The sequence below is a fragment of the Paraburkholderia sp. BR10923 genome, from assembly GCF_040948765.1.
In the GTDB taxonomy this organism is placed as follows: domain Bacteria; phylum Pseudomonadota; class Gammaproteobacteria; order Burkholderiales; family Burkholderiaceae; genus Paraburkholderia; species Paraburkholderia youngii.
This window is the reverse complement of sequence record NZ_JBFPKO010000009.1, coordinates 225,370-389,149: the sequence shown is the minus strand read 5'-3', so window position 1 is coordinate 389,149 and position 163,780 is coordinate 225,370. Positions and strand designations below refer to the sequence as shown.

The 163,780-nt window shown below is 63.7% G+C and carries 141 protein-coding genes, 3 tRNA genes and 2 pseudogenes (1 of these 146 cut by a window edge); 77 read left to right on the top strand and 69 right to left on the bottom strand.

Going from position 1 to position 163,780, the window contains the following annotated elements:
* The 3 genes and pseudogenes from AB3X94_RS20075 to AB3X94_RS20065 form a co-directional block, all read right to left on the bottom strand.
* Positions 1 to 694: pseudogene (locus AB3X94_RS20075) on the bottom strand (IS21 family transposase); the annotation flags it as partial.
* A gap of 1,135 nt (positions 695 to 1,829) precedes the next feature.
* The gene (locus AB3X94_RS20070; RefSeq protein ID WP_368612472.1) at positions 1,830 to 2,432 is read right to left on the bottom strand and encodes a phosphatase PAP2 family protein; all 603 of its coding nucleotides are present in this window, start codon (positions 2,430 to 2,432) and stop codon (positions 1,830 to 1,832) included.
* A 32-nt stretch (positions 2,433 to 2,464) separates the two neighbouring features.
* A complete protein-coding gene (locus tag AB3X94_RS20065) occupies positions 2,465 to 2,656 on the bottom strand; it encodes a hypothetical protein (RefSeq protein ID WP_368612471.1) in 192 nt (63 codons plus the stop codon).
* A gap of 177 nt (positions 2,657 to 2,833) precedes the next feature.
* On the opposite strand from AB3X94_RS20065, the gene AB3X94_RS20060 reads away from it, so the two are divergent.
* The gene (locus AB3X94_RS20060; RefSeq protein ID WP_368612470.1) at positions 2,834 to 3,184 is read left to right on the top strand and encodes a NirD/YgiW/YdeI family stress tolerance protein; all 351 of its coding nucleotides are present in this window, start codon (positions 2,834 to 2,836) and stop codon (positions 3,182 to 3,184) included.
* Complete coding sequence (locus AB3X94_RS20055) at positions 3,184 to 3,756, top strand: class I SAM-dependent methyltransferase (protein WP_176107363.1); 573 nt, start codon at positions 3,184 to 3,186, stop codon at positions 3,754 to 3,756. The genes AB3X94_RS20060 and AB3X94_RS20055 overlap by 1 nt, the downstream gene beginning before the upstream one ends.
* Before the next feature lie 46 nt (positions 3,757 to 3,802).
* Here the strand turns inward: AB3X94_RS20055 and AB3X94_RS20050 are convergent, their stop codons facing one another.
* From AB3X94_RS20050 to AB3X94_RS20035, 4 genes are all read right to left on the bottom strand, one after another.
* Positions 3,803 to 5,752, bottom strand: a complete 1,950-nt coding sequence (locus AB3X94_RS20050) for a M48 family metallopeptidase (RefSeq protein ID WP_368612469.1) — start codon at positions 5,750 to 5,752, stop codon at positions 3,803 to 3,805.
* 51 nt (positions 5,753 to 5,803) lie between these two features.
* The gene (locus tag AB3X94_RS20045) at positions 5,804 to 6,403 is read right to left on the bottom strand and encodes a LemA family protein (protein WP_176120486.1); all 600 of its coding nucleotides are present in this window, start codon (positions 6,401 to 6,403) and stop codon (positions 5,804 to 5,806) included.
* A gap of 296 nt (positions 6,404 to 6,699) precedes the next feature.
* Positions 6,700 to 7,446: a DUF1796 family putative cysteine peptidase gene (locus AB3X94_RS20040; protein ID WP_368612468.1), complete on the bottom strand. Its 747-nt coding sequence runs from the start codon at positions 7,444 to 7,446 to the stop codon at positions 6,700 to 6,702.
* A 157-nt stretch (positions 7,447 to 7,603) separates the two neighbouring features.
* A complete protein-coding gene (locus tag AB3X94_RS20035; RefSeq protein ID WP_368594135.1) occupies positions 7,604 to 8,446 on the bottom strand; it encodes a Crp/Fnr family transcriptional regulator in 843 nt (280 codons plus the stop codon).
* Between the two features lie 163 nt (positions 8,447 to 8,609).
* Here AB3X94_RS20035 and AB3X94_RS20030 point away from each other — a divergent pair, with 163 nt between their 5' ends.
* The 4 genes from AB3X94_RS20030 to AB3X94_RS20015 all read left to right on the top strand — a co-directional run bounded on the left by AB3X94_RS20030 (position 8,610) and on the right by AB3X94_RS20015 (position 13,344).
* A complete protein-coding gene (locus tag AB3X94_RS20030; RefSeq protein ID WP_368612467.1) occupies positions 8,610 to 9,899 on the top strand; it encodes a FecR domain-containing protein in 1,290 nt (429 codons plus the stop codon).
* Positions 9,887 to 11,752, top strand: a complete 1,866-nt coding sequence (locus AB3X94_RS20025) for a CHASE2 domain-containing protein (protein ID WP_368612466.1) — start codon at positions 9,887 to 9,889, stop codon at positions 11,750 to 11,752. The genes AB3X94_RS20030 and AB3X94_RS20025 overlap by 13 nt, the downstream gene beginning before the upstream one ends.
* Positions 11,739 to 13,055 (top strand): tetratricopeptide repeat protein, encoded by a 1,317-nt coding sequence (locus tag AB3X94_RS20020; protein WP_368612465.1) that lies wholly within the window; start codon positions 11,739 to 11,741, stop codon positions 13,053 to 13,055. Before AB3X94_RS20025 ends, AB3X94_RS20020 begins: the two co-directional genes overlap by 14 nt.
* Positions 13,056 to 13,170: 115 nt before the next feature.
* A complete protein-coding gene (locus AB3X94_RS20015) occupies positions 13,171 to 13,344 on the top strand; it encodes a hypothetical protein (protein ID WP_176107370.1) in 174 nt (57 codons plus the stop codon).
* Between the two features lie 40 nt (positions 13,345 to 13,384).
* Here the strand turns inward: AB3X94_RS20015 and AB3X94_RS20010 are convergent, their stop codons facing one another.
* The 6 genes from AB3X94_RS20010 to AB3X94_RS19985 are packed head-to-tail and all read right to left on the bottom strand — an operon-like array spanning position 13,385 to position 21,391.
* Complete coding sequence (locus AB3X94_RS20010) at positions 13,385 to 15,805, bottom strand: glycosyltransferase (RefSeq protein WP_368612464.1); 2,421 nt, start codon at positions 15,803 to 15,805, stop codon at positions 13,385 to 13,387.
* Positions 15,806 to 15,816: 11 nt separating this feature from the next.
* Complete coding sequence (locus tag AB3X94_RS20005; protein ID WP_176107372.1) at positions 15,817 to 16,848, bottom strand: glycosyltransferase family 4 protein; 1,032 nt, start codon at positions 16,846 to 16,848, stop codon at positions 15,817 to 15,819.
* A complete protein-coding gene (locus tag AB3X94_RS20000; protein ID WP_368612463.1) occupies positions 16,845 to 18,149 on the bottom strand; it encodes a methyltransferase domain-containing protein in 1,305 nt (434 codons plus the stop codon). Before AB3X94_RS20000 ends, AB3X94_RS20005 begins: the two co-directional genes overlap by 4 nt.
* Positions 18,146 to 19,399, bottom strand: a complete 1,254-nt coding sequence (locus AB3X94_RS19995; RefSeq protein WP_368612462.1) for an ABC transporter ATP-binding protein — start codon at positions 19,397 to 19,399, stop codon at positions 18,146 to 18,148. Before AB3X94_RS19995 ends, AB3X94_RS20000 begins: the two co-directional genes overlap by 4 nt.
* Positions 19,396 to 20,178 (bottom strand): ABC transporter permease, encoded by a 783-nt coding sequence (locus AB3X94_RS19990; protein ID WP_368612461.1) that lies wholly within the window; start codon positions 20,176 to 20,178, stop codon positions 19,396 to 19,398. The genes AB3X94_RS19995 and AB3X94_RS19990 overlap by 4 nt, the downstream gene beginning before the upstream one ends.
* A 46-nt stretch (positions 20,179 to 20,224) precedes the next feature.
* Entirely contained in the window at positions 20,225 to 21,391 is a 1,167-nt protein-coding gene (locus AB3X94_RS19985) for a glycosyltransferase family 4 protein (RefSeq protein ID WP_368612478.1), read from the bottom strand.
* A gap of 248 nt (positions 21,392 to 21,639) precedes the next feature.
* Between AB3X94_RS19985 and AB3X94_RS19980 the strand changes: the two genes are divergently transcribed.
* From AB3X94_RS19980 to AB3X94_RS19960, 5 genes are all read left to right on the top strand, one after another.
* Positions 21,640 to 23,478 carry a type I secretion system permease/ATPase gene (locus AB3X94_RS19980; RefSeq protein ID WP_176107377.1) on the top strand — a complete coding sequence of 613 codons (1,839 nt, stop codon included), beginning with the start codon at positions 21,640 to 21,642 and terminating at the stop codon, positions 23,476 to 23,478.
* A 14-nt stretch (positions 23,479 to 23,492) separates the two neighbouring features.
* The gene (locus AB3X94_RS19975) at positions 23,493 to 24,857 is read left to right on the top strand and encodes an HlyD family type I secretion periplasmic adaptor subunit (protein ID WP_176107378.1); all 1,365 of its coding nucleotides are present in this window, start codon (positions 23,493 to 23,495) and stop codon (positions 24,855 to 24,857) included.
* A gap of 1 nt (position 24,858) precedes the next feature.
* Positions 24,859 to 26,328, top strand: a complete 1,470-nt coding sequence (locus AB3X94_RS19970) for a TolC family outer membrane protein (RefSeq protein WP_368612460.1) — start codon at positions 24,859 to 24,861, stop codon at positions 26,326 to 26,328.
* Between the two features lie 190 nt (positions 26,329 to 26,518).
* Positions 26,519 to 26,911, top strand: a complete 393-nt coding sequence (locus AB3X94_RS19965) for a hypothetical protein (protein WP_368612459.1) — start codon at positions 26,519 to 26,521, stop codon at positions 26,909 to 26,911.
* Positions 26,912 to 27,352: 441 nt separating this feature from the next.
* Positions 27,353 to 30,367, top strand: a complete 3,015-nt coding sequence (locus AB3X94_RS19960) for a beta strand repeat-containing protein (RefSeq protein WP_368612458.1) — start codon at positions 27,353 to 27,355, stop codon at positions 30,365 to 30,367.
* A 311-nt stretch (positions 30,368 to 30,678) separates the two neighbouring features.
* Here AB3X94_RS19960 and AB3X94_RS19955 read toward each other — a convergent pair whose 3' ends face one another.
* Entirely contained in the window at positions 30,679 to 32,547 is a 1,869-nt protein-coding gene (locus AB3X94_RS19955) for a replication endonuclease (RefSeq protein WP_368612457.1), read from the bottom strand.
* A gap of 220 nt (positions 32,548 to 32,767) precedes the next feature.
* Between AB3X94_RS19955 and AB3X94_RS19950 the strand changes: the two genes are divergently transcribed.
* Positions 32,768 to 33,073, top strand: a complete 306-nt coding sequence (locus AB3X94_RS19950; RefSeq protein WP_368612456.1) for a hypothetical protein — start codon at positions 32,768 to 32,770, stop codon at positions 33,071 to 33,073.
* Positions 33,074 to 33,203: 130 nt separating this feature from the next.
* A complete protein-coding gene (locus AB3X94_RS19945) occupies positions 33,204 to 33,587 on the top strand; it encodes a hypothetical protein (protein ID WP_368612455.1) in 384 nt (127 codons plus the stop codon).
* A gap of 13 nt (positions 33,588 to 33,600) precedes the next feature.
* On the opposite strand, the gene AB3X94_RS19940 is transcribed toward AB3X94_RS19945, so the two are convergent.
* On the bottom strand, positions 33,601 to 34,386 hold the full coding sequence (locus tag AB3X94_RS19940) for a hypothetical protein (protein WP_368612454.1): 786 nt from the start codon (positions 34,384 to 34,386) through the stop codon (positions 33,601 to 33,603).
* 731 nt (positions 34,387 to 35,117) lie between these two features.
* On the opposite strand from AB3X94_RS19940, the gene AB3X94_RS19935 reads away from it, so the two are divergent.
* Both AB3X94_RS19935 and AB3X94_RS19930 read left to right on the top strand, forming a co-directional pair.
* Complete coding sequence (locus AB3X94_RS19935; RefSeq protein ID WP_368612453.1) at positions 35,118 to 36,317, top strand: tyrosine-type recombinase/integrase; 1,200 nt, start codon at positions 35,118 to 35,120, stop codon at positions 36,315 to 36,317.
* A 567-nt stretch (positions 36,318 to 36,884) separates the two neighbouring features.
* Positions 36,885 to 39,683 (top strand): beta strand repeat-containing protein, encoded by a 2,799-nt coding sequence (locus tag AB3X94_RS19930; RefSeq protein WP_368612452.1) that lies wholly within the window; start codon positions 36,885 to 36,887, stop codon positions 39,681 to 39,683.
* 438 nt (positions 39,684 to 40,121) lie between these two features.
* On the opposite strand, the gene AB3X94_RS19925 is transcribed toward AB3X94_RS19930, so the two are convergent.
* Positions 40,122 to 41,330, bottom strand: coding sequence for an acyltransferase (locus AB3X94_RS19925; RefSeq protein WP_368612451.1), 1,209 nt, complete (start codon positions 41,328 to 41,330; stop codon positions 40,122 to 40,124).
* 45 nt (positions 41,331 to 41,375) lie between these two features.
* Positions 41,376 to 42,389, bottom strand: coding sequence for a hypothetical protein (locus tag AB3X94_RS19920; protein WP_368612450.1), 1,014 nt, complete (start codon positions 42,387 to 42,389; stop codon positions 41,376 to 41,378).
* 623 nt (positions 42,390 to 43,012) lie between these two features.
* On the opposite strand from AB3X94_RS19920, the gene AB3X94_RS19915 reads away from it, so the two are divergent.
* The 8 genes and pseudogenes from AB3X94_RS19915 (at position 43,013) to AB3X94_RS19880 (ending at position 48,280) form a co-directional block, all read left to right on the top strand.
* Positions 43,013 to 45,061: a hypothetical protein gene (locus AB3X94_RS19915; protein ID WP_368612449.1), complete on the top strand. Its 2,049-nt coding sequence runs from the start codon at positions 43,013 to 43,015 to the stop codon at positions 45,059 to 45,061.
* A 194-nt stretch (positions 45,062 to 45,255) separates the two neighbouring features.
* Positions 45,256 to 45,421, top strand: a pseudogene (locus AB3X94_RS19910) (IS6 family transposase); the annotation flags it as partial.
* Between the two features lie 172 nt (positions 45,422 to 45,593).
* Positions 45,594 to 45,668: a pyrroloquinoline quinone precursor peptide PqqA gene (pqqA, locus tag AB3X94_RS19905; protein WP_113062024.1), complete on the top strand. Its 75-nt coding sequence runs from the start codon at positions 45,594 to 45,596 to the stop codon at positions 45,666 to 45,668.
* Between the two features lie 285 nt (positions 45,669 to 45,953).
* On the top strand, positions 45,954 to 47,306 hold the full coding sequence (locus AB3X94_RS19900; RefSeq protein ID WP_368612448.1) for a hypothetical protein: 1,353 nt from the start codon (positions 45,954 to 45,956) through the stop codon (positions 47,304 to 47,306).
* A 150-nt stretch (positions 47,307 to 47,456) separates the two neighbouring features.
* A tRNA-Asn gene (locus AB3X94_RS19895) sits at positions 47,457 to 47,532 on the top strand.
* A gap of 3 nt (positions 47,533 to 47,535) precedes the next feature.
* Positions 47,536 to 47,611: transfer RNA gene (locus AB3X94_RS19890), tRNA-Gly, on the top strand.
* Positions 47,612 to 47,630: 19 nt separating this feature from the next.
* Positions 47,631 to 47,705 (top strand) — tRNA-Thr (locus AB3X94_RS19885).
* Positions 47,696 to 48,280 carry a hypothetical protein gene (locus tag AB3X94_RS19880; RefSeq protein WP_368612447.1) on the top strand — a complete coding sequence of 195 codons (585 nt, stop codon included), beginning with the start codon at positions 47,696 to 47,698 and terminating at the stop codon, positions 48,278 to 48,280. The genes AB3X94_RS19885 and AB3X94_RS19880 overlap by 10 nt, the downstream gene beginning before the upstream one ends.
* A 40-nt stretch (positions 48,281 to 48,320) precedes the next feature.
* Here the strand turns inward: AB3X94_RS19880 and AB3X94_RS19875 are convergent, their stop codons facing one another.
* Both AB3X94_RS19875 and AB3X94_RS19870 read right to left on the bottom strand, forming a co-directional pair.
* Positions 48,321 to 48,989, bottom strand: a complete 669-nt coding sequence (locus AB3X94_RS19875; RefSeq protein ID WP_368612446.1) for a Crp/Fnr family transcriptional regulator — start codon at positions 48,987 to 48,989, stop codon at positions 48,321 to 48,323.
* 242 nt (positions 48,990 to 49,231) lie between these two features.
* Positions 49,232 to 50,995: a Rieske 2Fe-2S domain-containing protein gene (locus AB3X94_RS19870; protein WP_368612445.1), complete on the bottom strand. Its 1,764-nt coding sequence runs from the start codon at positions 50,993 to 50,995 to the stop codon at positions 49,232 to 49,234.
* 478 nt (positions 50,996 to 51,473) lie between these two features.
* Here AB3X94_RS19870 and AB3X94_RS19865 point away from each other — a divergent pair, with 478 nt between their 5' ends.
* Together AB3X94_RS19865 and AB3X94_RS19860 are read left to right on the top strand one after the other, a co-directional pair.
* Complete coding sequence (locus tag AB3X94_RS19865; protein ID WP_176107389.1) at positions 51,474 to 52,403, top strand: Ku protein; 930 nt, start codon at positions 51,474 to 51,476, stop codon at positions 52,401 to 52,403.
* Positions 52,400 to 53,242 carry a tetratricopeptide repeat protein gene (locus AB3X94_RS19860; RefSeq protein ID WP_176379767.1) on the top strand — a complete coding sequence of 281 codons (843 nt, stop codon included), beginning with the start codon at positions 52,400 to 52,402 and terminating at the stop codon, positions 53,240 to 53,242. Before AB3X94_RS19865 ends, AB3X94_RS19860 begins: the two co-directional genes overlap by 4 nt.
* Positions 53,243 to 53,270: 28 nt before the next feature.
* Here the strand turns inward: AB3X94_RS19860 and AB3X94_RS19855 are convergent, their stop codons facing one another.
* The 3 genes from AB3X94_RS19855 to AB3X94_RS19845 form a co-directional block, all read right to left on the bottom strand.
* The gene (locus tag AB3X94_RS19855; RefSeq protein WP_368612444.1) at positions 53,271 to 54,416 is read right to left on the bottom strand and encodes an alpha-hydroxy acid oxidase; all 1,146 of its coding nucleotides are present in this window, start codon (positions 54,414 to 54,416) and stop codon (positions 53,271 to 53,273) included.
* A gap of 53 nt (positions 54,417 to 54,469) precedes the next feature.
* Positions 54,470 to 54,922: a universal stress protein gene (locus tag AB3X94_RS19850; RefSeq protein ID WP_018437423.1), complete on the bottom strand. Its 453-nt coding sequence runs from the start codon at positions 54,920 to 54,922 to the stop codon at positions 54,470 to 54,472.
* Positions 54,923 to 55,103: 181 nt separating this feature from the next.
* On the bottom strand, positions 55,104 to 55,289 hold the full coding sequence (locus AB3X94_RS19845) for a hypothetical protein (protein ID WP_176107393.1): 186 nt from the start codon (positions 55,287 to 55,289) through the stop codon (positions 55,104 to 55,106).
* A 312-nt stretch (positions 55,290 to 55,601) separates the two neighbouring features.
* Here AB3X94_RS19845 and AB3X94_RS19840 point away from each other — a divergent pair, with 312 nt between their 5' ends.
* From AB3X94_RS19840 to AB3X94_RS19830, 3 genes are read left to right on the top strand one after another with little or no spacing between them, the layout of a single operon-like run.
* Positions 55,602 to 56,375, top strand: coding sequence for an ATP-binding cassette domain-containing protein (locus AB3X94_RS19840; RefSeq protein WP_368367220.1), 774 nt, complete (start codon positions 55,602 to 55,604; stop codon positions 56,373 to 56,375).
* A complete protein-coding gene (locus AB3X94_RS19835) occupies positions 56,372 to 57,412 on the top strand; it encodes an ABC transporter permease (RefSeq protein ID WP_312883569.1) in 1,041 nt (346 codons plus the stop codon). The genes AB3X94_RS19840 and AB3X94_RS19835 overlap by 4 nt, the downstream gene beginning before the upstream one ends.
* A gap of 29 nt (positions 57,413 to 57,441) precedes the next feature.
* Positions 57,442 to 58,446, top strand: a complete 1,005-nt coding sequence (locus AB3X94_RS19830; RefSeq protein ID WP_176107395.1) for a substrate-binding domain-containing protein — start codon at positions 57,442 to 57,444, stop codon at positions 58,444 to 58,446.
* 323 nt (positions 58,447 to 58,769) lie between these two features.
* On the opposite strand, the gene AB3X94_RS19825 is transcribed toward AB3X94_RS19830, so the two are convergent.
* Both AB3X94_RS19825 and AB3X94_RS19820 read right to left on the bottom strand, forming a co-directional pair.
* On the bottom strand, positions 58,770 to 59,675 hold the full coding sequence (locus AB3X94_RS19825) for an aldo/keto reductase (RefSeq protein WP_368612443.1): 906 nt from the start codon (positions 59,673 to 59,675) through the stop codon (positions 58,770 to 58,772).
* A 327-nt stretch (positions 59,676 to 60,002) separates the two neighbouring features.
* Positions 60,003 to 61,013 carry a dienelactone hydrolase family protein gene (locus tag AB3X94_RS19820; RefSeq protein WP_368612442.1) on the bottom strand — a complete coding sequence of 337 codons (1,011 nt, stop codon included), beginning with the start codon at positions 61,011 to 61,013 and terminating at the stop codon, positions 60,003 to 60,005.
* Between the two features lie 403 nt (positions 61,014 to 61,416).
* Between AB3X94_RS19820 and AB3X94_RS19815 the strand changes: the two genes are divergently transcribed.
* Positions 61,417 to 61,890, top strand: coding sequence for a carboxypeptidase regulatory-like domain-containing protein (locus AB3X94_RS19815; RefSeq protein WP_176120497.1), 474 nt, complete (start codon positions 61,417 to 61,419; stop codon positions 61,888 to 61,890).
* Positions 61,891 to 61,951: 61 nt separating this feature from the next.
* On the opposite strand, the gene AB3X94_RS19810 is transcribed toward AB3X94_RS19815, so the two are convergent.
* From AB3X94_RS19810 to AB3X94_RS19780, 7 genes are all read right to left on the bottom strand, one after another.
* Positions 61,952 to 64,165, bottom strand: a complete 2,214-nt coding sequence (locus tag AB3X94_RS19810; protein ID WP_368612477.1) for a molybdopterin cofactor-binding domain-containing protein — start codon at positions 64,163 to 64,165, stop codon at positions 61,952 to 61,954.
* Between the two features lie 83 nt (positions 64,166 to 64,248).
* The gene (locus AB3X94_RS19805; RefSeq protein WP_368612441.1) at positions 64,249 to 64,734 is read right to left on the bottom strand and encodes a (2Fe-2S)-binding protein; all 486 of its coding nucleotides are present in this window, start codon (positions 64,732 to 64,734) and stop codon (positions 64,249 to 64,251) included.
* Positions 64,731 to 66,035, bottom strand: coding sequence for a c-type cytochrome (locus AB3X94_RS19800; protein WP_368612440.1), 1,305 nt, complete (start codon positions 66,033 to 66,035; stop codon positions 64,731 to 64,733). The genes AB3X94_RS19805 and AB3X94_RS19800 overlap by 4 nt, the downstream gene beginning before the upstream one ends.
* Before the next feature lie 109 nt (positions 66,036 to 66,144).
* Positions 66,145 to 67,734, bottom strand: a complete 1,590-nt coding sequence (locus AB3X94_RS19795; RefSeq protein ID WP_368612439.1) for an aspartate:alanine exchanger family transporter — start codon at positions 67,732 to 67,734, stop codon at positions 66,145 to 66,147.
* A 25-nt stretch (positions 67,735 to 67,759) separates the two neighbouring features.
* Positions 67,760 to 69,556: a PTS glucose transporter subunit IIBC gene (gene ptsG / locus AB3X94_RS19790; RefSeq protein ID WP_176107403.1), complete on the bottom strand. Its 1,797-nt coding sequence runs from the start codon at positions 69,554 to 69,556 to the stop codon at positions 67,760 to 67,762.
* Positions 69,557 to 69,578: 22 nt separating this feature from the next.
* Positions 69,579 to 72,125: a phosphoenolpyruvate--protein phosphotransferase gene (ptsP, locus tag AB3X94_RS19785; protein ID WP_368612438.1), complete on the bottom strand. Its 2,547-nt coding sequence runs from the start codon at positions 72,123 to 72,125 to the stop codon at positions 69,579 to 69,581.
* Between the two features lie 826 nt (positions 72,126 to 72,951).
* Positions 72,952 to 73,170, bottom strand: a complete 219-nt coding sequence (locus tag AB3X94_RS19780) for a hypothetical protein (protein WP_246391999.1) — start codon at positions 73,168 to 73,170, stop codon at positions 72,952 to 72,954.
* Positions 73,171 to 73,960: 790 nt separating this feature from the next.
* Between AB3X94_RS19780 and AB3X94_RS19775 the strand changes: the two genes are divergently transcribed.
* Positions 73,961 to 75,199, top strand: a complete 1,239-nt coding sequence (locus AB3X94_RS19775) for an MFS transporter (RefSeq protein WP_368612437.1) — start codon at positions 73,961 to 73,963, stop codon at positions 75,197 to 75,199.
* Positions 75,200 to 75,292: 93 nt separating this feature from the next.
* Here AB3X94_RS19775 and AB3X94_RS19770 read toward each other — a convergent pair whose 3' ends face one another.
* The 3 genes from AB3X94_RS19770 to AB3X94_RS19760 all read right to left on the bottom strand — a co-directional run bounded on the left by AB3X94_RS19770 (position 75,293) and on the right by AB3X94_RS19760 (position 77,058).
* Positions 75,293 to 75,631 carry a ribbon-helix-helix domain-containing protein gene (locus AB3X94_RS19770; protein ID WP_176107407.1) on the bottom strand — a complete coding sequence of 113 codons (339 nt, stop codon included), beginning with the start codon at positions 75,629 to 75,631 and terminating at the stop codon, positions 75,293 to 75,295.
* 129 nt (positions 75,632 to 75,760) lie between these two features.
* Positions 75,761 to 76,339 (bottom strand): DJ-1/PfpI family protein, encoded by a 579-nt coding sequence (locus AB3X94_RS19765; RefSeq protein ID WP_176107408.1) that lies wholly within the window; start codon positions 76,337 to 76,339, stop codon positions 75,761 to 75,763.
* A 233-nt stretch (positions 76,340 to 76,572) separates the two neighbouring features.
* Positions 76,573 to 77,058 (bottom strand): MarR family winged helix-turn-helix transcriptional regulator, encoded by a 486-nt coding sequence (locus AB3X94_RS19760; protein WP_176107409.1) that lies wholly within the window; start codon positions 77,056 to 77,058, stop codon positions 76,573 to 76,575.
* Positions 77,059 to 77,281: 223 nt separating this feature from the next.
* Here AB3X94_RS19760 and mhpT point away from each other — a divergent pair, with 223 nt between their 5' ends.
* Positions 77,282 to 78,511: a 3-(3-hydroxy-phenyl)propionate transporter MhpT gene (gene mhpT, locus AB3X94_RS19755; protein ID WP_176107410.1), complete on the top strand. Its 1,230-nt coding sequence runs from the start codon at positions 77,282 to 77,284 to the stop codon at positions 78,509 to 78,511.
* A 72-nt stretch (positions 78,512 to 78,583) separates the two neighbouring features.
* Here the strand turns inward: mhpT and AB3X94_RS19750 are convergent, their stop codons facing one another.
* Positions 78,584 to 79,468 carry an amidohydrolase family protein gene (locus AB3X94_RS19750; RefSeq protein ID WP_368612436.1) on the bottom strand — a complete coding sequence of 295 codons (885 nt, stop codon included), beginning with the start codon at positions 79,466 to 79,468 and terminating at the stop codon, positions 78,584 to 78,586.
* A gap of 33 nt (positions 79,469 to 79,501) precedes the next feature.
* Positions 79,502 to 79,945 carry a MarR family transcriptional regulator gene (locus tag AB3X94_RS19745; RefSeq protein ID WP_312883570.1) on the bottom strand — a complete coding sequence of 148 codons (444 nt, stop codon included), beginning with the start codon at positions 79,943 to 79,945 and terminating at the stop codon, positions 79,502 to 79,504.
* A gap of 175 nt (positions 79,946 to 80,120) precedes the next feature.
* Between AB3X94_RS19745 and AB3X94_RS19740 the strand changes: the two genes are divergently transcribed.
* From AB3X94_RS19740 to AB3X94_RS19720, 5 genes are all read left to right on the top strand, one after another.
* Positions 80,121 to 80,948, top strand: a complete 828-nt coding sequence (locus AB3X94_RS19740; RefSeq protein ID WP_176107413.1) for a p-hydroxycinnamoyl CoA hydratase/lyase — start codon at positions 80,121 to 80,123, stop codon at positions 80,946 to 80,948.
* Between the two features lie 38 nt (positions 80,949 to 80,986).
* The gene (locus AB3X94_RS19735) at positions 80,987 to 82,438 is read left to right on the top strand and encodes an aldehyde dehydrogenase (protein ID WP_368612435.1); all 1,452 of its coding nucleotides are present in this window, start codon (positions 80,987 to 80,989) and stop codon (positions 82,436 to 82,438) included.
* A 159-nt stretch (positions 82,439 to 82,597) separates the two neighbouring features.
* Entirely contained in the window at positions 82,598 to 84,478 is a 1,881-nt protein-coding gene (locus AB3X94_RS19730) for a feruloyl-CoA synthase (protein WP_368612434.1), read from the top strand.
* A 17-nt stretch (positions 84,479 to 84,495) separates the two neighbouring features.
* Positions 84,496 to 86,280: an acyl-CoA dehydrogenase family protein gene (locus AB3X94_RS19725; RefSeq protein ID WP_368612433.1), complete on the top strand. Its 1,785-nt coding sequence runs from the start codon at positions 84,496 to 84,498 to the stop codon at positions 86,278 to 86,280.
* Between the two features lie 142 nt (positions 86,281 to 86,422).
* Positions 86,423 to 87,175 carry an SDR family NAD(P)-dependent oxidoreductase gene (locus AB3X94_RS19720; RefSeq protein ID WP_176107417.1) on the top strand — a complete coding sequence of 251 codons (753 nt, stop codon included), beginning with the start codon at positions 86,423 to 86,425 and terminating at the stop codon, positions 87,173 to 87,175.
* A 28-nt stretch (positions 87,176 to 87,203) separates the two neighbouring features.
* On the opposite strand, the gene ppk2 is transcribed toward AB3X94_RS19720, so the two are convergent.
* Positions 87,204 to 88,019, bottom strand: a complete 816-nt coding sequence (gene ppk2, locus AB3X94_RS19715; protein WP_368612432.1) for a polyphosphate kinase 2 — start codon at positions 88,017 to 88,019, stop codon at positions 87,204 to 87,206.
* A 233-nt stretch (positions 88,020 to 88,252) separates the two neighbouring features.
* Here ppk2 and AB3X94_RS19710 point away from each other — a divergent pair, with 233 nt between their 5' ends.
* The 18 genes from AB3X94_RS19710 (at position 88,253) to AB3X94_RS19625 (ending at position 110,192) form a co-directional block, all read left to right on the top strand.
* Positions 88,253 to 88,933: a hypothetical protein gene (locus AB3X94_RS19710; protein ID WP_368612431.1), complete on the top strand. Its 681-nt coding sequence runs from the start codon at positions 88,253 to 88,255 to the stop codon at positions 88,931 to 88,933.
* A 340-nt stretch (positions 88,934 to 89,273) separates the two neighbouring features.
* Complete coding sequence (locus tag AB3X94_RS19705; protein ID WP_368612430.1) at positions 89,274 to 89,819, top strand: YSC84-related protein; 546 nt, start codon at positions 89,274 to 89,276, stop codon at positions 89,817 to 89,819.
* Between the two features lie 793 nt (positions 89,820 to 90,612).
* Positions 90,613 to 92,061, top strand: coding sequence for an ATP-binding protein (locus AB3X94_RS19700; protein WP_368612429.1), 1,449 nt, complete (start codon positions 90,613 to 90,615; stop codon positions 92,059 to 92,061).
* 5 nt (positions 92,062 to 92,066) lie between these two features.
* A complete protein-coding gene (locus tag AB3X94_RS19695) occupies positions 92,067 to 92,690 on the top strand; it encodes a response regulator transcription factor (RefSeq protein ID WP_368612428.1) in 624 nt (207 codons plus the stop codon).
* Positions 92,691 to 92,840: 150 nt separating this feature from the next.
* Positions 92,841 to 93,230: a response regulator transcription factor gene (locus tag AB3X94_RS19690; protein WP_013093249.1), complete on the top strand. Its 390-nt coding sequence runs from the start codon at positions 92,841 to 92,843 to the stop codon at positions 93,228 to 93,230.
* 155 nt (positions 93,231 to 93,385) lie between these two features.
* Positions 93,386 to 93,778, top strand: coding sequence for a hypothetical protein (locus tag AB3X94_RS19685; RefSeq protein ID WP_176107422.1), 393 nt, complete (start codon positions 93,386 to 93,388; stop codon positions 93,776 to 93,778).
* A gap of 16 nt (positions 93,779 to 93,794) precedes the next feature.
* On the top strand, positions 93,795 to 95,045 hold the full coding sequence (locus tag AB3X94_RS19680; protein ID WP_368612427.1) for an efflux RND transporter periplasmic adaptor subunit: 1,251 nt from the start codon (positions 93,795 to 93,797) through the stop codon (positions 95,043 to 95,045).
* Positions 95,046 to 95,057: 12 nt separating this feature from the next.
* Positions 95,058 to 98,291 (top strand): efflux RND transporter permease subunit, encoded by a 3,234-nt coding sequence (locus tag AB3X94_RS19675; RefSeq protein ID WP_368612426.1) that lies wholly within the window; start codon positions 95,058 to 95,060, stop codon positions 98,289 to 98,291.
* Position 98,292: 1 nt separating this feature from the next.
* Entirely contained in the window at positions 98,293 to 99,810 is a 1,518-nt protein-coding gene (locus tag AB3X94_RS19670; RefSeq protein WP_368612425.1) for an efflux transporter outer membrane subunit, read from the top strand.
* Positions 99,807 to 101,087 carry a paraquat-inducible protein A gene (locus AB3X94_RS19665; protein ID WP_368612424.1) on the top strand — a complete coding sequence of 427 codons (1,281 nt, stop codon included), beginning with the start codon at positions 99,807 to 99,809 and terminating at the stop codon, positions 101,085 to 101,087. The genes AB3X94_RS19670 and AB3X94_RS19665 overlap by 4 nt, the downstream gene beginning before the upstream one ends.
* Positions 101,071 to 102,690 carry an intermembrane transport protein PqiB gene (locus tag AB3X94_RS19660; protein ID WP_368612423.1) on the top strand — a complete coding sequence of 540 codons (1,620 nt, stop codon included), beginning with the start codon at positions 101,071 to 101,073 and terminating at the stop codon, positions 102,688 to 102,690. Before AB3X94_RS19665 ends, AB3X94_RS19660 begins: the two co-directional genes overlap by 17 nt.
* Positions 102,691 to 102,770: 80 nt before the next feature.
* Positions 102,771 to 103,334 (top strand): membrane integrity-associated transporter subunit PqiC, encoded by a 564-nt coding sequence (locus tag AB3X94_RS19655; RefSeq protein WP_368612476.1) that lies wholly within the window; start codon positions 102,771 to 102,773, stop codon positions 103,332 to 103,334.
* A 178-nt stretch (positions 103,335 to 103,512) separates the two neighbouring features.
* Entirely contained in the window at positions 103,513 to 105,849 is a 2,337-nt protein-coding gene (locus AB3X94_RS19650; protein WP_368612422.1) for a DUF3141 domain-containing protein, read from the top strand.
* 118 nt (positions 105,850 to 105,967) lie between these two features.
* Positions 105,968 to 106,903, top strand: a complete 936-nt coding sequence (locus AB3X94_RS19645; RefSeq protein ID WP_368612421.1) for a phosphate acetyltransferase — start codon at positions 105,968 to 105,970, stop codon at positions 106,901 to 106,903.
* 4 nt (positions 106,904 to 106,907) lie between these two features.
* Positions 106,908 to 108,083 carry an acetate/propionate family kinase gene (locus AB3X94_RS19640; protein WP_368612420.1) on the top strand — a complete coding sequence of 392 codons (1,176 nt, stop codon included), beginning with the start codon at positions 106,908 to 106,910 and terminating at the stop codon, positions 108,081 to 108,083.
* Positions 108,084 to 108,095: 12 nt separating this feature from the next.
* Entirely contained in the window at positions 108,096 to 108,878 is a 783-nt protein-coding gene (gene fabI, locus AB3X94_RS19635) for an enoyl-ACP reductase FabI (protein WP_176107431.1), read from the top strand.
* Positions 108,879 to 108,898: 20 nt separating this feature from the next.
* On the top strand, positions 108,899 to 109,156 hold the full coding sequence (locus AB3X94_RS19630; protein WP_176107432.1) for an RNA-binding protein: 258 nt from the start codon (positions 108,899 to 108,901) through the stop codon (positions 109,154 to 109,156).
* Between the two features lie 19 nt (positions 109,157 to 109,175).
* On the top strand, positions 109,176 to 110,192 hold the full coding sequence (locus tag AB3X94_RS19625; RefSeq protein WP_368612419.1) for a hypothetical protein: 1,017 nt from the start codon (positions 109,176 to 109,178) through the stop codon (positions 110,190 to 110,192).
* A 126-nt stretch (positions 110,193 to 110,318) separates the two neighbouring features.
* On the opposite strand, the gene AB3X94_RS19620 is transcribed toward AB3X94_RS19625, so the two are convergent.
* Complete coding sequence (locus AB3X94_RS19620) at positions 110,319 to 110,792, bottom strand: glycine zipper family protein (protein WP_176107434.1); 474 nt, start codon at positions 110,790 to 110,792, stop codon at positions 110,319 to 110,321.
* Positions 110,793 to 111,140: 348 nt separating this feature from the next.
* Between AB3X94_RS19620 and AB3X94_RS19615 the strand changes: the two genes are divergently transcribed.
* From AB3X94_RS19615 to AB3X94_RS19580, 8 genes are all read left to right on the top strand, one after another.
* Entirely contained in the window at positions 111,141 to 112,586 is a 1,446-nt protein-coding gene (locus AB3X94_RS19615; RefSeq protein WP_368612418.1) for a DUF3300 domain-containing protein, read from the top strand.
* A 9-nt stretch (positions 112,587 to 112,595) separates the two neighbouring features.
* On the top strand, positions 112,596 to 113,555 hold the full coding sequence (locus tag AB3X94_RS19610; RefSeq protein WP_368612417.1) for a DUF2950 domain-containing protein: 960 nt from the start codon (positions 112,596 to 112,598) through the stop codon (positions 113,553 to 113,555).
* Between the two features lie 82 nt (positions 113,556 to 113,637).
* Positions 113,638 to 115,389: a SulP family inorganic anion transporter gene (locus tag AB3X94_RS19605; RefSeq protein WP_368612416.1), complete on the top strand. Its 1,752-nt coding sequence runs from the start codon at positions 113,638 to 113,640 to the stop codon at positions 115,387 to 115,389.
* An 18-nt stretch (positions 115,390 to 115,407) separates the two neighbouring features.
* Positions 115,408 to 115,836, top strand: a complete 429-nt coding sequence (locus AB3X94_RS19600; RefSeq protein WP_368612415.1) for an RT0821/Lpp0805 family surface protein — start codon at positions 115,408 to 115,410, stop codon at positions 115,834 to 115,836.
* An 87-nt stretch (positions 115,837 to 115,923) separates the two neighbouring features.
* A complete protein-coding gene (locus AB3X94_RS19595) occupies positions 115,924 to 116,796 on the top strand; it encodes a VOC family protein (protein ID WP_176107439.1) in 873 nt (290 codons plus the stop codon).
* Positions 116,797 to 117,241: 445 nt separating this feature from the next.
* A complete protein-coding gene (locus AB3X94_RS19590; protein WP_176107440.1) occupies positions 117,242 to 118,975 on the top strand; it encodes a PQQ-dependent dehydrogenase, methanol/ethanol family in 1,734 nt (577 codons plus the stop codon).
* Positions 118,972 to 119,592: a cytochrome c gene (locus AB3X94_RS19585; RefSeq protein ID WP_368612414.1), complete on the top strand. Its 621-nt coding sequence runs from the start codon at positions 118,972 to 118,974 to the stop codon at positions 119,590 to 119,592. Before AB3X94_RS19590 ends, AB3X94_RS19585 begins: the two co-directional genes overlap by 4 nt.
* A gap of 14 nt (positions 119,593 to 119,606) precedes the next feature.
* On the top strand, positions 119,607 to 120,269 hold the full coding sequence (locus tag AB3X94_RS19580; protein WP_368612413.1) for an ankyrin repeat domain-containing protein: 663 nt from the start codon (positions 119,607 to 119,609) through the stop codon (positions 120,267 to 120,269).
* 9 nt (positions 120,270 to 120,278) lie between these two features.
* On the opposite strand, the gene gph is transcribed toward AB3X94_RS19580, so the two are convergent.
* The 5 genes from gph to AB3X94_RS19555 all read right to left on the bottom strand — a co-directional run bounded on the left by gph (position 120,279) and on the right by AB3X94_RS19555 (position 123,981).
* Positions 120,279 to 120,971 (bottom strand): phosphoglycolate phosphatase, encoded by a 693-nt coding sequence (gene gph, locus AB3X94_RS19575; RefSeq protein WP_368612412.1) that lies wholly within the window; start codon positions 120,969 to 120,971, stop codon positions 120,279 to 120,281.
* Positions 120,962 to 121,789 (bottom strand): HAD family hydrolase, encoded by an 828-nt coding sequence (locus tag AB3X94_RS19570; RefSeq protein WP_368612411.1) that lies wholly within the window; start codon positions 121,787 to 121,789, stop codon positions 120,962 to 120,964. The genes gph and AB3X94_RS19570 overlap by 10 nt, the downstream gene beginning before the upstream one ends.
* Positions 121,790 to 121,938: 149 nt before the next feature.
* Positions 121,939 to 122,361, bottom strand: a complete 423-nt coding sequence (locus AB3X94_RS19565; protein ID WP_368612410.1) for an ExbD/TolR family protein — start codon at positions 122,359 to 122,361, stop codon at positions 121,939 to 121,941.
* Complete coding sequence (locus tag AB3X94_RS19560) at positions 122,352 to 123,122, bottom strand: MotA/TolQ/ExbB proton channel family protein (protein WP_368612409.1); 771 nt, start codon at positions 123,120 to 123,122, stop codon at positions 122,352 to 122,354. Before AB3X94_RS19560 ends, AB3X94_RS19565 begins: the two co-directional genes overlap by 10 nt.
* Before the next feature lie 67 nt (positions 123,123 to 123,189).
* Positions 123,190 to 123,981, bottom strand: a complete 792-nt coding sequence (locus AB3X94_RS19555; protein WP_368612408.1) for a TonB family protein — start codon at positions 123,979 to 123,981, stop codon at positions 123,190 to 123,192.
* A 179-nt stretch (positions 123,982 to 124,160) separates the two neighbouring features.
* Between AB3X94_RS19555 and AB3X94_RS19550 the strand changes: the two genes are divergently transcribed.
* Positions 124,161 to 125,288, top strand: coding sequence for a beta-propeller fold lactonase family protein (locus AB3X94_RS19550; protein ID WP_368612407.1), 1,128 nt, complete (start codon positions 124,161 to 124,163; stop codon positions 125,286 to 125,288).
* 83 nt (positions 125,289 to 125,371) lie between these two features.
* The gene (locus AB3X94_RS19545) at positions 125,372 to 125,581 is read left to right on the top strand and encodes a lysozyme inhibitor LprI family protein (RefSeq protein WP_368612406.1); all 210 of its coding nucleotides are present in this window, start codon (positions 125,372 to 125,374) and stop codon (positions 125,579 to 125,581) included.
* Between the two features lie 203 nt (positions 125,582 to 125,784).
* On the opposite strand, the gene AB3X94_RS19540 is transcribed toward AB3X94_RS19545, so the two are convergent.
* Positions 125,785 to 128,172: a TonB-dependent receptor gene (locus AB3X94_RS19540; protein WP_176107450.1), complete on the bottom strand. Its 2,388-nt coding sequence runs from the start codon at positions 128,170 to 128,172 to the stop codon at positions 125,785 to 125,787.
* 179 nt (positions 128,173 to 128,351) lie between these two features.
* Between AB3X94_RS19540 and AB3X94_RS19535 the strand changes: the two genes are divergently transcribed.
* Complete coding sequence (locus AB3X94_RS19535) at positions 128,352 to 129,350, top strand: histidine kinase (RefSeq protein WP_368612405.1); 999 nt, start codon at positions 128,352 to 128,354, stop codon at positions 129,348 to 129,350.
* On the opposite strand, the gene AB3X94_RS19530 is transcribed toward AB3X94_RS19535, so the two are convergent.
* The 12 genes from AB3X94_RS19530 to AB3X94_RS19475 form a co-directional block, all read right to left on the bottom strand.
* On the bottom strand, positions 129,320 to 129,982 hold the full coding sequence (locus AB3X94_RS19530) for a response regulator transcription factor (protein WP_013091038.1): 663 nt from the start codon (positions 129,980 to 129,982) through the stop codon (positions 129,320 to 129,322). The genes AB3X94_RS19535 and AB3X94_RS19530 overlap by 31 nt on opposite strands.
* On the bottom strand, positions 129,979 to 131,217 hold the full coding sequence (gene pqqE, locus AB3X94_RS19525; protein ID WP_368612404.1) for a pyrroloquinoline quinone biosynthesis protein PqqE: 1,239 nt from the start codon (positions 131,215 to 131,217) through the stop codon (positions 129,979 to 129,981). The genes AB3X94_RS19530 and pqqE overlap by 4 nt, the downstream gene beginning before the upstream one ends.
* Positions 131,218 to 131,221: 4 nt before the next feature.
* Positions 131,222 to 131,500 (bottom strand): pyrroloquinoline quinone biosynthesis peptide chaperone PqqD, encoded by a 279-nt coding sequence (gene pqqD, locus AB3X94_RS19520; RefSeq protein WP_176107454.1) that lies wholly within the window; start codon positions 131,498 to 131,500, stop codon positions 131,222 to 131,224.
* A complete protein-coding gene (pqqC, locus tag AB3X94_RS19515) occupies positions 131,497 to 132,255 on the bottom strand; it encodes a pyrroloquinoline-quinone synthase PqqC (protein ID WP_368589481.1) in 759 nt (252 codons plus the stop codon). Before pqqC ends, pqqD begins: the two co-directional genes overlap by 4 nt.
* Positions 132,256 to 132,331: 76 nt before the next feature.
* Positions 132,332 to 133,246 (bottom strand): pyrroloquinoline quinone biosynthesis protein PqqB, encoded by a 915-nt coding sequence (gene pqqB / locus AB3X94_RS19510; protein ID WP_368599030.1) that lies wholly within the window; start codon positions 133,244 to 133,246, stop codon positions 132,332 to 132,334.
* Positions 133,243 to 134,283 (bottom strand): alpha/beta fold hydrolase, encoded by a 1,041-nt coding sequence (locus AB3X94_RS19505; RefSeq protein ID WP_368612403.1) that lies wholly within the window; start codon positions 134,281 to 134,283, stop codon positions 133,243 to 133,245. The genes pqqB and AB3X94_RS19505 overlap by 4 nt, the downstream gene beginning before the upstream one ends.
* Complete coding sequence (locus AB3X94_RS19500) at positions 134,280 to 134,936, bottom strand: cytochrome b (RefSeq protein ID WP_368612402.1); 657 nt, start codon at positions 134,934 to 134,936, stop codon at positions 134,280 to 134,282. Before AB3X94_RS19500 ends, AB3X94_RS19505 begins: the two co-directional genes overlap by 4 nt.
* Before the next feature lie 7 nt (positions 134,937 to 134,943).
* Positions 134,944 to 135,780 carry a formylmethanofuran dehydrogenase subunit C gene (locus AB3X94_RS19495; RefSeq protein ID WP_176107459.1) on the bottom strand — a complete coding sequence of 279 codons (837 nt, stop codon included), beginning with the start codon at positions 135,778 to 135,780 and terminating at the stop codon, positions 134,944 to 134,946.
* Positions 135,777 to 136,748 (bottom strand): formylmethanofuran--tetrahydromethanopterin N-formyltransferase, encoded by a 972-nt coding sequence (gene fhcD, locus AB3X94_RS19490; protein ID WP_368612401.1) that lies wholly within the window; start codon positions 136,746 to 136,748, stop codon positions 135,777 to 135,779. The genes AB3X94_RS19495 and fhcD overlap by 4 nt, the downstream gene beginning before the upstream one ends.
* Before the next feature lie 10 nt (positions 136,749 to 136,758).
* Entirely contained in the window at positions 136,759 to 138,453 is a 1,695-nt protein-coding gene (locus AB3X94_RS19485; RefSeq protein ID WP_368612400.1) for a formylmethanofuran dehydrogenase subunit A, read from the bottom strand.
* Positions 138,450 to 139,829 (bottom strand): formylmethanofuran dehydrogenase, encoded by a 1,380-nt coding sequence (locus AB3X94_RS19480; protein ID WP_368612399.1) that lies wholly within the window; start codon positions 139,827 to 139,829, stop codon positions 138,450 to 138,452. The genes AB3X94_RS19485 and AB3X94_RS19480 overlap by 4 nt, the downstream gene beginning before the upstream one ends.
* A 295-nt stretch (positions 139,830 to 140,124) precedes the next feature.
* Positions 140,125 to 140,874, bottom strand: coding sequence for a HisA/HisF-related TIM barrel protein (locus tag AB3X94_RS19475; protein ID WP_368612398.1), 750 nt, complete (start codon positions 140,872 to 140,874; stop codon positions 140,125 to 140,127).
* A gap of 16 nt (positions 140,875 to 140,890) precedes the next feature.
* On the opposite strand from AB3X94_RS19475, the gene AB3X94_RS19470 reads away from it, so the two are divergent.
* The 3 genes from AB3X94_RS19470 to AB3X94_RS19460 all read left to right on the top strand — a co-directional run bounded on the left by AB3X94_RS19470 (position 140,891) and on the right by AB3X94_RS19460 (position 143,793).
* Complete coding sequence (locus AB3X94_RS19470; protein WP_368612397.1) at positions 140,891 to 141,934, top strand: ATP-grasp domain-containing protein; 1,044 nt, start codon at positions 140,891 to 140,893, stop codon at positions 141,932 to 141,934.
* The gene (locus AB3X94_RS19465; protein WP_368612396.1) at positions 141,931 to 143,040 is read left to right on the top strand and encodes a hydantoinase/oxoprolinase family protein; all 1,110 of its coding nucleotides are present in this window, start codon (positions 141,931 to 141,933) and stop codon (positions 143,038 to 143,040) included. The genes AB3X94_RS19470 and AB3X94_RS19465 overlap by 4 nt, the downstream gene beginning before the upstream one ends.
* 162 nt (positions 143,041 to 143,202) lie before the next feature.
* Positions 143,203 to 143,793: an aspartate kinase gene (locus AB3X94_RS19460; RefSeq protein ID WP_368612395.1), complete on the top strand. Its 591-nt coding sequence runs from the start codon at positions 143,203 to 143,205 to the stop codon at positions 143,791 to 143,793.
* A gap of 7 nt (positions 143,794 to 143,800) precedes the next feature.
* Here the strand turns inward: AB3X94_RS19460 and AB3X94_RS19455 are convergent, their stop codons facing one another.
* The 3 genes from AB3X94_RS19455 to pqqA (AB3X94_RS19445) all read right to left on the bottom strand — a co-directional run bounded on the left by AB3X94_RS19455 (position 143,801) and on the right by pqqA (AB3X94_RS19445) (position 145,365).
* Entirely contained in the window at positions 143,801 to 144,544 is a 744-nt protein-coding gene (locus AB3X94_RS19455; RefSeq protein ID WP_368612394.1) for a (5-formylfuran-3-yl)methyl phosphate synthase, read from the bottom strand.
* Between the two features lie 41 nt (positions 144,545 to 144,585).
* Positions 144,586 to 145,185 (bottom strand): DUF447 domain-containing protein, encoded by a 600-nt coding sequence (locus AB3X94_RS19450; protein ID WP_176379705.1) that lies wholly within the window; start codon positions 145,183 to 145,185, stop codon positions 144,586 to 144,588.
* Positions 145,186 to 145,290: 105 nt separating this feature from the next.
* A complete protein-coding gene (gene pqqA / locus AB3X94_RS19445) occupies positions 145,291 to 145,365 on the bottom strand; it encodes a pyrroloquinoline quinone precursor peptide PqqA (protein WP_113062024.1) in 75 nt (24 codons plus the stop codon).
* A gap of 79 nt (positions 145,366 to 145,444) precedes the next feature.
* Here pqqA (AB3X94_RS19445) and AB3X94_RS19440 point away from each other — a divergent pair, with 79 nt between their 5' ends.
* The 8 genes from AB3X94_RS19440 to rpe all read left to right on the top strand — a co-directional run bounded on the left by AB3X94_RS19440 (position 145,445) and on the right by rpe (position 152,898).
* Positions 145,445 to 145,717 carry a hypothetical protein gene (locus AB3X94_RS19440; protein ID WP_176107483.1) on the top strand — a complete coding sequence of 91 codons (273 nt, stop codon included), beginning with the start codon at positions 145,445 to 145,447 and terminating at the stop codon, positions 145,715 to 145,717.
* A gap of 148 nt (positions 145,718 to 145,865) precedes the next feature.
* Entirely contained in the window at positions 145,866 to 147,365 is a 1,500-nt protein-coding gene (locus AB3X94_RS19435) for a form I ribulose bisphosphate carboxylase large subunit (protein ID WP_176107485.1), read from the top strand.
* 117 nt (positions 147,366 to 147,482) lie between these two features.
* Positions 147,483 to 147,911, top strand: coding sequence for a ribulose bisphosphate carboxylase small subunit (locus tag AB3X94_RS19430; protein WP_176107487.1), 429 nt, complete (start codon positions 147,483 to 147,485; stop codon positions 147,909 to 147,911).
* A 59-nt stretch (positions 147,912 to 147,970) separates the two neighbouring features.
* Positions 147,971 to 148,966 carry a CbbX protein gene (gene cbbX / locus AB3X94_RS19425; RefSeq protein WP_176120566.1) on the top strand — a complete coding sequence of 332 codons (996 nt, stop codon included), beginning with the start codon at positions 147,971 to 147,973 and terminating at the stop codon, positions 148,964 to 148,966.
* A gap of 27 nt (positions 148,967 to 148,993) precedes the next feature.
* A complete protein-coding gene (locus AB3X94_RS19420; protein ID WP_368612393.1) occupies positions 148,994 to 150,097 on the top strand; it encodes a class 1 fructose-bisphosphatase in 1,104 nt (367 codons plus the stop codon).
* A gap of 66 nt (positions 150,098 to 150,163) precedes the next feature.
* Complete coding sequence (locus AB3X94_RS19415) at positions 150,164 to 151,036, top strand: phosphoribulokinase (protein ID WP_176107493.1); 873 nt, start codon at positions 150,164 to 150,166, stop codon at positions 151,034 to 151,036.
* A gap of 94 nt (positions 151,037 to 151,130) precedes the next feature.
* Positions 151,131 to 152,168, top strand: a complete 1,038-nt coding sequence (gene fba / locus AB3X94_RS19410; RefSeq protein WP_176107495.1) for a class II fructose-bisphosphate aldolase — start codon at positions 151,131 to 151,133, stop codon at positions 152,166 to 152,168.
* Between the two features lie 22 nt (positions 152,169 to 152,190).
* The gene (gene rpe / locus AB3X94_RS19405; protein ID WP_368612392.1) at positions 152,191 to 152,898 is read left to right on the top strand and encodes a ribulose-phosphate 3-epimerase; all 708 of its coding nucleotides are present in this window, start codon (positions 152,191 to 152,193) and stop codon (positions 152,896 to 152,898) included.
* Positions 152,899 to 152,911: 13 nt separating this feature from the next.
* Here rpe and AB3X94_RS19400 read toward each other — a convergent pair whose 3' ends face one another.
* From AB3X94_RS19400 to AB3X94_RS19390, 3 genes are read right to left on the bottom strand one after another with little or no spacing between them, the layout of a single operon-like run.
* The gene (locus tag AB3X94_RS19400; protein ID WP_368612391.1) at positions 152,912 to 154,294 is read right to left on the bottom strand and encodes a DUF6513 domain-containing protein; all 1,383 of its coding nucleotides are present in this window, start codon (positions 154,292 to 154,294) and stop codon (positions 152,912 to 152,914) included.
* Positions 154,273 to 154,893, bottom strand: a complete 621-nt coding sequence (locus AB3X94_RS19395; protein WP_368612390.1) for a flavoprotein — start codon at positions 154,891 to 154,893, stop codon at positions 154,273 to 154,275. Before AB3X94_RS19395 ends, AB3X94_RS19400 begins: the two co-directional genes overlap by 22 nt.
* Positions 154,890 to 156,953 carry a sigma-54-dependent Fis family transcriptional regulator gene (locus tag AB3X94_RS19390; protein ID WP_176107503.1) on the bottom strand — a complete coding sequence of 688 codons (2,064 nt, stop codon included), beginning with the start codon at positions 156,951 to 156,953 and terminating at the stop codon, positions 154,890 to 154,892. Before AB3X94_RS19390 ends, AB3X94_RS19395 begins: the two co-directional genes overlap by 4 nt.
* A 365-nt stretch (positions 156,954 to 157,318) precedes the next feature.
* Between AB3X94_RS19390 and AB3X94_RS19385 the strand changes: the two genes are divergently transcribed.
* Positions 157,319 to 157,825: a dihydroneopterin aldolase gene (locus tag AB3X94_RS19385; protein WP_176107505.1), complete on the top strand. Its 507-nt coding sequence runs from the start codon at positions 157,319 to 157,321 to the stop codon at positions 157,823 to 157,825.
* 47 nt (positions 157,826 to 157,872) lie between these two features.
* Here AB3X94_RS19385 and AB3X94_RS19380 read toward each other — a convergent pair whose 3' ends face one another.
* The 7 genes from AB3X94_RS19380 to AB3X94_RS19350 all read right to left on the bottom strand — a co-directional run.
* Positions 157,873 to 158,250, bottom strand: coding sequence for a hypothetical protein (locus AB3X94_RS19380; protein WP_176107507.1), 378 nt, complete (start codon positions 158,248 to 158,250; stop codon positions 157,873 to 157,875).
* A 135-nt stretch (positions 158,251 to 158,385) separates the two neighbouring features.
* Positions 158,386 to 158,895, bottom strand: coding sequence for a formaldehyde-activating enzyme (fae, locus tag AB3X94_RS19375; RefSeq protein WP_176107508.1), 510 nt, complete (start codon positions 158,893 to 158,895; stop codon positions 158,386 to 158,388).
* Positions 158,896 to 159,080: 185 nt separating this feature from the next.
* Positions 159,081 to 159,983, bottom strand: a complete 903-nt coding sequence (locus AB3X94_RS19370; protein ID WP_368612389.1) for a triphosphoribosyl-dephospho-CoA synthase — start codon at positions 159,981 to 159,983, stop codon at positions 159,081 to 159,083.
* Between the two features lie 5 nt (positions 159,984 to 159,988).
* Positions 159,989 to 160,987, bottom strand: a complete 999-nt coding sequence (locus AB3X94_RS19365) for a RimK family alpha-L-glutamate ligase (protein WP_368612388.1) — start codon at positions 160,985 to 160,987, stop codon at positions 159,989 to 159,991.
* The gene (gene mch / locus AB3X94_RS19360) at positions 160,984 to 162,009 is read right to left on the bottom strand and encodes a methenyltetrahydromethanopterin cyclohydrolase (protein ID WP_368612387.1); all 1,026 of its coding nucleotides are present in this window, start codon (positions 162,007 to 162,009) and stop codon (positions 160,984 to 160,986) included. Before mch ends, AB3X94_RS19365 begins: the two co-directional genes overlap by 4 nt.
* Positions 161,987 to 163,207, bottom strand: coding sequence for an ATP-grasp domain-containing protein (locus tag AB3X94_RS19355; protein WP_368612386.1), 1,221 nt, complete (start codon positions 163,205 to 163,207; stop codon positions 161,987 to 161,989). Before AB3X94_RS19355 ends, mch begins: the two co-directional genes overlap by 23 nt.
* An 11-nt stretch (positions 163,208 to 163,218) precedes the next feature.
* Positions 163,219 to 163,780, bottom strand: the 3' portion of a protein-coding gene (locus AB3X94_RS19350; protein ID WP_176120579.1) for an NAD(P)-dependent methylenetetrahydromethanopterin dehydrogenase. 365 nt of this gene lie beyond the right edge of the window; only the last 562 of its 927 coding nucleotides appear in the window; its start codon lies off the right edge, out of view — the gene reads right to left on this strand; its stop codon occupies positions 163,219 to 163,221.

Genomic DNA, 163,780 nt, shown 5'->3' with positions numbered 1-163,780 from the left:
CCATGCCGTAATGCTCGAGCAGCGCGGTATAGCGGACCGTGAAGTCGTCCTGTTCCTGCAGATTCCTGAACGCCGCCGACAGACTGTCGGTGCGGTGTTCCCGTGGGCATCCGCCGGCCTGCCACAATGCATTCTGCAAGCCTTGGGAGAGCGCTTCAAAGCTCTCGCCCCCATCGACGACACAGGCGTATTCCCAGTGCGAGAACGCGAGCACAAAGTGGTACAGCCGGTGGGCGAACGGCACGCCGGTGATCGTGATGCCGAGGCCGCCCATATCGGTGAAGTCCGACAGCCCCTGTGCGCCAGGCAGATGTTCCTGGGGAAAGAAGACTTCCTTGCCTGGCCCCTCAAGGGCACGCCACTGGCTAACGCGTCGCTCCAGCGTACGCCGCATGCTGTCGGGGAACTGGCCCGGATGGGTCTCCTGCAGCTTGCCCAGCAGCGTGATGGCCTTCAGCCCGGGGACGCTGCGCAGCAGAGGCAGCACCTCACTCTCCCAGACCTCGGCAAACGGATCGGGGCGAGTGCGCCAATCGCGATGCGGCTTCTGCGACGGTAACCGGCCATCGCGTTCAATTCGCCGTGCCGTGCGCGAACTCATGCCCGATTTGGCAGCAGCGACTTCCTGAGTGTGATGTTTGCGCTTGCTCATATAGAGGCGGACCTGCTGGTCCGTGATTCGGGTTCCGGACATGGCTGTTCGCTTCTTCTTGAACGCGATCAGCCATCCTATGACCCCATCATCCCGGCGCCGCCGGTGGTGCGTCGTCTCCGGCGGCTACGCCGCCTCCGACTCCGCACCACCGGCCAACACAATCGTCAATCGACCGGACAAGATAATTGTCGGCGCCCAGGCACCCAAGTGCCGACATGGATCGTGCTAGTAAGGATGCCGCGCCGACCGCGTCCGTTTAGCGGCGGACGCTTTCAATGCCGGACTCGCGGATTTGCCCGGCGTCGGCCCAGCAACGCCTACTTCGACGCTTTACCAACTTGAGTACACGCGTTGCAAGACGTCGTGGACCGCGGGGTGACGCGTTGTTTTTACGTCTAGAAGCAACGGGCAGCGGCACTGCGGCATCACCCCCAGTCCTCTGTGCCGCAGACAACCGCTGCGGTCGCATGTCGGTGCGAGGGGGCGGCTTACCCTCCTATTGCCGACTTTGAGACAACGGCGATGCGAGCGTCGCCTATGGGTCGTAAGTACGCGTTCGCCGATGTGAGAGTCGCGGTTCTGGAGCCGGCTCGGGCGAACGGCCGGTCAGCACCGTGCAGCCGCCCGATGAGGATCGGTAGCTGAGCGTCCACAATGGCCGATCAGTCGCCGGCCGGCTCAGTTCGGTAGCTGTGACCTGACGGTATCGCAGACGGTATCGATCTCCGATGTCATCTGGAGATGTATGGCTCAGACGATCTTTCTTAAGCAGGTGGCGCTGATTGTCCGATGCGGCCCACCTAAGGCTGTTGAGTGCCGGGCGAGAATGCCGGTATCGCTGACGGTATCGGCGGGCGCTATGTGGACCCGGGGCAGGCCCAGCGTTGGGCTTGCGGCAGGTGGCTGTTAATTGAATGGGAATGCTCGACTCCCGAGCGATACTGCACCAGACAATCAAGAGGAGTCGGTTGCAATTGATCTGGCGAGAAGAATGGGTAGGATCATGGGTAGAGGCCGATCCGTAACGGTGGGAGTCAAACCTGGCGGGGCATTGCAGCCGGCAGTGCGATGCTGCTGCCTTCCGCCATAAGAATATCGACTCGCAGCATAGAGCCCAGTCCTGCCAACGCCCACGCGCGTCGCCCTAACGGGTCAGACTATATCCGACAGGCAATCACGGCCTCAGCCAGCCACGGCTGATCGGCCATGCGAGCAGCGCACGATAGAGCGTGACCGCCAGATCTGTCATCGCCGTGCCGCCCGTTTGCCACAGCCGCGCAATTGCCGCATAAGCGATGCACGCGACGGCCACTGCCCCGATCATGTCGAGCGGAAAATGCACGCCGAGAAACACGCGTGCCCACGCGACGATGATACCCGCAACGAGCGTCATGCCACCGAGCCAGCACATCCGCCCGAAGAGCAGCGGCAGCGCGATGCTGGCAAAGAGGGTGGCGTGATCGCTTGGGAACGACGAATCGGGCACATGCGCCAGGAACGTGTGGCCGAGCCCGATCATGAACGGGCGGGGGTGCTGCCAGACGAGACCGATCAACTGGTTGACGCCGAGCGCCAGCAGCGCGACGCAGCAGGCACGCAGGGCCAGCTCGCGCCGCTGGTGGTCCCCGGAAAGCCACATCATCACCAGCATGAGGGGCACTAACCAGATCAGATAATTTGCAGAGACGAGCGCCGTGCTGACCAGCCATCCCGGCGTTGCCGGCGTGCCGTTGATCATCAGGAAGAGCGCGTGGTTGAATGCTTCGATGGTATTCATTGCGTCGTTTTGTGCTGAAGATGAAGAGTGCGTCAGCCGCCGTGCGTCTGCGGCTGCGGCGCTTGGCTACACATGACAAGCGGCACCGCAGCGAGCGCGCCATGCTCGCGAGATTGGACACGCCGAAAGCGGCCGTAGGGTAGTGCGGCGAAACCTTCCCGGCGCAGGCCGAGTCTTAGTCCATTGCCGATCAGCGGATCGTCCTTGGCCAGCAGTATTCGCATCCGTCGTCATCCTGTTCCCGCCGGTTCCGTGACGCGGCGTCGCAAGCTTACCGGCCGGAAGGTTAACACTGCATTAAGGGGGGACACCGCGCAGCGTCGCCTTCACTCTGGCTTCAGCCTCGGGTCCGTAGACTGCTTTCTGTCGCGACCACGATGTCGCCCGTACAAGGAGAACCAATGAAGAAGCTCATTGTTGCCTGCCTGATCGCCACGTCCACCGCAGAGGCTCACGCGGTATGCACAGGCCCTGGTGTCGAAGCGACGGCCACGACGGTCCAACAGCTTCGCGACGCAGGCAGGGAAGACCAACGCATCGCACTGCGCGGCCATATCGTGAAATCCATCGGCGACGAAAAGTACCAGTTCGCCGACAGCACGGGAGAGCTGCCGGTCAAGATCGACCACAAACACTGGCCGGCCGCACAGCCGGTGAATCAGACGGGCACCATCGAGCTGACCGGCAAGTACGACAAGGAAATCGTCGGCGCATCAAAGGCCAAGGTCTATGACATCAAGGTGGTGCAGTAATGGTTGCCGGCCCCCTGCACACGTCCCGGCTGTTTGCACGGGAATGGGCGACGGCGCCCTGGTCGGTCGGCGCGATCTGCCCGAGCTCACGGCGACTCGCCGCGCGCCTCGCGCGGGAGGTGCCGGCGGGCAACGGTGTGGTCATCGAACTCGGTGGCGGTACCGGCGCGGTCACGCACGCGTTGCTCGAAAGCGGCGTGCCAACCGACCGGCTGATCGTCGTAGAGCGCTCCCCTACCTTCGTGCAGCATCTGCGCGGGCGATTCCCGGATGTGCCGGTCATGCACGCCGACGCTGCCCGCCTGGCCTGGTGCCTGCCACTGGACCTGCGCGTCGACGCGATCGTGTCGTGCCTTCCCTTGCGCTCATTGCCTCATCGCGAGGTGGATGAGATTGTCGACCAGTGGCGGCAGGTCCTGCGTCCTGGTGGTGTCGTGATTCTGTTCACCTACGATATCCGGCCGGATCGAAACGTCGTGAATGCCGGTGGGATGGGCGACTTTGTGATGCTGTCGAGCCGGATCATCTGGGCTAACCTGCCGCCGGCCCGTGTCGTGACGATGCAACTTTGAGCGGCACAACACGCGGCGGGAGCACCTCGCATCTGCATTGCCAGGACTACCCTTCTTCCGCTTCCCGCACGACGAGCGGCGGTAGCGGGCAGCCGAGCGTATCGCAGATGGCGCGGAGCAGCTCCGCTTCGCGGACGGTGACCTGCTGGTTTGCCAGGATGCAGGCCGCGCAGGCGGCGACGATCCGGCGCTTGATGGCTGGGACCGATTGATTGAGCGTTTGCAGGGCCGCGTCGAATCCGGCGAGGGAGCATTCTTCGCGAGGCCGCAAGCGGTAGGCGTGCTCGCCGCCGATGTAGCCGCGCATGCCCCCATCGAAAGCCCGCGCGGCCTGGTCGGTTTCCGGTTGGCCTTCCCAGGCCAGTAGCGCCAATACCGTTGCCACCGGGTGCGCGAGGCTCTGCAGGGAACTGCGCATTGCACGCGCCGGGCGCTGCGGGAGGAATTGGGCGTCGAGATGGCGATGCAGTACACAGCGAAGCGTGTACTCGAACAAGCTCAGCCGCTGGTCGGCGATCATTAGCATCTCGACCTGAGCGCGGAATGAATGATGCTGCCGCGGCGACATCTGCCGCAGTGCTGGCAGGCTCAGGTCCAGAAGGGGCAGCCGATGCGTGTCCGGCAAAGCCTGGACAGGGGCGATCAGCCGCAGGGTTTCGGCAAAGTCCTGAGGCTCAGCGCCGGCTTTCAGCCGGGTCAGCTGGAGTTCCCGCAGGTCCGACCCCGGGTCCATGAGGAGGGCGTAGACCAGGGCGCGAGCACTGAACGGCTCCTGGGCGGCGACCCGGAGCACGTCTGGTATACCGTCGTGTAACCCCTGCGCATAGCTAATCAGTTCCGGATCGATGTGGCCGACCCGGGATGCTGTTTCGTCGGCGAGCCCCAGGACCGGCACCGGCACCTGCGGAAGCCCCGGTAACGTAGGAGCCCCGCCGAACGGCGGGGCACGGCTGGGCCGGGGGCCTTCAGGTTCTTCCCGATCGACACCTACCGGCCGCACCTCCGGGAACCGGCCGTCGAACTGGGGATTGAGCCGGCGGATGCGCTCGACGAGGGGCGGGTGGGTAGCTAGCATTCCGGCGAGACCCTCGCCAGCGAAGGCGTTGGCGAAAAACATGTGGCCGGCCTCTGCGGCTTGGGGGTTGCCGATGCGTGAGCCCTCAGCCAGCCCACCGATCTTCTTGAGCGCCCCGCCGATTCCGTCGGGGTTGCGCGTGAACTGGACGGCACTGGCGTCGGCCAGGTACTCGCGCTGCCGCGACACCGCCGCCATGATCAGCCGACCGAAAAATGCTCCCACGAGGCCCAGCACAAACACGCCCAGGCCCAGCAGCACCATGCCGCCCTGGGCATTCTGCCTTCCCGACGAGCGTCCTCTGGAAGTGAACATGAGGCCGCGGCCGATGATGGACAACACCATGATCCCGAAGATCAGGCCGATTAGCCGGATGTTGAGTCGCATGTCGCCGTTGAGGATGTGGCTGAACTCGTGGGCCACCACGCCCTGGAGCTCGTCGCGGGTCAGGTAGTCGAGGCAGCCCTGCGAGACGGCGACCACGGCGTCTCCCGGAGCGTAGCCGGCCGCGAAGGCATTGATCCCGGGCTCATCCAGAACATAAACGGGGGGTACCGGCACTCCCGCAGCGAGGGCTATCTCCTCGACGACGTTGAGCAGCCGTTTCTGCCGCGGGTCGGTGGTCGTGCCGGGCACCTCCACACCGCCCAACATCAGGGCGACGGCCTGGCCGCCGGAAGCGAGTTGGCTCACCTTGAATGCGCTGGCACCGCCGACCACAAGGCCCACCCCCAGCGCCGCGAACAGGAGCATCTCCGGCTGCCACCAGGACACCGGCGCGTGGGCGTCATACGTGCTGAGCGCCACTAGCAGCCCGTAGACCAGGGCGATCAGTATCAGGATCGCCAGGACGAAATAGACCACCAGCTGAAAGGTCTTGCGTCGGGCCGAATCCTGCTGCTGAAAGAAATTGGTGGTCACGGTCAGAGCGGCATGGGGAGCATGAGACGCATAGAGCGATGCAGTCCCGGCTTACCGGAACGACACTTTGGGCGCTGCGCGCTCGGTCTCCGCGGTTTCCAATAGCGTCGCCTGCCTGAAGCCGAACATGCCGGCCACCGTAACCGCCGGGAACACCTCCCGCCGGATGTTGTACTCGGTGGCGGCATCGTTGAACGCTTGCCGGGCGAAGCCGACCTTGTTCTCGGTCGAAGTCAGCTCTTCCTGCAAGGCGAGCATGTTCTGGTTGGCCTTGAGGTCCGGGTATGCCTCGGAGAGGGCAAAGAGCCGGCCCAGGACGCCGCCCAGCTGAGCCTCGGCCTGGTTGAACCCCTTAATGGCCGCCGGGTCGCTGGGGTTGGCGGCGACTTTTTGCTCGGCAGCCATCGCGCTGTTGCGGGCCTTGATGACGGCGTCGAGCGTCTCCCTTTCGTGGCCCATATAGCCCTTGACCGCTTCGACCAGGTTCGGAATCAGGTCATAGCGCCGCTTGAGCTGCACATCGATCTGCGCGAAGGCGTTCTCGAAGCGCTTCCGGGCAACCACCAGCCCGTTGTAGATGCCCATTAGCCAGAGCGCAAGCAACAGCCCGATGCCCAGGAGCACGAGCAGGGTGACGATGACGGGACTCATTGGCCGTGACCTCCGACGAGAGCACTGCTGGTTTGGACCATCGCACGACTATGGAAACAGGATAAACGAAATGGCGTTCAATTCAATCAAGTCGGGATGCCGATACAAGCAAAACGGCGGAGATTCATGCGCTGCCGCTCGCCGCTAATCCAGTTGCGGCGAGGCCAGAACAGCATCGCCGGTTGAGTCGGTGTATGTATTCAGTCATCCCGCCGATCCGCCGGGAGATTATGGTTAGTTATCGTCGATCTGGCTAACTGGTCACGAACTCGACCTGACGATATGTGCTTTCCGGGTCAAACTGTCAAGGTGCGCGTCGATGCCTCATGACCCGCGCGAAGAACAATGCGGTTGCGCTCGAACATCTCCGCCCAACCTTTGGGCGACACCATATAGTTGCTGCAATCGCCATACTCGACGATCGAGTCGCTGAAGATTTCGGAGCCGCGATACGAAAAAGCCTCGAAACCTGGCTTGTTCGTCGCGAACAAATCGAACTGCGTGCGCGGCAGAAGCGCCGAGAGCACACGTTGAATCTCGATGCATTGATCGGGTTGAATGTCGCCGTAATCGCCATTCAAATACACCGGATCGTTGCCGCATCTGTTTCGAACGAACAACACCACTTTGCCGTCCAGTTCGTTGACGAAGCGATCAATTCTCCGGGCATATTTCTTCCGCAAATCCGGAAGCTGCTTTTCGACGTCGTCCACAATCACGCGACCTTCTTCATCTCTCGCGAAATCGTGGTGATACATGAGATTGAACCGCGTATCGACGACGGTGCCTCGATCCGCAGGAATAGCCAGATGCGACGGCTCGAACAGGCCGCTGAATCGCGCACCGAGAACGTCGAGCAGAGCTTGGAAGGGCGTCATCCACCAATCGAACGGATAAGCCGTTCGCGTCTCGAAGTGATGGCGGATATTCCAGGTCACTTCGCAATTCGAGCCAATGCTTATGACCCGATCGTATGATCGGACGCGCGGATTCTTTCGGTTAAAGACGGCGAATTTCTCGAGGAACTTTAGCTTGGCTTGCATGAAAGTTTCGGCGGCAATGCATATCGCACCGGAACTTTAAGTAAAGCAAACCAACGGGGCTGAGTGTGTGATGGGCGTCACAAATCGTGACGCGTGGATTGGAATGCTTAATCGGTGCAGCGTCGCTCCTGCCAGGGCCTATCTCGAACAACCGGTTTCAGGAGGGGCGCGATTGCCCGACCGTAGCGCCTTCGCCCATCGCTTTCGCACGCAGTTGCAACTCAGCCTCGCCCCTCGCAAGCTTGGCCAGCATTTCCGCATTGCGAACGATCAGGCGTCGATAGTCACGTTCGATCACCTCTCCGTCGATAAGAGAACGGATCGCGCGCGATACTGTTTCGCGGCTCACGTTGGCCATGATCGCAATGGCCTGCTGGTTGGGTAGATTCTCGATTGTCAACAGGCCGCCTGCACTCGTTTTCATGGATGCCTCGAGCACTGAATAGACCCTGGCGTAAGCGCGCGTCAGACCGAGCATCGACCGGTAATTCGAAGCCTGGCGAATCGTGCGGCACAGCCGTTGCAACAGCGCCTCCACCACTGCGGGATTACGGTAAAACAGTGTTTGCGCCTGATGCTTCGGCAAAAAGCCGACCACTGATTCCGTGATCGCAATGATCGAAGCCGAGCGAGGACCGCCGTCGATAATCGACAGCTCGCCAAAATAGTCACCCGGCTCGACGAAATCGAGTCCCACCTCGCGGCCGTCTTCCGACAGTGCGATCACCTGCAGGCGGCCGGACATCAACATGAGTAGCGATGAACCGGCGTCGCCCTTATGAACGACGAATTCCCGCTTCGAGAAGCGGCGATAGCGAATGTGGCGGCTGGTCTCTTCGATGACTTCGTTCGCAACGTTGCGTAGCAGCTTTTGTTGTTTCAAGAGATCAATGGCCTTTAATGGGCCGTCACTGATCCTTTCTTCTTCGGTCGACATCTCTCTCAATTGTAATTTGCTGACTCGGGCACGCAGGACGATATGCGTATCGAGCGCTGGCATCTGTGACGGCCGTCACATCCTAATTACAAAATTTCGCTAATCATTATCGGATTATTCGATCGCAGTGCCGTGAGGATCTCGGGGAAAAGATCAGATGCAGGAACGCATACTTCGAGGGGGTCGTTCGGCCGCATTGCAGTTCGTTGTTTGCACGGCGTTTCTTGTGCACCATGACGCGCATGCGGAGTCCGCGACGATTGGCAATGCAGTCCTCGTGATTGGACAGGCGTGTGCACAACGCGCGCAAACGTTTTGCACCCCGCTTGCCAAAGGCGCCTCCATTGAGCAGGGCGACACCGTCGAGACGGGCAAAGATGGCTATGTGTACATCACCACGGTCGATCACGGCTTTATCAGTGTGCGACCCAATTCATCGCTGACGTTCGAACGCTACGAATACAACCCGGCCGATCCACGCAAGACGGTCATCAAGCTGTCGCTGACGAGGGGCATGGTGCGCGAGATATCGGGTACGGGTGCTCAGGCCGCGCGCGACCACTATCGGATGAACACTCCGGTCGCCGCGCTCGGCGTGCGCGGCACCGATTTCACCGTGTTCACCGACGAAAACGTGACGCGCGCAGACGTGCTTAGCGGCGGCATCGTGATGACGCCGTTGGGCGCCGGCTGCTCGGCGACGGGCGTGGGTCCTTGCGAGGGCTCGGCTGCGGCACAGCTATTTGCTGGCAAACCGAACGAATGGCTGCAGGTGTATCGCGGCAGCGCTCGCCCTGTCGTAATCGACTCTGGACCGTCGCGGGTGATGTCCGAGCAGGCAGCGGCCGAGTTGAAGAGCGAGGAAAACAGCGCTCGCGCGGCGACCGCCCAGGCACCGGTCAGTCCGGGCGTTGCGCCTGCGGAGTTAAGCTTCCCGCTGACGACACCTCCCCCCGCCGATCCGCCGACGCCGGCAGCACCAGCGGTACCCGTCGTCGACCCAGCGCCGGAGGCGCAGATCTTCTGGGGACGCTATAAGTCGCTGGGTTCGTACGGCGCGGACACGACGTTGACGGCGCTGGTGCAGCAAGGCAGCGAGCAGGTTAGCCTGACGGGGACGGGGCCTTTCGCGATGACCCGCGCGCCGCAGACGGAGATGGTGATGCCCACCTCCGGCAACTTCAAATTCGGGCTTCAGGCGGCGCAAGCGTTCGTGGTCAATGCAATGACGGGCGCGGCGACAGAGGCGCAGATCAGCAATCCGCTGCTGTCGATCGATTTCGGCACGCGTGCTTTTCAGACGAGCATGAAGCTCAGCGCAAACGGCGCGAGCTATGCGATTTCGGGAAGCGGCAGCGTGACTCCGGACGGCAAGCTCGTCAGCGAATTCGGCGTTTCGCGGGCGCTCGTCAGAGGTGTGCTCGCAGGCAAGAATGCCACGCAGGCGGGCTATCTGTTCACGCAGTCTCTCGGCGGGAGCAATGCGGCCTATGGAGCGACCCAGTGGTCCCGGTAGCAGGCCTTGGCACGCTGGACCAAATTCGCCTCACGATATTCGCCCTGATCTCACTGCTAGGCTGCTTGCTGGCGACCGGAGCATGGTCGCCTGAACCATATAGCCGGCTCGGCTATGCGCTCGACGACTGGCAGCAGAAGCAATTGATCACGGCCGCACCGGACCCGCGCATCGCTCTCGTCGACATCGACGAGCGCTCTCTCGATGCGATCGGGCCGTGGCCATGGCCACGCGCCGTGATGGCGCGGCTCGCGCAGACGCTGTTCACGCGTTATCACGCGAAAGCGGTCGGCCTCGACATCATGTTTCCCGAAGCAGGACCGGACGACGGCGATCGCGCACTGCTCGACATCGCGCATCAGTATCCGCTCGTGTTCGCGCAGGCATTCGCGCTCTCGGAGGGAGCGGGGGCGCCTCATGCCGGGCATGTCGGCGGCGCGCTGCCGACAGGCACGCACGTTGCCCATGCGCCGGTGGCGTCGGGTTTCGTCGGAAATTTCTTTAGTGATCCACAGGTCTGCGTCGGGCATGTGACACCGCACGCCAGTGTGGACGGGGTGGTCCGTTCCGTCGCCCCGGTGATCCAGTACGCAAACGCCGTCTATCCGATGCTCGCATGGCAGTTGATCCATTGCCGCAATGCGAGCACTTGGCCGCTCGCATCGCTCGCCAGCCTGCCGATTGACTCGCAAGGCCTGATGCATGTGCCGTTCCGGCATTCGCTTCAGTCGCTCGACGTGGTATCCGCTTTCGATGTGCTCACGCAAAGGGTGCCATCTTCCCTGCTGGCGCATCGTTATGTGCTGGTCGGCTCGTCGGCGCTCGGGCTCACGGATCACGTCGCATCGCCGATCGAACCATGGTTGCCGGCGGTCATCGTGCATGCCGAACTGCTTGGCGAACTGCTCGATCTGGGCTCGCACGACGATACGCAAGCGCAGGCGGCATGGCTACCGATCGTCTGGGCGGCGTGCTCGATCGTGATCTTCGCGGTGCTGTTCCGCCAGCAACGCGCGACGATTGCGCTGGTGTTGATCGTCGTGACGACGTCATTGTGGCTTGGCCTGCTGGCTTCGACACGCAGTGTGCCCACGCAACTGGCCGCACTGCCGTTGATTCCCGCGGCGGTGTTCCTGCTGGTGCAGGCGCCCGTCGAGTGGATTTATTCGCAGGCGGCGATGCGATCGTTCGAGCGTCGCTTCAGCCACTATTTGCCGCCGACGGTGCTGCGCGAAATCATCCGCGAGCGGGGACTCGCGACCTTCAAGCCGGAGCGTCGGCAGATATCTGTGTTGTTCGTCGATATCGAAGGCTACACGCGGCTCGCCGAGCAGATGCCACCCGAGCATCTGCTCGCGATGACGGAAGTCGTGCTGACGCGTCTGACCGGCTGCGTGCACGACACGGAAGGAACGCTGGATAAATACATGGGCGACGCACTGATGGCATTCTGGGGCGCTCCGCTCGCGCAGCCCGACCATGCGGATCGCGCTCTCGATTGTGCGAGCGCGATGCTGCGCGAGTTGGCGGCGCTCAATCATAGTGGGCTGGCTGTGTTCGACGGTAGGACGATTCGCGTTCGCATCGGCGTGAATAGCGGACCCGCGGTGGTCGGTGAAATCGGCTCCAGCTCGCGTAAGTCCTACACCGCGATTGGCGATACGGTCAACGTGGCGTCGCGGCTCCAGGAGTATGCGAAGACGCTCGAAGCCACTTTGCTGATTGGCCACGAAACTGCGCGGCAGAGCGAACGTCATCGCCTGAAGACCTGCTCTCAGGTGGCACTGCGCGGGCGCGACACCGCAGAATGGCTTTATACGATGCACGAAGGCGATACCCATGCGATTCATTGAGCGGCGCATTCACGCGCTGCCGTCGCGTGGTTCATGGCGCGCAATCGTCGGAATGGCGCTGCGTGCGCTCGGCATCGTAGTGATGAGCGCACTGGTATCTCACGCAATGGCGCAGACCCCGGAAAGTCTCTTCGATCAGACCATCGATGAAGATCTGCAAGCGCAGGCCGAGGTTGCGATCAGTGACGGAGATCGCCAGCGCGCGCTATTGCTGCTGAATGAAGTGGTACGGCGTGACCCCCGCCAGGCAGGCGCGCTACTCGATGCGGCGATTCTGTATTGCCAGCTGGGGGAGCGCACGCGCTCGCTAGAAACGCTCGCGCGTATCGAAGCAAAATACGACGTGCCACCCGCCATCGAGAAGCTGATCGTCTTCTATCGCGCGAGCGCGTGTACACCGAGTGGCCCGCGGCCGCAGTTGATCGCGAGCGTCGGAGCGGGCGTCACGTCGAACGCGAATTATGGACCGTCGAATCCCGTCGTGAATTTCGCGCCCAGTGCGCCATTCGGTTCACGGACCCTCGAACCCGAAAGCCTTGCGCACGGTGACCAGTACATTGAATCGGCGGTGCAGGGCGAGTTGCCGATTTCGTCCGTGCCAGGTCTGGCACTGCTCGCTGGACTAACCAATCGTCAGTACCGCAGTCAGCACAGCTTCGACCAGCGCTCCGCCACGATCGGTCTTGCCGACAGGACCAGTGTGATGCATGGCGAGCTTTATAACCAGCTCACCGCAGACATGCTGTGGCTCGGCACGCGCGTCTATCAGCGCGATATCGGCTGGCACGCGAATTTTTGGCTGCCGCCGTCGGCATGGCGGCCGATGCTCGCGCGCGGCGGCCTCGATTTGACGGTGCTGGATTCCGCGTATCCCGGCAACTCGCTCTATGACTCGGTGTATGTCGAAGTGCGTGCGGCGGTCCAGGCTCGCATCGGCGAGCGCGCCTCGGTGCAACTATTCGTCGGTCCAGCATGGGACAAGCCGTTGAACGGACGCCCCGGCGGATCGCAGCACGGTTATTCAGCGTGGCTGTCGGCCGATTACGACATGGCCCTTCATGGCCAACTCGAAGCAGTCTTGCAGCAGCGAACGCTGATCGACGCGGATGCGTATGACCCAGTATTCTTCGGCACGCTGGGCCGGCACCAGACCATACGCGCGGCATCGCTGCGCTACACGTATCCAATGCTGCGCGGCTGGTCGGTGTATGCCCAGGCATCGGCAGGGCGGGTCTCCAATTCGATATCGCTCTTTGCGTACTCCGTGTACAGCGGCTCGCTCGGTCTGTCGTGGAAGTACTAACGCGACAAGCGCCGCGCTAGTCGCTAAAATAGATCTACTTCACCGCCAGGTTCGCGCAATGAAAAGTCCGATCATAATTTCTGAGTCGAATACCGCAACTAGCCAGGACCAATCCGTGTGTCTGGAATGGCAAGGGTTCCAGCATCAGTCGTATGACTCGGTCGACAATCTGCTGCGCGAGTTCACGCATGCCGCATCGACCCATGCAACGAACGAGGCCGCCGCAGTCGAGGTCACGGTGGTGGGCCAATTCGATGGCTTGCTGCCGCTGAGTCACTACCTGTTGTAGGGCGTACCGCTGGCCGCGGATACGCCTTTCCCATACCCCTCTACGCCAGCACCTGCGCGAGCGACTTCGAGTAGGTCGCGGCGATCGCGGTCCAATCTCCCTCTGCTTCAACACGGCGGCGCGCATTGCGCGTCATCGCATCACGCTCCGCCTGCGTCAGTTGCAACATCGCTTCAATGCCATCGGCGAAGTCGTTGGCTTCTGCGCACAGGTATTCATGGCCGGCGCGATAGCCGAGGCCGCGCGCCCCAAATTCGGTACTCACCACCGGCAGACCCACAGCAGCGTATTCGAGCAATTTCAGGTTGGTCCCTGAGCCGGAAACTACCGGGTTCAGGCCCAGGTCGCTGATTTCAAGCCACGTGGCCTTTTCTGCATCGCTGACCACATCCACGAGACCGACGTTGGACGGCAGCTCCCAGGTCTGGACTGAGTGGCATACCGAACCCAGCAATACGAAGTGGACCGAAGGCAAGCGCGTGGCTGCTTCGACGATCAAGCGCGCGGCATCGATGTTCGGGCCGTGCGCGCTGCCCATGAAGAGGGCCAGCGGATGCGCGACACGCAGCGCCGCGCGGCGGCGCTCTATCTGCGCCCCTGCGCGCAACCGCGTCGCCGCGACGTCGATGCCGTTGGGAACGACGATCATCTTCGCGGCATCGCCTGCCGTCCCGTAGAGCTCGCCCATGCGTTCGCGATCCCGCTCCGAGCACGCGGTGACGAGCGCCGCGTCGAGTACGGCACGGCGCTCCAGCGCAAGGACCTGATCGACGGCCCAGCGATGTGGGCCGTAAATGTCGGCCTTCAGATCGGCTTCGACATTGTGCGCTTCGTAGACGAAGGGTTTGGACGTGACTTCGCGCAATGCGGGCATTGCGTACGGATGAGAGCAAACGATCAGGTCGGCGCGTCGCGCGAGTGCGTCGATCGCCTCTAGCCATTCGGGGGCCGTGGTTGGATGCATGGCGGCCGCGATATCTTCAGCGGAAGCGCCTAGTGAGCGTTCGAGCTGATACTCGGCTTCAGTGAATTCCTGAGACTTCGGCACCAGTTCCTCGGTAAAGCCATCCGCGAGATTGCGCGTACCTCGCATACCCACTGGCGCCAGATTGACGAACTGCACGTCGAAGTGCTCGGCGACCCGTTTGTACAGCCCATGCAGGCGCAGCTTGCCGCCACTGATCACCGGGGTGATCGGATAGGTATTGAGCACGCCAAGCACCGGCTTCGTCCGCCTGGTGACGATCGCCGGGGCGGCGACTGTTGCTTCGGCTACCTGGCTGTCGGAAGCCACTTGTCGGCCGGCCGCGAGCAGCGCATCGCACAGCGTGGTCCAACTCAGATACTCAACGCTCTTGCGCCCGGCCAATCCCATATTCCGCGCTTCGGCAAGATCGCCGCAAACCCGCCGCAACGCGCCGGCGAGCGCAGCCGCGTCCGGTTCGACGACCAGTCCCGAGCGCTGATGCTCGATCAATTCGAGCGGACCGCCCGAATCGGTAGTGGTGATGACCGGCTTCGAGGCCAGCATCGCTTCGAGCGTGATAAGCCCATAGTCTTCATCACGCGGCACGAACGGCACGCAGACTGCGCGCGCATACTCCTGCGCGAGCTGAACATCGGTGATGCGTCCGAGAAAATGAATGCCGCGATGACCCGCGGCGGCCGCGCGCAAGCGCGCTTCATCGGGGCCGCTGCCGGCAATATGCAGTGGCACCTCCACCTTGCTCTGCCGGTAAGCCTCGATGATCAGATCGATACGCTTGGCCGGGTCCAGACGGCTGGCGCTGAAGATGGCTTCCTGCGGGCCAGGCGCGAGCCCCTTCAGACCGGTCGGATGATGATGGACCGCGACTTTCACGCCGGCGGGGAAATAGCCCTCGCGCGCCGCGACCACCTGCGAAATCGCGGCATAGTGAACGATCTTGTCAGGCCGCATCGCGATCGCGTCGAGCAGACGTATCACCGCGCGCGTGACGGGCCCTGGGAAAGCCCAGCAAGCCGCTTGCGGCGCGCGCTGCCACGCTGCGTCGAGCGCGTCGAGCAGTTCGTCGAGTTCGAGGTTCGCCGCATCGCGCTTGACGAGCGCGTCGACGATACGCGCCGGCATGCCGAGCGCGACCAGTGGGTCGGGTTCGAACTGCGTCGGCATAGCCGATGGGTAGCAGTCGTACAGGCCGCGCAGCGTGTGCTGGAGATACACGACGTGATTGCGATGTCGAATCGCCCAAGCGGGGTACTTGGTGCTGATCACCATGTCGAAGTGATCGAGATCCAGTCGCAAGAACTGCCGATAGCTGGCCAGCAGTTCGCCCATGTTGCCTTCGCGGGTTGGCAGTTTCATCAGTTCCGCCACGATTCCCGGCCGTGCGTTCAGCGCGTCGAGCAGGCCCCACCACAGGTTCTCAGCGCCGCCGATCACAAAGGGGACCGGGCTCGGCGCGACAATCGCAATTCTCATGGGAGATCAGGTTAGAGAGGTTGGGTAAGCTGCTCGATCACACCGCGCCACGAGATGTTCGCCGCCCGGTAGGCTTCGAGGCCGCGCACGCCGGCGTCGGCAGCCTTGCGCGGATGTTGCGCGAGCCAGTCGAGGCGCTGGGCGAGCGCCTTGGCGTCGGGTGGCTCGATCCAGCCAGTTTCGCCGTCACGAACGAACTCCAGCGGTCCGCCGGAGTCGGTGCAGGTAATCACGGGTTTCGACGACAGCATTGCTTCGAGTGTGATGTATCCGTAGTCTTCATCGAAAGCCGGAAACACCACGGCCAGCGCGCGTGCGTAAAAGGCGCGCTTTTCTGCCTCGGTCACATGTCCGATCAGCGCGACGCGGCTACCCACGTCATGTTGTTCGATGAGCCGGGCAAGCACCTCGCGCTGACCGCCGTCGCCTGCCAGCAGGATCTTCAGCGGCGAGTGCATATGACGCGCCGCTTCGATCAGCAACGATTGCCGCTTCAGCGTTTCCAGGCGACTCGGGAAAAATACATACGGCAAAGCCTGTTCGCAGCGGAACGACTCCGCGTCTGCGGGCGGATGATAGAGCGGCGTCGCTTCGATCCGGTTGAAGTCGCGCAAGCGTTCAGCGACACGCCGCGAATTCGCGAACACCAGGTTCGCGCTCGAGAGCGCGGCGTTGTCGAACGCGATCACCTGAGCGCGCAGCTGCTTGAGTTCAGCGGTTGCCTGCGCGGCATCGTACAGTTCATAAATCGCGCGATGCTGGTGCATGACCCATACCCGGTGATTCGGGTGGCTGATTCCATAGCCCGGAAATTGCAGGCTGATCACCTGATCGATCGTGACGCCGTTCGGACGGATGAAGTCGAGCGACTGCGCATGTTCCATCGCTCGCGCGATGTCCTTTTCCGGCGAAAAGCGAAACGGCAGACGCAGCAGCTCCACCTCATGTCCCGCCCGCTGCAACTCACGGACTACGCCGGCAATGTGATACGAGGCGCCCCCATGCATAAATGGCACCATGTTCGCGGTCACCAGAATCTTCACGCTGGCGCTCCTGCCGCGGTCCGTTTGCGTCCGTGCACCGCGAAGTCCTGCGGACCGCAGAGATGGCCGTTGACGCGCTCGGTCAGCGGATCGTTGCCCGGCACCTTCGCTTCTTCCGGGTATGGGCTGCTGCGAATGATGTCGATCGCTTCGAAGTGGTGATACTTCAGCAGGAACGTAATCGCACTCGGCGTTATCGGGTTGCGGTGCGTGAAGTCGTGATAAAACGTGTGACTGCCAACCAGTATGTTCTCCGGGTTCGGCGTTTCGAACAGGACCGAACCGCCTTCCACCAGCACCCGGTAGCTTTCCTGCACGAGCGCGAACAGATAGTCGAATGGCAGATGCTCGATGATATGAAAACCGGTGACCGCGGCGACCGAGCCTGTCGGCAAACTGCGCAGATACTTCAGTGCGTCCGTATGGCGGGCGTCGAAGCCTTGCGCGACGCAGGCTTTGACCATGACCGGGCTGACGTCGATACCGATTGCGTCGTGGCCTCGCTCGCGCACATACGAGAGCCATTCCCCCCGGCCGCAGCCAATATCCACGATCTGATGCGTGAGTCTGCCCGCGCGCGGAACATTCGTTGCGAGCCAGTCGTCGTAGATCGCCAGCTTCGCGCGCACGTTCTCACGCGTGCCGCGATTGGCATCTTCGAATGCAAGGTAATAGGCGTCGATTATTTCCGGCGCCACTGCGAGGCCTTTGCGAAACTGTACCTGCAGATCGTCCACGCGTCGTGATAGTTCTTCGGACCGCGCGGCCTGGCGCATCACGGCACCGACAGTATTTTCGAAGCGGCTCCGCCACGCGACCAGTGAACGGGAGAGCAGGCGCCGCGCATAGACGCCGTCGGCATATCGTCCGACTCGTGACGCCAGCGCGCTGAGTCCCGCATGGCGCAGCACCCGCTGCGCGAGCGTCACGCCAACGCCGAGGCGAAGCCCCGGCACCTGCACGCCAGTGCGCCGCCCTTCTTCCGACATGCGCAGCTTCGCCAGCAGCACGAGCCGGCTGGCGCCGTTCTTCAGTTGACCGACGTAATTGGCCCGGCCGGCTGGATCGGACTCGCGGCGTAACACGAGCCGATAGGCGCCATCGACGAAAACCTCGTCCTCGGCAAGCATCAGCTGTTCGATCGATGCGGGAGCGCAAAGGCCGGCGAGATCCAGTTCGGTTCCGGCGGGCGATACGGCATGCGCCAGCGCAGCCATTGCAGTTGTGTCGCTCGGGCCGGCATGGGCAGCTGCTTCCGCCTTGACACGCGCAATCAGATCTTGAAGTACTGCGTTGGTCATGATTCTCGTAACGTGGGTTGTTCCAATTCCCGTACAGGGTATTGAGCAAATTGCGCCGGCACGTAGCACAGTCCGGAGAAGGGCACATGCTGAAAGCCGGCGATTTCGAAAGTCGCGGCGGCGTCCCACCAGTGCTGGCAATCGTGCACGTGGGTGTCGTCAGAATGCAGGGCGACCGTGATCGTATATTTGCCAGGCGCGAAATTCAGCGGCAGCGAAAAGCGGCAACAAACGCTATTGCCGGCGGAGAAGTGCGCCTGCTTGCGCAACAACGCGGTATTGGTGCCGAACACGTCCTGGCCAAAACGATCGCGAATCAGAATGCCGACTGATAGCTGGGCGTCCTGGTCCGACTCGCATTCGAGGTCGATCGTCACTTCTTCACCGGACGCAAATCGCATGGCCGGCCCGAAGCGACCTGACAGCACCACGTTGCGCACGCGGGTGCGCAACGCACCGTATGATTTCGGCGTCGACTGGTTGGCTTGCGGCGCGTCGCTATCGATGCCCGCAATCAGCCGGTAATAGATCTGCGCGGCTTCTTCCGGCAAGCCGTCGTGGACGACTTCGCCGCCCGAAAGCAGGATGGCTCGATCGCATAGCAGCTTCACGGAATTGATGTCGTGCGACACATACAGGATCGAGCCACCAGCGTCGCGAAACTCGCGAATGCGCTTCAGACACTTCTGTTGAAAGCGCGCGTCGCCGACCGCGAGCGCTTCGTCGACGATGAAGCACACCGGGTCCGCATGAATGGCCACCGAGAAGCCGAGCCGCATGATCATCCCGGACGAATAGGTACGCAGCGGCGCGTCGATGAACTCAGCCAGTTCGGAAAAGGCGACGATCGCGTCGAAACGTTGTTCGATCTCTTCGCTCGTCATGCCGATCAGCCGCGCATTCACCGCGATGTTCTCGCGACCCGACAGCTTGCCGTCGAAACCGGTGCCGAGTTCGAGCAGACCCGCAATTCGCCCCCGCCGCACGATCGACCCGGCATCGGGCAACAGCACGCCACTCACGAGCTTGAGCAAGGTCGATTTGCCCGCGCCGTTCTGGCCGAGCACGCCGATCGCCTCGCCTTGTCCCAGTGAGAACGAAACGTCCCGCAGCGCGGCATGCACGCGATGCCGCGGCTTGCGGGAAAAGCTTTCTATCAGGCGGTCAGCGGTGCGGTTGTAGATCTTGAAGCGCTTCGAGAGCCGTTCGATCTCCAGAACTGGCGGACCGTTCTGCGCGTGTGTCGTCACAACGTATCCCTCAGTTCAGATTGCAGACGGGTCAATAGCAGGCGCCCCGCGAGCAGGCTGAGCACCGCAGCGCCGAACAATGCGAGCAGCTCTTTCGGCTGCGGGTATTGATGCCATACGATGATCGCGTGCACCGAGTCGATGGCCCAGAAGATCGGACTGAAGTGCAATCCCTTCGCGGCCCACGGTGGCAGGATCGAAGCGAGGTAGACGACCGGCGTGAGCCAGAAGCCGAATTGCAGCACCACGTTCAGCACGTTCTTGATGTCGGGAATGAACACGTCGAGTGTACCGAGGACGATGCCAATGCCATACGCGAACGCGCTCAGAAGCAGCGCAACGACCGGCAGCATCAGCCATTGCATGCCGATCGGATGACCGATGACCAGCAGGAACATCGCGAAGAACGCCATCGTGATCGCATATACCGCCCACTCGGCGAGCACGATATGCAAGGGCATCAGCCACAGATCGACGCTTATCTTGCGGATCAGATGCGCCTTCGAGCTATAGACGGGGGTGAGCCGGTTCAGCAGGTTCGCGAACAGGTTCCACGTGAGCAGGCCGCCGATCAGATAGACGGTGTACAGATAGGGATCGGCATCCGCGCCGATGCGCGTGCGCATGAATTGGGAAAACACCGTGCTGAACAGCACCACGAAGGTCAGCGGCTGAATCAGCAGCCAGGCGGCGCCCAGCGTATTTTCCCGATGCCGGTCGATGAGATCCTGACGCGACAGCAGGAGGACATGCGCGAGGCTTGTTCTTAATGTATGCATGAAACGGATTCGAGGTGGATCGCGGCGCTCGTCGGAACCGGCTTCGTCAGGCGAGTACCTGCCGGTAGACGGCGAGCGTTTCCTCGGCAGTGCGCTGCCAACTGAAGGATTGCGCACGGGCGATGCCGGCCGTGATCAACCGCTCACGCAACGCGCGATCGTCGATCAGCACCTGCATCGCTTCGGTAAATCCTTCGACATCGGTCGGCTCGCGCATGATGCCGGCATCACCTGCCACTTCCCGAAGCGCGTCGGCCGTCGAACACAATACCGGCACGCCAGCCGCCATGCCTTCGATGATGGGTAACCCGAACCCTTCATAGACGGATACATAGACGATGGCGAGCGCGCCCGCGGTCAGCAGCGGAATGTCGTCGTCTGACACATAGCCGAGCTTGCGCACGGAGCCTTCACGCAGACCCGGTTCAAGTGCGCGGTGCAACGTGTCCGTCAGCCATCCTTCGATGCCGATCAGCACGAGCGGGAACTGGCGCCGGACCTCGGCCGGCAGGCGCGCATGCGCGGCCAGCGCGGTTTGCAGATTCTTGCGTGGCTCCAGCGTGCCCACGGCCGCGAAGTAATGGCCATGTGCGAGACCGTGGCGGCCCAGTACTTTACTGGTCGCTTCGGAGGAATATGGCTGGAAACGCGTCGACACGCCGTTATACACGACCTTGATCTTCTCGGGCGCGACTGAAAAGCAGGCCTGTAATTCTTGCCGAACGAACTCCGATACCACGATGACCCGATCCGCGCGTTCGAGCGCGCGCGGAAAGTTCGCCCGCAATAGCGCGAGACGTTGGGCAGGGTGGTACTCCGGATAACGCACCCACGAGACATCGTGAGCGGTGATCACTGTCGGCCCGCGAAAGCGGAACGGAATGAAGTTCGGATCGTGATAGACCTGCGGAGCACGCCGCCGCCGGATGCCCGAATCGAAACGATACTGCTCGACGTGTGGCATGAAACGGTATGCGGAGGGCAAATACTTGCGCGCAAAACGTTTGGCACCGGCTGCCGCGATGGTGCGCCACGACTTCGTTGCTCGTGCATCTCCCGCGGCTGGCGCTGTCGTGCCGTTCTCATGCGACGAAGACCAGTGCGTGCCGTAAAAGAACCGCACGCTATGTCCCCGATGGACGAATTCGCGGGCCAGATTTGACGCGTACTGGCCAATACCCGTAAGCGGCGTGAGTAAAGCGCGCCCACCCATTGCGATGTCGAGCTGAGCGTCGGAATAGTTGTTGTCGAGCAAGGTACTGTCTGCAATAAGGATTCTGGGAGCAGCGCAAGTATCGGGTTTGTTTTCGCGAATAGATGTGACGGCCGTCACATTTCACGCGCAATTGATCGAGCAGAATGAGCGCCTTCAGAACGGACCGACGCACGGGGTGTCGGCCAAAGAATGACCACACTAGAAGTGAATCGAGAGGCGTTGCGAGACCGGCGTAACGAGCAAAGATGACCAGTAAAGTCAGAGTGCCGTCGAATGAAATCATTCAGGCGTTGTTAGGCTACCGCCGCGTGTTTCGCACGCTAGGCGCATTCAGCATGCTCATCAATCTGTTGATGCTCGTGCCGTCCATTTACATGCTGCAGGTATATGACCGCGTGCTGCCAAGCCGTAATGGCGTCACGTTGGCGATGCTGACGCTGATGATGCTCGGCATGTACGGGTTCTCGAGCGTGCTCGAATATGTGCGCAGCTTTATCGTGATCCGCATCGGCGGCAAGTTGGACATGCACCTGAACAGCCGCGTGTATACCGCTGCGTTTGAAACGAATCTCAAACAGCAGGGCGTCAATGCGGGGCAGTCTCTCAATGACCTGACCACGATCCGGCAGTTCGTTACCGGCAATGCGCTGTTCGCATTCTTTGATGCGCCGTGGTTCCCGATTTATCTGGCGGTTATCTTCATCTTCAATGTCTGGCTCGGCGTGTTTGCATTGGCGGGCTCGGCGATCCTGATAGCACTGGCAATCGCCAACGAACGTGTTTCACGTCGTCCGCTGTCGGAGGCGACCAGTTTGTCGATTCGCTCCACCGCACTCGCCACCGCGAATCTGCGCAATGCCGAGGTCATCGAGGCGATGGGCATGCTGCCCAACCTGATGGCGCGCTGGTCAGTCCTGAATGCGGGCTTTCTCTCGCGCCAGGCTGAAGCGAGCGAGAAAGCGGCGCTGGTCGGCAATGTCACGAAGTTCTTCAGGCTCTCATTGCAGTCCCTCGTACTGGGGATCGGCGCGCTGCTCGCGATCGACGGCAAGATTTCTCCGGGCATGATGATCGCAGGTTCGATCCTGATGGGCCGTGTGTTGGGTCCGCTGGAAATGGTGATTTCGGTCTGGCGTCAGTGGAGCGGCGCTCGCAGTGCTTACGACCGCCTCGTCGAACTGCTCAAGAACAACCCAGTGCGCCGTATCGGCATGACGCTGCCGCCGCCGACCGGACGGCTGACGCTCGAAGGCGTGAGCGCAGCGCCGCCGGGGATGCGTGTGCCGGTGGTGCAGGGCCTGTCATTCACGATCGATGCCGGTGATGTGGTCGGCGTGATCGGACCCAGTGCGTCCGGGAAGTCGACGCTCGCACGGCTGATGGTCGGCGTGTGGCCTGCCGCGGTCGGCACCGTGCGGTTGGACGGCGCGGACATCTATCAGTGGGACAAGGATCAGCTCGGACCGCACATCGGCTACCTGCCGCAAGACATCGAACTGTTCGGCGGATCGATCGCGGAAAACATTGCACGCTTTGGGCAGATCGAATCGGAGAAGGTCATCGAGGCGGCGAAGCTCGCCGGGGTTCACGAGATGATTCTGCGTCTGCCGCAAGGCTATGACACGTTGGTTGGCGATCGCGGCGCCGGGCTCTCCGGTGGGCAGAAGCAGCGCATTGGTCTGGCGCGTGCGCTGTATGGCAATCCGTCGTTCATCGTGCTGGACGAACCGAATTCGAACCTCGACGAGACCGGCGAGGCGGCGCTCAAGCTGGCGATCGAGCGCTTGCACGCAGCCGGCAAGACCGTCGTGCTGATTACGCATCGGACCAGCATCATTGCCGCTACGACCAAGCTGCTGCTGCTCGTCGAAGGCCAGCTCAGGATGTACGGGCCCACCGCGCATGTGCTGGCGGCGTTGCAGAATGCGCCCGCGAATACGGCGGCTGCGCAATCGGCTGCTGCAAAAACGACCGCGACGGCTCAATCCGCCGCTACGGCTCAACCTGCCGCCTCAAACCCGGCTTCGTCCAACCCTCATCAGCCATCCGACGCTCAAACAGCGGATGCGGATGCCACAGTCTGACCCGCAGATTTTCCATGGTTAATTCCACAAGCAAGAAAGCGGCGGCGCCTGCCATCGAGGTGCTCGGCACCGGATTGCCGCCGGTCGTCAATGTCGATGAATCGCGCTACGTCAAGATTGGCTGGACCGTCGTACTGGTCGGCGTCGTAGGCTCGTTGCTGTGGGCCGCATTCGCGCCCCTCAGCAAGGGCACAGAGGTTCAGGGAACGGTGGTGGTGGCCGGCAATCGCAAGACCATCCAGCACCCGACCGGTGGCATCATTCGCGAAATCCTCGTTCAGGATGGCGATCAGGTGAAGGCCGGGCAAGTGCTCATCAGGATGAACGACGTGCAGACGCGCTCGCAGAACGCGACCATCCGCTCGCAGTACCTGACCGAGCTCGCCACCAAGGCGCGCCTCGTCGCGGAGGCGACCAATGCGAAGACCATCGCCTTCCCGCGTGAGTTGACGGACGGTGTCGCCGCACACGATCAGGAGGCCGAGGCCGACGTGCAGCTGCAGGAGCAACTGCTGAGCGCGCGCCGGCTGGCACTGAAGGCGTCGATTGGCGCGCTGCAGGAGAGCATCGCCGGATACCAGGCGCAGCTGGCTGGCGAAAACGACGCGCATGCTCAACGGCTGCTCGAGCACCAGGCGCTGCAGGACCAGTTGACCGGCGTTCGTGAGCTGGCGATCGAAGGATATGTGCCGCGCAGCAAGCTGAAGGACCTGCAACGTCAGGAAGCCGTGCTGAACGGCGAGATCGCGCGCCAGGCGGGCACCGCCGGGGAATTGGCGAGCCAGTCGGCCGAGGCGCGTCTGCGTATCGCACAAGCGCAGGAAGACTATATGAAAGAGGTGCGCACGCAGTTGAGCGACGTGCAGCGTGACACCGAGGCATTGCGTAGCCGGCTGGACGAAAGCGAATTCAACCTTGCCAACAGCGAGGTCCGTTCCCCGGTTGACGGCACCGTCGTCGGGATGAGCGTCTTCACCGAAGGCGGCACGATCGGCCCCGGCGCGAAGCTGATGGATGTGGTGCCGACTGGCGAACCGCTGGAAGCGGAAGGGCACCTCGAGGTGAACCTGGTCGACAAGGTTCGCACGGAAATGCCGGTCGACATGATGTTCACCGCGTTCAACCAGAACACCACCCCGAGAGTGCCCGGCACGCTGACGTTCGTGTCCGCCGACCGCCTCGTGGACGAACACACCGGCGCCCCGTACTACAGGGTGCGCGCCAAAGTGACCGAGCAGGGCATGAAACAGTTGCGCAAGCTGGATATCAAGCCGGGCATGCCGGTCGAGATATTCATCAATGCAGGTCAGCGTTCGATGCTGAGCTATCTGCTCAAGCCGATCTTCGATCGCGCACACACTGCATTCACGGAGGACTGAAGTGCAGCGCGTTTTTTCACTTCGGTCGTCCAACGCCGGTTCTACCGGCACGGCGCAGGCCGTTCCACGCCTGCGCACGTTGTTGCTGGCGATGTCGGTTGGTGCCGCAATGATCGCGCCGCGTCCAGCGCTTGCGCTCGGCCTCGTCGATGCGTACGAAGCCGCGCTCAGCCATGACCCGATTCTCGCGGGCGCGGCGAAGCAGAAGGAAGCCGATGATGCGAATGTCGGGATTGGTCGCTCGTATTTGTTGCCCAACGTTTCGGCGAATTACGCGCGATACCGCGACATTACCGGTACGACGTCGTATGTGGGTCCGCCGTATGGCGTCGTTTCCGAACATCAGGTCTACGGTGCCTATTCCGAAGGCGTTTCGCTGCGTCAGCCACTGATCAGCTTCGAAGGCATTGCGCGCTATCGCTACGGCAAGGCAATCGCGCTCGCCGGGGACGCGACGTTCGACGATAGCCGGCAGGATTTGCTAGTGCGCGTGTTAACTGCCTATACGGATACGGTCTTCGCGGAAGATCAGTTGTCGCTCGCGCTCGCGCAGAAAAACGCGTTCGATGAACAGTACGCCGGCAATCAGGCGATGTTCAAAAACGGCGAGGGGACCCGCACGGATATCCTCGAAACGAAATCGAAAGCCGCGCTGGCAGCGGCCGATGTCGCCGACGCCCGCGATAGCCTGGATAACGCTGCGCATGCGCTCGAAGCGCTGACCGGTTTGCCGGCGTCGCTCGATGTCGCGGGTCTTGACCGTCTGAAGGACGACTTTCAACCGGTGCTGCCCGAGCCGCTCAGTTTCGATCATTGGCACGATATTGCGTTGGAAAACAACGCGAGGTTGATTGCTGGCCGACACTCAGTTGAAGCGGCGCAGCAAAAGATGAAGATCGTACAGGCGGGCTTCTATCCGCACGTGGATCTGGTGGCGAGCGTTGGTCAGAATCAGTCGACCCAGACCAATGCGATTGGTACTCGCTATCTGACCAAATCGGTCGGTGTTGAAGTCACGATACCGTTGTATTCCGGTGGACTCGTGCGCGCGTCGACCCAACAGGAGCAGGCTAATTACGAACGTGCGCAATTCGAATTGCAAGACAAGACCGACAAGGTGTTGCTCGACCTGCGCAAACAATACAACCAGTGCGTGAGCAGCATGACGCGCATCGACTCCCTCAAAAGCGCCGTCGAATCCGCGGTGCTGCAGATCGTGGCGACCCGCAAAAGCGTTCAGGCGGGCGTGCGCACAAATGCCGACGTATTGACGGCTACACAGCAGCTGTATTCGGCCAAGCGCGATCTGGCGCGCGCGCGTTATCAGTTCCTGCTGGCAGATCTGCAACTCAAACACGCTGCCGGGATATTGACCGAGCAGGATCTGGTGGAGATTGCGCAGTCGTTCGTTCCACCTGCCCAGGCGGCGCCGCTCGCCAATGCGGTGGTGCCGACAGCGCGGGTTCATTGATCGATACCGTGCGCCACGCCCGATCACGTGTGGGCGTGGCATTGGCGTGGCGGTTCTCTTCACCTATTTTTACTTAAGGATTGTGCTGGCACGCACAATCTTGTTTGGGCATCTGCACTAAATTAGGTGGCATCGTGGTCCGGCAGCATTTCCAATTGCCGAGTGCCGCGCAATCTCACCGAAACAGATCATGAAGCCCGATTCAATCACAAAGCGAAAGGCCACAAGCGGCAAAAGACTCGGTCTGCGACGCTGGATCGTGGACTGGACCATCGAGCCGGTTGCGGCCTCAGGCCATATCAGCCTGTCGTTATACGTGGCGGGCGAGTCGGACGACAACGTTGGCTCGTCGACCACCCGGCATTTTCTGCTCCGACAGGATCGGTTAAGCGAATTGATCGATGCGCTGAACGGGACGCTGCAGCATTCAAATGCCAGCCGCCTGCTCGAAGAACAGGCGCGCGCAGCGGATCCTGCCGTGGGTCATGACGCGGACACTGCCGGGGAGTTTGCAGAAAGGGATCAGCCGGATTTGACGTCGAATCACTTCTCACTCGGCGCTTATGGCCTCGTGGGTAATTGACGGCCGCGGCATGCGATTTCTTTAGAGTCGTGCTTGATTTTAACGTTTGCGTGTCGCATCCCGCAGTGTTGGCTGTTCCTTCCGTTTGGCAAGGCCGGTTCTAGCCGGAGAGGGGAAACAAGCGCTCATGCGTTACCGCGCCCAGCGCTCGTATTCTTTGCAAGGCTTCTTTAAAAGCTCTTTCCCGCATCAAATGCCTCTTTCTCAGGTCTGAGTTGCGCAGAAAAAAAGCAACTCTATCGCCGAGTCTCCAACTATTTGCGCTTTTGTGCGCGCCATCACAATTCGCGAACAACCCGACGTTGAAAATCCCCCTGCGTTGTAGCTTTGTGGAAAACCGTCGGGTGATTCAAGTCCAATGAATCTGACGCGTCGACTCCCTAACGGCTCATGACGTATCACACATGTGTTGATATTCGTACTCTATCGGAGAAGAATCAAATGGCTGCAGCACAATATTACGAAGAAGTACAACAGGCGTATCTGGCTTATTATGGCCGCCCGGCTGACCCCGCAGGTCAAGAATACTGGGCAATGCGGTTGGACAACGCCGGGGGCAACCTGAGCTCGATCATCAACGAGTTCGGTACGTCGACTGAATCGACCGCCCTGTACGGTGGCTCGAACCTGGCAGCGCAAATCACCGCGATCTATCAGACGCTGTTCGGCCGTGCTCCTGACGCCGAAGGTCTGAACTTCTATCAACACGGCATTAACACCGGCGAATTCACGCTGGCTTCGGTCGCACTGAACATCTACTACGGCGCGACGGGCACCGACAAAGCTCAACTGGATGCAAAGCAGGCTTACGCTGACGCATTCACGAATGCTCTGTCGGCATCGGTGTCGGCGCAAATCGCCTACTCGGGCAAGACCGCTTCGGACAATGCTCGCGCAGCCGTTGCAGCCGTGACCGATACGGCTTCGGAAGGCACTGCAGCCGCGCACCTGGAGTCGACGCTGGCGAACATCAATGCGGGCGCTGTTGGACAGACGGTTACGCTCACTACGGGTGTGGACACCATCACGCTGACGGGCAACAACAACGTCGTCAACGCAACGCCGAACTCGACCGGTCTCAACACGCTGACCAGCCTGGATTCCATCAGCGGCACGGGCACCGGCAACACGCTGAATATCGTTGATGGACATGCGGCTGGTGCTGGTTACCAGTACACGATTCCGACTGCTGCGAACATCGGTGACATCGCAACGCTGAATGTCACCACAAATGGCGGCGTGAGCATCAACACGGGTTCGTCAAATGTTGCTGCACCGACGGAGACTTCGATTGCGGGTCTTACCGCCCTGAACGTGACGGCGGCCGACTCCGCAAATGCTGCTGTCGTTGGCGCTGCTGATACGACCAACGTCACCCTGACGACTGGCACGGCGGGCGCGGCCACTATCTATGGCGGCGCGGTTGACACCGTTACCGCAACGGCAGCCACGACGGTTCAGGTCATCGGTGCAGGTTTGACTGCTGTTACCGTTAATGGTGATGCGGGTGCCGTGACCATTGACAACCAGTCGGCAGCAGGCGCGACCGGTGCCGGCACGACGCTGACCTCTGCAACCATCAATGGCAATACCGCCCTCGCTAACACCGCTGCGATTAAGGGTATGGACATTGCCGCTGTTACGCTCGAGAACTTCACCAACACGGACACGGTTACCATCACCAACGGTACCACCGGTTCGCAATCGCTGACGTTGAACGTTTCGAATGTTGGTTTCGCCGCAGACGGCACGCAGGCCCTCACGACTGTTATTGACAGCACCGTGACGAACCTGACGGTCGATGCAACCGGCAAGAACGACGTCGTTCTGACCGCCGCTGACGCGACCGCACTGACCATCACCGGCTCGGGCTCGCTGGTCATCGACGCGACGTCGACCTTCGGCACGCTGAAGACCATCGACGCGTCGGCCAACAGCGGTGGTGTCACGTTGACCGACGGTGTCGCTGCTGCGAACGTGACCGGCGGCTCAGGCAACGACGTCGTAACGCTCGGCGTGGCAAACGTGACCGGCACCATCAACCTCGGCGCTGGCAACAACACGCTGCTGGCTGGCTCGGGCTCGCTGTCCAACACGGCGGTGGTCAATGGCGGTACGGGCGGCGTCAACACGATTTCGGCTTCCCTCGTGAACGCTGGCGACGCAGCCAACATCAGCAACTTCCAGGTGCTCGACGTTTCGGGCTTCGGCAACGGCGCTGGCAACGGCTCGCTGGACGCATCGCTGATGACGGGTTCGACCGTTTCGGGCGTTTCCATCAGCTCGGCAATCACTAGCGGCGTCGCTACGTTGCTGAACCTCGGCGCAAACGTGACCGTGACCGACACCTTGGATGCGGCTGCAGTGGTCGGTAGCAACGACCTGGTGTTGTCGCACGCTGGCGGCTCGGGCACGCTGACGGTGGACTTCGCCGATTCGCTGAAAGCGCACACCAACGGTGTCAACATCGACTCGTTGCAATCCACGGGCGATACGTCGATTGCACTGAGCTCGGCGGGCGTCAAGGGTGCAGTGAATTCGCTCACGGGCCTTACGGAGACGGACAATCACCTGACGACCATCACCATCACCGGTTCGAACGCGTTCACGCTGGGTGGTGTCACGACGGACAGCGGTATCGCTGCAGCGGCTTCCGCTACCAAGACGGCATCTCTGCTGACCCTGATTGATGGCTCGCAAGCAACCGGTGCTCTGACCATCACGGCCGGTGCTAACGGCACGCCGAGCGCCAACAACACCATCACCTACACGGGTCTGACCATCAAGGGCGGCATCGGCGGCGATACCATCGCGAACGACGCGTCGAATGGTGTGATTATCGAAGGTGCAACGGCTTCGACGCACACGAACCATTTGACGCTGGGTGCTATCGGTACGACTGCTACCGGCGGCAGCATCAACGACGCTGCATCGGCTGGTGCAGACGTTCTAACGTTGAACAACGCAAGCAGCTCGGCGACGCTGGGTTCGGGTACGGGTGTCACCGTTACGGTCAATGACGTCGCGGCAACGCACAATGTTGCGGATGCTGTGACGTTCGGCAGCGGCACTGCCACGGTGACGGACAAGCTGACGTATCAAGAAGTCGCGTCGGCAACGTCCGCCTCCACCGCCGGCAACATGCTGACGCTGAACGGTACCCTGCACGGCGAAACGCTGAGCTTCGGTAACGCTGTGGCGGCAGGTACTACCCTCGGTGCTGCCACGTCGGTTGCAGCTGCACAGACCTTCGACCAGGCCGTGTTTGCAGCAGCTGGCACGGGCGCGGGCGCTGTGACTTGGTTCCAGTATGCTGGCAACACGTATATTGAAGACGTTGCCGCTGCGGCTACCACCACCACCGCAAACGTCGTGAAAATCACGGGTCTCGTTGACCTGTCGCACACGGCTATTACCGCCGGTGCAGCGGGCGTGGGTCACATCACGTTTGCCTAAGCTGACAGTTCTGGACCGCTCCTCGTGAGCGGTTCCGGATAAGACGCTTGTTTGACTGCCCCGCCCCTCGCAAGAGGGGTGGGGTTTTCCTTTCTTGGATAACTAAGCAAAGTTTTCCGGCCCTCTCCACCGTGCCAGGCTGCGCCCGACCCGGCGGAAAGGGTCGGCTTCATGAGATTCAAGGGTTTTTGACCGCCGTCGCCAGTATTCCGGGGCGTTTGCGGGTATAAAAATGCAGCGTTTGTGGCGTCTGGACGAGCACACGCCTCCGCGTTCGCGGATATCGCACAGCTCCCCCACAGGTGGTAACGCTAGGCTAAAACGGTATCGCCGGTTGCGGCGGCAAATCGGGCCTTGGCCAGCCCGAGCGCGAACGACACGGTTTTCTTCGTCGCGAATATCCATTCGGTCAACCGTGTGCGGACCTCCGCGACGACGGTTGCCACCGAGCGCCACGCATATTTCACCGAGATTTCGCCGGTATCCCGGTTCGTCCGTGAGCCGACCTCCACGCGTTTTCGAACGCGCTCGATGAGCGTCACGCCCTTGGTGCGCTCGATGGGCTCGCCATAGGCATTCACTGCCACTTCGGTGAGCCGTCCAATGCTGCGGCGTGGGCTGTCTTCGGTCGGCTTGCCACAGGCGGCCAGCCCGCCCAGCGCGAGGATGAAGCCCTTCGCGTCGCCACGCTGGCCCGCGCCAGGCGCGATGCGGCCTTCCTGGTCGGAGCCCCGTGCGAGTGCCCACAGGCGGCGCAGTTCCGGATGCTCGGGCGCTTGCGACAGGCGGCGCAACTCGTCCCATGACGTGAGACATTTGGCGACGCCGAACAGCTGGGCGGCATTGATGCCCCAGAGGCTTCGGAACGCATCGACGCGGCGTGCCGTGAACCGCTTCTTTCGTTTTTCTTTCTTGGTGGCTTCGTTTTCGATGTCGGGGAAGAGCCCCACCTCTTTATCGAGTTGCTCGCCGGCCTCGACGGTCGCGAGCAGGTATTTCATGGCGTAGCTCGGCCCGCTGGAAATCGAGCGGTCAATGCGCGCAAGGTCAACCTGCGCGCCCTCGTTCGCATGCGTGAGCGGCCGACCCGCGCCGACACGCAGTTCGGCGGGCGTGTCAAAGATGCGGTCGTCGTCGGTGTTTTTCTCGCCGCGCAGGCTTGGCGCGCGCACCTTCAGCTTGTTCGGGAAATAGCGCATTACCGTGGCGAGAATCGTGGTTTCCGCATCGGGCCGGTACAGCAGCCACACGTGCCAGTGCGGGCAGCCGTCTTTGTGCGGCTCGACGACACGCAGCCCGGAGATGCCAACGCCGGCACGGTGGAGGTCGCGCAGAATTGATTGCCAGCGGCTAGCCATCGAGCGGTGCGCTTCGCGCGGCGATGCGCCGTTCCAACTGTGCTGGCCAAAGCTGGGGTTAGGGTGCCATTCGGGTTCGAGCGTCAGCGTGAGCATGGCGGCAGCCAGTCCCTCATCCTGCGCAATCGAGTCTGCCGCATTCACAAACGTGTACAGCTTCGCAAAGCGGGCTTTCGCCGAGCTGGCAACCTGCTCCAGCGTCAGTGGTTGCTGCTCACCGTCGTCGGGTACGAGGTAGCGCGGGATGAGGACGGTGTCCTTCATCCACTGCTGTTGCCGACGCAACTGGCTGCGACGTGTGGCGAGCTGCATGTCGGAGACATACGCCTCGGCACGCGTGCCGACCAGACGCATGCGAAGAAAAAACTGCTCTCGCTCGCGCAGCAGACGGGTGCGAATCGTCCGTCGCCAGAATCGCGCGTCGTTGACCCGTGCCAACCTGCTCGCGACGGACTTGCCGGGCACGGTGCCGCCGAGCAGCCCTTCAGCCCATTCGAGCTTGCGCACCCCGGGCAGGTTGTGCTTCGCGTAGCGTAACGCGAGTTCGCGAATATCCTCTTCTGTCGCATCAAGGTATTTCGCGAGACGGCCAGCGGTACCGGTCAGGCCGGCACGATAGTCGCCCAGCGCCTGCGCGACCGCCTTCAGGCGCGGCGCGTGACGTTGGGCGAGTGATTCGGGAATGTCCGCGAGCGCTGTCCACGGCGAATCCTCGGGAAACAGCGGCGAAAAGACCTGCGCCAGGAGGTCGTGTTCGTGTTCGGCGCAGGCATGCGCAATCAGGGCGTCGACCCCGGAGGTCGAGCGGAGTGGGTGGGGCATTACAGCGTCGCATCATCAAAGGAATACGACGTGTAGCCACCGGTTTATCGCCCTGAAAAAAGTTGCCCGGCGATGTACGCGAGTGCCTATACATTGATGACGCGAGTGCGTCGCCTCAAGGAGGGAGCGCCCCGGCCCGAAAGGGCCGGGGTATTTCCTTCGTGTCGTGAATGGGTTCGCCGGCAGCCTGAAGCCGGTTCACGTACGGAGACTAAGAGCCATGTCTGATACCGACTTTCTCCGGCTCGCCTGGTATGCGCGGGTCGCTTGGGGCGGCGACAGCTTCGCCGCGTGCCGGGCGTTCGAACGGTTTGATTCAACGCGGAATATCAACTGCGCCGACCTCGTGCGCATTCTCGACGAGGGATTCGACATGTCCGAACGAACACAGGTGTGGCTTGTCGGTCGTCGACGATTGCCGCTTTCCGCGTTCATCAACGAGGTCGCGCGTGCGGGGGGATATGTCCCGGCCTACATCGCGGAAGGCTGGGTCAAGCCCGTGCTGATTCGTCGCTCGCTGTTGTAATGACCTGACGCCTATTGGCACGGCGTGACGCCAACTTTTTTTGCGCGAAAGGCTAAAACCGGTTTCTCTACGTAAGTAGGCCCGATGCGTTTGCACGGGTCACTCTCTTACTTTCATGAGGACACCACGTATGAGCCGCACCGCAAAGCAACGCAGCAATCCCCACCACCAGACGCTCCCGCCGTTGCGGAAAATGTTTGCCGATGACCCCGGCGCACAGGCGGCTTACCGACTGTTTGAACTCTGCTGTAGTCACGCGGGTGGCAGCACGACCGCGATTGCGACATTTCTCATCGGCCTGTACAACAGCCAGTACGCCTCGGGTGGTGACCCTGCCTGGCTCTGCATATGGAGCGACGACGCGACGTTCGATGACGTCATCGCGACCATGCGCTGGATACGCCAGAACAGTCAGTACGAAATCCACCACATCTTCGCCGGGGACGGCGGCGACACGATGCTCGAACTGATGCGGCGGTTCGGGCTTTGGCCGCTCGCGGCGCAGGAGGGCTGACGAGAAACGACGTTCAATCGGCGAGGGCGGGCAGCAGGCCGTCGTACCACAGGCTGCCCGAGACACGCTCGCTGGCGACCAGGCTTTTGTCGACGGGTAACAGGACGAGGTCAACGTCAGCGGCCTGGCTCTCACTGATGTCGCCGAGCGCGAGCGCTTCGGCAAACGAGCGGCACATGGCGCGTAGGGCATCGACGTTTGTGCCCACAATCGCGACACGCTGCAGGAACTGGCCGGGAGCCAGCTCGCTGAGGCGATTGCCAGCGGGCAGATACCGGCTGCTGAATTGCACGACCGTCGCGCGCTCTTTCCTGTTTTTCCACGCGTTCTCGACCTCGACCCAGACAAGGCCTTCCTGCATGTCGAGAAGGGCGTCGGGTACCTTGCAATCGACGCTGACAATAGGTGCACGCCCGCTCTGGATTTCATGCTCAGTCCAGACTGTCGTGCCCTCGTTGATGTGGTGAATGACGTACCAGTTCGCGCACGCGCGGTGGACCGTGTTGCCAAGCGGCAGGCTGGCCCCGCTGCGCGCCTTCAGCCCGGCCGCCTCGTTGAGCAGGCGCGCCCCGGCCGCCGAGAGCGTATAGCAGTCGCCACCGTCAGGCAGCGGGCGGCGCAGGACGATGCCGTCGTCAGCCAGCGCCCTGACGGCGCGCCGCGCCATCGCTGGCGACTGTTTGGCCGTTGGCCAGACGAGCGCGGCAATCATGCGGCTCGTGAGCCAGCCAAAGCGGTGGAGGTAGCCAAGGATGGCGAGCGTGTTGCGCTCGCCGATGATGCGTTTGTCGATTGTCATGCAGTCGTTTCCCGTGTCGGGGCACGAGAAGACCCTCGTGCCATCGACTCGTATAGAAACGGCTCAACGACAACACCGATGCGACCTGGCGGCCGCATCAGCCTAACGCCGTGCTTTCCCCGCTGGACGCGGGCCGCACGGCTGAGCGCTAGGGCGCTCCACGGCTTGAAAGGCAGCGACACCCTCCGACGCTGCGCGCCGGGGCAACCCCCTCGTCCCTTTCCATGCACGACACAAGCCCCCGGCGGAGCGGGGTCTGTATCGAGCATGAAAAGGCGTGGCTGGACGCCCCGGCCTTTGGCTCCCAGGCGGTTGCCCCGGCGCTCCGCTCTGGGGGTGTCGGGGCTGCGCCCCCAACGAACTAGCCAGCGTAGGCGCTGGCCCGCACTTGGACCGTGCTTACGTTCGTCGGCTCCCCCGGCCGTCTCGGCCTCGCTGGGGCGAGGCGCATCGTCGGCGGCAGCGGGCTGGACGCCCTTGCCCCACCGCTTTGCGGCGGCTCCCCGGCAAACCATCTGGAAAAACCGGTTGTCGCAAGTGCCTGATTTCGTTGCGCATTCAACCGTGGATGAAAATTTTTTGAGAAATTTTCAAAAAAAATTGCGAAAAGGCTAAAAAATCCGGCCCCGGTTCCTACACGTCTCACGCTGGAACGTCCTCGCACCGTTCAGCCCGATGGCTCAAAGAGCTGTCAGCCAAAGTTGGCTAGCTGTGCGGTTAGGACATCAGAGATGAAAATGCATATTACCGAGCAGGCCCTCAACAACGTCACCGTGCCCGCTGGCAAGGACAAACTTGTCGTATTCGACCAGGAGCAAACCGGGTTCGCTGCAAGCATCACGCCCAAGGGCACGATGAGCTACGTCATCGTGTACCGGAACGCGCAAGGCAAGCAGCGGCAGGAGAAAATTGCCGCCGTCGGCAGCGTGTCGGCCAACGCGGCGCGGGCAATGGCCCGCACTCAGCTGGCCAGCATTGCTGCTACCCGTGGCGAAACGCTGGCACCGCGCCGGCCCTCTTGCCCGACCGTGGATACGTTCTTCTTTAATACGTACCTGCCGGTACTCAAGAACAATGGTCGACAGCATTCCGCCCACACGTCGATTTACCGCAATCATGTCCAGCCCGTTTTCGGTCAGCGCCGCCTGGACGAAATCAGCACCCAGGATATCGTCGCATTCAACACGCATCTGCGCGAGAAGGTCGTCGCCGGGGGGCGCTGGCAGAAGCAGTCCAGCAAGCCACTGGCAGAGGGGACCGTCAAGCGCGTGCTCATCCTGGTCCGACACCTGTTCAACGAGGCCATCAAGGCGCACGGCAATGTCGTCCGCCAGAATCCGACCCACACCTTGAAGCTCACGTCCGAGCGCAAGGTCAAGGGCCGGTTTCTGACCAAGAGCCAGCTTTGCGCCTTGCTCAAAGCCGCCGAGGCTTCTTCGAACGTGCATCTGGCGAATATCCTGCGCGTCATGGGCACGACCGGCTTGCGCCGGGAAAACGTGCTCGCGATGCAATGGGCGTGGTTCGATGCCGAGCGCGGTACGCTGACCGTGCCGGCAGAGGCCGACAAGGCGAGAAAGGGGTTCACCCTGTATCTGTCTGGTGACGTTCTGGGGTTGCTGCGGAAGTTGCAGGAATCGGCAGAAGGGCCGTGGGTGTTTCCGAATCCGAAAACCGGCAAGCCGTATTATTCGTGCTACGACGCCTGGGTGACGGCCTGCAACAAGGCGGGCCTGCCTGGACTGCGCATGCACGACCTGCGACATACCTATGCTTCGATGATGCTGGAATCCGGGTCGGATATTGTCGACGTTCAGCGTGCACTGGGACATACCCAGCTGAAAACGACGGCGGTTTATCTGCACCTGACCGAAGGCCGCAAACGCGCACGAGCGGATGCGGCCGCACAGGCCACTGGGCTGTTCGCATGAGCCGGCAGCCAGTTTGCTTTACCCACCCCGCTTCGGCGGGGTTTTTTATTTGTCTTCTGACGCGGTGCACGGTGCGAACGGTCAGACAGTCACGACGCGAAGCTCGATGTTGGGAAACGGACGTGCAAGCTTGTGCGGTGCACCCTGAACCCGTCCCTGCTATCACCAGCGTTAGCAAATTCCACTTGTGTGACGCTGCAAGACAACACCGATGAAGGCGGTCCAAGTTGCGACGAACGTACCTCGCACCCTGCTTCGCTATTACTGCATTTTCGGGGAATGACGCGGCAGTTGCCACGAATCCTCTCCCAATCCGTACTGGTTAGCTGACAGCCAGCATCCTGCTGACTTGCTGACCGAACCAAGCCCCCAAGTGGAATGTGCCTGGATGCGGAATATACGACGTCGATAAGTCAGTGCAAAAACTGACTTGTATAAAAAATTCGGATACCTTATTAAAATTCAATAGGTTAGGAGCCTTTTGGCCCTACGCTCACTACGGGTGCGGATAACTTCACGCTGACCGGCAGCAACAATGTCGTCAATGGCGTCCTGAACGACGCCTCTGTGACGGGCAACGCCGCCGCGACGCTCACGCAGCTGGACAAAATCTCCGGCACCGGCACGGGTAACGTCCTTAATCTCGTTGATTTGCAAGCGGGCGGCACGGCCTTGGCGACGGGTATCTCGGTTTCGGGCGTGCAAACGGTCAACGTCACCGCTAGCGGCGCGTCCGGCGCGGATAACTTCTCGAACTTCACTGGTCTGACCCAGTTGAACGTGACGGAAGCTGGTGGTGCTGCGGGCACTACTGCCGCTGCTACGACGGCTGTGACGCTCACTGACAGCGCTGCTGCCGCGTCGACAATCAACGTTCAGGGCGGTTCGAACGTTGCTGTCACGGCTAATGGCGTGACGGCTGCCGGCACCATCAACGTCGGTACGACGACGCAAGCGGCCGGTACCGTTTCCGTCACCGAAAATATGCTGGCCACCCAAACGGGCCTCCACACGGCTGACGCTATCAACGTGACGGGCGGTACGTCGGTCACGGTCACGGCCAACCTGAATGAAAAGGCTGGCGCGGGCAACACGGTCACGGGTGGTGTTATTTCCGTCACGGGCGGGTCGGCCACGACGACCGTCACGGTCAATCAAACGGCTGCCGCAACGGCTGCTAACGCACAGCTGGCAGTCGCCGGCGTGTCGCAGACGGTCGGCGCGACTCCGGCCGCGCCCGGCGTGCAGGCAGTCACTGCCACCACGCAGACGCCCGCAGAGCTTGCTTCCGCCGCCGTTGCAGGTGTGGTAGACGGTCAGGTTATCGTCCAGGACGCAAACTACGGCACGCAGCTCGCCAACACCATCACATCGGTGTCGCTGGCAAACTTCGGCAACAACTCGCAAATCAACGACAACGCTCTGACGTCTCTGTCGCTGACGGGTGGCACTGGCACGCTGACGCTGACCAATGGTGCGACCACGCCGACCAACACGACGCTCGCCCTGTCGTTGGACGGCGTTGGCACGAGCGCAGCAGGTGTGACCTTCGCTGACGCAAATGGTGAAGTTAAGACGCTGAATGTGACGACGGCTACGGCAGACTCGTACCTCACCGTTACGGATGCCCATCTGCAGAGCCTTAACATCTCCGGCACGAACACGCTGCATCTGAGCACCGTTCCGGCCACGGTCACGACGATTGCAGTGTCGGGTGCGGCAGGCTTCAACGATGGCGGCACGCTGGCCGCTGACGCCGCGCTGACGTCGTTCACCACGACGTCGAGCGGCAAGATTGTGGCTACGCTGGACGATACGAAGCAATCGTTCGTTGGTTCGACCGGTCAGGACGTCATCACGATTTCGGCGGACGCTACGAAGGCCATCACCGGTGGTTCGGCGACGAACAACGAGGTCATCTTCAACAAGGCCGCGACGACGTTCAATGCTACCGCTGCAGACCTGACCAACACGAACGTGACGGGCTTCAGCGTTTTCGGTCTGGGTGCAAACTCGTCGGGGACGTGGGACCTGAGCAAATTCAACTCGGGCTTCAACGCCATCGACGTGACGGCCGGCAACACCGCAGCTAACGTTGCCAATACCATCGTCAACGCTGCGACCGGTACGTCGCTCAGCATTGACGGTTCGGGTACTGACACGGGCTCGGTGTCCTTGTCGTATGTTGACACCACCGGCGCGACTGACACGACCAACCTGACGATTGGTTCTGCGACGGCTGCCGGCCTCAGCATCGCTAGCGTGACCCTCGCTGACGCAAACGGAGTCGGTGTCAATACCGTCAACGTGACGACCTTGGGTACGGACATCAATAACGCGGGCGGCGCAACGGATACCATCGGAGCGCTCAACGACAACGGGCTGTCTGTCCTGAATGTGAGCGGAACCGCAGGTCTGTCGATTACCGCGCTCGACGAAACAGCGCATCAGGCAACGGCGTTCACCATCAACTCGACCGAGTCGGGCCAGAACGGCACGACGATTGGCACCCTGACTGACATCAACCTGGGCAACCTGACCTTCACGGGTACGGCTAATGCCGATGTCGGTCAACTCGTTGTCGCGGGTGGCTCGGTGACGAACCTCACCATCACGAACTCGGGCACGGGCATGGCTACGGTGGGTGACGGCACCGCCTTCACTGATGCCGCACTGACCAAGTTGACGCTGAACGGTAATGTGAATCTGACAACTGGCGTGTTGGCAGCAACGAGCGGCGTCACCATTGCTGGTTCGACGGACAACGCTCACGTCACGCTTAACCTGGCGGGGGCCACGACCGGTACCGACTCCATCAGCCTGGGCAACGCCAACAACAGCATTATCGATACGAGCATTGGCGGCACGGTCAACGTTACCGTCGGAACTGGCTTCAATCTCATCAAGCTCGGTGACTTCGGTGCTGCTGGCACGACGACCACGGGTACCTACAATGTGACCCTGGGTGCCCACACGGATACGGCAAGCCTCTACGACAGCATCTTCGTCGCGGATACGGGCTCGGCGTCAGTTGTTGCCACCCCGACGACGGTGATTACCGGTGCAGTGAAGGGCGACGTCATTACCACGACTGACGCCAACGCACTCACGGTCACGACGCTGACGGCTAACCAACTGTCGAGCCTCGCGAATGCGGCAAATCTGGCTACCGCAATCAGCCAGGCTTCGGCGATGACCGTTGGCGCTCATGGTGTCGATTCGTTCGTGTACGGTGGCAACACGTATGTGGTTGAAAACGTTGCTGCTGGTACTGCCGCTGCGACCAGCACGGTTCTCGAACTTGCTGGTGTGCATACCATCTCGAGCACGGGCAACGCGGCAGGTGCGTTCCACGTCGCAAGCTAATAGGCCTTTGTAGTAGTAAGCATAGCCTTAGCGTTGAAACCCCGCCTTCTCACGAGAGGAGCGGGGTTTTTATTTTCTTGGATAAGTAGGCAAAGTTTTCCGGCCCTATCCACCGAGCCGTGCTTCGCCTGTGCTGACGGATAAGGATCCGATCCGGCGCTGCGCGAGATGGAAATCTCGATCAATAGGACCTGGATCTAACCAGCTAAACAGGAGCGGCAAAGGTGCGGCACTCCAACGGGGCAAGTAAAGTCACGGTTAAGAGCGGTTCATATGTAAAACTCTGGACCGGATCGGACAGACGATGTCAGATCGTTCGGTTCAGTTCGGCCAGGAAGCGTCACTCGCTCGCCGCCGCGCAGCCAGTGGAGATTGCCCCACATCGGACCCTGCCCCGCGACGGCTGAGGCCGGATACGATTTGGCATCACAGCGGTAACTAAAGGAATCCCCTCATGCCCGGCACTTTAAGCACGACTCCAGCAATCAAATAGCACGCAACGCAACTCAAAGCGCCGGTCACGCCAAACTTGACCAAGGGATTGGCATGCACGCTGCTCCATGAGAGTGCGATCGCCACCAAAATCGGGGGATGCAAGATGTATATAGAGTAGGCTCGTCTCGACAGGCGACGCATCAAGCGGCCTAGTCGTGAGAAATTCCGCTGAAAAAAGCGGAGCAAGAAGAGGATGATGCCCCATGCGACAAACGGTTCCCAAAGCGCATACACGACGTGCATCGTGTCGTGTCGCGATTTCGGTGATGCTCCTGAGAGATAGTAGGCGAGCGGCAAAATCGGCAACGTCACGAGGCTGACAAGCGACCAGAACTTCACCTGTCGGGCTGGGAGGAATTCCAGCCGCCGCCCTCTTGCAGCCGCAAATCCGGCAGCGAATAGCACGACGTAGCTCGCGAAATACCCGAGCTGAAGGCCCCACACATTGACGCCGACCGGCCACCTGATCCTCAGGATGAATGCCGCCGCCCCAGTCAATAGTGCGCCGACGCCAAGCGTCGAGCTTGTCGGGAACGAGACCTCGCGAACACGAAGTGGATCACCTACGTAGCGGAGGAGGGCCATGCCGGCGGCGAGCAACAAGGTGAAAATCAACAACGCCTGAGCAAACCACATTGGACCGGAGTCGAATGTTCCTCTCGAAACGAGCGTCCCGAGCGTCGCTCCAAAAGGAAGTCCCTTGCTGGTTTGCGCCAATGCAATGGTAATGGGACCAAGCACCACCCCGTAGAACAACAATGGCAAGCCCAACCTGAAAAAGCGGTCAAAAAGGAATTGAGGCAGTCCTTTTCTGGCCAGAGACGATCGTGAGTAATAGCCCGCGAGAAGGAAGAACAGGCCCATGAAGAAAGCCTGGTTGACGGTGCAGAACAACACAAGGCAGATGGTTGCGACGTCCCGGCTCGGCGCGACCTCGTGGTAATACCAACCGCCAATCGCCCCGTAGGTAATAGCGCAGTGATGAAACACCACCAGTAATGTCGTAAATGCACGTAGCGCATCTAGGCCGACATTTCTGTCGGTCTGAATGAAGTTCGCCGGGGAAACCTCGCTCCCCGACGCCAGATCGTTGGCCGCTATGGACACGTTTCGTATCGGTGATTTTGCTGGTACGCCAGAGAAGGTGGTCAATCTACTCCGAAAATATTACAGAGTGCCAACCAGACCGCCATGCGGCTATCGGCAGCGGCCGGAGGACTGGACCGCGATCCCTCCCTGGTCGGCTGGACCGGGGGTGGAATCCTCGATGACTTGAGACGGCGCCACATTGCCGGTCGCTCCCGGCGCGAACACGAGAATGCGCCTGTTCGGCTCGGCAACAAAGAGTCGCCCGTCGGAGGAGACGCTGATCTTGTTGGCGCCCGGAAAGCCAGGCCCAGTGATTCCCGTGGCTGGACCGCTGATCGTCCGCACTGGCGGCACATTGCCGCTCGCCCCGGCGGCGAAAACGCTCACCTGGATCTGCGTGTGGTCTGTGGTCGTGTTGTAGACGAACAATTCGTTCGTACGAGGATCGACAGCGATCGTCAGGTTGTTGGATGCTGCCCCACCTTCCCCACCCGCCAGCAGCCCGGTGTTGCTACCAGTGAGGCTGCGCAGAAGCGCCGGGGAGGTGAGGCTCCGGGCCGTGCCAAGCGTGTCGATGATCGCCGCTCCCCGGTCGTCATAACCCGCAAGCAGCAGATTGTCCTCGTTATCGACGGCAAGGCTCACGTACACCCGGAGATTTGGAGATGGGTCAGAAATGACAATCGGCTGGAGCAGCAACCCGGTGCTGTTGACGGGAGCGACAAAGAGCGGGCCAGCCCCGGCGCGAATGCTCAAGATGAAGTCGTTGAGGTGGGAATCCACCGCGATGCTCACCAGATCATTCCCCGGCAACGTGAACGAGCGACTGGGCGCCGCATTGTCCTCGGCCTTCGGCGGAAAGATGGCGACGGTGCCGTTGGTGAGAAACTGCGCGACGTGAAAGAAGTCGTTCTTGCTGAAGGCGATCGCCCGAGCAGTGCCGAAGGTGGTGCGCGGCCCTTCCAGCACCTGGCAGGGCTTGGTCGCTCCGTTGGCGCGCAAGGAGTAACCGCGAATCTGATCATTCAGACCGATGAAGACGGCGTCGTCGGGGCAGGCGGCTTGCGCCAGCCGGACCCCGAACAGCGCACTGAAGATGGCGACATATAGCGCGAGTTTCATGATAGGCCCCCTCAGCAAGTTCCTCGGCTGGGTTTACGGAGGAGCGTTTCGTACTCCTTGAGCATAGACCAGCTCAGCGGGAGCCGAAAAATAAAGTTCCGCGAATTGGAACCGGTAGTTCTGGCGGGCGATGCGACGGAATGCCCATCGAAATCGAACGGTAATCCAGGGGCATTCGGGCGTCTTGACTAACAGACTGCTGAAATACAGCCGCGCAGGAACGGCTTACCACCACCTGCGCGGCTGACGGCGCGATCTTTTCGCAGGTGCAATTTCAACGTGAATCCAGCGACGTGAGGCCAGTTTTGAGAGAAATGCGATTGGCCCCGCGAGGGCTTGCATGTGGGACGCAAGCGCGTGGCGCGCCTGATGCGCCTTCCCTGTCTGCGCGGCGTAAGGCGGCGCTGGCCCGCACCACGCGGCAGCACCCGGGTGCGCGGCGCGCGTCCGATCCGGTGCGCGGGCAATTCAGCGCCGAAGCGCCCAACGTACGGTGGATGGCGGACGCCACCTATGTCCTGACTGGCGCAGGATTGCTTACGAAATAAGTTTAATCAAACACGAAATTGTATGCGTCCAGCGAACCGCTACACAACGTCCCCTAAAAGAAGGGAGCACTCGTCATGAAAAACGCGAAGCTTAACCCTAACAACGAAGGATCCGGCGCAATTTCAGCAAGGCGTTTTTCGTTCCTATCCTATCTGTTCGCCGCCGTCTTTTTAGGTCCCTGGATGTCCGTCGCGTCCGGGCAGTCGGTCGGACAGCCTTTGGCTCCAGTCACCGACACAGGACCTGCCGCGGCGGCATCACCGATCAATACGTTGGCGGCCACGTCCGTGAACGTGTTGACCTATCATGGCGACACGAATCGTACTGGTTGGAATTCGAACGAGACGACCCTTACCCCTTCCAACGTCAGAGCCGGTTCGTTCGGCGTCTTGCATGCAATCAAGCTCGGCGACCCAGTGAACGACTGGGTCGACGCGCAGCCGTTGGTTGTTTCCGCGTTGAACGTCCACGGGACAACACAGGATGTCGTATACGTCGCTACCGAAGCCAACAACATTTACGCCTACTCGGCTTCCACGGGCACGCTGCTCCTCCAACGGAACCTCGGGACTCCGGTACCGCGATCGAGGCTTCCCGGCGGCTGTGACAACAACGGCCCGACCGTGGGAATCAACTCCACGCCGGTGATCGATCTGGGCACCCAAACGCTATATGTGGTCTCGTTCAAGCTGGTAAGCGGCACGCCGAGCTATTGGCTCCACGCTCTTGACATCACCACCTTGGCTGACAAAGCGGGTTCTCCGACCTCGGTCTCGGCTTCGCGTACCCTGACGGACGGCACGACCTACAATTTCGCCGCAGGGTTCAGCCGGCAGCGTCCCGGTCTCCTTCTGGCGAACGGAAACATCTACGCCGGTTTCGGCAGCTTCTGCGACATACGCGCCGACCAGTCGCGCGGCTGGGTGTTGGGATGGAAGGCGAGCACGCTGTCACCGCTTCCTGCGAATGGGTCGAATGTTGCGAATCAGTTGATGAACAAGCTGGCGACTTCCCCCAACACGTTTTTCCTGTCGTCCGTCTGGATGTCCGGGTATGGCATTGCCGCGGGTCCGTCGGGGGAGCTGTACTTCATCACTGGAAACTCAGACCCATCCGGTACGACCTACGCTCCTCCAAACAATATCCAGGAAAGCGTGGTGAGGCTCTCTGCCGACCTGACCACCTTGCAGGACTATTTCACCCCTTCAGGTACTAATGGCGTCGCATCGCTAGATGCCGCGGACGACGATTTCGGTTCCGGTGGCGCCATGGTTATACCGGCCATCTCCGGAGAATCGGTTGGTACGGTCGTTGCCGGAGGAAAGCGCGGCCATCTATACCTCATCGACCGGAGCTCGATGGGTCACAACGACTCGGGCAGAGCGCTTTCCATCGGCGGTTTCGGTTCCTGCTGGTGCGGTCCATCGTATTTTATGGGATCGGACGGCGTCCGCCGCGTTGTCGGCAGCGGCGGCAGAAGCATAAGTGTATGGAAGGTTCCGGCAAACCCGCCGAAGCTGCAATGGGAAAAAACGTTTGCTAGCATCGCATCCGGCCAGGATGGTGGCTTTTTTACGACGATTTCATCGAACGGCACATCAGCCGGGTCCGCGATCATCTGGGCCGTCGGTCGCCCCACCAGCACTGCTGCACCAGCCAACGTGACGCTATACGCCTTCGACGCTTCAGCTTCAGGTGGCACAACACCGATCTTCTCGTCCGTCGCCGGCTCCTGGCCTGGCCCCAACTCCAACGCCAACATCGTGCCGACTGTCGCCAACGGCAAGGTCTTTGTCGCCAGCTTCGCGGCCCTGAACATCTTCGCTCCGGGCGGGACGCGCGCTCCCGTCGTAGTCCAGCCCCCGCCTGCTCCGCCAGCATCTCTGCCCAGCCAAATCTACGGAATCGTCGCTTCGGTAGGCACGTTGCAAATCACCATCCAACCTCAGACCGGAGCCCCTGTGCTCGTTGACACTTCGGCTGCCGAGCAGGCTCACCTGAGCGTACCGCTCGTGGTCGGAAAGGCCGTCCACGTCTTCGGCCCATTCAGCAGTGGAGCGTGGCACGCGGAAAGAATTCTTCGTGCTAAGGACGACCCTGAATCTTGGGTGCCCACGAACTGACGCCTTTGCCGATTCCAGTTTGTGCCGAAACCGATTGGCGCTAATGGAAGAACTGCAGCAATCGGTTTCAATCTGAACGGGGCAAGGAAGACAGACATTGCCGAAAAGGCTGATAGGTCATACATGAAATAACTGAGGGGAGGTTGCCAAAACTTTGCTTGTGCCCACGATGAAGAAGACCGCAAACGCCACGAATGGCCCTTGCTGCTGGCGTTGCCAAAGTGCTGCAGCGGTTGCACTATCCGCTGGACGTGATGTTGTTGTGCGTGCGGCGGTATGTGGCCTATTCGCTTAAGTCATCGGCATCTTGAGGAGATGATGGCTGAGCGCGCCACTGGCGTGGATCGTTCAACAGTGCATTGATGGTCCATCAAGTTGGTGCTTTGTTAACGCACGCCCACCTGGCTGGCCGGTAAACGTGGGCATCGAGTTTGCGTGATGCCGGCTGCTGTCGAGACCGGGCACGAAATTTCGCCGGGCCGCCGGCGCAACGTTGTTCCGACCGCTGTTTCAATCGAAGGAGAAAGCACGTATGCAATGGACGACTCCGAGCTACACCGACGTACGCCTCGGTTTTGAAATCGTAATGTATGTCGCTACGCGTTAAGCCCGCAACCTGGCCGCACGCCGCGGCCCCCTTGCGGTTTCGGTTTGTGCTTGACCTCTGCTTCGAAAAGACATTTCGCAAGCACAAGTCCATCGAAATGCCCACCCCGACCGTCGACAATCTGAAGGAGCATCTTGTACGATCCGTCCTTCCTGATCGCAGTGGTGAGTAGCGCGCTCGGTCGATTTATCAGAAGTGGGTCGGGGCCTCGCGCCCAACGTCGATTTTCATGAACCGACAAAGCCACACCCTCGACCCCTAATAACACCTATAAGACCTAGTCCCATGACCTTAGCGAGTTCACCCAGACTGCACCAAAAATCCTGCTGTTCGCCGCTGCTTCCGTTCGACTGTCTCGCCGCAGCGATCCTCGGCACGCTGTTATGGTCGGTATTGTCGAACAAACAGTTCTCCGCCGATGGCGCATCATTTTTCATCGAAATCCTGCGTTCACGCGATGTGAACCATATCGCATGGTCGCGGCAGTTTTCGTACGAGCTGGGTCAATGGCCGCTAGTGCTGGTCCTGCACTGGGGCTTGTCGAATGCCGCACTGCTCCGCTTCATTTTCGGGCTCGGCTATGTGCTGCCTTTCATAGCCGCCTACCTGATTGTGCGCGTGCAGGTGACAAAAGGCGCAGTCCCCGCGCTGCTACCAGGTTATCTTTTCGGCATGCTGTCGATTGCGCTGCCGAGCGACTTTCTGTTGGTCGGCGAAAGTCAGTTCCTATTGCCGCTTGCGTGGCCGATGCTCGCATACTTACTGCAGCCTGGCCGATTTTCTTCGGCCGCATGGCTGTTACCGATTGCGCTATCTGTGCTTCTCACGCGCATGTACGAAACCCAAGCCGTCACACTTGCGCTCTTCGGTTTGATCCTGGCACTTCGTTCACGTGCGCAATTGACTGCTCTCGCACGGCAGCGACGTTATCTGGTGCTGGGCCTTATTTGTCTCTGTATTGCACTATGGGTGCTCGGTGCTGCAATTGCAGCGTATTGGATTATTTATCCGCGTGATCCGGCCAACCGGGGCGCGTTTCTACATGGGCTCGCTCATACGGCGCAAAACGCGGTATTTGACGTGAGTATGCTTGCAGCGCTGTGCTTTTTTATCGGACTGCGAGTACCCAAAACACGTGGGCTGCTGGTCGCGGTGCTGCTTGCGATCAGTTATCTATGCTGGCATGAACGGTTCGATTTCTTCAATGCGCAGATCAGCTTCGACTCGCGCGTGCTGACCCTGCTTTGGTTGCCGCCGCTCATTGCTCTCAGTGTATGGAGGTTCGAAGCGTGCGCCGTGACGTTCGGCGTTGCGCTGTGGTTTGCCGTGGTGTCTGTTGCACCATTGGCCGTCGATCTGGCCAGCACGAATGTGTGGCGCGACTATGCAAGCCAGGTCACGAACTGGGCAGCCAGGAGGGACGACGGACTGGTGCCGGCCAGCGTGCATCAACTGGACCGGCACCCGGCCAGTTGGAACTGGACATTTCCATCATTGAGCATCGCGCTGGGTGCTCCACACGTCGGTTCGGTGCTTGAAAACGCGCCCGGCGTTGCATGGCAGCCCTTCAACCCAGCCACGGAATTGCCGCTTGCTTCGTTTGCTGGTTATCGCGGCACGCTGGCACGCCAACCGTAACAACGATAGTGGCTGCTGCCGGAACGCAGCAGCTCGGCTGTCTCGTGTTGGGCGAATACCACGAGCCGAACTTCTCGCTCAGAAAGATCATGTCACTGCTCCGTTTGCATAACCGATGTTGTACAATCCGGTCCGCTTCACAAAGCCTGTTCCCCGATAGCTCAGTCGGTAGAGCGCCGGACTGTTAATCCGTAGGTCCCTGGTTCGAGCCCAGGTCGGGGAGCCAAATGCGGGAGTAGCTCAGTTGGTAGAGCGCAACCTTGCCAAGGTTGAGGTCGCGAGTTCGAGCCTCGTCTCCCGCTCCAGCGTTACGTCATCTAGACGGCCCATGTGGCTCAGTGGTAGAGCACTCCCTTGGTAAGGGAGAGGTCGGCAGTTCGATCCTGCCCATGGGCACCATCAAACGTTCGCACCGGCAATCAATCTGCCGGCTTCTTCGCGATCAATCCCCACGCTCGCTTGTAGATGATCGGTCAGTCACATCGCTTGAGCGGCCGAGTTTTTCACACATCGACGTCCATCGAAAGTCATCCCGCTTGGCCAATGATGACCTGTTTGTGATTGCGATCACAGCTTCTCTCGAACACCGGCGTATATTCTGCGCACTGACAGAAGCCCTTGGTATGCAACAGGTAAAGAACGGGACGTCACACGACGAAGACGCGCGAGATATGACGCTCGCAACGGTACAGCGATGGCGCATCGATTCGACGAGCCTGAACGTGACCGTCCATCTCGACGCGGACAGGTTTCCGGCGAGCCCTGTCGCACCCAATCAGCGTGGCTTCGTACTGGATGCGGAGCAGGCACGTCAGATGATCCGTGACCTGAGTGGGGCGGTGCTGGCACTGGAACTTCAGCGACACGTTGAACAGGCAGTCGATCTCCCTGATCCTCTCCAAAGCGACGAGACGCCACGCCGAGCACGCCGCGGCCGCCGCGCCACCGACAAGGCGCAATTTGCTTTGCAGTGACTCAAAAACCGGTAGGGATTCTGCGCGACCCTGAGTCGCTTCAACTTGGCGTCCGGCCTGTTGCGAGATGGTGCAACGCGACACGATCCCGAATGCGGATCGCCTTGCCTTCCCGTTCGACAATCCCACGCTTTTCGAGCGACGTGATCACACGCGACACCGTCTCGCGGCTCACCCCCGCCATGGCTGCAATCGTGACCTGACTGGGCAGTTCGACAAGCGGTGAATCGAAGGCCTGACTCTGGTTGATGGCCGCCTCGATCACGGCGGTCACACGCGCATCCGCACGCGGCTGGCTTCGCGAGCTGCGCGCCACGAGTAGCGTTTTGGCGCGACTCGCGATCAGGTTATTCAGCGAGCGCGCCACGTCCGGGTCGCTGAGAAGCCGGCGGGCGTGCGCCCGGTCGAGCAGACCGACGGTACTGCGCTTCGTAGCAATGATATTGCCCAAGGTCGGCGCGCAGTTGAGGATCGAAATCTCGCCCGTACACTCGTCGGGATTGACAACGTAGAACGGGAGCTCGACACCATCCTCGGAGTATGTCGACACACGGAGCTGTCCTTCTACGAGGAAGATGAGCGGCGACTCTGTGGCCCCCTGATAGCAAATGTGATCGCCTTCGTTGACGTGTACAACCTTGGTGAGCCTGGTCGTGTTGCCGACTATTTCGCTTCGTGCCTCGCGAAGCAGAACTTGTTTTCTCAACATTATTTGAATTACGTATGTTGGCCTACTGAGATAGAGCAGATAACTCGGCGCGGAGGATACCGGTAACTAGATGTAACGTAAAGTAAAAGGAAGTAATGAGGGCTCTGGGTAAGGCGCATATGAAAAAATTGCTTGGTGTTTTTCTGAGCGGCGCTGCGCCGCTTTTATGCGTACCGCATGAACCCGTGAGGAGCTTCCTTTAAAAACGTGTCCAGACGGACACCATTAGCGAGATTGGCAGGTCAATGCAGTTCGCTTCCCAGCATCAGCCGCCGGGCGATGTCGGCCGTCTGCAGCATTCCACGTTCAGTCGGTGAATGGGCCGCGAGATAGCGGACGACTGCAATGAGAATGTGCCGTCCTTCGGCAGTATTGCCCCATGTAGCAAACTGCCGAACGCCTGCCTCCAGCATCTGATACGCATGAAAGCCGGCATCTTCACGCAACACGGCAAGCGCAAGTGTGGCGATGAGCGCCTGCGGCGGATGACCGAGCGTAAGGTGGCGCGCCACCAACTTCGCCGCAAGATCAACCTGACGCTGCCGATCGAAAGCGTCGAGCAAGGCCGTTCGGATCGACCCCTCATCGGCAGGAAGGTCGTCGAGCGGATCATCGTCCTCGCCCGGGATGCGGGCGGGCGGAACGTTCAGATATCTCGCCAGGTAGAGCGCCATGGCTCCGTGCAGTACGCCGCGAACGCCGATGACTCGAGTGTCGAAGCTTGCGTCCCCGACACGCCTGAGAATCTGATGGAGTGCGTTGGCATGGGTAAACACATGATGCGCGGTCTCCCAGTCGGAGTACTCGTTGGCATTGCCGAAGCGGGCCACGCGCAACGCCGCTCCGTAAGCGAGGGCTTGTCCCAGGTCGGCAGACGCAGCGCCTGCGTGGATCGCCTCCTTCAGCGAGTCAATGATTCTCGCTGGATCGTCTGAAAGCAGTTCCAAGGCAAGCGCCGCGTGATCCGACCAGCCTTGCACGCTGCGCCCGGCAGCGAAGAGGTTCGAGATCTGGCTGGCCGCTTCGTCGCACATCGCGACGAGATCGAGGGGCTGGCGCCACGCGGTCGATTCCTCGGCACCCCGGGCGCTCACCAACTGGGCGATGACAGTGGGCAGCACAGCTGACGCGTGCTCCCAGCCGATCAGATCGAGGCATTCAAACGCCTTGTTGATGAAGTCGAGCAAATGCCCGGAGTCCGCGAAGGCCCGCTCCGTCCCGGCGGACAGCAACGCATCCGCGAGCACGGCGGGTGCGAGACCGGAGGCAATCGCAGTCAACAGCGTGCGCTCGGCCGCCTCGCGGTGGCGCACGTTTGTCCACAGGCGCAGCCAACGATCGAGCGTGGCGGGCTCCGGCCGGCTCGCAAGCGGCGTACGTTCGCGCCGCGGCGCCTCGCCGTTGCAGTCCGCCGCTACACGGCGCGCGCCGTGGAACAGGGCGAGATAGGTTTCGTCTGCGGGCAGGACGGACAACAGGTTGCTGAGTGCTGTGAGTACCGTGAGACCAACGCCCCAGCCGTCACGGTTTTGCGCTCCGAACAGCGCGACCTGCCGCACGATATCGACCCTTGGCACATCGGCGGCGAGCTGGCCATGCACGGCTTTGGCGATGACAAGTCCAAGGTCATGTGTGAGGCCATCCGCAAGCCGTTGACGCCAGTGCGCGGCAGCATCGGGATGATCCGACCTGGTTGCGACCCAGACGTCGCCATCGCGTATTTGGACCGCGTAGCTGGGGACATCATCTGCCCAAAGGTCGAACGTGCAGCCGCTTTCCAGATCGAAGCGGGCATGATGCCAGTGACAGGTCAGGATGCCGTCTTCGACAGTGCCTCGCTCGAGCGGGAATCCCATGTGCGGGCACCGATTATCAACGGCAAAGACACGCTCGCGGTCGCAGATCACGACGATCGGACCATGTCCACCCTGGACAATGCACCGCCCTTTCGCTCGCAGCTCTTTGAGGTTTCCAGCGAGCACGAATTCTTCGTCCCGGGGATCCATGTGCGAGCCTCCCGCGTTAGTCCTACAGGCGTTTTAGATGCGACCGCTTCCCCCAAACATAAGCATACTCTCCGGACAAAATGCCAAAGGCGCGGGCAGCGGGCAGGAACACTCCGCCAACGTGAGGGTGCCCGGCATCGGTAAATATTTGAGTAACTGGCGTGGCCAAATGCTCCATTTGAGGTCAATGCGGCTATTGACGAAAACTTGTTTCGTTTTAACGTTTGCCAATTGAGAAATATCGGCATCGGTTGATCTCAAGCACCAAGCGCAAGCGCTCGAGGATGCGGTCAACGTGCTGATGTGCTAAGCCCAGGACACTGCACCCAGATCTATACCGACAGGCACAACCTATGCTTTGCGATCTCACCGGGCGCTAGCGCCTTAAAACGCCGTAGAATTCCCCAAGCACAGTTCGCCTTCGTGCGATCCAACCGAGTTTCTGCGACCAGCGGTCGCCGGTTATCGGGAGACAGTCATGGCTGCGCGTTCAATTGCGTCTCTGACGCTTTCCTTCGGTCTGGTATCCATTCCGGTCAAGCTCTACTCGGCGACCGACAGTGCTTCAGGTGTGGGATTCCATCTCCTGACGCCTGACGGCGGGCGGGTCAAACAGCAGTACATCTCCGAGGCGACAGGCGAGGTCGTGGCGCGAGCCGACATGAAGAAAGGCTATGAGTTTGAGAAAGGCCAGTTCGTCGTTTTCACGCCAGATGAACTGAAAGCGCTCGAGGAAGGCGCAACGCATGTCGTTGAGATCGTTTCCTTCGTGCCGGAGAAGTCAGTCGACCCGCTGTATTACGACAAGGCTTATTTCATCGCGCCAGACAAGCGCGGCGGCAAACCGTACAGTCTGCTTCAGCAGGCGATGCGCGAAAGCGAACGGTGTGCGCTCGCAAAATGGTCATACAAAGGGAAGACGCGCATCGTCCAGATTCGCTCAGCCGAAGATGGCATGGTGTTTCAGCAACTGTTGTTCGCGGACGAGGTTCGCTCGCTGAGTGAATTGCACATCGAGCATGTTGCAGTGACGGGCACCGAGTTGCAGCTCGCGCTGCAAATAATCGACCAGGTTTCCGAAGATTCGTATGACCCAACGGCATACGAAGATGAGGAGAAGAAGCGGATTCTGGCAGCGATCGACCAGAAAATCGCCGGCAAGCAGATCGTGTCTCCGGCCGAACCGGGCATGGAGTCGGGCGCTGAAGTGATTGACCTGATGGAAGCCCTTCGTGCGAGCCTTGGCCGCAACAAGACCAAACAGGCCGCGTCCGCAAAAGCCGCGCCCGTAAAAAAGGCGCCCGCAGCCGCTTCCGATGAGCTCGCATCCAAACCGAGGCGACCGGCGAAGAGGGCGCCCGCCAAGGTTGAAGAAGCGGCTCCGGCCAAGGTGCGGGCGCGCAAGTGAAAAGGCGCAATGCCTCGCACGACTACTCGTTGCGCAGTCTCCAGTCGCTGCTGGGTGTCTCACGACGAGTGCTGTCCGGCCTGATAGACGCTGGATTCGTGCAACCGTCACGTGGTCGTCGTAACGAGCTCCGGTTCACGTTCCGCGACGTCGTGTTGTTGCGCACAGCTTTCCAGCTTCAGTCGGCCAAAATCGCGTCACGCAAAATTCTGCGAGCGCTTGCGCGGCTCAAAGCGGAATTGCCTGAAGAGCTTCCACTGACTGGCATCCGCATCACGGCTGTCGGTGACTCGGTGGTCGTCAAGACAGGTGAATCACAATGGGATGCGACCTCGGGCCAGCTTCTGCTCGATCTGGAAGTGGCGCCTGTCAAGGGCGAAGTCGCGTTCCTCGACGCTGCGCCCCGGAACATCGTTGGCCGGGAAAAGCAAACCGAGGAGTGGTTTGCTCTTGCGGAGGAACTTACCGATAGCGACGTCATCGGTGCTGAGCAGGCCTATAAAAAGGTGCTCGAGTTATCGCCGACCCCGCACTACGACGCTTATAACAACCTGGGCGTCCTGCTCTGCGAGGTCGGAATGAAGTACGACGAGGCATTGTCCGTTTTTGACCGGGCGCTCGAGCATTTTCCGCAGGACGCTCTGTTGCACTTCAATCGCGCGGTCGCTCTGGAAGAACTGGAGCGCTACGACGCAGCGGTGCAAGCCTATGAACGATGCATCGAGCTCAACCCCACTCATGCCGACGCTCACTTCAATATTGCACGCCTGAGCGAAATCCGAGGCGACAAGCAGGGACTTCTGAGGCACCTGAGTGCGTATCGCCGTCTCAGCAGGTGACGCGCACTCGACTGCTTTGCGGGGCAGGCTATCGAAAGCGAAGACTTTCGCGAGAAAGCTCGCTCACCGAGCTACATCCCATCAATTTCATGCCCCGCTCTAACTCTGTTCTCATCAAGGCCAGCGCCCGCTCAACGCCAGCCTGCCCCGCAGCTGCCAGCGGGAACAAATAGTAACGTCCGATACCAACGGCTTTGGCCCCTAGAGCCAGAGCCTTCAGAACATGGGTTCCGCGTTGCACTCCTCCATCCATGATGACGTCCAGCTTGTCGCCCACCGCATCTACAACCTCCGCAAGCTGATCGAACGCGGCTCTCGATCCATCCAGCTGCCTGCCGCCATGATTGGACAGCACGATGCCGGTACAGCCAATTGCGGCCGCACGCTTCGCGTCCTCGACAGACATCACGCCCTTGAGGCAAAACTGGCCATCCCAATCGCGGACCATCTCGGCCACGTCGTCCCAATTCATCGAAGGGTCCAACATTTCCGTGAAGTAGCGGCCAATCGACATGGCACCGCCGCCAAAGTCGACGTGGGTCTCCAGTTGCGGCATGGAAAAGCGCTCATGCGTGACGTAGTTCAGAACCCACTTGGGCTTCAGCGCGAATTGAAGCATCCCGCCCAAGGTGAGTTTGAAAGGGATGGTGAAGCCTGTTCGCAAGTCGCGCTCGCGGTTTCCACCAGTGATACTGTCGACCGTCAGCATCATCACATCGATGCCAGTATCTTTGGCACGTTGCATCATTGCACGGTTTAAACCGCGGTCCTTATGGAAGTAGAACTGGTACACCTGCGGAGTCGGGAACGCTTTGCGCAACTCTTCCATGCTGACCGTGCCGAGCGAAGAAACGCCGAACATCGTTCCGTACTTCGACGCCGCAGCGGCCACTGCGCGTTCGCCTTCATGGTGAAAAAGGCGTTGCAGTGCGGTCGGGGAACAATACACAGGCATCGCCAGCCGCTGGCCGAGCACTTGCACCGAGAGATCCACGTCACCAACTCCCCGCAACACATTGGGTACCAGGTCACATTGCTGGAAGCTCGCGGTGTTCCGGCGATAGGTCACTTCGTCGTCGGCGGCGCCATCGATGTAGTTAAAGATCGGGCCCGGCAGTCTGAGCCGTGCCAGTTCACGGAAGTCGTGAAAGTTATGGCAATCGCTTATTTGCATATTGCGAGGTAGTCGCCGATTTGGCCTCCTGGAAGACCAAACTTCAGGGACGGTCAATTCTCATGCCGCGTTTTTTTCATGGTCGCCGGATCGCGCACGATGGTGACCGCGCACGGCGCATAGGCGAGCACCTGGCGGGCGACCGAGCCGATCAGCCAGCGATCGAACGGCGTATGTCCGCGATGCCCCACCACGAGATGATCGATAGCATGCCGCTCCGCATACAGCACGATCTCTTTCGCCGGCGGCCCGACCACGAGATCGAACTCCACGGCCCCGTTCGAAGCGGCGAGCTTCGCCTTTACGTCGTCAAGGATCTCGTTGGCATGGCGCACTTCCAGCTCGATCAGACTTTTTCGCTCGACTTCGATCGCGCCCCAGTCCGGCGTGCGCGCGACGACGAGCACATGCAAGCGCGCGTCGAAACGCTTGGCCAGATCGACCGCGAAAGTCACGGCATATTGCGCGGATGCCGACCCGTCATAACCTACCAGCACGTTCTGCATGATCTGCTCCTGTGCGGTTCCCACCGGGTCGCGACTTCGTCTGACGAAATCCATCGGGCCGTTTGCGTGAACCGCGAGCTTTCCCCGACTTCGCGGCGTCGGCGCGAAAGCATGTGCGATCCACTCGCGAACCCGCGGCGTGGATCGTCACGCGGACGGCGTCGGCACCTGTGGTGTTGAATCAGTTGTCGTCGCTTCTGGACGGGAGATGCTCGTGAGGCTCGGGCTCTGCCGCGTCGGCGTTAGGAAGCTCGTCTGGGGCCGGTTTTTGCGAACCCTTCGGATCGGGATGGCCAGTCGTGCCGGCGGAAGATTGCGCGGGGTCGCGAGAGGTGCCGGTCGGCTCAGCGGATGGATTGGAGGTCATGATGTGCTCCTGCGCTGATGAATGCAGCTTTTATCATCATAGTCCCCTGGCCAGTTTGAGTGATAGACGCCGTGACGCCCGCGCTGTCACGCCGCCGGCACTTTCTAGCCACGGTCGGGCGATTCTTGAACTAGACTTTAAATCTTGCTGAATTGCATAGACAGTTTCAATGTAAGTTGATGCGGCGATCGATAAGCAAAAGGAAGGTTTTATGGCTATCGTCGTACACAACATCACTGTGGGTCCTTCGAGCTGGGGCGTAGCGTGACGGCGAGCGATGCCGCGCCCGCTACGAGCGCCTGGCGACATATCGTGCGCGCGCAGGGCATCAGCCTGTCCTACGGCAAGATACGCGCGCTTTCCGGCATCGACCTTGCCATTGGGCGCAACGAGATCGTCGGCCTGATCGGCGACAACGGCGCGGGCAAATCGACGCTCATCAAGGTGCTGACCGGTGTCGTGCGACCGAGCACGGGCAAGCTGTTCATCCGCGACGAGGAGGTCGACTGGAGCCGCTTTTCCGTGCGCGAGGCGCACCGATTGCGCTTCGAGACGGTCTATCAGGAAAAATCGCTGGGCGAGAAGCAGCCGCTGTGGCGTAATTTTTTTGTCGGCCGGCAAATCACCAACCGGTTCGGTTTCATCAATGTCGCCGAACAACGGCGCATCGCCAACGAAATCTTGAAGCATCAGCTCGGTTTCCGCGGCGTGGGGATCGACGCCGATTCGTTGATTGCGAAACTCTCCGGTGGCGAGCGCCAGGGCATCGCAATCGGACGGGCAATGTATTTCGAAAGCGATCTGATCATTCTCGATGAACCGACGGTGGCGCTAGCCATCAGCGAGGTGCGCAAGGTTCTCGACTTTGTGCGTTCGATCAAGGAATCCGGCCGCGCCTGCATCTACATCGAACATAACCTCGCCCATGTGCACGAGCTCGCCGATCGACTGGTCGTGCTCGATCGTGGCCGGATCGTCGCGGAATTCAAGTCCGGTGAGATGAGCCTCGAGGAACTCACCCGGTTCCTGATTTCGCTACAGCAGAGCGGGCACGGGCCGGCGCCGGTTGCGGGGACACGGACGTGAGCGATCCGATAAAAGAAAAACGGCCGGCGCGGTTAGTGTTTTTTCGCCTGCCAGCTTTTGCTCGCGTGGAGGGATTGCCGAGCGTGGTCGTGTTTGCGTTGGTGGTCGGCCTGTTCATGGCGACCGCACCGCGGGTCTTTTTAGGCTGGCCAATCTACTTCTCCTTCCTGACCACCGTGCCGCCGCTGGTGGTGTTGGCGATCGGGCTGACTCTGGTGATTGCGGCCGGCGAGATCGATCTGTCGTTCCCGTCGGTAATGGCATTCGCGGGCTTTCTGTTCGCCTGGTGCGTGAACACCACCGGATCGGCCTGGCTTGCCGTCATTGCGGCGTTGGCTGGCGGCGCGCTGGTCGGCGTGGTGAACGGGGTGTTGGTCGCGGTGGTCGGTGTGCCGTCGATCATCGTGACGATTGGCACGCAGTTCCTCTGGGCCGGTGTTGCTTCGATCCTTTCCGGCGGGCTTTCCAATGCGCTTCAGCAACTCGCCAGTGGTTCGGCTTATGCGGTTTTCGCGGGCACCCTGTTCGACGTGGTCCCGATGCAAGCGCTCTGGGCGCTCGGGCTCGCAATATTCATGTGGTTCATCCTCAATCGCCACCGTTTCGGCGAGCACGTGCTATTCATCGGAGACAACCGCAACGTGGCGAAGGTCGTGGGCATCAACGTGCCGCGTGAGACGGTGAAACTGTTCACGCTGATGGGTGTGCTGGCCGGCTTCGCGACGGTTCTGCTCACGCTCGAGAATCTGAACTACTTCTCGACCCAGGGGCAAGGCTACCTGCTGCCGGCGCTGGCCGGCGTGTTCATCGGCGGAACCTCGGTGTTCGGTGGCACGGCGACGATCGTGGGTACGTTCTTCGGCACCTTCGTGATTGGCATGCTGGAGGCGGGAATCGTTGCGACAGGTATCGCCGGCTTCTGGGTACAGGCGATCGAAGGAGTGGTGTTCATCGTCGCCGTGATCCTGCATCTGTTGGTCGAGAATCCCGCCAGGCTGCGTGTATTGCGCGAAAAACTCAGGTTTGGCGGGAGATAAAGCCGTTAAATCAGGAGATAGGAGCAGAAATGATCAAGATCATGACGGGATTCCTGCTAGGGGCGAGCGTTGTTGCGTTCGGCCTCGCGCCAACCGCCGGTGCCACCGAGCCGACCACGACGGGGCCGCTCGGCGCCGGTATGACGATGTATATGCAGATGGGCGGAAACCCCGGCGACGGCGCGACGCTGCCACGTCAGACCGGAGCCGCGGACGCGGGACATGCCCTCGGCATCAAGGTGATCGAGCAGTTTTCGGCCTGGAGTCCGGAGACGATGCTTGCGCAGTTTCGCCAGGCGATGGCGGCGCATCCGACGTGTATCGGCATCATGGGCCATCCTGGCGATCCAGCCTTCGCACCACTGATCAAACAGGCGGTAGACCAGGGCATCATCGTTACCGTCGGCAATACGCCGCTGCCGGAAAACCAGAAGCTCTACGACGCGAAGGGCTTCGGCTACGCCGGCGTCGAACTCTACATCGGCGGGCAGATCACTGCTCAGGCGATGCTCAACGCCGGGCTCAAGAAGGGCGACGAGGCGCTCGAATATGGCGTCTTCAACGAGAGCGTGCGCAGCCAGTCTGACCGTGGCCTTTCCGAGACGCTGGAAAAGGCCGGTGTGAAGGTGACGAGGCTCAATATCTCACCGCAGGTGGATGCCGATTCATCGCTCGCCGTGCCGATCCTGGTCGCCTTTATCCAGGCGCACCCTGATCTGAAGGCGATCGGCACGCAGCACGGCGGCGTGACCGGGTTCATTCCGCAGGCGCTCCAGCAGGCTGGCAAGAAGCCGGGGCAAATCATCGTGGGCGGCATCGATCTGGCGCCCGCCACGATTTCCGGGTTGCAGAACAAGTACCTCACTGCGACGCTCGACCAGCAGCTCTATCTGCAGGGTTTCCTGCCGGTTACGCAATGCGTGCTCTCGGCTGCCTATCATTTCGCGGGACTGACCATCAACACCGGCGCAGGTGTGCAGACACCCGCGACGATCGACTCGCTGATTCCGCTGATCAAGCGCGGGATCCGCTAGGAACTCGTGCCCTCCAGACGCGGACCGGTTACCTGCTCACCGTGTCCGCGAGCATCAAGAAGGTCTCCTTAAAGGGCGTTCTCCGCTCGTCAGGACGCTATGACGGCGCGTTGCCGCCAGCGGACAGTTCAGCCCAGTCCAGCTCTTGTACGAGTGTTCGGTACGCGTGATCCCCGATGACGTCTCTATTACGAAGGTCGATGGCCTTCGCGCGCGCGGCTGCAATGGCACGCCTCCTCAGTGGGCCGCCGGGGACTTCGCTCAGCGGTTGCGCACCATCGCGGATCGCGTTCAGGTCGACGCCTGACGAGCCGCCACGTTACCTAACCGGCGCCTTTCTCGCTGTCCAATTGGGACATCTGCGCGGACGCATAACGCTCGCCTGCGACGGCGCCCTTTGGCACGGCACGCTCGATCGCGGCGAGATCGTCTGCGCTCAGTTCGAGGTCGACCGTCACGCTCCGCTGTTCGGCCGTAACCCGCAAGGCCTCGACCAGCGCAAGGTTATGCGCCACGTTGGCCCCCTGAAATCGTGGACTGACGGCGCGGAAGTCGTTCCTTTTCGCGCCCGCTTGCCAGTGGCCGCTGATCAATCCACGGGACAAAACGCCATACGCGGTGACGCCGATGCCAAGTGATCGGCAAGTCGGCAGGATTGCTTCCTCGATCCCGCGCGAGACGAGCGAATATTCAATCTGCAGATCGCTGATCGGATGCACGCTCGCCGCGCGCCGGATGGATGCAGCGCCAAGTTCAGAAAGACCGATTTGGCGTACATATCCCTCCTTTACGAGATCGGCGATTGCGCCAATCGTTTCTTCGATCGGTACCTGCGGATCGAGCCGCGCGGGCCGATAGATATCGATGTGATCGACGCCTAGCCGTTGCAGCGAATACGCGACGAAGTTGCGCACGGCCGCCGGCCGACTGTCGTAACCATGCCAGCCGCCGGGAGGATCGCGCAACGCGCCGAACTTCACGCTGATGATTGCCGCGTCACGCCGCGACGGCGGCAGGCCTGCAAGCGCCTCGCGGATCAGCAGTTCGTTGTGGCCCATGCCGTAGAAGTCGCCGGTATCGAGCAGCGTGACGCCTGCTTCGAGCGCCGAGTGCAGCGTGGCGATGCTTTCGGTGCGATCCGCAGGACCGTAGAAATCCGACATGCCCATGCAGCCCAGCCCAAGTGCCGAAACCGTGGGGCCGTTGCGGCCCAGAGTACGCATCTTCATGCTGTTTCTCCGTGATGTATTGGTTAACGAACGGCGCCACCCCGTCAATTCAATACACGCACGATGCTATTCCTGAATGTTATGGTTAAAAATTGCCAACCTTAGAAGATCGAGCTCTCCGCACACCCGGACGGACGCATTGAAATAGCGGCCCAAAAATGGGAGCCGGGAAATCAGCGAGTGTTATGGCTATTACAGCGCCGACGTGCGCTTCATACTTGAATCGCACATAAGGACGCATTGAAAGCGAAACTGGCTCTTGTCAGGAGACGGCCGTTCGTCGAAGCTCAGGACAACCCAAGTTCGCAAACGAACCGGCCTTCCGGGTCACGGAGCGGGCGCGCCAAGTTTGAGCGTGCCCGTCACGAACTCGCGGACGGTCTTCCTGGCATTGATCGCGGCCTTTTCGTCGTACGCGAGGGTCGCTCCATACTCGACGCAGGGATCGCTGTAAGTAAAAAGCTGGCCAGTCGCTGCGTCCATGATTTGGCCGTTCTGTGCTTCGCTCAGTTGACAGCTTCTTATGGTCTGCGCCTTGGCGAGAACGATTGGCTTCGCCGCGGCTTTCCAGTCGAACATATGCTGGGCGCCCGAGTACTCGACGAACTTGATGTCTTTCCCCTTGGCGCGCAGTCTTTCGACGTATGCGCGGCATGACGCGACTGGAGCGAATTCATCTGCACTGCCATGAAAGACGAGCACGGGCTTGTCGTCGAAATCGTCGTCGGCTCTAAAGGTCGTGTTGCAGTTCGGATAAAACGCGATGTACCCGGCGAAGCCCTTGCCGGAAGTGGAGCCATGCAATTGTTGAAACCGTTTGAGGTCGGCATATAACGCTGGTTGTCCGCCGCGTGATTCGCCCATCAGTATCACCCGCTCCGGATCGACTCTTGGATGCTTCTGGAGCAGGTCGAGTGCGCGATACGCGTCCTCGAGCTGCACGAGCCGGCCCAGTTGCCCCTGGTCGTTGAGCGTGCTGACGATACCGCGCCCCGCGAAACTGTCGACAACGAAGGTGGCGACGCCCATCGCAAGGAACTCCTGCTGCCAGTCGGTGATACCGCTGTTGATGCCGCCCGATGGATGAAGCATGACGATCGCAGGAAGACGATCCGAACCCGCCTTGGGTAGGCTCAGCACTCCGGCAACGGTGACCGGCTTGCCCGCTTCGTGTCCGCCGAGGAACTGTTCGTCAGTGAGTGTGACCGACTGCAGCGGTAGAACTTCTGTCCGCACTACCTGCGCAGCGATTGAAGCGGGAAAGGCCGCCGCGACACTTATCGATGCGACGAGGCATAGGTGCCGCAGTCCAGCACCGGATTGCGCGAGTAATGACATGGCGACATCCTCCTGACCGCAACGGCGCGTCGGCCCAATAACGTCTCTTTGAACATAGACGATTGAATGTGCTTCTCAAGATCGAGGCGGCGCCTAGCTCCGGCGTTCTGAAGAATGTCTTATAAGTTCTGGTCCGGGACTGGCTCAAACATTGCTGACCGATGCCGGGGCCAGTTGCGCGGTATGCATGGCAGTGACCCATTGGCGTATCTACACTCTGCTACGCGCCCTATGTCGTATTATTCGTGATGAGTCCGCTGCTGACCGTGGTCGTGAGGTGCCCTCGCTCGTGGCCGGCCCCCGGCGCGCGATGCGTTTCCAACCTGGTGCAAGCGTTCTTCCACCCGACGAACCGGGCACGCACTCTAACCGGCAGTCGGCAATACTGTAAGGAGCAGTCACGATGAAAATGCAACGAAACGCTCCCCGGATCGCGTCGACCCTGCTCGCCGCGGCGTTCACACTGGTTCAGGCAGGCGTCGCGGTCGCGCAGACGGCTGCTCCGCAGAGCGCCAGCGAGATCCACAGGACCGGCATGCCACCGACGCAGCAGCAGGGCGACATATCGTTCGTGACCGGCGGAGTTGGTCGCGACGAGTCGACCGCGCTGCGGCAGGCACGCAGGCAGTGGCCGCTGTCTCTGCAGTTCACGGGACCCGGTGCGAGCTATGTGGCCGACGTCCAGGTGCAGATCGCCAAAGGCGGCGCTTCAGTGTTCGAGGCCACGTCGAAAGGGCCGTACATGCTCGTGCGGCTGCCTCAAGGGCGCTATACGATCAGCGCCACTTACAGCGGCGTAACCAGAAAGCAGACGGTGAACGTCCGCGGCAATGGCAGCGCGCGCGCGACGTTCTCGTTTCCGTCCGGCGGCCACTGAGCGCAGTCCCGGCGCCGCGCCGAAGATCGCGCGGCGCGTTCGTTTGTTAACGCGAAAGCCCTCACGCCTCGAGCATCTTCTTGCCGTTCGCCCCGAGCAACGGCAAGTCGCGGATCCGCACACCCGTCGCGTCGTCGATCGCGTTCGCGAGCGCCGCGGCGGCCGGGCCTTGCGCCGCTTCTCCGACACCCAGGAATGGCAAGCCCGGCCGGTCGATCAACAGCACGTCCACGCGTTTGGGTACGGACGAGAAGCGCATGATCGGATAAGTGCTCCAGTCATAGCTCGTGATGCGTTGCGGATCGAATTGCGTTTCTTCATAGAGCGTCCAGCTCGCGGTTTGCAAAATGCCGCCTTCGATCTGATTGCGCACACCGTCCGGATTCACGATCTGTCCGCAATCGACGGCTGCGACGACGCGCTCGATGCTGAGCTCGCCGGTATCGCGCATCACCGTCACGTCCATCGCAACGGCAAAGTAGGCCATCAGGTTCTTGTATTGGGCGAACGCAAAGCCGGTACCGTGTGAACGCGGGCTAGCGTCGCCCGTTAGCGCGCTGTGAGCATGCCAGCCGAATTGATCGGCTACGGCGCGAATCACGCCATGTGCGCGCGGATCATCGAGATGTTTGAGGCGAAACGCAACGGGATCGGCGTGCGCGGCTCTGGCGAGCTCGTCGATGAAGCTCTCGATCGCGAACACGTTCATGTGCGCGCCGAGCGAACGCATCGCGGAGACGCGGATCGGCATCGTGGGCACGAAATGATGCTGCACGTGCAGGCTGGGCACGCGGTAGAGCGGAATGCTGTTGCGGTCGCCTCCGCCTTCCGGCATCGGAATCGGCTTCGGCGGCGCGGGGGTGAACGGCTGCGCAAGGAGCTGCGCGGGCAGCAGGCGGCCCGCATTCTCGATGCGGTTGTTATGCGTATTGCTCCATAGCTCGTAACGCCAGTCGGCAATCGTGCCTGCCGCATCGAGCGTTGCCTTCGCGTCGACTGTCATGGCCGGGCCGAACGGCTCCCACATGTGTTCCTGTTCGCGCATCAATTGCACGCGCACTGGTCGACCAGGCAACTCGCGTGCGATGAGGGCGGCGTCGGCCGCGACATCGTCCGCGCCGTTGTGTCCGTAGCAGCCCGAACCTTCCACATGCACGCAGCGCACCTTGCCGGGCGGCATCGCGAGCATTTCGGCGATGCCGGCACGCAGCGGAAAGACGCCTTGCGTATGCGTCCAAACGGTCATCACATCGTTGTCGAGTCGCGCGACTGCGCACGATGGCCCAATCGAGCCATGCGTCAGATACGGCCTCGAATAGCGCGCCCGCAGCGTCGCCATCGGTGCGGCCGCGCCGGTCGCCGCGCCCCGATCGGCCACCGCGATTTCCTGTGCAGGCAGGCTCATCAGCAACGCGTGGACGTTCGCCGGATCGGGCAGCGGCGGCCCCGGCCGCCACTGCGCGGCGAGCGCCAGCTCACGCATCGCGAGGATCGCGCGCCATTCGTCGTCGGCGGCCACCGCGAGGTAGTTGCCGTTGCGCACGACCTTGACGACCCCGGGCAGCGCCTCGACGCGCCCGCTATCGAATGCAACGAGGCTCGCGCCATAAGACGGCGGCCGCACGACGCGGGCATGCAGCATGCCGGGCAGCCGCAGGTCCTGGACATAGCTCGCGCCGCCCGTCACCTTGCCCAGGATATCGACGCGCGGCAGCATATGGCCAATCAGCGCGTAGGCCGATGGCGGCTTTCTCGGCGCGTCGGGCTGGGCGTTCTGATGCAGGTCCGCGTGTTGCACGGCTTCGCCATAGCTCACGCGTCTTCCGTCGGCGGCAATGACGGCGCCGTCGCGTGTCGTCAGGGTCGCTGCGTCGAGGCCCAACTGTGAGGCCGCGCTCGCGACCAGCAGCGCGCGCACCTGAGCCGCGGCGTTGAGGATCGCGGTGCCGCTGTCGGCCATCGTGTGACTGCCGGCGGTGTAGCCTTCGTTCGGCGTTCTGGTGGTGTCGGCGGTGATCAGCTCGATCGCATCAGGCGCGAGATCCAGCTCTTCCGCGGCGACCTGCAGCAGCGCGGTGCGAATGCCCGTGCCAAGCTCCGCTTTGCCCGTGAATACGCTCACGTGGCCGTCGGGGGCGACCTTGATCCACGCATCGAGCAACGGCGTGGTCTTGAGACTGCCCGGCAGCTTCGGGGCGCTCGCGGTGAAGGTGCCCGCTTCGGTGGTGGTTTGCGCGAGCGCGGCCATGACTGGCACGATCGCGAAGCTCACCATCAGCGAGCCGCCAACGAGGAAGCGGCGCCGCGCGGGGTCATCCGGACCGCTGCCGTGGGCGGCGGACAATGGGCGGCCGTCGCTCACGATTGCGCTCCCCCGCCCGTACGCGGCGGCGAACCGCTCGCGACTTGCCGGATCGCCGCGAGAATGCGCATGTGCGTGCCGCAGCGGCACAGGTTCGGCTGCATGTAGCGGCGGATCTGTTCATCGCTTGGATGCGACACTCGGTCCAGCAGCGTTTGCGCTCGCATGATCATGCCGGCGATGCAATAGCCGCATTGCGCGGCCTGTTCGTCGATGAAGGCTTGCTGAAGTGGTCCAGGATGTTGCGCGCTGCCGAGTCCTTCGACGGTTCGCACTGGCCGCTCGCCCACGGCCACGACCGGCATGAGGCACGAGAACACCGGTTCGCCGCCGACGCTGACCGTGCATGCGCCGCATTGACCGAGACCGCAGCCGAACTTCGCGCCATCGAGCTGCAATTCGTTGCGCAGCACATAGAGCAGCGGCGTGGACGGGTCTACATCGACCGTCTGACTGACGCCGTTGACGTTGATTGTGATCATCGTGGCAGGCCGTCCCTGCGAAATTGCGCGACCGCACGGGCGTCGAGCGTGGGCCACGCGTCGCGTGCGGTGAAGCGTTCGCGCGTGTAGTTGGCGAGCTCCGCTATCTGCGCATCCGTGAAGGTGTTGGCAAATGATGGCATGAAGGGCTCGCTATCGCTTTCGTGCCAGTCGATGCCATCGAGGATGAAACGGACCATGTTGCGAGGGCTGTCGGCGTTGACGGCCGTGGAAAGGGACAGCGACGGTCGAGCGCCCCCGTTCGACATCGGCGCGCCTTCAGCATGGCACGATGCGCAGGCCGCGGCGAACAGATTCGCGCCGCCGCCGGGCGCGGGGGACACGGGCGCGGAGGTAGCGGAGGGCGAGGCGACCGGACGCTCCGGCGCGCCTCGGCCCCCGGATGTCAACGCCAGCAGATACGCGGCCATCGCCTCAACGTCGGAGGCGGATGCGTCGGCGAGCGTGCGCGTGACGGGGCGCATCGGACCCGCCGCCGCGCCATGGGCGCTGGCGAGGCCCGTGCGCAGATAGCCGACGAGCTGGGCCTGAGTCCAGGGCGTCGGGCGTGAAGCGAGGTCCGTCAGCGCGGGCGCGTCCCATCCGTCGATCGTGCCGCCTTGCAGCGCGTGGTCGCGGCGCTCTGCGCCGAGGCGGTCGAGCGGCGTGTGGCACGCACCGCAATGACCGAGGCTTTCGACCAGATAACGCCCGCGTGCGAGGTCCGGCGCTCCGGTCGGCGACGGTGCGGCTTCGCTGCCGGTATGCAGGTAAAGAAGATTCCACACGGCGATGAGGGGCCTGAAGCCGAGCGGGAAGATCAGCTCGTTGTGCGGCGCAGGCGCGCTGACCGGAGCGCGGCTCATCAGCCAGGCATACAGCGAGCCGATATCGGCATCGCTCAGGTGCGTGAAGTGGGGATATGGGAACGCGGGGTAGAGCAGATGGCCGTCGCTGGACACGCCGCGCCGCATCGCACGTTCGAACGCGTCGAGCGTCCAGCCCCCGATGCCGGTTTCGTTGTCCGGGGTGATGTTGGTCGAGTAAATGAGGCCAAAAGGTGTTTGCAGCGGCAGTCCGCCCGCGAGGGGCTGGCCGCCCGTCGCGGTGTGGCACGTGACGCAATTGCCAATGGCCGCGAGCTTCGCGCCGCGCGTCGCGGCCGCGGTATCGCTGTTGGCCGCGATCGGCGCAGTGACGGCACCCGGCGCGGGCTCCCGTGCATGCGCAGTGGGGCCGTGCGCGGCCATGAGGGCGACCACAACAACGGCCACGCCCGCACTTGCCACCCGTCCTTTCATCTGGCCTCCATCGCCGAACCGTCCGCGCATCGTTGCAGAATGCGTCGCGCGGCTCTAAGTCGCGCAAGCGGCGTTCCCCGATAGCGGCGGGTCGCGATAACGGCTTCTTCTAGTCGGCAGCGACCGCGATGGCGATCTGCACGAACAGCACCTTGACGATGGTCATCGACGGAAAAATCATCGCGTACATGACGTCGGGCTGATCCGTCGGCGCGATGCGGTTGGCGAAGGCGAGAATCGCGGGATTGCCGGTCGCGCCGCAAATCACGCCGACCGACGTATCGAAAGACAGTCTGAAGATCCACAGGCAGCACACAGCCGTGACGCCGACGAGCACCAGCAGCGTGATCACGCCATAAAGCAGCAGCAGCGGTCCGGCGGTGCCGACGGTCGCAACGAACTTCGGTCCGCAAGACAGGCCCACCTGCGCGAGAAAAATCGTCAGCCCGAGATTGCGCAGCACGAGATTTGCGGAGAGCGGCATCACCCACACGAAAGGTCCGCTGCGGCGCACCTTGCCGAGGCACAGTGCGACCAGTAGCAACGCCGCGAGACCCAGGCTGAACGCGCCGAGACCGGGCGCGCGCAGCGGGATCGCACCGACCAGCAGCCCCGCTGCCGCGCCGATGCCCAGACAGATGAAACTCAGCTCGGCCGTGCCCTTGATCGAATCGCCGAAGAACGCGCGGACCGTCGCCCTATGCGCGTTGTCGACGAGCAGGCCGACGCGGTCGCCTGCCTCGAGAATCAGATCCGGGGTCGACAGCAGATCGGTATCACCGCGCCGCACGTGCGCGATCGCGCAGTTCACGCCGTCCGGATAGCGCAGATTGCCGAGCGCCGTGCCGACGACCGCCGGGCTAGACGCGAACACGCGCAGATAGTCGAGGTCTTCGCGATGACTCGAAATACGCCCGGGCTGCGACTCGCCGCATAGTGCGGTTGCTTCGTCGAGCGGGCGGCGCTCGGTGGCGGTGGCAAGAAGGACGTCGTCGGCGCGCAGCGTGAAGTCGTCGCTGGGCAACTGATTGTGATGCGCGCGCCGCACGGCCGCTATCGCCACGCCGGCAGGCAGGCGGGTCGAGAGCTCCGACAGCCGGAGACCGAAGAGACTGGCATTGCGCAGCGCGATTTCCGCGGTCTCCAGCACCTTCGCGGTCGGCTTCGGTATTTTGGCTTTCAGAGCCGCGTTCAGCACATAGAGGAACAGGATCGGCCCAGCCACGCCGAATGGATAGGTGACGCTATAAGCCACGGCGGCATTGCTGCTTTTCATCGATGCAATGGCAACCTGCAGGCTCGCCGTGCTGGTGCCGCTGCCCGCGAACATGCCGAGCGCATCGGCGAGCGTGATGCCGAAGTGGATGAAGGCGCACGCCACCAGACCCGAAGCGATCACGCCCACACATGCGGCCGCGTTGGCCTTCATGCCTTCCCGGCTCGTCAGTCCGCGGAAGAACTGCGCGCCGTACTGAATGCCGATGCCATACAGAAACAGCAGCAGACCGAGCGTGCCCAGCAACGCCGGCGGCGCGGATTTCGGCGCGAACGCGCCGAGCCCGAGTCCAACGAACAGCACGGCCCCCGAGCCGAGAGCCACGCCCTTGATAGTGATTTCGCCGACCAGGTAGCCGAGCGCAATGGTCAGAAAAAGCGCGAGCAGCGGCTGAGTTTCGAGGAAAGTTCTGACTGCTTCCATGCGGCCCCCTATGTACGCGTCGCTCCTATCGCATTGCGCCTGCGAGGCTGCCCGAGCCGAGACCCACGATCAGATCGAGTGCACCGTTCTTCAATGCTTGCGTGGCGACCACGCCCGCCGCTTTCAAGCCGGCCGCGTCGATGCGCGACGCATCCAATAGTTCGACACGCAACCGCGTGGCCGCCAGCGCGTCGAGCTTCAGGATGTTGGCCGCGCCGCCCAGCGCCGCACGAATCTTTTCAGCGCGCTCCGTTTCCTGCGCAGAGTGTTGCGCCGAGGCGGCCACGGCCGCTGGAGCCGCCGCGGCAGTCGCGGCTGCTGCGCTTTCCACGCCGGGTGCGCCGGCCGCCGGCAGATCCGCTTCTGCGCCCGCTGTCTTCAGGTAGTCCTGCATGTCGGTTTTCATGTTCTCCGACAACGGCCCGAAGATCGCCTGCACGCCGTTGCCCACGCGCACCACACCCGCCGCACCGAGCGCCTTGAGCTTGTGTTCGTCGACGCGCGCCGGGTCCTTCACGGAGATGCGCAGCCGTGTGATGCAAGCGTCGAGACTGGTGATATTGGAGCGGCCGCCAAAGGCGAGCACGAGTTCGCGCGAGCGTCCGCCCGCGCCGCTCGCGGCGACCGCCACGGTATCCGCCGTGTCGTCCTCGCGGCCGGGTGTCTTGAGGTTGAAGCGCGTGATGACGAAGCGGAACACGCCGTAATAGATCACCGCGTAAATTGGACCGAGAATGAAAACATACCAGGCGTGCGTGGCCTTTCCGCCGATCAGGTTGAACATCAGAAAATCGATGCCGCCTTGCGAGAACGTGAAGCCCATGCGCATGCCCAAGGTGTTCGCCACGAACTGCGCCGACGCCGCGAGGCATGCGTGAATCAGGTACAGCACCGGCGCGACGAACAGGAACGCGAATTCGATCGGCTCGGTGATGCCGGTGAGAAAAGAAGTCAGCGCGGCCGAAACCATCATGCCGCCGACGGCCACCTTCTTCTCCGGCTTCGCGCAATGCCAGATCGCGATCGCCGCGGCCGGCAGGCCGAACATCTTGAACAGGAACGCGCCCGCAAGGATGCCGGCGGTGGGGTCGCCAGCGAAATAGCGGGTGATGTCGCCGTGAACTTCCTTGCCGGTCGTCGGGTCGACGAAGCTGCCCATTTCGAAGAAGAAAGGCACGTTCCAGATGTGATGCAGACCGAACGGAATCAGCAGACGTTCGACGAAACCGTAGACCGTCGCGGCGGTGCGCGGGTCCGAAACCGCCGCCCAATGCGAGAAAGCCTTGATTGCGCTGCCGATCGGCGGCCACACGAAGGACAGGATCGCGCCGAGCACGATCGAGCCGATCGCGGTCACGATGGGCACGAAGCGCTTGCCGGCGAAGAAGCCGAGATACGGCGGCAACGTGATCCGGTAGTAGCGGTTGAACATCCAGGCCGCAAGACCACCGGCGAGGATGCCGCCGAACACGCCGGTCTGGATCGACGGAATGCCCATGATCGTGTCGGTTTCGATGCCCCCAATCTTGGCGATCACACCCAGCGTGGCCGTCATCACCAGATACCCGATCGTTGCGGCGATACCCGAGACGCCATCGTTCTCGGTGAAGCCGAGCGCGACGCCGATCGCGAAGATCAGCGGCAGGTTGGCGAAGATCACGTCGCCCGCGTTCTTCATCAGCGCGAGCACGACGGTCGGCACGTAACCGTGGAAGTCGGTGGCGCCGAGACCGAGCAGCAAGCCGGCCACCGGGAGTACGGCGACGGGCAGCATCAGCGATTTGCCGATCTTCTGCAAGACTCCGAACGCATGCGAGAACATGGCTGATCTCCTGTTGATCGGCTCAGTCGGCAAAGCGCGACAGATGCGCGCGGACTTCCGCGGCGGTGCCCAGACGCAGCACCTCGGCGGCGAGCTTCTTTGCTTCGTCGGTCGTGATGCGTGCAAGCTGGGCCTTGATCGAACCGACTGCCGGAATACTTACCGAGAGCTCGTCGATGCCGAGGCCGACGAGCACCGGCACCGCCATCGCATCCGACGCGATGCCGCCGCAAATGCCGACCCATTTGCCGTGCTGGTGCGCGCCGTCGACCGTCATGCCGATCAGACGCAACACCGCCGGGTGGAGCGCGTCAGCCTGCTTCGCGAGTTGCGGATGGCCCCGGTCCATCGCGAGCGTGTATTGCGTCAGGTCGTTCGTGCCGATCGAGAAGAAGTCGACTTCGCGTGCGAGCGGCTCCGCGATCAGCGCGGCCGCCGGGACTTCGATCATGACGCCCACTTTCACGCTCGCCGCGCGATCGCCGGCTTCTTCGAGCAGGATCTTGCGCGCCGCCCGCACTTCCTCGACCGTCGTGATCATCGGGAACATCACGTGCAGGTTGCCGAGCGGCGCCGCGCGCAGGATCGCGCGCAGTTGGGTGCGGAAGATGTCGGGACGCTCGAGGCTCACGCGCACACCGCGCAGCCCGAGAAACGGGTTGTCTTCCTTCGGCAGCGGCATATACGACAGCGGTTTGTCGCCGCCGACATCGAGCGTGCGGACCACGAGCGTGCGCTCGCGGCCGAGCGCTTCCGCGACGGCGCAATATTCGGTGGCCTGTTCGTCTTCGCTTGGCGCGGTGTCGCGCGCGTCGAACAGGAACTCGGAACGCAACAGTCCGACGCCTTCCGCACCGCCAGCGACCGCGTCGCGCGCTTCCTGCGCATTGCGGATGTTCGCGACGACTTCGACGCGGTGGCCGTCGGCGGTCATTGCGAGTCTGCTTGCCGCGAGCTTTTCGTCTTCGCGTTTGGCGGCCTGGCGCCTGATGCGTTCGCGCGCCTTTTCCAGTTCCTCGGCGCTCGGATTGCGCCGCAAGCTGCCGCGCGAACCGTCGAGCACGACGGGCGTGCCGTCGGCGAGTTGCAGCGCGCGCGCGTCGATACCGCAGATCGCCGGAATGCCGAGCGAGCGCGCGAGGATCGCGACGTGGCTCGTCGCGCCGCCGGTCGTCGTGCAAAAGCCGAGCACCTTGCTGCGATCGAGCGACGTGGTGTCGGACGGCGACAGTTCCTCGGCGATCAGGATCGACTCTTCCGGCACGTCGATCTGCGCCTGCTTCACGCCGGCGAGCAGCGCGAGCACACGGCGGCCGACGTCGCGGATATCGCCGGCGCGTTCGCGCAGCAGCGGATTGTCGAGCTTTTCGAGCATGCTTGCCTGGTTCTGGAACGCATCGCGCCACGCGAACCCCGCGCCCTTTCCCTCGCTGATGCTGCTGATGGCGGCGTCGTTCAGGTCGGGATCGTCCAGCAGTTCGAGATGCGCGTCGAGAATCTGCGCTTTCGACGGATCGGTGAGCGTCGCCTTGAGCCCCTCGATCTGCTGACGCGCCTGATGCTGCGCCGCTTCGAGTTGCGCCCGTTCGCGTTGCGGCGACTCGCCCGCTTCGTTCACCTCGATCACTTGCTGGCGGAACTGCACGATCTTACCGACCGAAAGCCCCGGCGACGCGGAGACGCCGATGAATTCGTTGGCGTCGGCGGGAGCCGCCTCGCTCGGTGCCGGCACTGGCGCAACCGGCGCGCTTGACGCGGCCGCCGCGGGTGCGGGCGCATCGCCGGGCTTTTCGCCCGATCCCTCGGCAAGCAGTCGCGCGACGGTGCTGGCCGCCTCCGCCGCGTCGGGACCGCGGGCCTCGACGCGCAACTTGTCGCCGAACTTCGTTGCGAGCCCCATGAGCGCGACGACGGACTTGGCATTTGCGCTGGCGTCGCCGCGCAGCAAGCGGATCTCGGACTTGAATTTCTTCGCCTCGACCGCGACGACCGCGGCGGGCCGCGCATGCAGGCCCGCCGGATTCGGCAGCGTGATCTCGCCGGAGAGGATCGCGCCGGTGGCGCTGGCCGTATCCTTGTTCTCCCCGCTGCCGACCAGTTCGACGTACAGCGCGACGTCGGTGCCGGCGACGACGAGCCCTTTCGCGGGAACGTAGCGCGTGACGAGATCGCCATTGGCGATCACCATTTGCGTGAGCAGGCTGGTTGCTTTTGCGCCGACCACGATCGGGTCGAAGCGGATCAGCGGCGTGCCCGCCGCGACGGTGTCGCCTTCCTTGACCAACGGCATGAAGCCCTCGCCGCGCAGCATTACGGTATCGAGCCCGATGTGCAGCAGCACTTGCAGACCGTTGTCGCCGGTGATCGTTGCGGCGTGGCACGCGCTGTGGAGTTGCGTGACCTTGCCGGCAAGCGGCGATAGCAGTTCATCCGAGGTCGGATCGATCGATACGCCATCGCCGACCATCTTCTGGGCAAAGACCGGATCGGGCACGCTGTCGAGAGGAACCAGTACGCCCGACAGTGGCGCCATCAACTCGATGCGCTGAGGACGCTGAGGAGCTTTCATCGCCAAGACTCCTTGTACGTTGACGCTCGCCTGCGGTGGTTCGACTCGAGCCGCGTGAGCGCGACATTCATCCGTGCGGTCGGCACCATTGCCGGTTACGCCGCTCACCCACTTGTGAGCGGCGCACGTTACAAAAGCTCGGTGACAGGAACTCGGGAAACCCAACCACGTCGCGCACGTCGCCCGTATGCGCAAACTGCTGCTTACCCCTCGATGCGATTGCTCTCACCGGAAAGACTCGGCAGTCTGATTTCGTTCGCGCGCGACATGTCGGCTTTCAGGATGGTTGCCGCCCACGCAGCCTCGACCGGGGGTGGGCGGAGAAACGTCGGGCGCGCTGCGACGGCGTTGTTTGCGTGTGTCGGCCGCCTCGCGCCTGAGGGCGACCGGCTTGCACCGTGGTCCCGGAAAAAGGACCCGGAAAGCGCTCTGAAAGAGAGCATATGTTACTGAGCGCAGATTGCAAGACGAGACGATTTCGGAAGGGGATTTTCCGAATTTTTCTAATTCCAGGCGGAAGACCGGCACGGCAATTATTAATTGGCGCATCGCGCGGTTTTTACTTCTCTGTTTTATTCGTTTAGCGAAAGGCAGGGTCTGCTTTCATCTGCAACGACGTTCACCGTATCGAACTCGACAAGCAATTCCGCGCCCAATGAGGCGGTTATGTATGCGATCGGCATGTTGGGGCGGTTTTCTTTCCCGAAATACGTGCATTGAATTTGTTGATCAGGTCCATTCGAGCAAAACGGAATTGTTACGCTGACGCGGGGTGCCAAGTGAGCTTTAAGGTACCTTCAGGGCGCAGACTTGCCGTTTAGATGCGTTATTCCGGTCGTTTCTGCGGCTCTTGCGTGACCGACGACATGAGCGGCACTAATTCGGGTTTGTATCGAGCCAGGCAGTTGAGGATGGCGACACCGAAACGGCGAGCGATTTCGTCGTCAATCTTGTCGCCAAAGTCTGACAACAGAATGGGGAAGACCGTCCCGGTCAAAAGTGGCTGGAGAGCCGCCTCATCAACCATCTGAATGGTCAGTTCCATGTCCTCAGGAACGAAGCCGACAACGATTGATTTTGGTGGCTGGGGTGAGCGTGGAGTGTTCATATTGCTTGAGTGAATCCCATGCAACTGTTGTAGTGTAGCGCGCACGGTCCATGCACGCCTGGACTGTTCCGTATCCGCCCATTGGCTTCCCGATAGCCCAAACGGCGCACTTTAGCGCTCGAGCGAGTTGCTGAGGCGCGGAGCCGCTTGCATATGCGCCGCCCTGAGCATGGCGCATGAACCTGGCGAGCGGGGCTAGTTGGCTCGCGTCGCGCGTGAGCTCCCATGGACTCGCTGAAGCAATGAGCTGGCGGCCGGTGCGCACCTCGTCGCTGGACGTGCTGCCGCGATATTCGTGCCGCGTATGGAGCGTGCAACTGCGGTGGGCTCCCGCTTTCAAATCAATCGCCATCCGTCTCCCAAGTACTGATCAGGCCAGTCGGTATAACTATCACGGAGCCCTATTGGACACGGCGAAAAACGAAGTCCTCAAGCGGCCGCGAACACTGCAATACCGACTTGGCGGCCCGATGCAAGCACTTCGGCGCCACTTACGAGATTTTCTAACATCGTGGAAGACTGTCAACGAAACGCATCACGCCGCTGATGACGAACGCTTTCATGCCGGCGCATATGAAAGAGGCTACGCGGTCGTTTCGGCCGTTAGCGGAATATCGTCGCCCGCGCATTGTTCAGCCACACCTTCTAGTCTTTTCATCGGACGACTCTTTTTCCAACGTGAGACCCCGCCTAAAGTGTCAGGCTTCAATCTGGCATCAGGGTCATCATGCACATCGATACACCTACGACTTCAGCGTCCCTGGAAGGGAATTCAACCTCCGCAGGTCAATGGCTATCCGTCATCGCTGTTGCGGTAAGCGCGTTCGCGTTCGTCACGGCCGAGTTTTTGCCCGTCGGGCTGTTGCCACAGATCGCACATGACCTCGGCGTGTCGACTGGTGTCGCTGGTCTGATGGTCACCACGCCCGGCGTAATGGCCGCAATATTGGCGCCGACGCTGATAGTCAGCGCGGGCCGCATGGACCGCCGCTACGTTTTCCTGCTCCTCACCGCGGTACTGTTGATCGCGAACGTCGTGTGCGCGATCGCACCGAACCTCGCGATCATGCTCGTCGGACGGGCTTTGCTCGGCGGCGCGCTGGGTGGCTTCTGGACTCTGGCGACGGCGGCGGCTCCTCGACTCGTGCAAGCAAAGGATGCCGCCAAAGCAACCGCGACCATTCTGACCGGCGTGACCTGCGCAACGGTGATCGGCGTGCCGCTCGGGACTTTCATCGCGTCGTTTGCATCGTGGCGCCTCGCGTTCACCGCGACCGCGGGCCTCGTGTCGCTCGCCTTGCTGGCGCAGGCGTTCCTCGTGCCTTCGTTGCCGTCGGCATCGGCATTGCGGATCGCCGATTTCAAAACACTGCTTCACCGGCCTCATACGAGGCTGAGCATGGTGATGGTCGCGCTCGTCTTCGGCGCGCATTTCTCGACCTACACCTACATTGCTCCGCTGCTCGAACACGACTTCTCGTTGAGCGCCATCACACTGTTGCTGTTCGGATTCGGTCTGATCGGCTTCTTCTCGAATGCATTGGCGTCGATGGTGATTTCGGACCATCTGAAGAAATCCGTCGCCGCGATGGTTATGCTGCTATTGGGCGCGATGTCGTCGATGTTGCTGCTCGAGCATTCGCCGATCGGCGAGACTGCGGGGATGCTGCTGTGGGGAATCGCGTTCGGAGCGCTGCCGCTTTGCTTCAGCGTATGGATTCAGCGCAGCACGACAGACCTGCCCGAAGCGGGCTCGGCGATGTTCGTCAGCATCATCCAGGTCGCGATTGCGGCGGGTTCGGCAGTGGGAGGCACTATTGTCGACCGCGCGGGAATTCACGCTGACTTCACGCTGGGACTTGGACTCGCACTGCTCGGTCTCGTGACACTGCAACGGCTTGCTGTGCTGGAACGACCGGCCGCTGCGTCTTCTCTTGATTGCGCGTGCGATGCGTCGGCTGACTGACGGAACGCAACAAAAACAGAACAAATACGGCGCGAGACCGCACTCGCGATACCGGGCCGAGGCGACGCCGCGGCCCGCCAGGCGACGAATCCGTCACACAGCCGTCTTCACGACTCTGGGTTGAAACGGGGCGTTCAGCTGCACGTCGCCAGCGGCCTCGTTGCGGGCAGCGCTCGTCGACAGATAGCGCAAACAGCACACGCGCAGAAACGACGCGAAATTCAACGGATCTTCGCCGCGCAACGCGATCAGTTCGTCGTGAAGCTTCACGACGAACTGGGTCGTCGTCACGTCCTCGCGGTTGGCGATTTCCTGAAGCACGTCCCAGAAGAGATTTTCGAGCCTCACCGTGGTCACGACGCCGTGAATGCGCAGCGCGCGCGTACGCGACTCGTAGAGGATCGGATCAGCGTTGACATAGACGTTGCACATTCGGTCAGCCTTTCTCGCAAGTGATGACGTCGCAGGACGCGAAGCGCGCGGTGCGGTCGCTCATGCCATCATGATCGAGCGTAACACGGTTGCTCGCCCGCGATGCCGCGCTTCGGTCCTGGCGCTCCTTCAATGCGCGATGCGCGTGCCGAGCAGCGCAAGGAATTGGGCGATCCAGTTCACGTGCGAAGTCCATGCGGGTGCGGTGACGAAGTTCTCGTCGGTGATCGCGTCGGGCCAGTCGAGCGCCACGTACTCCGCGCCCGCCAGCTTCACCTCGGGCGCGCAGGCCGGATACGCGGAGATGCGCCGGCCTTCGATCACGCCCGCCGCAGCAAGCAGTTGCGCGCCGTGGCAGACCGCGGCAATCGGTTTCTTCGCTTCGGCGAAGTGGCGCACCCAGCCAATCACCTTGTCGTTGAGCCGCAGATACTCGGGGGCGCGGCCGCCGGGCACGAGCAGCGCGTCATATTTCGCGGGGTCCACCGATGCGAAGTCGGTGTTCAGCGTGAAGTTGTGTCCGCGCTTTTCAGTGTAGGTCTGATCGCCTTCGAAGTCGTGGATCGCGGTGCGAATCGCGTCGCCGGCGCGCTTGTCGGGCGCAACCACGTCCACCTTATGACCGACTGCCCCCAGTGCCTGGAACGGCACCATCAGCTCATAGTCTTCGACGAAATCACCGGCGATGATAAGAATGCGCTTTGACATGCTTCGTGTCCTCTCGAATCGGGTTGGGAAAGGCGAGGCGGACGCGCTGTCGCGGTGTGCGCAAAGCGGCCGTTGACAAGCAATATAGCGATCGACGCAGTGGGCGGGGTAATACGCGGCTAAATGCCGACCAGGGATTTCACCGAGCTGAACGCGATTCAGCCCTCAGGCGAAGGAAAAAGAGTCGCGTTCGATTCGAGCGCGACCACTCTTTTGTCATTGGAAAGGTCCACTCAACCACGCAGATTCGACACACATCGCTGCAGCACCTTGCGCAGCGTATCGACCGGGATTTCCGTTACTCCGTCCAGCATGGACGCTTCGAGCGTGTCGATCGCTGAATCGCATTCCTTCAGTACCCTGCGCCCTTCGTCGGTCAGAAACAGATGAATCAGCCGGCCGTGCGTAGGATGTCCAGCGCGTCCGACCCAACCGTTGGCCTCCATCGTCTTGACAACTTCGTTGGCCGACTGCGGCGTGATGAACGAGCGTTCGGCGAGTTTAGCGTTGGTCATCGCGCCACTGGCGCTGATTACGGAGAGCGCGGTGAATTGAGGCAAGGTCAGCCCGAATTCACCCAGCACATCGATCAAACTGCGTTTGAGCAGGCGGTCCAGTTGGCCGACCACATAGGAAACGCGGGCAGGTGGCGCACCGGTTTTCGTTGAACCGGCCTGTTTGGCAAGGGGCGTTCGCCGCTTCTCCATTGTCTTGGTCATTATCAGGTTAGCTTAGGTGTTTCTACCAGGCATATCATATTCTACTTTCAATATCAGGTGTCCTGAGACTAGACTCATCACTAATTCCGGGGGTGCCGTGGGAAGGGTTCCGATAAGTGACGCAAAGATCATTGTCAGAAATCTTCTCCTTCCCATGGCCGCTTCGTCGAACGACGAAGCGTAGCTGGCCACTGGTAATTCAATCAAAGGTCAAGGAGACGTCATGTCAAGTGTTGCTAATCGGTCGAGTGCCGTGGGCTCCAGTACTGCACTAACGTTGGCATTGTGCTTTCTCGTCGCGGTGCTGGAGGGTATCGACCTGCAGTCCACCGGCGTTGCGGCGCCTCGGATGGCGCACGAGTTCGGCTTGTCGGTCGGCCAGTTGGGGCTCGCTTTCAGCGCCGGCATGTTGGGGCTTTTACCGGGCGCGATGATCGGCGGCAGACTCGCCGACCGGATCGGCCGCAAGCGCGTTCTAATGATCTCAATGGCGGTATTCGGCATCTTCTCGATTGCGACCGCGCAGGTCTGGAGCTTCGAAAGTCTGCTGATTGCTCGCCTGCTGACGGGCATCGGGCTCGGCGGCGCGATGCCGAACCTGATCGCGTTGTCTTCCGAGGCGGTCGATCCGCGTCACCGCAACACGGCGGTCAGTGTCATGTATTGCGGTATGCCGGTCGGCGGCGCGCTTGCCGCATTGATCGCCGTGCTGAGCGCGGGTGCTACTGCGTGGCGTCATATCTTCTACGTAGGCGGAGTCGGACCGCTGCTCATCATTCCGCTGCTGATCGCGTTGCTGCCTGAGTCACGCGAATTCGCCGCCGAGTCGCGGGAATCGACTAAAGCGGACAAATCGCTGCTTTCGACGCGCGCAGTCCTGTTCGGCGAGGGGCGCGCCGCGGCGACGATCGGTATCTGGATCAGTTTCTTCTGTACGCTGATCGTTCTTTATTTCCTGCTGAACTGGTTGCCTTCGTTGACCGTGGGGCGCGGCATGAGTCGTTCGCAGGCCGGGATTGCACAGATCTTTTTCAACGTCGGCAGCGTGATTGGCGTGCTCGGCATCGGTCTGCTGATGGATCGCTTCAGACAAGGCCTGTCGGTCACGGCAATCTATGCGTGCATCGTCGGTGCGTTGGTCGCGCTTTCGCAGGTCGCCAGCATCGAGACGTTATCCGTTGCCGTGCTGTTCGCCGGCATGGGCGTCGTCGGCGCGCAGTCGATGCTGTATGCGCTGTCCGCCGCGAGCTATCCGACCAGCGTGCGGGGTACTGGCGTCGGCGCCGCGGTGGCGGTGGGACGCGTCGGTTCGATCGTCGGCCCTGCCGCCGCAGGGCAATTGCTGTCGATGGGAAAGAGCTCGGCCCTCGTTATCGGCGCGAGCGTGCCGGTGACCATCATCGCGGCGATTACGGCATTGCTCGTCATTCGCTCCAACGCCGCGAAACGCTAAGTATTCGTTGATGGACTGAGATGGCCCGGCGCTTTCGCGCCGGGCCATTTTTCATGCGTCATTCGCGATTCGTCATGCGTCGGCCCGCAAACCCAGCAAGCTGACGGCATTCTCTTTCAGAATGAGCGGCTTCACTTCGGGCTTGATGTCGAGCGTGTCGAAGTCCTCCAGCCAGCGGTCCGGCCGGATCAGCGGGAAGTCGGACGCGAACAGCACCTTGTTGCGCAACAGCGTATTCGCATACTTGACCAACTCGGGCGAAAAGTACTTCGGCGACCAGCCCGACAGATCGATATACACGTTCGGTTTATGCAGCGCGATCGACAGCGCCTGCTCCTGCCACGGCCAGGACGGATGCGCGATCACGATCTTCATGTCTGGAAAGTCGGCGGCCACATCGTCGAGATAGATCGGCTCCGAATACTTGAGGCGCAAGCCGCCGCCACCACGCATGCCCGAGCCCATGCCCGAATGTCCGCTGTGAAAGACCGCCGGCAGCCCGTACTCCGCGATCACTTCATATAGCGGGTACGCCATGCGGTCGTTGGCGAAAAAGCCCTGCATCGTAGGGTGAAACTTGAAGCCGCGCACGCCGTGCTCGTCGATGAGCCGCCGTGCTTCGCGCGCGCCGAACTTGCCTTTATGCGGATCGATGCTGGCGAACGCGATCATGATGTCGGCGTTGTTCTGCGCGAACTGCGCGACCTCTTCATTCGAAATGCGACGGCGCCCGACGTTCGCTTCGCAGTCGACGGTAAACATCACGAAGCCGATCTTGCGCTCCCGATAGTGCTCGATCGTTTCGGGAATGGTCGGGCGTCGCCCTTGTTTGAGCACGGTGCCGAAGTACTTGTCGGCGGCTTCGTCGAATTCTTTGGCAAACAGGTCTGGCGGTTGACAGCACGACACCTCGGCATGCACGTGGGTGTCGATGGCCTTCAGTTGATCGATATTCAATGGCGTCTCCTATGTGTAATTGAGGCTGATGCGTCAGGCTGCGCGAAGATTGCGCACGCATGTCGACAGCAGGTCTTTCAGCATTTGTGAACCGTGTTCATCGATTTCGCCAAGCATCGATTGCTCGACCCTGTCGGCGACACCGTCGCACTGATCCAGCAATGTTTCGCCGGCCTGCGTCAGCGACAGCAGCCCGACGCGACGGTTGAACGGATCGGCCACGCGCGTGACCCATCCGTTCGCTTCCATCGATTTGACGACCGCGCTGGCCGCTTGCGGCGTGATCAACGAGCGCTGCGCGAGCTGCGCGTTCGACGAACGCGCGCGCGCCCGCAGCACCGACAGCGCCGTGTATTGCGGCAACGTCAGACCGTGCGACGCGAGCGCTTCGGAAAGCTGCCGCGTGAGAAACTTGTCGAGCTGCCCGGCCAGGTAGGTCAGACGCACCGGAGCGGCAGCATGCCTTCGATCGCGCACGTTGCGCCGCACCGTGTCGCCTGGCGTGGTTGCGGACCCTGACGGCTTTCTCTTGATCGTCGGCATAGGCGGTTAGGGGTTTGTACCAAGACCTCTACATTGTACTTTACTTATCAGGTCGCCTGATATTAAATTGAGCTCAGGCCGCGAGGGCGGCATTGATACGGAGATGCAGATGAGTTACGAAGGACGCTGGAAAACGGTCAAGGTCGCGGTGGAAGGCGGAATCGCCTGGGTCACGTTCAATCGTCCGGAAAAGCGCAACGCGATGAGCCCGACGCTGAACAAGGAAATGATCGACGTTCTCGAGACGCTCGAACTCGACGCCGAAGCCCAGGTTCTCGTGCTGACCGGCGAGGGCAGCGCGTGGACGGCCGGCATGGACCTGAAGGAATATTTCCGCGAAGTGGATGCGGGTCCGGACGTGCTGCAGGAGCGGATTCGCCGCGACGCGAGCCGCTGGCAATGGCAATTGCTGCGCATGTACTCGAAGCCGACCATCGCGATGGTCAACGGCTGGTGCTTCGGCGGCGGCTTCTCGCCGCTGGTCGCCTGCGATCTGGCGATCGCCGCGGACGAAGCCGTGTTCGGCCTGTCCGAAATCAACTGGGGCATTCCGCCGGGCAACCTCGTGAGCAAGGCGATGGCCGATACTGTCGGGCATCGTGAAGCGCTGTACTACATCATGACGGGCGACACCTTCACGGGTCCGCAAGCCGCGAAGATGGGTCTCGTGAACAAGAGCGTGCCGCTCGCGCAACTGCGCGACGAAACGATCGCTCTCGCGGCGAAACTGCTGAACAAGAACCCGGTCGTGCTGCGCAACGCGAAGCATGGCTTCAAGCGTTCGCGCGAACTCACATGGGAGCAGAACGAAGACTACCTGTACGCGAAGCTCGACCAGGCGAATTATCGCGATCCGGAAGGCGGCCGCGAACAGGGCCTGAAGCAGTTCCTCGACGACAAGAGCATCAAGCCGGGCTTGCAGACTTACAAGCGCTAAGCGGCGCACTTCACCGCTACGACTGAGGAGACGAACACATGCATCAAACGAACCTGTTGATTGGCGGCGCGAAACGTGCCGCGTCGAACGGCAAGACTTTCGAGCGCATCAATCCCGCGACGGGCGCGGTGGCCACCCGCGCCGCCGCGGCCACCGTCGAGGACGTCGATGCAGCCGTCGCCGCCGCGGCGCGCGCGTTCCCGGCATGGGCGGCGCTCACGCCGACTGAACGGCGCAAACGCCTGCTCGCCGCCGCCGACCGCATGGACGCGCGCACGGCCGAGTTCATCGCGATCGGCGCGGCCGAAACGGGGGCGATGGCGAACTGGTACGGCTTTAACGTGATGCTCGCGGCCAACATGCTGCGCGAAGCCGCGGCGATGACCACACAGATCGACGGCGCGGTGATTCCTTCGGACGTGCCGGGCAGCCTCGCGATGGCCGTGCGTCAGCCGTGCGGCGTCGTGCTCGGCATGGCGCCGTGGAACGCGCCCGTGATTCTCGCGACGCGGGCGCTCGCGATGCCGCTCGCGTGCGGCAACACGGTCGTGCTGAAGGCGTCGGAAGGATGTCCCGGCGTGCATGCGCTGATCGGCGAAGTGCTGAACGACGCGGGTCTCGGCGAAGGCGTCGTCAACGTGCTCACGCATGCGCCGGAAGATGCGCCCGCGATCGTGGAGCGTCTGGTCGCGAATCCCGCCGTGAAGCGCGTGAATTTCACCGGATCGACGCGGGTCGGCCGCATCGTCGCCGAGCTTTCGGCGCGCCATCTGAAACCCGCGCTGCTCGAACTGGGCGGCAAGGCGCCGGTGCTCGTGCTCGACGACGCGGACCTCGACGCCGCGGTCGAAGGTATCGCGTTCGGCGCGTTCTTCAATCAAGGCCAGATCTGCATGTCGACGGAACGCGTGATCGTCGATCGCAAGGTTGCCGATGCGTTCGTCGAGAAGCTCGTCGCGAAAGCGCGCACGCTGAAGGCAGGCGATCCGACGCAGCCGGGCTCGATTCTCGGCACGCTAGAGAGCGAAGCCGCCGCGCGGCGCATTCGCGCGCTCGTCGAAGATGCCCGCGAAAAGGGTGCGAAGCTGCCGCTCGGGTGCGAGGTGAACGGCGCGATCATGCAGCCGGTGATCGTCGAGAACGTTACCCGCGAGATGAAGCTCTATGCCGACGAATCGTTCGGCCCGGTGGTGACGGTACAGCGCGTGGACGGCGATGAAGAGGCGCTGACGGTCGCCAACGATAGCGAGTATGGCTTGTCGGCGGCGGTGTTCAGCCGCGATATTGCGCGTGCGATGAACGTCGCGAAACGCATCGAGTCGGGCATCTGCCACATCAACGGCCCGACCGTGCACGACGAGGCGCAGATGCCGTTCGGCGGCGTGAAGGCGAGCGGTTATGGGCGCTTCGGCAGCAAGGCGTCGATTCCCGAGTTCACCGAGTTGCGCTGGATCACGGTGCAGACGAGCCCGCGTCATTATCCGATCTAGGCGTCGGGTCCCGGCCGCAATGATTGCGGCCACCCCATCCTTGCATGAGACAGCGACTCCTTTTTTCCTTGCCCCACGGGTATAGGAAAGGGGATACAACCAACATGGGACCAGAGTAAGCGCTAAAGCGCTAACTCTGGTCGACATAGGAGACAGGTTTTGGAATCGGAGCACAGCCACGCAAGCTCTCTGGCGACCGGATACCGGAGCGTCGCCATCGGAGCGCCTTCCTCGCGGATCGAGAAACGCGGCGACTGCTGGTACCTCGAGTCACTTGAACCTCTGGGCCCGTTTCCGGAGCGCTTTACCGACCGCTTGCTGAGCGGCGCACGCGCGCATCCCGACCGGCTGCTCGTCGCGCGACGCGATGCCAATGGCGCGTGGCAAGGCATCACCTATGCGCAAATGCTCGAGCGCGCGCGTGCGATCGGGCAGGCGCTGCTCGATCGCGATCTCAGCGCCGAGCGCCCGTTGGTGATCCTGTCGGGCAACAGCGTCGAACATATGCAGCTCGCACTCGGCGCGATGTGGGCCGGTATCGCTTATGCACCGGTGTCGCCGGCCTATTCGTTGATGTCGGGCGATTACGGAAAGCTGCGCCATGTCCTCGAACTGCTCAAACCGGGTCTCGTCTACGCGGACGATATCGGCGCATATACAACCGCGCTCGATGCCGCGCTGGATAGCGAAGTTGAACGTGTCAGCGCGGCGCCCGCGCCGAACGCGTCCGGGGTGACGCGCTTCGAAGCATTGCTCGACACCGTCCCGCGCGACGTCGACGCGGCCAACGCGCGCGTGAATGGCGACACGATTGCGAAGTTCCTGTTCACGTCCGGCTCGACGAACCTGCCGAAAGCCGTGCCGACCACGCATCGCATGCTGGGCGCAAACCAGCAGATGCTGCTCGAAACCTTTCCGCAGTTCGGCATCGAGCCGCCGGTCCTCGTCGACTGGCTGCCGTGGAATCACACGTTCGGCGGCAGCCACAACGTCGGCATCGTGCTGTACAACGGTGGCACGCTCTATATCGACGACGGCAAACCCATCGCCGGCAAATTCGACGAGACGCTGCGCAATCTGCGAGAGGTCGCGCCGACCATCTACTTCAACGTGCCGAAGGGTTGGGAAGAACTGACCATCGCGCTGGAAAAGGATGCGGTGTTGCGCGAGCGGTTTTTCTCACGCGTGAAGATGTATTTCTTCGCGGGCGCCGGTCTGTCGCAGGCGGCGTGGGAGCGTCTCGAACGCGTGACGCTCGAACATTGCGGAGAACGCATCCGCATCATGGCCGGGCTCGGCATGACCGAAACCGCCCCGTCCTGTCTGTTCACGACGGGACCCGTATCGTGCGCCGGCTATATCGGCTTGCCGCCGCCGGGGTGCCAGGCCAAGATCGCGCCTGTCGATGGCAAATTCGAAGCGCGCTTTCGCGGCCCTCACGTGATGGGCGGTTACTGGCGCGCATCGCCGGCGCTTCAGAGCAGCGTGTTCGACGACGAAGGCTACTACCGCACCGGCGACGCCGTGCGTTTCGTCGACCCGCAACGTCCGGAACTGGGCCTGATGTTCGATGGCCGCATTGCGGAAGACTTCAAGCTGGCGTCGGGAACCTTCGTCAGCGTTGGGCCGATGCGCGCGCGCATCATCAGCGAAGGGGCGCCCTACGTTCAGGATGCGGTCATTACGGGGATGAACCGTGACGAAGTCGGCGTGATGATTTTTCCGCGCCTCGACGCGTGTCGCGCATTGGCGGGTTCGCCCGCGGATGCGAGCGCGGAGGAGGTGCTCAACACGGCCGCCGTGCGCGATTTCTTCAGCGAACTCGTCGCGCGGCTGAATCGGAGTGCGACGGGCAGTGCGTCGTTCATTGCCCGCATGCACCTGCTGAGCGTGCCGCCGTCGCTCGACCTGGGCGAGATCACCGACAAAGGCTCGATCAATCAGCGCGCCGTGCTCCAGCACCGCGCCGCGCTCGTGGAAGCCATGCACGAAGCCGACCCAGCCGACGCGACGGTGATCCATGCGCGCAAAGGCAGCTAGTCCGGGGACACGAAGAAATGACGTTGACTTATAAGGCGCCGCTGCGCGACATGCGCTTCGCGATCGACGAGTGGCTCGACGCCGCGTCGTGGTGGCGCGACGTGCCCGACTGGCAGGACCTCGACTCGCAGACGGCGCAGCAGGTGCTGGAGGAAGCGGCGCGTTTCGTCGAGGAGCGCATCGCGCCGCTGAACGCGAGCGCGGATCTCGAAGGATGTCGTATCGATGCGGGCAAGGTGACGACGCCCGCGGGTTTTCGCGAGTCCTACGCGGAGTTCGTCAAAGCGGGTTGGCCGACGCTGTCGCTCGACGCCGAGCACGGCGGACAGGGCCTGCCGCAGCTTCTCGACGTCGCACTGCAGGAAATGCTCGCGGGCGCCAATCATGCGTGGTTGATGTCTCCTGGGCTCACGCACGGCGCGACTGCCTGCTTGCAGACGCATGGCAGCGAGCGCGTGAAAACAGAGTTGCTGCCGAAAGTCGCGAGTGGCGAGTGGCTGTCGACGATGTGTCTGACCGAGCCCCAGGCCGGCAGCGATGTCGGCCTGATCCGTTCGCGTGCGACAGAAGCGCCGGGCAGCGGCGGGTATTTCATTGACGGCAGCAAGATCTTCATCAGCGGCGGCGCGCACGACCTGACGGAGAACATCGTTCATCTGGTGCTCGCCCGTTTGCCCGATGCGCCATCCGGTACCAAAGGGTTGTCGCTGTTCGTCGTCCCGGAATGGCTCGAAGACGGCGACGGTGGGCGCTCGCCCAATGGTGTCCATTGCGAAGGCATCGAAAAGAAAATGGGCCTGAAGGGCAGCCCGACTTGCACGATGCGCTTCGAACGCGCATTCGGTTGGCTCGTCGGGGAGCCGCATCGCGGCCTCGCCTGCCTGTTCGTGATGATGAATGCGGCGCGCCTGCAGGTTGCGATGCAAGGCCTCGGGCATGCGCATACCGCGTGGCAACGAGCGCATGCTTACGCGCAGGAACGCGCACAGATGCGCGCGGTCAGCGTGCCGCCCGGCGCGACCGTCGCGGCGGGGCAGGCTGCGCCGATCGCGTTTCATCCGGCCATGCGACGGATTCTGATGGAGCTGCGGGCGATCGTCGAAGGCGAGCGCGCGATCGGTTACTGGACCGCGCATTGGCTCGACATCGCCGCGCATCATGCCGATGCCGACGAGCGGGACCGGGCGGCGCAGCTCGCATCGTTGCTCACGCCGGTTGCGAAGGCGTTTTTTACGGCCAATGGTTTCGACGCCGCATCGAAGGCATTGCAGGTGTTCGGCGGTTACGGCTACATCCACGAGTACGGCATCGAACAGACGTTGCGCGATAGCCGCGTGTCGATGTTGTACGAAGGCACCAACGAGATTCAGGCGATCGATCTGCTGGTTCGGAAGGTGCTGCCGGACCGGGCTGGAGCCCTCGATATGCTGCTTCGTCACGTGCGCGCCGAAGCGCGCTTGTGCCAGGAATCCGATCCGCTGGTTCGTTCTGCGGGTGCGAAGCTCGAACAACTCGCGGAGATAGTCGGGAACACGACGCGGGTGATCAAGGCACGCCATGCGCAAGACCCGGAGACGGCCTACCGCGTCGCGGACGACTATCTCGCGATGCTTGGCTGGATGCTGCTGGCGTTCGCGTGGGCGCGCACGCTGCGAATTGCGACGCCGCAATGCGAGGCCGAAGCGTTCTACGTGCAGAAGCGCGACACGGGCCGCTTCTTCTTCGACTACCCGCTCGCGGCCTTCGCTTATCGCCGCAGCCTCGTTGAAGCCGGTTGCGAGGCAGCGCTGCCCTACGTTTAAAGTCAGCGGCAGCTCGACAACTCCGACAATCCGATTCGCCAGCCGATCCGACGAAATTCGCCTAAGCTGATGACACCATGCAAGCATGTACTTGGTGCCGTGACGCCTGTCGTGCCACGGCTACGACCCAACGGAGAGTGCGATGACTGAAGCCGTCGGAAACGCGGCGAACGCGCGTGTCGCGTGGATTGCCGGAGTGGGCGCGAGCGCCGGGCTAGGGGCCGCGCTCGCGCGTCGTTTTGCTCGCGAGGGTCTGCGCGTCGCGGTGACGGGCCGTTCGCGCGATCGGCTCGATACGATCGTCGACGAAATCCGGCGTGCCGGAGGGCAAGCCGATGCGTTGCCCGGCGACGTGACGAGCGAGAGCGAACTCGCCGCCATTGCGCGCCAGCTCGCCGACCACGGCACGCTCGAAGTCGCGATTTTCAACGCTGCCGGCGCAACGCGTGGACCGACGCTCGAATTGAGCGCCGAGCAGTTCGAGGCGGCATGGCGCGTCATCACCCTTGGCGGTTTTCTGTTCGCGCGAGCGTCGTTGCCGGCCTTACTGGCAGCAGGACGAGGCTCGCTGCTGTTCACGGGCGCCACCGCGTCGCTGCGCGGGCGGCCGCCGTTTGCCGCATTCGCCGCGGCCAAAGCCGGCTTGCGCTCGCTCACGCAGAGCCTCGCGCGCGAGTTCGGGCCGCGCAATATTCATGTAGCGCACGTGGTGGTGGATGGCGGCATCGACGGCGAACGTCTGCGCACGTCCGCGCCGCAATACGTGGCCGAACGCGGCCCGGACGGCCTGCTGAATCCCGACGACATCGCCGAAGCATACTGGCACCTGCATCAGCAGGGACGCAGCGCGTGGTCGCAGGAAATCGACCTGCGCCCGTTCAACGAGTCGTTCTAGCGAGGTGAGGCGAGCAACACCTGCCTCATCAATACCGCTCGGCCACATATTTAAACGGATAGTCTGGTTCCTTATAGCCGTCCGGCTTTTGCCGTTTCGGCAGCGAGACTTTCTTGCGGGCCGGCTGCTTATACGGAATCCTCTGAAGCATGTCGCTGATGATGTTCAGCCGCGCGCGCCGCTTGTCGTTCGAGTTCGCCAGGTACCACGAAGCGAAGTCGGTGTCCGACGCCGCGAGCATCTCATCGCGGGCGCGCGAGTAGTCATACCATCGGCTATAGGATTTCAGGTCCATGTCGGTCAGCTTCCAGAGCTTGCGGCCGTCGTTGATGCGTGCTTCGAGCCGGCGAGTCTGTTCCTCGGGGCTGACCTCCAGCCAGTATTTGAGCAGGATGATCCCGGAATGAACGATCGCCCGCTCGACGAGCGGCACCGCCTTGAAGAAGCTCTGCACGTCGTCCTCGGAGCAAAAGCCCATCACGCGCTCCACGCCCGCGCGGTTGTACCAGCTACGGTCGAAGATGACGACCTCGCCCGCGGCCGGCAAATGCGGCACGTAGCGCTGCATATACATCTGGCTTTTTTCGCGTTCGCTCGGCGCCGGAAGCGCGACCACGCGGAACACGCGCGGACTGACGCGCTCGGTCATCGCCTTGATCGTGCCGCCTTTGCCCGCGCCGTCACGACCCTCGAAGACGATGCAGATCTTCGCTCCCGTTTGCACGACCCATTCCTGCAGCTTGACGAGCTCGACATGCAGATCGAACAACGCCTTGCGATACTCCTTGTACGACAGCGACCTGTCTTTCTCGGGCTGCCCGTTTTCCGACTTCGTTCTGGTCATACTCTTCTCCCCAGCGCGGACTGTTCCAGGGTACTGCGCAATGATCCATTCCCAAGGTAGAGCGCGGCGCGAAGCAGGGCCATACGACCTTGGTCCAATATCGTCGGTACAGGGCGCGCTGTATGCTCTGGGCGTTTGCTCGCGCGAGCCCGATCCGACTGTCCTCGCGGTACCTCGTCCATATGCCGGCAAGGCGCGCGGGATAGTTCGACGCCATCGCCACGGGAGGCCTCATGGATGCCACCGGTCACACGGAGCGGGAAAACGTCGGCGATAGGGAGCCGGTCCTCGATGTCGTCGATCGAGTGTGCGAGTTATGTTTCGGCCTCTTCATGGCGCTGACCTTCGTCGGTACCGTCTCGGCCGTCGGCGCGAGTGCGGACGCGGGGCACAAGATGTTCTACACTGCGTTCGGCTGCAATCTTGCCTGGGGTCTCGCGGACGCGGTGATGTACCTCGTGCGTACGCTGGTGTCTCGCGGCAGACGTATGACGGTTGCGCATTCCGTGCGAAGTGAGCCGGATGCGGCCGCGGGCGTTCGGGCGCTTCGCGATGCGATGGCGTCATGGCTCAAGCCGTTGATCGGCGATACGGAGCTGGAGTCGATCCGCAGGCGTGTTGCCGCGCGGCCGGATCTGCCGCAGCGAGCCATATTCGTGCGCGACGATTTCGTCGCCGCCGCGGCTATCTTCGTGCTCGTGGTTGCCGCGACGTTCCCGGTCGCGTTGCCCTTCGTGCTGTTCACGCACGTGCCGACGGCGCTGATCGTCTCTCGCGTATTGACCATCGTGATGTTATTCGGCAGCGGCGTGGCGCTGGGCCATTACGCGGGATTTCGCGGCTGGCACGCCGGCCTTGCGATGGCGGTGGTCGGCGTGCTGCTGACCATGGCGATCATCGCGCTCGGCGGATGATCGATGTCCTCTGGCTTCGCGTTTCGCCCAGCATCCGCATTGCGCTACCTGTAAGACCAAGGTCCGATTCCGCAGCGGTTTCAGCGTGACATCATGTATCTGCAAGCGTTGTAGTCGTCGCTCCGGTAACTTAAGAGCGACGCTTCCAATGCTCGCTACATGCGCTCGGAAGATCGACGCGCGGCGGTGGCATTGATGGTTCCTTGGGCGGCTATGCCGCTTCACGGCAGAGAAAAAAGATCGAGGCTTCCAGACATCACGACTGGCGACTCGGATCGTAACCAGAACGGAGTCGAAAGTGAACAGACGGAACTTTGTGCACACGCTCGCGCTAACATCCATGGCAGCGAGTCTGGCTTTGGCGGGTTGCACGACGACCGGAGGCAGTGGCGAAAGCGCCACTACCGACGCCGCCAAACGGCAGGAGATCGACGCGGCCGTGAACGGTGCGCTGTCGAAATTGTTCGATACGGTGCAAGGCTCGCACGAGCTCGTATCGAAAGCGCCGGGCGTGCTGGTGTTTCCTTCGGTGAAGAAGGCGGCGTTCATCGTCGGTGGCGAGTACGGTGAAGGCGCATTGCGCGTCGGGGGAGCGACGGTCGGCTATTACAGTACCGCCGCGGCTTCGTTCGGATTGCAGGCCGGCGCGCAGTCGACCGCCGTGTTCTTCCTGTTCATGACGCAGGCTTCGCTCGACAAATTCCGCAACTCGAAGGGCTGGTCGGCGGGCGCCGATGCGTCGGTTTCGCTGCTGAAAGTCGGGGCTAACGGCGCGATCGATACCTCGTCGGCGACCGCCGAGGTCGTGGCGATGGTCTTGACCAATGCGGGCTTGATGGCCGACGTGTCGGTGGCCGGCACCAAGGTTACGCGTCTGAATCTGTAACCGGACGCGGCAAGCAGCGCCATTCGATCGATCGTCATGACGCCGTCACCCGGCGGCGCGTCGCATGCTTTGGTGCGGCGACGCGCCGAGCATGGTTTTTGGCGGACCCACCTCAGCCGGTCCCCCTCATCCTTCCCGTTGTTCTCACGAAACGCTGCGAGCCAGCTGCGCTCGCGGCTCCCGGCGACGCCGCCTTTGATCTGCACTGACCAAAGACGAAACCGAAACTCGGGTTCCTCATCTTCCTGGCATAGATTTATTTTTCGCGGTTGATGAAAGCAGATATTCACCGCGTGGAATATCGGGATAAAAGCTTGACTTGCGTCAAAAACATATTTCCGGGAGATTAACTAAATTGCAGAATTGGCGTCGGGCCTACCCGCTGGCTCATTAATTCGCACTGCATGAAAACTTTACCGTTGAAGTTTCCATTTGAAAGCGCTATCGCCCAGAGAGAAAGCATTGCGGCTCCAAACGGCGACGTTGCTGGTTTGCTAACCTTGTGCGCGTGTGGATGGGCCGGCACTCCGGGCCAGCAATAATTAACTGCCTAACAAACTGGGTCGCCATTTGCCGGTTGATGGCGGACAATGCAAAAAACCATTGAGTAGTTTCCCGAGTAAGTGGCATAAATTACGGTCTCCTGTCGGTAATTGATTCTGGATATCCTATACTGACTTCCAGCACCAGACGTGCGAAGTACCGATTGTGAAGTCGATTATTTGGTTCGAAGCCCAACGATAAAGACGTCGCAGTTGTACGGAATCCGTTCGCACTGGACCCGGAGGTGCCAATGATTAATCTGATCGTGCATGGCAGACACCTGGCGATCGGGGTAGCGGGAATCCTCACGGCGCTGCACGCGCAACCGCGCCACATGGGTCAAAGCAACCCGTCGCAGATCGACAATGCGCGCAACGACGGTCCTCCGCTATCCGGGCACGACCGTTCCAGACAGTCTTCACCCAGGCATCATCGGTTTCAGACCGCTCGAAATATCACCGGCGTGTCGAGCCGGCAGAGTCCCCGCGATACCTGCGAGCCGCCGTCCGGCTTGCCGGCATGGCGGCGCTATGTCGCCGCCTGCTCGTCATGGTTGCGAGGCGAAGGCGATAGCGGCACGCGGCGCATGCTCGACGCGAGAGTGCCGCTGTGCGAGATGCTCGAAATGTTGCCGGTGCCGATCGTCACGATCGATCAGCGCGACCAGATCATTTTCGCGAACGCGCGGGCGGCGCAACTGTTCGGCTACACGAGCGAAGAGCTGGTCGGCGCGCCGAGCGCCAGGCTGTTTCCGATCGACGGCTTCAACGCCGATCGGTCGAGTCGAGGCAATCGTGGCGCGAAGCTGCAACTCGGCGTCACGACCACGCAGAGTCTGATCGCGCGGCGGCGCGATGGCGGCGGCTTTCACGCGGAGGCGGAGACCACCCGATGCCGCGTGCACGATCAGGAATTGCGGATCACCGCGATATCGGATTGCAGTGCGTGCGGCGAAGTCGATGGAAATACGAGGGATCTCGCGCACCTCGCGCGCGTTTCTTCGTTGGGCGAACTCGCCGGATCGCTCGCACACGAGTTGAAGCAGCCGCTTACCGCGATCCTCTTCAACGCGCAGGCCGCACGCAAATTCCTGGATTCGGAGACCACCAACGTCGTGGAGCTGCGCGAAGCGCTCGAAGACATCGTGGCCGACAATTGCCGCGCGAACGACGTGCTGCAGAAGATCCGCGCCCTGGTGCGCAAAGGCGATGTCGAGTTGCAGTTGCTGGACGCCGGCAACGTCGTGCGCGACACCGCGATGCTCGTGCATAGCGATGCGTTGACACGCGGCGTGCACACGAGCTTCGACATCCCGGAGAATCTGGCGCTGATTTGCGGCGACAAGGTTCAGCTTCAGCAGGTGATCCTGAACCTGCTGCTGAATGCTTTCGACGCGGTCAAGGCTTGCCCTGCCGCGGAGCGCCGCGTCGAAACGACGGTGCGCGAGGAAGCGGACGGGCTGATACGGATAACGGTAAAAGATTGCGGCCAGGGCCTCGACGTCGACAGCATGGAAAGGATTTTCCGGCCATTTTTCACCACCAAACCGCAGGGGCTCGGGCTGGGCCTGTCGATCAGCCGCACGATCGTCATGGCGCACCGCGGCCGGCTGTGGGCGGAAAACAACGAGGGCAAAGGGGCATCGTTTCACGTCACGCTTCCCGTCGCGACCGATATCCGACAGAGACTCGTGCCCTGATCATCATGAACCAGACCAACACTCGCGTCTTCATCGTCGACGACGACGGCAGCGTGCGCAGCGCGCTCGCCCGCTTGCTGCGCGCGTCCGGCTACCAGGTCGAATGCTTCGACAGTCCCGAGGCCTTTCTCGAACGAGCCGATTTGACGAACATGCCGGCCTGCCTCGTTCTCGATCTGCAGATGCCGGGCATGACGGGACTCGAAGTGCAGCGCAAGCTCGATCAGCTGCTGCCGATTGTCTTTCTGACCGGCCACGGCGACATCGGCTCGAGCGTCGACGCGATGAAAGGCGGAGCCGTCGACTTCCTGCCCAAGCCGGTGCGCGACTCGCTGTTGCTCGCCGCGGTGGATCGCGCGCTCGCGCGCGCATGCGTGGAAAGCAGGCGCCGCCACGAACGCGAGGAAATAGAAGAGCGCATGCGGCATCTGACCCGCCGCGAGCGCGAAGTGATGGAGCTCGTCGTGACCGGCCGTCTGAACAAACAGGTTGCGAGCGATCTGGGCGCGGCCGAAAAAACGATCAAGATTCATCGGGCCCGCGTGATGGAGAAGATGAAGGCCCGATCGATCGTCGAACTCGTTCATCTGCTGCGAAAGGGCGGCTTTTGTACGGCCGACGAAGAATAATCGCCCGGCTCCCGCGTTGCGCTGCCACTTTTAGCGGCGCTGACCGGCACCGCTAGTGGACCAAAGTCTTATATCTCATTGGGGTTTCAACCAGTACGCTAAGGCATCAGAGGTCCCCTTTCCGGAGCGGCCGCGCGTTCGCGTTGTCATATGGTCAACCCTAACCAATTCGTTGCGGTGGTCGACGATGACGAGTCGGTGTGCCGAGCTATCAAGCGTTTGCTGCATTCCGAAGGTATCAGGGCGGAGACGTTTTGCAGCGGTGACGAGTTCTTGAATGCGCTTGCGGCAATTCCGTCGTATCGGCCTGCCTGCGTGATTCTGGACGTCCAGATGCCGGGAACCAACGGCCTGGAAGTCCAGCGTCAGCTCGCGCAAATGGGGGTGCCGGTCATCATGATTACCGCCTACGAAGATATCTCCGTCCGCCAGGCCGCGCTCGCGGCCGGCGCGGCCGCGTATCTGCGCAAGCCTTTCACCAGCGCGATTCTGTTCAAGGCGGTCGAGGTGGCCATCGGCGGTCCGCCGCCGACACCCTGAACGCGCGCCTTCGCACCAGAAGATATGAGACCAAGGTCCGATTGCCGCCGTTTCTTCGGATCACCAAACTGAACTCAATCCAAGCGTCGAACCGAACGCCGGCTGCGCCGCGCGGAGCGCGGCAGCGTTCAAGGATAAGAGCGGGAGCGCAAGTGATGAAATCAATTTCGGTTTGTCTCGCGATTCTTCTCGGTACCGCTGCGATGCAGGTGGGCGCGGCGGACTTCGACGGCAGCAAGCGGCTGATGTGCGCGACGATCGACGCGCACGCCTGCGATCCGGGGATCGCTTGCACGCGCGCGTTGCCCGCGGATCTCGGTCTGCCGAAATTCCTCACGCTCGACTTCGACAAACGCGCGGTCGTCGGCCCTGCGCACACGACGCCGATGCTCTCGGTTACCAAAGAGGCGGATCAGCTCGTGATGCTTGGCAATGAGATGGGCTTTGGCTGGACGCTGGCCGTCGATTCGACGGACGGCGAGATGACGCTGATGATCGCGAACAGAAACGATGCCTTCGTGCTGTTCGGCAACTGCACGCCTTTGTAATCAGGCGGAGTGCGCGATGAAAACCGTACCCGTGTGTTTGGCCTCGCCGCGGCCGGATTCTCGCGGCCCTCTCCCGTTGCTCGCCGTCGTCGCGGCACTGACGCTGCTCACGCTGCTCGCGTCGTGCAAGAAGGAAGCGCCACCGCAGGTGGCCGCCGTGCCGGAAGTGACCGTGATGACGGTCGTCCAGCAGGACACGCCGGTCGACTTCGAATTCACCGCGCAAACCCAGAGTTCGCGCGAAGTCGAGATCCGCTCGCGGGTGGACGGCTTTCTCGACAAGCGCATGTACACCGAAGGAACGTTGGTCAAGACGGGACAGACGCTGTTCCAGATGGACCGCAAGCCGTTCGAGGCCGCGCTGCAGACCGCGAAAGGGCAACTGGCCCAGCAGCAGGCGCGTCTCGAAGTCGCCAAGGCCAATCTCGCGCGCGTGCAACCATTGGCGGCGCAGAACGCGTTGAGCAAGAAGGATCTCGACGACGCTGTCGGCAACGAGAAGCAAAGCGCCGCGGCGGTGTTCGCCGCGCAGGGCGAAGTCGATACCGCGCAGCTGAACCTCGGCTACACCACGATCAAGTCTCCGCTGAACGGGCTGTCGAGCTTCGCGCGTCAGCAGGATGGCAGCTACGTGACGGCAACCGGCAACAGCAGCTTGCTGACCTACGTGTACCAGCTCGACCCGATGTGGGTGAACTTCAGCATTTCCGAGAACGAGATGCTGAAGTACCGCGACGAAATCGCGGCCGGACAGCTGCGCTTTCCGCCGAACAACAATTTCTCCGTGCATCTGATTCTCGCCGACGGCACGCCTTATGCCGAGCAGGGCCAGATCGACTTCGCGAACCCTGCGTTCAACACGGAAACGGGAACCTTCCTCGTGCGCGCGACCTTTGCGAACCCGAAATACACCTTGCGTCCGGGGCAGTTCGTGAAGGCCCGCGTCGGCGGTGCGATCCGGCCCAACGCGACGCTGGTGCCGCAGCGCGCGGTGTTGCAGGGCGCGAAGAGTCACTTCGTGTGGGTCGTGGGTAACGATGCGAAGGCGCATCAGCGGGTCATCGAAGTCGGCGAGTGGCAGGGCGACAACTGGTTCGTGTCCGATGGACTGAAGGCGGGCGAGCGCATCGTCGTGGATGGCGCGCTGCGCGTCACCGCGGATTCGCAGCTGAAGATCGTCAAGGAGCTGCCGCCGGCCAAGGACTCGGCGGCCGTGGCGACGGCTGCATCGCAAAGTGGCGCGGCGGCGGCGCCCGCCGCCGAGTGACGGGGCGCCCACATGAATATCTCGCGCTACTGCATCGACCGGCCGATTTTCGCGTCGGTCATCTCGATCGTCATCACGCTCGGCGGCGCGATTGCGATGTTCGCGCTGCCGGTCGCGCAATACCCGGACGTCACGCCGCCGCAGATCACCGTGTCCGCGACTTACCCGGGCGCGAGCGCCGAGGTCGTCGCGAACAACGTCGCCGCGCCGATCGAGCAGCAGGTCAACGGCGCGGACAACATGATCTACATGAACTCGTCCAGTTCGTCGACCGGCAGTTTTACGCTCAACGTGTACTTCAACATCGGCACGAATCCCGAACTGGCCCAGGTCGACGTGCAGAACCGCGTGAATCTCGCACTGCCGCAACTGCCGAGCTCGGTGCAGTCGCAAGGCGTTCAGGTCCAGAAGAAGTCGTCGGCATTCATGATGGTGATCGCGGTCTATTCGCCCACCGACCGCTACGACGCGACCTACATCGCGAACTTCACGAACATCTACGTACTCGACGCGATCAAGCGGATTCCCGGCGCGAACCAGTCGTCCATATTCGGTAATCCAGACTACGCGATGCGAATATGGTTGAAGCCGGATCGAATGGCGCAACTGGGCGTGACGGCCGCCGACGTGCAAAAGGTCGTCTCGAACCAGAACCAGCAGTTCGCGGTCGGCAGCATCGGACAGTCGCCAACGGGCTCGGCGGTGCAGCAGTCGTTCGCGGTCACGACCACGGGGCGCCTCGCCGAGCCGTCGCAGTTCGACAACATCATCGTGCGCGCGGCGAGCGGCGGCGCGGCGATCGTGCGCCTGAAGGACATCGGCCGCGCCGAGCTGGGCCAGAAGGACTACTCGATTCGCAGCCGCTTCCAGGGCAAGCCGGCCACGGTGTTGGCCGTGTATCAGCAGCCGGGCGCCAATGCGCTCGAAGTGTCGAAGCAGGTGCGCAAGACGCTCGCGGAGCTGAAGAAGTCGTTTCCCGAAGGCATGACCTACGAGATCGCGATGGACACGACCGAGTTTACGCGGGCGTCGATCTCGGACGTGATCCACACGTTCTTCGAAGCGCTGGTGCTCGTCGTGATCGTCGTGTTCGTGTTCCTGCAAAGCCTGCGTGCCACGCTGATTCCGATCGTCGCGGTGCCGGTGTCGATCGTCGGCACCTGCATGTTCATGCTGCTGGTGGGCTTTTCGATCAACATGCTGACCTTGTTCGGCATGGTGCTCGCGATCGGCATCGTCGTCGACGATGCGATCGTGGTGATCGAGAACGTCGAGCGCAATATGACGGTGCACAAGCTGTCGCCGAAAGAAGCCGCGAAAATGGCCATGGACGAAGTCGCCGGACCGGTCGTGGCGATCGTGCTGGTGCTGTGCGCGGTGTTCGTGCCGGTTGCGTTTCTCGGTGGCATCACCGGGCAGTTGTACAAGCAGTTCGCGATCACGATCGCGATTTCGGTGGTGTTGTCCGGCATCGTCGCGCTGACCTTGTCGCCGGCGCTCGCCGCGTTGCTGCTCAAGAGCGCGCACCACGAGAAAAAGGGCTTTTTCCGCTGGTTCGACAACCAGTTCGCCCGCATGACGGCGGGCTATACGCGCGCGGTCAAAGTGGTCATCAAGCGCTGCATCATGGGGCTCGTGTTCTTCGTGGCGTTGATCGCGCTCTCGGTGCTGATGGTGCGCTCGATTCCGTCCGCGTTCCTGCCGCCCGAGGACCAGGGCTATCTGCTCGGCGCGGTCATCATGCCGGACGCCGCGAGCCTCGACCGCACCGGCCAGGTATCGCAACGCGTCACCGACTACTTCAAGGAGCGAGACGGGGTGGGCAGCATCACCACGATCGATGGGTTCAGCCTGCTCGACAGTCAGAACAAGAACAATGCCGGCACATTCTTCGTCGGTCTGAAGAGCTTCGACGAACGCTACACGCGGGCCAACATCAGGACGCAGAATGCGCGCGCGCTTCTGCTCGACGCGTATAAGTACTTCTCGAACGTGCAGGAGGGCATCGTACTGCCGGTCAATCCGCCGTCGATTCCGGGGCTCGGCACGACGGGCGGCACGGAGGTGTGGATCCAGAGCAAGGGTGACGGGAACATCTCGCAGCTCGCGGGCGTGGTCGAGCAGTTTTTGCAGAGAGCGCGGGCGCGCAAGGAACTGACTCGCGTGACGTCGACATTCAATGCGTCGTCGCAGCAACTGATGGTCAACGTCGATCGCGACAAGTCGGAGACGCTCGGCGTGCCGGTCGAAGACGTCTATAGCGCGATGCAGACGATGTTCGGCTCGCTATATGTGTCGCAGTTCAACCGCGCGGCCCGGCTGTGGCAGGTGATCCTGCAGGCGGAGCCGTCATATCGCCTGAAGCCGACCGATCTCGATCAGATCTTCGTGCGCAGCACCAACGGCACGATGGTGCCGATCAAGGCGTTGGCGACCTATCGCTATGTGACGGGCCCGGACCTCGTCACCCGGTTCAATAACTTTCCGGCCGTCAAGATCACGGCCAATGCGGCGCCCGGCTTTAGCTCCGGGCAGGTAATCTCCACGCTCGAAGAGCTCGCCGCGCAGATGCCGGACGGCTACGACGTCGCGTGGAGCGGCGAAGCGTTCGAAGAGCGGCAGTCGGGCGGCACCTCCGGTCTCGTGTTCGTATTCGGTCTCGTGATGGTGTTCCTGATCCTCGCCGCGCAGTACGAGAAATGGACGCTGCCGTTCGGCGTGCTGATGGCGGTGCCGTTCGCGCTGTTCGGCGCGCTGCTCGCGATCATGCTGCGCGGGCTGTCCAACGACGTCTACTTCCAGATCGGGCTGACGATGCTGGTCGCGCTCGCCGCGAAGAACGCGATCCTGATCTTCGAATTCGCGGTGCTCAACCGCGAGGGCGGCGCATCGGTCCTCGACGCGACGATGACCGCCGCGGAAGAACGGCTGCGTCCGATCGTGATGACCTCGCTCGCGTTCATTCTCGGCTGCGTGCCGCTCGCGATCGCGACGGGCGCATCGGCGAACAGCCGCCATTCGATCGGTACCGGTGTGATCGGCGGGATGCTGGGCGCGACGGCGATCGCGGTGTTTTTCATCCCGATGTTCTATTACCTGCTCGAATCGATGTCGTCGCGCTCGAAGGGAGGCAAAAAGTCGACGCCGGACGCGCAGCACAGTGGCGGCGCGGGACGGGAGCCCTCGGCGGTGGCCGGGCCCGGTGCGTCGAGCGAGGCGCCGTCTGCGCCGCGGGAAGGTGAATGACATGCGCGGCACGGCACCGACCCGTCTGCTCGCCTCCGTCATGCTGCTCGCGCTGAGCGGATGCCTGCTAGGCCCCAACTACCAACGCCCGGCGGTCGAGGTGCCCGCCACCTATCGTTTCGCCCAGGGCGAGGCCGCGGGCATCGCCAACGCCGTATGGTGGGAGCAGTTTCAGGACCCAGTGCTCGATCAGCTGATCGCCACCGCGCTGCAGGACAACCGCGACGTGAAGGTCGCGGCCGCCCGGGTCGACGAGTTTCGCGGGATGTTCGTGACCACGCGTTCCGGGCTGTTCCCGCAAGTCTCGGCAGGCGCCGAGGCGTCGCGCCAACGCGTCTCGCAGGTCGAAGCCGTGACGGTGCCCAAGGGCGTGAGCCCCGTCTACAACCAGTTCGAAGCGACCCTGGCGGTGTCCTGGGAACTCGATCTGTTCGGCAAGGTGCGCCGCGAAACCGAGGCGGCGCGCGCGAATCTGCTCGCCAGCGAAGAGGGCCGCCGCGCGACGATTCTGACGCTGGTCAGCTCGGTCGCCTCGGCCTATATCAATCTGCGCAGTCTGGACCGGCAGCTCGAGATCGCGAAGGAGACCGTGCAAAGCCGCGCGGAATCGGTGCGCGTGTTCGAGGCGCGTTTCCGCTACGGCGAGGTCTCGCAGATGGAACTCGCGCAAAGCCAGTCGGAGTATCAAGCCGCGCAGGTCACGGTGCCGCAGCTCGAAGCGCAGATCGGCCAGCAGGAAGACGCGTTGTCGGTGTTGATCGGCAGGAATCCCGGCGCGATTCTGCGCGGCCGTGAGCTGGCGCAGATGGGCACGCCGCCGATTCCCGCGGGGCTGCCGTCCGAACTGCTCGAACGCCGTCCCGATCTGCTGGAGGCCGAGCAGACGCTGGTCGCGCAAAACGCGCTGATCGGCGCGGCGCGCGCGTTGTACTTCCCGTCGATTTCGCTGACCGGGCTGTTCGGTTCGGTCAGCGCGCAGTTCTCGAATCTGTTCACCGGACCGGCGCGCGCGTGGTCGTTTGCGGGCAGCGTCACGCAGCCGATCTTCACGGCGGGCAACATCACCGGCCAGGTGCATCAGGCCGAAGCGCGCCAGCAGGAAGCGCTGTACTCGTATGAAAAGGCGATCCAGGTGGCGTTTCAGGAGGTCGAGGACTCGTTGCTCTCCGTGCAGAAGACACATCAGGCACTCGATGCGCAAAACCTTCAGGTCGAAGCGCTGGTCACGTATGCGCACCTCGCGAGGCAGCGTTACGAAGGCGGCTATACGAGCTATATCGAAGTGCTCGATGCGGAGCGCAGCCTGTTCAACGCGCAATTGAGCTATGCGCAGACCCAAGGCGCGGTGCTGGCCTCGTACGTCACGCTCTACAAGGCGACGGGCGGCGGCTGGGTGGCCGAGGCGGAAAAAATGACTGCACCGCCGGCCGCGCCGCAAGCGTCGCCAGCGATGGCGCCGGCCTCGCAGAACTTGACCGCGCCGGGTGGAACGTCGGGTGCAGTGGAGGCGGCGAGATGACGGGCAACGAGCTGATCGCGTGCGAAGAGTGCGACCTGCTTCAGCTCGGCGCGCCGCCCGCCGCCGGCAATGCGTTGCGCTGCCAGCGTTGCCGCGCGGAGCTCAGGCGCGGACGCTCGAACGGGCCCGAGTATGCGCTCGCATTCTCGTGCGCGTCGGCGGTGCTGCTCGTGATCTCGAACGCGTTTCCGATCGTCGGTCTGTCGCTGAACGGCAATCTCGTGCAGACGACGCTCGCGGGTTCGGTGCGCATGCTGTACACCCACGGCGCGTGGCCGCTCGCGTTGCTGGTCGGCCTCACGACGATCGTCACGCCGGTGCTGCAAACCGCGGCGATGCTGTGGCTGCTGCTGCCGCTGCACTTCGGGCGCGCACCGTGGCGCCCGGTCGAGTTCTTTCGCGTGTTTCAGCTCGCGCGGCCGTGGGGCATGACCGAGGTGCTGATCCTCGGTCTGCTGGTCGCGCTGGTCAAGCTCGCGCATATCGCGAAGGTGGTGCCGGGCACCGCGCTGTGGTCGTTCATCGCGCTGATGCTGCTGCTCGCGGCCGCGGCGGCGACGTTCGATCCGCGCGAAGTGTGGTCGCGCATCACGGCGGCGCGTGGCGCGCAAGGTTGGCAATTGCCGCCGATCCGCGTGCGCCGCAACGCCATCACGGCGTCTGCCTACGGGCTCGTGCTGTGCGAAGAATGCGGCCTGCTGCTCAAGCAGCCCGGCGGCGCGGGCAAGCATGTCTGCCCGCGCTGCAAGGCGCCGTTGCATCAGCGCAAGCCCGCGAGCCTGTCGCGGACCTGGGCGTATCTGGTCGCCGCGATGGTGCTCTATATTCCGGCCAACGTGCTGCCCGTGATGGACACGAGTTCGCTGTTCGGCTCGCAGAAGGACACGATCCTGAGCGGCGTGGTCTATCTGTGGGTATCGGGCTCATGGCCGCTCGCGGTGCTCGTATTCATCGCGAGCATCGCGGTGCCGATGCTGAAGATTCTCGGCATCGGCTATCTCGCGTTGTCCACGCAGCTTCGTTGGCAATGGCTACCCGGGCAGCGCACGCGGATCTATCGGCTGATCGAGCTGATCGGGCGCTGGTCGATGCTCGATATCTACGTGATCACGATGCTGGTCGCGCTGGTGCAGTTCCAGGCGCTCGCGACGATCAAGGCCGGCCCGGCGGCGGTCGCGTTCGGCGCGGTCGTCGTGCTGACCTTGCTCGCCGCGATGGCCTTCGATCCGCGCCTGATGTGGGACGCTATGGAGACCGAACGTGTCCACTCCGACTGAAGAGCCCGAGCTGCCCGCCGCCGAGCCGGTACCGCGCTCGCGCTGGCGGATGCAACTGGTCTGGCTCGTGCCGATCGTCGCGATCCTGATCGGCGGTTGGCTCGCGGTGAAGGCGGTGATGGAGCGCGGCGAGCAGATCAGTATCAGCTTCAAGACCGGTGACGGTCTCGAAGCAGGCAAGACGAAGCTCAAGTTCAAGGACGTCGACATCGGCGTGGTCGAAGCGGTATCGCTGACGCCGGATCACAAGCGCGTGGTGGCCAAGGCCGAGGTGACGCGTGACGTGTCGGACCTGCTCGTCGACAACACGCGCTTCTGGGTCGTGCGTCCGCGCATTTCGGGCGGCACGGTGTCGGGGCTCGGCACGCTGCTGTCGGGCTCGTATATCGACGTCGATGTCGGCAATTCGCCGAAAGCGCGCCGCAGCTTCGTCGGCCTCGAGGAGCCGCCCGCGATCGCGAGCGACGTGCCGGGGCAGGAGTACACGTTGCACGGAGTTGGACTCGGCTCGCTCGACGTGGGCACGCCGGTCTTTTTCCGCAGAATCCAGGTGGGCCAGGTCTCGTCGTTCCACCTGGACCCGGACGGCCGTGGCGTCACGGTGAAGGTGTTCGTCAACGCGCCCTATGACCGGTTCGTGAGAACCGACACGCGTTTCTGGCACGCGAGCGGTGTCGACATGTCGTTCGACAGCAACGGCTTGCGCCTCGAAACGCAGTCGATCGTGTCGATCATCATCGGCGGGATCGCGTTCGAATCGCCGCCAGGATCGCAGGTGGAGACGAGCGCCGATAGCGGCACCCGGTTCGAGTTGTACCCGAGGCGCGCCGACGCGATGGAGCAGCACGATCGCATCGTCGACAAGTACGTGGTGAATTTCACCGATTCGGTACGCGGTCTGACGGTCGGCGCGCCCGTCGATTTCCGCGGCGTCGTGATCGGGGAAGTGACGGCGATCTACACGCGCTTCGATCCGAAGACGCGCCAGTTCAGCATTCCGGTCGAAATCAATCTTTATCCGGAGCGGTTCACGTCGCGCTATCGGAACGACGGCGCCGGCGACGGCGGACGGCTTACCGCGGACCCGCGCGCGCTTGCGAACTTCCTCGTCGAGCGCGGGTTGCGCTTCCAGTTGAGAAGCGGCAATCCGCTGACGGGCCAGCTCTATCTCGCGGTGGATTTTTTCCCCGACGCGCCGAAGGCGTCGATCGACTGGAGCAAGACGCCGCCCGAAATGCCCGCGACTCCGCGCACGCTGCAATCGCTGCAGGACTCGGTCTCGCGACTGCTGACCAAGGTCAACAACATCCCGTTCGAGGATATCGGCAAGGACGCGCGCTCGACGCTGCGCACCACCAACGCGATGCTCGGGCAGCTTCACACCCAGGTCGTGCCGAAAGCGTTCGACACGCTGCTGTCGGCGCAATCCACGCTCGATTCGGCGAATGCCGCGTTGCAGCCGGACTCGTCGCTGCAGCAATCGACGGAGGACGCGATGCGTGAACTGACGCGCACCGCGGCGTCGCTGCGCACCTTGGCCGACTATCTGGCGCAGCATCCGGAATCGCTCGTGCGCGGCAAGTCGGAGGGCAAGAAGCCATGACAGATGCGACGGTCCGTTTGTTGCCCCGCTTATTGCCCCGCTTTTCGGCCCGCTTCACGGTCCGCCTCACAGCCTGCCTGATGCTCGCGCTCGCCGCCGCTCTGCTCGGCGCCTGCAAGTCGCCGGCGACGAACTTCTACACGCTGAGCCCCGACGAATCGCTGAGCGGCACCGGCGCGAGCCGGCCGATCGCGGCCGTGATCGGTCCGGTCACGATTCCCGAGATCGTCGACCGGCCGCAGATCGTCACGCGGATCGGCAACAACGAGGTCGAGGTCAACGAATTCGACCGCTGGGCGCAGCCGCTCGGTGGCGACATCGGCCGTGTGATCGCGGCCGACCTCGGCGCACTGCTGAACTCGCAGCAGGTTTCGGTGTTCGATGCGGTACGCGATCCGTCCGTCGTCTGGCGCGTGCGGATCGACGTGATGCGCTTCGAGTCCGTGCCGGGGCGCGACGTCACCGTCGACGTGCTTTGGGCCGTGCGCCCGCCCGGCAAGATCCGCGCCGTCACCGGCCGCTCGGTCGCTCGCGAGAGCGTGTCCGGTCCCGGCTTCGAGCCGATCATCGCCGCGCATGATCGCGCGCTCGCCTCGGTGAGCCGCGATATCGCCGCCGCCGTGCAGGCGAGCCCCGCTCAATGACTCGTCGCGGCGCGCCACGTCGACACGCACGGCGCCCGACCCCGGGTGCCGCGCTGGGTCGCGCGCATAATAAGACCTTGGTCCGATTGCCACAGGCCAGGGCCAAATCCACGATTCAATCGATGCACGGCGCGTGCGTCCGCAGCGATCGTGACGCGCACCTTTCAGGAGTCTTCCGATGGACGCTGAAACGCTGTTGTCACAAAGCCAGGACATTGCCTCGAAAATCACCCGCGTGCTGCAAAAGCGCACGCAAATCGCGCAGCAGCATCTGAACGAACGGGTCACCGAAACGCTCGGCCTCGATCACGATGGCGCGCCGACTGCAAGCGCGATGCCCGCGCCATTCGATCCGCTCAGCGCGTGGCAATACGCGGTGGATGCCGCGCAGCGTTCGCTGCTCTTCTGGGACACGCTATACCGGCGCGGCAACGAATTCGTCGAACGCAGCGTCAGCGGTCCGACGCCGGTGCTGCATTTCGAATACGACATGCTGCTCGACGGCCGCACGTTCGAGCGGCCGGTCAACTATGCGCTGCTGCAACTTCGTCCGCTCCAAGGCGTGGGCGTCGACGTGCGCAAGCGCCCGTATCTGATCATCGATCCGCGCGCGGGCCACGGCCCCGGCATCGGCGGCTTCAAGGACGATTCGCAGGCGGGCATCGCGCTGCGCGCGGGCTATCCCGTCTACTTCGTGGTGTTCTTTCGCGACCCCGAACCCGGTCAAACTCTGCTCGACGTGTGCAATGCCGAGCAGCGATTCGTGCGCAAGGTGCGCGCGCTGCATCCGGACAGTCCGAAGCCCGCGATCATCGGCAATTGCCAGGGCGGCTGGGCGGCGATGATGCTCGCCAGCTCCGACCCCGAGGAGACCGGCCCGATCGTCATCAACGGTGCGCCGATGTCGTACTGGAGCGCCGCCTGGAGCGAAGGCGAGGGCGACAACCCGATGCGCTATTCGGGCGGCATGCTGGGCGGCGCGTGGCTCGCGTCGTACGCGGCGGATCTCGGCAACGGCAAGTTCGACGGCGCGTATCTGGTGCAGAACTTCGAAAACCTGAACCCCGCCAACACGTTCTGGGACAAGTACTACCACCTGTACTCGAACGTCGATACCGAACCGCCGCGCTTTCTGGAATTCGAGCGCTGGTGGGGCAGCTACTACCTGATGAATCGCGAAGAGATCGAATGGATCACGCGCAACCTGTTCGTCGGCAACAAGCTGTGGTCGGGCGGTGTGACGAACAGCAGCGGCCAGGCGTTCGATCTGCGTGAAATCCGCTCGCCGATCATCCTGTTCGCGTCGATGGGCGACAACATCACGCCGCCTCAACAGGCGTTCAACTGGGTCGCGGACCTGTACGGCAGCACCGAGGAGATCAAGGCGCGCGGCCAGGTGATCGTCGGTCTGACGCACCAGAACATCGGGCATTTGGGCATTTTCGTGTCCGGCAAAGTCGCGAAGAAAGAGCACAGGCAGATCGTCTCCGTCCTCGAGACCATCGAAACGTTTCCGCCCGGGCTCTACGGCATGACCATCAACGAGACGAGGAACGCGGCCGGAGAGATCGATTACGAAGTGGAATTTCATGAGCGGCGGCTCGAGGAGATTGCCGCGCGCTTGAACCGCTTCGGCCGCATCGACGAAAAGCCGTTCGAAGCGGTCGCGGCGGTGTCCGATATGAATCAGCGCATGTATGAACTGTTCGCGCAGCCGTTCGTGCAGGCGATGTCGAACGAAACGAGCGCCCGCATGCTGCGCCAGTTTCATCCGCTGCGCTGGCAGCGCTGGGCCGTTTCCGCGATGAACCCGTGGCTTGGCTGGCTGCCGGCGGCGGCGCAGTCGGTGCGTGAGAATCGTCAGCGGACCGGCGCGGATAACCCGTGGAGCAAGCTCGAACGCAACGGCTCGCAAATGATCAGCGCGTCGCTCGACTATTACCGCGCGATGCGCGACGCGGTGACCGAGGCCGGCTTCTTCAGCGTGTACGCGAACCTGTATGCGACGTACCTGAGCAAGCCCACGGCCGACGGCGCGCCCGCACAGGCCGGCGCGATCGATCCGCGCGAGCTGCCGTTCGTGCGCACCGCGTTGGAGGCGATCGGCGACGGCGGCTACACGGAGGCGCTCGCGCGCGCGGCCTTCCTGTTGTCGCAAAGAGGCGAGACGTTGCCGCTCGCGCGCTACGAGCTGCGCAAGGAGATCGCCGAAAGCTACGCGGAGTACCTGCCCGACATCAGCAGCGATCACTGGCGGCGCATCCGGGGCGAGCAGGAAATCATCGTCAGCCTCGAACCGGACCAGGCGATTGCGACGCTGCCTAAGCTGCTTTCCCATAGCGAGGACCGCGAGCGCTTTCTGCAACTGCTCGACAAGCTGGCGAGCGATGAGCGCGTGTTGAACGCGTCGCCCGACGCCGCGCAAAAGGACGCGTTCGAACGCATCCGCGCGGTGCTGGGTTCGCGAGTGAACCGCAAGCGCGACGCCCGTTTGCCTGACCCCACGCGCATGTGAGCGAGCGGCGCGTTGCGCGGCCGGATGCAAGCATGACGCAACGGTAAGCACGGCGCCCGTCAGCCGGGCGCATCGCGCGTCACGAATCTGACGCGCTGTACACACGAGGAATAAGCCGATGGAAAAGCACGCGAAGTATCAGCGCCTGATCGAGTTCTGCCAGACGCTGCCGGCGATGCCGACAGCGGTCGCGCACCCGTGCGACCAGAGTTCGCTGCAGGGCGCCGTCGAAGCGGCGAGCATGGGCCTGATCGAGCCGGTTCTAGTCGGGCCGCGCGTCCGTATCGAAGCGATCGCCGCCGAGCACGGCATCGACATCTCGGACTTCACGATCGTCGATGCAGCGCATAGCCATGCCGCTGCCGCTGTAGCCGTACAACTGGTGCGCGAAGGCAAGGCCGAGGCCATGATGAAGGGCAGCCTGCACACCGACGAGCTGATGGCCGAGGTGATTCGCCGTGACACCGGCCTGCGCACCGAGCGGCGCATCAGCCATTGCTTCGTGATGGACGTGCCCGCGTACGAGAACGCGCTGATCATCAGCGACGCCGCGATCAACATCGCGCCGACGCTCGAAGAAAAGGTCGACATCCTGCAGAACGCGATCGATCTCGGCCACGCGCTGAAATTTGAAGAAGTCCGCGTGGCGATTCTGTCCGCGACCGAGAGCGTCAATCCGAAGATTCCATCGACGGTGGAAGCGGCGGCGTTGTGCAAGATGGTGGACCGCGGGCAGATCACCGGCGGGCTCGTCGACGGTCCGCTTGCACTCGACAACGCGATCAGCCTCGAAGCCATGCGCATCAAGAAGATCGAGTCGCGGGTGGCGGGACGCGCCAATGTACTGGTGGTGCCGGACCTCGAAGCGGGCAACATGCTGGCGAAAAGCCTGTCGTTTTTGGCAGGCGCGGACGCGGCGGGCATCGTGCTAGGCGCGCGCGTGCCGATCATTCTGACGAGCCGCGCGGATTCGCTGTCCACGCGTCTCGCGTCGTGCGCGGTCGCCGCACTGGTGGCGAAGGCAAGGCGCGAGGCCGCCAAGGTAGTCGGGTGACGCCATGTCGGATGTGATCCTCGTATTGAACGCAGGCTCGTCTAGCCTCAAGTTCCGAGCCTTCGACGCGCAACACGCGCAACTCGAGCTGATTCTGCGCGGCCAGATCGAAGCGCTTTACACGAACCCGCGTTTTCGCGCGACCGATCGCGACGGCAACGTCAGCTCGCACGAATGGGGCGACGGCCATCGCCTCGGCCATCAGGGCGCGATCGAATATCTGGGCGGCTTCTTGCGCGAGCACGGAAGCGGCAATCAACTGAAGGCGGTCGGGCATCGTGTCGTGCATGGCGGACAGCGCTTTGTCGGCCCCGTCCTCGTGACCCCCGAGGTCATCGACCAGTTGGACAGCCTGAGCCCGCTCGCGCCGCTCCATCAGCCGCATAACCTCGCGCCGATCCGCATCCTTGCGCAACTGCGTCCCGACCTTCCACAGGTCGCGTGCTTCGACACCACGTTTCATCGCACGCAGACCGAGACCGCCCAGGCCTATGCGCTGCCGCCGTCGATTACCGACCACGGCGTGCGGCGCTACGGCTTTCACGGGCTTTCGTACGAATACATCGCGAGCGTGTTGCCGCAGATCGCACCGGACGCGGCGGCGGGGCGCACCGTGGTCGCGCATCTGGGCAACGGCGCGAGCATGTGCGCGATGGTCGCGGGCAAGAGCGTGGCCAGCACGATGGGCTTCACGGCGGTGGAAGGCCTGCCGATGGGCACGCGTTGCGGCAGCCTCGACCCCGGCGTGATTCTTTATCTGCTCGACGAGCTGAAAATGGATTCGCAGGCGATCGCGGACCTGATTTACAAGGGCTCGGGGCTGCTCGGCCTGTCGGGCATCGGGGGCGACATGCGCGTGCTGCTCGACAGCGACGACCCGCGCGCGCGCTTTGCGATCGACGTCTACACCTACCGCATCGGGCGAGAACTCGGCAGTCTCGCGGCGGCGATGCAAGGTATCGACGCGCTGGTGCTGACGGCCGGCATCGGCGAGCACGCGGTCGCGATCCGCGAGCGCATCGTGCGCGACGCCGCGTGGCTCGGCGCCGAACTCGACGACGCGGCCAATCGGGCGAACGGGTCGCTGATCACGACCGCTTCGAGCAAGCTGGCGGTCTGGGTCGTGCCCACCAACGAGGAACTGATGATTGCCCGTCACACGCGCGCTATCGCCCCATAGAGGAGTTTCATCATGTCTGTCGAGCAACCGCGTTTGATTCTCGAAGGTGCGAAGGCCCTCGTGACCGGCGTCGCCAACGAGCATTCGATTGCCTATGGATGCGCGAAGGCGTTTCGCGAGCTCGGCGCGAGCGTCGCGCTCACCTATGCGAACGACAAGGCGCTTCCTTATGTGGAACCGATCGCCAAAGCACTCGATGCCGAGATCTTCATGCCGCTCGACGTAACGGGCGAGGACGAAATGGAGGCCGTGTTCGACCGGATCGAGAAAACATGGGGGGAGCTCGACATTCTCGTTCACGCCGTTGCATGGGCGCCCAAAGCGGATCTGCAGAGCGGCTTGCTGCAATCGTCGCGCGAGGGCTTCCTGAGCGCGATCGACATCTCCTGCCATTCGTTCGTGCGGATGGCGCGCCTCGCCGCGCCGCTGATGAAAGACGGCGGCACCATGCTGACGATGAGCTACTACGGCGCGAACAAGGTGGTGCCGAATTACAACCTGATGGGCCCCGTCAAGGCGGCGCTCGAAGCCTGCGCGCGCTATCTGGCGTTCGAGCTGGGACCGAGGGGCATCCGCGTGCACGCGATTTCTCCCGGACCGCTGCAGACTCGCGCCGCTTCGGGCCTGAGGGATTTCGAGCTGCTGCTCAACGAAGCGGTGCAGCGCGCGCCGCTCGGCGAACTGGTCGACATCATGGACGTCGGCTATACCTGTGCGTTTCTGGCCACGCCGTATGCGCGGCGAGTGTCCGGTTCCACCTTGTATATCGACGGCGGATTGAACATCGTCGCTTAGGGTCTGGAGGAGTAAGCATCATGGCTGAACTGTTTCTTGGAAACGTCGAGGAAAGCGTCTCCGACGAAGAGATCGGCGAGTTCCTGATTCGCTACGGATTCCCGCGCTTCAGTTCGATCCAGCGGGTGCCCGGTACGGGTTCGCGTCCGGGTGCGGTGGTCGTCTTCGACGACGTGCCCACGGACGGGCTGCGCATACTGCAAAGCCGCGTGCATAACCTGTTCTGGAAGAACCACACGATCGTCGCGCAACTGCTGCCGGAGCGCGACGAGTCGTAACGGGCGACGGGAGCCGGAGATGGGTCTGTTGTCGTGGCTGACGAAGCGCAGCGCTGCCCCGGAGAGCGACGATCAGCAGGCGCAGGAAATCGTCGAGCGAATCGTCGGGCTCTGTCCGTCGTTGCGGCTCGCGCGCAACTATGCGTCGCGCCTGCGGCCCGCCGTGCAACACACGCTCGCCTATCTGGACCGGCTCGCCGATGAAGTGCCGCCCGTGCGCGAGGCGAGCGCGGCGGCGTGGGCGACCGACCCATACATCCACGCCTTTTTCGCCACACCCGACGACGTCTGCCCGGTCTTCAACCGCTCCCACGAGCTGAATCAGTTCTTCAACGACCATCCCGTTGCCGATCCGGTATTCGCGGTGCTCGGTATGGCCTTCGACGAGCGGCGCGTTTTCGGCGTCGGCCAACGAGGCGAGACGACCCAGACCGACCTCGCGCAGACGACCCTCAACTTCAGCGATCACCAGGTGCGCGTGTGTGGCGAGTCCGAAGCCGCGTTGCGGCATGAAATCTTGTTGCGGATCGTCGATCAGCTCGTGCTCGAAGGCCTCCGCAAGATCGAGGCCGAGACGTCGCGGCAGGACGAATTGGAACGTGAAAGGGCGCTGCTGAAAACGCGTCTGACGATTCTCGAACGGCAAGGAGCGGGCGTGCGCTCGCTGCTGGGTAGCGACGCGTCGTCGAATTACGCGGAGGTGGCGAAGCTGCAGGCGCAGATCGAAGAGAACGATCAGGCTCTAGCGCAACTGGGCCTGAAGACCGAGGCGCTGGAGCGGCATCTCGACGTGATGTGCGGTGTGCTGCAGGCGCCGGACGCGCATGTCTACGTGCGCAAGAGCAAATACCGGCTCGACAGGATGAACGTCGTCGTGGAAGACGGCGATACACGGCCCGCGCACGAAATTGAGTTTCGCCTTGCGCATCTGCCGGCAAGTCCCAATGCGATGCGGGTTTTCTCGACGGTGCGTTTCCGACGCGCTGATTTTTCGCCGCTCTTCAGCGACCTCGCGCAAGCGCACCGCCTGCTCTGATGCGAGCCATGCTCGCTATTTGACCGTGACCGGTGCCGCCGTCTGACCGAACCCCGTATTCGCGACACACACGAGCGCCGCCGCGACGATCAGTTTGCGGTTAATCATTCTGTTCCCCTTGTGTGGTCAATTGACGGTGTAACCCCGGCCCGACATGCATGCGGCGAAAGCGCGATTGAACGTGTCCATCGCGCCCTGCGTTTGCGCCTGCGAATTCGCCGCGGCGGCGCGCCGGTTCTGCCGCGCGCGCGATCCACCGACCATCGTGCCGGTCGCCGCGCCGATCGCCGCGCCCTTGCCGGCGTCTCCCGCAATCGCGCCGATGATTGCGCCGCCGGCCGCGCCGCGCGCCGCGCCCTGCACGCGCTCGCCGCCTCCCACCGCGGGGCCGGAAGGCGGGGGCGGGGCGTTGGCGACCTGGGTCGGATCGATGCCGGTATTGTTCTTCGCCCACGCATAGCAGGCCCCTTCGTCCTGCTGCTGTTGCTGCGGGCTTTGCCCTCTGGCCGGATACGCTATCGGCCTCGATTGCGCGATGCCTTCGAGCGATAGCGACGCCGTCAACGCAGCAATAACGGCATATTTCGTCGATTTGTTCACGACAGCTCCTTGCGTGGGCACACGCGGATGCGAGTCGCCGGCTGCCTGTCGGTTCAGGCGTGAGGGCGCAACCGGCACCCGTGAATGGGAATTCTGATGGGACCGGTTGCCGCGCGGTGGATGCGCAGCAATGGCAGGTTCGCTTTCATCATGGCGTCGCGGGCTTGTTTGGCGCAATCGGACCAAGGTCGTATTTGCAATATCGTTTGTGATTTCCAAACTGTATTCATGCAACAGGTGCAGGTCGTTTCCATTGCTTCGGAGAACTGTCTGTCGAAAATTATGGCCGTGGACTGCCGCGTAGCGATGCAGCCTGAGGCCGCTGACGAAGCGCAAGGGGAAGCATCGATGGACCGCGATTCGCGTGCGCGCGCACGCACCATCCCGTTTGCAACGGCGCTCGACGACGAGCCGAGGCGCGCGCGACGCGTCAGCCATGTGCTGGGTGCCGCGCTTCTGGCGTGCTGCGGCGCGTTCTCCACTGCGGTGTCGCTGGCGCAGGCGCCGGCCGCGAACGCCCCGGCGAACGCGGCCAACGCGCCCATTCCCGCGGCGACGCTCGACAAGCTCGTCGGGCCGATCGCGCTGTATCCGGACGACCTGATCGCGATCATCCTGCCTGCGTCCACCTATCCGGTGGAAATCGTGCAGGCCGACCGGTTTCTCGACCAGTACAAGAACAACAAGTCGCTGAAGCTCAACGACGCGTGGCACGATCCGATAAAGGCGCTGCTGAATTACCCCGACATCGTCAAGAACATGAGCACCGATCTCGACTGGACGATCGATCTCGGCGAGGCCGTCGTCGCCGATCAGGGCTCGGTGCTCGAAGCGATTCAGCGCTTCCGGCGCCAAACGCAGTCGGCGGGGCATCTGAAATCCGACGACAAGCAGGTCGTGGTCGTCGAGAAGGAAGTGATCAAGATCCAGCCGGCCGATCCGCAGGTGATCTACGTGCCGCAGTACAACCCGCAGACCGTCGTGGTGGCCAGTGCACCCGTGACCTACGCGTATGCGCCCACGCCATATCCGGCCTACTACTATCCGTACGCGCCCGGCGCCGCGCTCGCGACGGGGCTGATCTGGGGCGCGGCGATTACCGCCGCCTGGAACGGCGGGCACTATGAAACGCATTACGGGGGCGGCGGCAACAACAACATCAACATCAACCGCGAAAGAAACGTCGAGCGCGGCGATAGAACTGTTAACCGGGGCGATAGGAACGTCGAGCGCGGCAATATCAACACCGGCAATGTCAACACCGGCGACATCAACCGCGGCGGCGGTCGCGGGCAGGGAGGCGGTACCTCCGCATGGACCCCGGACAAGAAGCCGGGCCAGGTCAGCGGTATCTCGGATCGTTCGGCGCGCACGCAGCGGGTCGGCGATCCGCCGTCGCGCGGCGGCGGCGCGGGTGCGGGTGCGGGCGGTGGGTTGGCAGGCGGCAACCGCGGCGGAGCGGGCGGCGTTGCCGGCGCGAACTTTGCGGGTGGCGGCGCAGGCGGTGCTGGCGGCGGTGCGGGCGCCAACTTCGCAGGGGGCGGCGCTGGCGCGCAAGGGCGGCCGCAGCCGTCCCAGCGTCCGACGGCGTCGACGGGCGCGCGCGGCGGCGATGCGTTCAGCGGCTACGGCTCGGCGCGCGACGCGCAGGCCAATAGCGCGCGCGGCGCGGCGAGCCGCCAGTCGGCGGCGCGTGGCGGCGGTGGCGGCGGCGGATTTTCCGGCGGCGGGCGTGGCGGTGGCGGATTCACGCCGCGGGCCGGTGGTGGCGGCCGCGGCGGCGGACGGCGATAAGGAGATGGTATGGACGGGCAGAGCATCACCGGAAAGCGCGCACGCGACGTTTCGCGGCGACGCGTGACCTCATCGCGGCGGCTGTGCGCGATGGTGCTCGCGCTGTCGGTTCCAATGGCGGCGTTCGCCGCAGGGCAGCGCACTTTCGCCACCCCGGAAGACGCGGTCGCCGCGCTGTCCAGCGCGCTGAAGACCGACGACGAAGCGTCGCTCGTCGCGATCTTCGGCGAAACGCACAAGAGCCTCGTGGTCTCGCCGGATCAGGCGGAGAACGAGGCGAACTGGGCCAAGGCGAGCAAGGAGCTGGACGCCTATCACTTGCTCGACGACAGGGGACCGAACCGGCGGATTCTGCTGGTCGGCGACGAGGCGTGGCCGATGCCGATACCGATCGTCAAGGACGGCGGCGGCTGGCGCTTCGCGACCGAAGAGGGCGAAGAAGAATTGATCAATCGACGCATCGGCTCCAACGAACTCGCAGCGATCAGGGTGCTGGAGGCTTATCTCGACGCGCAGCGCCAATATGCGTCGCGCGACCGCAACCACGACGGCCTGCACGAATACGCGCAGAAGCTGGCCAGCACGCCGGGCAAGCAGGACGGTCTCTACTGGCATACCGACGAAAACAGCGACGAAGAGGAAAGTCCGTTCGGCCCGCTCGTCGCCGCCAGCTCCGAATATCTGAAAGGCCACGCGGCGGGCGATCCTTACCGGGGCTACCAGTTCCAGATCCTGACGCGGCAGGGCAAGAACGCGCCGGGCGGCGCGTTCAGCTACGTAATCAACGGGCACATGATCGCGGGGTTCGCGATGGTCGCTTATCCGGCGCAGTACGGCAAGAGCGGCGTGATGACCTTCGTGGTGAGCAACAACGGCGTGATCTACCAGAAGGACCGTGGCCCGCATGCGCCGCCGGTGACCGAATTCAACCCGGATCACACGTGGCAGCGCGTCAAGGATTCGCTCTGAACCGCTCGGGGTCGGCAGTAGCCATGCCCGCGCCGCGCGCCCGTGCTTCCGTCGGCTCCGCTTTCGTACTCGAGGCGCTACGTTGAACCACCCACCTGGCGTCACCGGCCTCGCGTCAGCCACGCCACCCGCGCGCGGGTGGCGCTCCGCGTTTCCGCCCGCGCAATGGCTGCGAAGCTATCAGCCGCGCTGGCTCGCGAAAGACGCGGTCGCCGGCGTGACGCTCGCGGCCTATGGCATTCCGGTATCGCTCGCGTATGCGTCGCTCGCCGGCGTGCCGCCGCAATACGGCATCTACGGCTATCTGGTGGGCGGCCTCTGTTACGCGCTGTTCGGTTCGTCGCGCCAGCTCGCGGTCGGCCCGACCTCGGCGATCTCGATGCTGGTCGGCGTGACGGTTGCGACGATGGCCGACGGTGATCCGGCGCGCTGGGCTTCGATCGCCGCGCTCACGTCGGTGCTGATCGCGTGCATGTGCGTGATCGGCTGGCTGCTGCGCCTAAGTTCGCTCGTCAGCTTCATCAGCGAGACGATTCTGCTCGGCTTCAAGGCGGGCGCCGCGCTGACGATCGCGATGACCCAGTTGCCGAAGCTGTTCGGCGTGAAAGGCGGCGGCGAATTTTTCTTCGAACGGATTGCCGTGCTGTGGGGGCAGCTTCCGCTGACCAATGTCAGCGTGTTCGCCTTCGGTCTCGTTTGCATCGCGTTGCTGCTGCTCGGCGAAAAGCTTCTGCCGGGGCGTCCGGTGGCGCTCGCCGTGGTCGCTGCGTCGATCGTCGCGCTGTCCGTCACGTCGCTGGCCAGCCGCGGCTTTACGCTGGTGGGTGCGCTGCCTCAGGGCTTGCCTGAATTCCGTCTGCCGGGGCTGCGGGTAAGCGATGTCGATGGCATCATCCCGCTCGCGTTCGCGTGCCTGTTGCTCTCCTATGTCGAGAGCGTGTCGGCCGCGCGCGCGCTCGCGCAGGCACATGGTGACGAGATCGACGCCCGCCAGGAATTGCTCGGTCTCGGCGCGGCCAATCTTGCCGCGGGATTGTTCCAGGCGTTTCCGGTCGCGGGCGGGCTGTCGCAATCGTCGGTGAACGACAAGGCCGGCGCGAAAAGCCCGCTGGCGCTGGTCTTCGCGTCGCTGGCGATCGGCTTCTGTCTGATGTTCCTCACCGGACTGCTCGCGAATCTGCCCAACGTCGTGCTGGCGGCGATCGTGCTCGTGGCCGTGAAAGGCCTCGTCGATGTCCGCGAATTGCGTCATGTATGGCGCGTGAGCCGCTTCGAATTCGCGATTTCGATGGTGGCGTTCGCGGCGGTGCTGCTGTTGGGCATCCTGAAGGGCGTGATCGTCGCGGTGCTGGTGTCGATGCTGCTGATCATCCGCCGCGCCGCGCATCCGCATGTCGCGATGCTCGGGCGTATTCCCGGCACGCGCTATTTCTCCGATCTCGAACGTCATGCCGAGAACGAGACGATTGCACATGTGCTGGCGGTGCGGGTCGAGGCGTCGCTGCTGTACTTCAACGTCGAGCACGTACGCGAGACGATCTGGCGCATGATCCGCGCCGCTCCCGAGCCGGTGCGGCTCGTGATCTGCGATCTGTCGGCGTCGCCGGTCGTCGATCTGGCGGGCGCGCGCATGCTCAAGGCGATGCACGTCGCGCTGCAGGCGGCGGGCACCGGGATGAAGGTCGTCGGCGCTCACGCGGACGTGCGCGACCTGCTGCGCGCCGAGGGGCTCGAGGTTCGTGTCGGCCACATCAGCCGACGCGGCTCGGTGGCCGACCTCGTCGACGCATTCCAGCAAAACGGCGATCTCGCGGACGAAGCGGGTCGCGGATGATCTCGAGGAGAAAACCAAATGTCACGTCAATTGCTTCCTGGCGCGCGCGCGCTCACACACGACGCCGTGCACTCCCTCACGATCACGCAGTGGTTGACGGCAGCGGCGCTGCTCGCCAGCCCCGTCTTGTGCCATGCAGCGAACCTGAACTTTCTGAAAGACACGCCCGTCACCTACATGCACGAAGCCGACCGTAAAGCGCTCAACGATGCGGCGCAAAAGGCGCTCGATACGAAAAAGGATGGCGAATCGTACGAGTGGAGCAATGCGGGCACCGGCAATTCCGTTTCGATCACGGGCACGGTGACGCCGCAGGATACGACGAAGGACGGCGATCGAACCTGCCGGACCGCGACGCTGACCGCGGTTGCGAAAGGACAGACCCAAACCTGGACGCCGATCGTCTGCAAAACCGGCGATGGACCGTGGAAGGTACTGAAGAGATAAGCACCTGCGCGTCGCTCGATACGAACCATTTGCGCTGTTGATGCATAATTTGCCCAGCGTTTCGCGGCTCATGCACAAGGCAGACACATGGAACACTCTTACGCTAACGACGATACCGGCAATCTGATCCTGCTCGAACACGTCAACCTGAAAATCCCCAACCAGATTCTCGCGACCGCCTTCTACGTCACCGGCCTCGGGCTCACGCGCGATCCGTTCGTGATGACTGGGGTCGAGAATATGTGGATCAACATCGGCCGCTCGCAGATTCACTTGCCGCACGGGGCGGCGCAACGTTTGCGCGGCAGTGTCGGTCTTGTGGTGGGCGAACTCGACGCGCTGGTGAAGCGTTTGCGCTCGGTCGAGCCGCTGCTCGCCGGCACCGGGTTCGGCTGGACGGAGCGCGCAGGCAGTGTCGAAGTGACGTGTCCATGGGGCAATCGCTACGAGTGCCTCGATCCCGTCGATCGATCCGCGTCGGCTCCGTGGTCGCAAATCGATCTGGGCATCGCGTTCGTGAAGATGGATGTGCCGGTCGGCAGCGCGCTGCCTATCGCGCGCTTTTACCGCGATATGTTCGATGCGCCCGTCGACATCGAAGAGAAGCATGGCTTGCACCGCGCGATCATCGACATCGGCACGCATCAGCAACTGCTGTATGCGGAGACAACCGAGCCCGTTCCTGAATACGACGGGCACCACATCGCCATTTACACGGCGGCTTTTTCGGAGCCGTTCAGGCGGCTCGCCGAAAAAGGCCTCGTGTATGGAGAGGAGCCGCATCAATACCGGTTTGCCGACCTCGTCGATCTGGCGTCCGGGCAGCGTTGCTTCAGGCTCGAGCACGAAGTGCGCAGCCTGCATCACCCGCTTTACGCGCGACCTCTGGTAAACCGCAATCCGGAACAGACCGACCGGAACTATCTGCAGGGCGCCGATTGGCGCGGCGGGCGGTTCTGATCGGCTCAATGAGCGGTCTATTCAGTGGAAAAACTCATGAGCGTATTCGGAGACAAGATCGACTGCCATTGCCACGTGTTCGATCCGACTGCGGCGGCAGATCCCGTGGGAAACGCCGCAACGTAGGTGAAAACGATGACCAGGGCGGCAGTGACTGGCGACAACGGTGCGCGCCGATCGCTTGCCACTCCTTAACGCTTTACTCTAGAAAATCCACAACACATCGGCTACCCTTAATCGAGCCGGTTTGCCGCGGACCCGTGCATCACTTCCCCCCTCTGCGAAGCCGACCCGTCCTGACAGAGCTGAACAACGATTCGAAGCCGTACGCTTTTGTTGTCTGCGAGGGTTGCGCCACCGTGTTTTTTCACGCTGTCGTCCGCGTGGATCCATGTCGCACTCCTGCGCTGCAATTCATAGGAATGTAAAAAGCTAGGAGACGCTCATGCCATTCAACCGTATTCAGGGAATTGTCGGCCTGCCACTGCTCGCCATCGCGTTCGGCTTGCCCGTGGCTCATGCCGCCGACGAAGTACAGAACAGCGCGACCACCACCGCCGCGCCGGTGCCATCGACGCTTCAGCCCGTCACCCAGGATCAGCTCGATCGCGCCGGCAGCATGACGGCGGTCTGGCTGCATTCGAACGGCTCGTATGCGCAGACGCGCTATTACCCGGGCTCGCAGATCAACAGGACGAACGTCGCGAAGCTCAAACCGGTGTTCATCTTCCAGACGGCTGTCAACGAATCGATGGAAACGGCGCCGATCGTGAAGGATGGCGTGATGTTCCTGACCACGTCGTTCAATCATGTGTACGCGATCGATGCGAAGACGGGCAAGGAGTACTGGCATTACAAGCACAAGATGGGTCCGGTCACGACGTTCTGTTGCGGACCCAACAACCGTGGCGTCGCGATTTCGGGTGACCGGCTCTATATGGGCACGCTCGACTCCAAGCTCGTCGCGCTCGACGCCAAAACCGGCAACGTGCTGTGGCAAACCCAGATCGCCGATCCCGACCAGGGCTACTCGGAAACGATGGCGCCGGCGGTCGTCGACGGCAAGGTGCTGATCGGCACGAACGGCGGCGAGTACGGCATTCGCGGCTTCGTGAAGGCGTACGACGCGAATTCCGGCCAGTTGCTGTGGACTTTCTACACGATTCCCGAAACCGGCCAGGAAGGCGTGTGGGCGACCAAAGACGCGACCGGCCGCGACGAGAAGCGCGACATCGACGCAGAGAAGAAGCAGCTGGCCGACAAGGGCGGCGACTTCTACAAGACGCTCGGCGGCGGCGTGTGGATGACGCCGGCGATCGACCGGAAAACGAACACGGTGTACTTCATGGTCGGCAACCCGTCGCCGGACCTGTATGGCGCGATCCGGCCGGGAGACAACCTCTATACGGACTCGCTCGTCGCGATCGATCTCGACACCGGCAAGTACAAATGGCACTACCAGTACGTGCCGCACGACGTCTGGGACCTCGACGCGGTGAGCCCGCCGGTGCTGATCGACGTGCGCGACAACGACGGCAAGATGATCCCCGGCATCGTGCATGCGGGCAAGACCGGTCACGTGTACGTGCATGATCGTGCGACCGGCCGTCTGATCCGCTTCTCGCAGGCGATGATTCCGCAGGAAAACATGTGGACGCTGCCGACCGCGGCCGGCGCGCGCATGTTGCCGGGCGCGAACGGCGGCGTCGAATGGTCCCCGATCGCGTTCGATCCGCAGACGCGTCTCGTCTACGCGGCCAACCTGCATCAGCCGATGACGTACCAGGTCGAGGACGCCGCCTATCCGGGCGGCAGCAAGCTGTGGCTCGGCGGCGCGTTCAAGGTGATCCCGTCCGAGGCGCAATGGGGCAAGCTGTCGGCCGTCAACGTCGACACCGGCAAGGTCGCGTGGGACTACAAGACCGACCAGCCGCTGATCGGCGGCGTACTCGCGACGGCGGGCGGCCTTGTGTTCAACGGCGAGGGCAACGGCCTGTTCCGGGCGTTCGATGCCGCAAACGGCAAGAAGCTGTGGGAGTTCCAGTGCGGCGCGGGCGTCAACGCGCCGGCCGTGTCGTACACGCTCGACGGCAAGCAATACGTGGCGGTCGCGGCGGGCGGCAATACGCAGCTCGACTACAAGCGCGGCAATAGCGTCATCGTGTTCGCGGTGCCATGAGGGGGCCGGCGCCGCGGGGAGCGCCGGGTGGGGCGCGCGCTGCATGGGCGGCGCTGCTGTGCGGCGGATTGATCGCCGCATGGCTGCCGTCGGGCGCGCGCGCCGACGCCGAGGCGGGCAAGGCGAAAGCGCAGGTGTGCGTGGCCTGTCACGGACCGATGGGCAATTCGACCAATCCGGACTATCCGATTCTGGCCGGCCAAACCGCGCGCTATATATATCTGGAACTGAAGGACTTCAAGCAGGGACGGCGCAGCGATCCGCGCATGTCGCCGATGGCGGCGAACCTGTCGGCCGAGGACATGCAGGACCTCGCCGACTACTTCGCCGCGCAGAAGCCCATATCGGTGCAGTTCAAAGCGGATGGCGCGAGCATAGAAGCGGGCAGCAAGAAGGCCGCCGAGGTGTTGTGCACGATGTGCCACCTGGGCGGTTTTTCCGGGCAGAACGAGATTCCGCGCGTCGCGGGCCAGCATTATCAGTACATCGTCAAGGAGTTGCAGGACTTTCGCTCGCACACGCGCACCAACGATGCGGGCAACATGACCAGCGTGACGCGTAATCTGACCGACGACGACATCCATCATCTGGCCGCCTATATCAACAATCTGCAGTAGCGGGGGGAGAGACGATGACAGACATGATCACTCGGTCACTTGTGGCCGCCGTTCTGCTCGCCGCCGCGTTCGGCGCTTGCGTGCCGGCGCTCGCGCAGGACCAGGGGGAAATCAACCGCCAACTGCTCGCGGCCGCGAAGGACGACGATCAGCAGTCGGTCGTCGCGGCGCTGCAGCGCGGCGCGTCGGTCGATGCGTTGAACCGGATCGGCGACACCGCGCTCGTCACCGCGTGCAAGAAGGGCGATACGGCGATGGCGCGCACGCTGATCGAGCGCGGCGCGAACGTCCAGCATGCGAACGCGCCGGGCGATACACCGCTGATGGCCGCCGCCTACGGCGGCTTCGACGAGATCGTCGCGCTGCTGCTCGCGCATGGCGCCGATCCGCTCGCGACCGATCGCGTCGGCAAGACCGCGATGGAATACGCGGCGGGCGAGGGGCACACGAAGGTCGTCGGTCAATTGCTCGATGCCGGCGTCGACGTGAACCGGACCTACAAGAACGATCTGACCGCGCTGATGTGGGCGGCCGGCTACGATCGCGCGGAGACTGCCCAGCTGTTGCTCGCGCGCGGCGCGAACCGGTCGTTGAAGGACAACCGTGGAATGACGGCGAAAGACATCGCGGTACAGACGAAGTCGGCGCGGGTCGCGGGGTTGTTGTCGGCGAGTTAGCGGCTGGAATCAAGCGCGCAATGCCGGCCGCGCTTGCGCCAGAATCGCCGGCAACGCCTCGAACGAATCGATCAGCGCGTCGCAACGCGGCATGTCGGCGCCGCTCGCGCTGCCATAGCCATAGCTGACGATAAAGACCGGTAGACCGGCCGCGCGCGCCGCCGCGACATCGACCGATGAATCGCCGACCAGCACGCAACGTTCGGGCTCGGCGTCGAGCAGCCGGCACGCGTGCCAAAGCGGTTCGGGCGACGGCTTCATGCTCGCCACGGTGTCGCCCGCGACCAGCCCGTCCAGATGAGCGGCGAGCCCCGTTTTGTCGAGCAGCGCCGCCGCCAGCGCCTGCGGCTTGTTGGTCACGCACGCGCAGCGGTACCCGTGCTGCCGCAACGCGTGCAGCCCGGCCATCACGCCGGGATATACCCGACCCAGCTCCGCGTTGGTCACCGCGTAATGCCGCTCGAATACGTGCTGCGCGTGCTCCAGTTCGACATGCTGGCCGAGGCCCGCCGCGTTCAGCGAGCGTTGCACGAGCTTGCGCACGCCGTTGCCGATGAAGCCGGTCACCATGCCTGACGGCAGCGGCTCGGCGCCGAAGTCTTTCAGCATCAGGCCGGTGGCCGCGACGATGTCCGGCGCGGTATCGACCATCGTGCCATCCAGATCGATCAGGACAGCGTGGTAGCCGCGGTTCATCGCCATGACGCGCTCGCGTTCGCGTTCGCCTGGTCCGCGTTCAGTGCGCCGCGCGCGGCCGAATCGGGACGCCGCGTGGCGTCTTCATGCCAGCGACGCAGTGTCGCCAGATCCACCCAGCGATGCCATTCGCCGTGCACCATCGGAACGATCGGCGCATGCGGATCGCCGAGATGAGGCAACACGGCCAGCGCGCCGTCGAAGTCCTCATGCGCGGTAAAAGTGCTCGGCGTGACGACGACCGGCACGCGCGCGGCGCGCGCCGCGAGCAACCCATTGTGCGAGTCCTCGAAGGCGAGGCAGGCTGCGGGCTGCAAGCCGAGCTGTTCGAGCACGTGTCGATAGACGTCGGGGGCGGGCTTTTTCGCCGGCGTGGTGCCGGCGTCGCCGATCGCCGCGAAGCGATGGCGCCAGCTGGCGCCGAAATGCGCGTGCAATAGCGCGTCGAGGTTGGCGGGCGTCGTGGTCGTCGCGATCGCCACGCGCAGGCCGGCCTCGTTCGCCTCGTCGATCAGACGCGCGATGCCGGGTCGCAGCGGCACGCCGCGCTCGCGCACGCGCTCGGTGTAGTGGCGCGTCTTCAGTGCGTGCAGCGCGTCGACGGCCTCTCGCGCTCGCGGGCCCGCGGCTTCCTCGCACGCGACCGTGCGCCAGTAATGCAGCAGACGCTCCTTGCCGCCCGCCACTTTCAGCAAGCCCGAATAGAGCGCTTCGTCCCAGAACCAGTCGAGGCCCGCTTCCGCAAACGCGGCGTTGAACGCTTGCAGATGAGCGGTCTCGGTGTCGGCGAGCGTGCCGTCGACGTCGAAGATAAGGGCTTGCATCGTGCGGTCCTCGCGAGGGTGGGGTGCCGTTCAGACACGCACCACGATAGCCGAGCCATCCGCCGACTCAAATTCAGAGATTCTTTCGCCGTCGATAAGCATTGCATTATGTGCCGACGAGCACGCCGCAACATGCGCGCCGCGCCGCGTCATTTGCCCAGCTGCGGATCGGTCACGAAGCCCAGCTTCGTCAGCCCGCCGCTTTGCGCCGCCGACATCACGATCGCGACCCGCTCGTACGGCACCTTGCGATCGGCGCGCAAATGCAGCTCCGGCTGCGGCGTCGCGAGGGCGGCCTGCGCGATGCGCGCGCGCAAGCCGTCGTCGGTCACGGGCTGACCGTCCCACAGCACCGCGCCGTCCGCTTGCACCGCGACGTCCACATGCGCGGGCTTGACCGCTTCCGGCTGACTGCTCGCATGCGGCAGATCGATCCTGACCGCGTGTTGCAGCGCCGGAATGGTGACGAGAAAAATGATCAGCAGGACCAGCATCACATCGACGAGCGGCGTCATGTTGATCTCGTTCATCAGACCTTGATCGTCGTCGTCGGAGAAAGGGCTCATTGCCATTCGAGGTCTCCGTCGCGAGTTGCGTTCGTCGCGTTGGTGCCGCGCGGTACCACGCGCATCTGCGGGCCGGCGCTCGACGGCAATTGCGCACCGGTCACGAAGTACGCATGCAAGCCGTGCGCGAAGCGCTTCAGGCGCGCGACGATCGAGCGGTTCGCGCGCGTCAGTCCGTTGTAGCCGAGCACGGCCGGTATCGCGACGAAGAGCCCGAACGCCGTCATGATCAGCGACTCGCCGACCGGGCCGGCGACATGATCGATCGACGTCTGACCGGTCTCGCCGATCACGATCAGTGCATGGTAGATGCCCCATACGGTGCCGAACAGCCCAACGAAAGGCGCAGTGCTGCCGATCGAAGCAAGAATTGCGAGGCCGCTTTGCAGACGTGCGATCGTTTCGTCCATCGTGTCCTGCAGACGCCGGGTGATCCAGTCGGACACATCGATGCGGTCGTGCAACTGCTGCTGCGTCTGCCGATGATGCGTCGCGGCTTCATGGCCCGCCAGCGCGAGCGCGAGCAGCGGATTGTCGTGCGGGCTCGAATCCGGGTAGCCGAGGGCGTGCAGCCCGTCGTCGAAGCGGTCCGCGCTCCAGAAGCGCGCGTCGCTCTGGCTGGTCACGCGCCTGAGGCGGACCACCTGCCACAGCTTCACGATGATCACCGTCCACGACAGCACCGACATGATGACGAGCACACACAGAATGCCGCGCGTGACGAAATCACCCGAATCCCAGACGTTTGCGAGTCCGTAATGTTGCATGGCGAGTTCCTTCGGTTGGTGTCGGTGGTCTGTTTGGCGGTTCGGTTACATCGGTTCGGTCACTCGGTCACTCGGTCAGTCCGAATACGAACGACTGCGAATACGCGGCGCGCACCGGCGTGCCGTTTTCGGTGTAGGGCTGGCAGGCACCCGCATGCACGGCGGCGAGCGCCGCGTCGTCGAGCCGAGCCGAGCCGCTGCTGGATTGCAATTGCGCTGTTTCGATATGCCCGCTCAGACCGACGACGAAGCGCACGATCGCCGTGCCATGCTCGCCGCGCCGCTTCGCGACGTCGGGATAGTCGGGCTTCGGAATCGAGCAGTCGACATGCGCCACGTTGCGCGGCTCGGTCGACGCGGGCGCCGCCGGATGAGCGGCGGGAGCGGATGCCGCCGACGGCGCGGCGGCCGTTGGCGTGGTGGGCACGGCGGCCTGCGGCGCCGCCGATGGCGCGGCGGTTTGCGTGACGGGCTGAGTGGTGCTTTCGCGTGTCGGAGACGGTGTCGGCACAGGCTTTTCCACACTATGCGGCACCTGCGCGCGCGGCTGCGGCGCCGGTTTGGGGTGCACGGCGGGATGCGTGACGGCCGGCGTGGGTGCCGGCGGGGCGATTGCGGCGGGCGGGGGCGGCGCGGGTGATGAAACAACCGGAGCGGGAGGCTCGGGGCTCAGCAGCAACGCGGTGATCGTGCGCGGCTCGGCCGGACGCTCGACGATCCGGTTGCGTGCGCTCAATGCGATGGCAAGCAGCAGCAGGTGCGCGACGATCACGGCGCCCAGCACGATCGCCGCGCGACGGTAGCCGGCCGCGGGATTCGCAGAACTTGCTGGGTGCACCACGGCAACTTGCAGCATCATCGCCACCTCCGTGGTCATTGTCCTCCGTGGACCCCGCTTTTCAAACCCGCGACGGCCGGCGCGAAGCAATTCGGGAAAATCTCCCGCCGATCCGCGTTGTCAAACAATCACCCGGTGGGCTACCTTGAAACGATGACGCGAACCATCGCGGCGCCGCCATATCAACACGGAGTACAACGATGCTGGAGACACGGATTCCCCCCCGACCGCCACGCCGTTCCCTCGCGCTGGCTTGCGCGCTCGTGCTGGCCGCGAGCGCCGCGCATGCCACGGCCGCGCCGCTTGCCTACGTGACGAGCGAGAAGGCCGGCGTCGGCGTGATCGATCTCGACCAGATGACGCTTGCACAGACCTTTCCGGTCGGCGCGGACGGCCCGCGCGGCCTGAGCCTGAACGCCGACGGCACGCGTCTATTGGTCGCCAACAAGAACACCAACGATCTCGCGGTGATCGACACCGCCACCGGCAAGGTCGTCAAGCGCGTGAAGATCGGCAAAAACCCTGAATATGTGCGGGTGCGCAACGGCTACGCGTACGTGACCTACGAGCCCGGCGAGGACGGCGGGCCGCCGGGAGCGAAACCGGAAGGCAAACCCGACGCGAAAGGGGACAACAAGCCCGAAGCGAACGCGGGCGGCAAGCCCGGCGCGGACGACGACGACGCGAACAAGCCGCCCGCTGAAATCGCGATCATCGATATGAAGAGCTGGCAGGTGATCCGCTCGGTCACGAGCGGCCACGAAACCGAAGGCATCGAATTCTCGCGCGACGGTCAGATGATGCTGGTCACCAACGAAGGCGACGATACGGTGTCGATCTATCACGCACGAACCGGCGCGCCGATCAGGACCGTGAAGCTCGCGGCGGGCGGCCGGCCGCGCGGCATCCGGCTGTCGCCCGATGGCAAGCACTATGTGGTCACGCTGGAGTCGCTCAGCAAGCTCGTCGTGATCGATGCGCACACGTTCGAGGTGGTCAAGACCGTCGATACCAAACTTGGGCCCTATGGCGTCGCGTTCGGGCCGGACGGTCATCGGCTTTTCGTGGCTGCTGCGCGCGACAAGGTCGTGCAGGTGTTCGACGGCCACACCTTCGAACATGTCGCCGATGTGCCGGTCGGCCAGCGCTGCTGGCATTTCAGCTTTACGCCGGACGGCTCGAAGCTGATGGTCGCGTGCGGGCGCTCCGACGCGGTGTACGTGCTCGACGCGAAGAGCTATCAGCCGCTCAAGCAGATCGGTGAACTGCCGCTCGCGTGGGGCATCGTCACGTATCCGCATAGCGATGGGTCGATCGAATCGCATTGAGCGAGATGCTGGCGAAGAGGCTGTTGCAGATCTTTTCGGGGTCTGTCGGCTTTGCGTTGCTGAGTTGGTATTGACTTCCTGTCTTGTACCGCTGTACGAGGGGGCAACCCGCAGCATTACCGTATTTCAAAAAGGCACAGGCGAACTGGCTGCTTTATAGAGAAAACGACTGCTATTCGAACGTTTATTCCGTGGGTCAGGCATCGTTACGATTTGTAGACTTTTGGGATTGCATGACTGGAATCACAAAACACCGGCTCGATGATTTGACCACACCCAACTCAGATGATTGAGCGTTGACATGCTCCGCGTGGGCGGCGTTTTGCCGAGATTTTTGTCAGTGGGCATACGCGGCATTGCCAGCACGACGTCACTGGGGCGCTTTGCCATTATTCAATTCGCAAGCAGCAAAACGAATTCCTACGCGACCTCTGTCGATCAAAACGGGGTGAACGTCATAACCACCACGACTGCGACCCCACCACGCAATCCACCTCTACTTCCACCCATATCTCATCCCCACCCAAAACCCCCTCGGCGCCCCCGGCCCGACGAACTGCTCGTTGACCGGATTCGCGCCGTTGAACGTATTCCCCGGCCCGGTAAAGAAGTTCGCCCCCAGCGCGCCGAAGCTCGCATAGCGTTTATCGAGCAGGTTCGACACCGATGCGAACACCTGCAACTGTTTCGTCACCTGATACGAGGTGTCCATATCGATCAGCAGATAGCCGGAGATCTTGCCGTTCACGTCCTGATTGTTCTCGTCGCCCTGCGCGTAGATGCTGCCGCGCCACGTCAGGTTCGTGCCGATTCGCCATTTCGAGGTGGCCGCGTAATCGAGCCGTAGTTTGACGGTCGTCGCCGGAATGCTCGGGATGTGGTCGCCGGGATGCACGGTGATGTTGCCGTTCGCGTCGGCGCTCGAATTGCTGCGGCTGCTTTCGACCCATGTCGACTGGTAGGTCGCGTTGACGTAGCTATAGCTGCCGGTCACCGTGAGCGGACCATATTTCGTCTGCCCTGCCAGTTCGACGCCTTGCCGGCGCGTGCGCCCGACGTTCTGGAAAAAACCCTGCGAACTGCCCGCACCGTTACTGCTGATGAACTGGATGTCGTTGTCGAGCGTCGTGCTGTAAGCGGCGGCGCTCCATGTCGTGTTGCCGCCGATCCTGCCGCGCGCCCCGACTTCATAGGTCTTCGAAATAACCGGCTGCAACGGCGGATCGGAGATGAAGTCGTTCGGCAGCGAACATGGCGCGTTCGGATCGGCGCAGGCCAGTTCGATCGCGGTCGGCGAGCGCATGCCCTCGTTGTAGGTCGCATAGGCGGTGAAGGCAGGCGTCGGGTTCCAGTTGATGCCGACCGCCGGATTGAAGCGCGAGAACGTATGGTGGCCGTTGAGCTGCGGCTGCGTGCCGGATTCGTCGCCGATCGTCGCATCGGCCCAGTTGTAGCGGCCCGACAGCGTCAGCGACCACTGCGGCGTCAGCGACAGTGTGTCCGTCAGGTAGATGCCGTAGTTCGTGTTGTGCGTGTTCGCGTTGGTTTGCGGTTCGAAATTGCCGATGCCGACCGTCGCGCGCGAATCGGTGAACATCGCGTCCTGCGACGACTGCGTGAAGTGCGAATTGGCGGCATCGACGGCCATGCCCGCGATGAACTGGTTCTTCATGCCGCCGAGCTTGCCGAGCAGCGTCAGTTGCAAGCTCGCGCCGTAGCTGTCGGTCGTCACGGTCGATTGCACGTTGGTCGCCTGCAACGTATCGACGTCGCCGTCGTCCCCGATCTTGCCGAAGTTTTCGTTGACGTTACTGCTGGTATTGGCATTGCGAAAGTGTCGGTAATACGCGTTGCCGCTCAGCTCGACGTTGTCGTTGAAGTAATGATCGCCCGACAGCGTCAGGTAGCCGACGCTATTCTGATTCCGGTCGGGATACGTGTACGGTTGCTTCGGGTTGTTGAGGAACGAGCGCGGAATAGTTTGCACGCCGTGCAGATCGTTGTCCGCGCCACCGGCCGACAACGACAGCGTGGTGTCGGCGTCGGTATAGCGCAGCTTGCCGAATGCCTGGCGGATGCGGCTCTCGTTCTGCTCGGCCCAGCCGTTGTCGTTCGCGGCGTTGGCGGTGAAGTAGTAATCGAGGTTCTGGCCGATCGTGCCGCCCTGTTCGATCTGCGCGGCCTTGCGTCCCCACGAGCCGCCCTGTATTTCGGCCTCGCCGACCGGGTTGTCCTTGCCGTTTTTCGTCGTGATCGCCAGCGCGCCGCCGAGCGTGTTGAAGCCGAAGGTCGGATTGGAGCCGGGGATCAGCTGCATCGTGTCGATTGCCTGTTGCGGTATCAGGTCCCAGTTCACGACGTCTCCGAACGGCTCGTTCACGCGCACGCCGTCGACGAACACCGACAAGCCCTGCGGCGTGCCCAGCAGCGGCGATGCAGTGAAGCCGCGATAGAACAGGTTCATCTGATACGGATTGCCCTGAGCGTCGGAGATCGAGACGCTAGGCAGATTCGCCGCGAGGTAATCGGTAAGCGTCTGGCGTCCCTGCCGTTGAATATCGGCCGCATGGACCGTCTGCACGTTGGCCGGCACTTGCGTAAGCGGCGTGCCGATGCCGAGCAATGGCGTGGTGCCTACGACGACGATCGGTGCGAGGGTCGTGGTGGGTGTCGTGTTGTTGGTGGCGTTGTCGTCGGCGGCCTTGGAAGGCGCCGCCGAAGACGCCGAAGCCGGCGCCGACGCCGACGCCGCGACCGGCGGCTCGGCTTGCCCCTGCGCCCATACGCCCGTGGACAAACCGGCGAGCGCGCCACCCACACAGAAGGTGATGCCGGCGCGCCGCTGAAGCCGGCGTTTGCGGCGTGCTTGAGATCGCATGCTCATCGTTGTTGTCTCCTGCCGGCTTGTTATGCGCGCGTGTCGCGCGTTGTTCGACGTTGGTGTAAAGCTTCGCATACACGTCTGTAAGCCGCGCGGGAGCTTTTCCCGATCTGCCGGGGAAGCGTTCCCAAACTCGCGCGAAACCCGCTGCGCGTGCCGGCGCTGAGTAGAATGCAAGCGTCATGTCAAGCGAACCGATCCATTCCTCCTCTGCTGGCCGTCCACCGCCATCGTCACCGATATGGCGCGACCTCGGCTGGGTCGTCGCCGTGACCGTGCTCGCGGCGGCGCTCGGCGCCGCCTTCGATCTGAGCGAGAAGATCTACCGGTTCACGCGCGGCATGGAGCGCTTCCAGCTCGACGAGTTGCCGGGCACGCTGTTCGTGCTTTCGATCGCGCTCGCATGGTTCGCGTGGCGACGCTATAGCGATGCGCGCCGCGAAGCGCGCCGTCGCCGCATGCTCGAGGAACAGGCCGAACGACTGCTCGCCGACAACCGGCGCCTCGCCAGTCAGGCGCTGCAGGCGCAGGAACTCGAGCGCCGCCATATGGCGCGCGAGCTGCACGACGAGCTGGGTCAATACCTTAACGCGATGTCGCTCGACGCGGCGCGCATCCGCGATCTATCGGGCGAGCGCGAGCCGGAGATTCATCGCATCGCGCTCGGGCTGATACAAAGCGCGACGCATGTGTACCGGGAGATCGGCGGCATGATCCGCCGCCTGCGGCCGATCGGTCTCGACGAATTCGGCTTGCCGACCGCGCTCGAACATTGCGTCGACGGCTGGCGCGAGCGTTTGCCCGAGGCGTCATTCTCGGTGACGATCGAAGGCGATTTCAGCGGCCTCAGCGATGCGTTGACGATCACGCTGTACCGGCTCGTGCAGGAAGGACTGACGAACGTGTCGAAGTTCGCGCGCCGCTCGCGCGTCGAACTGTTCATGGTGCGCGCGCCGCGCGAAGACAACGGCACGCAGATCGACGAGATTGTCGTCACGATGGCCGACGACGGCCCCGGCACCGATCTGACGAAGCCGCGCAGCGGGCTCGGGCTGATCGGCATGCGCGAGCGCGTCGAGGCGCTCGGCGGCGAGTTTCACGTCGCGAGCGAGCCGCAGCGCGGTTTTCTGTTCTGCGCGCGCGTATCCGCTCAAGCGGGGCTGGCCGAGCCCGTGAACTGAAGTCCGAGGCGGCTTGCCATCTGCGCGAGCTGCACGCCGTTGTCGGCGCCGAACTTCTGCCGGATCACCGATTGATGGTTGGCCACCGTCTTTTGACTCAAGCCGAGCTTTTCGGCGATGCTCGGCAGCGTGTAGCCCTGCACGAGCAGCCGCAGCACTTCGAACTCGCGCGCGGACAACTGACGCCCCGGCGGCCCTTCGTTGAACGCGGTGCGCAGCGCGAGCGCCTGCGAAATGTCCGGGCTCAGATAGCCGGCGCGTCGGGCGATCGAGCGCACCGCTTCGACCAGCACGTCGGGCGCGCTCGCCTTGGTCACGTAGCCGAGCGCGCCTGCGTCGAGCGCGCGGCGCACGAAGATCGATTCCTCGTGCACGCTGAAGATCAGCACGCGCGCATCGGGCTCGCGCGCGAGCATGCGCCGCATCGCTTCGATGCCGCTCGCGCCCGGCAGCGACACGTCCATCACGACCACATCGGGCCGCAACGCGCAAAAACGCTGGTAGGCCTGCGCGGCGTCGGCCGCTTCCCCGCACACCTCGACGTCGTCGTTCAATTCGAGCAGACGCCGGTAGCCTTCGCGCACAACCGCATGGTCGTCGACGAGCAGAACCGAGATGGTGTCGGCACTCATGATTGGGCTCCCGGTGATGCTCGGTTATCGCCGTGGGCGTCCGGCTCGCGGGCAGCCGCCGCGAGCTTGCGCGAGTTGGCGTCGTTGCGGAACAGGATCGGCTGTTCGCGTGCTGCTGCTGTCGCCTCGTGTTCCGATGCCGCGTTCCGCACGATCTTGACCACGGTTTCGTGAAACGGCGATTTGTCGCAGACGGGGTCGGCGTTGGCGGGGTCGCCGGTCAGCAGGAAGGCCTGGCAGCGGCAGCCGCCGAGGTCGTGCTCCTTTTCGTCGCAGCTGCGGCACGGCTCCTTCATCCACTTCACGCCGCGAAAGCGGTTGAATGCGTCGCTGTCGTACCAGATCTCGCGCAACGGCATCTCCTTCACGTTCGGCAGCGTGAGGCCAGGCAGGCCGCGCGCCGCGTGACACGGCAGCGCGGCGCCGTCGGGCGCGACGCCGAGGAACACCGCGCCCCAGCCGTTCATGCAGCGCTTCGGGCGGCGCTCGAAGTAGTCGGGCACGACGAAGAAGATCTTGCAGCGCTCGCCGTGCGTTTGGCGATAGCGCGCGACTACCGCTTCGGCTTCTTCGAGCTGCTCGCGCGTCGGCATCAGTTGCGCCTGGTTCTCGCGCGCCCAGCCGTAGTACTGCGTGTTCGCCAGCTCCAGATATTCGGCGCCGAGAGCCAGCGCCATGTCGATGATCTTGTCGACGTGCGGCAGGTTGTAGCGATGCAGCACGCAGTTCATCACCATCGGAAAGCCGTGCCGTTTGAGCGCGGCGGCGACGCGCTGTTTCAGCTCGAACGTGCGCGTGCTGCTCAGGAAATCATTCAACTGCTGCGTCGAGTCCTGGAACGACAACTGGATGTGATCGAGCCCGGCCGCCTTCAGGTCGCCGAGGCGCTGATCGGTGAGACCGACGCCCGACGTGATCAGGTTCGTGTAGAAGCCGAGCCTGTGCGCTTCTTCGACCAGCACTTCGACGTCGTCGCGCACCAGCGGCTCGCCGCCCGAGAAGCCGAGTTGCACCGCGCCGAGCGCGCGCGCCTCGCGCAGCACGTCGAGCCATTGGCCGGTGGTCAGTTCGCGGTTGTGATCGGTGTAGTCGAGCGGGTTGTAGCAGAACGCGCAATGCAGCGGACAGCGATAGGTCAGCTCCGCGAGCAGCCACAGCGGCGGCGGCACCGCGGCGGCCGCGCTGCTTTGCGGTTGCCCGCCGGGTTGAGAGCCTGGTTGAGAAAGATCGGTCATCGCACTACTCCAGCCAGCCGCGCCCATGCGCGTCGGCGATGAAAGCCCGCACCTCGTTGCCGATGCCGGTCGCGTTGAACGCCTGTTCGAGCTCGGCGATCAGCGTATCGATGTCGCGTGTGCCGTCACAGCGCTTGAGGATTTCTCCCGCGCTTTGATTGAGTTTCACCATGCCTTCCGGGTAGAGCAGCACGTGCGCGTTCTGCGCAGGCTCCCATTGCAGGCGGAACGGCTTCGCGATCGTGAGCGGCGTGGCGGGGTCGGCGCGTGTGGTGTCGTTCATTGCGGAAACGCCTTCTCGATCGAGTCGAGCATGGTCCACAGAATGTCGAGCTTGAACTGCAGGATTTCGAGCGCGCGTTCCTGCTGATCGCGTCGCGTGAAATGCGCGAGCGTGACTTCGAGTCCGTGCTGCACGTCGCGCTGCGCGAGCGAAATGCGCGAGCGGAAGTACGCGAGGCCCTCGGGCTCGATCCACGGATAGTGCTCGGGCCAGCTCGCGAGCCGGTCGCGATGCACCTGCGGCGCGAACATCTCGGTCAGCGACGAGCACACCGCTTCCTGCCACGGCGCACGGCGCGCGAAATTCACATAGGCATCGACGGCGAAGCGCACGCCCGGCGTCACGTGTTCGAGCGACCACAATTCGTCGCGCGTGAGGCCGACCGCGTCCGCAAGACGCGCCCAGGTTTCGATGCCGCCTTCCGCGCCTTCGTAGCCGTCGTGATCGAGAATGCGCAGCACCCAGCGGCGGCGCGTCGCGCGGTCCGGACAGTTCGACAGCACGGCCGCATCCTTGAGCGGAATGTTGATCTGATAGTAGAAGCGGTTCGCAACCCAGCCGCGAATCTGCTCGCGCGAGCAGCCGCCGCTATTCATCTTCACGTTGAACGGATGGTGGATGTGGTAGGCGGTGCCCTTCGCGCGCAACTGCGCTTCGAATTCCTCACGGCTCCAGGCGGGCCGGTCGATGAGCTGGGTTCCCGCCGCACTTGCATCGCGTGTCGGTATCGTGTCCTGAATGTCTTTCGCGTTCATGCCGTCCGTCTCCGTTTTATCGTCGTTCACAGCCGCGCCTGGCTACCTCATCTCTTCGCACTCTTTACTGCGCACTTCAAAGCTCGAAGCTCATTCCGTCGTACGCGACCTCGATTCCATGCTCGCCTAGCATGCGCCGCTCGGGGCCGTCTTCGATCAGGATCGGATTCGTGTTGTTGATATGGATCAGCACTTTGCGTTTCGCGCCGAGCGAATCGAGCGTTTCGATCATGCCGCCCGCGCCGCTCTGCGGCAGATGGCCCATATCCGCCGAGGTCTTCTTCGACAGGCCGAGGCGGATCATTTCGTCGCCGGTCCACAGCGTGCCGTCGACGAGCAGCAGATCGGCCTCGCGCATCGCCGCGAGCACGTGCGGCTCGATCGCGCCAAGGCCCGGCGCGTAGAACACGCGCTGGCCCGATTGCAGGTTCGTCAGCACGAGCCCGAGGTTGTCGCCGCGCTCGGGCGCCTCGCGATGCGGCGAGTACGGCGGCGCCTTGCTCGATAGCGGCAGCGCGTCGATGCGGATGCCAGGCAATGCGTCGACGGCGAGCGGCGCGCCGTCTAGCGCGATGCGGCGATGCTCGACACCACAGTAGTGCGACAGGATCGGCGCGACCGGAAAGCCGGAGCGCAGGTCTTGCCAGACCGCATCGGTCGCGTACAGCGGCAGCGGTGTGTCGCGTTCGCGCAGCATCAGAAGGCCGGTCACGTGGTCGATCTGCGCGTCGATCACGAGTACCGCGGCAATGCCGCTGTCGCGCGCGCGCCGCGCCGGCTGAAGCTCGGGATGCGCGGCGATCTGCGCGAGCAGATCGGGCGACGCATTGACGAGCAGCCAGTCCTCGCCGTTCGCGCTGACCGCGATCGACGACTGCGTGCGGCGCGTCGCCTTCACCGTGCCGCGACGCACGCCGTCACAATTGCGGCAATTGCAGTTCCACTGCGGAAAACCGCCGCCCGCCGACGAGCCGAGTACCTTGATCTTCATGCCGCGTGACGCATGCTGCTGCGCTCCTCGTCGATGGTGGGAATGAACATCGCGGCGAGCGCGCTCGCGACGCGTGCATGCAGTGCGGGGTCGCTCGTCAAATGGCCCGCCGCGCTCACGGACTCGACACGCGCGGAAGGAACCGCGCGGGACAGACGCCGCAGATTGCCGTGCGGACACACCGGATCGCGCGAGCCATGCACGGCCGCGATCGATACGCCGGCCGTGGCCGCCTGCCGCGCGAGCGACAGCAAACGCGTTTCGCCGAGCCAGCAGCGATGCGCGAGGTAGTGCGCCTGAATCCGGTATTTGCCGATCAACTTGCGAGCGGCATGGCGTTCGCAATCGTGTGCGTTTCGCTGGGCCCCGCGTTGTTGTGCCGCGGCGCCTCGCGGCGATGCACTCGCCAGCACCGCGTTTTCATAACCGCGCCAGGCCAGCGCGACCGCACGTTGCCGCGCTTCGCGCGCGCCGTATTGCAAGCCGGAGCCGCATCGCGCGGCCAGCGTTGCGGGCTCGTCGCAGCGGGCAGCGGCACGCAGTCTCGACCACGCACGCGGCGCGCGCTTGCGCGACGCGATGAACAAACCGCGCACTTCGCGCGCGGATGTTAGAAACAGGCCGCGCAGCACGACGCCCGTGACCGACTGCGGACACTGTCCCGCATACGCGAGCGCGAGCGCCGCGCCCCACGATCCGCCGAGCACGCCCCAGCGCGCGAAGCCGAGCCGCACGCGAATCGCTTCCAGATCGGCGATCAGATAGTCGGTGCGGTTGTGACGCACGCTGCCGTGCGGCATCGACGCACCAGTGCCGCGCTGGTCGATCAGCACGACGCGAAAACGCCGCAGATCGAAGAGCCGCAGCACACCGGGCTGACTGCCGCTGCCGGGGCCGCCGTGCAGCACCGCGACCGGCACGCCGTCGCGCGCGCCGGCGAGCGCATACCACACGCGATGGCCATCGCGCGTGCGCAGCGTATGCACTTCGAGCGCCGCGGCTGCCTGCGTGGGGCGCGACGAGCTTCGCATCGTCATGGCAGCATCCTCGCGAGCAGGTTGTCGCGATCGATCCACTGATGCTTGAACGCGCCCGCCACGTGCAGCACGATCAGCGCAATCAGCGCATAGCCGATCGCATGATGAAGGCCGAAGAACAGCTCGCGCAGATGCGCGTCGTCCCAGCCCCACTTCGGCAGCAGGATGCCCCAGAAGCGCGTGCCGTAGCGGTTGAACGACGAGCCGAGATACCCGGCGAGCGGCATCGCCACCATACAGACGTATAAAAGACCCTGCGTAGTGCGCGCGGCGGCGCGTTGCCACGGTGGCATCGGCGGCAGGGCAGGCCGGTGAAGGACCACCCGCGCGACGATGCGCAAAAGCACCAGCAGGAAAACCGTCAGTCCGAGCGACTTGTGCAGATTGATCAGCGTCGCTTTGACAGGCAAGCCCTTCGGCAATCCGACCATATAGAGGCCGAGCGCGAGCAGACCGATGATGCCGAGCGCGATCAGCCAGTGCAGCGCGATCAGCAGCCCGGCATAGCGCGGGGCGCCGGCGCTGGCAGTTGCGTTGACGTTGATATCAGGCTTCGCGTTTCGAGAATCCGCTGTCGTCATGCCCTGTCTCCATGCAACATCGTGGCGGGACGTTTCTTTTTTGCCGAATAGCGTTTCAGTCCTGGGCGACATAGCTGCCTTAGCCGGCGATCAGTATTTCGCCGCGGCCGTCGACCGCGAGGTCGCCCGTGAAACGAACCGGCAGACGGTCCGCGCGCCACTGCGAAAACGGCGCGATTTCGGCCGCGAGGCTGCGTATGAGCAATGACCAGAATACGTCGAAACCGTGCCCGCCGCCGGTGAACGTCGGGGGCGGCAAACCCTCGGGTCGTTGCGCGAGCAGCAGCGTGCCGCGCCTCATCGCATACGCATAGTGTGCGCCCAGTTGCCCCGCCACGCCGACGGTCCCCGCCACCAGCCGCGACGCCGCGAAGTCGCCCGCGTTGCCGCCGACCAGCACGAGGCCGCGCCGCATCCGGTCGGCGAGCCGAGCGCCCGCGTTGCCGTGGATCGTCAGCGTGCCGCCGCTCATGCCTTCCATCTCGCCCGTCAGCGCGCCGGCGGCGAAGTCGCCGCTGTCGCCGCGCACCGTCACGCGTCCGCCGCGCATTTCGCAACCGGTGAAGTGCCCCGCGTCGCCGTCGATTTCAAGCAAGCCGCCGCTCATCCTGAAGCCGCTGTAGTCGCCGACCGGGCCGCGCGCGACGAGCCGTCCCCCGTCCATCTGCGCGCCGAGCCGGTCGAGCCACCGCGCGGCGCCGTCGATCAGCAGCGTGGCCAGGTCGTCGCCGGATGCGGGCGCGTCATCGCGCGAAACCTCGAATACGTCGCCGACCACGCAGCGCTCGTTGCCGGCCGGCAGCACGCTGCGCTCGATCTCGGCCACGCTCATGCTCGCCAGCGCCGCCGGTGACAGTGCGGCCGCATCGACGCGAAAGCCGGGCGGTGTTTTCACGCGCAACGTGGTCGTGCTCATGCGCGTCCCCCGTTGAGTCCCGCCGCCAGCTCGTGCAGATGAAAGTGGTACGGCCCGAGCTTGCCGCCGTAGTTGCCCGCCGAAATGCGCAGCACGCCGGCCGCGCGCCCGAGTCCGGTCGCCGCGCCGATACCGGCCGTCATCGCCGCGCCGACGTCGGCGTCGGTCAGACCGTCGATGACGATCTCCAGCACGCAGCCCACGTCCGCGCTTAACTCGCTGCGCGATGCGAGGCCGATCAGGCTCGGACAGAACGCGTCGTTGGTCGATGCGGTCGCGCCCGCGTACTTCGAGCCGATCTTCGAGCCCGACCGCACGATGCCGCCGGGAAACGGCATGATCACGTTCGGCAGCCGGCGCATCGCTTCGACCGCGGCTTCGGCGGCGGCGAGCGCCGCGCCCTGGTCGCGCGCGAGCAGCAGCAGGTTGCCGCCGCCGACGGCCTTGACCGTCGCCGCCGTGTCTTCGCAGACGAACTCGCCGTCCATCACCGGCACGCGCCAGTAACGGGTGGGGCCGTTCCCCGTGTCGATCATCTTGGCGATCTGCCAGCCGTCGCCGAAAAAGCGCAGCCCGCTGCCGAGCGGCGCCGGGTCCGATAGCGGCGCGCGGCTCGTGGCCGGATCGATGCCGCTGTAGACGGCGGTGCTCGGACAGGTGAGCACGCACTGGCCGACACGCCGCCCGATCTGCTTCGCCAGTTCCTTCGTCGACACCGCGAACAGCAGCACCGCCACGCCGGGACGGCCGTCGGGCGTTGCCTCGGGCGCGAGCATGCGCTCGATGCCCGCCTCGCAGCCGCAGCCGATCACCGAGGTCGCGAAGCCCGACAGCGAGTTCGCCGCGTGCATCGCCCACGTTGGCGTGTACGCGGTGATCACGAGCCGCGTCGCCTTCATCGGGAAGGCTTCGGCGAAGGTCGCGTCGATCGCGGTGCCGTTGATTTCGAGCGGGGCGGGAGCGTTCATCGTGGCCGCGTCAGGTTAGACATTCGACGGGCAACAGCCGCCCGCCGCGGCAGCAGCGGCAGGCTTCGTCGTCGCTGATCGCGGCGTGCGCGAAGTTGCTCGCGAGATTCGCGTCGCTATACGCGCGCAGCGTTTTCTCGATACCGCGATCGAACTCGGGCGCGACGAAATGGATGCCGCCGGTCGGCGTCGCGATCAGTGTGCCGTCGCGCGCGACCAGTTCGCCGTCCTTGAACACATAGGCGGGCGACGTGAACATCCGCTCGCGGTCCGGCTCGTCGCGATAGACGGCGATATCCGCCGCCGCGCCCGCGCCGAGATGGCCGCGATCGCGCAGACCGAGCAGCCGCGCGGGACCGGCGCGCGTGATGATCGCGATCTCGTACAGCGAGAATTCGCGCTCGAGTTCCGGCAGCGCGCTGGCGACCTGCGCTTCGGGATGCAGCTTCGCCAGCTGCTCATCGCGAAACGCTTTATCCATCAGCAGGCGGATCAAATGCGGATAGCTCGTGAACGGTCCGCCGTTCGGATGATCGGTGGTCATCGCGACGCGCCACGGGTCGTCGACGAGCAGGAAGATTTCGAGGCCGATGATCCATTGCAGCGCGTTCACGTAGCTCTGTTCGCGATAGCGGAACGGCACCACCCCGCAACCCGCGTCGCACTCGATATCGCCGACCACCCACTTCTGCGGCCGCGCGAGCGGCGCGTTGCGGAACTGCATCATCGTGTCACCGGAGGCCGTGACGGTCTGTCCGAAGATGATCTGCCCGACGTCGATCGACACGTTCGGCCGCGCGTTCACGGCCTCGGCAATCTGCCGTGCGCCCGACGAAAACTTGCGTGTACCCTCGGTGCCATAGCTGTGAAACTGGATATGCGTCAGATGGATCGGCAGGCCGTCGGCGGCGTCCATCGTCGCGATCGTCGATGCGAGGTTGCCGGGCACGCCGAGGTTGCTCGTATGCACGTGCAGCGGATGCGGCACGCGCAGTTCGGTCAGCGCGCGCGTCAGCGTGCGCAGCACGTCGCGTGGCGTGATGCCGTAGTGCGCGTGCGGTTCGTCGACGTTGAGCGAGCGCTGGTTGAACTTGAACGCGGAGATGCCGCCGGGGTTCACCACCTTGACGCCGAGCGCCTTGCTCGCGTCGATGGTCCAGCCGACGTAGTCGCGCAGACGTTCGAAGTCGTCGCGTGCGGCGAGCATTTGCAGGAACAGTTCGTCGTTGCCGAGCATCACGTACGCGCCGTGATCGATGATCGGCGTGTCGCCCATTTCGAGGTGCGTGTGGCGCGCGTTCGACGGCATCATCGCCGGTTCGAACGCGGCCGTGTAGCCCATTTCGGCGTAGCGGTAGCCGGTCGCGAGCGTGCCCGGCGCGCAGACGCCGCACGAAGGCAGACGCAGATAGCGGCCGTTGTCGTCGCGCGTGGCTTCGTAGGCGGCCTCGCCCAGCGCGTCGGCGCGATGGTCCTCGGGCAGCAGCAGGCGCGACAGATTGGTCTTGCCGCCGCCGATATGCGAATGCAGATCGATGCCGCCCGCCATCACGATCATCCCGGTCGCGTCGTATTCACGATCGACAGGCATGGTGGAGGGAACATCGACGATGCGGCCGTCGCGAAACGTCAGATCGCGCCGCTCGCCGTTGACGTTGTTGATCGGGTCGAACAGCGTGCCGCCCTTGAGCCGAACGAGAGTCATGGCTGATCCTCGCGCGGATTCAGTCGGCCGCTCACTCGTTCGTTCAACTGCGCGGCAATCGACGCCACCGTTTCCAGCGCCACCCCACGCGCGGCGGTGAGCGGCATCACGACGGTACCGTCGACGCGAAACAGATGCCCGCCGCTATCGATGCCCGGTGTCGCGACCGGCACGAACACGGTGTTCGCGCCGCGTGCGCTGGCGGCAGCCGCGAGCGCCGGATGACCGAGCACGATCAGCGCAAGCGCGGGATCGAGCGACGCGGGCCACGCGTGCGGCGCGAAGCCCGCGATCCACAGCAGCGCATCGACCTCGCGTTCGGCGAGCAGCCGCGCCGTCCGATAGCGGTACGGATCATGATCGAGCGGCGCCGCGCCGGTGACGCGCGCCGGCATCGACACGCGCGTGCGCAGCGGCAAGCCTGACAGCCACGTGACGGTCTGATTGACCGTCAACGCGCCATCGTCACCGCCGAGTGCGACACATGCCGCGCGCGTCGTGCGATTCACGGCCTTCACGATCCGGTTCAGCGCTTCGATCAGCAGCGCCGCGTGCGGCGCGGGCAGTGCGGCCGGTTCATAGACGACCACCGTGTAACGCGCGCTGGCGATGCGTGCGTGCAGTGACGCGAGCGCGGTTGCCACGTTGGCGTGGTTGCGATTGCCGTGACTTAGCGCGGCCGCATCGCGTCCTTCGGCGAGCGCCGACCACAGCGCAAGCGTGTCATAGGGATCGGCGTCGCGCAGCAGCGAGTCGATACGCGTTTGCGCGAAGCCGGCCGCCGCCGGGTCCGCTTCGCAGCCGACGAAGACCAGTTCGCGCGCGAGCTCGGTGCCCGCCAGCGCGCGCGTGAAGAAGCGCGGGTAGCGCAGCGACGGCTGACAGCCGAAGAACACCAGCAGGTCGGCGCGCGCGCGCACTTCGGAGAGCGTCGTGAAGAACGCGCCGCGATCCTGCAACGCGAGCGTCGCGGGCGTCAGCGCATCGCCGTGCAGATGATCGAGGATCGCGCCGCAGGAGGCGGCAAGCGGATACAGCGCGCGGGTGCCGGGGACGTCGGTGGCGAGGCCGCCGAACAGTGGGCGGCGCGCGTTCGTGAGCAACTGTGCGGCGCTCGCCAGCGCGGTATCCATGTCGACTTCGTTGCCATCGACCACGCATCTGCATTGCGCATCCGCCGCGCCGTACTGCGCGAGTGCGTGAGCGAGCCGCGAACATTCGGTGTCCGGTACTTCGAGCGTGCCGTCGTCGTGGAAAGCGGCGACCAGGTCGTCGCATAGCAATGGGCAGAACGGACAGATCCAGTCGCGTGTGAGCGTCGCGGCGCGCGTTGCGCTCGGGCTAGGGAGCGATGGATCGATGGCGGGACTATGCATGGGCCAGGTTTAGCAAGCTCCATGCCGATCTTTGGACGACGCATCGGCGGGCGAGCGCCGCGCCGAAGCGGGCCGCGCTTACGGTCATGCCGCTTTGCATTCAGCGGATCGACCTGCGCGAAGTACCGGCGGCAAGCGTGCCCGATCGTGCGTCGGCGCGCGGGTTCAAGGGCCCGCTGCGCCATACAAAATGTGTGCCGTTCTGGAGCAGAGTGTCACACGCAAACTGTCCGGCTTGTGTTGCGTTTACAGACAGCGCTGTCAGAACGCGTGGCATGGAATTTGTATGGAAGGCCTACGCTGAATCGGAAGGCGCGGAGTCGATCTGCCGATCATGCAGCGCGGACGCCACCAGCCAGGCGCTTGCGCCGGTGGCCGCCGCGGCGGCCAGATCGGCCTGATTGCGGATGCCGCCCGCGCCGATCAGCGTGGTGTGCGCGGCGGCTTGCGCGCGCAGGCGCTCGAATGTCGCGAGGTCGGGGCCGGCGTAGCTGCCGACCTGGTCGAGCGTCATCGCGATCACGCGCGACGGCCACCATGCCGACGAGCAATCGAGCGCGGTCGCGGCGAGCAGTTCGCCGGCGCGATGATCGAGCGACAGGATCGGCGCGAGACCGGCGCGCTGCGCCGCGTGCACGGCATGGATTTCGCGAAGCGTTTCCGAGCCGAAGACCGGCACGACGGTCGCGAGGCTGGAATGGGCAGCAGGGCGGTTGGGTTGATCAACAGCAGCGTCGATGCGCTCGAACAGCGCGCGCATGGATGCGTAGTCCGCGAAGCCCGCGTCGAGCCACAGTTCGATGCCGGGCAGCGCGGCTCGCAACGCGGCGAGCGTCGAAGCATGCGCGCCGCGCTGCAGGATGGCGCCGAGATCGGCGATATAGAGCGTGCGCGCGCCGCTGGCTTCGAGTAGCGCGCGGGCGGTAGCAAGTGGGTCGCTCGTCGCGACGAGGCGGGACTGGATGGGCCGATAGGCGCTCCGCTCGCCGCGTACCGCGCGGACGACCTGGCCGTCGAGCAGATCGAGAACAGGTATCACCTGCATAGAGGGGCGCTTTCCTTTGACCAAGATCTTTGTTTATGAGTATCTCACCGGCGGCGGCATCGACCCCGCGCTCGCCGGCACAGGCAGTCTCGCCGATTTAAGCGCGCTGATCGTCGAAGGACGCGTGATGCGCGACGCGCTGGTCGCTGCTCTGCGTGAACTGGACGGCGTGCAGATCACGTTCGCGACCTCGCGCTTCGAAACACCAGCGCCGGGCGACGCTCATTGTATGGCCGCGCCCGGCGAATCGATGACGGCGTTCGTCGCGCGCGTCGCGCGCGAGCACGACTACGCGTGGGTCGTCGCGCCGGAATGCGACGGCCTGCTGCTGCGCTTTCACGATGCGGTCGGCACCGCCCGGTGGCTCGGCTGCGCGAAGGAAGCGATCCGCGTCGCGTCGAGCAAGAGCGCGACCGCGGCATGTCTTGCCGCGCATGGCATTGCGACGACGCCGGCGCTCGAACCCGGCGACCCAGCCGCGCAGCACGGCGGCCGCTGGGTCGTCAAACCGGATGACGGCGCGGGCGGCCTCGACACGATCGTCTACGAGCGCTTCGCCGATGCCTGCGCCGAGTACGAGGCGCGCGCGGCCGCGGCGCGCAATCCGGTGCTGCAGGCGTGGGTCGACGGCGAGCCGTTGAGCCTGTCGCTGATCTGCCGCGGCGACGCGACCAAGCTGCTCAGCATCAACCGTCAGCAGATCGGGCTGAGCGGCGGCGACGCGCCGGGCGAGGTTGCGCGGATCGTCGAGTTCGACGGCGTGCTGGTCGATCAGATCGACCAGCACAGCGACATGGGCCGCGCGCTCGACACGCTCGCGCATCGCGTCGCGCGGGCCATCCCGGGTTTGCGCGGCTTCGTCGGCATCGATGTCGTGTGGCATCCGCAACGTGGGCCGGTCGTGATCGAGGTGAATCCGCGTCTGACGGTCGCTTATGCGGGGCTGTCGGCGGTGCGCGGCAGCGGCCTGACGCGCGCGCTGCTGGCCGCGCATGGCGTGCGGCTCGAGCGCTGCGGCGCGGCGCGCGCCAATCCGCTCACATTCGAGGTGCGTCCTTGAGCCCCGCCCGTTCGAACCCGGCGGTGCGGTTCGGCTGGGACGTCGGCGGTGCGCACGTGAAGGTGTCGCTCATCGACGGCAGCGACGCCGTGCGCGACGTCGTGCAATGGCCGTGTCCGCTGTGGCAGGGGCTCGACCATCTGCAACGCACGATCGACCTCGTCTTCGAGCGCTGGCCGCAGGCCCGCACGGACGCCGCGCAGCATGCGGTGACGATGACCGGCGAGATGGTCGACCTGTTCGCGGACCGCGCCGAAGGCGTGCGCGCGATCGTGGCCGCGCTCGCGCAGCGGCTCGGTTCGTCACTGCGTTTCTACGCCGGCGACGCCGGCTGGCTCTCTGCCGACGACTGCCCGGCCGGCTGGCGCCAGGTCGCGTCGGCGAACTGGCTCGCGACCGCCAGCTGGGTCGCTACCTGCATGGCGAACGCGCTGCTGATCGACATCGGCAGCACCACTACCGACATCATTCCGATCGTCGACGGCCGGGTCGTCGCGCGTGGCGCGACCGATGCGGGCCGGCTCGCGAGCGGCGAACTCGTGTATCACGGCGTCGTGCGCACACCGTTGTGCGGCGTCGCGCATCGGATCGATTTCGGCGGCGCCACGCTGAACGTGATGAACGAATGGTTTGCGACCACCGCCGACGTCTACCGGCTGACGGGCGAACTGGACCCGCTGCACGACGTGCAGCCGAGCGCCGACCAGGGACCGAAGACACAGGCGGCGAGCCGCGCGCGGCTCGCGCGCATGATCGGGCACGACGCGCACGACGCGTCGGACCTCGAATGGCTGCAGTTTGCGCGGCGCTGGCGGGCGCTGCAGGTGCGCGAAATCGGCGCAAACCTGATGCGCGTGGTCGCCGCGCAGCCGTCGCTCGCGGCCGCGCCGCTGGTGGGCGCGGGCTGCGGCCGCTTCCTCGTCGCCGCCTTGGCGCGCGACGAAGCGCGCGGCTATATCGACTTCGGCGCGTTGGCGGGCGTGCCCGATGCCAGCGCGGCGTGGGCGGCGACCTGCGCGCCGAGCGTGGCGGTCGCGCTGCTGGCGGCGCGCGAACCGGGAGCGGAGCGGCGAAGCGCGCGTGGCGTGGCAGCGCGAGCGGCATGAGTTGACCGGCGCGGCGCCGCCCGAAGACGGGGCGCCAGCGCACGAGTAGCGCAAAGAGGGACAGTGGGGACGATTGGGCGAGCGGGACAAGTTCGGTGATGAACGAGGTTGCGAAACGACGCGACCCAGCCGGGCACTCAACTGGACGCGAGGACAACAGTCATGTGGGTGGTCAAGATCGGAGGCAGCCTGAGTCACGACCCGGCACTGGGCCACTGGCTCAGCGAGCTATGCGAAGTCGGCGGCGGACGGGTGGTGATCGTGCCCGGCGGCGGCGATTTCGCGGACAAGGTGCGCCAGTACCAGGGCGAATGGAACTTCGACGATCTGGCCGCGCACAACATGTGTCTGCTCGCGATGACGCAATACGCGCTGCTGATGCAAGGTGTGTCGCCCGAACTGGTGATCGCGTCGAGCGAGGCGAAGATTCGCCGCACGTTGCGCGACGGCCACGTCGCCGTGTGGGTGCCGACCGCGCTGATGCGCGACACGCCCGACGCGATGAGCAACTGGGACACGACCTCCGACAGCCTTGCCGCCTGGCTTTCGACGATGCTCAACGCCGAGCGGCTGATCGTCGTCAAATCCTGTCCGATCGCCGCCGACGATCCACTCGAAATGCTGGCCGCGTCGGGCGTAGTCGACCGCAAGTTCGTCGACTACGTGACGGATGCGAACTATGTGGTCGAACTGCTCGACAAAAGCAACGTCGCGCTGATGCGCGACCGTTTGCTGAACATTCCGGTGATGTGAGCGGTGGCTATAGCCGCGTCGCGCTCGTCGAGCCCGGCAGCGGCGCACCGCCATCGACGCGGATTTCGCCAGCCGGCCGATGCAACGCGCTCGCCCATTGCGCGACGCGCTCGGGATCGAGCCGCGAGCGGCGCCCGTCGGCGCACAGCGCGGTGCGAAAACCGGCCACGTCGGGCGCCAGCGCGCGGATCTGCGGCAGTTGCGCCCAGCCGAGCGCACCGGCGATGCCCACCATCGCGCCGCGCTGACGCGCGAGCCGCAACCAGCGTGCGAGCGAGTCGACATCGACGTGATCGAACAGCGTGCCGCCGTCCTTGCTCGCGGTATCGAACATCAGGCCGGCAAAGCCGAGCGCCGCGGTGTGGCTGACGAGGTCGTCGTCCATGCCGCCGTCGCACAGCAGCACCGGCACGACAGTGGCCGGCAGATTCGCGAGCTGCTCGATGCAGCGGCGCGCGGCTGGTCCGCGCGCGACCCCGACCTTCACATAGTCGACGCCGGCGTCGCTGACGTCGATCACGCGCGTGGCGATCTCGTCGAACGCATCCGCCGGCACGTCGCCGATCGCCGCGCTGATCGGCTTGACCGGATAGCGCGCCCGCAGCTGTCGCGCGATGTTCGTAATGGCGCCGACCGACAGGCCGCCGAGCGCGCCATCGTTCGGTTCTTTCAGGTCGATCAGCTCGGCGCCGGCGCGTGCGGCATCGAATGCTTCCTCATCCGAGCGGACGCTCGCAAGCAATGCGGTCATCGGGATTCTCCGCGGCAAACGGGTTGAGGGTCTAACAGACCCTAATGATGGGCGGAAGCGGCGGCGTGATTGGCCGCCACTTCCAGATTCGCGCGGTATCGCGCGACCGCGGCGACGAGCCAGCCCCATGCGGTGCGCTCGTTGTCGCCGGCGGTTTTGTCGATCGCGATCTGCAGATAGGCCATTTCGCGATCGACCTTGTCGGCCGGCAGCATGAAAAGCCGGCTTACCAGAATCGCGCCTTCCACGACCGCCGACTGCGCGCGATTGAAGCCCGCGAACGGCGCGTGGTTTTCGCGGTGCACGCATTTCATCACCAGTACCGGGCGCTCTTTGTCGTCTTGCAGTTCGTCGAGTTCGAGTTCGGCGTGGGCCAGCGATTCGGCCAGCCGCACGCTCGCGACACGGCTTGCGGCCACGGTCGGCCAATCGGTCGCGCAGTGCGTGACGCAGCCCGCGAAGATGCGCACGTCGGTCGTGAAATTCAGCACGGCCGCGCGCGTCGCGACGATGTTGTCGAGCGTAACCGACGGTCGGAAAGGCGCAAGGATGATGCGCTCACCCTCGTAGCGCGCGCCCATCGGCGCGATATGAGGACGGCCATCGCACGCTGCCGTGGTGACGATCGTTTCGTGGATCATGGTTGGGAACGTTTGTCCCGACAGCGCCGGAAGGCCGGCCGTCAGCAGAGGTCAAACACAAACGGGAACCGCAAAGGGGCCGCGGCGTGCGGCCCGGTTGCGGGCTTAACGCGTAGCGACATACATCACGATTTCAAAACCGAGGCGTACGTCGGTGTAGCTCGGAGTCGTCCATTGCATACGTGCTTCCTCCTTCGGTTGAAACTGCGGTTGGAACTGCGGTTCGAACTACTCTGAGCCGCCGGCCCGGCGAATTTTCATGCCCGATCTCGACGGCAGCCGGCATCACGCAATCTCCATGCCCGTGCGTGTGCCGGCCGGCCAGGCGGGCGCGCATTCGAGGGCTAATACAGCGCTCGGCGAATTGCGCCACGCCCTGGCGCTCGCGCGGCTTGCCAGACGCAAGCGTCCGCGCGGTGTGGCGGAAACGAAGCAAAGTGTTCCATCGCGATTCGCCAATCCGATTGCGCTGTCACCCGTGCCCGTCTCCCACACTAGCCGATTCTGCTCCCATTGCCGTTTCATGGCGTGAAAAAGAAACTAACGATGTGATAGCGATAATCGATCCATTAAGTCTGCCAAATAAAATCGTGAATTCCCCTTGAGCGTGTCCGTGCCTACAGTGCAACTCAAGCGCTTCGTTCTTCCGGCAGTGCGCTTGCCACCTTCGAGGACACGTCATGAACGATTTCAGTCAACCGCCGATCCAGCCCGGACATCAAGCGCGCGATCCGCACAATCCGCGCGAGCGGTACGCGGCAGGCGTGATGAAATACCGCGAGATGGGTTACTGGCAACCGGACTACGAACCGAAAGAGACCGACGTGATCGCGCTCTTTCGCATCACGCCGCAACCCGGTGTCGAACCCGAGGAAGCGGCGGCCGCGGTGGCCGGAGAATCGTCGACCGCGACGTGGACGGTGGTGTGGACCGACCGCCTGACCGCCTGCGACATGTATCGCGCGAAGGCGTATCGCGTCGAACCGGTGCCGGTGTCGCGCGCCGACGAGCCGCAGTACTTCGCGTACATCGCGTATGAACTCGATCTGTTCGAAGAGGGCTCGGTCGCGAACCTGACCGCGTCGATCATCGGCAACGTGTTCGGCTTCAAGCCGCTGAAGGCGTTGCGGCTCGAAGACATGCGCATCCCCGTCGCGTATCTGAAGACGTTTCAGGGACCGCCGACCGGCATCGTCGTCGAGCGTGAACGGCTCGACAAGTATGGACGCCCGCTGCTCGGCGCCACGGTCAAGCCGAAGCTCGGGCTGTCGGGCAAGAACTATGGGCGGGTGGTCTACGAGGGCCTGCGCGGCGGCCTCGATTTCCTGAAGGACGACGAGAACATCAACTCGCAGGCGTTCATGCATTGGCGCGACCGCTTCCTGTTTTCGATGGAGGCGGTGAACCGCGCGCAGGCGGAAACCGGCGAGGTCAAAGGGCACTACCTGAACGTGACGGCCGGCACGATGGAGGACATGTACGAGCGCGCCGAATTCGCGAAGGAGCTTGGCTCGTGCATCGTGATGATCGATCTGGTGATCGGCTGGACCGCGATCCAGTCGATGTCGCGCTGGGCCCGCAAGCACGACATGATCCTGCATTTGCATCGCGCGGGGCACAGCACCTACACGCGGCAACGCAATCACGGCATCTCGTTTCGCGTGATCGCCAAATGGCTGCGCATGGCGGGCGTCGATCATGCGCATGCGGGCACCGCGGTCGGCAAGCTCGAAGGCGATCCACTGTCGGTGCAGGGCTACTACAACGTGTGCCGCGACGCGCACAACGCGGTGGACCTGTCGCGCGGCCTCTTCTTCGATCAACCGTGGGCCGGCTTGCGCAAGGTGATGCCGGTCGCCTCGGGCGGGATTCACGCGGGGCAGATGCATCAACTGCTCGACCTGTTCGGCGACGACGCGATCCTGCAGTTCGGCGGCGGCACGATCGGCCATCCGGCCGGCATCCAGGCCGGTGCGACTGCGAACCGCGTCGCGCTCGAAGCGATGGTCAAGGCCCGCAACGAGGGCCGCGACATTCTGCGCGAAGGGCCCGACGTGCTCGAAGCCGCCGCGCGCTGGTGCACGCCGCTCAAGCAGGCGCTCGATACGTGGCGCGACGTCACTTTCAACTACGCGTCGACCGATACGCCCGATTTCGCCGCTACGCCGACTGCGGCTTAAGAGAGCCGAGCTTTACCCGCCAGCGCTTCACGAGCGCATCCGCAACGTGGTGCTACGGCACCGCGCGGGGCACCGTTGACGCCGTTCTGAACGCGACATCCATCAACGAGGTTCGTCATGCGTATTACTCAAGGAACGTTTTCTTTTCTGCCCGAGCTGACCGACGAGGAAATCGGCCTGCAAATCGACTACGCGCTGCGCCAGGGCTGGGCCTGTTCGGTCGAATTCACCGACGACCCGCATCCGCGCAACACGTACTGGGAAATGTGGGGCCTGCCGATGTTCGACCTGCACGACGCGGCAGGCGTCTTGCAGGAGGTCCGGGCCTGTCGCGAGGCGCGGCCGCAGCACTACATCAAGGTCAACGCCTTCGATTCCGAGCGTACCTTCGAGACGATGCGCCTGTCGTTCATCGTCAACCGGCCGGACGTGGAGCCGGGCTTCCGTCTGTCGCGCCAGGACGCGCAGGGGCGCACGCAGCGCTACAGCATGACGGGCTATGCGACCGACCGGCCGGCGGGCGAGCGCTACGGCTCAACGGGCTGAGCCGCTGATCGAGCACGAGGGTGCAAGACAGGCACACGACAAACGCGCAAGGAGGAGCAATGACTGACGCCGCCATCGTGGACGCACTGCCCGCGTCCACCGCGCACAGCGACGACGCCACGCCCCACATCGACCTCGCGGCGCTGTACCGCGACTCGGGCATCGGCGACGTGCTCGGCGAACTCGAACGCGATCTGGTCGGGCTCGCACCCGTGAAGACGCGCATTCGCGAAGTCGCCGCGCATCTGCTGGTCGAACGCGCACGGGCTTCGCTGGGTCTCGCGGGCGGCGCGCCGACCTTGCATATGTGCTTCTCCGGCAACCCCGGAACCGGCAAGACGACGGTCGCGCTGCGCATGGCCGAGGTGCTGCACCGGCTCGGCTACATCCGCCGCAATCATCTGGTGTCGGTCACGCGCGACGATCTGGTCGGCCAGTACATCGGTCACACCGCGCCGAAAACGCGCGACGTGCTGAAGCGCGCGATGGGCGGCGTGCTGTTCATCGACGAAGCGTACTACCTGTATCGCCCGGAGAACGAGCGCGATTACGGGCAGGAAGCGATCGAAATCCTGCTGCAGACGATGGAGAACCAGCGCAGCGACCTGGTCGTGATTCTGGCCGGCTACGCGTCGCGGATGGAAGTGTTCTTCGAGAGCAATCCGGGTTTCCGCTCGCGCATTGCGCATCACATCACGTTTCCCGATTACGAGGAAACCGAACTGCTCGAAATCGCCGAGCGGATGCTCGACACCATGCATTACCGCTTCGATGCCGCGTCGCGCCGCGCGTTCGCCGACTATCTGGCGCGCCGCATCCGGCAACCGAATTTCGCCAACGCGCGCTCGGTGCGCAATGCGCTCGACCGCGCGCGGCTGCGCCAGGCGAACCGCCTGTTCGCGAGCGCGTTGCAGGGCGGCGAGCCGATCGATGCCGCCGCGCTGACGCTGATCGACGCCGCCGACGTGCGCGCGAGCCGGGTATTCGACGAGCCAATGCAGCCGTCCTCGCCACCGCCTTCCACCGCGCGCGCCGTCACTGCGCCGCCGGGCTGAATCACGACACCATCGAAGGAGAACGCCATGCAGGACGGACGCACGACACTTTCGAAGTTCCTGATCGACACGCTCGATCGCCCGCCGTGTACGGACGACACGCGGGACACGGCGGGACTCTCCGCGCTGCTCATCGACGTAGCGGCCGCCATCAAATCGATTTCGGCGATGCTGACCAAAGGAGCGCTAGGCGGCAACTACGGTTCCGCACAAACGCTCAACACGCACGGCGAGGAGCAGAAGAAGCTCGACGTCTCCACCAACGAGATTTTCGTGCAGCAATGCGAGTGGGACGGCTTGCTGGCCGCGATGGTGTCCGAGGAAATGGAGCACGTGTACCCGATTCCGCCCGAGTATCCGCGTGGCGAGTATCTGCTTGCGTTCGATCCGCTCGACGGCTCGTCGAATATCGACATCAACGGCGTGGTCGGCTCGATCTTCTCGGTGCTGCGCACGCGCGACCCGGCGGAGGATGCAACTAGCGAAGCCGCGTTCCTGCGGCCGGGCTGCGAACAGGTGGCGGCCGGCTATGCCGTGTATGGACCCTCGACGATGCTGGTGCTGTCGGTCGGCAACGGCACGCACGGCTTCACGCTGGAGCGCGACATCGGCAACTTCGTGCTCACGCATTCGAACATCCGGATTCCGGAAGAGACCGGCGAGTTCGCGATCAACGCATCGAACGAGCGCTTCTGGGAACCGCCCGTGCGCCGCTACGTGCAGGAGTGCAAGGACGGCCGCAGCGGCTGCCGCGCGCGCGACTTCAACATGCGCTGGATCGCGTCGATGGTCGCGGAAGTGCATCGCATCCTGATGCGCGGCGGGGTGTTCATGTATCCGCGCGACTCGAAAACGCCGGCGATGGAAGGGCGCCTGCGCCTGCTCTACGAGGCGAACCCGATGAGCTTTCTGGTCGAGCAGGCGGGCGGCCTCGCGACCACCGGCCGCGAGCGCATTCTCGAGCTTGCGCCGCGCGCGCTGCATGGCCGCGTGCCGGTGATCCTCGGCTCGAAGAACGAGGTGGAGCGCATCGCGCGCTATCACGGCGAATACGACCGCGGCGAGGACAAGCCGTTCTCGTCGCCGCTGTTCGGCACGCGCTCGCTGTTCCTGCCGGATTTCACGGCGTGATCGGCGACTGAGCGCACAGACGTACAGCGCACCGCACCAGAAACACAGTCATCCGGAGACAAGCGCATGTCAGTCAAACATCCGATCATCGCGGTGACCGGCTCGAGCGGCGCGGGCACCACCACCGTCATGAAGAGTTTCACGCATATCTTCAGACGCGAGCACATCAATGCGCAGATCGTCGAAGGCGACGCGTTCCATCGCTACGACCGCAACGGCATGCGCGCGGCGATGCAGGAGCGCGAACGCGACGGCGTGCCGAATTTCAGCCACTTCGGGCCGGAAGCAAATCTGCTCGAAGAACTCGAAACCCTGTTCACGCGCTACGGCGAAAACGGCAGCGGGCAGTTTCGCCACTACGTGCACGACGCGGCCGAAGCGCAGTTGTACAAGCAGGACGGCGGCACCTTCACGCCGTGGGAGGACGTCGCGGCCAATACCGACCTGATGTTCTACGAAGGGCTGCATGGCGCGGCGGTGACCGACAAGGTCAACATCGCGCGGCATGCGGATCTGCTGATCGGCGTCGTGCCGATCATCAATCTCGAATGGATCCAGAAGCTGCACCGCGATCAGACGATGCGCGGCTACACGCACGAAGCGGTGGTGGACACGATCCTGCGGCGCATGCCCGACTATGTGAACTACATCTGCCCGCAGTTCTCGCGCACGCATGTGAACTTCCAGCGCGTGCCGACCGTGGACACATCGAATCCGTTCACCGCCCGCGAGATCCCGCAGCCGGACGAGAGCTTCGTCGTTATCCGGTTCGCGCGGCCGAAAGGCATCGACTTCCAGTATCTGCTGACGATGCTGCACGACTCGTTCATGTCGCGCCCGAACGTGATCGTCGTGCCGGGCGGCAAGATGGGACTCGCGATGCAGCTGATCTTCACGCCGATGATTCTGCAACTGATCGATCGACGCTCGCGCGCCTGACGTTTTTCGAAGCGCACCCGACGCGGCGCGTCGCGGACGGTGCGCGTTGAGCACGCCGCTCGACAAGATTTCATTTCATATCGAGGAGCACGCAATGGCCTTCATCACCCTGCGGCAACTGCTGGATCACGCGGCCGAACACGACTACGGCGTGCCCGCGTTCAACGTCAACAACATGGAGCAGATTCACGCGATCATGCGCGCGGCCGAGGCGACCGATAGCCCCGTGATCCTGCAGGCGTCGGCCGGCGCCCGCAAGTACGCGGGCGAACCGTATCTGCGCCATCTGGTGCTCGCCGCGCTCGAGGCGCACCCGGACATTCCGCTCGTGCTGCATCAGGACCACGGCGCGAGCCCGGCGGTGTGCCAGCAGGCGATCCGCTCGGGCTTCACGTCGGTGATGATGGACGGCTCGCTATTGCCCGACCAGAAAACGCCGGCCGCGTATGACTACAACGTCGAGGTGAGCCGCCGCGTGGTGGACGCCGCGCATGCGGTCGGCGTGTCGGTGGAGGGTGAGTTGGGCTGTCTCGGCTCGCTCGAAACGGGCACCGCGGGTGAAGAGGACGGCGTCGGCGCAGAAGGCAAGCTGACGCGCGAGCACCTGCTGACCGACCCCGACGAAGCGCGGCGCTTCGTCGATGCGACCGGCGTCGATGCACTGGCAATCGCGATCGGTACTTCGCACGGCGCGTACAAGTTCAGCCGCGAGCCGACCGGCGACATCCTCGCGATCGACCGGATCGCCTCCATTCATTCGCGGATTCCGGACACGCATCTGGTGATGCACGGTTCGTCGTCGGTGCCGCAGGAATGGCTCGCGGTGATCCGCGAGTACGGCGGCGAGATTCCGACCACCTACGGCGTGCCCGTCGACGAAATCCGCCGCGGCATCGCGCACGGCGTGCGCAAGATCAATATCGACACCGACATCCGTCTCGCGATGAGCGGCGCGATGCGCAAGTCGCTCGCCAATGCGCGCTCGGAATTCGATCCGCGCGCGGCCCTGAAGGCGGCCACCGCCGCGGCTAGCGCGATCTGCATCGAGCGTTTCGAAGCGTTCGGTTGCGCGGGGCAGGCGGCGCGCATCAAGCCGCTGCCGCTCGACACGATGGCGAGCCGCTATCACTGACGCCACTGGTACGGAGAACGCAATGCGCGAATTCCTGATTGCTCCGTCGCTGCTGTCGGCGGATTTTGCCCGCCTCGCCGACGAGATTCGCGACGTGACGGCGGCCGGCGCGGACTGGATTCATCTGGACGTGATGGACAACCACTATGTGCCGAACCTGACCGTAGGGCCGCTCGTGTGCTCGGCGATCCGGCCGTACACGTCGCTGCCTTTCGACGTGCATCTGATGACCACGCCCGTCGATCCGCTGGTGTCGGCGTTTGCCGAAGCCGGCGCGAACCTGATCAGCTTTCATCCGGAGGCGACGCTGCACGTGCATCGGACCATCGAACTGATCCGCTCGCACGGTGCGCGCGCCGGGCTCGCGCTGAATCCGGCCACGCCGCTCACGGTGCTCGATCATGTGCTGGAGATGCTCGACGTCGTGCTGGTGATGTCGGTGAATCCGGGCTTCGGCGGCCAGGCGTTCATTGCCGAAACGCTCGATAAGCTGCGGCTGCTGCGCGAGCGCGTCGATACGACGATGCAGCGCACCGGCCGGCCGTTGCTGATCGAAGTGGACGGCGGCGTGAAGGTGTCGAACATCGCGCGTGTCGCCACGGCGGGCGCCGATGTGTTCGTCGCGGGATCGGCCGTGTTCGGCGCGAGCGATCGCGCGCAGGCGATTCGCGGCATGCGCGGCGAACTGGCTACCGTCGACGAACCTGCGGGGGTAGCCGCCATGCACTGACGGTGCGGCGCATTCAGCGCTTTTTCATCGTCTCGCCCGGCGCGCACCAGGCGCTTAAATCTTCTTCAGGCCGATCGACCGCGCAGCCCCAGTCGAGCGGCTGGTCCTGATCGAAGCGCTTGCCGAGCCGCCACGCGATTTCCGCGCGTGCAAGCTGCACGCCCATATAGAACGCGTGGCCGCCGTCTGTTTCGAGGTTCAGCTGCGGGTACAGCGCGAACGGATCGTCGCCGCGTCGATGGCCGTCGCGGTTGTACACGTGAATGCCGTCGGCGCTGATCTGCACGCGGAAATTCGGATCACGCACGGCGCGCGCGAATTCGTCGATTTCTTCGGCGCTGTACGGAAACGGCCGTTTCGCGTGGACCGTCGCGAGTTCGCTACTGATACCCTTCGGCAGCACTTGCGCATCGCGCGCGGCATGCATCACACGGCGCGCGATATCGGCTTCGCGCAGCGCGCGCCGCGCATGCAGACTCACCGACGTCGTCAGCACCGCGCCAACGCGCAATTCCGCCGCCATGCCGAGCAGCACCGCATTGATGCCGCTCGTGTCGGCCTCGGTCAACTCGGTCACGTTGCCGATGCCCATCATGATCGCGATGTCGGGATAGCGCTCGCGCAAGCGCACGTAGCGTGCGATCGACGTGGCCAGTCCGAACGGAACCGGATCGAGAATCGGATCGGCGAGAAACGCGCGGCCGCGCGCGGACAGAGCTTCAATCGCGGCGTCGAGCGAGGCGGAATCAGCGGGTTCGCGCGCGACGAGGATCGGCGTCGACGGCACTTCATCGGCGATCCACAGCGTATCGACGTTCAGGCTCATCAGATAGTCGGCGCCCGCGCGGCCGCCGCGCAGCAGTTCCTCGTTGCGCATCGAATCGACGCTGACGCGATAGCCTTCGGCCTTCAGGCGGCGCACCGCGTCTTCGAGATGCGGAAACGGCGTGTCCGGCAGACAGCCGATGTCGATCACGTCCGCGCCCTGGGCCGCATACTCGCGCGCCCTTGCGGCGATGCCGTCGAGGTCGAGCCGCGGCGCATCGACGACCTCCGCGAAAATCTCCGTGTCGTAGCGGCTCAGATCGAACGGCTTCGCCTTGTGGCCGAAAAACTGCGGCAAGTCCTTGACCTCCTCGGGGCCGCGTTCGAACGGCACGCCGTAGTGCGCGCTCAGCGTGTCGAGATCGCCGCGGCAGCGGCCCGGCACGATCACGCGCTGCGCGGCAAGCGGCGTGGGCACGCGGCGCTGGATCATGTCGGCGGTCATCAACGCGGCGACCTGCAGGCCGATGTCGCGCACCTCCCAACTGAACGGCGCCGGCGCCATGCCGTCGAGCACGCGCCGCAGGCTCGGTTCGGCAAGCCGGCCGGTCAGGAAGAGGATGTGGTCCATGCGAGATCGAGGGTCGCGAGGCGTTGGGAGAGTGCCGCTTCGAGTTCGTCGAGCGAGCGCGCGAGCGTCGTGTATTCGAAACGTGCCAGACGCTCGACGTTGTCGAGCTCGATCGCCCTTGGCCGCAGTTCGACCCATTCGTCCGGGCTATGCGTGATCACGCTCGGTTCGGTGTCGCATGCAAAGACGATGCCGGGGATGCATTGCTTGCCGGCCTGCGCGTACATGTTGGTCGGCAAGGAATCGGAGATGCCGTAAGCGCATTTGGCGACCGTGTTGCTGGTGGCCGGCGCGATCACGACCGTGTGATAGACGCCGTGATACAGCATGCCGACCGGCACGCCGCTCGCGCTGTTGTCGCGTAGCACGCGGAACTGTTCACGCAGCTTGTCGAGCGGCCAGCCGTACAGCGGCAGCACTTCCTCGGCCGCCGCGGACAGGAACAGATCGACGCGCGGCAAGCGCCGCGCGAGCGCGATCGATTCTTCGAGCATGTGACCGGAGCCGGTCACGCACCACGCGAAGCGCGCATCCGGCTTGAAGTCGGTGAGATCGCGGGCGGCCTTGGGCGCTGACTCGTTGCGGGACGACTGGGTCATGCGTCGAGATCGAGCGGCATGCCGTCCGGCGACGAGCCTTCGTGCGACAGCCGGATATGCAGCCGGCGCATCTTGCGGTACAGCGTGTTGCGGCTGATGCCGAGCGCCTTCGCGACGTTGCTGACGTTCCAGCGATGCTCGTCGAGCAGCGACAGCACCGTCTCGCGCTCGTTCAGCTGGATCGCGTTCAGCGAAGAAATGTCCGCTTCGTCGGCGAGCTGCCCGTCCATGTCCGCGTTTGCGAGGCGCAGCGCGGTCGGCAGATCGACCGCCGACGTGCGTTGCGTGACCTCGGGCGGCAGATGCTCGCAGCCGATCGGCTCGCCGTCGGACAGCGCAATGGCCATCTGCAACACGTGACGCAGCTGACGGATGTTGCCGGGCCACGCGTAGGTGAGCAGCGCGTGTTCGGCTTCCGGCGTCAGATCGGGCGGATCGTCGGTTTCGTTGGCGAGCAGATGATGGATCAGCGGCAGCTTGTCGACGCGCTCGCGCAGCGCAGGCAGATTCAGCTCGACGCCCTTGAGCCGGTAGTACAGGTCCTCGCGGAACTGGCCGCTCTCCACGAGTTCCATCAGATTGCGGTGGCTCGCGCTGATCAGCTGGAAATTGACCTTGACGGTGGTCTCGGCGCCGAGCGGCGTGACCTCGTGTTCCTCGATCACGCGCAGCAGCCGAGCCTGCAGCACGAGCGGCATGTCGCCGATCTCGTCGAGGAACAGCGTGCCGCCGTTGGCCTGCACGATCTTGCCGCGCCGACCTTCACGCTGCGCGCCGGTAAATGCACCAGCGCGATAGCCGAACAGCTCGCTCTCGATCAGGTTCTCCGGCAGCGACGCGCAGTTCACCGGCACGAACGGACCGTCGGCGTGCGGGCTGATGCTGTGCAGCGCCTGCGCGAAGACTTCCTTGCCGGTGCCGGTCTGGCCGCGCAGCACGATCGGAATCTTGCGCTGGATCACGCGTGCGGCCAGCTGGATCTGCGAGGCCATGCGCGGGTCGCCGAATTCGAGGTGCGCAATCTCTTCGAGCTTCGGCACCGGCGCGTGCTTGTCGTGCTTCTCGTGTTTTTCCGGGGCGCTGCTGCGGATCGCGGAGTCGGTGACGATCACCCGCGTCACGCGCCCGGTGCCGTTCTGCGGCGTCTGCGCGACGAGGAAAAAGCGGTTCGTCGCATTCGCGCTGTAGACGGTGACCGGATGGAACGAGCCGCGAATGCTGCGCGCGATCATGTCTTCGAGCGACGCGTTGAACGCTTCCTCGATGCGCCGGCCGCGCAGCTCGGCGAGCGAGCGGAAGCCGAGCTGGAACAGCGCGCTGCGGTTCGCGGCGAGCACCGTGCTGTCGTCCCCGACCGCGAGCTTGCCGCCGTGCAGCGTGCCGACGAATTCCGGGCGGCTGTGGAAATGGATCATGTTGGCGTGCCGGTAGCGCGCATCGAGCAGACGGTTTTCGATCATCTGCCGCGACATGCCGACCAGTACCAGCGAGTGCTGCTGCAGCAGCTTCGAGCGGCTGGTGACGTCGAGCACGCCGGCGATTTCGCCGCCGTCGTCGAAGATCGGCGCGGCCGAGCACGTGAGCGACGTATAGCGCGGATAGAAATGCTCGTGCTGACAGACGGCGATGCAGTCGCGCTCCGCGAGACAGGTGCCCATGCCGTTGGTGCCGGCTTCGCGTTCGCTCCACAGCGCGCCGACGCGAAAGCCGTCGGCGGCGACCGCCTCGGCGAACGGCACGGACGACACCTGATGCACGATCACGCCGCCCGAATCGACGAGCACGACCGCGAGCTCGGGGTCGGCGAGCTGCTGATAGAGCGTCGTCATCTCGAGCTTCGAACACGCGATCAGATCGCCGAGCGCCTCACGGCGCGCGCTGAGTTCGTATTCGGTGAGCACCGGCGGCGGCACGAAACGCGCGGGGTCCAGCTGGAATTCGTTGATGCAGCGCGTCCACGACTGAGCCACGGGTTCGCTTGTCGGGCGCGTGGTCAACTGATGGTTGACCACGTTCAGAACTTCCCGGACGTGCGTACTGCTGTCAGCGAGCAACGACATGGGATTCGTCTCCGTTGCGTCATTTCGCAAGCATGCCTGCATTGCACGCTGCGAATGCCGCTTTATCAAGCCTGTCTGCCCCTGGAGCGGCGGGTTCTGGGTCCGCCTGCTCCCTCGCGACCGGCCCTGCTACGAGGCGGGTATTTAAAACTGTACGCTCGATGCAAGACAGGTTCAACAGAAAGTGACTGTGGGTTTACCTCACCGTGCCCGGAATTTGCTTTTCTCGATGCGCGATGCGTTAAACGTTTTGCAGGTTGCATGCCTGTCGCAGCTTCGACACAGAGTGTGCCGCGCGTCGCTCAGTTCTATCGTTCTACTGTTGCATCTGTTCAACCTTGGGCCGCGCCGCGGCGGAGACCATCATGGATCGTATCGATACTGTTCGCCTTGCCGCATTTTCCAGCCTCGGCGCCAATCCCGGCTCGCAAGCCGGCGCGTTGCCCGAGCGCCTCGACATCGTCTTCATCGAGAACTTCATCGGCCAGACGGTCATCGGTATCGACAGCAGCGAGTTGCATGTTGCGCAACCGGTGCGCGTGAATCTGGCGATCGGCGTGCCCGCGATCCGCGCGTGCGCGACGGACCGGATCGAAGATACGGTCAACTATGCGGCCGTGCGCGAGGCGCTGCTGGAGCTATTCGCGTCGCATCGCGTGCGGCTGCTGGAGGCGCTCGCCGAGACGATCGCGCAACTGTTGATTGCCGACTTCGGCGCGCACTGGGTGCGGGTGTCGCTCGCGAAGCCTGCCAAGTTCGCCGACCTCGCGGCCGTCGGCGTGCAGATCGAGCGGCGTCGCGGCGATGGCCCGGCGGCCGCCGTGGGTCTCGCGTGTTACGCGTCGCTGGGCGCGGGGCTGGTGCCGAATTGACGGGGAGAGCGGGGCGCGCCCGACGCCCGGCGCGCCTCGAACCGTCGTCATTTCGCCACGGTCGACGTTTTCTGCGGACCGAGTCCGCACGCCTGATACGCGCTCGTTTGCAGCGCGCGGAATTTCCTGGTTTGAGCCTTGGCGTGATCGACGCGGAATTCCGCGCCGCCTTCGCCGCCGAGCGTCGCGTACTTCGAGAAGGTCGACTGGTCGACGAATTCGTCGTACGGCAACGACGCGGCCATCTTGTCGATCACGCACGAGCACTTGTAGACGTTCGCGAAATCGTGGCCGTTATCGTCCATGCAGCTGAGCACGTATTCGACGCGGCCCTCGGTCGGATAGTTGTAGCCGCCCGCCCACGCGAGCGGTGCGGCGAGCATGAGCGAGGAAAATGCGAGAAGCGCGCGACATCTATTAGTCATTGAATGCCTCTGCGAGAGCATTGAACCCGCTTCGCGAACCGCTGCGCGAGGTCCATGCCTTGCGGCCGCGAGGCGACGGGATGCGCGAGGAGGCGGGGCCGCGAAGCGCCGCGTCTCCTGCGCTGCCATGCACCGTCAGTTCGGCGCGAACGGATGCGCGACGGTGCCCTTCTTGGATACTACTTCAGCCGCGCTCGGCTCGCCGCTGACCGCGCGCTTGATGGCCTCGCGCGTCGCCTGATAGTTGAACTGCTGGATTTTCTTGTCGTCCTCCGCCTGCCAGTGGATGAAGACGCCGACGCAGAGGAACAGATCGTCGGCTTCTTCCTGCGGGATCGTGCCATCCTCGACGCTGTCGGCCACTGCTAGCGCGACCGCGTGCTGCGCTGGGCCGAACATCTGCACGGCCTGCTTGGCGCCTTTGATCGTCACCTTGTTGAACAGGATCGTATTGGGCTTCGTGATGAGATTCGGCGCGACGACGGCGAGCAGCGACGTGAAGCCGTCCTTGTTGTTGGTGAGCGCGTTGCAGAACGCGGTTTCCGCAGCCGAACCTCGCGGTCCGATCAGCAAGTCGATATGCGCGACCTCGTTGCCGTCGCCGACTAGCGACTCCCCGATCATGACGCGGTTGATCTTGGCCATTCTGTTCCTCCAATGAGTAGGTATGGACCTGCTGACGAGGCGCCGCCCGCGATCGAGTCCAGATCAGCATCGCGAGAGCGGTGCGGGATTGCACGGCGGTACTAACTAACAGGTTCCGTGCCAGTTGTGGCACCCGGCATGCTGACGCGCCTGTTCGGGGCGTGTTCAGTGCAGACGATTCAGGGTTAACCGCGCCCTTCGACGCAGCGCGCAACGAACAGCGTAGCCACCGCGAGGTCCGCGCTGGTGCCGGGATTGATCGCGCGGGCCTTCAATTCGGCGTCCCAGGCATCGAGTTGCGGATCGCTTGCCGAGCGGCGCGCGGCGGGTCGCGTTTGGCGCCAGCGCGCGTGCTGTTCGCGTGCCGCGAGCGTGACACTCTGCGCCAGCGCCAGGCCGTGCTTGCGCACAATGTGAGAGTCGGGCCAGCCGGCGAGGAACGCGAGAAACACGTTGAGCATCGCGATTTCGCCTGGATCGACGGGCGCGGGTTCGGACGTTGGCGTCGAGGCTTCGAAGCAGGCGGTGAGGCCGGTGTCGAACAGGTCCGCGAAACCGTTCGCGTACTGCCGCGCGATGCTGTCGCGCTCGCTGGCGAGCCGCATCGCGTCGCGCAGGCCGATCGTCGGCGCTGCGTGGACCGATTGCTCGGGCGCGTCGCCGAGGCCGCCGGGATTGGCGAGCGCGATCGCGCGATAGGCGAGCCGCGCATCTTCGACGTCGAGCCGGCTCAGCACGTCGCCGACGGCCGCGCGCCACGCTGGCGCCGTCAGCGGCCGTTCGCCGGTTTCGTCGAGAGCCGCGGCGAGCGGCGCGATCAGCAGCACGATGCCGAGATTCGTATTGCAGCCGACGGCCGCGCGCGTCCGTGTGACCGCGTCGAGAATGCGCTGTCCGACGCGGGCGCCGCGCGCGAACAGCGCGTCGAGCGATGCGTCCGCGCTGGCGAGGAACTGCGCCGCGTTCATGCCGTGACCGGGGCTCTGGTTGCTGACGTTGCCGGGTTTCGGCGTGATGACGTCGAGCGTGCAGGCCGCGAGGAAGGCTGCGCGCGCATGCTCGACGGAGATTGCATGAGGGATGGGCATGACGCTCAAGCCCGGCGCTGCGGAGACTGCACGGGCACCCCGGCGCTAGCGGCTTGCTCGGCTTGCTCGTTCGCGCGGCGCTGCGCGGCGAGCTTGCGATCGAGCAGATCGTCGACCAGCGCCGCGGCAACATCGAGCGGCACGACCGACTGCAAACCGCGCCACGCGGCCACGCCGTTGACTTCGAGCACGAGCGGCAGCGCGGCGTCGTCGGGATTCGGGATCAGGTCCACGCCCGCGTAGTCGAGCCCGAGCGCGGCGGTGGCGCGCACGGCACTCTGCGCGAGCGGGACCGTCAACTCCGCGGCCTCGCAGCGCGCGCCTTGCGCGACGTTGTGAATCCAGCCCTTGCCGCCGCTGCGCCGCATCGCCGCGACCGCTTTGCCGCCGATCACGAGCACGCGCCAGTCGAAACCGGGCCGGGCGCCGGCAACGAAGCGCTGCAGATAAGCGACCTGCCGATAACGCGCGAGCGACGGCAGCGGCGCGAGCAGCCCGCCACGCGCGCCGAGCCGTTTGAGCCCGTGGCCTTGCGAGCCGAACAGCGGCTTGAGCACGACCTGGCGGCCGGCGGCCGCTTCGCGCATCAGGACGCGTTGCGCGAACGCGGCGGACTCGCCGGCCCAGGTGGCCGGTGTCGGCACGCCCGCGCGATGCAGCAGGAAGCTCGTCATCGATTTGTCGACGCTGCGCTCGATCGCACGGGCGTCGTTGTAGACCGGCACGCCCGACTCGCGCAGCGCGTGCAGGATGCCCAGGCGCAGCGTCACCTGCTCGAAAGTGCCGCCGGCGATGCCGCGCACGAACACCGCATCCGGCAGCGTGCGGCCGAAGCCCGGGATCACGAGGCCGTGCGGCAGCCACGTGGTGTCGATGCGGCAATCCGCGAGATCGACGCAACGCGCTTCGGCGCCGCGCGCGCGGAACGCCTTTTTCAACCGGCCGGTGTGCCAGCCGGTTTCGTCGCTCATGATCGCGATGCGCAGGCCCGCTGTGATCGTCATCGCGCGACCGGCTCGCCGCCCCACTGTTTGCGCAGCAGGCCGCCGTCGAGCCGGCCGCCATGATAGGTCACGCCGCTTTCGAGGCTGCTGACCCACACCTCGGCGGGGGCGAACAGTGCGGGGTCGATCTGATAGAAGTCGAAGTTGACAGCCGTGAAGACGTCCGCGAACGGCCGGCCGTAGTCGCGCGAATTGGCGGAGGGCAGCGTGTCTGCGAGACGTCGCGCGATCTCGTCGTGCCGGACCGTCAGATGCACGCGGCCGCCGTACAGGATCGCGTCGTTGGTGCGGCCCATCGCCTGAATGCCGTCGGGCGCGGGCGGCGGCAGCGGCGCCGAGCCCGTGCCGGCGACGATCTCATCGAGCGGCACGCCGAGCACGTGCACCTTGTGCAGCGCCACTTCGACGACGCGGGCCACGACCTGTACCGTTCCCGCGACAGAGTGTGTCGGCGTGACGATCAGCGTCAGGTGGTCGGGCGCGAGGCCGCAGTCGTGCAGCACCTTGTCGATCACGACCTGCGGCGGCAGACGGTCCACTTCGAGCACCAGCGCGCCGCGTTCGTGGCGGTCTCGATAGCCGAGTTCGTCGAATAGCGGTTCCTTGACCGCGAGCGCGCGCGCGGGCCCTGAGCCGAGCGAAAAGAACTTCTTGCCGCCGGTCTGCTCCCTGGTCGCCGACAGGCTCCAGCCTGCGTACTGGCTGCCGAGGCAGGCGAGCACCGGCGACGAGGTGCTGACCTCGAGCATCGTCGGCCACAGCGGCGCGGCGTCGAAATTAGCGCGTACCGCGACGCGGCCGAGACCGCCCATGCAGATGCGCGCGATCAGCACGCCGGCGTCGAGACTGCCGCGGGCGTCGACGCCGGTATCGGCGATCACGGTGCCGGCGGGTGTGCGAGTGAGCGCGACGCCGAGATGTGCCGCCTGATCGACGAGCCGGGCGACGAGGCGCTCTGACAGCGCATTCACGCTCGGCGGCGCGGTGGGCGGGGATGTCTCAATGGGCGTGGAGGCAGGCATGGTCGGGCTCATTGCAGGTTTCGATTCGTTGGACGACGCGTTCGTGCTGCGCATCGAGCGCGGTGCGCACCGCGTCCGTCGACGCCGCTCGCACGAGCAGCGTGCAGACCGGCTGCCCGACGTTGATGCGGGTGCCCGGCATCGGCACGTCGCGGCATTGCGGATCGCGCAGGCAGGCGTCGGAGAACGCCGCGGAGACGTTGAACGGCCGCTGCGCGAACAGCACCCGCTGGCCGGCGCGCCAGCGCGGCGCGCGGGCCCGTGCGAGGCTCGCGGCCGACGGCGCGCGGCCGTGGCGGCACGCGTCGAGGTGGCAGGCGAGCAGGCCGGCTGGCCACGCATCGGGCGACGCGGTTTCGTAGAGCGCCATCGTCGACGAAGGGCGCGGGTTGATTTCGAGCACGTCGAACGAGGTGCCGTCCGACAGAAAATCGCAGCTGTTGATGCCGACGAGGCCGGCGCTTGCGCATAGCGCGTCGAGCGCTTGCTGCACCAGCGCAACGAACGCTGACGGCAAGTCGATCGGCCCGATCGAGCCCGCATGCACGAAGCGCAGATCGCCGATCGCGCAGGTGAGTTGCTCGGCGAAACCGATCAGATGCGCGCGGCCGTGCGCGCCGATGAACAGCGTCGACAGCGAGCGGCCCTGGCCAAGGCGCTGGAAGTAACCGTGCGCGGAGGCGCTCGTCGAGTCGAACGAGTCGGCGGGCTGGATATGCGTGCCGCCACAGCCATCTGCCTGCTTGAATAGCCAGCCCTCGGCTGTCGTGGGCCGCTCGAACGACACAGCCGGATGCCCGATGCGCAACGCGTCGAGCAGCGCGAAGAAACGCCGCGGCTCGCGTACGGCCGCGATCGCCTCGGCATCGTTGCCGAGAAAGCGCGGCAAGCCGGGCTCCCGGCACAAGTCAGGCATCAAAGGTTCGAGCCCGCTGCCGCCGATCCAGCCAAGCAATCCTGGCAACCGCGCGACGCGCGCAAGCGCATCGACGAGCCGCGCCCGGTCGATCCCGAGCGCGCCATCACCGCCGCCGATGTCGAACCACAGTTCGGCGGCCTCGCGCGTGTCGCAGTCGCCGAAGATATCGAGCGCCGCGACATGCAGGCCGGCGCGCGCCGCGGACTGCGCGAGCAGGCGCGCGGACTGCCCGACGACCGCGACGATGGGCGCATGCATGAGCGGCCGGTGCGGCTTCATGACGGCCGCTCTCAGCCGAGACCGGCCGCGACCGCGCGGGCCTCGTCGTAGGCTTCCGGGAAGCCCAGGTAGACCGGCTTGCCGCCCGTGCGCATGCGCATGAACAGGCGATGCTCGACCTGATACTTGACGTTGCCGATCGCCAGCGCGCCGATGCCGACCGCGCCCGCGTTCGGCACGCCGTCGATCGGCTTGCCATCGTTCATCACGTTCACGCCGGCGATGCCTTCGGGCGGCACCGCGTTGACGTCGGCGGCGACGAGCAGGCGTTTTGCATGCGCGAGGTCGTCGCGGCCGACCACCTGCACGCCCGCGACCGCGGTGGCAATCGCGATTTCCGCTTCGGCGAGGGCGCCGCGCAGCTCGTCGGACGTCGTGGTGCCGATGCCGTTGGTGACGATGCCGAAGCGCTCGTTCAGTTCGGCCGACGCGGCGAGCGCGCGACTGCGGTCGGTGTGGCTCGCGATCGTCACGTCGGCGCCGCGCGACGCGGCGATCGCCGCCGCGATGCGCCCGACCGCGCCGGCTCCGCCGAGAATCAGCACGCGCTTGCCGCCGAGCTCCACGCCGTGC

What these genes read in the sequence shown, in the direction of transcription:
- AB3X94_RS20070 (WP_368612472.1), bottom strand. Translation starts at nt 2,432, where the DNA reads ATGAATACCATCGAAGCATTCAACCACGCGCTCTTCCTGATGATCAAC.
- AB3X94_RS20065 (WP_368612471.1), bottom strand. Translation starts at nt 2,656, where the DNA reads ATGCGAATACTGCTGGCCAAGGACGATCCGCTGATCGGCAATGGACTA.
- AB3X94_RS20060 (WP_368612470.1), top strand. Translation starts at nt 2,834, where the DNA reads ATGAAGAAGCTCATTGTTGCCTGCCTGATCGCCACGTCCACCGCAGAG.
- AB3X94_RS20055 (WP_176107363.1), top strand. Translation starts at nt 3,184, where the DNA reads ATGGTTGCCGGCCCCCTGCACACGTCCCGGCTGTTTGCACGGGAATGG.
- AB3X94_RS20045 (WP_176120486.1), bottom strand. Translation starts at nt 6,403, where the DNA reads ATGAGTCCCGTCATCGTCACCCTGCTCGTGCTCCTGGGCATCGGGCTG.
- AB3X94_RS20040 (WP_368612468.1), bottom strand. Translation starts at nt 7,446, where the DNA reads ATGCAAGCCAAGCTAAAGTTCCTCGAGAAATTCGCCGTCTTTAACCGA.
- AB3X94_RS20035 (WP_368594135.1), bottom strand. Translation starts at nt 8,446, where the DNA reads ATGCCAGCGCTCGATACGCATATCGTCCTGCGTGCCCGAGTCAGCAAA.
- AB3X94_RS20020 (WP_368612465.1), top strand. Translation starts at nt 11,739, where the DNA reads ATGCGATTCATTGAGCGGCGCATTCACGCGCTGCCGTCGCGTGGTTCA.
- AB3X94_RS20010 (WP_368612464.1), bottom strand. Translation starts at nt 15,805, where the DNA reads ATGAGAATTGCGATTGTCGCGCCGAGCCCGGTCCCCTTTGTGATCGGC.
- AB3X94_RS20000 (WP_368612463.1), bottom strand. Translation starts at nt 18,149, where the DNA reads ATGACCAACGCAGTACTTCAAGATCTGATTGCGCGTGTCAAGGCGGAA.
- AB3X94_RS19990 (WP_368612461.1), bottom strand. Translation starts at nt 20,178, where the DNA reads ATGCATACATTAAGAACAAGCCTCGCGCATGTCCTCCTGCTGTCGCGT.
- AB3X94_RS19985 (WP_368612478.1), bottom strand. Translation starts at nt 21,391, where the DNA reads ATGGGTGGGCGCGCTTTACTCACGCCGCTTACGGGTATTGGCCAGTAC.
- AB3X94_RS19980 (WP_176107377.1), top strand. Translation starts at nt 21,640, where the DNA reads ATGACCAGTAAAGTCAGAGTGCCGTCGAATGAAATCATTCAGGCGTTG.
- AB3X94_RS19975 (WP_176107378.1), top strand. Translation starts at nt 23,493, where the DNA reads ATGGTTAATTCCACAAGCAAGAAAGCGGCGGCGCCTGCCATCGAGGTG.
- AB3X94_RS19965 (WP_368612459.1), top strand. Translation starts at nt 26,519, where the DNA reads ATGAAGCCCGATTCAATCACAAAGCGAAAGGCCACAAGCGGCAAAAGA.
- AB3X94_RS19960 (WP_368612458.1), top strand. Translation starts at nt 27,353, where the DNA reads ATGGCTGCAGCACAATATTACGAAGAAGTACAACAGGCGTATCTGGCT.
- AB3X94_RS19955 (WP_368612457.1), bottom strand. Translation starts at nt 32,547, where the DNA reads ATGCCCCACCCACTCCGCTCGACCTCCGGGGTCGACGCCCTGATTGCG.
- AB3X94_RS19950 (WP_368612456.1), top strand. Translation starts at nt 32,768, where the DNA reads ATGTCTGATACCGACTTTCTCCGGCTCGCCTGGTATGCGCGGGTCGCT.
- AB3X94_RS19945 (WP_368612455.1), top strand. Translation starts at nt 33,204, where the DNA reads ATGAGCCGCACCGCAAAGCAACGCAGCAATCCCCACCACCAGACGCTC.
- AB3X94_RS19940 (WP_368612454.1), bottom strand. Translation starts at nt 34,386, where the DNA reads ATGACAATCGACAAACGCATCATCGGCGAGCGCAACACGCTCGCCATC.
- AB3X94_RS19935 (WP_368612453.1), top strand. Translation starts at nt 35,118, where the DNA reads ATGAAAATGCATATTACCGAGCAGGCCCTCAACAACGTCACCGTGCCC.
- AB3X94_RS19920 (WP_368612450.1), bottom strand. Translation starts at nt 42,389, where the DNA reads ATGAAACTCGCGCTATATGTCGCCATCTTCAGTGCGCTGTTCGGGGTC.
- AB3X94_RS19915 (WP_368612449.1), top strand. Translation starts at nt 43,013, where the DNA reads ATGAAAAACGCGAAGCTTAACCCTAACAACGAAGGATCCGGCGCAATT.
- AB3X94_RS19900 (WP_368612448.1), top strand. Translation starts at nt 45,954, where the DNA reads ATGACCTTAGCGAGTTCACCCAGACTGCACCAAAAATCCTGCTGTTCG.
- AB3X94_RS19880 (WP_368612447.1), top strand. Translation starts at nt 47,696, where the DNA reads ATGGGCACCATCAAACGTTCGCACCGGCAATCAATCTGCCGGCTTCTT.
- AB3X94_RS19875 (WP_368612446.1), bottom strand. Translation starts at nt 48,989, where the DNA reads ATGTTGAGAAAACAAGTTCTGCTTCGCGAGGCACGAAGCGAAATAGTC.
- AB3X94_RS19870 (WP_368612445.1), bottom strand. Translation starts at nt 50,995, where the DNA reads ATGGATCCCCGGGACGAAGAATTCGTGCTCGCTGGAAACCTCAAAGAG.
- AB3X94_RS19865 (WP_176107389.1), top strand. Translation starts at nt 51,474, where the DNA reads ATGGCTGCGCGTTCAATTGCGTCTCTGACGCTTTCCTTCGGTCTGGTA.
- AB3X94_RS19855 (WP_368612444.1), bottom strand. Translation starts at nt 54,416, where the DNA reads ATGCAAATAAGCGATTGCCATAACTTTCACGACTTCCGTGAACTGGCA.
- AB3X94_RS19850 (WP_018437423.1), bottom strand. Translation starts at nt 54,922, where the DNA reads ATGCAGAACGTGCTGGTAGGTTATGACGGGTCGGCATCCGCGCAATAT.
- AB3X94_RS19845 (WP_176107393.1), bottom strand. Translation starts at nt 55,289, where the DNA reads ATGACCTCCAATCCATCCGCTGAGCCGACCGGCACCTCTCGCGACCCC.
- AB3X94_RS19830 (WP_176107395.1), top strand. Translation starts at nt 57,442, where the DNA reads ATGATCAAGATCATGACGGGATTCCTGCTAGGGGCGAGCGTTGTTGCG.
- AB3X94_RS19825 (WP_368612443.1), bottom strand. Translation starts at nt 59,675, where the DNA reads ATGAAGATGCGTACTCTGGGCCGCAACGGCCCCACGGTTTCGGCACTT.
- AB3X94_RS19820 (WP_368612442.1), bottom strand. Translation starts at nt 61,013, where the DNA reads ATGTCATTACTCGCGCAATCCGGTGCTGGACTGCGGCACCTATGCCTC.
- AB3X94_RS19815 (WP_176120497.1), top strand. Translation starts at nt 61,417, where the DNA reads ATGAAAATGCAACGAAACGCTCCCCGGATCGCGTCGACCCTGCTCGCC.
- AB3X94_RS19810 (WP_368612477.1), bottom strand. Translation starts at nt 64,165, where the DNA reads ATGGTGAGCTTCGCGATCGTGCCAGTCATGGCCGCGCTCGCGCAAACC.
- AB3X94_RS19805 (WP_368612441.1), bottom strand. Translation starts at nt 64,734, where the DNA reads ATGATCACAATCAACGTCAACGGCGTCAGTCAGACGGTCGATGTAGAC.
- AB3X94_RS19800 (WP_368612440.1), bottom strand. Translation starts at nt 66,035, where the DNA reads ATGAAAGGACGGGTGGCAAGTGCGGGCGTGGCCGTTGTTGTGGTCGCC.
- AB3X94_RS19795 (WP_368612439.1), bottom strand. Translation starts at nt 67,734, where the DNA reads ATGGAAGCAGTCAGAACTTTCCTCGAAACTCAGCCGCTGCTCGCGCTT.
- ptsG (WP_176107403.1), bottom strand. Translation starts at nt 69,556, where the DNA reads ATGTTCTCGCATGCGTTCGGAGTCTTGCAGAAGATCGGCAAATCGCTG.
- ptsP (WP_368612438.1), bottom strand. Translation starts at nt 72,125, where the DNA reads ATGAAAGCTCCTCAGCGTCCTCAGCGCATCGAGTTGATGGCGCCACTG.
- AB3X94_RS19780 (WP_246391999.1), bottom strand. Translation starts at nt 73,170, where the DNA reads ATGGAACTGACCATTCAGATGGTTGATGAGGCGGCTCTCCAGCCACTT.
- AB3X94_RS19775 (WP_368612437.1), top strand. Translation starts at nt 73,961, where the DNA reads ATGCACATCGATACACCTACGACTTCAGCGTCCCTGGAAGGGAATTCA.
- AB3X94_RS19770 (WP_176107407.1), bottom strand. Translation starts at nt 75,631, where the DNA reads ATGTGCAACGTCTATGTCAACGCTGATCCGATCCTCTACGAGTCGCGT.
- AB3X94_RS19765 (WP_176107408.1), bottom strand. Translation starts at nt 76,339, where the DNA reads ATGTCAAAGCGCATTCTTATCATCGCCGGTGATTTCGTCGAAGACTAT.
- AB3X94_RS19760 (WP_176107409.1), bottom strand. Translation starts at nt 77,058, where the DNA reads ATGACCAAGACAATGGAGAAGCGGCGAACGCCCCTTGCCAAACAGGCC.
- mhpT (WP_176107410.1), top strand. Translation starts at nt 77,282, where the DNA reads ATGTCAAGTGTTGCTAATCGGTCGAGTGCCGTGGGCTCCAGTACTGCA.
- AB3X94_RS19740 (WP_176107413.1), top strand. Translation starts at nt 80,121, where the DNA reads ATGAGTTACGAAGGACGCTGGAAAACGGTCAAGGTCGCGGTGGAAGGC.
- AB3X94_RS19735 (WP_368612435.1), top strand. Translation starts at nt 80,987, where the DNA reads ATGCATCAAACGAACCTGTTGATTGGCGGCGCGAAACGTGCCGCGTCG.
- AB3X94_RS19725 (WP_368612433.1), top strand. Translation starts at nt 84,496, where the DNA reads ATGACGTTGACTTATAAGGCGCCGCTGCGCGACATGCGCTTCGCGATC.
- AB3X94_RS19720 (WP_176107417.1), top strand. Translation starts at nt 86,423, where the DNA reads ATGACTGAAGCCGTCGGAAACGCGGCGAACGCGCGTGTCGCGTGGATT.
- ppk2 (WP_368612432.1), bottom strand. Translation starts at nt 88,019, where the DNA reads ATGACCAGAACGAAGTCGGAAAACGGGCAGCCCGAGAAAGACAGGTCG.
- AB3X94_RS19710 (WP_368612431.1), top strand. Translation starts at nt 88,253, where the DNA reads ATGGATGCCACCGGTCACACGGAGCGGGAAAACGTCGGCGATAGGGAG.
- AB3X94_RS19705 (WP_368612430.1), top strand. Translation starts at nt 89,274, where the DNA reads ATGGCAGCGAGTCTGGCTTTGGCGGGTTGCACGACGACCGGAGGCAGT.
- AB3X94_RS19700 (WP_368612429.1), top strand. Translation starts at nt 90,613, where the DNA reads ATGATTAATCTGATCGTGCATGGCAGACACCTGGCGATCGGGGTAGCG.
- AB3X94_RS19695 (WP_368612428.1), top strand. Translation starts at nt 92,067, where the DNA reads ATGAACCAGACCAACACTCGCGTCTTCATCGTCGACGACGACGGCAGC.
- AB3X94_RS19690 (WP_013093249.1), top strand. Translation starts at nt 92,841, where the DNA reads ATGGTCAACCCTAACCAATTCGTTGCGGTGGTCGACGATGACGAGTCG.
- AB3X94_RS19685 (WP_176107422.1), top strand. Translation starts at nt 93,386, where the DNA reads ATGAAATCAATTTCGGTTTGTCTCGCGATTCTTCTCGGTACCGCTGCG.
- AB3X94_RS19680 (WP_368612427.1), top strand. Translation starts at nt 93,795, where the DNA reads ATGAAAACCGTACCCGTGTGTTTGGCCTCGCCGCGGCCGGATTCTCGC.
- AB3X94_RS19675 (WP_368612426.1), top strand. Translation starts at nt 95,058, where the DNA reads ATGAATATCTCGCGCTACTGCATCGACCGGCCGATTTTCGCGTCGGTC.
- AB3X94_RS19670 (WP_368612425.1), top strand. Translation starts at nt 98,293, where the DNA reads ATGCGCGGCACGGCACCGACCCGTCTGCTCGCCTCCGTCATGCTGCTC.
- AB3X94_RS19665 (WP_368612424.1), top strand. Translation starts at nt 99,807, where the DNA reads ATGACGGGCAACGAGCTGATCGCGTGCGAAGAGTGCGACCTGCTTCAG.
- AB3X94_RS19655 (WP_368612476.1), top strand. Translation starts at nt 102,771, where the DNA reads ATGCTCGCGCTCGCCGCCGCTCTGCTCGGCGCCTGCAAGTCGCCGGCG.
- AB3X94_RS19650 (WP_368612422.1), top strand. Translation starts at nt 103,513, where the DNA reads ATGGACGCTGAAACGCTGTTGTCACAAAGCCAGGACATTGCCTCGAAA.
- AB3X94_RS19645 (WP_368612421.1), top strand. Translation starts at nt 105,968, where the DNA reads ATGGAAAAGCACGCGAAGTATCAGCGCCTGATCGAGTTCTGCCAGACG.
- AB3X94_RS19640 (WP_368612420.1), top strand. Translation starts at nt 106,908, where the DNA reads ATGTCGGATGTGATCCTCGTATTGAACGCAGGCTCGTCTAGCCTCAAG.
- fabI (WP_176107431.1), top strand. Translation starts at nt 108,096, where the DNA reads ATGTCTGTCGAGCAACCGCGTTTGATTCTCGAAGGTGCGAAGGCCCTC.
- AB3X94_RS19630 (WP_176107432.1), top strand. Translation starts at nt 108,899, where the DNA reads ATGGCTGAACTGTTTCTTGGAAACGTCGAGGAAAGCGTCTCCGACGAA.
- AB3X94_RS19625 (WP_368612419.1), top strand. Translation starts at nt 109,176, where the DNA reads ATGGGTCTGTTGTCGTGGCTGACGAAGCGCAGCGCTGCCCCGGAGAGC.
- AB3X94_RS19615 (WP_368612418.1), top strand. Translation starts at nt 111,141, where the DNA reads ATGGACCGCGATTCGCGTGCGCGCGCACGCACCATCCCGTTTGCAACG.
- AB3X94_RS19610 (WP_368612417.1), top strand. Translation starts at nt 112,596, where the DNA reads ATGGACGGGCAGAGCATCACCGGAAAGCGCGCACGCGACGTTTCGCGG.
- AB3X94_RS19600 (WP_368612415.1), top strand. Translation starts at nt 115,408, where the DNA reads ATGTCACGTCAATTGCTTCCTGGCGCGCGCGCGCTCACACACGACGCC.
- AB3X94_RS19595 (WP_176107439.1), top strand. Translation starts at nt 115,924, where the DNA reads ATGGAACACTCTTACGCTAACGACGATACCGGCAATCTGATCCTGCTC.
- AB3X94_RS19590 (WP_176107440.1), top strand. Translation starts at nt 117,242, where the DNA reads ATGCCATTCAACCGTATTCAGGGAATTGTCGGCCTGCCACTGCTCGCC.
- AB3X94_RS19585 (WP_368612414.1), top strand. Translation starts at nt 118,972, where the DNA reads ATGAGGGGGCCGGCGCCGCGGGGAGCGCCGGGTGGGGCGCGCGCTGCA.
- AB3X94_RS19580 (WP_368612413.1), top strand. Translation starts at nt 119,607, where the DNA reads ATGACAGACATGATCACTCGGTCACTTGTGGCCGCCGTTCTGCTCGCC.
- gph (WP_368612412.1), bottom strand. Translation starts at nt 120,971, where the DNA reads ATGGCGATGAACCGCGGCTACCACGCTGTCCTGATCGATCTGGATGGC.
- AB3X94_RS19570 (WP_368612411.1), bottom strand. Translation starts at nt 121,789, where the DNA reads ATGCAAGCCCTTATCTTCGACGTCGACGGCACGCTCGCCGACACCGAG.
- AB3X94_RS19565 (WP_368612410.1), bottom strand. Translation starts at nt 122,361, where the DNA reads ATGGCAATGAGCCCTTTCTCCGACGACGACGATCAAGGTCTGATGAAC.
- AB3X94_RS19560 (WP_368612409.1), bottom strand. Translation starts at nt 123,122, where the DNA reads ATGCAACATTACGGACTCGCAAACGTCTGGGATTCGGGTGATTTCGTC.
- AB3X94_RS19555 (WP_368612408.1), bottom strand. Translation starts at nt 123,981, where the DNA reads ATGATGCTGCAAGTTGCCGTGGTGCACCCAGCAAGTTCTGCGAATCCC.
- AB3X94_RS19550 (WP_368612407.1), top strand. Translation starts at nt 124,161, where the DNA reads ATGCTGGAGACACGGATTCCCCCCCGACCGCCACGCCGTTCCCTCGCG.
- AB3X94_RS19540 (WP_176107450.1), bottom strand. Translation starts at nt 128,172, where the DNA reads ATGAGCATGCGATCTCAAGCACGCCGCAAACGCCGGCTTCAGCGGCGC.
- AB3X94_RS19535 (WP_368612405.1), top strand. Translation starts at nt 128,352, where the DNA reads ATGTCAAGCGAACCGATCCATTCCTCCTCTGCTGGCCGTCCACCGCCA.
- AB3X94_RS19530 (WP_013091038.1), bottom strand. Translation starts at nt 129,982, where the DNA reads ATGAGTGCCGACACCATCTCGGTTCTGCTCGTCGACGACCATGCGGTT.
- pqqE (WP_368612404.1), bottom strand. Translation starts at nt 131,217, where the DNA reads ATGACCGATCTTTCTCAACCAGGCTCTCAACCCGGCGGGCAACCGCAA.
- pqqD (WP_176107454.1), bottom strand. Translation starts at nt 131,500, where the DNA reads ATGAACGACACCACACGCGCCGACCCCGCCACGCCGCTCACGATCGCG.
- pqqC (WP_368589481.1), bottom strand. Translation starts at nt 132,255, where the DNA reads ATGAACGCGAAAGACATTCAGGACACGATACCGACACGCGATGCAAGT.
- pqqB (WP_368599030.1), bottom strand. Translation starts at nt 133,246, where the DNA reads ATGAAGATCAAGGTACTCGGCTCGTCGGCGGGCGGCGGTTTTCCGCAG.
- AB3X94_RS19505 (WP_368612403.1), bottom strand. Translation starts at nt 134,283, where the DNA reads ATGACGATGCGAAGCTCGTCGCGCCCCACGCAGGCAGCCGCGGCGCTC.
- AB3X94_RS19500 (WP_368612402.1), bottom strand. Translation starts at nt 134,936, where the DNA reads ATGTCGCCCAGGACTGAAACGCTATTCGGCAAAAAAGAAACGTCCCGC.
- AB3X94_RS19495 (WP_176107459.1), bottom strand. Translation starts at nt 135,780, where the DNA reads ATGAGCACGACCACGTTGCGCGTGAAAACACCGCCCGGCTTTCGCGTC.
- fhcD (WP_368612401.1), bottom strand. Translation starts at nt 136,748, where the DNA reads ATGAACGCTCCCGCCCCGCTCGAAATCAACGGCACCGCGATCGACGCG.
- AB3X94_RS19485 (WP_368612400.1), bottom strand. Translation starts at nt 138,453, where the DNA reads ATGACTCTCGTTCGGCTCAAGGGCGGCACGCTGTTCGACCCGATCAAC.
- AB3X94_RS19480 (WP_368612399.1), bottom strand. Translation starts at nt 139,829, where the DNA reads ATGCATAGTCCCGCCATCGATCCATCGCTCCCTAGCCCGAGCGCAACG.
- AB3X94_RS19475 (WP_368612398.1), bottom strand. Translation starts at nt 140,874, where the DNA reads ATGCAGGTGATACCTGTTCTCGATCTGCTCGACGGCCAGGTCGTCCGC.
- AB3X94_RS19460 (WP_368612395.1), top strand. Translation starts at nt 143,203, where the DNA reads ATGTGGGTGGTCAAGATCGGAGGCAGCCTGAGTCACGACCCGGCACTG.
- AB3X94_RS19455 (WP_368612394.1), bottom strand. Translation starts at nt 144,544, where the DNA reads ATGACCGCATTGCTTGCGAGCGTCCGCTCGGATGAGGAAGCATTCGAT.
- AB3X94_RS19450 (WP_176379705.1), bottom strand. Translation starts at nt 145,185, where the DNA reads ATGATCCACGAAACGATCGTCACCACGGCAGCGTGCGATGGCCGTCCT.
- AB3X94_RS19440 (WP_176107483.1), top strand. Translation starts at nt 145,445, where the DNA reads ATGCCCGATCTCGACGGCAGCCGGCATCACGCAATCTCCATGCCCGTG.
- AB3X94_RS19435 (WP_176107485.1), top strand. Translation starts at nt 145,866, where the DNA reads ATGAACGATTTCAGTCAACCGCCGATCCAGCCCGGACATCAAGCGCGC.
- AB3X94_RS19430 (WP_176107487.1), top strand. Translation starts at nt 147,483, where the DNA reads ATGCGTATTACTCAAGGAACGTTTTCTTTTCTGCCCGAGCTGACCGAC.
- cbbX (WP_176120566.1), top strand. Translation starts at nt 147,971, where the DNA reads ATGACTGACGCCGCCATCGTGGACGCACTGCCCGCGTCCACCGCGCAC.
- AB3X94_RS19420 (WP_368612393.1), top strand. Translation starts at nt 148,994, where the DNA reads ATGCAGGACGGACGCACGACACTTTCGAAGTTCCTGATCGACACGCTC.
- AB3X94_RS19415 (WP_176107493.1), top strand. Translation starts at nt 150,164, where the DNA reads ATGTCAGTCAAACATCCGATCATCGCGGTGACCGGCTCGAGCGGCGCG.
- fba (WP_176107495.1), top strand. Translation starts at nt 151,131, where the DNA reads ATGGCCTTCATCACCCTGCGGCAACTGCTGGATCACGCGGCCGAACAC.
- rpe (WP_368612392.1), top strand. Translation starts at nt 152,191, where the DNA reads ATGCGCGAATTCCTGATTGCTCCGTCGCTGCTGTCGGCGGATTTTGCC.
- AB3X94_RS19400 (WP_368612391.1), bottom strand. Translation starts at nt 154,294, where the DNA reads ATGGACCACATCCTCTTCCTGACCGGCCGGCTTGCCGAACCGAGCCTG.
- AB3X94_RS19395 (WP_368612390.1), bottom strand. Translation starts at nt 154,893, where the DNA reads ATGACCCAGTCGTCCCGCAACGAGTCAGCGCCCAAGGCCGCCCGCGAT.
- AB3X94_RS19390 (WP_176107503.1), bottom strand. Translation starts at nt 156,953, where the DNA reads ATGTCGTTGCTCGCTGACAGCAGTACGCACGTCCGGGAAGTTCTGAAC.
- AB3X94_RS19385 (WP_176107505.1), top strand. Translation starts at nt 157,319, where the DNA reads ATGGATCGTATCGATACTGTTCGCCTTGCCGCATTTTCCAGCCTCGGC.
- AB3X94_RS19380 (WP_176107507.1), bottom strand. Translation starts at nt 158,250, where the DNA reads ATGACTAATAGATGTCGCGCGCTTCTCGCATTTTCCTCGCTCATGCTC.
- fae (WP_176107508.1), bottom strand. Translation starts at nt 158,895, where the DNA reads ATGGCCAAGATCAACCGCGTCATGATCGGGGAGTCGCTAGTCGGCGAC.
- AB3X94_RS19370 (WP_368612389.1), bottom strand. Translation starts at nt 159,983, where the DNA reads ATGCCCATCCCTCATGCAATCTCCGTCGAGCATGCGCGCGCAGCCTTC.
- AB3X94_RS19365 (WP_368612388.1), bottom strand. Translation starts at nt 160,987, where the DNA reads ATGACGATCACAGCGGGCCTGCGCATCGCGATCATGAGCGACGAAACC.
- mch (WP_368612387.1), bottom strand. Translation starts at nt 162,009, where the DNA reads ATGCCTGCCTCCACGCCCATTGAGACATCCCCGCCCACCGCGCCGCCG.
- AB3X94_RS19355 (WP_368612386.1), bottom strand. Translation starts at nt 163,207, where the DNA reads ATGAAGCCGCACCGGCCGCTCATGCATGCGCCCATCGTCGCGGTCGTC.